We start from the raw sequence: 228,155 nt of genomic DNA on the forward strand, positions 1-228,155 counted from the left end.
CACCGCCGAGGCGCCGCCGTGCAGCAGCCCGTACGGCTGGGTGTTCCCCTCCACCGGCATGGTCCCGACGACCCGCTCCGCGGACGCCTCCAGGATCTGCACGCCCATGCGCGTACCGAGGTGTCCGGCGGAGAACAGGGCCGGCAGGTCGACGCCGAGCGCGGCGTACTCGTCGATGACCTCTTGCGGGAACTTCACGTGCTGCTGCTCGCCCATGGGATCGGCTCCGTTCGTGGTGCTCAGTCGCGTCCAGACGACTGAGCAAACGCTCAGTCGGTCGCCGATTGTTCCAGACGGACGATGACGGACTTGCTGGCCGGGGTGTTGCTGGTGTCCGCGGTGGCGTCCAGCGGGACCAGCACATTGGTCTCCGGGTAGTACGCCGCCGCGCAGCCGCGGGCCGTCGGATAGTGCACGACCCGGAAGCCGGGCGCCCGCCGCTCGACGCCGTCCTTCCACTCGCCGACCAGATCGACGTACGAGCCGTCGGCGATCTTCAGGCGCTGTGCGTCCTCGGGGTTGATCATGACCACGCGGCGGCCGTTCCGGATGCCCCGGTAACGGTCGTCGAGGCCGTAGATCGTGGTGTTGTACTGGTCGTGCGACCGCAGGGTCTGGAGCAGTAGCCGGCCCTCGGGGACCTCCGGGTACTCGACCGGGGCCGCCGTGAAGTTGGCCTTGCCGGTCGCCGTCGGGAAGCGGCGCTCGTCGCGGGGGGCGTGCGGGAGCGTGAAGCCGCCGGGGTGGGCCACGCGCGCGTTGAAGTCCTCGAAGCCGGGGATCACACGCGCGATGCGGTCGCGGATCGTCGCGTAGTCCTTCTCGAACTCCTCCCACGACGTGCGGCTGCCCTCGCCCAGCACCCGCCGCGCCAGACGGCACACGATCGCCGGCTCCGACAGCAGATGCCCGCTCGCCGGGTCCAGACGGCCGCGCGAGGCGTGCACCATGCCCATCGAGTCCTCGACGGTCACGAACTGCTCGCCGCTGCCCTGGAGGTCGCGCTCGGTGCGGCCCAGCGTCGGCAGGATCAGCGCGCGGGCGCCCGTGACGGCATGGCTGCGGTTCAGCTTCGTCGACACGTGCACGGTCAGCCGGGCGCGCCGCATGGCCGCCTCGGTGACGGCGGTGTCGGGCGTGGCGGCCACGAAGTTGCCGCCCATCGCGAAGAAGACCTTCGCCTCGCCGTCGCGCATCGCCCGGATCGCCCGCACGACGTCGAAGCCGTGCTCGCGCGGGGGCGCGAAGCCGAACTCCTTCTCCAGGGCGTCCAGGAAGGCCGGGGCCGGCCGCTCGAAGATGCCCATCGTGCGGTCGCCCTGCACGTTGGAGTGACCGCGCACCGGGCACACGCCCGAGCCCGGGCGGCCGATGTCGCCGCGCAGCAGAAGGAAGTTGACGACCTCGCGGATCGTCGGCACCGAGTGCTTGTGCTGGGTCAGGCCCATCGCCCAGCACACGATGGTGCGCCGCGAGGACAGGACCATCTCCATGGCCCTGTCGATCTCCTCGCGTGACAGGCCCGTCGCCGTCAGCGTCTCGTCCCAGTCGGCGGCGCGGGCGGCCTCGGCGAACTCCTCGTAGCCGTGGGTGTGTTCGCGCACGAACTCCTCGTCGACCGCGCCCTCGGTCTCCAGGATCAGCTTGTTGAAGAGGCGGAACAGGGCCTGGTCGCCACCGATGCGGATCTGGAGGAACAGGTCCGTGAGCGCCGCGCCCTTGAGCATGCCCTGCGGGGTCTGCGGGTTCTTGAAGCGCTCCAGGCCCGCCTCGGGCAGCGGGTTGACGGTGATGATCCGCGCGCCGTTCGCCTTGGCCTTCTCCAGGGCGGACAGCATGCGCGGGTGGTTCGTCCCCGGGTTCTGCCCGGCCACGATGATCAGCTCGGCCTTGTAAAGGTCGTCGAGCAGGACGCTGCCCTTGCCGATGCCGATGGTCTCGGAGAGCGCCGAGCCGGAGGACTCGTGGCACATGTTGGAGCAGTCCGGCAGGTTGTTCGTGCCGAGCTCGCGCGCGAAGAGCTGGTAGAGGAACGCGGCCTCGTTGCTGGTGCGCCCGGAGGTGTAGAAGACGGCCTCGTCGGGGGAGCCGAGGGCGGCGATGTCCTCGGCGACTATGTCGAAGGCCCGCTCCCAGGTGACCGGCTCGTAGTGCGTGCCGCCCTCCGGGAGGTACATGGGGTGCGTCAGCCGGCCCTGCTGCCCCAGCCAGTACCCGCTGCGGGTCGCGAGGTCGGCGACGGAGTGCGTGGTGAAGAACTCCGGGGTGACCCGGCGCAGGGTCGCCTCCTCGGCCACCGCCTTCGCGCCGTTCTCGCAGAACTCCGCCTTGTGCCGGTGGTCCGGCTCGGGCCAGGCGCAGCCCGGGCAGTCGAAGCCGTTCTTCTGGTTGACGCTGAGCAGCGTCAACATGGTCCGCTTCACACCCATCTGCTGCTGCGCGATGCGCAGGGTGTGCCCGATGGCAGGCAGCCCCGCCGCCGCATGCTGAGGCTCGGCGACCTGCGGCGCGTCCTGAACCGGATCACCCTTGGGCGGCTTGGATGCCATCGCGCACTCCTCTTCGTGTACACGTGTGAGCTACGTCGCCGATCCTCGCATGCGGTACCGGCAACGCGGCGGGGGGTCCCGGCACCTGGACCGGTTGCCCCCATGGGCCCGCACATCCCCTCCACAGGGCCGCACCCCCGATGGGGACCGAGTGTCAGTGGGGCGTGGCAGGATCGGGGGCGTGGCAGAGACAGCATCGAAGAAGACCGACAGCAACCCCGGGGGCAGCCGGCCCCGCCTGATGCTCATGGACGGGCACTCGCTGGCCTACCGCGCGTTCTTCGCGCTCCCCGCGGAGAATTTCACGACCGCGACGGGCCAGCCGACGAACGCGATCTACGGCTTCGCGTCGATGCTGGCCAACACACTGCGCGACGAGGCGCCCACGCACTTCGCCGTGGCCTTCGACGTGTCCCGCAAGACCTGGCGCTCCGCGGAGTTCACGGAGTACAAGGCGAACCGCTCCAAGACCCCCGACGAGTTCAAGGGGCAGGTCGAGCTGATCGGCGAGCTCCTCGACGCGATGCACGTCTCGCGCTTCGCCGTCGACGGCTTCGAGGCCGACGACGTGATCGCCACCCTCGCCACCCAGGCCGAGGCCGACGGCTTCGAGGTGCTGATCGTCACCGGCGACCGCGACTCCTTCCAGCTGGTCAGCGACCACACCACGGTCCTGTACCCGACGAAGGGCGTCTCCGAGCTGACCCGCTTCACCCCGGAGAAGGTCTTCGAGAAGTACGGCCTGACGCCCGCCCAGTACCCCGACTTCGCGGCCCTGCGCGGCGACCCGTCCGACAACCTGCCGGGCATCCCGGGCGTCGGCGAGAAGACCGCCGCGAAGTGGATCAACCAGTTCGGCTCGTTCGCGGAGCTGGTCGAGCGCGTGGAGGAGGTCAAGGGCAAGGCCGGCCAGAACCTCCGCGACCACCTGGACGCGGTCAAGCTCAACCGCCGCCTCACCGAGCTGGAGCGCCAGGTCGAGCTGCCCAAGACCGTCACCGAGCTCGCGCGCGAGCCGTACGACCGCAAGGCCGTCTCCATGGTCCTGGACACCCTGGAGATCAGGAACCCGTCCCTGCGCGAGCGGCTCTTCGGCGTCGACCCCGGCGCCGAGGAGGCCGAGGCCACCCCGATCACCGCCGAGGGTGTGGAGATCGACGGCGCGGTGCTCGGCACCGGCGAGCTGGCGCCCTGGCTGGCGGAGCACGCGGGCGACGTCCTCGGTGTCGCCACCGTCGACACCTGGGCGCTGGGCACCGGCTCGGTCGCCGAGGTGGCGCTCGCGGCGGGCGACGGCGCGGCCGGCTGGTTCGACCCGGCGCAGCTGGACGAGGCCGACGAGAAGGCGTTCGCGGCCTGGCTGGCCGACGCCGCCAGACCGAAGGTCTTCCACAACGCCAAGGGCGCGATGCGCGTCTTCGCCGAGCACGGCTGGAGCATCGAGGGCGTCCGCATGGACACCGCGCTCGCCGCCTACCTCGTCAAGCCGGGCCGGCGCTCCTTCGACCTGGACGCGCTGTCCCTGGAGTACCTCCACCGCGAGCTCGCCCCGGCCGCCGCGGCCGACGGCCAGCTCGCCTTCGGCGCGGACGACGGCGCCGAGGCGGAGGCGCTGATGATCCAGGCCCGCGCGGTCCTCGACCTGGGCGAGGCCTTCGACGCCCGCCTGGAGGAGGTCGGCGCCGCGGACCTGCTGCGGGACATGGAGCTGCCCACCTCCGCCCTGCTGGCCCGCATGGAGCGGCACGGCATCGCGGCCGACCGGGCGCACCTGGAATCCATGGAGCAGATGTTCGCGGGTGCCGTGCAGCAGGCCGTGAAGGAGGCGCACGCGGCGGCCGGCCACGAGTTCAACCTGGGCTCGCCCAAGCAGCTCCAGGAAGTCCTCTTCGGCGAACTGGCCCTGCCCAAGACGAAGAAGACGAAGACCGGCTACACCACGGACGCCGACGCCCTCGCCTGGCTGGCCGGCCAGACCGACAACGAACTGCCGGTCATCATGCTGCGCCACCGCGAGCAGGCGAAGCTGCGCGTCACCGTCGAGGGCCTGATCAAGACGATCGCCGCGGACGGCCGGATCCACACCACCTTCAACCAGACGGTCGCGGCGACCGGCCGGCTGTCCTCCACGGACCCGAACCTCCAGAACATCCCGGTCCGCACCGACGAGGGCCGGGCGATCCGCCGGGGCTTCGTGGTCGGCGAGGGCTTCGAGTCCCTGATGACCGCCGACTACAGCCAGATCGAGCTGCGCGTGATGGCCCACCTGTCCGAGGACGAGGGTCTGATCGAGGCGTTCACCTCGGGCGAGGACCTGCACACCACGGCCGCCTCACAGGTGTTCGCCGTGGAGCCGGCCGCGGTGGACGCGGAGATGCGCCGCAAGATCAAGGCCATGTCGTACGGCCTGGCCTACGGTCTGTCCGCCTTCGGCCTCTCGCAGCAGCTGAACATCGACGCGGGCGAGGCCCGTGCCCTGATGGACGCCTACTTCGAGCGCTTCGGCGGCGTACGGGACTACCTCCGCCGCGCGGTCGACGAGGCACGGGCGACCGGCTACACGGCGACGCTCTTCGGTCGCCGCCGCTACCTCCCCGACCTCAACAGCGACAACCGCCAGCGCCGCGAGGCCGCCGAGCGCATGGCCCTCAACGCCCCCATCCAGGGCACGGCCGCGGACATCGTCAAGATCGCCATGCTGAACGTGGACCGGGCCCTGCGCGAGGAGAACCTCACCTCCCGCATGCTCCTCCAGGTCCACGACGAAATCGTCCTGGAGATCGCCCCCGGCGAACGCGAGGCGGCCGAGACCCTGGTCCGCCGGGAAATGTCCGACGCCGTCCACCTCAACGTCCCCCTGGGAGTCTCGGTGGGCGACGGCCCCAACTGGGAATCAGCAGCCCACTAGCGCCTCCGGCGATCGAGCGGGATGAGTGCCGGGCGTGCCTTCTGCAGGCCCGGCACTCGTCGCACGAGGGTTGCGTCAGCGCCCTGAAGGGGCGCGGGGAACTGCGCGACCAGCCACCGCGGACCCGCGGCCCCACACGAACCGCGCCCCGGCAGACGAGGCGGCACCGGCCACAACGAACCGGCAGTCTTCAGGGGCGCGGGGAACTGCGCGCCCAGCCACCGCGGACCCGCGGCCCCACACGAACCGCGCCCCGGCAGACGAGGCGGCACCGGCCACAACGAACCGGCAGTCTTCAGGGGCGCGGGGAACTGCGCGCCCAGCCACCACGGACCCGCGGCCCCAATCGAACAGCGACCCGGCACACGCATCGGCCCCGGCCCAACCCCCGGAGGGCCCGTCACCCACGTGGCCCCCGCAAACACGCTCCCGCCACCCCCCGCCCGTAAGGATGCGGGCATGGGTATACGCACGCTCCACCGCCGGACGGCCCCGGCACCGGCGAACGTGGACAGCCAGGACACCCGCTCCACAAAGCCGCCCAAGGTCCCGTTCTTCGCCGCCGACGCGAGCACCGCCCGCATCCCGGCCGACCTGATCGCCCCCCTGCGGCGGACGGCGGCGACGGCAGCCACCCTCCGCGCCCGGCTCGCCCTCACCCGCACCGCCCTCGCGCGCCGTCGGCCCCTGCGCACCGTCAAGCTGTTCGTCGCGACGGCCCGCGCCCTCAGCGAGCAGCTGGACGGCTCGGCTCCCGCCCCGCCCCACCGGCACCCGCACTGCCCGGGCGCGGAACCGGACGCCACACTCTGACCCCGAGGGCGTACAGCACCAGCCCGAGGACGAGCCCCGCGCCCGCACCGAAGCACAGCGTGGGAATCAGCTCCCAGTACTTGGCGGTCGACCCCCAGTACGCCCACCACCGCGACGCCCGCTGCACCGCGGCAACCGCGGCCAGGCCGCCGATCACGGCACAGGCCCACCACCGGTCCCGTACCGAGAGCGCCGCGACCCCGACCGGCGCGGCCGGCGCGGTCCGTCGCAGCGCCACGACCACGAACGCGGCGATGACCACCGCGGCCACCGCCGAACCGCCGTACTGGAGGTACCAGTACAGCGGTGACCCCGCGATCTCCTCGCCCAGCACGGGGAACAGCCGCATCCCCCAGCGGTCGAGATGCGTGAACGCGTCCCACACGACATGCGTCAGCGAGCCGAGCACGGCCGAGACGTACCAGCGCGCCGCCACCGACGCCCGTACACGCGCGCGTGGCGCCCCGCAGCGCAGCAGCGTGGCCACCCGCGCCTGCCGTCGCGCGGGCAGCAGCGCCACGAACGGTTCGCGCAGCAGGAGCCACAGGCCCACCAGCGCCAGGGCGACCACCACATCGACCGTGAACACGCCCGCGAACGAGTGCGTGACGTCGCCGAATTCCATCGCCTGGGGCAGGACACTCGCCGCGTAATAGGTCATGTCGGGAGAGAACGAACCCGCCACCAGCATGGCCGGTACGAGCGGGCCGCGGCCGGTTCCGTCGGTGCGGACGGCCGGCAGTACGGCCGCCGCGTGGCTGAGCGTGAACGGCAACGGGGCTCCTCGTGCGGGGTGTTGCGGGACCGGTCCATCCAGGTCGCCGGAGTAGCCAGTATGCGGGGCGTACGACGGACATCTCTCACATGGCCAAGGGGTAAAAATCGGACGCCAACGGGTGACCCTGCAAAGGAAGTTGTCGTAGGGTCGCCTGGGTCGCCCCGGCACGGGACTGCGGTCGAACAGATGAACAGCGACGAAGGTGTGCCGCGAGGGCAACTGTCGCGGCCGGTCGATCGTCACTACAAGGGCGGGCACGGCTGCCCGGCAGACAGAGATGGGCGCTCGGGCGTCCGCGGGAGGGGTCCATTTCATGGCGGCGCAATTCGGCAGGCTCCGCAAGGGCGCGGTGAACACCACGGTCGCCGCGGTAGTGGTCGCGGCACTGGCCGCGTCCCAGGCTCCGGGAGTGACGACCGACGACGCCGGCAGAAAGGTCACCACCGGCACCCAGCCGTCCCCGGACACGCCCGCCGAGAACAGCGCGACCGGCAACTCCCCGTACTACACGGACCTGCCGCCGCTCAACAGCCCCAACCCCTCGCCCACCACCGGCACCCCGGTCACCCAGGGCACGAGTGAGGCGGGCATACCCGCGACCGTTCTCGACGCCTACAAGAAGGCCGCGAACGCGCTCCAGGAGTCCAAGCCCGGCTGCAACCTCCCCTGGGAGCTGCTCGCCGCCATCGGCAAGGTCGAGTCGGGCCAGGCCCGCGGCGGCCGGGTCGACGCGAACGGCAACACGCTCTCCAAGATCCTCGGCCCGCAGCTCAACGGCAACGGCTTCGCGAGCATCAGCGACACCGACGGCGGCGCCTACGACGGCGACAGCTCCTACGACCGTGCCGTCGGCCCGATGCAGTTCATCCCCTCCACCTGGGAGTGGGCCGGCCGCGACGGCAACGGCGACGGCAAGAAGGACCCGAACAACGTCTACGACGCCGCACTCGCCGCCGGCCACTACCTCTGCCGCTTCGGCTGGGACCTGTCCACCAAGGGCGACCTCGACAGCGCGATCCTCAGCTACAACAACTCGCAGGACTATCTGAACCTCGTCCTGACGTGGCTGGAGTACTACCGCAAGGGCACCCACGAGATCCCGGACGGCACCGGCACCCTCCCCGCCGACCGCAGCGACGACACGGCGGGCGCGAGCCCCACGCCGACGACGCCCGGCAGCCCTGCCACCCCGACCACACCGTCATCGCCGAGCACCCCCAGGCCCGGCGGCGGCGACGGCGGCTCCACGAGCCCGAAGCCCACCCCGCCGCCGAGCACGACGCCGCCCGCCACGCCGGCGCCCACCCCCACCGACACCGTCCACCACCTGGAGGACGCGGGGACCGCCAAGCTGAGCGCGATGGCGGGCGACGCCTTCACCGAGAAGATCACCGCCCGCGCCGAGACCAAGGCCGGCAAAGCGGTCCCGAAGGTCCGCGTCCGCTTCGCGATCATCGGCGCCACGGATGCCGCGTTCAGCACCGGCGAGAAGTACGCCACGGTCCTCACCAACAGCATCGGTGAGGCGGTGGCACCCGCGCTCAAGGCGGGCGAGAACACCGGCGAGTTCGTCGTACGCACCACCGTCGTCGGCCGCACCGTCAGCGGCCTCGACTACACGGCCACCGTCACCGAGCGCGCCGCCGACACCCTCGCCCGTACCGGCGAGGACGCCCTGACCTGCACCCCGGGCGGCGAGTTCGCCGACCAGGTCGAGGTGAAGGCGACGTACAAGGGCGCCGTCGCGGACAAGGTGGCGGCCACCGCCACGCTCATCAAGTCGGCGGACGACGCGACCGAGAACGACAAGGGTCCCTACTTCAAGGACGCCGACGGCAAGCCGGTGCGCACCCTCACCGGTCTGACGACGGACGCGAAGGGCCTGCTCAAGCTGCCCAAGCTGTACGCCGACGACACCACCGGCACGTTCCTGCTCCGCATCAACACCGCGGGCGGCGCGACCCTGACCGTCGAGCTCAAGGTGGCGGCGGCCGACACGTCGCCGAGCCCCACCCCCTCGGAGCCGGCGTCCGGCACGGACTCGGCGAGCCCGAGCCCCGGCGCCTAGCACCACCGGCACCCGTACGAAGGGCGCTCTTCCGCTCCGGCGGACAGGGCGCCCTTCGGCTGTGTGCAACGTGTTCTCATCTCGCCCGAGCGTTGCTACGGTGCCGGACCTGACGATGTATCAGATGAATGCCGAATCAGTTCCGGGGCTCCGGGAGGCCCGTATGCGCGCCCTGATCGCCGCCGCGACCGGTCTCGCCGTCGCGCTCGCCCTGGTCCTCGCGCTCACCGCGATGGGCTCACCGGCGGGCGAGACCTCCCCGAAGCCACTGCTGACGACGGTGCCCGCACACCCGTAACCGCCCCGTCCGGGAGGGAGGCCGAGATGCGCCGCAAGGCCAGTCTGATCCTGCTCGCCCTCGCCGTGTTCTTCGCGGCCCTGTCCCCGCTGCTGCGCTGGTACGCCTTCCCGCGCCTGGCGAAGATCCCGGCGAACCAGTACCAGGACATGGTCCTGGAGGCGAAGGACGCGACCCTCCTCGACTACGGCACGATGAAGGCCCGCAAGGTCCCCAAGGTCACCATCGTGCAGACGCTGAAGGGCAACGTCGAGGAGTCGGAGAAGATCGAGCGGACGGCCGGCAAGGACGTCGTCGTCTGGGACGGCCTGTCCTACGTCGTGGGCCCCGACGGCAAGATGGTCTCCAAGATCCCCGAGCGCTACATCTTCGACGCCCACAGCCAGGAACCCGTCCACGCCACCGGCGAGATGGTCGACGGCGATCCGGTCAAACGGCAGGGCATCGAGTTCAAGTGGCCCTTCCTCACGGAGAAGCGGGACTACGAGTACTTCGACGCCCAGGCACGGATCACCGCCCCCATCCACTACAAGGGCACCCAGGACTTCCGCGGCGTCGAGGTCTACTACTTCGAGCAGACCATCCCGTGGACCAAGGTGACGTTCCCGAAGACGATGCCGGTCGAGGGCATCACGCCGGAGTCCGTCGCCAAGACCGGCACCACCCGCTGGTACACCACCGTCCGCAAGTTCTGGGTCGAACCCCTCACCGGCGCCCCCGTCTACGGCGAGGAGATCCACAAGGAGGAACTGCGCGGCGGCACCCTGCTCGGCGACCGCGACAAGGTGACGGCGTTCGCGGGCCACGTGAAGATGCGCGAGGACTACATCGAGTACACCGTCGACCTCGTCAACTCCAACCGCACCCTGGTCCTGCTGCTGACGTCGTACCTGCCCTGGGGCTTTCTGACCCTGGGCGTCCTCCTCCTCGCGCTCTCCCTCTACCTGGAGGCACGCGGCCGCCGCCCCGGCGACCCGGAACCGACGAAAGACACCGAGCCGGAGCCGGTCACCGCCTGAGCCGGGCGTTGGTGTGCCGGGTCGGCTCGGCGCCGGCCGGGTCCTCGGGCCACGGGTGCTTCGGATAGCGGCCGCGCAGCTCCGCCCGTACGCCCTTGTAGCCGTCCTTCCAGAAGGAGGCGAGGTCGGCGGTGACGGCCGCGGGCCGCCCGGCGGGGGAGAGGAGGTGGACCAGCAGCGGCACGCCGGCGACGGCCGGCGACTCGTGCAGTCCGAACATCTCCTGCAACTTCACGGCGAGAACGGGCTGCTCCGGATTGCCGTAGTCGATCCGGATCCTGGACCCACTGGGTACGGCGATCCGCTCCGGGGCCAGCTCGTCCAGTCGCCCGGCGTCCCCCGAGGCCCACGGCAGCAGCCGTACGAGCGCCTCCCCGGCGTCGATCCGCGCCAGGTCGCCCCGCCGCCGCGCCCGCCCCAGCTCGGGCTCCAGCCACTCGTCCACGCGCGCGTGCAGCGCGTCGTCACAGACATCGGGCCACGGCTCCCCGAGATGCAGTCGCAAAAAGGCGAGCCGCTGCCGCAGCACGAGGGCGTCGGCGGACCACCGCAACAGACCGAACCCTTCCTGCCGCAGCCCTTCGAGCAGCGCCTCGCGTACGAGAACGGGGTCGGCGTCCTTCATGGGCCGCACCGCCAGCTCGATCGCCCCGAGCCGCTCGACCCGCCGGGCGACGACGTCCCCGTCGGCCCAGTGCACCTCCTGGCCCGAGTGATACAAGGAGGCCGCCGCCGAGCGGGCCGTGTCCTCGTCCACCGCGGCGGCGAGCTGCACCCGCGCATGCCCCTTGCCCACGGGCCGGTCCGCCACGGCCACGGCGATCCACGGCGCACCCCGCAACGGACTCCCCTCCCGCAACTCGGCCCGCGTCCCGGAGGCCATCAGATAGGAACCACCGTCGGCCTTGGCGACCCGCTCGGGGAACGCGAGGGCGGCGACGATCCCGGCGGTCCGCTCGTCGCCGCCGTGCGCCGCGGGACGATCGCCCCTGTCACGCACCGCCGTGCCGTCGCCCGCACCCCCGGCGTTCGTCCGCAGCCGACGCACCTCCGTGCGCCAGCGCCCCGCGTACGCGTCACCGCCGCGGCGGGCCGTCCGCAGCGCCGCGGCCAGGTCGTCGCCGTACTCCCTCGGGGGCTCCTCGCTCAGCAGCGCGACCACCTCGGCGCCCGAGCCGGACGTGTCCAGGAGTGCCCGTCCCAGACGGGGATGCAGCCCCAGGCGGGCCAGGGCGGTGCCGCGCGGGGTGGCGCGGCCGTCGGTGTCCACGGCGCCGATGGCCGTGAGGACGCTCCTCGCCGCCGCCATCGCGCCGCCCGGCGGCGGGTCCAGCAGGGCAAGGCCGGTCGCCTCCGGGTCGCCCCAGCACGCCGCCTGCAGGGCGAAGGCCGTCAGGTCGGCCACCTTGATCTCCGGGGACGGGAAGCGGGGGAGCCGGGTGTCCTCGGCCTCCGCCCAGCAGCGGTACACCGCGCCCGGCGCCTCGCGCCCGGCCCGCCCTGCCCGCTGCCGGCCGGCCGCCTGCGAGGCCCGTACCGTCGTCAGCGCGCTCAGCCCGCGCGCGTGGTCCACGCGGGGCTCCCGCGCGAGCCCGGAGTCGACGACCACCCGCACCCCGGGAACCGTCAGGGACGACTCCGCCACGGACGTCGCCAGCACCACCCGCCGCCGCTCCCCGCCGGCCAGCACCGCGTCCTGCACGGCAGCCGGCGCTCGCCCGTGCACCTGGAGCACCTCGACGTCCCCGAGAGTCCCCAGCTGCCCGGCCACCCGAGCGATCTCGCCCGTGCCCGGCAGGAAACACAGCACGTCCCCGGCCCGCTCGGCCAGCGCCCGCCGTACCAACGACGCCACATGCGTCAGCAGCGCCGGGTCGACCCGCATCCCGTGCGGCGGCCGTACGGGACGGGTCGGCGGGGCCCAGACCACGTCCACGGGGTGCGCGGTGCCCTCGGCCTCGACGACCGGCGCGTCGCCCAGCAGCCGCGCCCACCCCTGCGCGTCCGTCGTCGCCGACGCGGCCACCAGCCGCAGCTCCGGCCGCAACGCCTGCCGTACGTCCCACAGGAACGCCGCCACCGTGTCCGCGTCCAGATGCCGCTCGTGGCACTCGTCCAGGACGACGACGTCCACGCCCGCGAGCTCCTGGTCGCGCTGCAACCGCTGGAGCAGCACACCGGTCGTGACGACCTCCACGCGCGCGCGGCGCCCGACGACCCGCTCCCCGCGCACGGTGTAGCCGACGCTCTCGCCGACCTGCTCGCCCAGCAGCCACGCCATCCGCCGCGCGGCGGCCCGGGCGGCGATCCGCCGCGGCTCCGCCACGACCACCCGCCGCGCCGGCCCCTCGCCGAGCAGACCCGCCAGCGCCAGCGGCACCAGCGTCGTCTTGCCGGTGCCGGGCGGCGCGACGAGCACCGCCGTGCCGTGCCCGTCCAGGGCGTCGGTCAGACCGGGCAGGGCACCGCGTACGGGCAGCGCGTCCAGGGCGTCGTAACGGATCACATGTTCAGTCTCTTACGCACACGAAGATCGCCGTCCCCGGGATCAGGTTCCCGCGCAGCGGCGACCAGCCGCCCCACTCGGAGGTGTTCCAGGCCGGCCACTCCGGCTCGACCAGGTTCACCAGGTGGAACCCTCCGGCCACGACGTCCCGCACCCGGTCGCCGATGGTGCGGTGGTGCTCGACGTAGACCGCGCGGCCCTCGTCGTCCTGCTCCACATACGGGGTGCGGTCGAAGTAGGAGGCGGCGACGGACAGGCCCTCCGGGCCGGGCTCGTCGGGGAAGGCCCAGCGGATCGGGTGGGTGACCGAGAAGACGAAGCGGCCGCCCGGCCGCAGCACCCGGCGCACCTCGCGCAGCACCCGCACCGGGTCCGCGACGAACGGCAGCGCGCCGTACGCCGAGCACGCCAGGTCGAAGGAGCCGTCGGCGAAGGGAAGCGCGCCCGCGTCGGCGCACACCAGAGGGAACGCGCCCCCGATGCGCAACGAGTGCTGGAGCTGGCGGTGCGAGATGTCCAGGGCGACCGGACGGGCCCCCTGCTCGGCCAGCCAGCGCGAGCACTGGGCGGCGCCGGCACCGATCTCCAGGACGTCCTTGCCCTTGAGGTCCTCCGGCGGTCCGAGCAGCTCGGCCTCCACCTCGTCCAGGCCCTCGGGACCCCAGACGAAGCGGTCGTCGCCGAGGAAGGTGCCGTGCTCGATCTGGTACTCGTCCGCGTTGCGGTCCCACCAGCCACGGTTGGCGCGGGAACTCTCGGCGACGTCGGCCTGACGCCGAGTGGCCTCCGGCTCGGCGGACTCGATCTCGGGCGATACGGGCTCTTGGATGATCGGCTCCCTCGTCGTACTCTTCCGTCACCTGAATGGCGCGGCCCCTCCCGGCGGTGTCACGAAAGGGACTGCCCAAGGCCCGCGTGGCCTCAAGAGACAGGTTTTGTGCCGGGTATGGGGCGATCCGCCCCGGGTGTGCGGCTTCGCGCATTGACCCTGTCCGGCTGCCCCCGTATGCTACAAGTTGCGCTGCGGGCCTGCGCACCTCAGACGTAGCAGGCTGCGCTCGCATCTGTCGTATGTCCCCTCGGTTTTCGAGGCGCCCCACGATTTGTGTGGCGCTTCCTTGGCTGTCCGGCTTCTTCAGAGCGATACGGGCTCCCGGCGTAGCAGTACCTACGACTCAATGTCCGTACCGGAGCCCTTTCCCACATGACGAGCAGCACCGAGACCACCGCCACCACCCCGCAGGTTGCGGTCAACGACATCGGTAACGAGGAAGCCTTCCTCGCCGCGATCGACGAGACGATCAAGTACTTCAACGACGGCGACATCGTCGACGGCGTCATCGTGAAGGTCGACCGGGACGAGGTCCTGCTCGACATCGGTTACAAGACCGAAGGTGTCATCCCGAGCCGCGAGCTCTCGATCAAGCACGACGTCGACCCCAACGAGGTCGTCGCCGTCGGTGACGAGATCGAAGCCCTTGTTCTCCAGAAGGAGGACAAGGAAGGCCGCCTGATCCTCTCGAAGAAGCGCGCCCAGTACGAGCGTGCCTGGGGCACCATCGAGAAGATCAAGGAAGAGGACGGCATCGTCACCGGTACCGTCATCGAGGTCGTCAAGGGTGGTCTCATCCTCGACATCGGCCTCCGCGGCTTCCTCCCGGCCTCCCTGGTCGAGATGCGCCGTGTTCGCGACCTCCAGCCGTACGTCGGCAAGGAGCTCGAGGCCAAGATCATCGAGCTGGACAAGAACCGCAACAACGTGGTCCTGTCCCGCCGTGCCTGGCTGGAGCAGACCCAGTCCGAGGTCCGCCAGACGTTCCTCACGACCCTCCAGAAGGGTCAGGTCCGTTCCGGCGTCGTCTCCTCGATCGTCAACTTCGGTGCCTTCGTGGACCTGGGTGGCGTCGACGGTCTGGTCCACGTCTCCGAGCTGTCCTGGAAGCACATCGACCACCCGTCCGAGGTTGTCGAGGTCGGCCAGGAAGTCACCGTCGAGGTCCTCGACGTCGACATGGACCGCGAGCGTGTCTCCCTGTCGCTGAAGGCGACGCAGGAAGACCCGTGGCAGCAGTTCGCCCGCACCCACCAGATCGGCCAGGTCGTGCCCGGCAAGGTCACGAAGCTGGTTCCGTTCGGTGCGTTCGTCCGCGTGGACGAGGGCATCGAGGGTCTGGTCCACATCTCCGAGCTGGCCGAGCGCCACGTGGAGATCCCGGAGCAGGTCGTCCAGGTCAATGACGAGATCTTCGTCAAGGTCATCGACATCGACCTCGAGCGCCGTCGCATCAGCCTCTCGCTGAAGCAGGCCAACGAGGCCTTCGGTGCCGACCCGGCGACGGTCGAGTTCGACCCGACCCTGTACGGCATGGCCGCGTCGTACGACGACCAGGGCAACTACATCTACCCCGAGGGCTTCGACCCCGAGACCAACGACTGGCTCGAGGGCTTCGAGTCGCAGCGTGAGGTCTGGGAGAACCAGTACGCCGAGGCGCAGACCCGCTTCGAGCAGCACCAGCAGCAGGTCATCAAGAGCCGCGAGGCCGACGCTGCTGCCGCTGCCGAGGGTGGCGACAGCGCGGGTGCGGCTCCGGCCGCGTCCGGTGGCGGTTCGTACTCCTCCGAGGGCGCCGACAACAGCGGTGCGCTTGCCTCGGACGAGGCGCTTGCCGCGCTGCGGGAGAAGCTGGCGGGTGGGCAGAGCTGAACGCCTGCCGCTGAGGCTTAGCCTTTGACTGAGGGGCCGCACCTTTCGAGGTGCGGCCCCTCAGCTGTTTCCGGTCGTTGTCCGGCCGCGGGCGGGTGGGGGCCGTTCGCGCAGTTCCCCGCGCCCCTGAAAACTGGCGGTGTTGCCGCCCGCCTTCTCATGATCTTGGCCTCCTCCTCCGGGAATGCCGCCGCCCGTAAGGGTGTTGTCACGTATGGACACGAGGAGGAGCGGTCACAGTGCTTGATCCGCAGGGTTTGTACGCATGGGAGCCGAAGGGCCTCGCCGTGGTGGACATGGCGCTCGCCCAGGAGTCGGCCGGTCTTGTCATGCTCTACCACTTCGACGGATACATCGACGCGGGTGAGACCGGCGACCAGATCGTCGACGGACTCCTCGACTCACTGCCTCACCAGGTCGTCGCCCGATTCGACCACGACCGGCTGGTGGACTACCGCGCCCGCCGGCCGCTGCTGACGTTCAAGCGCGACCGCTGGGCTGACTACGAGGTGCCCTCCATCGAGGTACGACTCGTCCAGGACGCCACCGGAGCCCCCTTCCTGCTGCTGTCCGGGCCCGAGCCGGACGTGGAGTGGGAGCGCTTCGCCGCCGCGGTCAAGGAGATCGTGGAACGGCTCGGGGTGCGCCTGTCGGTGAACTTCCACGGCATCCCCATGGGCGTCCCGCACACCCGCCCGGTCGGCCTCACCCCGCACGGCAACCGCACCGACCTCGTCCCGGGCCACAGCAGCCCCTTCGACGAGGCGCAGGTGCCCGGCAGCGCCGAGTCCCTCATCGAGTACCGGCTCATGGAAGCCGGGCACGACGTGCTGGGCGTCGCCGCGCACGTGCCGCACTACATCGCCCGCTCCCCGTACCCGGACGCCGCCCTGACCGTCCTGGAGGCCGTCACCGCGGCCACCGGACTGGTGCTGCCGGGCATCGCGCACTCCCTGCGCACCGACGCCCACCGCACACAGAACGAGATCGACCGCCAGATCCGCGAGGGCGACGAGGAGCTCACCAACCTCGTCGAGGGCCTGGAGCACCAGTACGACGCCGTCGCCGGCGCCGAGAGCCGCGGCAACATGCTCGCCGAGCCGGTGGACATCCCGTCCGCGGACGAGATCGGCCGGGAGTTCGAGCGGTTCCTGGCCGAGCGCGAGGGCGACGGCTGAGCGGACGGCCGGCGGCGAGGACCGGTCCTGCCCGGTGCGCGGTCAGTGGCAGGACCTAAGCTGTCGGTCATGCTGAAGGTGGGCCTGACCGGCGGTATCGGCGCCGGTAAGAGCGAGGTGTCACGGCTGCTCGTGGAACACGGGGCCGTGCTGATCGACGCGGACCGGATCGCCCGGGAGGTCGTCGCGCCCGGCACCCCCGGTCTCGCCGCCGTCGTGGAGGCGTTCGGCGAGGACGTGCTCGCCGCGGACGGCAGCCTGGACCGGCCGAAACTCGGCTCGATCGTCTTCGCGGACGCAGAGCGGCTCGGCGTGCTCAACTCGATCGTGCACCCCCTGGTCGGCGCCCGCTCCCGCGAGCTGGAGGAAGCCGCCGCCGAGGACGCGGTCGTCGTCCACGACGTCCCGCTCCTCACGGAGAACGGCCTGGCGGCGCTGTACGACCTCGTGGTCGTCGTGGACACCGCCCCGGACACCCAGCTCGACCGCCTGGTCCGGCTGCGCGGCATGACCGAGGAGGACGCACGCGCGCGCATGGCCGCGCAGGCGACGCGTGAACAGCGCCTGGAGATCGCGGACATCGTCATCGACAACGACGTACCACTTGAGGAGCTTCAGCGGCGCGTGAAGGACGTATGGGACGAGCTCGTGCGGCGGGCGCACGGGGCCCAGGAGGACCCGTCGTCCCGCTCGGCACAGGAATAGCCCTGCCGCGTTCGCGCGTTGAACCCTCGCAGTGAGGGAAGGACTCTGCCGTGCCCGAGACCAGCGGTTCGACCGGACGTACTCCGGAGACGCATGTCATCGACTTCCGCGCCGCCGAGCAACTGCTCGCCGCGCGGGACCCGCGGGGTGCGGTGAAGCTGCTCGACGAGGTCATCGCCGCCCACCCGGAGAACACCGCCGCCCGGCTGCTGCGGGCGCGTGCCTTCTTCGCCGCCGCGCAACTGCGGCCCGCCGAGCTGGAGTTCACGATCGTCCTGGAGCGCGAACCGGACAACGCGTTCGCACACTTCGCACTCGCCCGCACCTACGAGCGCCAGGGCCGGGCCGGCCAGGCCAAGCGGCACTTCCGGCTGGCGGCCGCGCTCGACCCGAACCCGCAGTACCTGAAGGCGGCGCGGTTCGACGCGTGAGCGACGGCTCCCGGCGCGGCCGGGGGCGTAGCCTCTCCGGCCGGTCTACGGCGGCGGGCGGTCCGGGTGCCTCTGCGTCGGCGGCGCAGGAGGGGTCCCGGGCGGTTGCCGGGGCGGGCGGTAGGGGCGGTCCTCGGGCGGGAGGTACGGCGGCACGTCGCGGCCCGGCTGGTAGTGGGGCCCCTGGCGGATGTGCCGCAGGATCATGGTCATGTCGATCGTGATCACCAGCCACAGCACGCCGCAGGCCGCGGCCCAGCCGGGGCGTCCCGCCAGGGCGAACGCGGCGGTGCCGAAGATCGCCCAGAGCACACCCCACACGCACAGCCAGAAACGGACCCGCAGTGCACTGCGTGCCGTCGTAGGCTCACTGCCTGTACGCATCGGATCACCACTCCTTCTTGAAACGTACTCCTCGTTCTTGCCGCAGGGGGCTCAGTGCTGCCGGACACCGATGAACTCGCAGAAGTGCTGCTCGACCTTTCCGTACCTCATGAGGACGTCAACGACCTCGTACGGATGGGCCGCCGGGTGACGGACGACCCGGAGCTGCGGGGATTCCTGGAGCGGTCCGTCGACGAGCTCGTCCGGGGGATGGGCGAGGTCGGCGGCCCGGTCGACCTGCCCGACCTCGACTGGGCCTCGGGCCCCCTGCAGCGCTGCTTCTCCGTGTACGTGTTCGTCGCCGCGCTGCCGCACACCCGCGCCTACCACCGCGAGCGCGGCATTCCGGCCGACGTCTCCCGGCACACCCTCGCCGACCTCGGGCGGAACATGGCCGTGCACCGCAGGCGGCACGGCCGGGCGGGCGTGCAGGCGCCGTGGTGGCTCATCCATCACTTCCGCGGCGAGCTGTACCAGCTGGGCCGGTTGCAGTTCGAGCGGGCACGCCTCGGGCAGCGCGCCGGGACGCGGCTCGCGGCGGCGGGCATCGACGTGGGCCCTGACTCGCTCTGCCTCAATGTGCACATACCCGACTTCCGCGGCCCGATGTCCCCCTCGGCGGTGGACCGTTCGCTGGCGCTGGCCCGGGAGTTCTTCGCTCTGCACTTCCCGCTGGAGCGGTACCGGGTGGCGACCTGTCACTCCTGGCTGCTGGACGACCAGCTCAGGAAGTACCTTCCCGGCGACTCCAACATCGTCCGCTTCCAGGAGCGGTTCCGCATCGCCCGCGAGGACCGGGAACCGGCCGACACCGAGCCCGTGCAATTCGTCTTCGGCGACCCGGAGTTGCCGATCGAGAGCCTGCCGCGCGGCACGGCCGTGGAGCGGGCCGTCGGGGACCATCTGCGGGCGGGCGGACACTGGTACATCGGGCACGGGTGGCTGCCGTTCGAGAAGAACGGCTGAAATTCCGTTCGTACGCCGATGAGTTCGGGAGCGAGTGCCGGTCTACCCCTGTGACAGCACCACGGACCGCTGAACACAGGAGAACCTGATGTCCGAGACCACCGCCTCCGTCGCCACCGGCAACTCCCGCACCGTCATCGCCGAGTCCGCGACCCCGCGCGGCCGCCGCGCCCGGATCGCCCTGCGCGGCCTCCAGATCCTGCTCGCCCTCTTCTACGCGATCGCCAGCGCGCTGCCCAAGCTGATCGCGCACCCCTCGGCCGCCGAGGGCTTCGACGAGCTCGGCTGGGGCAGCGCCGGGATGTACACCATCGGCGCGCTCGAACTGGCCGGTGCGATCGCGCTGTTGATCCCGGTGCTCCAGTCGGTGGCGGCGATGGCGCTGAGCGCGCTGATGGTCGGCGCGTTCATCGTCACGATCACCGCCTTCGGCGGCGAGAACGCGGCGACACCGCTCATCCTCATCGTGCCGCTCGCCCTGATCGCCTGGGCCCGGCGCAGTTCGAACGCGGATCTGCTGCGGCTGGTGCGACGACGCGCGTGAGCCGATGGGTGCCGCTCGCGCAGTTCCCCGCGCCCCTGGAACGGTGGTCCTCAGGCCACCCCAGGGGCGCGGGGAACTGCGCGATCAGCCACTTGCTCTCCGGCGGCGCACGTCAGTGTTCGCGCGGCCGTCCCGCGCTGCCGCCCATCAGTCCGCGCAGGCGTTCCATGTCGCGGCGGTCCCGCTTGGTGGGGCGGCCGGTGCCGCGGTCGCGGATGCCGGCCGGGGCGACGGCCTCGCGCGGCGGCGGAGGGGGCGAGTTGTCGACGTAGCACTGGGCCGCGACCGGGGCGCCGACCCGCTTGCGGATGAGGCGCTTGACGACGACGATCCGCTCCCGGTTCTCATGACGCACCCGCACCTCGTCGCCGATGCGCAGGGTGTGCGACGGCTTCACGTTCTGGCCGTTCACACGCACGTGGCCGCCCTTGCAGGCGGTGGCGCCCATGGAACGGGTCTTCACCAGGCGTACGGCCCAGATCCAGCTGTCGACGCGCACGGACTCGCCGTTCTGCACACCGGCGGCCTCGGCGGCGGCCACGGCGTCGGCGATCTTCGGGTCGACGGGCTGCTCGGCGGCCGGCGTCTCGGCGGGCTGCCCGGCGCTCGCCGCGTCCGCGGGCTGTCCCTCGGCCGTGTCGCCGCCCCGTTGCTCGTCATCCTCGACTGCCATGCCTCGACCTTAGTCGCCGCGGGGAGCAGGCAAGGCCGTACGGTGGAGCCGTGGACGCCCTCGACGATCTCGACCTGCGGGTTTCGGGCTGCCGGGCCTGTCCGCGGCTGGTCGACTGGCGGGAGGAGGTGGCCCGCACCAAGCGCGCCGCCTTCGCCGACCAGACGTACTGGGGCCGACCCGTGCCCGGCTTCGGACCGCCCGACGCCCGGCTGCTGATCATCGGGCTCGCACCGGCGGCGCACGGCGGCAACCGCACCGGCCGGATGTTCACCGGCGACCGCTCCGGTGACGTGCTGTACCAGGCCCTGTACGACGTCGGACTCGCCTCGCAGCCCACGTCGGTCGCCGTCGACGACGGCCTGGAGCTGTACGGCGTCCGCGTGACCGCCCCCGTGCACTGCGCCCCGCCCGACAACAAGCCCACCCCCGGCGAGCGGGAGACGTGCCGGCCCTGGCTGGTGCAGGAGCTGATGCTGCTGCGGCCGACGGTCCGGGCGGTCGTCGTACTGGGCGGCTTCGGCTGGCAGGCGACGCTGCCGGCGCTGGCGGAGGCGGGGTGGCTGGTGCCCCGGCCGCGGCCCGCGTTCGGGCACGGGGTCCGGATCGGGATCGACGGGTCCGTCGGGGGCGGCGGGCCGGAGGGGCTGGAGCTCTTCGGGTGCTTCCACGTCAGTCAGCGCAACACCTTCACCGGGAAACTCACGCCCGCGATGCTGCGGGAGGTGCTGAGTACGGCGGCTCGGGCGGCGGGGCTCGGAAAGTGAGGGGACGCCGTCGCCGCAGGGACGATACGTTGCCCGGATGGGCCTGTATCCGCAGATCGAACCGTACGACCACGGCCTGCTCGACGTCGGCGACGGCAACCGCGTCCACTGGGAGACCTGCGGAAACCCCCGGGGCAAGCCCGCACTCGTGCTGCACGGCGGGCCCGGGTCCGGCTGCACCCCCTACTTCCGGCGGCTGTTCGACCCCGCGGTGTACCGGATCGTGCTGCTGGACCAGCGCGGGTGCGGGCGCTCGACACCGCACGCGAGCGCGTACGGGACGGACATGAGCGTCAATACGACCGCTCATCTCATCGCAGACCTGGAGCTGCTGCGGCGGCACCTGGGGATCGGGCGGTGGCTGGTGTGGGGCGTGTCGTGGGGGTCGGTGCTGGGGCTGCGGTACGCGCAGACGCATCCTGCGGTGGTGTCCGAGCTGGTGCTGACGGGGGTCACGACCGGGTCGGACGCCGAAGTCGCCCTGCTGACCCGGGGGTTGGGGCGGATCTTCCCGGAGGCGTTCGAGCGGTTCACGGGCGGGCTGCCGGCCGCTGAGCGGGACGGGGACCTGGCGGCCGCCTACAACAGGCTCATCGAGTCGTCCGACCCCGAGGTGCGGGCACGGGCGGCGCGGGCCTGGACGGACTGGGAGACGGCGATCGTCCCCGCGCCGCCGCGCTCGGTGGAGCGGTTCGAGGACCCGGGGTTCCGCATGGGCTTCGCCCGGACCGTGACGCACTACTGGGGCAACGGGCACTTCCTCGGCGAGGGCGGTGGCGAAGCCGGTCGTGGTGAGGGTGTCGTGCTGCGGGACGCGCCTCTGCTGAAGGGCATTCCGGGCACGCTGGTGCAGGGCAGCCTCGACTTCGGGAACCTGCTGGGCATCGTGTGGCGCCTCCATCACGCCTGGCCAGGCAGTGAGTTGGTGGTCGTCGACGAGGCGGGGCACGACGCCGGGGCGCCGGGGGTGGCGGAGGCGCTGGTGGCGGCGACGGACAAGTACGCGCGGCGCTAGCGGGCCTTGCCGGCCCCGGCGTCTCCGGAGGCATCGGCTGCGGAGGCAGCCCCTCCCAGGGGGTCGTCTCCGAAGAGGTGGCGGACCGTCGAGCGGTAGTTGGCCTGCACGTGGGTGAGGGTGTGGCTGCGGGCGCGGTCGGGATCGCCGGAGGCGATGGCCTCGTACAGGTCCTGGTGCTCGGTGAGGAGTTGGGGCCACTCCTCGTTCTGCCGGGTGAGCCAGCGCAGGCGGCCGTCGACAGGTTCCATGACCGAGGTCAGCAGGCTGTTGCCGGCCATCGCGAGGATCCGGTTGTGGAACCGGGTGTTGACGTCGGTGATCTTCTCCGCGTCCCCGGCCTCGGTCGCGCTCGCCGCGGCGCGCAGCAGCTCCCGCAGGTCCGCGAGGTCCTCCGGCGTCGCCCGTGACGCCGCGAGCCCGGCGGCGTACACCTCCAGCGCCTCGCGCAGCTCGAAGAGTTCCTTGACGTCGGCGGGGCTCAGCCGCCGTACGACTGTCCGGCGGGGTGTCTCGAAGTGGACGAATCCCTCGGCGACCAGCGCGCGGATCGCCTCGCGGACCGGCACCCGGGAGACCCCGAAGCGGTCGGCCAGCTCGCGCTCGACCAGGCGATCGCCCGGAAGCAGGCGGCCCGCGATGATGTCCTGCCGCAGCGTGGCCAGGACGCGCTCGCGGATCGCCCCGAGCGGTTCGATCTTCGTCATGGGCCCATCTTCGCCGACTCCGGGCCTGTTTTACGGAGCGTTAACAGCAGCGATATCTGTCCGAACGGTTGACGGGAGGACCATGAGCGCAGTTTGGTATACCAAACGCGTTGCCAAGTGACCGGAAAATAGCCAAGCGACCGGAAAGCAGCCCTCCTCCGTCCCCTCCCTCCTGGAGGCCCCGTGTCCCTCGCCGACCGTGCCGAAGCCACCACCGGCACATCAGCGTTCGTCCCCGATCCCCGGCTCACCAACGAAGACCTCGCGCCCGCGGGCAAGCGCAACTGGAAGGTCTTCGACCTCTTCGCCCTGTGGATGTCCGACGTCCACAACCTCGGCAACTACACGTTCGCGGCCGGCCTGCTCGTCCTCGGCATGAACGTGTGGCAGGTCTTCACCTCGCTGCTCGTCGGCTTCGTGCTCATCTACATCGGCATGAACTGGATGGGAAAGATCGGCCAGCGCCACGGCGTCCCGTTCCCCGTCGTCAGCCGCATCAGCTTCGGCGTCTGGGGCGCCAACATCCCGGCGCTGATCAGGGCCGTGATCGCCATCATGTGGTACGGCATCCAGACCTACCTGGCCTCGGTCGCCGTGAATGTGATGCTGCTGGCCGCCTGGCCCGGCCTGGAGTCCTGGACCCACAGCTCCTTCCTCGGCCTGCACGCGCTCGGCTGGGTCTCCTTCCTCTCCCTCTGGCTCATCCAGGCGCTGATCATCAGCCAGGGCATGGAGTCGGTGCGCAAGTTCCAGGACTTCTGCGGCCCGGCGATCTGGGTCGTGATGATCGCGCTGGCGGTCTGGGTGCTGGCCAAGGCCGGCTGGACGATCTCGCTCACGTCCACCCCGCACCCCGTGTCGGCCGGTGAGCAGTGGCGCCAGTGGTTCGGCGCGATCGGCCTGATCCTCGCCACGTACGGCACGCTGATGCTCAACTTCTGCGACTTCTCGCGCTTCGCGCCCGACTACCGCACGGTCCGCAAGGGCAACTTCTGGGGCCTGCCCATCAACTCGACGGCGTTCGTGGTCGTCTCGGTGATCGTCACCGCCGGTTCGCTGGAGGTCTTCGGCGAGGCCATCACGGACCCGGCGGAGCTGGTGGCGAAGGTCGGCAACACCTGGGTGCTGGTGCTGGCCGCGCTGACGTTCGCCATCGCCACCATGGGCGTCAACATCGTCGCCAACTTCGTCTCACCGGCGTACGACCTGGCCAACGTCTGGCCGCAGAAGATCACCTTCAAGGTCGGCGGCATGATCAGCACGGTCGCGGCGCTGGTGGTGACGCCGTGGAACCTCTTCTCCAACCCGACGGTCGTCAACTACTTCCTGGGCGGCCTCGGCGCCTTCCTGGGCCCGCTGTTCGGCGTGATCATGGTCGACTACTACCTGGTCAAGCACGGCAGGGTGGACGTGAACGAGCTGTTCTCGGCCGAGCCCGGCTCCCGTTACTACTACCGCAAGGGCTTCAACCCCAAGGCGCTGTGGGCGTTCCTGCCGACGGCGGGTCTCGCGGCGGTGCTCGCGCTGGTGAAGACGTTCAGCGACGTGGCGCCGTACTCGTGGTTCATCGGGACGGCGACGGCGGCGGGGCTGTACTTGGTGCTGTGCCGCGGCGAGCGGGCCGCCGGCGAGCCTTCCGGTGGGCCTGACGCGACGGTTGCCGGGTCCGTGGAGCGGGAGGTCTGAAGGACGTGCGGATCGTCGTCACCAACTGCAACACCACGCAGGAGATGACCGAGGAGATCGTACGAGGTGCCCGGGCCGCCGCAGGCCCGGGCACCACCGTGACCGGCCTGACCCCGGGGTGGGGGCCGGAATCGGCGGAGGGCTGGCTGGACAGCTACCTGTCGGCGGCCGCGGTGCTGGACGCGCTGCGGACGTACGACGGCCCCCCGTACGACGCGGTCGTCATGGCCGGCTTCGGCGAGCACGGGCGGGAGGGCGTCCGGGAACTGGTGGACGCACCCGTCGTCGACATCACGGAGGCCGCCGCGCACCTGGCCTGCCTCCTCGGGCGGCGCTACGGCGTGGTCACCACGCTGGAGCGCTCGTGCGGACAGATCGAGGACAGTCTGGAGCTGGCCGGGGTCGGGCGGAACTGCGCCGCCGTGATCGGCACCGGGCTCGGGGTGCTGGAGCTGGAGGACGCCGAGCGCACGGAGGCCGCCTTCCTGACGGCAGCCGAACGGGCCCGGGACGCCGGTGCCGAGGTCCTCGTGCTCGGGTGCGCGGGGATGACCGGGTTGCAGCAGGCCGTGTCGGAGAAGCTGGGGGTACCGGTGGTCGACGGGGTCGGCGCGGCCGTCAAACTCGCCGAGTCGCTGGTGGGGTTGGGGCTGCGGACGAGCCGCGTCGGGGGGTACGCGAGGCCGTTGCCGAAGCGGCGGGTGTGGGGTGGCGGTGCTGAGCCGGACTGAGCGTGTCCGGGCAGCGCTCGGCCGGACTGGGCGTGTCCTGGCGGCGCTCGGCCGGATTGCGGCGGCGGCTCAGCCTGACGGAGAGTGTCCTGGCGGCGCTCGGCCGGACTGCGGTTGCGGTTCAGCCGGGCTGAGGGCGTCCCGGCTGCCAGACGCACCGCACGTCCGGCTCCCGCTCCTCGTTGCCGCTGCCGTCCGTGTGCTCGACGGCGACGAAGCCGTGTCTCTCGTAGAAGCGGTGGGCGGGCTTGTTGACCTGGAAGGTCCACAGGCTCAGCCCGCCCGGCCGGCACCGCTTGGCGAGGTCGACGAACCGGCCACCGATGCCGCGCCCGCGCCAGTCGGGGTCGAGGTAGAGCTGGGAGAGCACCTGGCCGTCGAGCACCATGACCCCGACGACCCGGCCGGCGGTCTCGGCCACCCAGGTCTCCCGCAACAGCACCACGACCTCCCGGAAGTACGTCCGCACCTCGTCGTCGGAACGCGGCCGGACGACCGTCGGCAGCGCGGCGGCGAAGGACCGCAGCCAGACGTCGGCGGCGGCACCGGCGTCGGTGGGCAGGGCGCGGCGGAGGGCGACGGCGGTCATGGTCAGGCCCTCTGCGCGCTCTCGTCGGGAACGGCGGCGGTGGCCGTGATCTCCACCAACTGCCCCGTGTAGCCGAGGCAGGCCACTCCGAGCAGCGTCGACGAGTGCGGCCCGGCGCTGAGCCCGGACGCCTCGACGACCTCCCAGACGGCGGACAGTACGGCGGTGTCACTGCTCACGACGTACACGTCGGTCGACAGCACATGCGCCAAGTCACTTCCGACGGCCCGGAGTTGCTCACCGAGGTTGGCGATCACCTGCTCGGCCTGCCGTAGGGGATCTCCCTCGCCGACGATGTTCCCCTCACCGTCCAGCGGCACTGACCCGGCGAGAAAGGCGATCCTCGTGCCGGCCTCCACGACCGAGGCGTGGGAGTAGGTCGGGGGAGGGAAGAGGGCGGGGGTGGTGACGCGGCGGATCATGCGGGCTCCTGCGGGCCGGTGCGGGGCGTTCGGCGGTCAATCTGCCGATCATGCGTGTCCGAGTCGGCCGACGCATCCGAATTTCCCGGCCCCGTCGGCGCACGCAACTGCGGTACGCGCTCCCGCGCAAGATCCGGGTAGGCGCCGGCGATGGCCGCGTAGACCCTGCGCCGCAGGTCCAGCACCTTCCGCCGCCTGCGCAGCGCCGAAGCCCGCGCGGTGGCGGACCGCCGCACGGCAGCCGCCGCAGCGCCCCGGAACGCCTCGCCCCGCTCGGCGGCTTCAACCCGCTCCACGCGGTAGAGACGGGTCTGAGGGGCAGACCGGAACTGCGGATGAGCGAGCAACAAATCAGGCTCACCGAGCAGTTGACGCACCATCGCCGGTGTCCAGCCGCGGCCCCGCAGCCCGGCGGCGGAGAGATGCGTGCGCTGCCCCGGCCGCTCCCGCTGCCGTTCCCCACCGAACTCCTCCGGACTCTCCTCGAACATCGTCATCACTGCTTCCCCCGTTGCCATAACACTGAGTGACGACTCCATTGATAACGCGCGCCACTGACAATGCCCCGCTCGCCCGCCGGGCCAACGGCCCCCAACCGCCTGGAACCACGCCCCCACCAATTGCCTGGAACCACCCCCCCACCACTCCGTACGCTCACCCCCATGCCCACCCCCGACGACACCGCCTTCCTCAACACCACCGCCGACCGCCTGGCCGCCCTCCCCACCGTCCGAGCCGTCGCCCTCGGCGGCTCCCGGGCCCAGGGCACCCACCGCCCCGACAGCGACTGGGACCTGGCCGTCTACTACCGAGGCCCCTTCGACCCGTCCGACCTGCGCGCCCTCGGCTGGGAGGGCGAGGTGTCGGAGGTCGGCGGCTGGGGCGGCGGGGTGTTCAACGGGGGAGCGTGGCTGACGATCGAGGGACGGCGGGTGGACGTCCACTACCGCGATCTCGACGTGGTGGAGCGGGAGTTGGCGGAGGCGGAGGAGGGACGGTTCCGGGTCGAGCCGTTGCTGTTCCATCTCGCGGGGATCCCCAGCTACCTGGTCGTCGCGGAACTGGCGATCAACCGAGTCCTGCGGGGCGATCTGCCGACCCCCGCCCACTACCCGCAGCAACTCCGCCGCACGGCGAGCGAACGCTGGTACGCCACGGCCCAGGCCACCCTCGCCTACGCAAAGGCCAACCACGCCCCCGCCGCCCGCCTCACCGAGGTCGCAGGCGCCCTCGCCACAGCCGCCGCACAGACGGGGCACGCGGTGCTGGCGGGCCGGGGGGAGTGGGTGACGAACGAGAAGAGGTTGCTGGAGCGGGCCGGGCTGCGAACCGTGGACGGCGTTTTGGCGTCACTGTCCGAAGGAGCGGATCCGGAGGCCCTGACCCAGGCGATCGCCCGAGCCCAGGCGATCTTCGAGGCAGCGAACCCGAAGCGGATCCTGGATTTCTGAGCGAACCGAGCGAGAAGGAATCGAATGGTGCGGGTGCTCGTATCCCCGTCGTACGGAAGCCCTGAAACACGCCGTCACTGGGCGGACACGGTCGACCGGCAAGTGGAGTTCACAGCGTCGCGCGTGGACCGTGTGCTGACCGTCGAGCAACGTGAGCAGCTCGGGTCTCTTCATCCCGAAGGCAGCGCCAGGTTCTGGGGAGCGACCCCCGCACACGATCGCAAGCTCGCGGACGTCGCCGCCGGAGATGTCGTCCTGTTCACGGGCCAAGGGCAGGTGCGCGCCATAGGGGAGGTCGGGGCGATCTTCCGCAACGGGGCCCTTGCCGACCTGCTGTGGCCGCCCCGGAACGGCGGAGCGAGCTGGCACACCGTCTACAGCCTTCTGGACCTGGTTCCGGCCGACATCCCGTACGAGGAACTGAACGCGTCCATCGGATACCGGCCCGCTCACAACTTTCCCGGCCAGATGGTCCTGAGGGGCGACAAGGCACGTTCGGTCCTCGAAGACTTCATGATCACGCCGAGTGCGGCTGAGCCACCGGTGCTCCGACCGCCCACGCCTGATGGCCCGGACCCCGTACGCCTCGCGGCCCTCGAGGAGTTGCGCACCAACCGCACCCAGTACCGGCGGAGTCGGCGTCTGATCGTCGTCGATCGGCGGGAGGCCCGGCTGGTCCGGGAGTATCGCGAGTTCCTCGCCGCTCGCGGTGTGACAGCGAGTCGGTTCTACTGCCCGTCCGGCATCAGCGACATGTACGTCGATGCCGCCGATGAGCCGGAGGTGATCGAGGCGAAGAGTGCGTCGGGCCACGGTCATGTGCGGCAGGCGTTGGCACAGCTGCTCGACTACGCTCCCCACAGCCCGTCGCCGGCGCGGCGGCTCACCGCTCTGTTCCCCGAGGCACCCGAGAGCGCGGACGTGGAACTCCTCCACCGTTACGGCATCGACTGCGTCTACCACGATCCCCCGCAGGGTGGCTTCCGTCGGCTGCCGGCATCGAGCGAACGCCGGGCGCTCATGCGTGAGATCTGGTCGGGGGAAACTCCCGCGCCGTGAACCGCACCCGGGCGGCAGCCGCCGACCCCGTGAGAGCGGCGAACGCCCTCACCGGAGTTGCGTTCATAAAGAACGTGCTGTTTTCAAGCATCGTCACATCCTCGAAACCCGGATGTCCCATCCCCACCAGGGACTCACCCCTACCGTGGACATCACAGGCCGCAGTCGATATCGCGGTCTCGTCGCTCGGCCACCGTCGCCCGAAGGCGTGCTTCCTCGCCCTCGTTCCGACAGGAGCCCTGTGTCCCGCCCCGTGCGTCGTGTTGTGTTGCGTCGGCCGCAGCTTCCGCCCTGGATCGCGCATGCTCTGCGTGCGCAGCGGGGGCCCGTTCCATGGAGTGCGGTCGCGCGTGGGGCGTTGGCCGCTGGGCCGTTGTTGCTGGTCGCGGTCGTTGTCGGTCGTACCTCGCTCGGTGTTGTCGCGGCCATCGCCGCCATGCTCGCCGGGATCAACGACCGGCCCGGTAGCCGCCGGGGCTCCGTGCGGCGGCTCGGGGTGCCCGCTGTGGTGGGTGCGGCCGGGCTGTTCGTCGGGACGGTCGCGGGGGATCGGCTCGGGGCCGTCGCGCTCACCGTTCTGCTTGCCGGGCTCGGGCTCTTCGCCGGAGGCATCAGCGCCGTCGGGCCCGTCGCGTCCGCCGCCGGGACCCAGTTGCTGGTCGCCGCCGCCATCGGGGCCGGGATGCCGTTGCCCGAGAGCGGGTGGGAGCGGGCGCTCGCCTATCTCGGGGGTGCCTTGTGGCTGGTGCTGCTCCGGCTGGTGCTGCCCACGCCCGGGTCCCTCGTCGGGGACTTCCGGTTCGACGGGGAGCGGGACGCGGTGGCCGGGGTGTACGACGCCGTCGCCGAACTGCTCGACGCCGTGGGGACCGACCGGGCCACCGCCCGCCGTGCCGCCCTCACCGCCACCCTCGACCATGCCCAGGACGCCCTCACCGGGCCCCGGCTGCGCCGGTACGCCTCCTCGTCCGCCGAGCGCCGGCTGCACGCGCAGTACGCCGCCGCCCTGCCGCTCGGCGAGGCCGCCACCGCGCTCGCCTGGGCCGGCGAACCCGTGCCCGCCCGCGCCTCCGAAGGCCCCCGGCGTCTCGCCGCCGCCGTACGCGGCAACACCCACACCGGCCCCCTCCCCGCACCCTCCCGATCCGCCCCCGCCCTGCGCGCCCTCGACGACGCCCTGCTGCACGCCGCCGAAGCCTTCGACCGGGGCAGGGAGAACCGGGACCTGCACACCCGGCGTCGTACGGCCGGGGATCTCCTGCGGTCCGTGTTCGGGGCCGGCGGCAGGGAGTACGGGCTGCGTGTCGCCCTCTGCTTCGGGGCCAGCGCCGCCATCGCGCAGGTGCTGTACCGCGCCCAGTGGTACGGGCAGCACGAGCACTGGTACTGGCTCCCGGCCACCGCCGTCTTCCTCGTCAAGCCCGACCTCGGGCCGCTCGTGTCCCGGGTGCTGTGCCGGGCCGCCGGCACCGTGCTGGGTGCCCTGCTGTTCGCCGGGTTCGCGGCCGTGTTGCCCCGGCCGGAAGGGCTCATCGCGCTCGTGGCTCTCAGCGGCGCCCTCATTCCCGTGGCCACCCGGCACTTCGCCGCGCAGACCGCCGTCGTGACCGTCCTCGTGCTCGCCCTGGTGATGGTGGGCGGCGAGCCGCAGGCCTCCGTGAGCCGGATCGGGGAGACGTTGCTGGCGTGCGCGATCGTGCTCGTCGTGGGGCATCTGCCGATGCCGGGACAGAGGGGTGGGGGTGTGCGGGCGCGGCTGGGGGCGGCCGGGCGGGCCGCGTACGCCTATCTCGGTCATGTGCTGAGCGAGTCGGGCGGAGCCGCACACCACGGGGCCGACGCCCGTGCCCTGCGCTGGACCCTCCGCCGCGAGGCCTACCGTGCGCTCGCCGAGTCCCGTACCGCCATCGCCCTCGCCGCCGCCGAACTGCCCACGCTCGCCCGGCACACCGAGGGCGCGGACGACGTCGTCGCCACCCTCGAACGGCTCGTCGACACGACGACCGCGTGCGCCGTCCACCTGGACGACTCGGGGCGGCTCACGCCGTGGCACCTCGCTCAGCTGAACGAACTGCTCGACGAACTCGCCGAGGAACGTGACGAGATCGGGCTACGGATGCCCGACGCCCCCGAGGTGCCCCTCGCCGGGTGACACCGGAGCCCCTCCGGGGCCCACGGGAGCCCCCACGGGACCTCCTAGTCCCCGACCCGCACCCAGACCGGCGCATGGTCCGAGCCCGCCTCGCCCCGCCGCTGCTGCGGATCCGGCCCGACCGACGGCAGTTCCGGCGTACCGGCCGCCCCGGGCACTCCCGTCCCCGCCGCCGTCACCCGCCCGATCAGACGGTGGCTGCACAGTATGTGGTCGATCAGCTCGCGGCGGCCGGAGTTGACGCGTGAGAAGCGCTGCTCGGCCGGGATCAGCGGTGCCACGTTCCACAGGCGGGCCGCGTCGCCCTTGTCCTTCACCCGGAATCCGGGCGTGCCGATCTCCGAGCCGGGCGGGCCCAGCAGGATCTGCGTGGTCGCCGCCTGGACCTCGTCGTTCAGGTCGCCGACGACCGCCACGTCCCGCTCTCGGCCGTCCCCGGCCAGCAGTACGTCGGCCAGCGCGCGCAGCGCCGTCGCCTCGGCTGCCCGCCGGTACAGCGCGTAGGCGCCGTGGCGGGCGCGTTCGCCCTCGTCGCGCGGGTTGAAGCGGCCCCCGGGGTAGGACAGCAGCTTCGACTTGAGGTGGGCGACCGCCATCCGCAGCGGCCCGGCCCCCGGCTCCGGTTCGGTCTCCACCGCGAGGAAGCCCCGGCCCGAGCCCGACACGGTGGCTCCGTCGTCGTCCGTCTGCACCGGCTTCAGGCGCTGCGGGAAGGCGGACGTGTCGTGCAGGACGCGCAGCGGCGTACGGCTCAGGAAGCCGACGCGTATGCCCCGGCCGTCAGGGTGCTCGGAGAGCGCGATGTGCCAGTCGCCGGTCAGCAGCCCGGCCAGGTCGCCCAGGGCCTCCGGGTCACCGACCTCCTGCACGCCGAGCAGCGCCGGGTCGAGTTCGGTGACGACCGCCGTCAGCGCCGCGAGCTTCGACTCGTACGCCGCCTTGTCCTTGGGGCCGAACTCGCCGCCGGGCCGGTAGAGGTTCTCGAGGTTCCAGGTGCCGAGGAGCATGCCGGGCTCCTTCCAGAAGCCGTGGGCCGCGATGCCGCCGGAGGGCCTTGGTGCGGCCGTCGGGCAGGCCGTGACGAGGCCAGCGTGCCCGTGCTCCGGACCGGTGCGACAGACCTCTGACCGGATGCGCGGTTCACCTCACCCGACCCGACGACCGCGTCGTACGTTGGCGTGATGACGCCTTCTCCCGCAGAAGCTCCCGCCGACCTCATCATCACCGGATGCACCGTCCTCGTGCACGACGACCAGGAGCGGATCGGGTTCGAGGAGGACGCCGCGATCGTCGTACGCGACGGAGTCGTCGAGTCCGTCACCAGCGCCGACGCCGTGCGCGGACGGGACGCCGCCGAGCGGATCGACGCCGCCGGGCAGGTCGCGCTTCCCGGCCTCGTCAACTGCCACACCCACGCCCCGATGGTCACCCTGCGCGGCGTCGCCGAGGACCTGCCCATCGAGGAGTGGTTCAACGACGTCGTGTGGCCGATCGAGTCCAACCTCACGGAGAGAGACGTGGAGTTGGGGGCGCGGCTGGCGTGCGCCGAGATGATCCGCGCGGGCGTCACCTGCTTCGCCGACCACTACTTCTCCATGGACGCCGTAGCCGCCGTCGTCGAGGAGTGCGGGATCAGGGCGCATCTCGGCGAGGCGTACTTCTCCTCCCAGGGGCCCCGAGGGCGGGAGAAGTCGCTGGAGTTCGCGCTGCGGCACCGCGGCGGCGCCGACGGCCGCATCACCACCGCCCTCGCCCCGCACGCCCCGTACACCGTCGACGACGCCGACCTCGCCGCCACCGCCGCACTCGCCCGCGACCACGGCCTGCCCGTCCACCTCCACGCCGCCGAGAACCGCGACCAGGCCGAGGCCAGTCTCGCCCGGCACGGCGTCACCCCCATCGAGGTGCTCAGGCGCACCGGCATCCTCGACACCGACGTCCTCATCGCCCACGGCACCGGCATCCTCGACAGCGACCTGCCGCTCCTCGAAGCAGCCAGCGGCAGTACGGCCGTCGCCACCGCCCCGCGCGGCTACCTGAAGTTCGCCTGGCCCACCACCACACCCGTGCGCGCCCTGCACGACATCGGCATCCCCGTCGGCCTCGCCACGGACGGCGCCGCGTCCAACAACTCCCTGGACGTATGGGAGTCGATGGCGCTCACCGCCCTCGTCCAGAAGTCGACCACCGGCGACCCGCGCTGGCTGACGGCACGTCAAGCCCTGCACCACGCCACGCTCCAGAGCGCCCGCGCGGTCGGACTCGGCGACCGCCTCGGCACCCTCGCACCCGGCCGGCGCGCCGACATCGTCCTGGTCGACCTGAGCGGCCCCCACACCCAGCCGGTGCACGACCTCGCCGCGACCCTCGTGCACAGCGCCCGTTCCTCCGACGTGCGTACGACCGTCGTCGACGGGCGGATCCTGATGCGCGACCGGGAGCTGCTGACGCTCGATGTGCCAGCGGTGGTACGGGAGTTGGGGGAGCGCATGCCCGCTCTGCTCGACCGCGGTCATGGCAGGCGGATCCAGGACTACGACAGCTGAGGCCGCCCCTAGGCTGATCCCCATGGATCCCGCCGACGGCCTCATCGACCACCCCCACGACGTGTACCGGCGCCTGCGCGACACCGCGCCGGTGCACCGCATCGCCGGCGCCGACGGCAACCCGGCCTGGATCGTCACCCGGTACCAGGACGTACGCGAGGCACTGACGGACCCGCGGCTCTCCGTGGACAAGCGGCACGCGAAGGAAGGCAACTACCAGGGCCTCACGCTGCCGCCCGCCCTGGACGCCAACCTCCTCAACATGGAGGCGCCCGACCACACCCGCATCCGCAGGCTGGTCGTGCGGGCCTTCACCGCGCGCCGGGTGGAGCAGCTCCGCGCGCCCATCCGAGAGACCGCCGACCGGCTGCTCGACGCCCTCGGCCCACACGGCACCACCGATCTGATCGCCTCCTACGCGGCGCCCCTGCCCATCACCGTCATCTGCGACCTCCTCGGCGTCCCGGACCGGCACCGGCGGGACTTCCGGGTCTGGACCGACACCCTCGTCGCCCCCGACCCGTCCCGCCCGCAGGACGCGAAGGCGGCCGTCGTCGCCATGCTCGGCTTCTTCGGCGAACTCCTCGCCGACAAGCGCGAGGAACCCGCCGACGACCTGCTCTCCGACCTGATCGCGGTCCGCGACGAGGGCGACCGGCTCAGCGAGGACGAGCTGATGTCCCTCGCCTTCCTCATCCTCTTCGCCGGCTACGAGAACACCGTGCAGCTCATCGGGAACGCGGTGCTGGCGCTGCTCCGGCACCCCGAACAGCTCGATGCCCTGCGTGCGGACCCCGAGGGCATCGCCGCCGCCGTGGAGGAGTTCCACCGCTTCGAGGGCCCCGCCCTGCTCGCCATCCGCCGCTTCCCCACCGAGGACATGACCATCGGCGGTGTCCCCGTGCCGGCCGGCGAGACCGTCCTGCTGTCCCTGGCCGCCGCCAACCGCGACCCGGCCCGCTTCCCCGACCCCGACCGCCTCGACCTCTCCCGCGACACCTCCGGACACCTTGCCCTCGGCCACGGCGTCCACCACTGCCTCGGCGCGCCGCTCGCCCGTGCCGAGACCGAGATCGCCCTGACCGCGCTGCTGGAACGGTTCCCCGAACTCGCCCTCGCGGACGGGGAACCCCGGTGGCGTCGCTCGCTGCGCGCGCGTGGCCTGCTCGCGCTGCCGGTGTCGTACTCCGGGAAGGAGTTCTGAGAATTCTTCGGGCCCGCCGATGAGTTCCGCCCCCGGCTCCGGTCACCACCCCGAACGGACCGTTGCACAGGAGGGGCGTCCCATGTCGCTTCCGGAGATCGTCTCGCGCGAGCAGTGGCGCGCGGCACGTGAGGAACTGCTGGTCAAGGAGAAGGCGGCCACGCGCGCGCGTGACGCCCTCAACGCCGAGCGGCGCAGACTGCCCATGGTGGAGGTCGAGGAGGAGTACGTCTTCGAGGGCGGAGACGGCAAGGCGACCCTGCTCGACCTCTTCGAGGGGCGGCAGCAACTCGTCGTCTACCACTTCATGTTCGCCCCCGAATGGGACGCGGGCTGCCGCAGCTGCTCCGGGTTCCTCGACCAGATCGGTCACCTGGCGCATCTGAAGGCGCGCGGGACGAACCTCGTCGCCGTCTCCCGGGCGCCGTTCACCCGGATCCTGCCGTTCAAGGCGCGCATGGGCTGGACGCTGCCGTGGTTCTCGTCGTACGCCGGTGACTTCAACCGCGACTTCGAGGTGACCCTGGAGCTCGACGGCGAGCTGGTGGAGCGGCCCGGCGTCAGCTGCTTCCTGCGGGACCGGGACCGCGTCTTCCACACCTACTCGACCTATGAGCGAGGCCTGGACGGACTGGGCTCGACGACCGGGTTCCTCGACCTCACCGCGCTGGGCCGGCAGGAGGAGTGGGAGGAACCCAAGGGGCGCGCGTCGGCTCTCGGGGCGCCCGCGGGCAGCGAACGCGTCCGGTATCACGACGAGTACGACGACTGACACGGGACGTAGCGGAAGATCATCGTGAGTGAGCGAGTGCTCACACATAGCCGTGAACGAGTGTCAACTACGTCTCAGTCCCGTCACTGACCGAGGCGATTCACCTCCGCCAGGCGTTAACTCCTACAAGTACGACGCTTATCGGAGGTCAGGATGGTGAACGGGCGAACAGTGCTCGAACGCTTTCCCGCGGGCGGGCCGCGAGGATCGTGGCCGGCGGAGGAGTTCGCGCACGCGCGACGCATGGAGGGGCTGCCCGCCGAGGTCGTCATGGACCTCGCGACGGACGCGTTCCTGGTGATCGTGCGCGGCGACGGAGCGGTGGACGCCGCCGCGTGAGCCCGGGCAGGGGCGAGCCGGTCAGCTCGCCTTCGGGGCCGGCACCCGGGTCGTGAACTGCTCGGCCTGGAGCGAGTACAGCTCCGCGTAGACACCGCCGGTGGCCAGCAGTTCGTCCGGAGTCCCGGACTCCACGAGCCGGCCCTGGTCGAGGACGTGCACCAGATCGGCATGGCGGACGGACGCCAGCCGGTGCGTGATGAGGACGACCGTCTGGCCGGTGGAGGCCAGGGCGCGGATCTTCTCGAACACCTCCAGCTCGGCCCGTGCGTCCAGGGCCGCCGTCGGCTCGTCCACGATCAGGATGCGGCCCCGCCGGTAGGCCGCCCGCGCGATCCCGAGCCGCTGCCACTGCCCGCCGGACAGCTCGTGCCCGCCGTTGAACTGCCGGGCCAGCAGGGTGTCCAGGCCGCGCGGCAGGTCCGCCACCACCTCCTCCGCCCCCGCCTCGGCGACCGACGTGGCCAGACGCTCCTCGGTGAGCGGCGCGGAGGACCGGCCCACGGCCACATTGACCCTGGCGGTGAACGGCCAGCGCTTGAAGTCCTGGGCCACCATCGCGATGCGCTCGGCGAGTTGGTGCCGGTCGGCGCCGGCCGCGTCGACGTCGTCCCACAGGACACGGCCCCGGTCCGGGGTGTAGAGCCCCGCGAGCAGCTTGACCAGGGTGGTCTTGCCGGAGCCGTTCTCGCCGACCAGCGCGACGATCCGGCCGAGGGGGAGGGTGAGCGTGACGTCGTCGAGGGCGGGGCGCGCGGATTCGCCCGGATAGGAGAAGCTGACGTTCTCGAAGCGGATCTCCCGGGGGTCCACGGGCAGGGCGGCGCCGCCGACCGGGATCGCCCGTTCGGCCGCCTCGACGTAGAGCCGTTGCAGATCGCCGACGAAGAGCGCCTCCTCGTGGAGCGCGTTGACCTCCAGGACCAGGCTGTCCAGGCTCGACGACCCGGTGCGGATGGCGATCACGGCCGTACCCGCCACGGACAGTGCCATGGCGCCGGCCAGCAGCAGACCGCCCAGCGTGGCGTACGTCGCCACGGTCGCGAGCCCCGTCCACGCCGCCGCGATGAGCCCGGTGCGCGCGGCGAGCCGGGCCAGCCGGGCCTGCTCCGCCTCCGCCGTCTCCGACATCGCCCGGTAGTGGCGCAGCAGGAAGGGCCCGACCCCGTGCACCCGGATCTCGGGCGCGGCGGCGGGCTCGGTCAGCAGCCCGCTGATCAGATGGCCGGCGCGGGCGTGCTGCACCCAGGTGTGGAAGGACTCGTAGCGGCGCCGGGCGTTGGTCAGGGCGCTCCAGGCGCTCGGCAGCGTCATGGTGGCGAGGAGGGGCAGCAGGGCGGGGTGCAGCACGGCGAGCACACCGGCCGCGGCGATCAGCGAGATGCCCGCGTTCACCACGCGGGCGCTGTAGGAGATCATGCGGCGGGCGGACGCGGCGCCGTACTGCGCGGTGTCCAGCAGCTTGTGGAAGGCGTGGTCCTCGATCGCGGACAGCTCCACCGCGGCCGCCCGCTCCAGATACAGCTCGGTCGCCACGCGCTCCACCTTGGGCTCCAGACGCCCCGTGGCGTACGTCGACGCGGCCCGCAGCAGCGTCGAGACGACCATCACGGCGGCCATGGCGACCAGTGCGGGAACGGCACCTCGCAGCCGCTCCGCCAGCTCCCCGGGCTCGATCAGCCGCCCCAGCACACTGTTGACGGCGAGCAGCCCGACCGCCTGCGCCAGACCCCGGCCCACCTCGGCCGCCAGCACGGTCCGTGCGGCCCGCCGGTCGGCCTGCCAGGCGAGCCTGAAGCTCGACCCAAGCAGGGACGGCAGCCGCGTCACCATGGCCCGCAGGCTCAGCTCCAGGAACGCGTCCCGGTGCTGGTTCCACCCCATGTCGTAGCGCAGCGGACCCCCGAAGAGCAGCCGCTCCGACTCCGACACCCGAGCCTCACCGGCGCCCTGTTTCTTCCCCACCGCACAGCCTCCCCCGACCGCCCTCGACGACGGAGGGCCACTATGGCGGGGCGGGGACGTTCGAGGGGAGGGCGTAAGTGGGGGTGGGAGGTGCACGCGGGCGTGCGCCGTCGGGCACCCGTGCCCGAGGACGGCGGACGGGGCCGCCGAGCGCTATGCGGTGATCTGCTTGGACCAGGTCGGCGTGGTTCCCATGACCCTGCACAGCGCCAGATACAGCGGGATCGGCGGGGTGTAGGGCACCGTCCCGTCCCCGCGGTGGATCAGCCGCGGGGTGTCCACGACGACCGCCCCCGTGCTGTACCGCACGCCCGTCGGCCACTCCAGTGCGTAGTCGGAGTCGGACGGGAGGATCCACCACCAGTGGACGTCGTCGGCGTACACGGACCCCACGCGCGGCAGCCGGGGCAGGACCAGGGGACCGAAGCGGGCGGGAACCGCCACCGCGTCGCAGCCCAGGGGAGCCGTCATCCCCTCCGGAACGGGCAGGCGGCGCGGGGCGGCCGATGTGCGCATGCCGCGACGGAGGCGGACCAGCGAATCCAGGCTCAGCACCTGACCGCCGCCGGACACGCCGCTCACAGCCATGCGGATCCCGTTCCCCCGTCGTGTCGTGCCTCGGCCTCGTCCTCGTCGCCCGGGACACCGGGCGGACCCGGTTTGGGCCGGGACCCCCAGCCGAGGTCGCTGCAAGGCTCGTTGTCGGTGTGCGGCACGTCGCCGAAAGCGGCTCCGCGCGGCAGATCGGCCCAGACCACCAGTCCGGACCCGTGTTCCTGCGCCCCCCAGGCGTGACAGAGGGCGTCTATGAGGAGCAGTCCCCTCCCGTGCTCCTCCTCGGGACGCGCGGGCGACGGGTGGGGCTCACCCGGCGCGCAACCCTCGTCGCGCACCGCTATGCGCACCAGGTCGGTGCCGTCGTGCAGCTCGCACACTATGTGCTCGCTGGCGGTGTGCACGATCGCGTTGGTGACCAGCTCGGACACGACGAGTGCCGCCGTGTCGCAGGTGTCCTCGCACACCGACCAGCCGTTCAGCCGCGCCCTGGTCAGGCGTCTGGCCTGCGCGGGAGAGCCCGGATGGGCGGCCAGTTCGAACCGGAACCGGCGCTCGTCGCCGACGCTCCGCTGGGGGCCGATTCCCGTGGTGGCACCGAGGCCGTGGGGGACCACAGTGGCGTTTGTTCCTAAGGGCGGGGACGGAATCACGCTTGCCACTATCGCCCCGCCGTGAACACTTGGCAAGTGTCACTCTGAAATATGCAGAGTGCTGTGTGACTCTCTGGAAGGCCGTGGCACACTGCTCGCAACAGCATGTCGAACGGCGCCAGTTGGGATCACCGGGGATCCGCCGCGATCTTCGAATAGGTCTTCGAATGGCGCCGTCGGCCTGTCGGCGTTCGGTTGGCCTGTCGGCGTTCGGTCGATCTGCCGGGATTCGGTCCTTCTGTCTATATTCAGTCGGTCCGACTCGGCCGGTCCGGCCCAGTCGGTCTGCAGGGATGCGTACGGATTCATTCGTGGAGGTGGAGCGTGAGCGAGCCGCGGTCCGCGCCGACGGTCGGCCAGGTCGTCCTGGGTCGGCGCCTGCTGGACCTGCGGGAGCGCGCAGGGCTCAAGCGTGAGGAGGCCGCCCGTGTCCTCCGCGTCGCGCCCGCGACGGTCCGGCGCATGGAGATGGCCGAGGTCGGCCTCAAGATCCCGTACCTGCAACTGCTCCTGAAGGCCTACGGCATCTCCGAGGAGGAGGCCGAGGCGTTCGTACTGCTGGCCGAGGAGGCCAACAAGCCCGGCTGGTGGCAGCGGTTCCACGACATCCTGCCGGGCTGGTTCTCCATGTACGTCAGCCTGGAGGGCGCCGCCGCCCTCATCCGGTCCTACGAACCCCACTTCGTGCCCGGTCTGCTCCAGACCGAGGGCTACGCGCGCGGAGTGCTGAAGTCGGGCGCTATCGGCCAGACCAGCCCCGACGACATCGAGCGCCATGTCGCCCTGCGCATGCAACGCCAGCGACTGCTCACTCGTGAGGACGCTCCCCGGCTGTGGGTCGTGATGGACGAGACCGTGCTGCGCCGCCAGGTGGGCGGCCCGGAGGTGATGCGGGACCAGATCGACAGACTGCTCGAGGCAACGAAGCTGCCCAACGTGACGTTGCAGGTGGCCCCGTTCGCGAACGGGCCGCACCCCGGCACGTACGGGCCCTTCGTGCTGTTCCGATTTGCCATGTCAGAACTGCCGGACATGGTCTACAGCGAGTACCTGACCGGCGCCGTCTATCTCGACGCGCGCGCGGAGGTGGCGACCCACCTCGAGGTCATGGACCGCATGGCGGCGCAGGCCGCTACGGCACATCGCACGAAGGAGATCCTGCGGGATCTCCGCAAGGAGCTGTGAATGGATCGCATCAAGCCGCGCATAAGCGTCTACAACGGTATGCCCGCGCGGGACTTGGGCAGCGAGGGCTGGCATAAGCCGTGGAGCGGGGGCAACGGCGGCAACTGTCTGGAGGCGATGAAGCTCGCCGACGGCCGTATCGCCGTGCGCCAGTCGACCGACCCGGACGGGCCGGCGCTGATCTACACCACGGACGAGATGACCGCGTTCATCGAGGGCGCCAAGGCGGGGGAGGCCGACTTCCTGCTGTCCTGACCGATTGCCTTCTCTTCTCTCGTGCAACTTTCTTGATTTGGTGCTTAGTTGATAATCCATTGCGTGTTACGGAGTGCCTTATGACCGAGATCGACACCAGCAAGCCGCATCCCGCGCGGATGTACGACTGGTATCTCGGCGGGAAGGACAACTACCCCGTCGACGAGGCCATGGGGCAGCAGATGCTCGCCCTCGACCCGCGCGTCCCCGTGATGGCGCGGGTCAACCGGGCGTTCATGCACCGCTCCACCCGCTGGCTCGCCCGGCAGGGCGTGAGGCAGTTCCTGGACATCGGCACCGGTATCCCGACCGAGCCGAACCTCCACCAGATCGCCCAGCGGATCGCCCCCGACGCCCGGGTCGTGTACTGCGACAACGACCCCATCGTGCTGGCCCACGCGGCGGCCCTGCTGCGCGGCACGGAGGAGGGCGTCACCGAGTATCTGCAGGCCGATGTCCGCGACCCGGACGCCATCGTCGAAGGTGCCCGGAAGATCCTGGACTTCAGCGCCCCGGTCGCCCTGTCCCTCGTCGCGCTGCTGCACTTCGTCTCCGACGAGGACGGCGCGCACGAGCTGGTCGGCCGGCTGCTGTCCGAACTACCCTCGGGCAGCTATCTGGTGATGACCCACGCGACCGCCGACTTCACTCCAGAGGAGTCGGCGGCGGCGACCGAGAAGCTCAAGGCGGCGGGCGTCACGCTGGCCCTTCGCTCCCGCGACGAGTTCACCCGCTTCTTCGACGGCCTCGAACTGGTCCCGCCGGGCGTGGAGGTGCCGCACCAGTGGCACCCCGACCTGGGGGACCCCGTGGCGGGGCAGGAGGACGGGGTCATTCCCGGGTACGGGGCGGTGGGCCGCAAGCCGTAGGGCGACCGACCCTCGCAGAAGGAAGACCCCGCAGAGCGACTGAGGCCGCTCTGCAGGGTCTGACGGGTATACAGGGAGCCTGGTCGGCCCTCTCATTCGCCCGGTGTCGGTTCCTCGGCAGGGGGCAGTACCCCGCACAGCGCCTCCAGCGCCGCCCCGTAGGCATGCTCCGAGGGCGTGGCGCAGCCGACGACGATGCCGTCGCGGGCCGGCGTGTCCTCCTCGTGCGCGTCCGGGTGCCGGAACTCGGCGAGGCCGTCCAGGGCGACGCCCTGCCAGGTGGCCGCCTTCACCGTGGACCGCTCGGTGCCGGGCGGCAGCCGCAGCACCGCGTGGAGCCCGGCGGCGACACCCGTCACCTCAACGTGCGGCGCATGCTCGGCGAGCGCGGCCACCAGCCGGTCGCGGCGGCTCCGGTAACGCTGCCGCATGCGCCGTACATGACGGTCGTACGCCCCGGAGACGATGAAGTCGGCGAGGCTCAGCTGATCGAGGACGCTCACCCATGCCTCGCGCTCGCCCTTGGCCGCGAGCAGGTCGCCGACGTACCGCTCCGGCAGCACCATCCACCCCAGCCGCAGCGCGGGTGACAGGCTCTTGCTGACCGAGCCGATGAAGATCACCCGCTCCGGATCCAGTCCCTGGACGGCTCCGACAGGCTTGCGGTCGTAGCGGAACTCGCCGTCGTAGTCGTCCTCCAGGACCACGCCGCCACGCGCGCGTGCCCAGTCGATCACGGCGGTACGGCGCTCGGGGTGCAGCGGGCCGCCGGTCGGGAACTGGTGCGCGGGCGTGAGCAGCACCGCGCGCTCCCGCGCCAGCCGGTCCACGCGCGCGCCGTCCTCGTCGAGGGGGAGCGGTACGGTCCGTACGCCCGCGGCGGTGAGCAGTTCCCGGTGGAAACCCAGCCCGTACGCCTCCACGGCCAGCGGCCCGCGCAGCACACCGCCGCCCCCGGACCGGTCCTGGCCGAACAGCAGCCGCAGAGCGTGCGCGAAGCCGGAGCAGATCACGATCCGGTCCGGCTCGGTGCGCACGCCACGCGCGCGTGCCAGGTACTCGGTGAGCGCCTCGCGCAATTCGATCCGCCCGGCAGAGTCGCCCGGCCCGAAGACCTCGTTCGGCGCCTGCTGGAGCGCCCGCCGGCAGGAGGCCAGCCAGGCCGCCCGCGGGAACGCCGACGCGTCCGGCGTCCCCTGCCGCAGGTCGTGCCGAGGGCCACGCGCGCGTGGCGGCGCCTTGCGCGGCACCCGCTCGGCGCGCCGCAGGGGCTCGGCACGCTCGGCCACACGCGTCCCCGAGCCCTGCCGGGCCGAGAGCCAGCCCTCGGCGACCAGTTCCGCGTACGCGTCGGCCACGGTGTTGCGGGCGACCCCGAGGTCGGCGGCGAGCGAACGGTACGGCGGCAGCCGGGTGCCCGGCGCGAGCCGCCCACTGCGCACGGCGTCCCGCAGCGCACGGGTCAATGCGGCCCGCCGACCGCCGGGACCGGACGACTCCGAGAGGTCCAGATGCAGGTCGGCGCCGATCCGCCGCGCCGGGTCCACCCAGGAATTGACCCGTGAATCCGTCATGGAATTGCACCCTACAGTGGGTCTTTCCGATCCGTAGGTTGGTCCACATGACGACGAACACGATCGAGAACAGCACCGGCATCGACATCCCCGGGGCCATCACCGAGGCCGAGGCCGCCCGCACCCGACTGGACTTCGCGAAGTCCGCCCCGAAGGTCTTCCGCGCGATCGTCGGCTTCGACGCCGCCGCCCGGGAGGGCCTCGACCCGGCCCTCGTCGAACTGATCCAGATCCGCGCCTCGCTCCTCAACCAGTGCGCCTACTGCCTCCACATGCACACCAACGACGCCCGCAAGGCCGGTGAGAGCGAGGACCGGCTGCACCTGGTCGCCGTCTGGCGCGAGGCCCGCCACTTCTTCACCGAGCGCGAGCAGGCGGCCCTGGCCCTCACGGAGGCCGTCACCCTGGTCGCCGACGGAGGCGTCCCGGACGAGGCCTACGCGCAGGCGGCCGCCCACTTCGACGACTCCGAACTGGCCCATGTGCTGGCCCTGATCATGACGATCAACACCTGGAACAGGGTGGCGCTGGCGACGGGGAAGGTGGCGGGGACGGACGAGCGGCGGTGATGAGGCGGGGCGGAGTGGCGGGGACGGACGAGCGGCGCTGATGAGGTGGGGCGGAGCTGGCGGGGACGGACGAGCGCCGCTGCTGAGGCGGGGCTGGTGGGGCGGGGCTGAGGTGGCTGGGCTGGTGGGGCGGGCTGACGCGGCGGCGCTGTGGGGCGATGCGGCGCTGGTGAGCGGCCCCATCGGCTGCCGCCCCGGCACCCCATCGAGCGGCGCCGCGTCAGACGGTCATCGGCCGGTCGTACGGCGAGATCGGTGCCGGCAGCCTCGAACTCCCCGTCAGGTGATGATCGACGGCCGCCGCCACCGCCCGTCCCTCGGCGATCGCCCACACGATCAGCGACTGCCCCCTGGCAGCGTCCCCGGCGGCGAACACGCCCGGCACGTTCGTCGCGAACCCGACGTCCCGTGTGATCGTGCCGCGCGGCTCCATCTCCAGCCCCAACTGCTCGATCAGCCCGTCCGTCCGGTCCGGCCCGGAGAAGCCGAGGGCGAGCAGCACCAGGTCGGCCGGCAGCGTCCGCCCGGTGTCCGGCCTGTGACGGCGCTCGGCGTCCACCTCGACCAGGTGCAGCGACCTTACGTGCCCGTCGGCGTCGCCCGTGAAGTGGAGCGTGGACGCCGCGAACAGGCGCGCGTCCGCGTCCGCCGCCGGCGCGGTCTCCAGGTCGCGCGCCTCCTCGTGCGCGGCCGAGAGCCGGTAGATCTTCGGGTACGTCGGCCAGGGCTCGGCGTCCTCGTCCCGCTCGGCGCCCGGCTGGGCGTAGATGTCCAACTGGGTCACGGACGCGGCACCCTCGCGCACGGCCGTGCCCAGACAGTCGGCGCCGGTGTCCCCGCCGCCGACGATGACGACATGCTTCCCGGCGGCGGACATGGGGGACGACTCCAGATCCCCCTCGCACACCCGGTTGGCCAGCGGCAGATACTCCATCGCCTGCTCGATGCCGCTCAACTCCCGCCCGGGAACCGACAGTTCACGCCAGGCCGTGGCCCCGGTGGCGATCACCACGGCGTCGTAGCGCGACCGAAGCTCGGCCGCCCCGATGTCCCGCCCGACCGCCGTCGACGTACGGAACTTCGTCCCCTCGGCCCGCATCTGCTCGATCCGCCGCTCCAGATGGTGCTTCTCCATCTTGAACGCGGGGATGCCGTACCGCATCAACCCGCCGATCCGGTCGTCCTTCTCGTACACGGCGACCGTGTGGCCGGCCCGGGTCAGCTGCTGTGCCGCCGCGAGCCCCGTGGGCCCCGACCCGATGACCGCGACCGTCCGGCCCGACAACCGGTCCGGCGGCCGGGGCGGAGCGAACCCCTCCTCCCACGCCCGGTCGCCGATGGCGCACTCGACGTTCTTGATGGTGACGGCCGGCTGATTGATCGCCAGCACACACCCCGCCTCGCACGGCGCCGGACACAACCGCCCGGTGAACTCGGGGAAGTTGTTCGTCGCGTGCAGCCGATCCGCCGCCGCCCGCCAGTCCTCCCGCGACACCAGGTCGTTCCACTCGGGGATCAGATTCCCCAGCGGACAGGCTTCGTGACAGAACGGGACGCCGCAGTCCATGCAGCGATCGGCCTGCTTGCTGATGATCGGCAGCAGCGCCCCGGGGACGTACACCTCGTCCCAGTCCCCGACCCGCTCCTCGACGGGCCTGCGCGGCCAGTCCTGGCGGGGGGTGGTCATGAAACCCTTGGGATCGGCCATGGCCGTCTTCCTCGCATGCGCGTGCGCGTGCGCGCGTGACGCGGGTGGAGCCGTGCGTCATCGGGCGGCACTCTTCCCGCAACGATACGTCTCACCGGTCACGTGCGCAGAGTGGAGGGACAGCGCTTTCTCGGGGTGTTTCCGTCAGCGGACGGCCGTTCTCGGAGGCGTCCGGGTCAGCTGACGGCCAGCACGAACGACACCGTCGCGGCGGCCGAGGCGACCGTCCGTACGTGGTTCCACATCGTCCACTCCCGCACGTACGTCGGCCAGTAGTCGGCCGCCTCCTGCGTGCCCGCTTCCAGCTTCATCAACGTGTCGTTGCGAGGCACGTTCGCCACCATGGTCACCCCGAACGAGCCGAACAGATACAGCGCGCTGCCCAGCAGCAGCGCCACCGTCCCCTCGTCCGGCCAGAGCACGAACGTCACCACGGCGATCACCGCGCACAGCACCGCCGTCCCGATGAACACCAGCATGAACGCCGGCATCAGCGCGGTCACATTGATCGCCTTCATCGCGGCGACGCCCTGCGCGGGCGGCAGCGCGGCGAGCCCCCGCATCACGAAGGTCGAGAAGGCACAGAAGACCCCGGCCACGAGGCCGGTGCCGACCACACCGATCACGATCAGTACGAAGTACGGCCCATCGATCATGTCAACTTCAACTCCCGCATCCCGCCGAGATCATGCCCGGCCCCGTCCGTCACCTCAAGTGAAATCCTGTACGACCTCAGTGACCATGGCCGAACGACGCGACCACATGCGCGAACGTCCAGGGGGTGGGCGTCGAGGTCGTGGGGGTGGGCGTCGAGGTCGTGGGGTGGGTGTCGAGGTCGTGGGGTGGGTGTCGAGGTCGTGGGGGTGGTGGCGAGCGCCGGCCGGGGGTGGGGCGGCGGGGTCCGAGCTGGCTCCTCGGGCGGCCGGGGCGGCGAGCTCGATCGGTGTCGGGGACGGGCTTCGGGAGCCGTCGGGGACGTGGGTCTGTTCGGCGTGTTCGGCGTGTTCGGCGTCGAGGCCTGGGTGTCGCCGCGGTCGGGAGCGTGCGCTTCGGGGTCGGGGACGAGAGCTCCGAAGCATCCGGGGACGCGGACTCCCGCGGCCCGGGAAGCCGTGGCGCATTGCGATGCTTCACCATCAGCCGGCCTCGGACACCCCCGCCCGCCACGCCCTCAACGTCGTCTCCACCATGGCCATGATCCGGCGCCGCGCCTCGTGCCGCGGCACGCCGCTCATCAGCAACTGGTCGTACGGCGTATCCGTGTGCCGCACAGCCGCCACGACCGCCGACGTCACCGCCACCTCGGTCAACGCCCGCCCCGCCGCACTCCGCCCCACCCGCCCGCTGCCCCGCACCGACGCGTGCCCGGCGATGTCCCGCGCCCGGTCCGCCGGACACCCCGGGAACAGCCGCCGTATCTCCGCCCCGAACGCCTCCGCGAACCGCACGTCCTCCCGAGCCCGGCGCCGCGCGTCCCGCATCCGACGCCGCCGCCGAGCCTCCGCATCCGCCAGGCACCGCTCCTCGGCCCGGGCCAGCGCCGCCTCCTCGACCAGAACCCCCTGCCGCTCATAGCGACTCCTGCGCCGGTTGAACCGCACAACCACCGCCGACAGCGCACTCTCCTCCCGCGACCGACGCGTCAACGCCGTGTCGCCGCGCGGCAGGAACACCAGATGCCCGAGGTCGGCACAGTCCAGACACCGCGGCGCCCCGTCCTCCAGTACGAGCATCTGCAACGGCCCCGCCTGACACTCTCCGCAATGCCGCCGCTTGAGAGGCTGAACCACCAGAAGGCCGGTGCGGTGCGGGGGAGTTGCGAGAGGTGCCATATCGATTCCTTCCCCTCGGACCGGGCCCGAGGAACTCACCGACGGGCTTCTCGGACCCGCTCGTGACGCCGCGGACGCGTCTCGCGGGCTGGCGCGGGAGGCCTCACCGAGCGGGCTCGTCCACTCGGCCGGCTCTGCCCCCGACCCCACCGGACCCGTGCCTGCCTCACCCCCTCCGACGGACCCCTCACCCTCTCCGACAGCCCCCTCGCCCCCGAACCGCAACGCACCCCACCCACCCCCTGCCGCATCATTGGCCCTGTGCGACTGGAAGCGATCACCTGGGACCGGCTCGGCGAGCATCTGGCCGAGCGGCTGCTCGATCTGGAGCCGGCCGACGGCAGCCCTTGGCCGCGCGTCGCCTTCGACGGTGCCCCCGCGGCCCGTCCCGGCGACCTCGCCGAGCGGGTCGGCGAGGCGCTGCGCATACGCGGCCGCCCCTCGCTCACCGTCGGCACGGAGGGCTTCCTGCGTCCCGCCTCGGTCCGCCTGGAGTACGGCCACCGGGACATCGAGGCCTACTACGACGGCTGGGTCGACACCGGCGCCCTGTGGCGCGAGGTCTTCGGTCCCCTCGAACCCGGCGGCGACGGCCGCGTCCTGCCCGACCTGTGGGACCCGGCCATCGACCGAGCCACGCGCAGCCCTCACGTCCAACTCCCGCCCGGCGGAATCCTGTTGATGCACGGCCCCCTCCTGCTGCGCCACTGGTTCCCCTTCGACCTGACCGTCCACGTCCTCCTCTCACCCGGCGCCCTGCGCCGCCGCACCCCCGAGACCGAGCACTGGACCCTCCCCGCATTCGACCGCTACGGCCACGAGACCGACCCGGCCAACGCCGCCGACGTCCTCGTGCGCGCCGACGACCCACGGCACCCGGCGTGGAGCGGCTGAAGCGAGATCCGGAAAAACCCTTCTGCATGCACGTGCATTTAAATACCCTTGGGGCATGACGACCTCCGCGAGTGATCCGGTCCCCTTCGACGACTCCGTCCGCACCCTGCTGGACGGCAAGAACTTCGCCAGCGTGGCCACCCTCGGCCCCGACGGTGCTCCCCAGAACTCGGTGGTCTGGATCAAACGCGAGGGCGACACCGTCCTCTTCTCCTCGGTCGACGCCCGTCAGAAGGTGCGCAACCTCCGCCGCGACCCCCGCATCAGCGTCTCCGTCTACGACCTGGCCAACCCCTACTCCTCCGTCGAGATCCGCGGCGTCGCCGAGATCGTCCCGGACGAGGCCAAGCGGCTCCCGTTCGAGCTCTCGCACAAGTACCTCGGCATCGAACCGCCCGCCGAGAAGGACGACGAGACCCGCGTGATCATCCGCGTCGTCCCGCGGAAACTCGTGCGCTTCTCGGCCTGATCGCCGCCTGTCGGCGATGGCCGTTACCGCTCGGTTCCGGGTGCATCGGCCGGACGCCCCGGCGAGAATGAAGGGCGCCGGGACTAGCGGTGCGTCCTGCGCCGCGCCGGCCGTCCGGCATCGGGAGGTAGTCCATGACCACTGCCGGAGACATCATGCACCGAGGCGCCCAGTGGATCCCGACCCACGAGACCCTGGACCGTGCCGCCCAGCTGATGCGTGAGCTGGGTGTCGGAGCCCTGCCCATCAGCGATGAGAACGAACGGCTCTGCGGCATCCTCACCGACCGCGACATCGTCATCGGCTGCGTGGCCATGGGCCACGACCCGAGCAAGGTCACCGCCGGCGAGATGGCGCAGGGCACCCCGCGCTGGATCGACGCGAGCGCCGACATCAGCGACGTGCTCCGGGAGATGAAGGATCACCAGATCCGACGGCTCCCCGTCATCGAGGACAAGCGCCTCGTCGGCATGATCAGCGAGGCCGATCTGGCCAGGAGCCTGCCGGAGGACGAGATCGGTCCATGGGCCGAGAGCGTCTATGCCATGAGCGCGGCGCCCAGGACACATTGACCCGACGAGGCCCTGAGAACGCGCTCGCCGATTCGGCGAACGCCCCTCACTCCACGGATCGTCCTCGTTCGGCCGGCCGTGCCGGACGAGGACGCGTCGGAGTTCGAGGGCGCCACCGGTCGGTGACGGGCGTTCGCCGCGTCAGAGCCACCCGTTGCGCCGGAAGCCCCGGTACAGCACCACGCACGCGACGGATATCACGCCGATGACCAGCGGATAACCGAACGTCCAGCGCAGTTCCGGCATGTAGTCGAAGTTCATGCCGTAGACCCCGCACACCATCGTCGGGATGGCGATGATCGCGGCCCAGGCGGTGATCTTCCGCATGTCCTCGTTCTGCGCGACGGTGACCTGTGCCAAGTGCGCCTGGAGGATCGAGTTCAGCAACTCGTCGAAGGCGAATATCTGCTCCTTGGCGCGCAGCAGATGGTCGGAGACGTCACGGAAGTAGGCCTGTATCTCCGGCTCGACCACCCGTATGGGACCCGTGGCCAGCTCCTCCAGTGGTCGGCTCAGCGGAACCACGGCCCGCTTCAGCTCCAGCAGCTCTCGCTTGAGCTGGTAGATCCGCCCCGGGTCGGCCCGCGCGCCGTTCTCCGCGAACACATCCGTCTCGACCTCGTCGATGTCCTCCTGCACCGAGTCGGTGACGCTCAGATAGTCGTCGACCACATGGTCCGCGATGGCGTGCAGCACCGCCGCCGGGCCCTTGGCGAGCTGCTCGGGATCGGACTCCAGCTCCTCACGCAACGGGCCGAGCGAGCCGTGCCGGCCGTGCCGCACCGTGATCACGAAGTCCCTGCCGACGAACACCATGATCTCGCCGGTGTTCACCACCTCGCTCGTCGCAGTGAGCTGCTCGTGCTCGACGTAGCAGACGGTCTTGAACACCGCGAACAGCGTCTCGTCGTAGCGCTCCAGCTTCGGCCGCTGATGCGCCTCGACCGCGTCCTCGACCGCCAGCGGGTGCAGATCGAAGAGTTCGGCGATGCCGGCGAACTCCCCGTCCGTCGGCTCGTGCAGACCGAGCCAGACGAATCCGCCGCCGCGCTTGCGCACTCTCTGCACCACGTCGACCAGATCACCCGTCTCCGGGATCCGGGCGCCGTCCCGGTAGGCCACGCAGTTCACCACGGAGGAGCCCAGCGGGGACCTGGCGGGGTGGCTGAGGTCGACGCGGGGGCGTCGTCGAGCCAGCCGTGCCACCTTGCGCAGGCCGCCGACCCGGTCTAGGCCCGTGACCTTCCGCAGATTCCCTGCCATGGACATCTGGATCTCCTTGCATGGATCCCTCGCGCCGCATCTCTGCGCCTTGGCGTGCCAGTTTGCCAGCCGCTGGTGAGCGCCGGGTAAGCCTGTGGGAATCACTGATTCCGCTTTGTTCCTGCCTGTGGACAACCAGCCCACCCAGGTAGGACGCAGTCTTTGCCGGGCTGGATGCACCGTCCGCTGCCGGGCTGGATGACCATTCCGCCGCCGGACCGGACGAGCCGTTCCGCCGGGAGTCTGGACCCCTGCCCACCGATTCCCCCGTCATGCCGACCCACATGCCGTCACGCATGTCATCGGCTCCGAATCCTGCCCTGCCCGGGACCCGGCGTCCGCCATCTCGTCGTAGGCGCCGCGTCGCCCCGTCGAGACAAGCGGGGCAACTGGAATGATCGCGGCATGACGCGAAACGACGGGTATCTCCTCGACAACCGGCAGACCGAGGCGGGCGAACGTTTCGACGCTTTCGCCACTCTCTTCGACCCCACGACCTTCCGGCACATCGAAGGATTCGGCATCGGAGCCGGCTGGCGCTGCTGGGAGGTCGGCGCCGGCGGCACGTCCGTGGTGTCCTGGCTGGCCAAGAAGGTCGGCCCGACCGGCAAGATCGTCGCGACCGACATCGACACCTCGCAACTCGCCTCCGACGCCCGGCCGCCTGTGGAGGTCCGCGTCCACGACGTGAGCGCCGACGAACCGCCGGGGGAGGGGTTCGACCTGGTGCACGCCCGGCTCGTCCTCGTCCATGTGCCGGACCGGGAAAGGGCGTTGCGCTCCATGATCGAGTCCCTGCGTCCCGGCGGGCGGCTCCTGATCGAGGACGCCGACCCCGCCCTCCAGCCCCTCATCTGCCCCGACGAGTACGGCCCCGAGCAACAGCTGGCCAACCGGCTGCGCCAGGGCTTCCGCAAGCTCCTCGCCGACCGCGGCGCCGACCTGTCCTACGGCCGCCGGCTCCCGCGTCTGCTCCGCGAGGCGGGGCTGCGCCAGGTGACGGCCGACGCGTACTTCCCGATCACCTCGCCCGCCTGCGCCGCCCTGGAGTCCGCCACGGTCCGCCAGGTCCGCGATCAGCTGGTGACCGGCGGCATCGCCACGGACGCGGACATCGACCGCCACCTCGCGAACGTCGCCTCCGGCAGGATGGACCTGGCCACGGCCCCACTGATCTCGGCGTGGGGACGCAAGCCGTAGCCGACGGCTCGCGGAACCCGGCCTGCGGGCGTGGCGCAAGCCCCGGCCGACGGCTCGCGGACCCCGGCCTGCGGGCGTGGCGCAAGCCCCGGCCGACGGCTCGCGGACCCCGGACTGCTGGCGTGGACGCAAGCCCTGGTCAACGGCTCGCGCACCCTGGCCCATCGGCGCCGTCACCCGACCCTCGGCGGCCTCCCGCCCACCCGTTCCACCGCCATGGCCCCCGCCCGGCACCCTTCCCCGGCCGCCTCCTCCGGAGCGGCACCGGTGAGCAGGGCGGCGAGGAACGCACCGGTGAAGGCGTCGCCCGCTCCGGTGGTGTCCCTCGGCGTGGCCGGCACTGCGGGGACGTGGGCGGTGACCGTGCCCGACCGCGCCACCAGCGCGCCGTCCGCGCCCTGCTTGGCGACGACCATCGGCACATGGCGGCTCAACTTGGCGGCCGCGTCCGCAGCGTCCGGCAACCCAGTGAGCAGGCACGCCTCGTCACGGCTCGGCAGCAGGACGTCCACGCCCTCCACCAGCGCAAGGAACCGGTCGACGCCCAGCTCCACGAGGAACCCGGCCGACGCCGGATCCAGGCTCACCGGCACTCCACGCGCGCGTGCGGACGCGATAGCCGCCGTCACCAGCGCGCGGCTCGGTGCGGAGAACAGCAGATAGCCCGAGAGGTGCAGCCACGCGACACCGTCGAGGAGCGCGTCCGACCAGTCGCGCGGCTCCAGCCGCAGCGACGCGCCGCTGTCGGTCAGGAACGTCCGCTCGGCCGCGGCACCTGTGTCGACCAGGCAGATCACCGTCCCGGTCGGCGCCTGCGGATCGACGACGAGGCAGGGCCGCACCCCGCTCGCGGTCAGCTCCCGCTCGTGCCACTCGACGGCGTCCGTGCCCACCCGCCCCAGCAGCCGTACCTCGCGACCGCCCCCATATGCCGCCCAGCAGGCCACATTGGCGCCCGCACCGCCCGGCACGGTCCGGATGGCCGCGGCAGTGTCCGTCCCGGAGGCCACCGGCCCTTGGTGGCGGGCGATGACGTCCGTCACCACGTCACCGACGACCAGCAGGGCACCGTCCCGAGCACTCAAGGCGCCCGGACCACCGGACGGCGTTCCGCTCACGCCCTGGCCCGGGCCGCTGGAGGGTGTCCCCTTCGCGCCCTGGCCCGGGCCGCTGGAGGGTGTCCCCTTCGCACCCTGACCCGGGCCGCTCGAAGGTGTCCCTTTCGCACCCTGACCCGGGCCGTCGGACGGCGTCCCGTTCACGCCCCGGCCCAGGCCGCCGCGATCCGCCCCGCCAGCCGTACGTTGCCGCGCACCGCCGCCAGGTTGGCGCTCAACGAGGCGCCGTCCGTGTGCCGTACCAGGTAGTCCAGCAGGAACGGCGTGACCGCCTGACCGGTGACGCCCTGCTCCTCGCACGCGTGCAGCGCGTCGGCGAGCACACGCGCGTGCAGCTCCGGATCCAACTGCTCCGCCTCCGGTACCGGGTTGGCGACGATCAACGCCGACTCCGGTTCGTCGAGCCCGTCCTGAGCGCGCATCACCTCCGCCGCCTCCTCCGGAGACCGCAGCGTCCAGTCCACGGGGTGACCCGAGTCGGAGAGGTAGAAGCCGGGGAAGTGGTCCGTGCGATAGCCGGCCACCGCGACACCCAGGGTCTCCAGCCGTTGCAGGGTCGCCGGGACGTCCAGGATCGACTTCACCCCGGCGCACACCACCGTGATCCGGGTACGCGCGAGCAGCCCCAGGTCGGCCGACTCGTCCTGCGTCACCGTCCACTCCCGGTGCACACCGCCGAGCCCGCCCGTCGCGAACACCCGCACGCCCGCGAGGGCCGCCAGCAGTGCCGTCGCCGACACCGTGGTCGCCCCGCTCGCCCCGGCGGCCACCGCGAGCGGCAGATCCCGGTGCCCCAGCTTGCGGATCCCGTCCTCGTTCGCGACCCGCTCCAGCTGGTCCTTGTCCAGGCCGACATGAGGGCGCCCGTCCAGCACGGCGATCGTCGCCGGAACAGCGCCCTCCCGCCGTACGACGTCCTCCAGCTCCAGCGCCACCTGGAGATTGCGCGGGCGCGGCAGCCCGTGCGCGATGATCGTGGACTCCAGGGCCACCACGGGTCGACGCGCGTCGATCGCTTCCCGTACTTCTTCCGACACCACCAGCACCACGCGCCTGCCTCCTGTTTGTCGGTACTCCCTCATCTCTGGCGGGCGCCGTGCCCGATCAAACCCCTTGCGGCCTGTGGCGGACGACACCAGCCTTGGCTGCATGAAGGACCACATCGCACGTCTCGACCATGTCGTCCTCTGGGTGCGCGACCCGGAGGCGTCGGCCGACTTCTTCGAGAAGGCGGTCGGCATGGAGCCGGTCAGGCTCTCGGAGTTCTCCGCGGGGGCCGTTCCGTTCCCCTCCGTACGTCTCAACGAGGAGACCATCCTCGACCTCATGCCGCTCACCATGGCGGAGCGCATGAAGATGCTGCCGGGCTCCGCCGAGAGCTCCGGGCACCCGGTCAACCACGTCTGCGTGGCGCTGCCCGGCGACGAATTCGACGCCCTGCGCGCCCGCCTGGAGGAGCACGGCGCCCCGGTGTCGGACATCGCCCGCGACTCCTTCGGCGCCCGCGGAAAGGCCAAGCGCAGCTTCTACTTCCGCGACCCCGACGGCAACGTCTTCGAGGCCCGGCACTACGACTGACAGGCCGCGAGAGGGGGCCACGCGTGCGTGGCCCCCTCTCAGGCAGTTGCCCGCGTAGGTGACGTCAGACCGGCCGGAGCCCGTCCAGCGCACCGTGCGGATTCAGCACGTACTTACGGCTGGCGCCCTGGTCGAACTCGGCGTATCCCCGCGGTGCTTCCTCGATGCCGATCACGGTCGCGTTGACCGCCTTGGCGATCTGCACCCGCTCGTGCAGGATCGCCATCATCAGGCCGCGGTGGTACTGCATCACCGGGCACTGCCCGGTCGTGAACCGGTGGCTCTTGGCCCAGCCGAGGCCGAGCCGCACCTTCAGCGTCCCGGACTTCGCGTCCTCGTCGATCCCTCCGGGGTCGGCCGTGACGTACAGGCCGGGGATGCCGAGGGCACCGCCCGCACGCGTGATGCCCATCAGCGAGTTCAGGACCGTCGCGGGCGCCTCCTCGGCGTTCCGCCCGTGGCCCCGCGCCTCGAAGCCGACCGCGTCGACCGCGGCGTCCACCTCGGGCTCCCCGAGGATCTGGGCGATCTGCTCGCCCACATCGCCCTGAGAGACGTCGACGGTCTCGCAGCCGAAGCTCCGCGCCTGAGCCAGACGCTCGGCGTTCAGATCGCCGACTATGACGACCGCGGCCCCCAGCAGATGCGCAGAGGCGGCCGCCGCGAGCCCGACCGGGCCCGCCCCGGCGACGTACACCGTCGAGCCGACACCCGCACCCGAGGTGACCACACCGTGGAAGCCGGTCGGGAAGATGTCCGACAGCATCGTCAGATCGAGCAGCTTCGCGCGCGCCTGGTCCCGGTCGGGGAACTTCAGCAGATTGAAGTCCGCGTACGGGATCATCGCGAACTCGGCCTGCCCGCCGACCCAGCCGCCCATGTCGACATAGCCGTACGCCGCTCCCGGCCGGGCCGGGTTGACGTTCAGGCAGATGCCGGTCTTGCGCTCCTTGCAGTTACGACACCGCCCGCAGGCGATGTTGAACGGTACGGAGACGATGTCGCCCACGTCGATGGTCTCGACGTCCGGCCCCCGTTCGACGACCTCTCCGGTGATCTCGTGTCCGAGGACCAGCCCTTCCGGCGCGGTCGTACGGCCGCGCACCATGTGCTGGTCACTGCCACAGATGTTGCTCGCGAGGACCTTGAGGATCACCCCGTGCCGGCACTTGCGGCCGATGTTGTCGCGGGCGACGCCCGGTCCGTCCTGAAGCTCGAGCGTCGGATAGTCGATGGTCCTGACCTCGACCGTGCCCGGCTTGAGATACGCCACTGCCCTGTTTCCGCTCATGCGTGATCGCCGTCCCTTCGGCTCCGTGTCTTCCGGATGCCAGTCGGATGCCAGCGGCTGTGCGCACGGCGGAGTCTGCTACCGGCGCCCCGGTCCGACCACCCTCCGCGTGACAACTGGAGGCCACGGCCTCCGGCCTCCCGGTGGAGCGGGACTTGACGTCAGTCGGCCGCGGGAACTTCCTTCGCCCACCTGCCCCGCGTGAACAGCGCCAACGCAGCCAGCGGGAGCAGCAGGCACGCGGCCGTGAGATTGAGCCAGCCGTAACTCGCCTTGGCGACCACGAGACCCGCAACCGCTCCGCCAATGCCCGCGGACGCGTTCATCACGAGGTCGGAAAGGCCCTGCGCGGCCGCCCGCGCGGGCTGCGGCACCGAGTCCGTGAGCAGCGCGGAGCCGGAGACGAGCCCCGCCGACCAGCCGAGCCCCAGCACGAACAGCCCGACGGCCGTCTGCCCGTGACTGCCGCCCGCGGTGCCGGCGAGGAACACCGCACACGCCAGCAGCCCCACGCAGAGCCCGATCCCGGACAACCGCCCCAGCCGGTCCGACAACCGCCCCATGAGCGGCGCGAACGCGTACATGCCCGCGATGTGCCCGCTGATGACCAGGCCGATCAGATCGATCCCGGCGCCGTGATGAGCCAGGGCGACCGGGGTCATCGACATCACCGACACCATCGCCGTGTGCGCCACGGCCACCGACACCACCGCGAGCCGCGCCCGCGGCGAGGCGGCCACGGCGGCCATTCCGGCACGCAGCGAACGAGCCGCGGGCGTCCCCTCGTCGGCGGGCGCGAGCGCACGCGCCGTCAGCAGCGGGTCGGGCCGCAGCAGTACGGCCACCACCAGCGCCGATATCAGGAAGATCCCGGCCGCCCACAGGAACGGGCCCGCCGTCGCCGGTATCCCGAGGCCCGTGACACTGCGTCCGGCGGGCGCGGCTATGTTCGGGCCGAGGACCGCCCCGAAGGTGGTCGCCCACACGACCAGCGAGATCGCCCGCGCCCGCCGGTCCGGCTCGGCGAGATCCGCCGCCGCGAACCGCGCCTGGAGATTCGCCGACGACGCCGCGCCGAACGCGGCCATCCCGCACAGCAGCAGCGGAAAGCTACCGACGCGGGCCGCGACCACCGTGACGGCGGCGCCCACGGCACCGATGAGATACGCCAGGACGAGCCCGGGACGGCGGCCGCGCGCGGTCATCAGCGCGGCCAACGGCATCGACAGCACCGCAGTGCCGGCGACGGTGGCCGTGGGCGCGAGCCCGGACAGCGACTCGGTGCCGCTGACCTCCTTGGCCAGCACGGCCGCGAGCGCGATGCCGGTGGCGACGCCGAGCCCGCCCAGGATCTGCGTCGTGATCAGCACGGCCGAGATACGGCGCCGCAGGGCCGGCAGCCGGTCGGCCGGGACCGACAGGACGACCTGACGCTCGACGGCGGTCACGCCGGACACCCGGCGCTACGACGCCTCCGAACGGCCGGCCCCCGGGGACAGCACACCGGACCGGCCGCGTACATGTGGGTGAAAGGTGTCGTCACAGGCGCAGTCTCCCCCCTCTGCTCTCGCCTGCCCACCCCGCGAAAAAGCGGGGAGTCCTCAGAACAGGGGCTCCGGCAGTACGCCCTCCAGCGCCAGCAGCTTCCGCTTGGTCTCCAGACCGCCCCCGAACCCGCCGATGCCGCCGTCACTCTCCACGACCCGGTGACAGGGCACGACGACCGGCAGGGGATTGGCGCCCATCGCCACCCCCACGGCCTGGGCCGCGCCCGGCTGCCCGACCCGCCCGGCCAGGTCGCCGTACCCCACGACCGTGCCGAACGGGACACCCGTCGCCAGCTCGCGGAGAACCTGCCGGTTGAAACCGGAGATCAACGACCAGTCCAGCGGCAGCTCGAAGTCCCGTCGCGTACCCGCGAAGTACTGCTCCATCTGGCGTATCGCCTCGGCCAGCAGCGGGGAGTCGGGCGCCTCGACCGGTTCGACGCCCAGCCGGGACGCCAGCCGGTCGAGCATCGTGTCGCGCACCTTCGGCGAGGCGTGGAAGACGACGCTGACCAGGCCGTCGCGGGTCGCGGCCAGCATCAGCGGCCCGATGTCGGAACCGACGACGGCCCACACGACCTGCTGCTCGTACTGCCCATGGCTGTCCATGCGCCCACCGTACGGCCCGCCACTGACAACGCCCCCGGGAGCGGGCGCCGGTGCGGGCCTCAGCCCGCGGGCAGGGCGTCCCGCACCACGTCGGGGGTGTTCGTGATGATGCCGTCGACGCCGTACCCGGCGACCAGCTGTGCGGTGCCCGCGTCGTTCACGGTCCAGGTGAAGACCTCCAGCGGCTTGCCGTGCGCCCCCTCGACAGCATGGACGGAGGCGACGTAACCCGCGGAGACGGAGCCGTAGGAGGGGTTGATCTGATCTGTGAAGGCCGCGTAACCGTCCAGATCCGCCACGGCAGGCGTCCCCAGCAGACCGGTCTTCACAGCCGGCTTCAGCTCATGGACGGTCCGCACACTGTCGGCACTGAAGCTCTGCACGATCAGCCGGCTTTCGAGGTGGGGCCCGTCGAGCCACCCCTCGTTGTCCAGCACCTTGAGGGTCTCCTGCTCGATGCCCGGGTACAGCTCAGGGTTCTTGATCTCCAGCAGCAGCTTCTGATGGTGCAGCTCCACACGGTCCATGTACTTCTTCAGCGTCGGCACGCGCGCGTCCGCGTACGCGGGGCCGAACCAGCTGCCCGCGTCCAGCCGGGCGATCTCGGCGGCCGTGAAGTCCTTCACCTTCCAGGGCGCGCGGTCGGGGAAGACCTCCTCCGCGTCCGTCGTCCGCTTCAGGTTGTCGTCGTGGACGACGACCAGCTCGCCGTCCTTGGTGCGCTGGACGTCGTTCTCGACCCAGTCGATGCCCAGCTCGGCGGCCTTGTCGACGGCTTCCAGCGTGTTCTCGGGGGCGTAGGCGGAGGCTCCCCGGTGGGCGATGACCGTGGGCTGGGCCGAACCGGCCCGGGCTTGAGGGGCAGGGAGAAGCAGCGTGGCGGTTCCCAGGAGTGCGGTCGTCGTGGCGGCTACAGCGCGCGCGTGCATGCGTACTCCTCGCTTCGGACGATCACGAACAGCTCAACTGTGACAGCAGAGGGTCAACGGCAGAGGAGTACAGAATGACCACAGATTGAATGGAGTTGCCTGTGCACGCTCACTCGTGCGGCACAACTGGGGCAAGGCCGTGTTTGTTTGCCGGAAAATCGTTCGACCATTCCGGTGGGGGTTACCCTCAGCCTCAACCCTGACCGTTCGGGCGGTCCTGGGAGGGGGCGCATTTCACGGAGTTCCGGGACGTAAAAGGGCGGGAAGGGCAGCCGCGTATGCAGGGCACGATCGACGGATTCAGCTATGGACTCGTCACACCTCTGGTGGCTTACCTCATGGCCTGTCTCGGCGGTGCGCTCGGCCTGCGCTGCACCACCAGATCGATGCTCGTCTCGCGTTCCTGGCGCCCCGGCTGGCTCGCCCTGGGATCGGCGGCCATCGGCTCCGGCATATGGACGATGCACTTCGTCGCCATGATGGGGTTCACCGTCAAGGAGACGCCGATCCACTACGACAAGGCCATGACGTTCGCGAGCCTCGCAGTCGCCGTCGTCATGGTCGGTGTCGGGATCTTCATAGTCGGTTACAGAGGCGCCAGAGGTGCGGCGCTGTTCACCGGCGGCACCATCACGGGCCTCGGAATAGCGTCGATGCACTACCTGGGCATGGCCGGCATGCGGCTCGACGGAAAGCTGGAGTACAACACGTTCACCGTGGCCGTCTCCGTCGTCATAGCCATGGGCGCCGCCACGGCCGCCCTGTGGGCCGCCGGGCAGGTCAGGGGGCTCATGTGGAGCGTCGGCGCGAGCCTCGTCATGGGCCTCGCCGTCAGCGGCATGCACTACACAGGCATGGCCGCCCTCGACGTCCACCTCCACGGCACGGGAGCACCCGCCGGCGGCGACTCGCCCGCCGCCCTGCTCGCCCCGATGCTGGTCGGCCCGCTCGCTTTCCTGCTCCTCGCGGGGGCCGTCGTACTGTTCGACCCGAAGATGATCATGGGGCGCCCGGCCGAGGCCCCCGTCGTGGACAAGCCTGGCGTCCCCGCCCACCCCACCGTCCCGCACCAGGTCCGCCGCGCCACGCTGCGCACCCGCCGCACCGCCGGAACCCGAGGCTCCAGGACCCCGCAGAACCACTGATCGGACCGCGTTGTCAGTGGGGGGTCGTACGGTGGATCCCATGCGGCCCGTTTCCAGCATCGAACGCACGGTGGCGCCTTTCGAGGTCGTCAGCCCCTACCAGCCCAGCGGCGACCAGCCGACGGCCATCGCCGAGCTCGCCCGGCGCATCGAAGCCGGCGAGAAGGACGTCGTCCTGCTCGGCGCGACCGGCACAGGCAAGTCCGCGACCACCGCGTGGATGATCGAGAAGCTCCAGCGGCCCACCCTGGTGATGGCACCGAACAAGACACTTGCCGCCCAGCTGGCGAACGAGTTCCGCGAGCTCCTGCCGAACAACGCCGTCGAGTACTTCGTCTCGTACTACGACTACTACCAGCCCGAGGCCTACGTCCCGCAGTCGGACACCTACATCGAGAAGGACTCCTCGATCAACGAGGAGGTCGAGCGCCTGCGCCACTCGGCGACCAACTCGCTGCTCACCCGCCGTGACGTCGTCGTGGTCGCCTCGGTCTCCTGCATCTACGGCCTCGGTACACCGCAGGAGTACGTGGACCGCATGGTCCCCCTCAAGGTCGGCGAGGAGATCGACCGGGACCAGCTGCTGCGCCGCTTCGTGGACATCCAGTACACGCGCAACGACCTGGCCTTCACCCGCGGCACCTTCCGCGTGCGCGGCGACACCATCGAGATCTTCCCGGTCTACGAGGAGCTCGCCGTCCGCATCGAGATGTTCGGCGACGAGATCGAGGCCCTGTCCACACTGCACCCGCTGACCGGCGAGATCATCAGCGACGACGAGCAGCTGTATGTGTTCCCGGCCTCCCACTACGTCGCCGGCCCCGAGCGCATGGAGCGGGCCGTCAACGACATCGAGAAGGAGCTCGGCGAGCGCCTCGCCGAACTGGAGAAGCAGGGCAAGCTCCTGGAGGCCCAGCGACTGCGGATGCGCACGACCTACGACCTCGAGATGCTCCGCCAGATCGGCTCCTGCTCCGGCGTCGAGAACTACTCGATGCACTTCGACGGCCGCTCGCCCGGCTCCGCGCCGAACACTCTGCTCGACTACTTCCCCGAGGACTTCCTGCTCGTCATCGACGAGTCGCATGTGACGGTGCCGCAGATCGGGGCCATGTACGAGGGCGACGCCTCCCGCAAGCGCACCCTCGTCGACCACGGCTTCCGCCTGCCCTCCGCCCTCGACAACCGCCCCCTCAAGTGGGAGGAGTTCCAGGGGCGCATCGGGCAGACCGTCTACCTGTCGGCGACCCCCGGCAAGTACGAGCTCTCCCGCGGGGACGGCCAGGTCGAGCAGATCATCCGCCCCACCGGCCTCGTCGACCCGGAGGTCGTCGTCAAGCCGACCGAGGGCCAGATCGACGACCTGGTGCACGAGATCCGCACGCGCGTCGAGAAGGACGAGCGGGTCCTGGTCACCACCCTCACCAAGAAGATGGCCGAGGACCTCACGGACTACTTCCTGGAACTCGGTATCCACGTGCGCTATCTGCACAGCGACGTGGACACCCTGCGCCGTATCGAGCTGCTGAGAGAGCTGCGCGCCGGCGAGTTCGACGTCCTCGTCGGCATCAACCTGCTGCGCGAGGGCCTCGACCTGCCCGAGGTCTCCCTGGTCGCGATCCTCGACGCCGACAAGGAGGGCTTCCTGCGCTCCGGGACCTCCCTCATCCAGACCATCGGCCGCGCGGCGCGCAATGTCTCCGGCCAGGTCCACATGTACGCCGACAAGATCACCCCGGCGATGGAGAAGGCCATCGACGAGACCAACCGCCGCCGGGAGAAGCAGGTCGCGTACAACAAGGCGAACGGCATCGACCCGCAGCCACTGCGCAAGAAGATCAACGACATCGTCGCGCAGATCGCCCGCGAGGACGTCGACACCGAGCAGCTGCTCGGCACCGGCTACCGCGCGAAGAAGGACGGCCGGGGCACCAAGGCCCCCGTACCCTCCCTCGGCGACAAGGCGGCCAAGGGCGCGAAGTCGGCCAAGGGCAAGGCCAAGGAGACGGTGCCGACCGACCGGCCGGCGGCGGAACTCGCCGAGCAGATCGAGGAGTTGACGGAGCGTATGCGGGCAGCTGCCGCGGACCTCCAGTTCGAGATCGCGGCACGGCTGCGCGACGAGGTGTCCGAGATGAAGAAGGAACTGCGGCAGATGAAGGAGGCGGGACTGGCCTGACGGGGCCCGTGGCGCCGGTCCGCAGCACGGCACCGGCGCCGCCCGAACGGCCGTCCAGCGGCTTTCCGTACTCGCTGTGTTGCAAGACCGACACAAAGTGGGGACCGGGGTACGTCACTGTCAGTGCCCCTGCGTAGGGTTCTCGTCATCCGCGGACTCCGCGGCCAACAGGGGACAGCTCGAGAGGGGAATCAGCACGTGACCGTCAACATGACCAAGGGTCAGGCAATCAGTCTGCAGAAGAACGACGGAGGCAGCCTGACCGCGGTGCGCATGGGTCTCGGCTGGCAGGCGGCTCCCCGGCGCGGCCTGTTCGGCTCGCGCACGCGGGAGGTCGACCTCGACGCCTCGGCCGTCCTGTTCGCGGACAAGCAGCCGGTCGACGTCGTCTTCTTCCGCCACCTGGTGAGCGACGACGGCTCGGTGCGCCACACCGGCGACAACCTCGTCGGCGGTGTCGGCCAGGGCGGCGACGACGAGGCGATCCTCGTCGACCTGGCCCGCATCCCGGTCCACATCGACCAGATCGTCTTCACCGTGAACTCCTTCACGGGCCAGACCTTCCAGGAGGTGCAGAACGCGTTCTGCCGCCTGGTCGACGAGACCAACGGCCAGGAGCTCGCCCGCTACACGCTCGCGGGTGGTGGCGCCTACACGGCCCAGATCATGGCGAAGGTGCACCGCTCGGGTCCGGGCTGGGCGATGACGGCCCTCGGTACGCCGGCCAACGGCCGTACCTTCCAGGACCTGATGCCGGCGATCCTGCCGCACCTGTAAGACACGCAAGGCGGCCCGGCGGGCGGCACACGACAACTGACACAGGGGGACGAAGGCATGACGGCCGAGCTGGTGCGGGGGCAGAACCACCCGCTCTCCCAGGCCCGTCTGGAGATCCGGGTCTCGGCCGGCACGCCGATCGTGGCCGCCGCCGCGCTCGGCGACGAGCAGGGCAGGATCCACGGCGTCGAATGGGTGGCCCACCCGGGCGCCCCGACCCTGCCCGGCCTGGAGGTCTCCCGGCAGGCGGCCGCCGACCATCGCCTCGCGGTGGACCTGGACGCCATGCCGGAAGCCGTCCACCGTGTCAGTGTGCTGCTCGCCCTGCCGACCGGGGTCGGGGGTCCGACCAGCTTCGGCGCCGTCCCCGCCCCGTTCGTCGCGGTCACCGGTCTCGACGGTGCCGAGGTCGCCAGCTACACCGTCGCCGGCCTGGAGTCCGAGTCCGCCGTCGTCGCCCTGGAGCTCTACCGCCGCCAGGGTGCCTGGAAGGTGCGCGCCATCGGCCAGGGGTACGCCGGTGGCCTCGCCGACCTCTTCAACGACCAGGGCCTGGCCCAGGCCCACCAGCTCGCCGGCGGCATCAACGACGCGGTGGCCCAGGGCGTCGCCCGCTCGATCCCGGCGCCGCCGCGCCCGGACGGCGACCGTTCCCGGCAGGCCGCAGCCCCCGCCGTCGGCCCGGACCAGTCCGGCCAGGCACAGCAGGGCACCTCCGGTGCCACGGCACCGCAGCCGACGTCGCCCTACAGCAACCAGACGCCCGGCCAGCCGACGCCGCCGCCGAACTCTCCGTACGGCACCACCGACCCCACCCAGCCGTCCGCCCCCACGTCCGGCGGACCCATCGACTACAGCCACCCGCGTCGGCAGAACGCGGCTCCGCCGCCGCCCCCGCCGACCGCGCCCCCGGCCCAGCCCGGCCAGCCCGCGCAGCCCGTCGCGGGCGACGCCACCGGCTGGTCCATGGAGGAGCGGCTGTACAACCAGGTGTGGGGCATGTTCGAGGACCTCGCCCGCACCACCGCCGCCTATCGCAGCGCGGTCGACTTCGCCGAATCACGCATGGAGAAGGAACTCGACCAGGTCCTGTCGGACCCGCGCAGCCGGATCGGCGGACAGGGCGACGCCGCCCGCGAGGCGGCCCAGGCCAAGCACTCACAGCTCGTCAACCAGGCGAGGGCGACGCTCGACCGGGATCTCGCCCAGCTCAGCGCGGAGTCCCAGGTCGTCGAGCCCGCGCTGCCGCCCGCCTATGCCCGCTGGGACAACCCGGTCTGGCACGGCTACCGCGTACCGATGGAGATCCCCATGGCCCTGCGCCTGGGTGAGCTCCACCTGCCGGAGAGCGCCGAGCTGCGCATCCCGATGCTGGTCCGCCTGCCGCTGGAGCGCGGCCTGTGGATCGACAGCGGACGCGGCGGGTCGCTCGAGGGCTCCTTCCACGACTCCCACGACCTGAGCCGCCTCGCGATGGAGACGGCCGTGGCGCACGCGGCCCGGCTGCTCGCGGTCTACCCGGCCGGCGAGTTCACCGTGCACGTCATCGACCCGGCCGGTTCGGGCGCCCAGGCACTCGCACCCCTGGTGCAGACCGGTGTGCTCGCGGCCCCGCCCGCCGTGGGCGCGGCCGGAGTCGCGGACGTCCTCGCGCGGCTCACGCAGCGCGTCGACCTGGTGCAGATGGCGCTGCGCGCCGGTGCGCCCGACTCCCTGCCGCCGGGCTTCGACACCTCCCAGCAGCTGCTGATCGTCAATGACTTCCCGCACGGCTTCGACGACCGTGCCGTGAACCAGCTGCGCTACCTCGCGGACGAGGGCCCCGCTGTCGGCGTCCACCTGATGATGGTCGCGGACCGCGAGGAGGCCGCAGGCTACGGCCCGCTGCTCGACCCGCTGTGGCGTGCGCTGCTGCGTCTGACTCCGGTGGCCGACGACCACCTCGCCGACCCGTGGGTGGGGCACGCCTGGACCTACGAGCCCTCGCTCGTGCCGCCCGGCAGCCAGGTCCTCCAGCAGGTGCTCACGCAGGTCGCGGCAGCCCGGGCCAAGCACTGGTAAAAGGCCTCTGACCAGCTAACTTGGTACTTCTTTTGCCAATCGCTTTACCTTTCCTTGGTGATTGGGGTACTGTTTGTCGCACGGAGGGGAGTACTCCCTGTCTGCTGCGACGTACCCGTCAATACGGATCCGGCCAGATCCCGGGGCGTCGGCCCATCGTGGGTGGAAGAGACCTCCGGCGCGCGACGACGCTGACATCTGCCGTTACGTACTGCCGGAGGCGCAGTGGAAGTTTCAACGACCCTGTGGGTCTTGACCATCGTGGGCCTTGCCGCCCTGATCGCGGTCGATTTCTTCATCGGCCGAAAGCCGCACGACGTATCAATCAAGGAAGCCGGAATCTGGACGGTCGTCTGGATCGCGCTGGCTGGCCTCTTCGGGCTCGGCCTGCTGATCTTCGGCGGCGGACAGGCCGGCGGTGAGTTCTTCGCCGGCTTCATCACCGAGAAGTCGCTGAGCGTCGACAACCTCTTCGTCTTCGTTCTGATCATGGCGAAGTTCGCCGTGCCGTCCCAGTACCAGCAGCGAGTGCTGCTGGTCGGTGTCCTCATCGCCCTGGTGCTGCGAGCGATATTCATCGCCGCCGGCGCCGCGATCCTCGCGAGCTTCGCGTGGGTGTTCTACATCTTCGGCGCCTTCCTGATCTGGACCGCCTGGAAGCTCATCCAGGAGGCCCGGTCCGGCGACGAGGAAGAGGAGTTCGAGGAGAACAAGCTGCTGAAGGCGGCCGAGCGCAGGTTCGGTGTCGCCGACCGCTACCACGGCACCAAGCTGTGGATCCGGGAGAACGGCAAGCGGGTCATGACCCCGATGCTGGTCGTGATGCTCGCGATCGGTACGACGGACGTGCTCTTCGCCCTGGACTCCATCCCGGCGATCTTCGGCCTGACGCAGGACCCGTACATCGTGTTCACGGCCAACGCGTTCGCGCTGATGGGTCTGCGACAGCTGTACTTCCTCATCGGCGGACTGCTGAAGAAGCTGGTCCACCTGAGCTACGGCCTGTCGATCATCCTCGGCTTCATCGGTGTGAAGCTGGTGCTGCACGCACTGCACGAGTCCGGGGTCCACGTCCCCGAGATCAGCATTCCGGTCTCGCTCGGCGTGATCTGCTCGGTCCTGATCGTCACCACGATCACCAGCCTGAGGGCCTCCAAGAAGCAGGCGGCGGCCGAGGCGGCGCAGGAGCGGAGCGATGGCGCTCCGAAGGACAGCATCGACGTCTGACCATGTCGGACGTAGGAAGAACCATCACCGGGAGTGGTGCTCGGCGAATTGCCGAGCACCACTCCCGGTGCTTCTTTGGGTGCTGGATGTCCTCGCCGGGGGACACCACGGCCGGGGGTGGAGGCACCTGTGGACGCACCCATGAAGTTCGTACAGATCATCGACTTCGAGACCGAGCGCATCGACGAGATGCGGGAGCTGGCCCGAGAGACGGAACAGCGCTTCGCGGGCCGCGACGGCGGCCCCACACGGCGCCTCGTCATCAAGGACCGGGCGCAGACCAACCGCTACCTCGTGGTGATCGAGTTCGACTCCCACGAGGACGCGATGCGCAACAGTGACGACCCCGAGACGACCAAGTTCGCGGAGCAGATGGCCGCGCTGTGCACGAGGCCGCCGTCCTTCACGGACTGCGACGTACAGGAGATGACCGATTTCGCGTAGCGACACAAGAAGCACAGGCGCCCCGCACCCCGAGGGCGCGGGGCCGCCCGACCACCGTCCTGACAACCACACGGACCAGAATGCGAACCCTCAACCCCTCTGCGACGATCGCTCCATGATCGATCGGCTCAGGTCGCTCGCGACGGGCTGGACGTACCTCGTCCCGGTGCTCGCGGTCATCCTGCTGGCCTTCACCTGGGGACGGGACCTGCCCGGCGCGGTCGTCGCAGTCGTGACGCTGGTCCTCGCGGGTGCCGTCCTGGCAGCCGTTCACCACGCCGAAGTGGTCGCGCACCGCGTCGGCGAACCCTTCGGTTCCCTCGTCCTCGCCGTCGCCGTCACGATCATCGAAGTCGCCCTGATCGTGACCCTGATGGTCGACGGCGGCGACAAGAGCGCCACCCTTGCCCGCGACACGGTCTTCGCGGCCGTGATGATCACCTGCAACGGCATCGTCGGCCTGTCTCTGCTCGTAGCCTCGCTGCGGCACCGCACGGCCGTCTTCAACCCCGAGGGCACCGGCGCCGCCCTGGCGACCGTCGCCACCCTGGCCACCCTCAGCCTGGTGCTGCCGACGTTCACCACGAGCAAGCCCGGCCCGGAGTTCTCCACGGTGCAGCTGACGTTCGCCGCGGTCTCCTCACTGATCCTGTACGGCCTCTTCGTGACCACGCAGACCGTGCGGCACCGCGACTACTTCCTGCCCATCACGCGGCAGGGCGACGTGATCGACGGTGACGACCACGCCGACGCGCCCTCCGCGCGTACGGCGATGGTGAGCCTGGGCCTGCTGGGCCTCGCCCTGATCGGCGTGGTCGGCCTGGCCAAGGGGGTGTCGCCGACCATCGAGGACGGAGTGGCCGCCGCCGACCTGCCCCACGCCGCCGTAGGCGTGGTCATCGCCCTGCTGGTGCTGCTCCCGGAGACGATCGCGGCACTGCGCTCCGCCCGCCGTGACCGTGTGCAGACCAGTCTGAATCTCGCGCTCGGCTCGGCGATGGCCAGCATCGGACTGACCATCCCGGCGGTCGCCCTGGCCTCCGTCTGGCTCACCGGCCCGCTCGTCCTCGGCCTCGGCCCCACTCATATGGTGCTGCTGGCCCTGACGGTGGTGGTGAGCTCGCTGACGGTCGTACCGGGGCGGGCGACGCCGCTCCAGGGCGGCGTCCACCTGGTGCTGTTCGCGGCCTACCTGGAGCTCGCGATCAATCCGTGAACCCGCCCCGACTGCGGAGCCCGTCACCCAGTGGCGGGCTCCGCAGCCGAGGCCGGCACCGGATGCGTCTCCGGCAGCAGCGTGAAGCACCCCAGACTCAGCAGCGCGACCCCGGTCAGATACGCACCCACACCCCACGGCACCCGCCCGTCGCTCTGCTCGACGAGCGCCGTCGCCACGATCGGCGTGAGCGCACCCCCGACGACCCCACCGAGGTTGTAGCCCACCGCGGCGCCCGTGCAGCGCACCCGGGGCTCGTACAGCTCCGGCAGATACGCGGCGATCACGGCGAACATGGTGATGAAGGCGAGCATCGCGCCGAGGAAGCCCAGGAACATCAGCAGCGGCTGACCCGTGGCGAGCAGCGCGACCAGCGGGAACATCCACAGCGCGGACGCCGTGCACCCGATGAGGCACAGCGGCCGGCGCCCGTACCGGTCGCCGAGGATCGCCACCAGCGGTGTCAGCGAGCCCTTCACCACCACCGCGGCCATGATGCAGGTCAGCATGACGCCCCGGCTCACACCGAGCCGCTCGGTGGCGTACGCCAGGGACCAGGTCGTCACGGCGTAGAAGATCGCGTACCCGATCGCGAGCGCGCCCGCCGTAAGCAGTACGAGCCGCCAGTGGTCGCGCACGACCTCGGTGAGCGGCACGCGCGCGTGGTCGTCGATCTCCAGGAACCGGGGACTCTCGGCGAGCGACGACCGCAGCCACAACCCCACCAGCGCGAGCACACCCGCCGCCCAGAAAGGCACACGCCAGCCCCACGAGGCGAACTGCGCGTCGGACAGCGTCGCCGACAGCCCCAGCACCACACCGTTGGCGAGCAGGAAACCCAGCGCGGGCCCGACCTGCGGAAAGCTGGACCACAGACCCCGCCGGCCGGGCGGCGCGTGCTCGACGGTCAGCAGGACGGCCCCGCCCCACTCGCCGCCGAGCCCCAGTCCCTGGAGGAAACGCAGCACGAGCAGCAGCAGGGGAGCGGCCACACCGATCGTGTCGTACGTCGGTACGCAGCCGACCGCGACCGTGGACGCCCCCGTCAGCAGCAGTGAGGCGACCAGGACCGGCCGGCGTCCGCGGCGGTCCCCGATGTGCCCGAACAGCACCGACCCCAGGGGCCGTGCCACGAAGCCCACCCCGAACGTGGCGAACGCGGCCAGGGTTCCCGCCACCGGCGAGAACGTCGGGAAGAAGAGCGGCCCGAGGACCAGCGCCGCCGCGGTTCCGTAGACGAAGAAGTCGTAGAACTCGATGGCCGTCCCGGCGAGCGAGGCGCCCGCGAGCCGCAGCATGGACGGGGGTGCCTTGACTGTGCGTGCATCGTGCATGCTGCGTCAACTACCCACCGTGATCGCCGGTTACGGGGGCGTACGGGCGCGCTGGGGTTTCGTCAGTACGTGACGGTGATGCGCCGGGCAGGGCCGTCGACGCGGACGGTGCCGCCGTAGGGGATCACGAGTTGTGGATCGGTGTGGCCGAAGTCCACGTCGAAGACGACCGTGGTGTTCGGGGCATACATACGCATGGCCCGAAGCACGGCCTCCCGCTGGTCCGCGGCGTAACGATCCGCCTCCTCGGGGCCGTTGGGGCGCTCGAAGGACCAGGTCTTCGCCCGGCCCATCAGGAGTGCGGAGAATCGCTGGAGCAGCCCGCGCTCGCCCATGTTGCGCAGGGTCCAGAAGACCTCGGAGGCGCTCGGCATCTCCTCCGACGTCTCCAGCAGCAGCACCCCGCCGTCGTACTCCGATGGGTCACGCGCGATCTCCCGGTCGGCCATGAGCAGCCAGCCGACGATCTCCAGGCAGCCGCCCCAGGTACGGCCCTCCACCACCCGGTCGGCGTTCACCCAGGTCCATCCGGCGCCGGGCCGTGTCTCCGGCTCCGCGTCGAAGGTCGCGGGGTCGGCCCAGTCGCGGTTGATGTCGTTCCAGCGCTCGGCGGGCCGGAGTTCGTACTCGCCGGAGGTGAACAGTGCGGCCCGCAGCGAGTCGGCGGTCTGCGGGTGCATCGCGCCCGGGCGGCCCAGCTCGCACATCACGGTGGCGCCGTGATAGCCGACGATCCCGGTGTTGCGCAGGAACATCAGCAGGTTCGTGTTGTCGCTCATCCCGAAGAACGGCTTCGGGTTCGCCCGGATCAACTCCCGGTCCAGCAATGGCAGCACGGTGATCTGGTCGTCGCCGCCGATCGAGGCTATGACCGCCTTGATGCCGGGGTCGGCGAATGCGGCGTGGATGTCGTCGGCGCGTTCCTGCGGCGTCGCGCCCAGCTTGCGGGTCGTCGGGTACTCGACCGGTTCGAGTCCGTACTCCTTGCGCAGCCGCTCCAGGCCCAGTTCGAAGGGCAGCGGGAACAGCCCGGGGAGGCCCGCGGCGGCCGAGACGACGGCGACGCGGTCGCCCGGGGAGGGCTTGGCAGGGTACGAGATCGTGGTCATGTCCGGAGGGTAGGGCGCGATGCGTGCTCGGTGCATCGTGATAAACCGGGGTCTGAGCAGCGGTCATCGACGCACCGCCGCACTTCGAACGGACCGGAGGAACCGTGCCCCGCACCCTGGCCAACGCCCCGATCATGATCCTCAACGGCCCCAACCTGAACCTGCTCGGCCAGCGCCAGCCGGAGATCTACGGCTCCGAGACCCTGGCCGATGTCGAGGCCCTGTGCGCCAAGGCGGCGGCCGCGCACGGCGGAACGATCGACCTCCGGCAGTCCAATCACGAGGGCGAGCTGGTCGACTGGATCCACGAGGCTCGGCTGAACCACTGCGGGATCGTGATCAACCCCGGCGCCTACTCGCACACCTCCGTGGCGATCCTGGATGCGCTCAACACCTGCGACGGCATTCCTGTGTTGGAGGTCCACATCTCCAACATCCATAAGCGCGAGTCCTTCCGACACCACTCCTACGTCTCACTGCGCGCCGACGGGGTCATCGCCGGGTGCGGTGTGCAGGGTTATGTGTTCGGCGTGGAGCGGGTCGCGGCGCTGGTGGGAGCGGGACAGACGAACACCTGACGCGGCCGGCCCGCGGACGCTGGAAGGCGCAGATGTCCCGCGGACGCGGGAGGCACAGCTGTAAGGACCGCCCGCCATAGCGGTGCGGTCCTTACAGCCGCCCGGCCTCCACGATGCGACGCAGGAAGCGCTGAGTGCGCTCCTGCTGCGGATCACCGAAGATCTGCTCGGCCGTGCCGTGCTCCAGCACCACCCCTCCGTCCAGAAAGCAAACCTGGTCGGCGACCTCGCGGGCGAACCCCATCTCGTGCGTGGCCAGCACCATCGTCATCCCGTCCGCCTTCAAGTCGCGGACGACGGCGAGAACTTCGCCCACCAACTCGGGGTCGAGGGCGGCGGTGATCTCGTCGAGCAGCAGCAGCCGCGGACGTACGGCCAACGCGCGGACGATCGCGACCCGCTGCTGCTGGCCGCCGCTCAGCCGGTCCGGGTACTCGCCCGCCTTCTCGGCGAGCCCCAGCCGCTCCAGCAACTCACGCGCGTGTGCCTCGGCCTCGGCACGGGACTGCCCGTGCACCCGGCGCGGGGCGAGGGTGATGTTCTCCAGGACCGTCATGTGCGGGAAGAGGTTGTACGCCTGGAACACCACGCCGATACGGCGGCGTACGGCGTCCTGGTCGACGCGTGGGTCGGTGATCTCCTCGCCGTCCAGCCAGATCGCGCCGTCGTCGATCTCCTCCAGCAGGTTCGCGCACCGCAGCAGCGTGGACTTGCCGGAGCCGGAGGCACCGATCAGCGCGGTCACCGTGTGCGGGGCGACCTCCAGGTCGACGTCCCGCAGTACCACCGAGTCGCCGAAGGTCTTGCGGACGGACTCCATGCGCAGCACGGGTGCGTCGCTCACAGGGCACCTCCTTGGGCGCGCCGACGGTCCATGCGCGCCGTCACCCAGTCCGTGAAGCGCGTCATCGGAATGGTCAGCGCCACGAAGATCAGGCCGGCGACGATGTAGGGCGTGTAGTTGAGGCTGCGGCCCACGATGATGTCCGCGGCCCGTACGGCGTCCACCGCGCCGCCGATCGACACCAGCCCGGTGTCCTTCTGCAACGACACCAGGTCGTTCAGCAGCGGCGGCACCTGACGGCGTACCGCCTGGGGCAGCACCACGTGCCGCAGTGCCTGCCGGTTGGTGAGACCGAGCGAGCGTGCCGCGGCGCGCTGCGAGGGGTGCACGGACTCGATGCCCGCGCGGAACACCTCGGCCACGTATGCCGAATACGTCAGGGTGAGGGCGGTGCCGCCCAGCAGCACCGGATCGACGGTCACGCCCTGGAGCCGCAGCGCGGGGACGCCGAGGACGACGATCATGAGGTTAATGATGAGCGGAAGGCCCCGGAAGAAGTCCGTGTAGGCGGCCGCCAGCACGCGCAGCGGGAAGAACACCGGGCCGCGCAGCGTGCGTGCGACGGCGATCAGCATCCCCAGGACCAGCACGCAGGCGCCGCAGATCAGCAGCAGCCGGACGTTGAGCCACAGCCCATCGAGGACCTTGGGGAACGCCTCGCGCGCGTACTCCTGGTCGAAGAACGTCTCCTTGGTGCGCGGCCAGCCCGGCGCGTTGACCACGACCAGGTAGAGGACGACACCGGTGACCAGGGTGGAGAGGGCGCCGATGGCGGTGGCACGGCGGGCCCGGGCCCGCTTGTGGCGCTCACGGTCGAGCCGCCGCTGCGAGGGGACGTAGCCGTCACCCGCGCCGGACCTGCCGCCGTCGCCGTCCGCCCCCTCCTGGCCGGACTCCTCCTTGGTGACCGTCACTTGAGCACCGGGGCGTCGACGGCGTCGGACAGCCACTGCTGCTCGAGCCTGTCCAGGGTGCCGTCCTTGCGCAGGGCGTCCACAGCGTCCGTCACACACGGGGTCAGCGCGCTGCCCTTGTCGAGGACGAGCCCGAACTGCTCGGGCGTACCGCCCTGGTTCTCGAACTGGCCGACGATCGTCGCGTCCGTCACCTCGGCCGCGGTGATGTAGAAGGCGGTCGGCAGGTCGACCACGATGGCGTCCACCTGCCCGTTCTTCAGCGCCGACTTGGCCTGGTCGTTCTTCGCGTACGCGGCGGCCTCCTGGGTCGGCTTCACCACGTCGTCGATGTAGTCGAGACTCGTGGTCCCGACCTGCGCGCCCAGCTTGAGGCCCTTCAGATCGGCGACGCTCTTCGCCTTGGCCGCCTTGCTGTCCTTCAGCGCGATGACGGCCTGGCGGACGTCGTAGTAGCCGGACGAGAAGTCCACGGCCTTCTTGCGCTCGTCGCTGATCGACACCTGGTTGATGTCGAAGTCGAAGGTCTTCGCGCCGGGCGCGAAAGCCTTGTTGAACGGGACGCTCTGCCAGACGACCGCGCTCTTGTCGTAGCCGAGCTGCTTCGCCACGGCATACGCGACCGCCGACTCGAAGCCCTCACCGCCCGCGGGCTTGTCGTCCTTGAACCAGGGCTCGTACGCGGGCTCGTCGGTGGCGACGGTCAGCTTGCCGGAGGTCTTCGTGGCCAACTTGCCCTTGGCGCAGGTGTTCCCGGCCGCACCCGACGGCGCGTCGGCGGCCTTCTCGTCCGGCTGCGGAGCACAGCCGAGAGCGGTGGCGAGCAGGGCGGTCGTTGCGACGGCGACGGCGCGGCGCAGCGCGCGAGGGGCAGGGTGCATGGCGCGAGATTGACAGTACATCGTCGACTTTGTCGAGGTCACGACGGTGAATGTCCGCATATTGGGAACGGGTGTTGCGTTCCTGTGAACACTCGCGCGAGAGCCCGCCGGGGCCGCCGGTCGAGGGCGGGGATTGAGAGACCGGCGGCCCTTTCCGCTCAGGAGCCGTCATCCTTCGCGGGGCTGCTTCCAGTTGACTGCGCAACAACGCGCGCCGGGAGCGCGCGCATGACACCAGAGTGTGTGAACGGTTCACACGGGGCGCGTGCGCGGGGCGCGCGGTGATTGGCCCCGCGCTCCTAACCGTTCAACGGCCCCACGTCTGCCTCGTTCAAAGGCCCCGCGTCTGCTCCCGGTTCGGGCTCACCAACCCCGCGCGTGCCACTCCGGCAGATGCGGCCGCTCGGCGCCCAGCGTCGTGTCGTTGCCGTGCCCGGGGTAGACCCACGTCTCGTCGGGCAGCGTGCCGAAGATCTTCGTCTCGACGTCGTGGATCAGGCTGGCGAACGCCTTCGGGTCCTTGCGGGTGTTGCCCACGCCGCCGGGGAAGAGGCAGTCGCCGGTGAAGACGTGCGGGTGCCCGTGCGGGTCGTCGTAGACGAGAGCGATCGAGCCCGGCGTATGCCCCACCAGGTGGCGCGCGGTGAGCTCCACGCGCCCCACTCGGATGGTGTCGCCGTCGTCGACCAGTACGTCGGTCGGCACCGGGATGCCGTCGGCGTCGTCCCGTCCGGCGTACGTGCGGGCGCCGGTGCCCTCGACGACCGCGGCGAGCGCCTGCCAGTGGTCGCCGTGCTGGTGCGTGGTGACGACGGACGCGATGCCGTCGTCCCCGATCATGCCGAGCAGCGTGTCCGCGTCGTTGGCGGCGTCGATCAGCAACTGCTCGTCCGTGGCCCGGCACCGCAGCAGATAGGCGTTGTTGTCCATCGGGCCGACCGCGATCTTGGTGATCATCAGGTCCTTGAGCTCATGCACGTCGGCGGGGCCACCGACCGTCACCTGTCCGCTGTACGTCATGGCGGCAGCCTATAGCGGCGGAGCGGCCGGTGGCCCCCGGCGCTACAGCGGCGAAAGCGTTGGCAGGGCGGCCGGTGGCCCCCGGCGCTACAGCGGCGGAAGCGCCGGCAGTACGCCGCCCTCCGCGGTCAGCCCGGCCCCGTCGCGGCGCCCGGCGAGCCAGCCGAGCAGGTCGGGCGCGGTGCCCCGGACGGTGACCTCGGCGGCGTCCGCCTCCCGGCCCGTGCTCCACGCGCGCGTGCCGTCCGTGAGCCGGGTCGGCGGCACGTCGGCGTGCCCGGTGAACCGGTCCGCGAGGAAGTCGATCTCCCGCTCCACGAATTCCGCCGGGAGGTCCTCAAGCTCGTATCCGATCCCGAGATCGACGTGGTGCAGCTCCACCTCGACCCACCGCCGGAACGGCACCCTGGCCGCCGCGTCGGTCACGCCGTTCCGCAGCTCCACCGTGCGCGCCCAGTCCGCGGGCACGGCGCCCGCCTCCTGGAAGCGGCTGCCGCTCTCCCGCACGTCCGTGAGCTGGACATCGAGGGGGCGCGGGGCGTCGCGCTCGATGTCGGCGTCCCGGGCGGTGGCGGAGACGTACATGGGACGCCCTTGAAGGACGTTCACGAGGGCGTCCGCGTTGCGGGCGATGTGTGCGAGGACGTGGCCGCGGCTCCAGCCGGGGAGCCGTGACGGCTCGGCCACTGACGCGTTGTCCAGTTTTGCCGCTGCGGTGAGCAGCCGATCGGTAGCTTCACGTACAGACACCAGGTCACGAGCGTGATCAATCATGGTGCTGACATTAGCCCCGCCACACCTTTGGGTGAAGGTGGTGAACGAGTGCCGTAAATCGAATGCGCGTGCTATAGGGTCGGTCGTGGCGTCGGGCATGCTGGATGGTCGGGGATTGTTGACGCATCCGGGAATCCGACCGGCGTTGTCAGTGGCGCCCCCTAGTCTGAGAAAGCACGGGGGACTCGAGTCCGAGAACACACGGGGGCCTCGCCTTCGTGTCACTTCTCTCAAGAAAGGTGCGGACCGGCGTGGCCGACCGTCTCATCGTCCGTGGCGCGCGCGAGCACAATCTGAAGAATGTCTCGCTCGACCTGCCACGCGACTCGCTCATCGTCTTCACGGGCCTGTCGGGGTCGGGCAAGTCCTCGCTGGCCTTCGACACCATCTTCGCCGAGGGACAGCGGCGCTACGTGGAGTCGCTGTCGTCGTACGCCCGGCAGTTCCTCGGCCAGATGGACAAGCCGGACGTCGACTTCATCGAGGGTCTGTCCCCGGCCGTCTCCATCGACCAGAAGTCGACCTCGCGCAACCCGCGCTCGACGGTCGGCACCATCACCGAGGTCTACGACTACCTGCGGCTGCTCTTCGCGCGCATCGGCAAGCCGCACTGTCCCGAGTGCGGCCGGCCGATCTCCCGCCAGTCGCCGCAGGCCATCGTCGACAGGGTCCTGGAGCTGCCGGAGGGGAGCCGCTTCCAGGTGCTGTCGCCGCTGGTGCGCGAGCGCAAGGGCGAGTTCGTCGACCTCTTCGCCGACCTCCAGACCAAGGGCTACTCCCGCGCGCGCGTGGACGGCGAGACGATCCAGCTGTCCAGCCCGCCCACGCTGAAGAAGCAGGAGAAGCACACCATCGAGGTGGTCGTCGACCGCCTCACGGTGAAGGACTCCGCCAAGCGCCGCCTCACCGACTCCGTGGAGACCGCCCTCGGGCTCTCCGGCGGCATGGTCGTGCTCGACTTCGTCGACCTTCCCGAGGACGACCCCGAGCGCGAGCGCATGTACTCGGAGCACCTGTACTGCCCGTACGACGACCTCTCCTTCGAGGAGCTGGAGCCGCGCTCCTTCTCCTTCAACTCGCCGTTCGGCGCCTGCCCCGAGTGCACCGGCATCGGCACGCGCATGGAGGTCGACCCCGAGCTGATCGTCCCGGACGAGGACAAGTCCCTCGACGAGGGCGCCATCCACCCCTGGTCGCACGGCCACACCAAGGACTACTTCGGCCGTCTGATCGGTGCCCTGGCGGACGCGCTCGGCTTCCGGACCGACATCCCCTTCGCGGGCCTGCCGCAGCGCGCCAAGAAGGCCCTGCTGTACGGCCACAAGACGCAGATCGAGGTGCGCTACCGCAACCGGTACGGCCGCGAGCGCGTCTACACGACGCCTTTCGAAGGGGCCGTCCCCTTCGTCAAGCGCCGGCACAGCGAGGCCGAGAGTGACGCCAGCCGTGAGCGCTTCGAGGGCTACATGCGCGAGGTGCCCTGCCCCACCTGTGAGGGCACGCGACTGAAGCCGATCGTCCTCGCGGTCACGATCATGGAGAAGTCGATCGCCGAGGTCTCCGCGATGTCGATCAGCGACTGCGCGGAGTTCCTGGGCGAGCTGAAGCTCAACGCCCGCGACAAGAAGATCGCCGAGCGCGTGCTGAAGGAGGTCAACGAACGACTGCGGTTCCTGGTCGACGTCGGCCTGGACTACCTCTCGCTGAACCGCGCGGCCGGCACGCTCTCCGGCGGCGAGGCCCAGCGCATCCGCCTGGCCACCCAGATCGGCTCCGGACTCGTCGGCGTGCTGTACGTCCTCGACGAGCCGTCCATCGGTCTGCACCAGCGCGACAACCACCGGCTGATCGAGACCCTCGTCCGACTGCGCGACATGGGCAACACGCTCATCGTCGTCGAGCACGACGAGGACACCATCAAGACCGCCGACTGGATCGTCGACATCGGCCCCGGCGCCGGTGAGCACGGCGGCAAGGTCGTGCACAGCGGCTCCCTGAAGGAGCTTCTCGCCAACGCCGAGTCGCAGACCGGCCTGTACCTGGCCGGTAAGAAAGCGATCCCGGTGCCCGACATCCGGCGCCCGCACGACCCGTCCCGGCTGCTCACGGTGCACGGTGCCCGGGAGAACAACCTCCAGGACATCGACGTCTCGTTCCCGCTGGGCGTGTTCACGGCCGTCACGGGCGTGTCCGGCTCGGGCAAGTCGACGCTGGTCAACGACATCCTGTACACGCACCTGGCCCGCGAGCTCAACGGCGCCCGGAACGTCCCGGGGCGGCACACGCGCGTGGACGGCGACGACCTCGTGGACAAGGTCGTGCACGTCGACCAGTCGCCCATCGGCCGCACCCCGCGCTCGAACCCTGCGACGTACACCGGTGTCTTCGACCACATCCGCAGGCTGTTCGCCGAGACCACCGAGGCGAAGGTCCGCGGCTACCAGCCCGGCCGCTTCTCCTTCAACGTCAAGGGCGGCCGCTGCGAGAACTGCGCGGGCGACGGCACCATCAAGATCGAGATGAACTTCCTCCCGGACGTGTACGTCCCGTGCGAGGTCTGCCACGGCGCCCGGTACAACCGGGAGACCCTGGAGGTCCACTACAAGGGCAAGTCCATCTCCGAGGTCCTGAACATGCCGATCGAAGAGGCCATGGACTTCTTCGAGGCCGTCCCGGCGATCAACCGCCACCTGAAGACGCTGAACGACGTCGGACTCGGCTACGTCCGGCTCGGCCAGTCGGCGACCACCCTGTCCGGCGGTGAGGCGCAGCGCGTGAAGCTCGCGAGCGAGCTCCAGAAGCGCTCCACCGGCCGCACGGTCTACGTCCTCGACGAGCCGACCACCGGTCTGCACTTCGAGGACATCAGCAAGCTGCTGAAGGTCCTCTCCGGCCTGGTCGACAAGGGCAACACGGTCATCGTCATCGAGCACAACCTCGACGTGATCAAGACCGCCGACTGGCTCGTGGACATGGGCCCCGAGGGCGGCGCCGGCGGTGGCCTGGTCATCGCCGAGGGCACGCCCGAGGAGGTCGCCGCGGTGCCCGCCAGCCACACCGGCAAGTTCCTGCGCGAGGTCCTCGGCGCCGACCGCATCAGCGACGCGGCCTCGGTGAAGGCCCCGCGCAAGGCGGCGGCCAAGAAGACGGTCGCGGCAAGGACGGCGGCGAAGAAGACGGCGACGGCGAGAACCACGAAGGCGGCCAACAACAAGGCCACCGACAAGGCGACCGGCGCCACCAAGAAGGCAGCCGCCACGAAGAAGACGACTCCCGCGAAGAAGACGACGCGGGCCCGCAAGGCCTGACCTCGGCGAGCGACGAGTCCGAAGAAATACCGAAACGGGCGGCGCCCCGCGGGAACTCCCCGCGGGGCGCCGCCCGTTGGATCATCAGCGGCCCGAGCCAGGCGGCCGCGAAGGACCTTGACTCCTCAAGAGCGGAATGAAGGAAGCGCGCAACGCCTCCTAGAAGTCCCCCAGTTCGGAGGCGTACGGCGGTTCGGCACCCGCCCGGGAACAGGTGATCGCGGCAGCCCGCGCCGCGAACCGCAGCAGCCGTGTCCAGCCGTCGGCATCGAGTCCCACGAGCGCCTCGGCGGACAGGGCGTCCAGGGCCGCCAGACCGTGCAACAGCGCCGCGTTGACGGTGTCGCCCGCACCGATCGTGTCCACGACGTCGACTGCCTCGCCCGGTACGGAGTGCACGGCGCCGTCCCGTGTGAACGCGGTCAGCCCGTCACCGCCCCGCGTGATCACCACGGCAGCGGGTCCCGCCTCCAGCCACTCACGCGGCGTGCCGCCCAGCCACTCCGCGTCCTCCTCGGAGAGCTTGAGCAGCGTCACCGACGGCAGCCAGCTCTTGAACCGGGCCCGGTAGCCATCCGGGTCGGGGATCAGTCCGGCCCTGATGTTCGGGTCGAGCGCGGTGAACACCCCTTGCGCGGCCGCACTCCGCATCAGCTCCTCATACGCGCTCGCCCCCGGCTCCAGGACGAGCGAACAGGTGCCGAAGGAAACCGCGCGGGTCTGAGTGGGCAGCTCCGCGGGTGCCGTGAAGAGCCGGTCGGCGGTGCCCTCGACATAGAAGGAGTAGGCGGCCGACCCCTTCTCGTCGATGGTGGCGACCGCGAGAGTCGTCGGCTCTATCCCGCGCTGCACGGCCGACACGTCCACCCCGGCCTCCCGCAGCCCGTCCAGGAGGGCCTCACCGAACGCGTCGGAGGAGGTCCGGGAGCAGAAAGCACCGGGGGAGCCGAGTCGGCCCAGGGCAACGGCGGTGTTGTAGGGGCCGCCGCCGAGCGCCGGCTTCAGGCTCGCGAGGGCGCCCGTGCCCTGCGGTACCAGGTCGATCAGGGCCTCACCGGCGACGACGATCACGAGGCGGTTCCTTTCACGGACGTCAGGGACTGTTCGGGGCAGCCGCACGACGTGCGGTGCACGAAGGTGCAGGGGAGACGCACGGTCCGGGCGGGCCGGTCCGGTGCGGCGAGACGGTCCAGCAGCACGCTCACCGCCTGGGCGCCGATGTCCCTGCTGGGCTGGGCGATCGCGGTCAGCCTGGGGGAGAACAGATCGGCCCAGGCGAAGTCGTCGAAGCAGCACAGGGCGATGTCATCGGGCACGGACAGCCCGTGGTCGCGCAGGCTGCGCAGGGCGCCCATGGTCATCGCGTTGTTGGCGGTGACGAGAGCGGTGGGCGGCGAGGTGAGCGACAGGAGCGCGGTCGTGGCCTGTTCGGCGCCGGGCGACTCGGAATTGCCGTGCACGACGAGCCCCTCGTCGTGGGCGAGTCCGGCGGCCGCCAGGCCGTCCCGGTATCCGGCGAGACGCTCACTGGTGGTGCTGAGCCCGGGAAGGCCGGCGACGAGGCCGATCCTCCGGTGACCGAGACCGGCGAGATGGGTGACGAGCCGGGCCGTGGGCTCGGCGCTGTTGGCGCAGACCTGGTCGAACTCCGTCGAGCCGTCCGCCGGGGCGTCGACCACGCGGTCGAGGAGGACGGCCGGCACCTTGTGGCGCCCCAGGTAGGCGAGGAGCTCCCGCGGATCGGCGGAGGGCGCGACGATCATGCCGTCCACGCGACGCTCGTGCAGAAGCTGCACGACCTTGCGTTCATGCACCGGATCGTCGTGCGGGTCGGCGATGAGCAGGCTGTAGCCGTGCTCCAGGGCCGCGGCCTCGACGCCCTGGAGGATCTCCGTGAAGTACGGGTTGCTGATCGCCGACACCGCGAGCCCGATGGACCGGGTGCGGGAGGTCACCAGAGAGCGGGCGAGGGTGTTGGGCGTGTAGCCGAGCTCCTCCATGGCGTCCAGTACCGCCTGGCGGGTGTGGGGCAGCACGTGGCGGGTTTCGTTCAGCACATGGGAGACGGTCGCTACGGACACGCCGGCACGCCGCGCGACGTCGGCCATGGTCGCCATCGAGACGCTCTCCCTCTCCGTCGCCCCCGCGCGGCGCCTCGTCCCGGGCCGCCGCAGTTTCTCTTCTGGCGGGGAAGGTATCCCATCCGGGGGCGGACGTAAACGCTTGCGCAATCGTTTACGTCCCGGACCGGCAGCATCGAGAGGAACCTTAGGAGCGAGGGGTGTGGAGGCGCACCAGGGCCTCCCGAGATCAGCGGACCGACCTCAGAAGCCGAAGCGCGATGAGGCAGCAGAAGCGCGATCAGGCTACGGACAGCGCGCGGTGGCGCCGGCCGCGGGCAACGCGAGGTGGCCGCCAGTCCGCGGACAGCCCGAGGCGGGGCCACGAGCGCCCGAGAGGACGGCTCACTCCCACTCCCACCCGATGCCCACGATCCCCGTCCGCACCCGTGGCTCGACAAGGTGGACGGACCGGTGCAGCCCGCTGATGGCCAGCCCTTGGCGGCCACTGCGCGGTGCCGCCGCCGAGTGCTGGGCGAATCGGTGGCAGCGGGCCGGGAGGGCGTGCTCGGCGAAGCGGACCTGGAGGGCGTACTGGCCGCCCGCGAGAGGGAAGCCGCGGGCGTACTCGCGGGACACGTCGGCCGTGCCGTCCTCGACGCCGTAGCGGAAGAGGTAGGTGTCGCCGGCCCGCAGGCGGGTGCCGAAGAGCAGCTCGGCGACGAGGACACCGGTGTCGTGGTGCCAACGGACCCGGCCCGTGCGGCAGTTCTCCAGCGCGTGCACGGTCATGCGCTCCGGGGTGCACCCCGGGTCGCCGTGGTGGACGGCCACGAAACGGTCCACGCCGTCCTTGTGGGCCCGCACTATGTGGTGCGACTCGCGTCCCGCCAGCTCACGGCGCGCCCCGATCCGGACCTGCTCGTGGTGGGCGAGGGTGTGCAGGCCGCCGTCGACGGGGCAGTCCAGCTCGGCCAGCAGCCGCTCCAGCATGCCCGAGGCCTCCACCAGGGAGCGGTAGGAGCGGGCGGCGGGCTGCTGGAGGGCGGAGTGCTCGTCGGCCTCGGACAACAGCCTGATCAGGGACTCCTCCGGCAGCTGAAGGATCTCCTCCAGCGCCCGCACCGCACGAAGTGACTCGGGCCGCTGGGGCCGCCGGGCCCCCTGCTGCCAGTAGCTCAGGCTGGTGACGCCGACCTTCACACCGCGACGGGACAGGTGGTGCTGCACGCGCTGGAGAGGCAGTCCCCGGGCGGCTATCGCTGCACGCAGGGCGGCATGGAAGGGGCCGCCTCGCAGGGCCGAGTCCAGTTCCGCGGAGGCGACGGCGGCGATGTCCGCGTGCTGTGTGGCGTGCGGCATGCAGGGGCCTTTCTGTGGGTGTTTCACAACGGCTGGTCAGACCGTTCACGCGACTGATCGGGGTCACCCCGTCGGGGCGTCGGGGGGTGTTCACATCCGTACGCCGCCGTTCAGTTCCCCGAGTTCCCCCGCATTGAAGCGTGTTGACCAAGTCCCGACAACACCTGATGCCCAACAGCAGCCCACTCCTGGCCGAGTCGCGATACGTCCACATCAAGTCGCCGTGTCCGGGCCGGCGTTGCCGAGCACGCAACTGAAGGCCTACAACGGCGGGGCCGTTCTCTGCGGGAAAGCACGCCGGACCGTGGCGACGAGCACCTGGCGATTGTGGAGATCGACCTACGGCCCCCGGCGCAGGACGCACACCCACGCCCGCGGCCCCGGGGCGCGGACCCAGCACGCCCGCCCCCGCGAGCCCTCGCCCCGACGGCCGGGGTCACTCCGGCCGGGGCGCACCCCGACGCCGCAGGTCACCGAGGGCAGAGACGGATGTCCTGTGCCGGTCGTACTCCGGAGGTCCGGTGCCGGGCGTTCCCGCCTTCCCGGTGATCCGCCGACTGTGGCGGAGGTTATCCACAGGCTCGCCGGACTGTCACCGGGCGCCAGTAGGGTGTGAGACATGGCCGACCCCTCCAGCTACCGCCCCAAGCCGGGACAGATCCCCGACTCTCCCGGGGTGTACAGGTTCCGCGACGAGCACCGCCGGGTGATCTACGTCGGAAAGGCGAAGAGCCTGCGCCAGCGCCTGGCGAACTACTTCCAGGACCTGGCGGGCCTGCACCCGCGCACCCGCACGATGGTGACCACGGCGGCGTCCGTGGAGTGGACGGTGGTGTCCACGGAGGTCGAGGCCCTTCAGCTGGAGTACTCCTGGATCAAGGAGTACGACCCTCGGTTCAACGTCAAATACCGCGACGACAAGAGCTACCCCTATCTCGCGGTGACGATGAACGAGGAGTTCCCGCGTGTGCAGGTGATGCGCGGTCACAAGAAGAAGGGCGTCAGGTATTTCGGGCCGTACGCGCACGCGTGGGCGATCCGGGACACCGTCGACCTACTGCTGCGCGTCTTCCCGGTCCGCACCTGCTCGGCCGGCGTGTTCAAGAACGCCTCCCGCACCGGCCGCCCCTGCCTGCTCGGCTACATCGGCAAGTGCTCCGCCCCCTGCGTGGGCCGCGTCTCCGCCGAGGACCACCGTGAACTCGCCGACGAGTTCTGCGACTTCATGACCGGCCGCACCGGCACCTATCTGCGCCGCCTGGAGAAGCAGATGATGGAGGCGGCCGAGGAGATGGAGTACGAGCGGGCCGCCCGCCTGCGCGACGACATCGAGGCCCTGAAGAAGGCCATGGAGAAGAACGCGGTCGTGCTCGCCGACGCGACCGACGCCGACCTCATCGCCGTCGCCGAGGACGAGCTGGAGGCGGCCGTGCAGATCTTCCACGTCCGCGGCGGACGCGTACGCGGCCAGCGCGGCTGGGTCACCGACAAGGTCGAGGAGATCACCACCGGCGCCCTCGTCGAGCACGCTCTCCAGCAGCTCTACGGCGAGGAGACCGGGGACGCGGTGCCCAAGGAGGTGCTCGTCCCGGCCCTGCCCGACCCGCTGGAGCCCGTGCAGGAGTGGCTGTCCGGGCGCCGCGGCTCCAATGTCTCGCTGCGCATCCCCCAGCGCGGCGACAAGCGCGCCCTCATGGAGACGGTGGAGCGCAACGCACAGCAGGCCCTCGTCCTGCACAAGACCAAGCGGGCCTCCGACCTGACGACCCGCTCGCGCGCGTTGGAGGAGATCGCCGACGCCCTCGACCTGGACAGCGCCCCGCTGCGGATCGAGTGCTACGACATCTCTCACCTCCAGGGCGACGACGTCGTGGCCTCCATGGTCGTCTTCGAGGACGGCCTGGCCCGCAAGAGCGAGTACCGCCGCTTCCAGATCAAGGGCTTCGAGGGCCAGGACGACGTCCGGTCCATGCACGAGGTGATCACCCGCCGCTTCAGGCGCTACCTCGCCGAGAAGGAGCGCACGGGCGAGTGGTCCGACGGCGAGAGCACCCTCGCCGGCACGCCGTCCGACTCCACTGGCGACACGCCGTCCGACTCCTTCGGCGACACGTCCTCCGACACGTTCGGCGAGGCGTCCTCCACCCCGTCCGGCGACACGCCGTCCGACGACCTGACCACCACGTCCCCCGACGCCCTCACCAGCAGCCTCAAGGACGACGACGGCCGCCCCAAGCGCTTCGCCTACCCGCCCCAGCTCGTCGTCGTGGACGGCGGCCAGCCGCAGGTCGCCGCAGCTCAGCGGGCCCTGGACGAGCTCGGCATCGACGACATCGCTGTCTGCGGCCTCGCCAAGCGCCTGGAGGAGGTCTGGCTGCCCGGCGACGACGACCCGGTCGTCCTGCCCCGCAGCAGCGAGGGCCTCTATCTGCTCCAGCGCGTCCGTGACGAGGCCCACCGCTTCGCGATCACCTACCAGCGCACCAAGCGCGCCAAGCGCTTCCGGGCCAGCCCCCTGGACGACGTCCCCGGCCTCGGCGAGACCCGCAAGCAGGCGCTGATCAAGCACTTCGGTTCGGTGAAGAAGCTGCGAGCTGCGACCATCGACCAGATCTGCGAGGTCCCCGGCATAGGCCGCAAGACGGCCGAGACCATTGCCGCGGCCTTCGCCCAGGCGGCCCCGGCCGCGCCCGCCGTGAACACGGCGACTGGAGAGATCATGGATGACGAGGAATCCGAAACGACGGCGGAGACCTCGGGGGAGCCCGTGTCCGCGGGCGCCCCGGACGAACGACGGGGGCAGGAGAGATGAGCGAGCACCACACACAGCCCACAGGCGAGCGAGATCAGCAGGCCCAGGAAACGCACAAGAAGACCGGCGAGGATCTCACCCAGCAGGACGCACCTCAGAACGACGGAGCACAGGTGAGTACGGGTAGCGACACGGCCGGGGCCCCCGAGGCGGCCATCCCCGAGCTCGTGATCATCTCCGGCATGTCCGGGGCCGGCCGCTCGACGGCGGCCAAGTGTCTGGAGGACCTCGGCTGGTTCGTCGTCGACAACCTCCCGCCCGCGCTGATTCCCACGATGGTGGAGCTCGGTGCCCGTTCCCAGGGCAACGTGGCGCGGATCGCGGTGGTCGTCGACGTCCGCGGCCGGCGCTTCTTCGACAACCTCCGCGAGTCCCTCTCCGACCTCGACACCCGGGGCGTGACGCGCCGGATCGTCTTCCTGGAGTCCTCCGACGACGCCCTGGTGCGCCGCTTCGAGTCGGTGCGCCGCCCGCACCCCCTCCAGGGCGACGGCCGTATCGTCGACGGCATCGCCGCCGAGCGGGAGCTGCTGCGCGAGCTGCGCGGCGACGCCGACCTGGTGATCGACACCTCCAGCCTCAACGTGCATGAACTGCGGGCCAAGATGGACGCCCAGTTCGCCGGCGAGGAGGAGCCCGAGCTGCGGGCCACGGTCATGTCCTTCGGGTTCAAGTACGGCCTCCCGGTCGACGCCGACCTGGTCGTGGACATGCGCTTCCTGCCCAACCCGCACTGGGTCCCGGAGCTGCGCCCCTACACCGGCCTCAACGAGGAGGTGTCGGCGTACGTCTTCAACCAGCCCGGCGCGAAGGAGTTCATCGACCGCTACTCCGAGCTGCTCCAGCTCGTCGCGGCCGGATACCGTCGCGAGGGCAAGAGATACGTGACCATCGCGGTCGGCTGCACCGGCGGCAAGCACCGCTCGGTCGCCACCTCCGAAAAGCTCGCCGCCCGCCTCGCCTCCCAGGGCGTGGAGACGGTGGTCGTACACCGGGACATGGGACGGGAATGACGGCACGTACTCCGCGGCTGAGCAGATTGCGCCGGGCGATGCCCGAGTCACGCGCAAGCCGGCCCGCCGAGGCCCGGGGCGGCCGACCACGCCGCCGTGGCACCCAGCCCAAGGTCGTCGCCCTGGGCGGCGGTATGGGTCTGTCCGCCTCGCTCGCCGCACTGCGCCGGATCACCGGCGACCTTACCGCCGTCGTCACCGTGGCCGACGACGGCGGCTCCAGCGGGCGTCTGCGCGACGAGCTTGGCGTGCTGCCGCCCGGCGACCTGCGCAAGGCCCTGGCCGCGCTGTGCGGCGACGACGACTGGGGCCAGACCTGGGCCCGCGTCATCCAGCACCGCTTCCACTCCCAGGGCGACCTGCACGACCACGCGGTCGGCAATCTGCTGATCGTCGCCCTGTGGGAGCAGCTCGGCGATCACGTCCAGGCGCTCGACCTGGTCGGCAAGCTGCTCGGCGCGCACGGGCGCGTGCTGCCGATGTCGGCCGTGCCGCTGGAGCTCCAGGCCCTGGTCAAGGGCCACGACCCGGACCGGCCCGAGGAGGTCGACACCGTTCGCGGACAGGCCACAGTCGCCCTCACCCCCGGTGAGGTGCAGTCGGTGCACCTCGTGCCGCTCGACCCGCCGGCCGTCCCGGAGGCCGTCGCCGCCGTCCGGGACGCGGACTGGGTGGTGCTCGGCCCCGGGTCCTGGTTCTCCTCGGTCATCCCGCACCTGCTCGTGCCGGAACTCCTGGACGCGCTCACCGAGACGAAGGCGCGCCGGGTACTCTCCCTGAACCTCGCGCCGCAGCCGGGAGAAACAGAGGGCTTCTCCCCGCAGCGTCATTTGGAGGTTTTGGGACGACACGCCCCTAAACTCGCCCTGGACGTGGTGCTGGCCGACGAGGCCGCCGTGCCCGACCGCGATGTCCTCACCGAGGCCGCCAAGCGGCTCGGTGCGGCGGTCGAGCTGGCGCCTGTGGCCCGGACGGACGGGACGCCCCGGCACGACCCGGAGCTCCTCGCCGCCGCGTACGACCGTATTTTTCGGATGCATGGAAGGATCGGCCCATGGCGATGACGGCAGCGGTGAAGGATGAGATCTCCCGACTCCCCGTCACCCGGACCTGCTGCAGGAAGGCGGAGGTCTCCGCCATTCTGCGGTTCGCCGGCGGCCTCCACCTGGTCAGCGGGCGCATCGTGATCGAGGCGGAGCTGGACACCGCCATGGCGGCCCGCCGCCTCAAGCGCGACATCCTGGAGATCTTCGGCCACAGTTCCGAGCTGATCGTGATGGCCCCGGGCGGGCTGCGCCGCGGCTCGCGTTACGTCGTACGGGTGGTTGCGGGCGGTGACCAGCTGGCCCGGCAGACCGGTCTGGTCGACGGGCGGGGCCGCCCGATCCGCGGCCTGCCCCCGCAGGTCGTGTCCGGGGCCACCTGTGACGCCGAGGCCGCCTGGCGAGGCGCGTTCCTCGCGCACGGCTCGCTCACCGAGCCCGGCCGCTCCTCCTCCCTGGAGGTGACCTGCCCCGGCCCCGAGGCCGCGCTCGCCCTGGTCGGCGCCGCCCGCCGGCTGTCGATCGCCGCGAAGGCCCGCGAGGTGCGCGGCGTCGACCGGGTCGTCGTCCGTGACGGCGACGCCATCGGCGCCCTGCTCACCCGCCTCGGCGCGCACGAGTCCGTGCTCGCCTGGGAGGAGCGCCGGATGCGCCGCGAGGTCCGCGCCACGGCGAACCGCCTCGCCAACTTCGACGACGCCAACCTGCGCCGCTCCGCCCGCGCGGCCGTCGCCGCCGGTGCCCGTGTCCAGCGCGCCCTGGAGATCCTCGGCGAGGAGGTCCCCGAGCACCTCGCCGCCGCCGGACGTCTGCGCATGGAGCACAAGCAGGCCTCCCTGGAGGAGCTGGGCGCGCTCGCCGACCCGCCGCTGACCAAGGACGCCGTCGCCGGCCGTATCCGCAGGCTGCTGGCCATGGCGGACAAGCGGGCCCAGGACCTCGGCATCCCGGGCACCGAGGCCAACCTCAGCGAGGAGCTGGCGGACAACCTCGTCGGATGACGTGACTGATCGTCAACGTCTCGGTGCCGACGTCCACTTGGGACGTCGGCACCGGTATTTGTCGGTCTTTGCGGCACTCTTGACTGGAACATGAAGTGGCCCGAGCCTGGCAGTCATTCGTCACTGTGGCGAAACACTGCTAGGGGGGTACATGAGACCCAGAGCGAGATCGATCCTCGCTGTCGGCGCTCTCCTCATAGGTGGAGCGAGTATCGCACCCATAGCCCAGGCACAACCGGGCAGTTCACAAGATTCCGACCCGAGTGAAGTGAAGGTCTTCCGGGCCGAGATCACCAAGAAGCAGGTACCCCTGCTGCTGGCGGCCGGTCAGGACGGCCACGAACTCAGTGAGCAGGCGCCCGCCAAGGGCACGGCCACCGTCGAGGTCTACCTCACCGACGACCAGGCCGAGAAACTCCAGAAGCAGGGCGTCGAGCTCACCGAGCACGACCTCTCCGCCAAGGCGGAGGCCCGCACCGAGAAGGCCGCGGAGGGCGTGTTCCGCCCGTACAGCGGCGCCGGGGGGCTCAAGGAGGAGATAGTCAGGGCCGGGCAGCAGAACCCGGGCCTCACCAAGGTCGTCTCCATCGGCAAGACGGTGGGCGGCCAGGACATCCTCGCGCTCAAGCTCAGCAAGAACGCCAAGAAGAACAAGGACGGCGCCAAGCCCGCCGTCCTCTACATGTCCAACCAGCACGCGCGCGAGTGGATCACGCCGGAGATGACCCGGCGTCTGATGCACTACTACCTGGACAACTACAAGACGGACAAGCGCGTCAAGAAGATCGTCGACTCGACCGAGCTGTGGTTCGTCCTCTCGGCCAACCCCGACGGCTACGACTACACCCACAAGGACGCCGCCAACCGCCTGTGGCGCAAGAACCTGCGGGACATCAACGCCGACGGTGTGATCAGCACCGGTGACGGCGTCGACCTCAACCGCAACTTCTCCTACAAGTGGGGCTACGACGACGAGGGTTCGTCCCCGAACCCCACCAGCGAGACCTACCGCGGGGCGAGCGCCGGCTCGGAGCCCGAGACCAAGGCGATCGATGCCTTCCAGAAGCGCATCGGCTTCACCTACGGCATCAACTACCACTCCGCCGCCGAACTCCTCCTCTACGGCGTCGGCTGGCAGGTGGCCACCAACACCCCCGACGACGTGTTGTACAAGGCGCTCGCCGGCACCCCGGACAACTCCGCGATCCCCGGCTACCGGCCGCAGGTCTCCTCGGAGCTGTACACGACCAACGGCGAGGCGGACGGTCATGCCTCGAACGTCAACGGCCTGGCGATGTACACGCCCGAGATGTCGACCTGCCAGACCGCGTCGAACATCGACCCGAACGACCAGTGGAACGCGGCCGACTGCCAGTCGGTGTTCAACTTCCCGGACGACGAGAAGCTGATCCAGGACGAGTTCGCCAAGAACGTGCCGTTCGCGCTGTCCGTCGCCGAGAGCGCCGAGCGGCCCGACCAGCCCGTCTCCTCGCTCGGCCTGAAGGCCGCCGACTTCACCCCGGCGCCGTTCACCACGTCGTACTCCCGCGGCGCGGACCAGGAGGTCTCCGTCGTCGTACGCAAGTCCGTGCGCGACAAGGAGCTCAAGTACCGCGTCAACGGCGGCCGTACGCACGACATGTCGCTGCGGCCCTGGAGGGGCGGCGAGACGTACGGCGGTGAGGACAACCTCTACTTCGACGAGTACCGCGCCAAGGTCGCCGACGGCGATCGCGGCGACAAGGTCGAGGTGTGGTTCACCGGCGAGACCAGGAGCGGCAAGAAGGTCTCCAGCGAGCACTTCACGTACACCGTGGCCGAGCGGCCGCGCGCGGACGTGCTCGTGGTCGCCGAGGAAGGCGCCGGCGCCACCCACGCGCAGAAGTACGTCGACGCGCTGAAGGCCAACGGCCACCGGGCGATCGTCTGGGACGTCGCCGCGCAGGGCGCGCCCGACGCGCTCGGCGTGCTGGACCACTTCGACACGGTCGTCCACTACACGGGCGCGAACGTCCCCGGCAACGCCACCCAGCTCCAGCTGCGCGCCTACCTCAACGAGGGCGGCAAGCTGGTGGAGGCGGGCGAACAGGCCGGCGGCAACGTCGACCTCGGCGACGGCACCCTGTCGAACGACTTCAGCCAGTACTACCTGGGCGCGTACACCCGTACGTCGCTGCCCGGCGCCACCGGCTTCACCGGTTCCGGCAAGCTCGGCGGGGTCACCGGAGCGCTCGGTGACGCGACCGGCAACCCGCTGGACAAGGCCGGGAGTTACAGCGTCACCTCGGACCAGCTGGCCGCCGACAAGTACCCGCAGTTCGCCAGCGCGGGCGCGGGCCAGTTCGCCGGCACGGTCAACCCGTACGGTCCCTACGCGGGTTCGTGGATGGCGGCGGCCGTGCACACCGACGACGCCTACAAGCGGCTCACCAGGACGGTCGACCTCACCGGGGTGACCGCGGCACAGCAGCCGACCCTGCGCACCCAGTTGCTGTGGGACGTCGAACCTGGCTACGACAACGTCCTGATCGAGGCGCACGTCACCGGGGCCGAGGACTGGACGACACTCCCCGAGAAGAACGGCGCCGGCTCCAACGCCGTGCCTGCGGAGTGCGAGGCCGGCTTCTACATGGCCGAACACCCCTGGCTCAAGCACTACCTGACACAGTCCGCCGCGGGCTGCACCGCGTCCGGCACCAGCGGCCAGTGGAACGCGCTCACCGGCGCCTCCGCGGGCTGGAAGCAGGTCGAGTTCGACCTGAGCGCGTACGCCGGCAAGTCGGTGGAGCTCTCGATCGCCTATGTCTCCGACCCGGGCTTCGGCGGGCGCGGCGTTCTCGCCGACCAGGCCTCGCTCGTCGTCGGCGGCGCAGCCACCGAGACCGACGGCTTCGAGACGTCGCTCGGCGCCTGGAGCGTGACCGGACCGCCCGCGGGCAGCCCGGCCGTGCTCAAGGACTGGACGCGCACCGGGGCGCTGTTCCAGACGTACGGCGCGATCACCACGGACGACACGGTGCTCCTCGGCTTCGGCCTGGAACACGTCGCCGCGGCGGCCGACCGGACGGCGCTCATCGGAAAAGCCCTTTCCTCACTTGAGAAATGACACGCCGAGGTCAACCGCGCGCAACGCACGGTGACCGGAACGAGTGATCCGGGCTTCCCGGCGGGGCGGTCCGTACCCCTACTGGCGGGTACGGACCGCCCTGCGGTCTATGAGGCATCTGGATGTCACCACGGAGGCCACAGAGAGGTAGGGTCGTAGGCGGTCGGGGACATCCCAAATAGAGCTCGCCGGCACCGCATGGCCGGCGTACCAACGAGGAGATCGGTTCGTGACGATCCGCGTAGGCATCAACGGCTTCGGTCGTATCGGTCGCAACTACTTCCGCGCGCTGCTGGAGCAGGGTGCTGACATCGAGATCGTGGCTGTCAACGACCTGGGTGACACCGCGACCACTGCCCACCTGCTGAAGTACGACACCATCCTGGGCCGTCTCAAGGCCGAGGTGTCGCACACCGCCGACACGATCACCGTCGACGGCAAGACCATCAAGGTCCTGTCCGAGCGCAACCCCGCCGACATCCCGTGGGGCGAGCTGGGCGTCGACATCGTCATCGAGTCGACCGGCATCTTCACCAAGAAGGAAGACGCCGCCAAGCACCTCGCCGGTGGCGCGAAGAAGGTCCTCATCTCGGCTCCGGCCAAGGACGAGGACATCACCATCGTCATGGGTGTCAACCAGGACAAGTACGACCCGGCGAACCACCACGTCATCTCCAACGCCTCCTGCACCACCAACTGTGTGGCGCCGATGGCGAAGGTCCTCGACGAGAACTTCGGCATCGTCAAGGGTCTGATGACCACGGTGCACGCGTACACCAACGACCAGCGCATCCTGGACTTCCCGCACAAGGACCTGCGCCGCGCCCGTGCCGCCGCCGAGAACATCATCCCGACCACCACGGGTGCCGCGAAGGCCACCGCGCTGGTCCTGCCGCAGCTCAAGGGCAAGCTGGACGGCATCGCCATGCGCGTCCCGGTCCCGACCGGCTCGGCCACCGACCTCGTCGTGGAGCTGTCCCGCGAGGTCACCAAGGACGAGGTCAACGCCGCCTTCAAGAAGGCCTCCGAGGGCGAACTCCAGGGCTACCTGACCTACACCGAGGACGAGATCGTCTCCTCGGACATCGTCAGCGACCCGTCGTCCTGCACCTTCGACTCCTCCCTGACCATGGTCCAGGAGGGCACGTCGGTGAAGATCCTCGGCTGGTACGACAACGAGTGGGGCTACTCCAACCGCCTCGTCGACCTGACGGTCTTCGTCGGCAACCAGCTCTGATCGGCAGAGCAGCACCTTGATGTAGGGCAGGGCCCGTGCGGCGCAGGGACGCGCCGCCCGGGCCCTGACTCACGTGCAGACCAGGCCTTTTAGGATCACTGGCGATCCGAGCATACGAACCCTCCTCGGGAGTCCCCTTCCATGAAGACGATCGACGAACTCCTCGCTGAAGGAGTCGCGGGCCGGCGGGTCTTCGTCCGCGCCGACCTGAACGTGCCGCTGGACGGCACCACCATCACCGACGACGGCCGCATCCGCGCCGTGCTGCCCACCGTCAAGGCTCTGGCCGACGCGGGCGCGCGCGTGGTCGTCGCCTCGCACCTCGGCCGCCCCAAGGGTGCCCCGGACCCCGTGTTCTCCCTCGCGCCCGCCGCCGCGCGCCTCGGTGAACTCCTCGGCGCCGACGTGGCCTTCGCGACCGACACGGTCGGCGAGTCCGCCCAGGCCGTCGTCGCCGGCCTCTCCGACGGCCAGGTCGCGGTCATCGAGAACCTCCGCTTCAACGCCGGCGAGACGAGCAAGGACGACGCCGAGCGCGCCGCCTTCGCCGACCAGCTGGCCGCCCTCGCCGATGTCTATGTCGGAGACGGATTCGGCGCGGTGCACCGCAAGCACGCGTCCGTGTACGACCTCCCGGCCAAGCTGCCGCACTACGCCGGCTACCTCATCGCGAACGAGGTCGCCGTCCTGAAGAAGCTCACCGAGGACGTCAAGCGGCCGTACGTCGTCGCGCTCGGCGGCGCCAAGGTCTCCGACAAGCTCGCCGTCATCGACCAGCTGCTCGCCAAGGCCGACCGGCTGCTCATCGGAGGCGGCATGGCGTACACCTTCCTCAAGGCCAAGGGCTACGAGGTCGGCATCTCCCTCCTCCAGGCGGACCAGATCCCGGCCGTCATCGAGTACATGGAGCGCGCCGAGAAGAACGGCGTCGAAATCGTTCTGCCGGTGGATGTCCTGGTCGCCGGCGAGTTCCCGGACCTGAAGACCAAGGCCCCGGCCAACCCCACGACCGTCGCCGCGGACGCCATGCCCGCCGACCGGATGGGCCTGGACATCGGTCCGGAGTCCCGCAAGTTGTACGCCTCGAAGCTCGCCGACGCCGGCACCGTTTTCTGGAACGGCCCCATGGGCGTCTTCGAGCACCCCGACTACGCCGAGGGCACCAAGTCGGTCGCCCAGGCCCTCCTCGACTCCCCGGGCTTCACCGTGGTCGGCGGTGGCGACTCCGCCGCTGCCGTCCGCACCCTGGGCTTCGACGAGAACGCATTCGGCCACATCTCGACCGGTGGCGGCGCCTCCCTCGAATACCTCGAGGGCAAGACGCTCCCCGGCCTCGCCGCACTGGAGGACTGACCTCAATGAGCACGCGCACGCCGCTGATGGCGGGCAACTGGAAGATGAACCTCAACCACCTCGAGGCCATCGCGCACGTCCAGAAGCTCGCCTTCGCCCTGGCCGACAAGGACTACGACGCCGTCGAGGTCGCCGTCCTGCCGCCCTTCACCGACCTGCGCTCCGTGCAGACCCTGGTCGACGGCGACAAGCTGAAGATCAAGTACGGCGCCCAGGACATCTCGGCGCACGACTCCGGTGCCTACACCGGCGAGATCTCCGGTCCGATGCTGGCCAAGCTGAAGTGCACGTACGTGGCGATCGGCCACTCCGAGCGCCGCCAGTACCACGCGGAGACCGACGAGATCGTCAACGCCAAGGTCAAGGCCGCCTACAAGCACGGCCTGACCCCGATCCTGTGCGTCGGTGAGGAGCTGGAGGTCCGCGAGGCGGGCAACCACGTCTCCCACACCCTCACCCAGGTCGAGGGCGGTCTGAAGGACCTCCCGGCCGAGCAGGCCGAGTCCGTCGTGATCGCCTACGAGCCCGTGTGGGCCATCGGCACCGGCAAGGTCTGCGGCGCCGAGGACGCCCAGGAGGTCTGCGCCGCGATCCGTGGCAAGATCGCCGAGCTGTACACGCAGGAGCTGGCCGACAAGGTCCGCATCCAGTACGGCGGCTCCGTCAAGGCGGGCAACGTCGCCGAGATCATGTCGCAGGCCGACATCGACGGCGCCCTGGTCGGCGGTGCCTCGCTGGACGCCGACGAGTTCGTCAAGATCGTGCGCTTCCGCGACCAGTGAGTATGCGGTAGCGGCGATCCGTCGTACCCTGGCGGGGGCACAGCCCGGTGGCTGTGCCCCTGTCGTCCATCCAGATCCGAGGAAGTTGGTCCAGCCGTGGTTATGGGGTTCTCGATCGCCCTGATCGTCTTCAGCGGGCTGCTGATGCTGCTGGTGCTGATGCACAAGGGCAAGGGCGGCGGCCTCTCCGACATGTTCGGTGGCGGCATGCAGTCGTCCGTCGGTGGCTCCTCGGTCGCCGAGCGCAACCTCGACCGGATCACTGTTGTGGTCGGTTTGCTCTGGTTCGCGTGCATTGTCGTGCTCGGCATCATGATGAAGGTCAACAACTGACGAGCACGCACAATCCACACGTAAGGCCCCATGTTCGGTACGCGCAGCTCAGCGCGGCCTATCATGGGGCTTGCGTCTTGGTGTAGGGGTCTGTAACTCCAATCACTGGACGCGCGTTGGGCCTTACGTAGACTGAGGCGCTCGCAGCGAAGCGAAACGCCGACTCGCTTTGCGGCACCATCACGCAGGGAGTTACGACCGTGGCAAGTGGCAACGCGATCCGAGGAAGCCGGGTCGGGGCGGGGCCGATGGGCGAGGCCGAGCGGGGCGAGTCCGCGCCCCGGCTGCGCATCTCCTTCTGGTGCTCCAACGGGCATGAAACGCAGCCCAGCTTCGCCAGCGACGCGCAGGTTCCCGAAACCTGGGACTGCCCGCGCTGCGGCTTTCCCGCCGGACAGGACCGGGACAACCCGCCGGACCCGCCGCGCACCGAGCCCTACAAGACGCACCTCGCGTATGTACGGGAGCGACGCAGTGACGCGGACGGCGAGGCGATCCTCGCCGAGGCGCTCGCCAAACTGCGGGGCGAGATCTAGGAATTGAGGACCGGCCGGGTGCCCATGGGTGCCTGGCCGGACCTGTCCGACGGGCTGCCCGGATTCCGCTCCGGGGCCGATTGTCAGTGGTGCCCTCTACGGTTTGTGTATCGATCTTTCGGATCGATCGACCGGGAGGGGGAGCCGTGGCGACGGCTGAGACGGTGGGCGGGCGCGCGCCGGCATGGCGCGGTGGCTTCGGACGGCTGTGGGGCGCCGCCGTGCTCTCCAGCTTCGGAGACTCCCTGCGTACGGCAGCCCTGCCGCTCCTCGCCGTCACGCTCACGGACCGGCCGCTGCTGATCGCCGCGGTCACCGCCTGTGGCTATCTCCCCTGGATCGTCTTCGGGCTGCTCGGCGGCGCCGTCGCCGATCGGGTGGACCAGCGGCGCGCGATGTGGACGGTGGACGCGTTACGCGGACTGCTGGTCGCCGCGTTCGCCGTGGTCGTGGCGCTCGGGCACGCCTCGATCGGCCTGCTCATCGCGCTGGCCTTCACCCTGACCACGCTCCAGACCCTGTTCGACAACGCCTCCACGGCCCTGCTCCCCGCCCTGGTGGACCGGGACGCGCTCGGCAGCGCGAACGCCCGGCTGATGACCGGGCAGCGCATCGCGGGCGGCCTGATCGGCGGGCCGCTCGTGCCGTTGCTGCTGGTCGCGGGGGCCGCCGTGCCCTTCGTCGCCGACGCCGCCACCTTCCTGGTCGCGGCCGCGCTGGTGGCCTCGCTGCGGATCACGGCGCCCGAGCGGACGCCGGCCCCGGCGGGCAGCACCCTGCGCCGGGAGATCGGCGAGGGGCTGCGCACCCTGTGGCGCGACCGGGCCCTGAGAGGGCTGTGCGCCGCCACCGCCCTGTGCAACATCGGCATGGGCGCCCAGCTCGCGACCCTGGTCGTCCTGGTGACCGGGTGGCTGGACGCCGGGGCCACGGGGTACGCGGCGGCCGGCGCGGCCTTCACCGTCGGGGGCCTGGCCGGGGGAGTGGTGAACGGCTGGATCGTGAAGCGGCTGGGCCGGGTGCGGGCCGTGCTGGTCGCGGGCGCGGTGCAGACCGGGGCCCTGATCGTCATGGGCACCGTGCGCAGCCTGGCCGTGCTGGTGGCGGCGCTGATCGTCTTCGGACTCATGGGCATGGTGTGGAACGTCAACACGACGACGCTCATGCAGCAGTGCAGCCCTGCCGAACTGCTCGGCCGGGTCGCCTCGGCCTTCAGAACCCTGGCCTTCGCCGGAGTGCCGCTCGGCGCTTTGCTGGGGGGTGCCGTCGCCACCGCCTGGGGCCTGAACACCCCGCCCCTGCTCACGGCGGCCTTCTTCGTGCCGGCCCTGATCGCGCTGATACCTGCGGGCAAGCGGGACGTACCTGTTGTTGCGCAGGACGACGACCGCAGGACAGCTCACGTCCAGCGCTGATCAATTAGGTTGGAACAGCTGGGACAGGCACGAAAGAAGGCTGAAGTCGGACATGAACGCAGACGGCCGTACCAGGCTCAATCAGACGCCCGAGTGGAGCGCGCTGACCAAGCACCGCGAGGAGCTCGGCGACGTCGGGCTTCGGGAGCTGTTCGCCGCCGACCCCGATCGCGGCTCGGGCTACACCCTCCAGGTCGGCGACCTGCACATCGACTACTCCAAGCACCTGGTCACCGACGAGACGCTGCGGCTGCTGCGTGAGCTGGCCGCCGCCACGGACGTGTTCGGGCTGCGGGACGCCATGTTCCGCGGCGAGAAGATCAACACCACCGAGGACCGCGCCGTGCTGCACACCGCGCTGCGCGCCCCGCGCGAGGCGGTGATCGAGGTCGACGGGGAGAACGTCGTGCCGGGTGTGCACGCCGTCCTCGACAAGATGGCCGGCTTCGCCGAGCGGGTCCGCTCCGGCGTCTGGACCGGCCACACCGGCAAGCGGATCAAGAACGTCGTCAACGTCGGCATCGGCGGCTCCGACCTCGGTCCGGCGATGGCCTACGAGGTGCTGCGCAGCTTCACCGACCGCGACCTCACCGTCCGCTTCGTGTCGAACGTCGACGGTGCCGACCTGCACGAGGCCACCCGGGACCTGGACGCGGCCGAGACGCTGTTCGTCATCGCCTCGAAGACGTTCACCACGATCGAGACGATCACCAACGCCACGTCCGCGCGGGACTGGCTCCTCGCCGAACTGAAGGCCGGGCCGGAGGCCGTCGCCAAGCACTTCGTCGCCCTGTCGACGAACGCCGAGAAGGTCGCCGACTTCGGCATCGACACGGCCAACATGTTCGAGTTCTGGGACTGGGTCGGCGGGCGCTACTCCTTCGACTCGGCGATCGGCCTGTCCCTGATGATCGCCATCGGGCCGGACCGCTTCCGTCAGATGCTCGACGGTTTCCGCACCGTCGACGAGCACTTCCGCACCGCGCCCGCCGAGGAGAACGTCCCGCTGCTGCTCGGTCTGCTGGGCATCTGGTACGGCAACTTCCACGACGCCCAGTCGCACGCGGTGCTGCCCTACAGCCACTACCTGTCCAAGTTCACTGCGTATCTCCAGCAGTTGGACATGGAGTCCAACGGCAAGTACGTCGGCCGGGACGGTCGGGAGGTCGACTGGCAGACCGGGCCGGTGGTGTGGGGCACGCCGGGCACCAACGGGCAGCACGCGTACTACCAGCTGATCCACCAGGGCACCAAGCTCATCCCGGCGGACTTCATCGGCTTCGCCGAGCCGGTCGCCGAGATGAGCGACGGACTCAAGGCGCAGCACGACCTGCTGATGGCGAACTTCTTCGCGCAGACGCAGGCGCTGGCGTTCGGCAAGACGCCGGAGGAGGTGCGCGCGGAGGGGGTGCCCGAGGAACTGGTGACGCACAAGACGTTCAAGGGCGACCACCCGACGACCACGATCCTCGCGCGTGAGCTGACGCCGTCCGTGCTGGGGCAGTTGATCGCGCTGTACGAGCACAAGGTGTTCGTGCAGGGCGCGGTGTGGAACATCGACTCCTTCGACCAGTGGGGCGTGGAGCTCGGCAAGGTCCTCGCCAAGCGGGTCGAGCCCGCGCTGACCGAAGGGGCCGAGGTGCCGGGTCTGGACGCGTCGACGAAGGCGCTCGTCGCCAAGTACCGGGAGCTGCGCGGCCGGAAGTGACACGGTTACGGAAAGCGGGCGGCGCGTGGCCGTCCGCTTCCCGTAGACTCCCTCGTCGATCATGACAACGATCACTCGGGGGAGTGCAAGTTGACTTATCCACAAGGGAGTTGGACCGGCGGTACGCTGACCGCGCGGTCCTTCCTGAAGCCCCATCGTGTGGCGCGGGCGGTGTTCCATCCGGCCTGGATCCCACAGTCGCTGGATCCTTCGGTGGATGCCCTCAAGAAGGTGCGGGTCATCGCCGGCGCGGTCGCGGGGTTCGGCGTCTACACCTTCGTGGAGGGCGGGTTCGCCTTCGACGAGATGCTGGACAACGCGGCGACGGCCTGTCTGGTGCTGCTGTTCATCACGCCGCTCACCGTGGGCGTGATGCTCTACCTCTGGCAGCGCTCCGGCGCCGGCACGGTGGCGCAGCTGAAGGATCCGCTTCTGCGGTCGCTGAAGTTGCTGCTGCTGTTCATCGGCTCGGCGCTCGGCACAGTGCTGATCTTCCAGCTGGGCGGGTCCCTCGGGATGCTCGGGACCCTGCTGGTCAGCGTCGTGGGGCTCTGGATGGCGTTCTTCGTGATCGCCGGCGCCTACCGGATCTCGGGGAACTTCTTCGGCACCGCGGTCGTGCACCGCTGTCTGCCGCCGCTGCTGGCCACGGTGACGACATGGCTCATGGCCATTCCCGATCTCGTCACCGGTGATCTGCACGGCCTCAGCCTCGCCATGGGCGTCTTCTTCATCCTGGGCGCCCCGGTGACGGTCACGGCCATCGCCATGCTGGAGATGGGCCGCCTCAAGAACCGCTACGGCATCCGGCTCGCGGACCACCCGGCCGTCCTGTCACCGATGCCGGGACCCACGCCCGGTCCGGCGCCGACCCCGCCGCCACCGTCGTACGCCCCGAACGGCTTCGTGCCGCCGCAGGGCAACCCGTACGGGACGCCCCCGCACGGCAGCCCGTACACGCAGGGTCCGCAGAATCCGTACGCGCCGCAGCCGCCGTACAACCCGCCGGCGCCGCCCCCGTACAACCCGCAGTAGCTCCACGCCCCCGGCCGCCGCGGTCGTCGGTCAGGCGACCGCGCTCAAGGTGTCGGCGAGGCGGCGGCGGGCCGCGCGGGAGGCCGGGACCGCGGCGAGGGCGGCCGCGCCGGTGACCGCCGCGGTGCCGAGCAGGAGCAGCAGAGCGGGGGACGGGCCCTGGGCGATGCCGGCGCCGATACCGCTCGACCGGCCCTGGGTGTCGATCAGCCAGTGCGCGAGGGGTGTGCCCAGGGCCGTGCCGATGACGACCGCGGCCAGGGCGGTGCAGGCGGTGGAGGCGACGGTGATCGCGGTGATCTGGCGGGGCGAGAGGCCGATGGCCTTCAGGGCCAGCAGGTCGCGCTCGCCCTCGCGGACGGTGCCGCCGATCGCGGTCAGCAGCTCGATGAGCCCGATGAGGGCGAGGACGGCGATCAGGCCCACGACGACGCCGCGCAGGGGTGAGAGCCCGTCGGCGGGGTTCGGCACGGCGTGCACGTCCAGGCGTCCCTGCCCGGCGTCGGCCAGCCGGTCGGCGACCTCGGCCGGGTCCGCGCCGGGGCGCAGCCGCAGTTCGTAGAGGGTGGGGCCGAGGCCGGGGTCGTTCTCGCGCAGGGTGTCTAGGGAGGTGGAGATGACCCGGCCGGCGTTCTCCGGTTCGATGCTGCGGCCCACGATGTGCAGGATCTGCGGCTGGTCGCCGACGGTCATCCGCACCCAGTCGCCGACCTGCGCGTTCAGCAGATCCAGCAGCCCCTGACCGGCGACCGCCTCGTCGCGGCCCTGCGCGGCGCGGCCCTCGGCGAGCGCGTACGGGAAGGGGTCCTGGTGGGTGCCGAGGCCGCGCAGGGCGATCGTGGCCGTCTGGCCGGGGACCAGGGCGGCCACCTCGACGCCCGGGTAGGCGGCGGCGACCTGCGGGTCGCGTTCCAGCAGCGTACGGGCGTCCCCGTCGGCCAGTCCGGCCTCGGTGTGGACGCTCAGCGAGGTCGGCAGGCCGATCTGCTCGGGCCGGCTGTCGAAGCGGTCGATGGTGGTCCACGCGCTCATCGCCACCACGATCAGCAGCAGCGGCAGCGCCAGCCGGGCGACCGTGGCCAGCGACCGCGGGCGCCGGTTGAACGCCCGGTGCCAGCCCAGGACCAGCGCGGGCGGCAGCCGCAGCCCGAGCGCCTGCCGGGCCGCGCCCGAGAGCCGCCCGCCCAGCGGAGCCGCACGCCGCGGCACCGGCACCGGCGGCACCCGCCCCGCCCGCCACGCCGCGAGCCCCGTGGTCGCGCCGATGAACAGCACCGCCCCCACCGGCACCGCGAACAGCGCCACCGTGTGCCCGGGCAACCCCTGCCACACGCCGACCGCGTCCCCGAGCCGCCCCGGTATGCGGCTGCCCAGGGCCTGGATGAGGGTGGCCGCGGCCACGGCGCCGAGCAGCGCGAAGGCGAGGTGCTGGAGCACGAAGACCCGGACCACCTGACCCGGGGTGAAGCCGATCGCCTTCAGCACGGAGATGTCCCGCAGATGGCCGCGGATCCGGGTACCGATCGCCCCGTGCACGGCGAGCCCGGCGGCGACCAGCGCGCCGAGGCCGAACAGTCCCAGGACCTGTCCGAGCAGCCGGTTGTCGCCCTGTGCCTCGGCGCGGGCCTGCTTCCAGGTGGAGACCTCGCTGACCGCGCCGGCGCCCAGGACCGTCACGGCGCGCTGGACGGCGTAGTCCGTGTCGTCGGGGTCGGTCAGGCGCAGCCCGATCACCTGGCCGCCCGGGTTGCGCACGGCGGACGGCGGTGCCCAGACGAGGCCCGCCTGCTCGCCCGCCCGGTAGCGGGGCTCGGCGCTGTCGGCGATGCCGAGGACGGTCAGGGACCGGCCGGTGCCGGGCAGCGTGAGGGTGTCGCCGGGGGCGGCCAGCAGGGCGCGGGCCAGCCGGCTCTCCAGGACCACGCCGTCCGGGTTCGCCGGGTCCAGCCAGTGGCCGGAGGTCAGCAGCGGGCGGCCGACGGCGGGGCGCTCGGGTGTGCCGCGCAGCTCGACCGAGGCGCGGGTGCCGCGGGAGGCGAGCGTGGTGGACGCGGTGGGGTAGGGGCCCGCGACGGACTCGACGCCGTCGAGGTCCGCCAGCTTCGCGGAGTCGGCCGCGGCGCCGGTGTGCAGCCATACGTGGGCGCCGCGCGCCTGTGTGAAGACGCGCTGCCAGGGGTTGGTGGCGTAGCCGAAGAGGGCCGTGGCCAGCAGCAGCGAGACGACGATGCCGGCCGTGGCCAGCACGAGGAACAGGGCCTCGCCGCGGTGCGTACGCAGATCGGAGTGCGCCCAGCGCAGGGTGGCTCGCACGGGCCTCAGCCCCTCGGCCCGGCGGCAGGGAGAAGATCGTGGGAGAAGTGCTCGTAGACCCGCATCTCAGTCCCTGAGCTCCAGCTCCAGCACGCCCGAGGTGCCGGCGCGGCGCGGCGGTGGGCCGGCGTCCAGTTCGGCGTCGTCGGCTATTCGGCCGTCGAAGAAGCTGATCACCCGGTCCGCGGCGCTCGCCAGCCGGGCGTCATGCGTGACCAGCACGATCGTCTGGCCCCGCTGGTGGAAGCGGGACAGCAGCCGCATCACCTCGCGGGTGCCCTTGCTGTCCAGGCTGCCGGCGGGTTCGTCGGCCAGCAGCAGCGGCGGCCGGTTCACCAGTGCCCGGGCCAGCGCCACGCGCTGCTGCTCACCGCCGGACAGCTCGCCCGGCATGCTGCGCTCCTTGCCGGTGAGCCCCAGCTCGGCCAGCAGCTCCGTGCGCTCGGCACGGGCCCGCTTCGGCGGTACCCCGGCCAGCAGCGCGGGCAGCTCGACGTTGTCGGCGACGGAGAGGTTGGAGACCAGGTTGAAGAACTGGAAGACGATCCCGATGCGCTTCCTGCGCTCCACCGACCAGCGGGCCTCGCTCCAGCGGTCCGCGCACTCGCCGTCCAGCCAGATGCCGCCGCTGTCCGGCCGCTGCAACCCGCCCAGCAGATGCAACAGGGTCGACTTGCCGGCACCGGACGGACCGGTGACGGCCACGAACTCGCCGCGCCGGACGGAGAGATCCACACCGCGCACGGCATGCGCCGGAGCGCCCTCGCCGTGGTGCGTCTTGACGAGGGCCTCGGCGCGCAGCGCGGGACGCTCGTCGGCCTGTGTGGGACCGTCGGCGCGCAGCACGGGAGCGGAATCGTCGCTCACTCCAGCTCCTCCAGCTCTTCCTGGCACCGCTCCAGCCAGTCGAGGTCGGCCTGAAGGTGCAGCATCGCGCCCTCGATCAGCAGATGGGCGATGCGGTTGTCGCGGTCTTCGGCGGCGGCCAGCTTCGACAGTTGACGCATGGTGTTCAGGTACTGACGCCGTTGCTTGTTGATGAGGGCGATCTGGTCGGCGAGACCGGTCTGCGGGGCGACGGCCAGCTTCATGAAGAACTCGTCCCGCACCCGCGGCTCGTCCTCGGTCTCCTCGAACCAGGCGCGCAGCGCCTCACGCCCGGCGTCGGTGAGGTGGTAGACCTTCTTGTTGGGCCGGCTCGACTGTTCGACGTCCTCGCCCTCTATCAGTCCCGATTTCTCGAGACGGCCGAGGGTCACATAGATCTGGCCGACGTTCGGCTGAGGGTACGCGGAGCCCAGCAGTACCTCAAGGTCCTGCTTGAGCTCGTATCCGTGCGCCGGGCCGCGCGCCAGCAGGGCCAGGAGGGGCAGCCGCACTCGTGCTCTCCTCCCATATCCCGAGTAATGTGCCGCAGGCCCTAGTATCGCGCATACCTAACAGGTATACATGGCCTCTGACTCCGGACGAAGACGCCCGGTGCCAGGTGTACAGGGAGGAACCTATGCGGTGGATCCACGCCGCGGGTAGGGGCCTTCTCGTCCTCGTCGTGATCCTGACCGGCTATGTCGCCTCCGGCGCCCGTGCCGACGAGGGTCCCGCGGGCGGCAGAGGGCCGTTGACCCTCGCCACCGCCGGAGACCTCACCGGCTATCTCGGCTCCGTGCTGGAGGGCTGGAACCGCACTCACCCCGGCGAGAAGGTCACCCTCGTCGAGCTGCCCGACTCCGCCGACGAGACCCACGCGCAGATGACCACCGATCTGCGCGGCGGCGACCGCAGCCGCTTCGACATCCTGAACATCGACGTCAACTGGACCTCGGAGTTCGCGGCGCACGGCTGGATCCGCCCCCTCGCCCGCGACCGCTTCCCGCTGGACACCTTCCTGCCACCGGTCGTGGACACGGCGACCTACGACGGACAGCTGTACGCGGTCCCGTACGTCACCAACGCCGGCCTGCTCCTCTATCGCAAGGACATCCTCGCCAAGGAGGGCCTCGACCCGCCGCGCACCTGGGCCGAGCTGGAGAAACAGGCGAAGACCGTCGCCCCGAAGTACGGCCTCGACGGCTACGCGGGCCAGTTCCTGCCGTACGAGGGCCTTACCGTGAACGCCGCCGAGGCCGTCTACTCGGCGGGCGGTTCGATCCTCGGCGACGAGGGCGAGCGGGTCACCGTCAACTCGATGGCGGCCCGTGACGGCATCGACTTCCTCGCCCGGGGTGTGCGCGAGGGCTGGATCCCGAAACAGGCGCTCACCTACAAGGAGGAGGAGTCCAAGCGGGCCTTCCAGGACGGGCGCCTGCTGTTCCTCCGCAACTGGCCGTACGCCTACGTCGGCGCGTCGGCCGCGGGGTCGCCGGTCGCCGGGAAGATCGGCGCCGTACCGCTGCCGGGGCCGGACGGGCCCGGGACCAGTGTGCTGGGCGGCTCCAACCTGGCCGTCAGCACGCATGCCCGGCACCCCGACTCCGCCGCGCGGCTGCTCGCGTATCTGACCAGCGAGCGCGTCCAGCGGCAGGTCCTCACGCGTGGCGCGCTGCCGCCCGTGCGGGCCGACCTGTACGAGGATCCGGCGCTGGTGCGGGAGTTCCCGTATCTGCCGACCCTGCGCGAGAGCGTGCGCACGGCCGCGCCGCGACCCAAGAGCCCGCGCTACGACCAGGTGAGCCTGGTGGTGCAGGCGATCGTGCACGACGCGATGACCGGGCGCGAGACGCCCGAGGCCGCGGTGCGCCGGCTGGCGCGCGAGCTCGACGCCGTCGCGCGCTGAGCAGTCATTCGCTCCGTGGAGTAGTTACCTGTTAGGTAACGGCAACATCTCATCCCCTTTCATGGTGCCCTTGTATGTCCTGGTTTGCCAGGTCAACTGTTCGGTAGCTTGTGTCCAGTTCATTGACACCCTCCGGAAACGGCTACTTAACATGCATGCATGCTGAGTAAGTACCACTGGTGGCGTGACGCGGTGATCTACCAGGTCTACGTCCGCAGCTTCCTCGACAGCACCGGCGACGGTGTCGGCGACCTCGCAGGGGTCCGCGCGGGGCTGCCCTACCTCAAGAAGCTCGGGGTCGACGGGATCTGGCTGAGCCCCTTCTATCCCTCCCCGCAGCACGACCACGGCTACGACGTGGCCGACTACTGCGACGTCGACCCGCTCTTCGGCGACCTCGCCGAGTTCGACCTGCTGGTCGCCGCGGCCCGGCGCCTCGGGATCAAGGTGCTTCTCGACATCGTCCCCAACCACTGCTCCAGCGAGCACCGGTGGTTCGAGGAGGCGCTGGTCGCCGAGCCCGGCAGCAAGGCCCGCGCCCGCTTCCACTTCGCCGACGGCCGTGGCGCCGACGGCTCCGAGCCGCCCAACAACTGGCACGCGATGTTCGGCGGCCCGGCGTGGAGCCGGGTGACCGAGGCGGACGGGCAGGCCGGCCAGTGGTACCTGCACATGTTCACGCCCGAGCAGCCCGACTGGAACTGGCGCAACCCCGAGGTCGGCGCCGAGTTCGACCGCGTCCTGCGGTTCTGGCTGGACCGCGGTGTCGACGGCTTCCGCATCGACGTCGCCGCCGGACTCTTCAAGCACCCGGAACTGCCCGACTCCGACGACCCGGAGGCCGACGCCCGCACCCGCGACTCGGTCAACCCGCTCGCCTGGAACCAGCCCGAGGTGCACGCGGTGTGGCGCCAGTGGCGCTCCATATGCGAGGAGTACACCGCCCGCGACGGCCAGGAACGGCTCCTCGTCGGCGAGGTCTCCGTCCCGACCGCCCGCGAGCACGCCTTGTACGTCCGCTCCGACGAACTCCACCAGGCGTTCTTCTTCGACCTGCTCAGCGCGCCCTGGGAGGCCGACGCCTTCCGCAAGGTCATCTCCGAGGCCATGCAGGACATCGCCGGCACGGGCTCGACGGTCACCTGGGTCCTCAACAACCACGACCAGGTCCGCACCGTCACCCGCTACGGCGAGCCCGCCACCGGGGGCAGCGGCCTCGGCGCCGCCCGCGCCCGCGCCGCCGCGCTGCTGATGCTGGCGCTGCCCGGAGCCGCGTACATCTACCAGGGCGAGGAGCTGGGGCTGCCCGAGGTCGTCGATCTGCCCGACGACGTGCTCACCGACCCGATCTTCCGCCGCACCGGCAGCCGGGCGCGGATCCGCGACGGCTGCCGGGTGCCGCTGCCGTGGTCGGGACAGGCCTCGCCCTTCGGCTTCACCTCCGGCGCGGAGAGCGCCAAGCCCTGGCTGCCGCAGCCGGAGTACTTCGCCGAGTACGCCACCGACCGCGCGCTGGCCGACACCCGCTCCTTCTGGCACCTCTACCGCGACGGTCTCCAACTGCGCGCCGGACTCCCGCAGTTGGGCGAGGGCTCGCTGCGCTGGCTGGACAGCCCGCCCGGCGTCCTGGCCTTCGAGCGCGGCGACGGCGTGGTCTGCGCCGTCAACTTCGGCACGGCGGCCACCGCCGCGCCCGTCTCCGGCACCCCCCTGCTGTCCAGCGGTCCCTGCCCCGCCGGCGTACTGCCCGGCTCCACCGCCGCCTGGTGGATCAACGACCGCTGACTTCTCCCGACCTCCGTCAACTCCCCATCCCCGAAGGGACATCAACGATGATGCGACGACGTACCACCCTGCTCACCGGCTGCACCGCTCTCGTCCTGGCGCTCGGCGCGACCGCCTGCGGCGGCGGCGACGTCTCCGCCGGCGGCGGCGACAAGGCACTCAACGGCCAGACGGTCAACGTGGCCGGTGTCTGGTCCGGCAGCGAGCAGAAGAACTTCCAGAAGGTGCTGGACGCCTTCAGCGAGAAGACCGGCGCCAAGACCCAGTTCACCTCCACCGGCGACAACGTCTCCACCGTCGTCGGCAGCAAGATCGAGGGCGGCAACGCCCCCGACGTGGTGATGGTCCCGCAGGTCGGCGTCCTGAAGCAGTTCGCGCAGAACGGCTGGCTCAAGCCGCTGTCCGGCGCCGCCCAGAAGTCCGTCGACGGCAACTTCGCCCCCGTGTGGAAGAACTACGGCAGCGTCGACGGCACCCTCTACGGCCTCTACTTCAAGGCCGCCCACAAGTCGACCGTCTGGTACAGCCCCGAGGCCCTCACGCAGGCCGGCGTCGAGGCGCCGAAGACGTACGACGACATGCTGAAGGCCGGACAGACCGTCTCCGACTCCGGCCTCGCCGCCTTCTCGGTCGCCGGACAGGACGGCTGGACCCTGACCGACTGGTTCGAGAACGTCTACCTCTCCCAGGCCGGACCCGAGAAGTACGACGCCCTCGCCGCGCACGAGCTGAAGTGGACCGACGCGTCCGTGGTCGAGGCGCTCACCACCCTCGGCAAGCTTTTCAAGGACAAGCAGCTGATAGCGGGCGGCCAGAAGGGCGCCCTCAACACCGACTTCCCCGGCTCGGTGGAGAAGGTGTTCGGGCCGAAGCCCGAGGCGGGCATGGTCTACGAGGGCGACTTCGTCGCGGGCGTCGCCAAGGACCAGTTCGGCAAGAAGATCGGCGAGGACGCGAACTTCTTCCCGTTCCCGGCGGTCGGCGGCGGCAAGGCGCCCGTGGTCAGCGGCGGTGACGCGGCCGTCGTCCTGAAGGACGGCAAGAACCAGAAGGCCGGCATGGCGCTCCTGGAGTACCTGGCGACGCCGGAGGCCGCGGCGGTCTGGGCGGAGGCCGGCGGCTTCCTCTCCCCGAACAAGAACGTCGACCTCGCCTCGTACGGCGACGACGTCACCCGCGCGACCGCCAAGTCCCTCGTCTCCGCGGGCGACTCGGTCCGCTTCGACATGTCCGACCAGGCCCCGGCGGCGTTCGGCGGCACCAAGGGCGCGGGCGAGTGGAAGCTCCTCCAGGACTTCCTGCGCGACCCGTCCGACCCGAAGGGGACCGCGGCGAAGCTGGAGGCCGCGGCGGCCAAGGCGTACGAGGGCCAGGGCTGACCTGACATGACCGCCACTCTCGTCACGGAGGCGAGCCGGGGGGCCGCCGCGAGCCCCGGCAAGGAACGTGCCCGGCGCTCGCGGCGGCGGGCGCGGATCGTCGCCCTCCTCTTCGTCTTCCCCGCGCTGCTGCTGCTCGGCGCGCTGGTCGTGTATCCGGTGCTGTTCTCGATCGGCCGCAGCTTCTTCGACGCCTCAGGCACCCGCTTCGTCGGCGGCGAGAACTACACCGAGATGTTCCGCGACCCCGCCACCCTCAAGGCGATCCGCAACACCACGATCTGGGTCGTGGTGGCCCCGGCCCTGCTCACCGGCCTCGGTCTGATCCTGGCCGTGCTGGTGGAGAAGGTCCGCTGGGCGACGGCGTTCAAGCTGCTGCTGTTCATGCCGATGGCCGTGTCCTTCCTCGCCGCCGGCATCATCTTCCGCCTCGCCTACGACGAGGACCCCGACAAGGGCGTGCTGAACGCCGCCGCCGTCTCCGTGCACGACGCCTTCCAGGGCACGTCGACCTATCCGACGGCCCGGGCACGCGACGGACAGGGACTGACCAAGGACCCGGACGGCTCGTACCGCACCAGCACGAGCGTGTCCCCGGGTGACGCGCTCACGCTCGGACTGGTCGGTGTCCTGCCCGACGACCTGCCCAGCGGCACCGAACCGGCGTTCACCGCGGCGGGGCAGAAGGCGGGCCCCGGTGAGCTGCGCGGTGTCGTGTACCTCGACTTCACGCCCGGCGGGGGAGGGGAGCAGGGCAAGGTCGACCGGCGCGAGAACGGGCTGCCGGAGATGACGGTCGAGGCCTCGCGGGCCGGGAAGACCGTCGCCACGGCGACCACCGCGTCCGACGGCTCCTTCCGCTTCGAGGGGCTGGACGACGGCTCGTACACGGTGAAGCTGCCGGCGTCGAACTTCGCCGCCCCCTACGAGGGCATCTCCTGGCTCGGGCCGACGCTCGTCACACCGGCGATCATCGGGGCGTACCTGTGGATCTGGACCGGCTTCGCGATGGTCCTGATCGGCGCGGGCCTCGCGGCCCTGCCCCGGGACGCGCTGGAGGCTGCGCGGATGGACGGGGCGAACGAGTGGCAGATCTTCCGGAAGATCACGGTGCCGCTGCTGGCACCGGTGCTGACGGTCGTCTTCGTCACCTTGGTCATCAACGTGATGAAGGTGTTCGACCTCGTCTACATCATCGCGCCCGGTCCCGTGCAGGAGGACGCGACCGTGCTCGCGACGCAGATGTGGCTGGTGTCGTTCGGCGGCGGCAACAACCAGGGGCTGGGCAGCGCGCTCGGCGTCCTGCTTCTGCTGCTCGTCATTCCGGCGATGGTCTTCAACGTCCGCCGCTTCCGAAGGAGTCAGCGATGAACGCGGTCAGGCGGGGCCTGGGCAACTCACTGGTCCAGGCGTTCCTCGTGGTGATCGGGCTGGTGTGGCTGACGCCGCTGGCCGGGTTGTTCCTCTCCTCCCTGCGGTCCGCCGAGGAGACGGCGAGCGGCGGCTGGTGGACGGTGTTCACCAGCCCCGGCCAGCTGTCCTTCGACAACTACTCGGCGCTGCTGGGGAACGCCGGCATCAGCCAGGCCTTCTGGAACACCGTGCTGATCTCGGTGCCGACGACCCTGCTGGTGGTCGTCCTCGCGGCCCTCGCCGGATACGCCTTCGCCTGGCTGGACTTCCCCGGCCGCGAGGCGCTCTTCCTTCTCGTGGTGGCGCTGCTCGTGGTGCCCGTGCAGATCGGCCTGCTCCCGGTGGCCAAACTCTTCGGCCAGCTGGGGCTGTTCGGCACGATCCCCGGCGTGGTCCTCTTCCACGTGGCGTACGGGCTGCCGTTCGCGGTGTTCCTGCTGCGGAACTACTTCGCCGAGATGCCGAAGGAGATGCTGGAGGCGGCGCGGATGGACGGCGGCAGCGAGTGGCGGATCTTCACCCGCCTGGTGCTGCCCGTCGGACGCCCGGCGATCGCCTCGCTGGCCATCTTCCAGTTCCTGTGGGTGTGGAACGACATGCTGGTGGCCCTGCTCTTCGCCGACAGCTCCGCACAGCCGCTGACCGTGGAACTCCAGTCCCAGATACGGCAGTTCGGCAGCAACATCGACGTCCTCGCACCCGGCGCGTTCGTCTCCCTGGTGGTGCCGGTGGTCGTGTTCTTCGCCTTCCAGCGGCACTTCGTGCAGGGAGTCATGGCGGGCTCGGTCAAGTAGCGCACATGTCTCGGGCCCTCACTTCGCGGTGAAGTGAGGGCCCGAAACGGCGTTCAGGGTGACGCCGGTGGATACAGCGACCTCGGCAGCTGTGAAGCCGCCGCCGAGTCCAGGAGCCACAGGGTCCTGGAACGGCCGCGGGCGCCCGCCGCCGGGGCCTGGATCTCGCCCGCGCCCGACAGGGCGATCGCCGCGGCCTGGGCCTTGTCCTCGCCCGCCGCCAGCAGCCACACCTCACGCGCCGCGCGGATCGCGGGAAGCGTGAGGGTGACACGGGTCGGCGGGGGCTTCGGGGCGCCGTGCACTCCGACGACCGTGCGCTGGGTCTCCCGTACCGCGGGCAGCTCCGGGAACAGGGAGGCCACGTGGGTGTCGGGGCCCACGCCCAGCATCAGGACGTCGAAGGTGGGGACCGCCCCGTGGTTCTCCGGGCCGGCCGCCCTGGCCAGTTCCTCCGCGTAGGCGGCGGCCGCCGCCTCCACGTCCGAGCCGAACGGGCCGTCCGAGGCGGGCATGGCGTGCACCCGCTTCGGGTCCAGCGGCACCGCGTCCAGCAGGGCCTCGCGGGCCTGCGTGACATTGCGGTCGGGGTCGCCCTCGGCGAGGAAGCGCTCGTCGCCCCACCACAGGTCGAGACGGCCCCAGTCGACGGCGTCCCGCGCGGGGGCCGCCGCCAGCGCGGCCAGCAGGCCGTTGCCGTTGCGGCCGCCCGTGAGGACCACGGACGCCGAGCCCCGGGAGGCCTGCGCGTCCACGATCTTCGTGATCAGGCGGGCCGCCGCGGCCTGGGCCATCAGCTCCTTGTCGTGGTGCACGACGAGCTGCGGAGTACTCACTTCGCCGCCGCCTTCTTCGTGCCCTGCGCCGTCACTTCCTGCGCCGACGCTTCTTTCCCGGATGCTTGCGCAGCTGCCTGGGCGGGCTGTCCGGCCGGTTCTCCTTTGGCCGGAGACGCCCCCTCGGCCTGCGTCTCCCGAGCCGCCGGCTCACCGACCCGGGCCACTGCGGCCTGGGCCAGTGCCACGGCCTGCTCCGCCTTGGCCACGGCCGCCTCGGCGCCCCTGACCGAGGAGACCGGCATCGAGTTCAGCCGCTCCACGCCGAAGCGCAGCGCCGAGGCGTAGGTGTCGTCCGGGTCGAGCCGGCGCAGCTCCTCCGCGATCAGCTCGGCCGTCTCGCGCCGCTTCAGCGCCACGGCACGGTCCGGCTGGCCCTGGATGGAGAGGGTCGCGAGCGAGCCGTCCGCCCGGTCGAGCACGATCGGGCCGCAGTCGGTGTCCATGCGGACCGCCGTCAGACCGGGGCCCGACGACAGCGACCGCTTCACGGGGACGTCCAGCCGGTCCGCGAGCCACATCGCCAGCAGCTCACAGCTCGGGTTGAACTCCTCGCCCTCCACCTCGACGGCCTTCACCTCGCAGACCACCTGGTCCAGAGCCGCCGCGAGCATCGAGCGCCACGGCGTGATCCGGGTCCAGGACAGGTCGGTGTCGCCCGGGGTGTAGGCGTCGGCGCGGGACGACAGCTCCCGCACCGGCTGCTCCGAGGCGTAGGTGTCGGTCACCCGGCGCTGGGCCAGCGCGCCCAGCGGGTCGTTCGCCGGGTCGAGCGGCGCGTTCACCGGCCACCAGACCACCACCGGGGCGTCCGGCAGCAGCAGGGGGAGGACGACGGACTGGGCGTGTTCGGACACCTCGCCGTACAGCCGCAGGATCACCGTCTCACCGGTGCCCGCGTCCGCGCCCACCCGCACCTCGGCGTCCAGCCGGGACGCCGTACGGTCGCGGGGCGAGCGCGAGACCCGCTTGATGACCACCAGCGTGCGCGAGGGGTGCTCGCGCGAGGCGTCGCTGGCGGCCTTGAGCGCGTCGTACGCGTTCTCCTCGTCCGTGACGATGACCAGCGTGAGCACCATGCCCACGGCCGGCGTGCCGATGGCCCGCCGCCCCTGCACCAGCGCCTTGTTGATCTTGCTGGCCGTGGTGTCCGTGAGGTCTATCTTCATGGCCGGCGCCAGCTCCGTCCCTCTCGTGCGAGCATTTCGTCCGCCTCGACGGGCCCCCAGGTACCGGACGGGTACTGGGCGGGCTTGCCGTGCGTGTCCCAGTGCCGCTCGATCGGGTCGAGGATCTTCCAGGACAGCTCGACCTCCTCGGTGCGCGGGAAGAGGTTGGAGTCGCCGAGCAGGACGTCGAGGATCAGTCGCTCGTACGCCTCGGGCGAGGACTCCGTGAAGGACTCGCCGTAGGCGAAGTCCATCGACACGTCCCGGATCTCCATGGAGGTGCCGGGCACCTTGGAGCCGAAGCGGACCGTGACGCCCTCGTCGGGCTGGACGCGGATCACGATCGCGTTCTGGCCCAGCTCCTCGGTGGCCGTCGTGTCGAACGGGGAGTGCGGTGCCCGCTGGAAGACGACCGCGATCTCCGTGACGCGCCGGCCGAGCCGCTTGCCGGTGCGCAGATAGAAGGGGACACCCGCCCAGCGGCGGTTGTCGATCGACAGCTTGACCGCGGCGTAGGTGTCGGTCTTCGACTTGGGGTCGATGCCCTCCTCCTGGAGGTAGCCGACCGCCTTCTCGCCGCCCTGCCAGCCCTCCGCGTACTGCCCGAAGACGGTGTCGCGGCCCAGGTCCTTCGGCAGCCGTACGGCACCGAGCACCTTGGTCTTCTCGGCGGCCAGCGCGTCCGCGTCGAAGGAGGCGGGCTCTTCCATGGCCGTCAGGGCCATCAGCTGCAGGAGGTGGTTCTGGATCACGTCCCGGGCGGCGCCGATGCCGTCGTAGTACCCGGCCCGGCCGCCGATGCCGATGTCCTCGGCCATGGTGATCTGCACGTGGTCCACGAAGGACCGGTTCCAGATCGGCTCGAACATCGTGTTGGCGAAGCGCAGCGCCAGGATGTTCTGGACGGTCTCCTTGCCCAGGTAGTGGTCGATGCGGAAGACCTGGTCCGGGGCGAAGACCTCGTGCACGACCTTGTTGAGCTCCTCGGCGGAGGCCAGGTCGTGGCCGAACGGCTTCTCGATGACCGCGCGGCGCCAGGAGTTCGACGTCTGGTCGGCGAGGCCGTGCTTCTTCAGCTGCTGGATGACCACCGGGAACGAGCGCGGCGGCACCGACAGGTAGAAGGCGAAGTTGCCGCCCGTGCCCTGGGCCTTGTCCAGCTCGTCGATGGTGGCGCGCAGCCGCTCGAAGGCGTCGTCGTCGTCGAAGGTGCCCTGCACGAAGCGCATCCCCTGGATGAGCTGCTGCCAGACCTCCTCGCGGAACGGCGTGCGGGCGTGTGCCTTGACCGCGTCGTGGACCTCCTGCGCGAAGTCCTCGTTGGCCCACTCGCGGCGGGCGAAGCCGACCAGCGAGAAGCCCGGCGGCAGCAGACCCCGGTTGGCGAGGTCGTACACGGCGGGCATGAGCTTTTTCCGTGACAAATCGCCCGTAACGCCGAAGATCACCAGGCCCGACGGCCCCGCGATGCGCGGGAGCCGTCGGTCGGCGGCGTCACGAAGCGGGTTCGCTTCAGTGACGTTGAAGGGTGGCAAAGGGATCAGCCCTCCGAGGGGGCGAGGCGCTCCAGCTCCGCCTCGGTCGACTTGAGCAGGTCGTTCCAGGACGCCTCGAACTTCTCGACGCCCTCGTCCTCCAGCAGCTGCACCACGTCGTCGTACGAGATGCCGAGGCGCTCGACGGCGTCCAGGTCCGCGCGGGCCTGCTCGTAGGTGCCGGCGACGGTGTTGCCGGTGATCTCGCCCTTCTCCTCCGTGGCCTGGAGGGTGGCCTCGGGCATGGTGTTGACCGTGTTCGGGGCGACCAGGTCGTCGACGTACAGGGTCGGCTTGTAGGCCGGGTCCTTCACGCCGGTCGAGGCCCACAGCGGACGCTGCTTGTTGGCGCCCGCGTTCTCCAGCGCGCTCCAGCGGTCCGAGGAGAAGACCTCCTCGTACGCCTGGTAGGCGAGCCGGGCATTGGCGACGGCGGCCTTGCCGCGCGCGGCCTTGGCCTCGTCGGTGCCGAGCGCGTCGAGGCGCTTGTCGATCTCGGTGTCCACACGGGACACGAAGAAGGACGCCACCGAACGGATGAGCGACAGGTCCAGTCCGCGCTCCTTGGCCTTCTCCAGACCGGCCAGGTAGGCGTCCATGACCTCGCGGTAGCGCTCCAGTGAGAAGATCAGCGTGACGTTGACGCTGATGCCGAGGCCGACGACCTCGGTGATCGCCGGGAGACCCGCCCTGGTGGCCGGGATCTTGATCAGGGTGTTGGGACGGTCGACCAGCCAGGCCAGCTGCTTGGCCTCGGCGACGGTCGCGCGGGTGTTGTGCGCGAGCCGCGGGTCGACCTCGATGGAGACCCGGCCGTCCTGGCCGCCGGTGGCGTCGAAGACCGGGCGCAGGATGTCGGCGGCGTCGCGGACGTCCGCCGTGGTGATCATGCGGATGGCCTCTTCGACGGTGACCTTGCGGGCGGCGAGGTCGGCGACCTGCTGCTCGTAGCCGTCACCGCCGCTGATCGCCTTCTGGAAGATCGACGGGTTCGTCGTGACACCCACGACGTGCTGCTGGTCGATCAGCTCGGCGAGGTTGCCGGACGTGATGCGCTGGCGCGACAGGTCGTCCAGCCAGATCGCGACGCCTTCCTCGGAGAGGCGCTTGAGTGCGTCTGTCATGGAAAATCAAACTCCTACGTCTCGTATATGAGCGTCAGCGCTGGGCCGCGGCGAGGGATTCCCGCGCGACGGCCGCCACGTTCTCGGCAGTGAAGCCGTACTCCCGGAAAAGGACCTTGCCGTCGGCCGAAGCACCGAAGTGCTCCAGGGAAACGATGCGACCCGCGTCCCCGACGTACTTGTGCCAGGTCAGACCGATACCGGCCTCGACCGCCACCCGCGCCTTGACGGCCGGCGGCAGAACGCTGTCCCGGTACCCCTGGTCCTGCTCCTCGAACCACTCCACCGAGGGCATGGACACGACCCGCGTCGGCACGCCGTCGGCCTGGAGCCGCTCGCGCGCCTCCACGGCCACGTGCACCTCGGAGCCGGTCGCGATGAGGACGACCTGCGGCTCGCCGCCGTCGGCCTCGAACATCACGTAACCACCGCGCACGGTGTCCTCGTTGGCCTCGTACGTGGGCACGCCCTGACGGGTCAGCGCGAGCCCGTGCGGGGCACCCTTGCCGAACTCCTTCGTGTAGCGCTTGAGGATCTCGCGCCAGGCGATCGCGGTCTCGTTGGCGTCCGCGGGGCGGACCACGTTGAGACCGGGGATGGCGCGCAGCGACGCCAGGTGCTCGATCGGCTGGTGGGTGGGGCCGTCCTCACCCAGACCGATGGAGTCGTGCGTCCAGACGTACGTCACCGGCAGGTGCATCAGCGCCGACAGCCGGACGGCGTTGCGCATGTAGTCGGAGAAGACGAGGAACGTACCGCCGTAGACACGGGTGTTGCCGTGCAGGGTGATGCCGTTCATCTCCGCGGCCATGGAGTGCTCGCGGATGCCGAAGTGGATCGTGCGGCCGTACGGGTCCGCCTCCGGCAGCGGGTTGTCCGCCGGCAGGAACGACGACGTCTTGTCGATCGTCGTGTTGTTGGAGCCCGCCAGGTCGGCCGAGCCGCCCCACAGCTCCGGAATGACCGCGCCGAGCGCCTGGAGCACCTTGCCGGACGCGGCGCGGGTGGCGACGCCCTTGCCGGGCTCGAAGACCGGGAGCTTCTCCTCCCAGCCGGTGGGTAGCTCGCCCTTGCTGATGCGGTCGAACTCCGCGGCGCGCTCGGGGTTGTTGTCCCGCCACAGCTGGAAGGACTTCTCCCACTCGGCCTTCGCCTCGGCGCCCCGCTCCAGTGCCTTGCGGGTGTGGCCGATGACCTCGTCGGTCACCTCGAAGGACTGCTCCGGGTCGAAGCCGAGGACGCGCTTGGTGGCCGCGACCTCGTCGTCGCCGAGCGCCGAGCCGTGGGCGGCCTCGGTGTTCTGCGCGTTCGGGGCGGGCCAGGCGATGATCGAGCGCATCGCGATGAAGGACGGCTTGTCCGTCACCTGCTTCGCGGCCTCGATCGCGTCGTAGATGGCGTTCGGGTCGAGGTCGCCGTCCGGCTTCGGGGCGATCCGCTGCACATGCCAGCCGTACGCCTCGTACCGCTTGCAGACGTCCTCGGAGACGGCCGTCTCGGTGTCGCCCTCGATCGAGATGTGGTTGTCGTCCCACAGCAGGACCAGGTTGCCGAGCTGCTGGTGCCCGGCCAGCGAGGACGCCTCGCCGGAGATGCCCTCCTGGAGGCAGCCGTCACCGGCGATGGCGAAGACGAAGTGGTCGAAGGGGGAGGTGCCCGGGGCGGCCTCCGGGTCGAACAGACCGCGCTCGTAGCGGGCGGCCATCGCCATGCCGACGGCGTTGGCGACGCCCTGGCCCAGCGGTCCGGTCGTCGTCTCGACGCCCGTGGTGTGGCCGTACTCCGGGTGGCCCGGGGTCTTCGAACCCCACGTCCTGAAGGCCTTCAGGTCGTCCAGCTCCAGACCGAAGCCGGCCAGGTAAAGCTGGGTGTAGAGGGTCAGGGACGAGTGGCCTGCGGACAGCACGAAGCGGTCGCGACCGACCCACTCGGCGTCCGCGGGGTCGTGCCGCATCACCTTCTGGAAGAGGGTGTAGGCGGCGGGGGCCAGGCTCATCGCCGTACCCGGATGGCCGTTTCCGACCTTCTGTACGGCGTCGGCGGCCAGGACGCGGGCGGTGTCGACAGCCCGCTGGTCCAGCTCGGTCCACTCGAGGTCTGTGGTGGTCGGCTTGGTGCTCACCCTGGGTCAGGGCTCCTCTCCACATGTCGGTTGCCGGTGTCACGGGCACACGGCCCACCGGCTGCCGGCGTACTCGGCGTCGGCCGGCCGTTGTCGAGCCTACCCCCGGAAGTACGTGCGTTTTTTCGACTCATTCCAGACTGCCGGGAGTCGCCGGGATGTGCCTCCCGACTGGGACGTTCCGCATTCGGCAAGTGAATACGGAGCCGCTCATCCGGGTGCTCAATCGAGCTTCGGCGCGCCCGTCGGACGCCCCCCTGGACCACCCCCTCCAACACGACCCCACCCCCGCGAATGTCCGGGTCTGGGCAACGTCTACAGTGGCGTGGTACGCGCGAGCCTTTACCGGGACTTCACACGGGGAGGCTTGCTGGGATGTCTCTGTCAGGGGTGTGCGTGACGGCCGTTGAATCCCGTCCAGCGGGGATTATCGGGACGAGCCAGAGCCCGAGCCGGCGGCCGATCGGGGCCCGGGTCAAGGGGTTCGTGGCGCTTACCAAGCCGCGGATCATCGAGCTGCTGCTCATCACCACGGTTCCGGTGATGTTCCTGGCCGAGCAGGGGGTGCCCGACCTCGGTCTGGTGCTGCTCACCTGCATCGGCGGCTACCTCTCCGCGGGTGGCGCCAACGCGCTGAACATGTACATCGACCGTGACATCGACGCGCTCATGGACCGCACGTCGCAGCGGCCGCTGGTGACCGGGATGGTCAGCCCGCGCGAGTGCCTGGCCTTCGGCATCACCCTCGCGGTCGTCTCCACCCTGCTGTTCGGCCTCACCGTCAACTGGCTGAGCGCCTGGCTGTCCCTCGGCGCACTCCTCTTCTACGTCGTCGTCTACACGATGATCCTCAAGCGGCGTACGTCGCAGAACATCGTGTGGGGCGGCATCGCGGGCTGCATGCCGGTCCTGATCGGCTGGTCCGCGGTCACGAACTCGCTGTCCTGGGCCCCGCTCATCCTCTTCATGGTGATCTTCTTCTGGACGCCGCCGCACTACTGGCCGCTGTCCATGAAGGTGAAGGACGACTACGCGCGCGTGGGCGTGCCCATGCTCCCGGTCATCGCCTCCAACAAGGTCGTCGCCAAGCAGATCGTCATCTACAGCTGGGTGATGGTGGCGGTCTCCCTGCTGCTGACCCCGCTCGGCTACACGGGCTGGTTCTACACCGTGGTCGCGCTGGGCGCGGGCGGCTGGTGGCTGTGGGAGGCGCACGCCCTCCAGAACCGCGCGAAGGCGGAGGTGACGGGCGGCAAGCTCAAGGAGATGCGGCTGTTCCACTGGTCGATCACCTATGTCTCGCTGCTGTTCGTCGCGGTCGCGGTGGATCCCTTCCTGCGCTGACGCACGTCACAGTGCCCCGCCCTCGCCAGCTGATCTACTCGTGAGTAGCATCCTGGCCATGGCAGACACGCAGCAGGTTGACCAGAAGGCCGAGCGCAGGGTGGCCAAGCTGGCCAAGCAGATCAACTCCTTCGCGAAGTCCCACGGCGGCGCCGAGGGGCAGGTGGCCTACATCGGCGAGCGGGGTGCCCGGATCGTGCTCGTGGGCGAGGACGGCGGCTGGGGAGACCTGGTGGCGCCGTCGTACGAGATCGCCGAGAAGGCGGTGGAGAAGTCCGGCATCACCCGCCACGAGTCCTTCGACGGCGAGTTCGCGGCGAAGGTGACGACCGGCCCGTACGAGTGGAAGAGGATGGCGGGCATCCAGATCGGCGGCTGAGTCCCGCCTTTTCCTGAGCAGCCCTCCCCTTTCGCAACACCAACTCACCGGTTCACCCGTTAGGACGTGTAAGAAGCGTCCACCCACGGGGAGCCCGGATGATCGAGACGCCGTCCCTCGTGGACCAGTACTGCCACGGCGTACTGCGCACGGAGCTGGGCCTTGGCACCTTCGAGGCCCAGCTGGCCCGCACCGAGGGCCCGCCCGCGCCCGGCACCACCCTCTTCGACACCCAGACGGGTTTCGCCGTACGACGCTGGTGCCCGCCTCTGCTGGGCCTGGAACCGCACTGCCCGCCCGCCCGCTATCTGGCCCGGCGTCGTGAACTCGGCGTACTGGAGGCGGGCCGGCGGCTGCTGCGGGGCAGCGGCATCACCACGTACCTGGTCGACACCGGACTGCCCGGCGATCTCACCGGCCCGCCCGAGATGGCGTCGGCCGGCTCCGCCCGGGCCCACGAGATCGTGCGCCTGGAGCTCCTCGCCGAACAGGTCGCCGACACCTCCGGCACCGTCGAGTCCTTCCTCGCCAACCTCGCGGAGTCGGTGCACGGCGCGGCTGTGAACGCCGTGGCCTTCACCTCGGTCGCGGGAGTACGGCACGGCCTCGCGCTCGCACCCGAACCGCCGGGCCCGGGGGAGGTGCGCGGCGCGGCGGGGCGCTGGCTCACGGCCCGCAGGGTCGGCGGCGAGCTGAGCGATCCCGTGCTGCTGCGGCACCTGCTGTGGATCGCCGTCGCCTCGGGGCTGCCGCTCCAACTGCACGCGGGGCTGGGCGAGCCGGGCCTGCGCATCGACCGCACCGACCCGGTGCTGCTCACGGACTTCGTCCGTGCCACCGCCGGCCTCGGCACCGACCTGGTGCTGCTGCACGGCTACCCGTACCACCGGCACGCCGCCCATCTGGCCGGCGTCTTCCCGCACGTCTACGCCGACTCCGGCGCCGCCCTCATCCGCACCGGCGCCCGCGCGGCCACGATCCTCGCCGAGATCCTGGAGCTCGCCCCCTTCGGCAAGATCCTCTTCTCCAGCGGCGCCCAGGGCCTGCCCGAACTGCACGTGGTGGGCGCCCGGCTCTTCCGCGAGGCCCTCGCCAGGGTGCTCGGCGGCTGGGTCGCCGAGGGCGCGTGGTCGCTCGCGGACGCCCAGCGGGTCGCGGGGATGGTCGCGGCGGCCAACGCCAGGCGGGTGTACGGGCTGGACTGAGCGTACGGACGGCTACGCGCGCGTGCCGACCGCGGCCTCGGCGGCCGGCTCGGGGATTCCGATCTCGTCGAGCGGCCGTTCCCGCAGGGCGAGCAGCACACGGAGCGTGGCGATCCAGACCAGGGCCGAGCCGAACATGTGCAGGCCGACCAGCAGCTCGGGCAGGTCGGTGAAGTACTGGACGTAGCCGATGACGCCCTGTGCGAGCAGGATCAGGAAGAGGTCGCGGGTGCGGTTCAGGGGGCCCTTCGGGGCGTCGACCGCCTTGAGGACGAACCAGAGCGCGAAGGTCAGGGTGACCACGATCCACGCCAGCACGGCGTGCAGCTTGGTGACGTTCTCCCAGTCGAGCGGCATCCGCTCGACCTCGCTGGAGTCGCCCGCGTGCGGGCCGGCGCCGGTGACCACGGTGCCGACCAGGATCAGCAGCACCGAGGCCGTGACCAGGACCCACACCAGCTGCTGCACGGCCTTGCCCACCAGAGGACGCGGAGTGCTGTCGCCCTCCCGGGTGCGCTGCCACATCACCGTGGCGACGGCGATGAGCGCGGACGTCGCCACGAAGTGGGCCGCGACCGTGTACGGGTTGAGGCCGACCAGGACGACGATGCCGCCGAGCACGGCGTTGCTCATCACGATCCAGAACTGCGCCCACCCCAGGCGGGTCAGGTCCCGCCGGTACGGCTTCGTGGCGCGCGCGGCGATGATCGCCCAGCCGACCGCGGCGCACAGCACGTACGTCAGCATGCGGTTGCCGAACTCGATGGCGCCGTGCAGGCCCATCTCGCTGGTGGCGGTGAGCGAGTCGTCGGTGCACTTGGGCCAGGTCGGGCAGCCGAGCCCGGACCCGGTCAGGCGTACCGCGCCGCCGGTGACCACGATGAGCACCGACATCACGAGCGCGGCGAGGGCCGCCCGTTGGACCGTCCGCGGAGCGGGGGTCCAGCGTGCGGCGATGAAGGCGAGCGGGTTGCGCACTGCCGCTACGGCGTCGGCGCGGGTCACGTTTGGCACGGGCCCTATCGTAGGCGGCCGCTTGTGCACGCTTTCACGAGGGTCCGCCCTGGCTTCGTGGAGCCCTACTCCCAGCGGAAGAACCTGCCGGCCGCGGCCAGGCCCACGACCGCCCAGATGGCCAGGATCCCCAGGTCGCCCCATGGCATCCCGGCCCCGTGCTGGAGCACGTCCCGCAGCCCGTCGGAGAGCGCGGAGATGGGCAGCAGCCCGAGGACGTCCTGGGCGGCGGCCGGGAACTTGTCCAGCGGCACGATCACCCCGCCCCCGACGAGCAGCAGCAGGAACACCAGGTTGGCGGCGGCCAGGGTGGCCTCGGCCTTCAGCGTGCCGGCCATCAGCAGGCCGAGCCCCGAGAAGGCCGCGGTGCCCAGCACCAGCAGGAGCAGGACGGCCAGCGGGTTGCCCTGCGGCGACCAGCCGAGCGCGAAGGCGATCACCGTCAGCAGGACGATCTGGAGTACCTCGGTGACCAGCACCGACACCGTCTTCGCCGTCATCAGGCCCCAGCGCGGCAGCGGTGAGGAGGCCAGCCGCTTCAGCACGCCGTAGCGCCGCTCGAAGCCCGTGGCGATGGCCTGTCCCGTGAACGCCGTCGACATCACGGCGAGCGCCAGGATGCCGGGGGCGAGGAAGTCGACGGCCTCGCCGGCGCCGGTGTCCACGATGTCCACCGAGCCGAAGAGGACCAGCAGCAGGGTGGGGATCACCACCGTCAGCAGCAGCTGCTCGCCGTTGCGCAGCAGCATCTTCGTCTCCAGGACCGCCTGCGCCCCGATCATGCGGGGGAGCGGGGCGGCGCCCGGCCTCGGGGTGTACGTACCCGAACCTGTACCGACGACGGTCACGCGCGCAGCTCCTTACCGGTGAGCTCCAAGAAGACGTCCTCCAGGGTGTGCCGCTCGACCGAGATACGGTCCGGCATCACCCCGTGCTGTGCGCACCACGACGTCACCGTCGCGAGCAGTTGCGGGTCGACCTTGCCGACGACTCGGTACGAGCCCGGCGTCAGCTCCGCCGCCGTGCAGTCCGCGGGCAGCGCCTTGAGCAGGGACCCCACGTCCAGGCCGGGGCGGCCGGTGAAGCGGAGGGTGTTCTCGGCGCCGCCGCGGCACAGGTCCTCGGGGGAGCCGTGGGCGATGACCCGGCCGGCGTCGATGATCGCGACGTCGTCGGCGAGCTGCTCGGCCTCGTCCATGTAGTGCGTCGTGAGGATCACGGAGACGCCGTCCGCGCGCAGGTCCCGGATCAGGTCCCAGGTGGCCCGGCGGGCCTGCGGGTCGAGACCGGCGGTCGGCTCGTCCAGGAACACCAGCTCCGGGCGCCCGACGACGGCCATGGCGAGCGCGAGCCGCTGCTGCTGGCCGCCGGACAGCCGGCGGTAGGAGGTCCGGCCGCAGCTGCCGAGACCGAGCCGCTCGATGAGGGCGTCCACGTCCAGGGGCGCCGCGTGCAGCTTGGCGACATGGCGGAGCATCTCGTCGGCCCGCGCGCCCGAGTAGACGCCGCCGGACTGGAGCATCACGCCGATCCGGGGCCGCAGCGCCGCGGACTGTCTCACCGGGTCGAGCCCCAGGACCCGTACCGTGCCGGAGTCCGGTCTGCGGTATCCCTCGCAGGTCTCGACGGTCGTGGTCTTGCCCGCGCCATTGGGTCCGAGTACGGCGGTGACACCGGCCCGGGCCACCAGGTCGAGGCCGTTAACCGCGGTTTTGTCGCCGTAGCGCTTCACCAGGGCCTGGACCTGGAGCACGGGCTCAGTTCGCATGGCTCCAGAGTCTAGGTAGGCCGCGGGTCCCCCGGACGGCCGGGTTCACATCTCCTCGTACGACCCTCCTCATATCTCCTCCGCGCGCGGCCGGTGGATGCCCAGCCACCGCTGTGCGTACGCCACCGCGTCGGCCACGGGGAACAGCCGTACGTCGGCCGCGCCCGCCTTCCCGCGCACCACGGGACGGTCCCGCTCGAAGTCGTGACCGAGCTCGTCGAACCGGTCCGAGGTGATCGACACCTCGGTGACCACCTCCCAGCCCGTGGGCCCCGGCCGCCCCACCTTCACCAGCGGTGACGGGATCCGGTACTCGGCCAGGTGGAAGCTCGTACAGGTGTCGTAGCCGGCGCCGAGCAGCAGCACGCGCGCGTGCAGCGCCTCCAGCCGGGCCAGCGGGCTGCGCTCGCCGAGCCGGCAGTCGAGTGCGTGGCCCCCGACTATCTCGGCGGCGCGCGGGCCGAGAGCCGCGAAGGACGTCTGCGGATGCGCGCTGCGCAGGGCGCCCGGCCAGGTCCGCACGGTCTCCGGGACGACGCCGACCCCGCGCGTGGGCGTCACGGCCGGGTCGTACGGGGGCATCGTCACCCGAATGGGCTCCCACCACTCCTCGGGAACGGGCGGGTTGCTCCACACCGCCGGATCCGAGAGGTCGCCGGTCTGGGTGGGCACCACCAGCGTGCCCTCGGGACCGAGGACGTCGAGCAGTGCCTGGACCACCGCGACGGGGCCTCCGCAGACCCATCCGAGGGAGCTGAGCGAGGAGTGCGCGAGCAGCGTCTCACCGGAATGGACGCCGATCTCGCGCAACTGTGCGGCGAGGGTGTCCCGAGTGACAAGAGGGCCGGTCGGAGGGGGTGTGGGCATGCTTCCGGAGTGTTCCGGAAGGGGCCTCGCGGCGCCACTGGTTTGATCGATCAAAGATCGTTTCCGCAGGTCAGATTAGGTATGCCTAAGTGACGTAGCGCACCGTCGAGGGGAGCGGACGCGGCTTGCCTGGCTTTGAGGAATTACGCAACAATGGCGTTGTGAAAAACGTCGGCGAGGCTCGGGAGACCCCCATGGGGGCCCCTCAGGAGGAGCTCGCGACCGGGGAGCGTTCGACACGCAACCGGGTCGCGCGGTCCATCCTGGACCACGGCCCGTCGACCGTCGCCGAGCTGGCCGGCCGGCTGGGTCTCACCCAGGCCGCCGTACGCAGGCATCTGGACGCGCTGGTCGCCGATGACGTCGTGGAGCCCCGGGAACAGCGGGTGTACGGCACGCGTACGCGCGGCCGTCCCGCCAAGGTCTTCGCGCTCACCGACTGCGGCCGGGACGCCTTCGACCAGTCCTACGACAAGCTCGCCGCCGACGCCCTGAAGTGGATCGCCGAGCGCGAGGGCGGGAGCGACGCGGTCGCCGCGTTCGCCCGCGCCCGGATCGCAGCCCAGGCGAGCGCCTACCGCAAGGCGATCGAGGCCGTCAGCCCTGATGAGCGGACCGAAGCCCTGGCCAAGGCCTTGAGCGTCGACGGGTACGCTGCTACGGCGCGCAGCGCACCCCTCCCTCAAAAAGGCGAGCAGCTCTGCCAGCACCACTGCCCGGTCGCCCATGTCGCGGAGCAGTTCCCGCAGCTGTGCGAGGCGGAGACGGAGATCTTCGCCGAGCTGCTCGGAACGCACGTCCAGAGACTGGCGACGATCGCGCACGGCGACGGCGTCTGCACGACGTTCATCCCCAAGATTTCCCAGAACACCGATAACGCATCTGCAAGCACGGCCGGGAGGAACCCCGCATGACTCTCCCCACGGAGACCGCCCACCCCGAGCTCGAGGGCCTGGGCAAGTACGAATACGGCTGGGCCGACTCCGACACGGCCGGCGCCTCTGCCAAGCGCGGCATCAACGAGGACGTCGTCCGGGACATCTCCGCGAAGAAGTCCGAGCCGGAGTGGATGACCAAGCTTCGTCTCAAGGGTCTGCGCCTGTTCGACAAGAAGCCCATGCCGAACTGGGGCTCTGACCTCTCCGGCATCGACTTCGACAACATCAAGTACTTCGTGCGCTCCACGGAGAAGCAGGCGGAGTCCTGGGAGGACCTGCCCGAGGACATCAAGAACACGTACGACAAGCTCGGCATCCCCGAGGCGGAGAAGCAGCGCCTCGTGGCCGGTGTCGCGGCCCAGTACGAGTCCGAGGTCGTCTACCACCAGATCCGCGAGGACCTGGAGGAGCAGGGCGTCATCTTCCTGGACACCGACACCGCCCTGAAGGAGCACCCGGAGCTCTTCAAGGAGTACTTCGGGACCGTCATCCCGGTCGGTGACAACAAGTTCGCCTCCCTGAACACCGCCGTGTGGTCGGGCGGCTCCTTCATCTACGTGCCGAAGGGCGTGCACGTGGAGATCCCGCTCCAGGCCTACTTCCGGATCAACACCGAGAACATGGGCCAGTTCGAGCGGACGCTGATCATCGTCGACGAGGACGCCTACGTCCACTACGTCGAGGGTTGTACGGCCCCGATCTACAAGTCGGACTCCCTGCACTCCGCGGTCGTCGAGATCATCGTGAAGAAGGGCGCCCGCTGCCGCTACACGACCATCCAGAACTGGTCGAACAACGTCTACAACCTGGTCACCAAGCGCGCCGTCGCCTACGAGGGCGCGACCATGGAGTGGGTCGACGGCAACATCGGCTCCAAGGTGACCATGAAGTACCCGGCCGTCTACCTGATGGGCGAGCACGCCAAGGGCGAGACCCTGTCCATCGCCTTCGCGGGCGAGGGCCAGCACCAGGACGCCGGCGCCAAGATGGTCCACATGGCCCCGAACACCTCGTCCAACATCGTGTCGAAGTCCGTGGCGCGTGGCGGTGGCCGTACCTCCTACCGCGGTCTGATCGAGATCGGCGAGGGCGCCCCGGGTGCGAAGTCCAACGTGCTCTGTGACGCTCTGCTCGTCGACACGATCTCCCGCTCGGACACCTACCCGTACGTCGACGTCCGCGAGGACGACGTCTCCATGGGCCACGAGGCGACCGTCTCCAAGGTCTCCGAGGACCAGCTCTTCTACCTGATGAGCCGCGGTCTCTCCGAGGACGAGGCGATGGCGATGATCGTGCGCGGCTTCGTCGAGCCGATCGCCAAGGAGCTGCCGATGGAGTACGCCCTCGAGCTCAACCGGCTGATCGAGCTGCAGATGGAAGGTGCGGTCGGCTAAGGCCCACCACCGAAGCAGCAGGCGGCCCGCCTCTCCGGGGCGGGCCGAAGATCGCAGAACGCAGGAAAGAGAGCAGACCGACAGCCATGGCTGAGGCCCAAAACATCCCGGTGGGCTCCACCACCGCCGGCTCGATCGCGGTGGCCGCCGAGTCGACCGTCGCCACACGCATGAGCGCGCCCCCGTCCTTCGACGTGGCCGACTTCCCGGTACCGCACGGCCGCGAGGAGGAGTGGCGGTTCACCCCGCTGGAGCGCCTGCGTGGGCTGCACGACGGCACCGCCGTCGCCACCGGCGAGGGCGTGAAGGTCGACGTCCAGGCCCCCGAGGGCGTCACCGTCGAGACCGTCGGCCGCGACGACGCCCGGCTCGGCAAGGCCGGCACCCCGGTGGACCGCGTCGCCGCCCAGGCGTACTCGGCCTTCGAGAAGGCCGGCGTGGTCACCGTCCCCAAGGAGACGGTGCTCACCGAGCCGATCCGCATCGCCGTGCACGGCGAGGGCGGCACCCGCTTCGGCCACCAGGTCATCGAGCTGGGCGCCTTCGCCGAGGCCGTCGTCGTCATCGACCACACCGGTGACGCGGTCCTCGCCACCAACGTCGACTACATCCTCGGTGACGGCGCCAAGCTGACCGTCGTCTCCGTCCAGGACTGGGACGACAAGGCCGTGCACGTGGCCCAGCACAACGCCCTCGTCGGCCGCGACGCCTCCTTCAAGTCCGTGGTCGTCACCTTCGGCGGCGACGTCGTCCGGCTGCACCCGCGCGTCTCCTACGCCGGCACCGGCGGCGAGGCCGAGCTGTTCGGCCTGTACTTCACCGACGCCGGCCAGCACCAGGAGCACCGCCTCCTGGTCGACCACAACACCCCGCACTGCAAGTCGAACGTCGTCTACAAGGGCGCGCTCCAGGGCGACAACGCGCACGCGGTGTGGATCGGCGACGTGCTGATCGAGGCCAAGGCCGAGGGCACCGACACCTACGAGATGAACCGCAACCTGGTTCTGACCGACGGCGCCCGCGTCGACTCCGTGCCGAACCTGGAGATCGAGACCGGTGAGATCGTCGGCGCCGGCCACGCCTCCGCGACCGGCCGCTTCGACGACGAGCAGCTCTTCTACCTGATGGCCCGCGGCATCCCGGAGCACGAGGCCCGCCGCCTCGTCGTCCGTGGCTTCTTCGCCGAGCTGGTCCAGCAGATCGGTGTCGCGGACATCGAGGAGCGCCTCATCGCCAAGATCGAAGAGGAGCTGGAGGCGTCGGTCGCATGACCACCTTCGTACGCGCGTGCGCACTGAGCGAGCTGGAGGAGGACACCCCGAAACGGGTGGAACTCGACGGCACGCCGGTGTCTCTCGTGCACACCGAGGGCGAGGTCTTCGCGATCCACGACATCTGCTCGCACGCGAACGTCTCGCTCTCCGAGGGCGAGGTGGAGGACTGCCAGATCGAGTGCTGGCTGCACGGCTCCGCGTTCGACCTGCGCACCGGTAAGCCGTCCGGCCTCCCCGCGACGCGCCCCGTCCCCGTTTACCCCGTAAAGATCGAAGGGGGCAGCGTCCTTGTCGACGTCCACGCCTCCCTCACCCAGGAGTCCTGAGGCACCCATGGCAACGCTTGAAATCCGAGACCTGCACGTCACCGTCGAGGCCGACAACGCCACGAAGGAGATCCTCAAGGGCGTCGACCTCACCGTGAAGCAGGGCGAGACGCACGCCATCATGGGCCCCAACGGCTCCGGCAAGTCGACCCTCGCCTACTCGCTCGCGGGTCACCCGAAGTACACCGTCACCGGCGGCTCCGTCACCCTCGACGGCGAGGACGTCCTTGAGATGTCCGTCGACGAGCGCGCCCGCGCCGGCCTGTTCCTGGCGATGCAGTACCCGGTCGAGGTCCCCGGCGTCTCGGTCTCCAACTTCCTGCGCACCTCCGCCACCGCCATCCGCGGCGAGGCCCCCAAGCTGCGTACCTGGGTGAAGGAGGTCAAGGAGGCGATGGCCCGCCTCAACATGGACCCGTCCTTCGCCGAGCGCAACGTCAACGAGGGCTTCTCCGGCGGTGAGAAGAAGCGCCACGAGATCCTTCAGCTGGAGCTGCTCAAGCCGAAGGTCGCGATCCTCGACGAGACCGACTCCGGTCTGGACGTCGACGCCCTGCGCGTCGTCTCCGAGGGCGTGAACCGGGTCCGTGAGACCGGCGAGGTCGGCACCCTGCTGATCACCCACTACACGCGCATCCTGCGCTACATCAAGCCCGACCACGTGCACGTGTTCGCGAACGGCCGTATCGCCGAGTCCGGTGGCGCCGAGCTCGCGGACCAGCTCGAGGCCGAGGGCTACGACAAGTACGTGAAGGGTGGCGCATCCGCGTGACACAGCTGCCGGGCCTCCTCGACACCGAGGCGCTCCGCAAGGACTTCCCGATCCTGGACCGCGTCGTCCACGACGGCAAGAAGCTTGTGTACCTGGACAACGCGGCGACCTCCCAGACGCCGCGCCAGGTCCTCGACGTGCTCTCCGAGTACTACGAGCAGCACAACGCCAACGTCCACCGTGGCGTGCACGTCCTCGCCGAGGAGGCCACGGCGCTGTACGAGGGCGCGCGCGACAAGGTCGCGGAGTTCATCAACGCGCCCTCGCGCAACGAGGTGATCTTCACCAAGAACGCCTCCGAGTCGCTGAACCTCGTGGCCAACATGCTCGGCTGGGCCGACGAGCCCTACCGGGTGGACCACGAGACCGAGATCGTCATCACGGAGATGGAGCACCACTCCAACATCGTGCCGTGGCAGCTGCTCGCGCAGCGCACGGGCGCGAAGCTGAAGTGGTTCGGCCTCACCGACGACGGCCGTCTCGACCTGTCCAACATCGACGAGATCATCACGGAGAAGACGAAGATCGTCTCCTTCGTGCTGGTGTCGAACATCCTGGGCACCCTCAACCCGGTCGAGGCGATAGTGCGCCGTGCGCAGGAGGTCGGTGCGCTGGTCTGCATCGACGCCTCGCAGGCCGCGCCGCACATGCCGCTGGACGTGCAGTCGCTGCAGGCCGACTTCGTGGCCTTCACCGGCCACAAGATGTGCGGCCCGACCGGCATCGGCGTGCTCTGGGGCCGCCAGGAGCTTCTTGAGGACCTGCCTCCGTTCCTCGGCGGCGGCGAGATGATCGAGACCGTGTCGATGCACTCGTCGACCTACGCTCCGGCCCCGCACAAGTTCGAGGCGGGCACGCCCCCGATCTCCCAGGCGATCGGCCTCGGCGCGGCGATCGACTACCTCAACTCGATCGGCATGGACAAGATCCTCGCCCATGAGCACGCCCTCACCGAGTACGCGGTGAAGCGGCTCGCGGAGGTCCCCGACCTCAGGATCATCGGCCCCACCACGGCCGAGGACCGCGGCGCCGCGATCTCCTTCACCCTCGGCGACATCCACCCGCACGACGTGGGCCAGGTCCTCGACGAGCAGGGCATCGCCGTCCGGGTCGGTCACCACTGCGCCCGTCCGGTGTGCCTGCGGTACGGAATTCCTGCGACCACGCGAGCGTCGTTCTATCTGTACTCCACGCCGGCCGAGATCGACGCTCTGGTGGACGGCCTGGAGCACGTCCGGAACTTCTTCGGCTGACGGGACGAGCGATCGCATGAAGCTGGATTCGATGTACCAGGAAGTCATCCTGGACCACTACAAGAACCCGCACGGGCGGGGCTTGCGGGATGGCGACGCCGAGGTGCACCACGTCAACCCGACGTGCGGCGATGAGATCACCCTGCGCGTGAAGTACGACGGCACGAAGATCGAGGACGTCTCGTACGAGGGCCAGGGCTGTTCCATCAGCCAGGCGAGCGCGTCCGTACTGAACGAACTCCTCGTCGGCAAGAACCTCTCCGACGCGCAGAAGATCCAGGAGACCTTCCTGGAGCTGATGCAGTCCAAGGGGAAGATCGAGCCGGACGACGCGATGGAGGACGTGCTGGAGGACGCGGTGGCGTTCGCCGGCGTCTCCAAGTACCCGGCCCGGGTGAAGTGCGCCCTCCTCAGCTGGATGGCGTGGAAGGACGCGACGGCCCAGGCCCTGGGCGGAGCCGACGCCGAAAGGAAGACGGCATGAGCGAGACCGTTGAGATGAAGCCGGCCTCGGAGGAAGAGGTCCGCGAGGCGCTGTACGACGTCGTTGACCCCGAGCTGGGTATCGACGTCGTCAACCTCGGCCTGATCTACGGCATCCACATCGACGACGCGAACATCGCGACCCTCGACATGACCCTGACGTCGGCGGCCTGCCCGCTGACGGACGTCATCGAGGACCAGGCCAAGTCCGCCACGGACGGCCTCGTCAGCGAGCTCCGGATCAACTGGGTCTGGATGCCGCCGTGGGGCCCGGACAAGATCACGGACGACGGCCGCGAGCAGCTTCGGGCGCTCGGGTTCAACGTCTGAGATTCCCCGTTCACGCGGAAGCGGCGGCACCTGCCTGGTGCCGCCGCTTTCTTGTGCCCGGGCCGCCCTGGCCGACCGGGCCACGAGCGCCGACCCGGCTCAGGCCAGCCCGTCCACCACGCGGAACGACGAGTCCGCCAGGTACAGGGAGCTGTGTTCGTAGCGTTCGAGGCGGACCACGAAGTTCTTGTGGCGCAGGAAGTAGCCCGGGTAGTTCACCGACTCCAGCATGGTCGCGCCGGAGGCATAGGCCGATCCGCGCGGGCAGAACGTGGCGTCCTGGGTGAACAGGGCGGAGCCGTCGTTACGTTCGGCGCGCAGGACGAAGTTGCGGTGGCGCAGGTACTGGCCGTCGCGGGTGGCGAAGGAGTAGCAGGAGCTGTCGGCCAGGCCCTTGACCTGCTTGAACGTGGAGTCCTCGCGGGACTCGGAGCCGCGGACCTGGTCGAGGCCCACCCGGCCGTCGCTCATGTGCCAGTAGCGGTCGGGGTAGTTGACCGAGCGTACGGAGCGCCATGTGGTGGTGGCAGGGGGCTTCGGGGCCTTCGTCGGTGAACCGGCCCCGCCGGAAGGGGACTTGGAAGGCGCCGGCTCGGGTTTGGAGGCGTTCTGCTCATGGGGCGCCTCGGGCGTCGGTTTCTCCTTCGACAGTCCGCTCTTGCCCGACGGGGGAGCGGTCCCCGAGGGCGTGGCGAAGGAGATCAGGCCGGGGACCGTCGAGTCCGCCGCGGGAGTCGAGGCCGCGGCCGAGTCACCGTCGGAGTCCCTCTCCGATATGGCTATTGCCGTGACGCAGGCGATGATCGTCGCCATCGCCATCCCGCCCGCGAGCCACAGACGGCGCGTTCCCGGTGCCCGTGAGGTGTCCGGGGCCCAGCCGTCCTCCCAGGGTCGGCCCTGGGACGGCCGGGACTTGTTTTCAGGCATGCGGTGTTCCTCCAACGGCGTCACGAGACGACAACCGCGGCTGCGAAGGACCGGTATGTGAACGGTGAAACACTAGTGGACCCAGTGGTTCGGGAGCAGCTGTTTGGAACGGCCCGTATCCACATCGATCTCTCCGCGCGAACCGGAGTGAATCAGCGTCAACCGGCTTTCCCCGGCGGCCACTTGCCGTCAGGCGCGGTACGCGGCCGTCGCGATCCCGACCAGTGATCCGATCAGCGGGTTCCTGTCGCCCTCCTGCCACACCGCCAGCACACGGCTCGGCGCCATGTCGACGACCGGGACCACGGCCAGCTCCTCGGGCATCTCGTGCCCGAGCGGCGTCATCCCGACCGTGCCGTTCCACAACACGGCCTGTACGCACTCCTGGACGCCGCGCACCACGGGACCCTCGCGGCGCTCACCGCCGTTCCAGTACGCCTGCCAGAGCGGGTCGGTCCCCGCCGGGAACCGGAACCAGCGCCGGCCGGCCAGGTCGGACAGCGTCAGCCGGTCGCGGCGCGCCAGCGGATCGTCGGCGCGCAGGACCGCGCCCACCGGGTCGGCGCGCAACTCGTGCACCGTCAGCCCCGTCTCGTCGAACGGCCCACGGGTCAGGGCGACATCGACGAGACCGGCGCGCAGCCCGCAGGTCGGATCCGTCAGGTCGGTCTCGCGGACACGGACCTCCACACCGGGGTGGCGTCCCCGGTAGGCGTCGGCCAGCCGCCGCGCGCCCCGGTCGGTGCTGTCGCCGAGGAAGCCGACGGTGAGGGTGGTGGCGCCGGCCGCCGTCGCCACCCGTACCCGCACCCGGTCGGCCTGGTCGAGCAGGGCACGCGCCTCGTCCAGCAGCGCCGCCCCGGCCGCGGTGAGGGTGACGCCCGCGGGCGAGCGGTGCAGCAGGGTGGCGCCGACGTCGGACTCCAGCTGTCTGATCGCCCGGCTCAGCGGCGGCTGGCTCATGTGCAGACGGGCGGCGGCCCGGCCGAAGTGGAGTTCCTCGGCGACGGCCACGAAATAGCGCAGGGTGCGCAGCTCCATGAACAGCGACGATACCCGTACGGTATCGAGCCCACCGTAAGGGTCTTGGACGGCCGGGGGACCTCGGCGGTGGACTCGGGGCATGGCTGACGATCCGATGCCCGAAGAGACCCCGCTGCCCGATGTGCCCTTGACCCACGGGGCCCTGCCCGACCCCGCCGTGCACACGGCGGGTGCCGAGGAGATCGCCCCCGATCTGCTGCTGATCCCCGACCGAGGGGTCCCGCTGGTGCCCAACATCGGTGTCATCGGCGGCACCCGGGCCGTGCTCGTCGTCGAGACCGGCATCGGCACCGCCAACGCCGAGCAGGTCCTCGCGTTCGCCACCGAGTTCGCGAAGGGTCGCCGCCTGTACCTGACCACCACCCACTTTCACCCCGAACACGCCTTCGGCGCCCATGTCTTCGCCGACGAGGCCACCTACCTGGTCAACCGCGCCCAGGCCGACGACCTCGGAACCAAGGGCGCGGGCTACCTGGAGATGTTCCGCGGCTTCGGCGGGGACATCGCCCGCCGTCTCGAAGGCGTCCGCCCGCCCACCCCCGACGTGGTCCACGACGGCGGTCACGAACTGGACCTCGGCGACCGGATCGTCCGGCTGCGGGCCACCGGGCGGGGTCACACGAAGGGCGACCAGGTCGTCGAAGTGCCGGACGCCGGGGTGCTGTTCACCGGGGACCTGGCCGAGACCGGGCAGTTCGCCATCTTCCCGTGGTTCCCGCCGTACGACACGGACGTCTCCGGCGTGCGCTGGCTGGCGGTGATGGACCGGCTGGTCGCCGACCGGGCCCGGGTGGTGGTCCCCGGACACGGCGACGTCGGCGGTCCGGAGGCGCTCACCGGCGTCCGGGACTATCTGCGGGAGCTGCGCGACGAGACCTGGCGGCGACGGGACTCCGCGATGGGCGAGGACGAGATCGCCGCCGAGGTCGCGGCGCTGCTGATCGAGCGGCATCCGGAGTGGGCCGGGCGGGAGTGGATCGAGCGGGGCGTGGGGTGCCTGTGCGCCGAGCACACCGGATGAGCCCGGCGCGCGGACTGCCGCTCGGCCGGCGGCATCGAGGGGGAGAGTGTGTGCGGGTCGCCGTAGGGGCGGGCGGGTGCGAAGCCGGGCCCCGGAGCAGGGCATCATGGCCGGGCAGCACCGTAGTTCACGCACCGACAGGAGCCCCCGGATCATGGTCCACCGCGTCCCCCGTGCCCTTCGCCGAGCGTCGGCGGTCGCGGCCCTGTGCGGTGCGCTCGCCCTCGGCGGCTGCACGGCGTCCGACGGCGAGGACGGCGCCGCCCCGGACCGCACCACCGCACCCTCGACCACGGGCCCGGGCGGCAGGGCGAAGGTGGAACTGCCCGAGCCGGGCATCGGCTTCGACTACCAGATCGGCGGCGCCTACCCGCCGCCCGGCGGCGTGGAAGCGGTCTCCCGCGACCGTACGGCGAAGCCCGCGCCGGACGTGTACAACGTCTGCTACGTCAACGCCTTCCAGGCCCAGCCGGACGCTGCGGACTGGTGGGAGGAGCACGCCCCCGACCTGGTGCTGCGCGACGACGACGGCACGCCGGTCGTGGACCGGGACTGGGACGAGATCCTGCTGGACACCTCCACCGCCGCCAAGCGCGAACAGCTCGCCGGGATCGTGGGGGAGTGGATCGACGGCTGCGCGGACGCCGGCTACCAGGCCGTCGAGGCGGACAACCTCGACTCCAACGAGCGGTCCGACGGGCTGCTGACCGCCGACGACAACGTGGCCTTCGGGAAGCTGCTCGCCGCCCGCGCCCACGCCGCGGGCCTCGCGCTCGGCCAGAAGAACGCGGCTTCCCTCGCAACGCAGGGCCGCGAGGTCGGCTTCGACTTCGCGGTCGCCGAGGAGTGTGGCCAGTACGACGAGTGCGGCGAGTACGCGGACGCCTACGACGACCGGGTCTTCGTCATCGAGTACCGCGCCGACGGCCTGGCCGCCGCCTGCGCGCAGTGGGGCGACCGGCTCTCGGTGGTGCTGCGCGACCTCGACGTCGTACCGCAGGGGGCGGCCGGCTACCGCCGCCGCACCTGCTGACCGGTCAGTCGAGTACGGCCGTGGCCTCGACCTCGACCAGGTGCTCCGGCACGTCGAGGGCGGCGACCCCCAGCAGCGTGGCCGGCGGCACGGGGGCAACCCCCAACTTGGCGGCGGCCCGGGTGATGCCCTCCATGAGCAGGGGCATCTTGTCGGGGGTCCAGTCCACGACGTGGACGTTCAGCTTCGCCACGTCCTCGAAGGTGGCGCCGGCCGCGGCCAGGGCGGTGGCGACGTTGAGGTAGCACTGCTCGACCTGGGCGGCGAGGTCGTCCGTCCCGACGGTGACACCGTCCGCGTCCCAGGCGACCTGCCCGGCGACGAAGACCAGCTTCGAGCCGCCGGCGATCGCCACCTGACGGTAGGCGTCGACCTCCACGAGTCCGGCCGGGTTCATCAGGGTGATGGCCATGCTGTCCGCTCCTTGCGCTCCGAGCCCGAGCCGCGTGCCACGGGCTCCGTAGTCACTTGTGGTTACTCAGAAACCGTAGGAGAGTGAACGCTGACATGGAAGAACGCACTTTTCGGTGACTGGGGAACCTCATGGGTACCAAGCAGCTCGGCGGCTCGGTCGACCAGGCGGACGTGACGCGGGCGGACTCGTTGGCCCGGGAGATCTTCACGGACATCGCCAACAAATGGGCGCTGCTGATCATCGAGGCGATCGGGGACAGCACCCTGCGCTTCAGCGAGCTGCGTGACGAGGTCGACGGCATCAGCCACAAGATGCTCACCCAGAACCTGCGCATGCTGGAGCGCAACGGCCTGATCGAGCGGACCGTGCACCCCACGGTGCCGCCGCGCGTCGAGTACACCCTCACCGAACCGGGCCGGGCCCTGCGGGTGACCATCGACGGCATGTGCGACTGGACCCACCGCTACATCGGGCACATCGAGCAGGCCCGCGACAACTTCCAGGCGCGCAAGCAGTAGCGGGGGGTCACGAGGCCGTTTCACGCGCAGGACGGTTTGTGTACGACCGTACGCATCGTTGTGTACGCTTGTACATATGGGATACCTGCTGCTCGCCGGAGCCATAGCGGCCGAGGTGGCCGCCACTACCGCGATGAAATACAGCGAAGGCTTCAGCCGGCTGCTGCCCTCGCTGCTGACCGCCCTCGGTTACCTGCTCTCCTTCACACTGCTCGCCCAGACGCTGAAGACCGTCTCGGTGGGCACCGCCTACGCGATCTGGGCCGGCGTCGGCACCGCCGCCATCGCCACCATCGGCATCCTGTTCATGGGCGAGGGGATGACGGCCACCAAGGCCGCCGGCATCGCGCTGATCATCGTCGGCGTGGTCGTGCTGAACCTGGGCGGTGCGCACTGATGGCCCGGCGCTACGACCCCGAGCGGCAGCAGCGGATCATCGACGCCGCGATCCGGGTCGTGGGCGAGAAGGGCATCGCCGGGCTGAGCCACCGCACCGTCGCCGCCGAGGCGGACGTGCCGCTCGGCTCGACGACGTACCACTTCAAGACCCTCGACGACCTGCTGGTCGCCGCGCTGCGCCAGGCGAACGAGGGCTTCGCCAAGGTCATCGCCTCGCGCGGCGGCCTGGAGGACCCGGAGACCGACCTCGCCGGCGAACTCGCCGGCTGGATGGGCGAGTGGCTCGCGGGCGACCGCACGGGCGTGGAGCTGGAGTACGAGCTGTACCTCGCCGCGCTGCGCCGCCCCGCCCTGCGCCCGGTCGCCGCCGAGTGGGCCCACGACCTCGCCGACCGCCTGTCCCACCGCACCGACCCCGTCACCGCACGCGCGCTGGTGGCGCTGATGGACGGCATCTGCTTGCAGGTGCTGCTGACGGAGGCGACGTACGACGAGGAGTACGCGCGTGACGTGCTGCGCCGGATGATTCCCTGACCTGCGGTGCCTCGCCGCCCGCCCGGCTCGAAGTGCCCTGTGGGGCAAGGCTTCTGACCCGTCGTGAACTCTTTCCCGCCCCGCGGGGAACAGGGGGTGACACGCTCAGGACGACACGACAGGGGGAGGCCTTGTGAGCGGACCACCGCCGCAGGCGGAACGCGTGGCGAACGACGCCGACGTAGTGGCCGGATCGCTCGAACAGCCCGAGCTGTTCGCCCGGCTCTACGACCGCTACGCGCCCGACATCCACCGGTACGCGGCCCGGCGACTCGGGGAGACGGCGGCCGACGACATCACCGCCGACACCTTCCTGACCGCCTTCCGCATCCGCGCCCGCTACGACCGCACCCGCCCCAGCGCACGCCCCTGGCTCTACGGCATCGCCGCCAACCTCATCGGCAAACAGCGCCGCGCCGAGGTACGGGCACTGCGGGCGCTGGCCCGCACGGGGCACGACCCGGTCGCCGCTTCCTGGGTGGAGGACACCGACAGCCGCGTCGCCGCGCAGGGCCCGCTCGCCGACGCCCTCGCCTCGCTCTCGGCCGGCGACCGGCATGTGCTGCTCCTCGTGGCCTGGGCCGACCTCACCTACCAGGAGGTCGCCGAGGCACTGGACCTCCCGGTGGGGACGGTCCGCTCCCGGCTCAACAGGGCCCGGCGCAAGGTACGTACGGCGCTGGGCGCCGATCCGGCATTCGTGAGCGACACGGCGGAGGTGGCGTGAGGGTGGACGAGATGACCCAGGTGCGGGAACTGCGTGCCGATGCCCCCGTCGCCGACCGGGCGCGGCTGGCGCCGGGGCGGGCCCGGCTGGTCGAGACGGCACTGACGGCGAGGCGGAGCCGGGTGACATGGGGACGACGGAGCCCGCTGCTGATCGCCGCGGTCTTCGTCGCCGTGACAGCGGTCGTCATCACCGCGACGCTGCTGGCCGGCGGGCACCGGGCAGGACGCGAGGGCACGCCCGCCACGGCGCCGGGGCTCGATCTGAAGGGGATGAACGCGCGTGAGCTGCTGGAGTTCGCGGCACGGACGGTGGAGAAGCAGCCGCCGCTCGCCGAACCGCGCGCCGACCAGTGGATCTACACCGAGGAGACGCAGGAGGGCGCCGGCGCGGACTTCGAGCTGGAGACATGGCTCCGCTACGACGGTGCCGAGCTCGCCTCCTACTCCAGGCCCGGGGCGGATGACCCGGGCGAACTCGAGACGACCGAGCTGAACCTCGAACAGCTCGGCGACGAGTACGACGACCGGTCGCCCCGCGAGATGTACCGCTTCCTGGCCACCCTGCCGGCCGACGGCGAGGGCACGCTCGAGGCGCTGCGCGAGGAGAACGCCCTCGTCGACGACAAGAGCCTGACCCAACAGGGCAACGACTACACCGAGATCTCGGTCCTGCTCGACGCCTACGTCCAGCCCCCCAAGGGCCTGGCGGGCCTGTACCGCGCACTGGCCACGATGAAGGGCGCGGAGCTGGTGGACCACCTGGTCGAGGACGAGGCCGGCCAGTACGCCGTCGCCGTCAGGTTCCCCGAGCCCGGCCGCGAGGGCGAGAAGCACGCCGACGAGTGGCTGCTCGACCCCGTGACCTTCGAGGTCGTCGGCGAGCGGGCGATCGAGGACGGCGAAGTGGTCGGCGGCAACGCGTACGTGGTCAAGGCGGTGGTGAACGAGGCGGGCCGACGGCCCTGACACCGGACGTCGGGCAAGGCGCGGGCGCCGGGGGCTCCGCGAGCGGGAGGGGCCCCGGGGACCGGGACCCGGGACCCGGGACCCGGGGCCCGGATGAGCAGCCGACCGGCGTCTCCGAGAACGCGAAGGGTTCCCGGCGCCCGTATGAGCACCCGCCCGGCGGCCCGCACCCTGAGACGCCCCGTGCCCGAGTTAGCCCCGACGTGCCCCGGCCGGTTAGGTTGCCCTCATGACCGACACGACTGCTCCTCGCACCAGCGGCGCCGTGGCCGCCGGCCTCGCCACGATCGCCGCCGACGGCACTGTTCTCGACACCTGGTTCCCCGCGCCCGAGCTCGTGGCCGAGCCCGGCCCCTCCGGCAGCGAGCGGCTGTCCGCCGACCGTGCCGTCGAGCTGCTCGGCGAAGGCGCCGCGAAGGCGATCGGTCCGGACGCCCGCCGTGGCGTCGAGGTCGTCGCGGTCCGTACGGTCATCGCCTCGATCGACGAGAAGCCGATCGACGCCCACGACGTCTACCTGCGCCTGCACCTGCTCTCGCACCGCCTGGTCAAGCCGCACGGCGTGAACCTGGAGGGCCAGTTCGGCTTCCTCGCCAACGTGGCCTGGACCTCGCTCGGCCCGGTCGCCGTCGACGACCTGGAGAAGGTCCGGCTGAACGCGCGCGCCGAGGGCCTGCACCTCCAGGTGACGTCGGTCGACAAGTTCCCGCGCATGACGGACTACGTCGCGCCGAAGGGTGTCCGCATCGCCGACGCCGACCGGGTCCGCCTGGGCGCGCACCTCTCCGAGGGCACCACGGTCATGCACGAGGGCTTCGTCAACTTCAACGCCGGCACCCTCGGCACCTCCATGGTCGAGGGCCGTATCTCCGCGGGCGTCGTGGTCGGCAACGGCTCCGACATCGGCGGCGGCGCCTCGACGATGGGCACGCTGTCCGGCGGCGGCAACGTGATCATCTCCATCGGCGAGCGCTGCCTGGTCGGCGCCGAGGCGGGCGTCGGCATCGCGCTGGGCGACGAGTGCGTCGTCGAGGCGGGCCTGTACGTCACGGCCGGCACCCGCGTCACCATGCCCGACGGGCAGATCGTCAAGGCCCGCGAGCTGTCCGGCGCGTCCAACATCCTCTTCCGCCGCAACTCGGTCACCGGCACCGTCGAGGCCCGCCCGAACAACGCGGTCTGGGGCGGCCTGAACGAGATCCTGCACAGCCACAACTGACCGACCCCGACAGGCCGACAGCCGTCGGCCCCCGGTCATCGCCGAGCGCCCTCCCCCGACCGAACGCGGTCCGTGGGAGGGCGCTCGCGTGACCGGGGCGGCGCGCCACGCTCACGTACGGGTTACTCCTCGTGACCTCCCGGCGGTCCGGACCGATGAACCGGTGGACGCAGTTTCCGATCACACGCCGAAACGACGAGATGAGGGGCCGAGGGCTGATGACGGGTCGAGTGGAGACGGGCGAACGGGGCCGGGTCGCGGCGCGACTGGTGGTCGGGGTGATCGCCGCGGGGGCGGCCTGCTGGCTGCCGGCCGGGAACGCGCACGCCGACGAGACCAACACGGGCTCGCACAACGGGCCCCGGATCGGGCTGGTCAACGTGGGGCAGGTGGACGACCCCATGGAGGACGTGCTGGAGCACTTCCTGCTCGTCGGCGACGGGTACACCTGGGGCTGAACGCCCACGGGGCGCACGGGGCGAGGGCCGGGGCCGGGACGTGTCGCAGGGGTGCGGTACGGTCCCGGCCCTTTCCTGTGAGATTTTCCCGGGGAGCAGGCATAGCCGCGGCGACCCGCACGCGTCACATGGGTCAGGAGCGGCAGGCGTCCGGCCCGCCCGGGGGAAGAGAAGGTGACGATGGATGCCGAAGCGCAGGACAGCTTTCGGGAGTTCGTGGAGAACCGGTCGTCCGCGCTGCTGAAGACCGCCGTCCTGCTGTCCGGCGGCGACCGGCACGCGGGCGAGGACCTCCTGCAGAGCGCGCTCATGAAGGCGGCCGACCGCTGGCATCGCATCGACGAGCCGGAGGCGTACGTACGGCAGATCCTGTACCGGCAGCAGATCAGCCGCTGGCGACTGAAGTGGCCGCGGCGCGAGCTGAGCGTCGCCGAGCCCCCGGAGGCCGCCGCCGGCCCCGACGGTGCGGCGGCGGCCGAGCTGCGGCTGCTGATGCGCGGCGCGCTGGCCCGGCTGACCGCACGGCAGCGCACCGTCCTGGTGCTGCGCTACTTCGAGGACCTCCCCGAGGCCGACGTGGCCCGGCTCCTCGGCTGCACCGTCGGCACCGTACGCTCCACGACCCACCGCTCACTGGCCAGACTGCGCGCACTCGCGCCGGAGCTGGGTGCGCTGAGCCCGGCCGACAGCGAGTCGCGGCTGCCCCGTGATCACTCGCCCGTGGAGGTACGACCGTGAACGTCGAGGAACTCGTGCGTGACTCCCTGCGGGAGCAGGCCGCTGAACAGACGCCGGCCGGGCCGGACTTCGCCGACCGGGTCCTGGTGGCCCGCCGGCGCCGAGGGGTCCGCAGGCTGGCCTGCGCCGCCGCAGCCACCGCCGCCGTGGTGGGCGTGGCCGTGGTGGTGCCGATGCTGGACTCCGGGAAGGACGACATCCGGCCCGCGGATGTCGTGCGGCGGGACAGTGTCAACGCGCGCACGGACCAGTCGCCGCCGCGTGACGTGGTGTCGGTCGCCGACACGGTGATGGCCGCCTACTACGTGCCCAGGAAGGTCAAGCACTCGGCGAACCAGGCCGAATCCGTCCGTGACTACTGGCTGCTCGACCCGAGGACCGAGAAGTACGTGAAGGCCACCAAGTGGTCCTACGTCGCCGTCGCCCCCGGCCTGAAGACCGCCGCCGTACTGGAGCGGGACCTGCCCGCCTCGCGGATCGGCCTGCTCGACCTGGCCACCGGCAAGATCCAGCGGTGGATCCAGGTCGACCACGACGTCGCCGGGCTCGCCTTCTCACGGGACGGACTCAAGCTGGTCGCGACGACCTACAGCGAGAACCCCGACCAGCTGGTCAAGTTGCAGGGGTCGGACACCTGGCAGCAGAAGGAGCCGACGAGCCGCACCGGTTTCTACGTCCTCGACGTGGCCTCCGGGCAGGGCGCCTGGAGCGAGGTGAAGATCGAGACCGACCCGAACGACCCACTCGGCGGCTTCATCAACTCCCGCCAGGACTTCGCGATGAGCCCCGACGGCCGGTATGTCTGGGCGGGGACCCCCGAGGAGCCCGGCAAGTATTTCTACGACCTCAAGGGCACCGAGGTCGCCGTACCGGCGAACCAGAAGTACCTGGAGTGGTACGTCGACGCGGGGGTTTCGCCCAGTGGCACCCTCGTCGCCGGTCAGTTCGCGGGCGAGAAGTGGAAGACGTCGTCCTGGGTCCTCGACGCCCTCACCGGCGAGAAGACCGAGGTGCGCGGTCAGCAGCTGCTCGCCTGGGTCGGCGACAAGTCGCTGATCGCCTGGGACATCGCGGAGGACAGCAAGAACGAGTTCCACGGGCGGCTGGTCAAGGTCACCATCGGCAGCGACAAGACCGTTCCCCTCAGCGGCTTCCGCAAGGGCAATGACGGGGACGCGGGTCGCTGGGAGCCCGTCTTCGCCCAGCGCTGACCGAGCCGGCGCCGATCAGTCGGTGACGAGCTCCTCGTACGCCGCCAGCAGCCCGTCGACCGCCTCGCGGTCGGCGGGCCGCAGCGGCGTACGGACGGGACCCGCGGGCAGGCCGAGCTCATTGAGTACGGCCTTGGCGGTGACCGCGCCGGGCAGTCCCGCCGCCATCATCAACTCGATGAGCGGCGTCGCACGTTGCTGGAGGTGGGCGGCCACGGGGGTGTCGCCCGCCTCGAACGCGTCCAGTACCGCCCGGAGCCGGGCGGGGACCACGTTGGCGACCGTACTGATGTAGCCGGTGCCGCCCACCGCGTACAGCGCCAGATTGTGCTCGTCGCACCCCGCGTAGTACGCCAACTCCGTGCGGGCCAGCACCTTCTGGGTGCCGAGGAAGTCGTAGGAACAGTCCTTCACCGCGACGATCCGGGGGTGCTCGGCGAGCCGGATCAGCGTTTCCGGCTCGATGCGCGTGCCGGTGCGGCCGGGGATGTCGTACAGCGCGACCGGCAGCCCCGCCGCGTCGGCGATCTCGCGGAAGTGCGCCTCGACCGCGTCCTGCGGGGGCCTGCTGTAGTACGGCGTGACCACCAACAGGCCGTCCGCGCCCGCCTTTTCGGCCGCCAGGGCCAGCTCGACGGTGTGCCGGGTGTCGAAGGTGCCCACGCCCGCGACGATCGACGCCCGCTCGCCCACGGCCTCCCGGACGGCCCGGACCAGCTCCGACTTCTCCGCGTCCGTCGTGGTCGGCGACTCGCCCGTCGTGCCGGAGAGCACCAGGCCGTCGCAGCCCTCGTCCACCAGCCGGGCGGCGAGCCGTTGCGCACCGTCGAGGTCCAGTGCCCCCGCCCGGGTGAAGGGCGTGATCATGGCGCACAGGGCGCGGCCGAACGGCGGGGATGCGGCGGGGGCGTCGGCAGTCGTCATGGGAGTAGTCTCGGCAGGGCGATCGCGTAGCTCCACTTAATTCTTCTACCAGGTATTGATAAGGAGTCCTGCGACATGAGGGCCGTTGACTGCGTAGAGCGCGTCGACCTCGGCGAAGTCCCCTACGAGGACGCCGTGCGGGACATGACCGACTGGGTCGCGCGGCGCCGCGCCGGCGAGATCCCGGACCGGCTCGCGCTCCTCAGTCACCCGCCCGTCATCACCTACGGCTCCCGCACCCCGCCCGCCGAGCTGCCCGCGGGCCTGACGGTCCCGCTCGTCCCCGTCGACCGCGGCGGCCAGGCCACCTACCACGGCCCCGGCCAGCTCATCGGCTACCTCGTGCTGAATCTGCGCGAGCGCGGGCCCGGCGACATCGTGCGCCGGGTGGAGAACGGCCTGATCGCCGCCTGCGCAGACCTCGGCTTCGAGACGGTACGCCGGGACACCCCGCCCGGCGCCCAGTCGCTCGTCGGGGTCTGGACGCCGGACGGGCGCAAGCTGGTGTCGATCGGCATGCGGATCAGGGGCGGCGTGACCAGCCACGGCTTCGCGCTCAACATCACCTCCGACCTGGTCGAGTTCACCAGGTTCGTGGCGTGCGGACTGCCCGGCGTCGCCATGACCTCGCTCGCCGAACTCGCCGCCGAACAGGGCCGGCCGGCCCCCGCGGAGCGGGAGGTCAGGGACGCGGTGGCGCGGGCGCTGGGGGCGCGATAGGCGGCCGTATGCCCTATGTCCAAATCCGGGCGTCATGGGTCACCATGGCCAGGACGGTCAACGACCCCTGGTCCTGGAGGCGTCATGAAGCTCGGCAAGGCACTCGCCACCGGCGTCGCTGAAGAGCGGCCGCAGACCCACGACGAAGAACTCGAACTCGCCGACGAGATCCGCGGCATCGAGCCGCCCGCGTCCGAGTCCGAGTCCGAGTCCGAGTCCGAGTCCGAAGAGGTTCCGGCCGCCCGATGAGGCTGCGGCTGCCCGAGGAACGCCCGACGGAGCCGCCGATCGGATACAAGATCGCCCACCCGATGCTGTCCCAGGACGGCACCCGGGCCGGGTTCACCGGCGTGTCGCTGGGCGGCGCGCTGCCGTACGGGGTCCTGGCCGACGCGTCCTGCGTCTACGGCTTCAGGCACCGGTCGCCGAGCCGCCGCTGCGACTGCGGCTTCCACTGCGTGCACGACCGCACGACGGCCGAAGGGCTGCTGTGCACGGCCGAGCACCGGACGGCCGTGCTGCTCGAAGTGACCGTGCTCGGCCGCTACCTCCGCTTCGAACGCGGCTTCCGCTACGCCCGTCAGCGGGTGCGCATCGCCACGGTCGGCCCGTGCGCCTGCGGCACGGTCGCCGCGGCGCTGGCCGACAGCGGCCGGGGCCGCCCCGGCTGGCGGGAGCTCGCCCCGTCCTGCGGGGGCTGTCTGCGCGGCCGTACGTCCATCTCGCTCGCGGGGTTCGCCCGGCTGGCCGGGGAGGGGCTGCGGGTGGTCGCGGGCAGGGCGGTGGCCGTGGCGCCGGGCGACCTCGGCGTCGTCGAGGAGCTCGGCGTTCCCGAACTCACCGCGGAGGCCGCGTTGTTGCAGGCCCGCCTCGACTGGTTCCAGGCTCAGCTGGCCCGGCTGGGTGAGCACGGACCGGGAAGCGGAAGGGAGGGATAGCGGGGGCAGGGCCGGGTACCCGGGAGTTCCGAACCGAGAGGAGGCGGAACACCGTGACCGGGACCATGGCCCCCGAACCGGTGCGCGAGGAGCACCACTCAGTGGGCGAACTCGTCGCACAGGCAGGCGAACAGCTCTCCCGACTCGTACGACAGGAAGTCGCCCTCGCCAAGGAGGAGTTGGCGCAGAAGGGCCGGCGGGCCGGTCGCGGCGGCGGACTGCTGGGCGCGGCGGGTGCCGTCGCGTACGCCGGGCTGCTCTTCCTGGCCGCGGCCGCCACCGCCGCCCTCTCGCTGACGATGTCCCTGTGGGCCGCCGCGCTCATCGTGACCGGGGTGCTGTTCGCGCTCGCGGCTGTGCTCGCGGCGACCGGCCGCGCCCAGCTGCGCCGGGCCGCGCCTCCCACGCCCGAGGAGGCTCTCGGCAGCGTCAGGACGGACGTCGAGGAGATCAAGGAAAGGGCGCACCGATGACGGACAGGACTGCGGGGGACATGCACGGCTCCGCCGCGAAGGCCGCCGACGGGGCCGAGGAGCTGCGTGACCAGATCGAGCGGACGCGCGGCGAACTCGGCGACACCGTGGCCGAGTTGATGGAGAAGGCCGATCTGAAGGGCCGGGCCATGGCCCGCGCCGCCGACCTGAAGGACAAGGCGGGCGCGATGACCGTGCAACTGCGCAGCAGCGCCGCCCAGGCCGGCCACGCGATGCAGGACAAGGCGACACGCGCGGGGCACGTCGTCCAGGACCGGGCGACCAAGGCCGGCCACACGGTCCAGGACCGGGCCACCCGCGCCGGTCACACCGTCCAGGACAAGGCGACCGAAGCGGGCCATGCGGCGGAGCACGGCGCACCGCGCCCGCTCGGCACGGTCGTCCGGGCCGGCCTGCGGCACCCCCGGCCCGTGCTGGTGGCCGGTGCGGCGGTCGGAGCGCTGGTCGCGGCCTCGGTGCTGCGCCGCAGGCGCGGCGGACGCCGCCGCTGAGACGGCGGCCCCGCCGGGTCCGGTTGGGACGCCGGCCCCGGCGGGGTCGCAGACGTGGTGCGGGAGCGGAGGCACGCGGCAGGGTCTCCGCCCCCGCACCGCCGTGTACCGGGCCGGCCGTCCCCGGGACACGTTGTCCGGGGACGACAACTCGCCGTCCCCGGACCCGCCGTCCGGGCCGAGAGCCCGCCGCTCCTGGGACCGCCGTCCGGGGCGAGAGCCCGCCGCCCTCGGAACCACCGTCCCGGGATGGCAATCCGCCATCCCCGGAACCACCGTCCGAATGCGACAACCCGCCCCCTCCAGAGCCCACTTGACCTCAAGTCCGCTTGAGGGCGAAGGGTGATCGGTGCGCACACCGACCGCCGAGCCCTGGAGGCCGCCATGACCCGTCGCACCGACGCCCACCCCGACCTCACCCGCCCCGAGGCCGGTGCCCCCTTCTTCAGCACGTGGAGCGTGGGCACCCCGCTGCGGCAACGGCAGACCGTCGAGGCGATCGGGGCCACCTGGGAACGCCGCCCCTGGCCCTCCGACGGGCTGCTCGGCTACTACGTCTACACCGGCCACGACGCCTCCACCCTCCTGCACCACTCGCAGTGGAGGAGCGAGCAGGCCTACGAGGCCTTCGTCAAGACACACCGGCAGGAGCGCGTCGACGAGATCGACACCGTCGTGCCGGGCATCGAACGGCTCCGGCTCGACCGCTACCGCCACTACCGCAGCGTCCGCCGGCCGGACGACACCCGTGTCCCGGGCTGCATCGTGATCGTCGAGATCGAGTTCGAGGAATCCGCCGCCGACAGCCGCCGCGCCTGGGTGGACGCCGTCGTCGAGGCACTGGAGTCCGAGCCCGACCCCCACCCCGGCGGCATCTCCGGCCACTTCCACCTCGGCACCGACGGCAACCGGGTCCTCAACTACGCCGAGTGGGAGAGCGCCCAGGCCCACATCGACGCCCTCGCCGCCCCGGGCGACGGGATCGGCTCGGCGCGGGAGCAGTGGGAGCGGGTGCAGACCTGGCCGGGGCTGAAGAGCAGCACGGTCAGCCGGTACGAGTACGCCCTCGGGCTGATCCCCGGCTGAACCCGTTCCCGACCGACGCCACCGAAAACTTCAGCATCCTGGACAAAAAAAGTTTTCGGTGAGACGGTGGACCCATGCTGGACGTCACCGTGATCGAGGACCCCGAGGCCGCAGCCGTCTCCCTGGACCCCATAAGGGCCCGGCTGCTCGCCGAACTGGCGGCCGGCCCCGCGTCGGCCGCCATGCTGGCGGGCAAGGTCGGGCTGCCCAGGCAGAAGGTGAACTACCACCTCAAGGCACTGGAGCGGCACGGCCTGGTCGAGCTGGCCGGCGAGCGCCGCAAGGGCAATGTCACCGAGCGGCTGATGCGGGCGACCGCCGCGTCGTACGTGATCTCACCGCTCGCGCTCGCATCGGTGCAGCCGGACCCGGACCGCTTCCGCGACCAGCTCTCGGCCCGCTGGCTGCTCGCGCTGGGCGCCCGCCTCGTACGGGACGTCGGTTCGCTGATCACCGGCGCGGCCAAGGCCCGCAAGCGGCTGGCGACCTACGCGCTGGACGGCGAGGTCCGCTTCGCCTCGGCCGCCGAACGGGCGGCGTTCATCGAGGAGTTGACGGCCGGAGTGAGCGCGCTGATCCGCAAGTACGACGCGCCCGGCGCCGAGGGCGGCCGCGATCACCGGATCGTCGTCGCCGTCCACCCCACGGTCAAACCCCCGTCGGCCACCCCCGAGGCGACGGAAACCCCGGAACTGAACCCGTAGTACCAGGAGCCCACCATGTCCAAGGAATTCGAGATCGCCGACGAGTTCGAGGTCGACGCCACGCCCCAGGAGGTGTGGGAGGCCGTGACCGCCGGCACCGGCGGCTGGCTGTGGCCGATGGAGGCACCCGAGCCGCGTGTCGGCGGCAAGGGACCCTTCGGCTCCACCGTGACCGCCTGGGACCCTCCGCACCACTACACCAACCGCGTCGAGAACGTCGACGGCATCTCCGAGCAGACCCTCAACCAGCTCGACTACACCATCGAGCCCCGCGACGAGGGCCGCCGCGCCTGGGTGCGCTACGTGCACAGCGGCATCTTCGTCGACGACTGGGACAACCAGTACGACGGCGCCAACCGGCACACCGAGTTCTATCTGCACACCCTGCGCCAGTACCTCACCCGCTTCCGGGGCCGCCCGGTCACCGCCTTCGCCACCTTCGACGGGCCCGAGGCGTCCAAGGCGGCCGACGCGTTCGTCACCGTGGGCCGTGCGCTCGGTCTCGCCGACGACACCGCGCAGGGCGCGAGCGTGCAGGTGCGCGGTCCGAAGGGGCAGGTCCTGGACGCCGTCGTCGACTTCCGCAACCCGTACTTCCTCGGGCTGCGCACGGACGACGCGCTCATCCGCTTCTTCGGCCGCAACCACTGGGGCTACATGGTCGGCATGTCGGTCCACGACTTCGCGCCCGGCGCCGACGCCGCGGCGGACGAGGACATGTGGAAGGGCTGGCTGAACGGCGTGTTCAGCCAGCCCTGAGCCGCACCGGAGGTTACGGGCGGAAGCGCAGCACCTGCGGGTCGTGGTCGCTGATCTGGTCGTTGAACTCCGAGTTGATGTGCACGCTGTCGTACTCGAAGTCGCAGCCGCGCCGGATCGACGGGCTGACCAGGATCTGGTCCAGCGTCTGGGCGTTGCCCTGGTAGACGTAGGAGTAACGCTCGCTCCTGGGCAGCGACTTGATCGCCGACCACAGCTCGCCGTCGCCTTCGAGGATCTTCACGGTGTCGGAGAACTCGAAGTCGTTGATGTCGCCGAGGGCGATGACGTCCGCGTTCTTCTGCGTGTCGAGGACATCCTTGACGAACGAGTGGATCGCCGTGGCCTGCGCGTGGCGCTGCACCTCGGAGCTGCGGCTCGGCGGCTGGTACTGCGCCGTCAGACCCTGGTCGCCGCCCTTGGAGTTGAGGTGGTTGGCGATCACGAAGACGGTCTTGCCGCGGAAGACGAACTCGCCGACCAGCGGCTTGCGGCTGCTGCCGAAGGCCGCGTTCGCCGGGTCGATCCGGCCGGGGGAGAGGGTCAGGGCGGCCTTGCCGCGCACCTTCGTCACACCGACGGCGGTCGTGGCGTCGCCGCCCGCACGGTCGGTGAAGGACACCCGCTCCGGGTTGAACAGGAACACCTGGCGGATGTTGCCGCCCGGCTCGCCGCCGTCGGCGTTGTTCACCGGGTCGATCGAGCGCCAGTCGTACGTCGGGCCGCCCGCGGCCACGATCGCGTCGATCAGCTTGGTCATCGTCTGGTCGGCGGCGACCGTGCCGTCGTTCGTCGCGCCGTTGTTGTCCTGGATCTCCTCCAGGGACACGATGTCGGGCGACTGGAGGTTGTTCACGATCGCGGACGCGTGCTCGGCGAACGTGGCGTCGGACGGGTCCAGGTTCTCCACGTTGTACGTGGCGACCGCCAGCTCGCCGCGCGACTGCTTCTGCGTGGCCTCCTTCTTCAGACCGGCGCTCTTCAGCGTGCCGAGCTGGTTGGCGACCAGGGTGTAACCGCCGAACTGGTTGTAGTCCAGCGGGCCCGAGGTGGCGCCCTGAAGGACGTCACCGACGTTCGCGGTGGGGAAGTCGGCGGGCTTGCCCAGGGACTGGATCTGCAGCCGACCGGTGTTCTGGGAGTCGTACGTGCCGTAGACCGTGCCGCCGCGGCGGTTGCGGTTCTCCCACGGCTTCACCGTGACCCACAGCTCGGTGTACGGGTCGGTGGCGCCGACCACGCGGGTGTCGGCGACCTGGACGTTCTCGCCCTCGAGGGACTCGTAGTAGTCCAGGGCGTACTTCCCGGGCTCCAGGGTCAGGCCGTTGACGGAGCCGCCGGCGGCGGTGTCGCCCTCGGGGCTGTAGGCGGCCGGCACCGACTTCGCGTCGATCACCTTGGCGGCCGGGACGGCGTTGCCGCTGGAGACGACGGTGATCACCGGCTTGGTGATCTCGGTCAGAGACTGGTTGCCGGAGGAGGCGCCGCCCGGGACGTACTCCGAGACCGTGCCCGAGACCAGGACCGAGTCGCCGACGGCGACCTTCGGGTTGGAGCTGGTGAAGACGAAGACGCCCTCGCTGGTGGCCGGGTTGTCGTCCGGGGTCGGGTCCTGGATCCAGAAGCCTCTGGACGACCCGTAGGTGCGTACGCCGGTGACGATTCCGGCCACGTCCGTGACCTGCTTGCCGGCGTACGGGGATATTCGAGTACTGCCCTGGACGTCATGGATGCGCATGGAGTCGGCGTGCGCGGGCGCCGTGAGAATGACGGTGGACGCCGCGGAACAGACGGCGGCGACGGTGAGCGCGGCGAGACGCGCGGACTTCTTGCTCGGCAACGGGATCCCTCCGGGGACATGCGTGGGTGCCGGGACGAGGGTGAAAAGCAGGATGGAGCGTGGGACCGGTCGGTCATGCCCGGTCGGACTGCAACGCGCGTAGAAAATACAGTGAACAGATGTCCGCCAAATTTCTACGCGCGTAATCTCCTGCGTGGTCACGCCACTTGTCAAGGTTTCGGCCATGTACACCGGCCGACAGGGAGATGAACCGGGCGGCATGGGTCGAAATCCGTCTAGGCTGAGCGACTGAGCCGCGGTGTGCAGCGGCTGATGAGCCGTGCTGAGCACGGCCGTGCAAGCGCCTAGGAGAACCATCCGATGTCAGACAGCGCCCCCTTGCCGCCGGTACGGCTGCACCCCGAAGCGGAGCTGGCGCGGGACGCGCTGTCCACGCCGTTGCTCTCACGCGCCGCGCGGCTGGCCCGCTGGGCCGGGCCCGACACCCGGATCGACGCCGGGGGCGGCCTCGTCGACGAGCAGTTGCCGGCCGCCGCCGAGGAACTCGGACTGAGCGGGGACGACGCCGCCGCGTACGCCGCCGAGGCCTGGCGGGTCGCTGTCGACACCGGACTTGTCGAGATCGTCGACGAGGAGGAGGGCACCGTCGAGGCCGGCGCGGAGCTGGCGCTGCTGACCGGCGGCGCCCCGCACGACGTGCTCGGTGTGTGGCTCGAAGCGCTGGAGACGGTGCTCGCCGACGCGAGCGTGCCCGACCTCGACGACCTGGTCGACGCCATGGACGAGGGCGGCGAGGTCGACCTCTCCCAGCTGGACTGGGACCCGGAGGCCGAGGCGGAGTTCCTCGACGGCGTGCTCGGCAACCTGTATCTGCTGACGGCCAGTGAGGACGGGCCGGGCGACGGGCCCGTGCCGCTGCCGGCCCTCGCCGCGTCGATGATCGTGCCCAGCGACATGGGCGAGCCCACCAACGACGTACTGGAGCAGGTCTCCGACGCGATGATGCGCCTGGACGACCAGTTCCGGCTGCTGGACCCGGTCGGTCTCGTGGAGTACCAGCCGGTGGACGAGGCGCTGATGGCGGAAGCCGAGGCCGCCGAGGAACTGCCGGGCGGCATCGACGACACCGACGTGTCGCGCTACGGCATGGTGCGGCTGACCCCGCTCGGGCTGTACGGGATGCGGGCGCGGCTGCTGGAGGCCGGGTTCGAGGCGCCCGCGGTCGGCGACCTCGCGGACAAGGGCGCCGACGCGCTCCTCGACGGGACGGCCACCTTCCCGCAGGCCGCCGCGCAGACCGAGACCGAGCAGTGGCTGGCCCGGCGCGAGTCCCTCGCCGCGGCACGGGAGTTGCTGGCGGCGGCGCGCGGCGGGGACGCCGGGGCACCGCTCAGGCGGCTGCGGTGCCAGCAGGCCCTGTCGCTGGTCGGCCCGGAGGCCGAGCCGGCGCTGCGGGAGGTCCTCGACGACCCGGAACTGGGCGGCCTGGCACGCGTGTGGCTGACCGAGGCCGGGTTCCCGGACGTGCCCGCGCCCTCCCAGGACCTGGTGTTCTGGCTGACCGTCGACACCGTGGCCGCACAGCTCGCGGCCGAGGGGAACTCCGACGAACTCCGGGCCCTGGTGGAGGGCCTGGCCGCCCAGCACAGCGGGTTCTTCGCGGCGGCCTGGCGGGTGGAGCACCCGGCGACCGCGGATGTCCTGGAGGCGATGGGCCGGCTGCACCCGGACAAGAAGGTCGCGAAGGAGGCGCGGAAGGCCGCGTTCAAGGCACGGTCCCAGCAGGGCGGTTGATGCGGGTTTGCGGGTGCGGGCCGTGGGTGGCCGGTCGCGCCCGCGCGGCGGAGCCGCATATCGGCAGAGTCCAGCGCTCCTTAGGGCGTTGTTCAACTGGTGTTAAGGCATGAGCGGAATTCTGGCGCCGTCGCGCAGCCCGCCACCCCCTCCACGGCACACCCACTGTCACAGGAGACACCATGTCGCTCACCCGTAGGGACTTCGCCAGAACATCCGCGGTCACCGGTGTCGCGCTGGCAGGCAGCGCAGGCGTTCTCGCCACCGCACCGAACGCCCTCGCCTCCACCGAGTCCGAGATCGCGAGCGAGGAGTCCGGGAACGCCCACGGTGGCGGTGTCGGCTACGGACCGCTCGTCGCGGACCCCAAGGGCCTCCTCGCGCTGCCCGCCGGATTCAAGTACCGCGTCATCACCTACAGCGGGAAGACCAAGCTGGAGTCGGGCGAGTTCACCCCCTCCAACCACGACGGCACGGCCGCCTTCGACGGCCCGCGCGGCACCACCCTGCTGGTCAACAACCACGAGCTCGGCGGCCCCCGCGCCCAGTGGCCCCACCCGGTCCCGCTGACCGAGGGCCTCGTCTACGACCCGGCCGCCTCCGGCGGCTGCACGGTCGTCGAGGTGCGCCCCGACGGCCGCGTCGCCGAGTGGGTCGGCATCGCCGGCACCGCCACCAACTGCGCCGGCGGCAGTACCCCTTGGGACACCTGGCTCACCTGCGAGGAGACCGAGGACAAGGCCGGCGCCAACGGCATGACCAAGGACCACGGCTACGTCTTCGAGGTCGACCCCGCCGACCACCGCGCCAACAAGAACCCCAAGCCCGTCAAGGCGCTCGGCCGCTACGCCCACGAGGCCGTGGTCATCGACCCCAAGCGCGGCCACGCCTACCTCACCGAGGACGCCTCCAACCCCAACGGCCTGCTCTTCCGCTGGACCCCGCCCGAGCACTTCCGCCACGGCCGCGGCAAGCTGCGCACCCTCGCCGACGACGCGGGCACGCTCCAGGCGTTCAAGTGCTTCGACTCCGGCGGCAAGTTCGTCGACGACCTCTCCCGCGCCACCAGGATCGGCACCGTCTACGGCGTCGACTGGGTCGACGTGCCCGACCGTGACGCGCGCACGACGTCCGTGCGCAAGCAGTTCACCACCGGCCAGGTCACCCGCGCCCGCAAGCTCGAAGGCATGTGGTGGGGCGACGGCGGCGTGTACATCGTCTCCTCCTACGCCCGCGCGGAGAGCCCCGGCCGGCCGCACGACGGCTCCGTCTGGTTCTACGACCCCAAGCGCCGCACCCTCACCCTGAAGGTCCTCATCGGCGTCAACCCCGACCCGTCCAAGGACGGCGCCTTCGACGGCCCCGACAACATCACCGTCTCCCCGTACGGCGGCCTCGTCATCGCCGAGGACGGCGAGGGCATCCAGCACCTGTTCGGCGCCACCGACAGCGGCCGCACCTACCCGATCGCCCGCAACGAACTGAACATCGGCACCGCCGAGGAGCCGGAGTACAGCGAGTTCACCGGCGTCACCTTCTCCTGCGACGGCCGCACCCTCTACGCCAACATCCAGACGCCCGGAATCATGCTCGCCATCACCGGTCCCTGGAAGCGGCAGCGCCGGTAATACGCTCACGGCGGCCATTAATTCGCTCGCCCGTCCCGAGCTGCGCCTCCTACAGTGAGATCACAACGTCACGCACCTCCCGGTGCGATGGCAGCGGCTACTTCTCTTCCAAAGAATCCCAGCCGCCGCCGACTTGATCTCGGGAGGCGCAGCTCATGGTGGGTGCCCGGTGCGCAGGCAACGGTTACTTCATTGGATCTGGTGGTTGCGGGTTCGAATCCCGTCATCGACCTCGGGTCGGTGTAGCTCAATTCGGCAGAGCACCAGGCTAAAGTCCGTCGCCGACTCCTGATCTCGGGCACCCATCTTTTGCTGCGCCTTCCTCCGAAACACGAACGAATTCGGGGGGAATTCAACATGGCGCGATTCAACACGCGCGCCGCCAAGGCGCGTTTCACCTCGCGGGTCACCTCGACCGGCCGTGTGCTGCGCACCTACGAGGGCGGCCGCGGCCGTGAGCGCGACGCGCGCTCCGAGCTGTTCCTGCTCGCCGTCTCCAACTTCGTCTCCCAGCAGACCTTCTACGAGACCGGCGCCGACCGCGACGACCGCTTCGCGCGGCTCGTGCGCGAGCTCGCCGTCACCGACCCCGAGTGGACGGCCGGCCTGCTCGGCTGGCTGCGCGGCGAGGGCAACCTCCGTACGGCCTCCGTCGTGGGCGCCGCCGAGTACGTCAAGGCCCGCCTGGACGCCGGCGCTACCGACGGCCCGTCGAACCGGCAGGTCGTCGCCTCCGTCCTCCAGCGGCCGGACGAGCCCGGCGAACTGCTTGCGTACTGGACGGCGCTGTACGGCCGTAACGTCCCCAAGCCCGTCAAGCGTGGTGTCGCCGACGCCGTACGGCGTCTGTACAGCGGCAAGTCGCTGCTGAAGTACGACACCGCGTCCAAGGGCTACCGCTTCGGCGACATCCTCAACCTGGTGCACGCGGCACCGGACCCGGACAAGCCGTGGCAGGGCGAGCTGTTCCGGTACGCCCTCGACCGCCGGCACAACCCGGACACCGCGCTGCCGCCCGCGTCCAGCGACGTCCTCACCGCACACCGCGAGCTGATGGCGCTGCCCGTCGACCGGCGGCGGACGGTGGTCACGTCGGACGGCGGTGCCGAGCGGCTGGCGGCGGCCGGTATGACGTGGGAGGCGCTGGCGGGCTGGCTCCAGGGGCCGATGGACAAGGACGCCTGGGAGGCCGTGATTCCGTCGATGGGCGCCATGGCGCTCGCACGGAACCTGCGGAACCTCGACGAGGCCGGTGTGTCCGACGAGGTCGCGGCGCAGGTCGCCGCGCGGATCAGCGACCCGGCGCAGGTCGCGCGCTCGCGGCAGTTCCCCTTCCGGTACCTCGCCGCGTACCAGCACGCGCCCTCGCTGCGCTGGGCGTACCCGCTGGAGCAGGCACTCGGCCACTCGCTGGCCAACGTGCCCAGGCTGCCGGGCCGCACGCTGGTGCTCGTCGACCGCTCGGGCTCGATGTTCTGGTCGCGGCTGTCCGACCGCTCGCAGCTGAGCCGGGCCGACGCGGCGGCGATCTTCGGTACGGCGCTCGCGCTGCGGGCGGCGAACGCGGACCTCGTGCAGTTCGGTTCCGACAGCCGCGAGATCGCCTTCCGCAAGGGCGAGTCGGTGCTGAGGATCCTGGAGCGATTCGGGGACCTCGGCGGCACGAACACCACCGAGGCCGTGCGCCGGCACTACCGCAGGCACGACCGGGTGCTGATCGTCACCGACGAGCAGTACGCACCCAGCCACCACGGCGACCCGACCGAGCAGATCCCGGCCGACGTGCCGGTCTACACCTGGAACCTCGCCGGGTACCGGGCGGGCCACGGCCCGTCGGGCACCGGGAACAGGCACACCTTCGGCGGCCTGTCCGACGCGGCCTTCCGGATGGTTCCGCTGCTGGAGGCCGCGCGGGACGCCGACTGGCCCTGGGCGGCCTGAGGCGGAAACGCCCCGGACGAGAGTGGCCCGCACCACGTGGGGAGTGCGGGCCACTCTTCTGTTCCCGCCCGTCACCTCCTGCCTCCTGTCTCTTGTCCGTTCTCTTGTCGGGCCGAGGGCTGACATCTAACATTTCAGTTCATGGAGGCCATACGACCCGTCGGCCGGACCCTGCTGAGGGACCGGGCCTACGAAGCGATCCGGGACGCCATCGTCGCCGGGGAGATCGAGCCCGGCGCGGTGGTGCGGGACGCCGATCTCGCCGAGCGGCTGGGGCTGTCCCGGGCGCCGGTGCGCGAGGCGTTCTCACGGCTCGTGGACGAGGGTCTGCTGGAGAGCAAGCCGCAGAGCTACACCCGGGTGACGCCGGTCGTCGCCGCCGACGTACGGGACGCGGCCGCCGTGGTCGGCGCCATGCACGAGCTGGTGACCAGGGTCGCCGTGCCCCGGCTGACGGCCGCGGACCTGGACGTCATGCGCGCCGCCAACGACCGCTTCGCCGCCGCCGTCACGGCCGGCGAGGTGGACCTCGCGCTGCGCGCCGACGACGAGGTGCACGACGTACTGGTGCGGGTCAGCGGCAACCGCGCCGCCGCCGCCACCGTCGCCCGCTACACCCCGCTCATCCGCCGCCTGGAGCGACGTCGCTTCGGGGAGGGCGGCAACTGCCGTTCGGCCGGACTGCACGAACGGCTGATCGCGGCCTGCGCGTCCGGTGACACGGCCACCGCGGTCGATGTCACCGCGGAGATCTGGCGCAGCCTCGCCGACCTCGTGGACGAGGACCCAGCCGACGACGACTGACCCGGGAGGACCCATGTCCCTTTCCTCGTACGACCGTTACCCGCTGCTCTTCGGCCGCTCGCCGATCCACCCGCTGGAGCGCCTCACCGCCCACCTCGGCGGCGCATCCCTCTGGGCCAAGCGCGAGGACTGCAACTCCGGTGTCGCGTACGGCGGCAACAAGACCCGCAAGCTGGAGTACCTCGTCGCCGACGCGCTCGCGCAGGGCTGCGACACGCTCGTCTCGATCGGCGGCGTGCAGTCCAACCACACCCGCCAGGTCGCGGCCGTCGCCGCCCGCGCCGGACTCAAGTGCGTGCTGATCCAGGAGAGCTGGGTGGACTGGCCCGACTCCGTCTACGACAAGGTCGGCAACATCCTTCTCAGCCGCCTCGCCGGGGCCGACGTACGGCTCGTACGGGCCGGGTTCGGGATCGGCTTCAAGGAGAGCTGGGAGCAGGCGCTGCGGGAGGTCGAGGAGTCCGGCGGCAAGCCGTACGCCATCCCGGCCGGCGCCTCCGACCATCCGCTCGGCGGCCTGGGTTTCGCCGGATGGGCGTACGAGGTAGCCGAGCAGGAAAGGCAGTCCGGCGTCTTCTTCGACACGGTGATCGTCTGCTCGGTGACCGGCTCCACCCAGGCCGGCATGGTGGCCGGCTTCGCGGCCCTGGAGGAGGCGGGCGGCCGGCCGCGCCGCGTACTGGGCATCGACGCCTCCGCCAAGCCGGCCACCACCCGCGAGCAGATCGCCCGGATCGCCAAAAACACCGGGCAACTCATAGGCGTCAAACGCGAGTTGACCGTCACCGACGTCGAACTCGACGAGCGCTACCACGCAGGCATCTACGGCATCCCCGACGAGACGACCCTGGAGGCGATGCGCCTTGCGGCCCGGACGGAGGGGATGATCACCGACCCGGTGTACGAGGGCAAGTCGATGGCCGGGATGATCGACCTGGTCGAGCGGGGCGAGATCGACCGGGACTCCACGGTGCTCTACGCCCACCTGGGCGGCCAGCCGGCACTGAACGCGTACAGCGCACTTTTCTAGGGTGACAGCTCGGGAGCGCCCCTCCTTTTTTCAGGGGCGCGGGGAACTGCGCGACCAGCCCCCACGACGCCGCAGCCGACGAACCAGCAAGCACGCACCCCCGTAGTCGCACACTTCGGCTCCCCCCGGCGGGGATAGGGTGCTCAGCGTGTTGGCGGACGATCAGCAGCGGGAGTCGGGTCTCGGTCGGCCCGGTGGTGCCCGGCGGCGGGCCACGATCCACGATGTCGCCAAGCTGGCCGGGGTGTCGCGTCAGACGGTGTCCCGTGCGGTGAACGACAAGGGCGAGATCGACCCGGGGACCAAGGAACGTGTCCTGGAGGCGGCACGGCTGCTGGACTACCGGCCCAGCCGGTTCGCGCGCGGCCTGGTACGCAAGGGGACCGTGACGGCCGGGCTGGTGATCCCGGACCTGATGAACCCCTTCTTCCCGGAGGTGGCCGCCGGTGTGCTGGAGGCCGCCGAGCTGCGCGGCTGGCAGGTGGTCGTGTGGGACTCGCGTACCGACGAGGCCCGGGAACGGGAGGCGCTCGACGTGCTCTCCCACCAGGCGGACGCGGTCGTGGGCTACTTCAGGAGCCCGGACGACGAACTGGCCCGCCACCTCGGCGGCGTACCGCTGGTGCTGCTGGAACGCGGCCCGCAGCACACCCGGTTCGCGGCCGTGGGCATCGACGCCGCGGCCGGGGTGGAGCAGGGCATGGCCCATCTGGTCCGTGCGGGGCATCGCCGTATCGGCATGCTGGACGGCGTGCACGGACCCGCTCCCAGGCGGCAGGCGTTCCTCGCGGAGGCCCGGCGCCATGGGCTGTCCGTGGACGACGGCTGGATCGCCATGTGTCCCGAGCACAGTGTGGCGGGCGGCGAGGAGGGCATGGCGCGGCTGCTGGACGCACGGCCCGAGCTCACGGCGGTGTTCGGCTTCAACGACCTGATCGCGGTCGGCGCGATGCGCGCGGCCCGGGGCCGGGGCCGGCGGGTGCCGGACGAGCTGGCCGTGCTCGGCTTCGACGGCCTGTCGCTGGGCGAGTTGGTCGACCCCGGGCTCACCACTCTGCACATAGACAAGCGCCGGCTGGGCCGCCTGGCCGTGGAGCAGGTGGCGCGGCTGCGGGCGGGCGAGGAGCCGATGAACGGCACCGACGCCTGGGTGATCCCCGAACTGGTCGTCCGGGCCTCGGCCTGACGCGCCCGGACGGGTCCGCCGCGGGAGTTCGACGGGCGTGACAGCGCCGGGCGCCCCTCGGAGCGGGGGCGCCCCGCACGTCGTACGGTCGGCTACAGGGACTGGGCCGCCGGCTTCACCATCCCCCGCACGGTCCGGGACTTCACGAAGTCGCCCATCGCCGTCATCTCCCACTCGCCGGAGAACTGGCGGATGAGCTTGGCCATGATCACACCGGTCTGCGGCTCGGCGCTGGTGAGGTCGAAGCGGACGAGCTCCTCGCCGGACAGGGCGTCGATCAGCCGGCAGTAGGCCTTGGCGACCTCGGTGAACTTCTGGCCGGAGAAGGAGTTGACCGTGAAGACCAGGCCGGTGACGTCCTGCGGCAGCCGGCCGAGGTCGACGGTGATGACCTCGTCGTCCCCGCCGCCCTCGCCGGTGAGGTTGTCGCCGGAGTGGCGGATGGCGCCGTTCACGATCTGGAGCTTGCCGAAGTAGCAGCTGTCGATGTGGTTGCGCTGCGGGCCGTAGGCGATGACCGAGGCGTCCAGGTCGATGTCCTTGCCGCGGTACGCCGGCTCCCAGCCGAGGCCCATCTGGACCTGCGAGAGCAGCGGGCGGCCGCCCTTCATCAGGGAGACGGTCTGGTTCTTCTGGAGGCTGACGCGGCCCTTGTCGAGGTTGATCTTGCCGGCGCCGGGCGCGGGCGGGGCGGGAGGCGCGGCGGGGGCCGGGGGAGTGACCGGGGCGGACACCGGCGGGGCCGGCGGAGCGGCCGGGGGCTGCATGGCCGGCTGCGGCGGGGCCACGGGGGCGGCGGCCGGGGCGGGCTCCTCGACCGTGACGCCGAAGTCGGTGGCGATGCCGGCCAGGCCGTTGGCGTAGCCCTGGCCCACGGCGCGGGCCTTCCAGGCGCCGTTGCGCAGATAGATCTCGACGACCACCAGTGCCGTCTCGGCGCCGAGCTGCGGGGGTGTGAAGGTGGCCAGGACGCTGTTGTCGTCGGCGCTGCGGATGGTGGCCGTCGGCTCGATGCCCTGGAAGGTCTGGCCGGCGGCGTCCGGGCTGGCGGTGACGACGATCTTCTCGATGCCCGGCGGTACGGCCGCGGTGTCGACCGTGATCGCGTCGGGGGCGGTGCCGCCGCCCGAGCGGTACGTCACGCCCGGGCCGCTGGGCTGGTTGTAGAAGATGAAGTCGTCGTCGGAGCGCACTTTGCCGTCGGCGGTGAGCAGCAGGCCCGATACGTCGAGCCGCACCGGGGCGGCGACGTCCACCGTCACGCGCGCGGTGGAGAGAGGGATGTTCGAGCCGGGGGTCATAGCTGTCATGCCCCGTGAACGAGCGGGGGCGCTTTACCGTTCCCTTACTCTGCGCCCAACTGACCGGCAGCCGTCAAAAGCCCTGGAGAGCCTGAGCCAGCTGCGCTGCTGCGGTGCCGGCGGCCGCCACGCCACCCACGGAGGCCGTGACCCTGTCCAGCAGGGCGAGGACGCGGAGCCGGTCGACCCTGCCGTGCTCCAGCTCGGCGTCGATGGTCGCGGCTTCCGCCGCGACCGCCGGGTCCGCCACGGGGGCTCCGCCCGGATCCAGGGAGGAGGCCACCAGTTCCTGGATGAGCGAGCGGATTCTCTCGAGGTCCGGGCCGTGGTGGTGGATCACTCCATTAGGGCCCATGATGTGGCCGGTTCCGGATACATGTCCGATCCGGTAGTTGACCGCAGGGGCCGGCTGCGGAACCTGCGGCGCGGGGTCAGGCGGTGTGACCTGTGGAGTCGTCGGCGCGTCGGCCTGTGGGCCGGGCTCGTTCGCTTCGTGCGGACTGGCCATGGATCACCTTTCCCTGCGGGCCGATGTGATGCCCGGAGCCTTCGACGTGCTGGATCTCGTAGGTGGTGTTGTTGATGATCTGGTCACGCCGAACGCGGAATTCGGATGTGTCGACATGCCGCTCGGTGAGGAAGTCGTCCAGGCAGTCGATCACGCTGCGCTGCATCCGCTGGAGGCAGTCCCGGGTGTCGAGGATCTCGAAGTAGTCCGCCATGTAGGGGTGCGCCGCCCACTCGCGCAGGCTGGTCTCGGCGCCGAAGTCGTAGGCCCGTTCCCCGAGGGCCGCGCTGCGCTCGATCTCCTCGGTCTCCCTCTTGCGTACCTCCGCACTCCTCGCCTGCCCGTCCGAACCCCCTTCCGTCTCCTGGGCTGTGTCGTCGTCCCGCTCGTTCTCGTCGGCCTCGGGCGGTGCGTCCCAGGACCCGGTGGTGAGGTAGCGCGTGAGGAGCTGTCCGGTGATCCGGCGACAGGCGGCGTCCACGGTGTGGCCGGGGAGGGGATCGAGGTTGCCGTCGAAGTACGTCCTGAAGGGCTCGTCGAGCCGTACGCGCCGGGGGTCCAGGCCCGGTAGAACGTACGTGGCGATCTCGAGGGAGAGCATGTTGCCCTCGCGGGCGACGCGGACGAACATCGAGACCACCAGTCGGCCGCCGTTGAGACTGCGTTCCAGGCAGACGTAGGTCCGCGCCCGCCCGGTCGGACGGTCCACCCCCTCCTTGACCCATTGGGGCGAGACCTTGCTCGGAGGCGGCTTCTCACGGTCCTCCCACGGGCTGCGCACCGTGGCCGCGATGGCGTCCCCCCTGATGAAGAGGCGTTGTCTGGGAGCCACCGAGTCCAGGCCCCGGGCCGGCAGGTGGTCCATCAAATAGTCGTGGACATGGTGGGCGTCGAAGGGCAGCGGCTCCACGTTCTGGTCGCCCGCGCCCCGGTGGATGTCGACGGGCTGCATCACCACGGCCTCGACGGGGATGCCGCTGCCTATGAACGGGGTGGCGGAGCGCGACGAGAAGACGATCATGTCGGCGTCCTCGATCTCCTCGATGCGCCGTTCGTCCTCGCTGTCCTCCTCGTTCTGCTCCGTCACACACGGCAGTGGGGGAACGTCCGTCTGCCGCAGCCGTGTCGCCGTCTCGACGGTGTCTCTCACAGTCGCGTGCACGATAGTCCGCCCGTGGCGGATGGCCGCCGCGCCGGCCACGACGGCCGCGGCACCCGCCCACAGCCACTGCGCTGAGAGGTACAGCGGCGCCGACGCGGCGAACACGGTCACCGCCAGCGACAGCCCCAGGACCACCCGCACCGTGTTCAGGCGCAGAGCCGCGCTCTGCCGGCGATCACGTGCGAGCCGGGCGTGGCGCCACACCGCGACCATGTCCACCCCGGCCGAAGGGCACCCGGCCTTGCGTCCCGTCGGCAGCGTGTGCTCACCGACCTGGTCCCGGAACTCCCGGTTCAGATGAACGGCGAAGCACATGGCTCTCGTGACGGCGTCCTGCGCCGCCTCCGGAAGGCGCGGGTGCTCCTCGGCTGCCCAGGGTGCTGGTGTCCCTCCGTCGGAGGATTCCTTGTGAAACGCCACACCCGCTCCTTAGGCCCGCGAGTACGTTCATCACACGAACGCAGTCGAGCTTCCCCGGGCACACATCCGCTCAAGCCGGGCGACCGGAACTGGCCGGAATCGGCCGGGGACGGACCGCCGACGCCATGTCTCCCACCTGACCGCGACCGCTGTTGACCGTAGGCGATCCGGCCGGGGACACCGATGAGGGCGGGCCATGGCGCTGCCGCACGGCCTACGGCACGACCACGATCTTGCGGCCCACGCCGGACGCGAACTGCTCCAGGGCCTGCGGATACTGCTCCAGCGGGATGCGGTCGCTGATGAAGACGTCCGGGTCGAGGACCCCGTTCGCGAACAGCTCCGCCGCCCGCTCGAAGCTGTGCAGGACGGCCATCGAGCCGGTGATGGTGATCTCCTGGTTGTAGATGCGGTACGGGTCGATGCTCACCCGCGTCGCGTAGTCCGCCACGCCGAACTGCAGGAACGTTCCCGCCTTCGCCACCCGGTCCAGGCCGTCCTGGATCGCCGCGGCGTTGCCGGTGGCGTCCACGACCAGGTCCCAGCCCTGCGGGCGGTCCAGCTCGTCCGGGTTCGCCGCCGACGCCGAGACGCCGAGGCGGCGGGCCGTCTGAAGGCGCTGCTCGTTGATGTCCACGACGTCGACGCTGGCCGCGCCGGTCCGCTTGGCGAGCTCCAGCATCATCAGGCCCATCGTGCCGGAGCCGTAGATCAGGACGTGGGCGCCGAGGCGGGACTGCAGGACGTCGTAGCCGCGCACCGCGCAGGACAGGGGCTCCACCAGGGCCGCGTCCTGGGTGCGGACGTGCTCGGGGAGCTTCACGCAGTTCGCCACCGGGGCGACGGCGAACTGCGCCGCGCCGCCGGCCGTGGTCACGCCGATCGCCGCCCAGCGTTCGCAGAGGTTGTTGTGGCCCGTACGGCAGTAGCGGCACTCGAAGCAGTACAGGGACGGGTCGACCGCGACCCGGTCGCCGACCGCCACCTCGGTGACCTGGGTGCCGACCCCGACCACCTCGCCGGCGAACTCGTGCCCGGGCACGATCGGCAGCTTCGGCGCGAACTCGCCCTGGAGGATGTGCAGATCGGTGCCGCACAGCCCGCAGGCCGCCACCTCGACGACGACCTCGCGCGGCCCTGGCGTCGGGTCCGGGACCTCGGCGACGACGGCCCTGCCCACGGACTCGATGACGGCGGCCTTCATTTCACTGCTCCCAACGACAGGCCCTGGACCAGCTTGTCCTGGGCGGCGAACCCCGCGGCGAGCACCGGCAGGGAGATGACGAGCGACGCGGCGCACACCTTCGCCAGGAACAGGCCCTGGCTGGTGATGAAGCCGGTCAGGAAGACGGGCGCGGTCTCGGCCACCACGCCGGTCAGGACTCGGGCGAACAACAGCTCGTTCCAGCTGAAGATGAAGCAGATCAGGGAGGTCGCGGCGATGCCGGGCAGCGCGATGGGGGCCACCACGCGTGTGAGGATCGTCGGCAGCCTCGCGCCGTCCACCCGTGCCGCCTCGATGATCGCGACCGGGATCTCGGCGAGGAAGGAGTGCATCATCCACACCGCGATCGGCAGGTTCATGGAGGTGTAGAGGATGACCAGCAGCCAGATGTTGTCGAGCATGTCCGTGTTCTTCGCGAACAGGTACAGCGGCAGCAGGCCCGCCACGGCCGGCAGCATCTTCGTCGACAGGAAGAAGAACAGGACGTCGGTCCACTTCTTCACCGGGCGGATCGACAGCGCGTATGCCGCCGGGAGGGCGAGCACCAGGACGAACAGCGTCGAGGCGAGCGAGGCCACCGTCGAGTTGATCAGCGCGGGCCAGGGGCTCGCGCCGCCGCCCGCGCCGAAGAACTCGCGGTAGCCGTCCAGCGTCAGCGACGCGGCGAAGGACGGCGGGTTGGTCGCCGCGTCCTGCTCGGAGTGGAAGGACGTCAGCGCCATCCACGCGATGGGCAGGAAGAACACGATGCCGAGCAGCCAGGCCACCAGGCCGAGGCCGGCTCCCTTGCGGCGGCTGCGAAGTCGTACGGCCACGTCACTCATGCGCGCGACACCTCCTCGCGGAACAGGGACGACACCACGCGCAGCGCGAAGGTCGCGATGATGATCGAGCCGATGACCACCAGGACGCCCGCGGCCGAGGCGAGGCCGTTCTCATGGGCCTGGTAGAAGCTCTGGTAGACGGTGTAGGGGAGGTTGGCGGTGCCGAGGCCCCCGGACGTGATCGTGAAGACCGCGTCGAAGTTCTGGACGATGTAGATCGAGCCGAGCAGGGCGCCGAGTTCGAGGTAGCGGCGCAGGTGCGGCAGCGTGAGATGGCGGAAGATCTGCCAGTCGCTCGCGCCGTCGACGCGGGCCGCCTCGATCTGCTCGTGGTCGCGGCTCTGAAGGCCGGCCAGCAGGATCAGCATCATGAACGGCGTCCACTGCCAGACCAGCGAGGCCTCCACCGCGAGCAGCGGGGTGTTGGAGATCCAGTCCGGCTGTGGGCCGCCCACATAGTGCAACAACCCATTGAACAGGCCGTACTCAGGGTTGTAGAGCACATGCTTCCAGAGCAGGGCCGCCGCCACCGGCACCACCAGGAACGGGGCGATCAGCAGCGTGCGGACCACACCGCGGCCCTTGAACTTACGGTCCAGCAGCAGCGCGAGCACCAGGCCGAGGATCAGGCTGGCCAGCACCACGGCGACCGTCAGGAGCACGGTCGTCCACACCGACTGGCGCAGATCGGCGTCGGTGAGGACTTCCTGGTAGTTGTCCAGGCCGGCGAAGTGCCGGGCGTCGGGATAGAGGGAGTTCCAGTCGAAGAAGGAGATCACCAGCGTGGCCACGAACGGCAGCTGGGTCACGGCGATCATGAAGATCAGCGCGGGCAGCAGGGGAGCCCTGGTCGCCCAGGCGCGCAGCCGGGCGGAGGGCGGACGGGTCGTACGCACGGGAGTCGAGGCCACGGGGGCCGTTGTCGTCGCTGTCATCGCCCCTCGTACTCCTCGGAGATCTCGTCGGCGAGCTGCTGGGACTTCTTCAGGGCCGACTCGACGGACTGGCGTCCGGCGATGGCCGCGCTGATCTCCTGGGAGACCTTGGTGCCGAGGTCGGTGAACTCGGGGATGCCGACGAACTGGATGCCGGGCGCGGGGCGCGCCTGTACACCGGGGTCGTTCGGGCGGGCGCCCTCGATGGCTTCCTTCGTCATCTCCTGGAAGGCCGCCGCCTCCTCGCGGTACGCGGGGTTGGCATAGGTGGAGGCGCGCTTGCCGGCCGGGACGTTGGACCAGCCGATCTCGTCGCCGACGAGTTGCTCGTACTGCTTGCCGGACGCCCAGGAGACGAACTTCCAGGCCTTGTCGGGGTTGCGGGACGCCTGCTGGATGCCCCAGGCCCAGGTGTAGAGCCAGCCGGAGGACTCGGTCTTCTCGACGGGGGCGGGCGCGTAGCCCACCTTGTCCTTGACCGGGCTGTTCGCCGCCTCCAGTGAACCGGCCGCGGAGGTGGCGTCGTACCACATGGCGACCTTGCCCTGGGTCATGTTGTTCAGGCACTCGGCGAAGCCGGACTGGGCGGCTCCCGACTCACCGTGCTCGCGGACCAGGTCGACATAGAACTTCGTCGCCTTCTTCCACTCGGGGGAGTTCAGGCGGGCCGACCAGTCCTTGTCGAACCAGGTGCCGCCGAAGGTGTTGACGACGGTGGTGAGCGGGGCCATCACCTCGCCCCAGCCGGGCAGGCCGCGCAGACAGATGCCCTTCATGCCCGGCTCGGCGCCGTCCACCCGCGCCGCGAGGTCCGCGACCTGCTGCCAGGTGGGGTGGGCGGGCATCTTCAGGCCCTCCTTCTCGAAGACGTCCTTGCGGTACATCAGGAAGGACGACTCGCCGTAGAAGGGCTGGCCGTAGAGCTTGCCGTCGTCGCCGGTCAGGGACTGGCGCATCGGCCCCAGGACGTCCTGCTCGTCGTAGCCGGGGTCCCCCGCCACGTAGGAGTTCATCTCCTGGAGCCAGCCGTTGCGGGCGTAGATCGGTATCTCGTAGTTGGAGAGGGTGGCGACGTCGTACTGGCCCGCCTGGTTGGCGAAGTCCTGGCTGATCTTGTCGCGGACGTCGTTCTCGGGCAGGACGGTGAAGTTGACCTTGATGCCGGTCTCTTCGGTGAAGCGGGGGGCGAGCTTTTGCAGCTCGGTCATCTGGGGGTTGTTGACCATGAGGACGTTGATCGAGTTGCCGCCCGACCCCGCCCCGCCGGCGCCGACCCAGCAGCCGGAGAGCAGCGGGGCGAGCAGCGTCCCTGCGGCGGCCGTGGCGAGCGTGGCTCGCTTGGGCCGTCGACGGCTCTGGGTTCGCATGGATCGCTCCTGGACGTATGGGGGGATGAAGGGAAAGAAGAGATAGGTGTGGAGGGGATGTACAAGGAGATAAAGGGCATGCGGGGGTGTGGGCGTGCCCCGGGGGGAGTGGGTTCGCCGTTCAGACGCGGATGACCTGGGGTCCCAGGAGTGAGTAGCGGTGCGCCTCGGCCGCCGGCAGCAGCGTGCTCGTCACGATCGTCTCCAGCGTGCCGATCTCCGCGAACCGGCAGAAGCTGACGGCGCCGAACTTGGTGTGCACGCCCGCGAAGACCGTGCGGCGCGCGGCCCGGATGGCCTGCGCCTTGACCTCGCTGACGGCCGGGTCGGGGGTGGTCAGGCCGTGCTCGCGGGAGATGCCGTTGGCGCCGATGAACGCGAGGTCGATGACGAAGCCGGCCAGCATCTTCGTCGTCCAGTGGTCGACGGTGGCCAGGGTGCCGGAGCGTACCCGGCCGCCGAGCAGCAGCACGGAGGCGTTCTCGGACTCGGCGAGGGCGCCCGCGACCGGCAGGGACGCGGTGACCACGGTCAGCGGCCGGTCCAGGGGCAGGGCCTCGGCGATGAGCTGGGGGGTGAAGCCCTCGTCGACGAAGACCGTCTCGGCGTCCCCCAGCAGCTCGGCCGCGGCGGTCGCGATCCGGCGCTTCTCGGGGACATGGCTGGTGGCGCGGAAGGCGAGCGTCGTCTCGAAGCCGGCGCTCTCCACGGGGTAGGCGCCGCCATGGGTGCGGCGGAGCAGTCCGTGGTCCTCCAGGACGCGCAGATCCCGCCGTACGGTCTCCTTCGCCACGCCCAGCTCGTCGGCGAGCGCGGTGACGTCGACCGAGCCGTCACGGCGTGCGGCCAGCACGATCTCGCGCTGGCGTTCTTCCGCCGTTCTCGTGCTCATGCCGACACCTGCCTTCCGCTTCGCTGCCCGTTCGGGCCCGGTGGGACCCATGGGGGAAGTTCTACAGGGGGTGTCTGGCACTGACCAGGTCTGTTGCAGGTTCGATGCTGCCCGTGTGTGCCCGTTCACCGTGTGGTGTGCCCGTCTCGGACCTGCGTGGTTGTGGTGTGGCAGGTGAGATCGGGCGCATGCAGTGCCCGAATACGGGGGCGGGCGGGCCCGTTCGGTGCCCGCCCGCCCTTTTGCCGCACTTCGTTTCGGTCAGTACGGCCAGATCGGCGGGTCGCTCACGAAGTGGCCGCCCAGATAGGCGTGCGCGATGTTCTCCGGGTCGAGCTCGCCCTGCTCGGCGATCAGCTTCTCGGCGTACGGCTCGGAGTCGTCCTGGGGGTCGTAGCCGAGGGAGCGGGCGGAGGTCAGGTCCCACCACAGGCGGGTGTTCGCGGAGGAGCCGTGCACGACGGTGTGCCCGACGCTCTCGGCGGTCAGGGCCGCGTGCAGGAGGCGGGCGCCGTCGGCCGGGCTCATCCACACCGAGAGCATGCGCACGCTGGTCGGCTCGGGGAAGCAGGAGCCGATCCGCACGGACACCGTCTCCAGGCCGTGCTTGTCCCAGTAGAACTGGGCGAGGTCCTCGCCGAAGGACTTGGACAGGCCGTAGAAGGTGTCGGGGCGGCGCGGGGTGTCGATGGGGATGAGGGGGTCGTCGCCGCGGGGGCGGGGCGTGAAGCCGACCGCGTGGTTGGAGGAGGCGAAGACGATCCGCTCCACGCCCTCCTGGCGGGCGGCCTCGTACAGGTTGTACGTGCCCTCGATGTTGGCCCGCAGGATCTTCTCGAACGGGGCTTCCAGGGAGATGCCGGCGAGGTGGATGATCGCGTCGACGCCCCGCACGGCCTCACGCAGCGCGTCCCGGTCGGCGAGGTCGGCGACGATCGCGTCCGCCGCGCCCTCCACGGGGCGCAGGTCGAGCAGCCGCAGCTCGTAGCCGTACGCCGGGAGCAGGTCCCGCATCAGGGTGCCGAGGCCGCCGGCGGCGCCGGTGAGCAGAACGGTGCGGGGGGCTGGCATCCTCGGTTCTCCTTGAGTCCAGGGCCGTATGCATGCGCGCACGGTATTCACATTCATGGACAAGCTAAGGATCAACGACCTTACCCGTCAAGGGTGGTGCGGCTTGCGTTCATAAACGTAAACTCTGATCAGGATCCTGTTTGTGGTCGTCCTCGTCCTATCTAGGGAGAGCCCGTGACGCCAGCCCCTCTCGCCGCACGCCTGAGCATCCCCGGCGGGCCGCTGTTCTTCCCCGTCACCGCCTACGGCCCCGACGGCTCGGTCGACCTCGACACCTACCGCACCCATGTGCGCCGCGGCGTCGAGGCCGGGGCCGCCGCTGTGTTCGCCTGCTGCGGCACCGGCGAGTTCCACGCCCTCACGCCCGAGGAGTACGAGGCGTGCGTGCGGGCGGCCGTCGAGGCGGCGCAGGGCAGGGTGCCGGTCGTCGCCGGCGCCGGGTACGGCACCGCCCTCGCCGTGCGGTACGCGCGCCTCGCCGAGGGCGCCGGCGCGGACGGACTGCTCGCCATGCCGCCGTATCTCGTACTCGCCGGGCAGGAGGGGCTGCTGCGGCACTACCGGGAGGTCGCCGTGGCGACCGGGCTGCCCGTGATCGTCTACCAGCGCGACAACGCCGTGTTCACCCCGGAGACCGTCGTCGAACTGGCCCGCACGGAAGGCGTCATCGGCCTCAAGGACGGCCTCGGCGACCTGGACCTCATGCAGCGCATCGTCAGCGCCGTACGCACCGACTTCCCCGGCGAGTTCCTCTACTTCAACGGACTGCCGACCGCCGAACAGACGCAGGTCGCCTACCGCGCCCTCGGCGTCACGCTGTACTCCTCCGCGGTGTTCTGCTTCGCCCCGGAGATCGCCCTCGCCTTCTACCGGGCGCTCGAAGCGGGCGACGATGCGACCGTGCACCGCCTCCTGGACGGCTTCTACCGGCCGTTCGTCGAACTGCGCGCGCAGGGCCGGGGATACGCCGTCGCGCTGGTCAAGGCGGGCGTACGGCTGCGCGGTCTGGACGTGGGGGAGGTCCGGCCCCCGCTGCACGAGCCGGGCGAGGATCATGTCAAGCAGCTCGCGCAGGTGATCGAGCGCGGTCACGCGCTGCTGGAGCAGGATCCGGAGGAGACCAAGTGAAGGCGTCGGCATTCGTCTACCCCTGGGACGTCAACGGAGATCCCGGGGCACCCGGGAGGATCGCCGCCCTCGGAGTGCGCCAGGTGACGCTCGCCTCGGCCTACCACTCCACCCGCGCCCTGACCCCCCGCCACCCGCGTCACCGCATCGTCACCGCCGAGCACGCGGCCGTGCTTTACCCGGTGGACGGCCGCTGGGAGGGGCGGACGCTGCGCCCGTACCCGGCCGGGGACTGGGCGCCCGGCGACGCCTTCGGCGAGGCCGCCGCCGCGCTCACGGAAGCCGGTCTTCAGGTGCACACCTGGGTGGTCCTCGCGCACAACTCCCGTATGGGCGCCGACCATCCGGACACCTGTGTCGTCAACGCCTACGGCGACCGCTACCCGTGGGCCCCCTGCATCGCGCAGCCCGCCACGCGCGCGTACCTCGTCGACCTCGCCGCCGAGGCCGCGGTACGGCCCGGGGCGCGCGGCACCGAGCTGGAGTCCCTCGGCTGGTACGGGCTGCAGCATCTGCACGCCCACGACAAGACCGCCGGGGTCACGCTCGGCGACGCCGGGCACTACCTGATGGCGCTCTGCTTCTGCCCGGTCTGCAAGGAGGGTTACGGAGCCCAGGGCCTGGACGCGGGCGAACTGGCGGCCGCCGTGAGGCACGCCCTGGAGCCGCTGTGGCAGGGCGCTCCGGACGACGGGGGCTGGGCCGGGGTCGAGAAGCTGCTGGGCGTGCGGACGGCGGCGGCCACGCGCGCGTGGCGTGACGAGAGGGCCCGCACGCTCCAGGAGGCGGCTGTCCGCGCGGTCCGCGATGCCGCCCCCGACGGCTTCCAGGTCCTGCTGCACGCCGACCCCGTGACCCACCACGTCGGTGCCAACGCCGGCGTCGACCCCGCGCACATCCTGTCCGTCGCGGACGGCGTGGTCGTGCCCTGCGCGGGCGGGCCCGCCCTGCTCGCGCCGTTCGCCGAACAGGGGCGTGCGGACGCGGTCCTCGCCGCCAACCTCGGCGTGGTCTCCGGGATGGGCGGCAGCCCCGGCACGCTCGCCGAGGACGCGGCACGCGCGCGTGAGCTGGGCGCCACCCAGATCCGGCTCTATCACGCGGGGTTGGCGTCCGACGGCGACCTGGACGCGGTACGGGAGGGCCTCGCCGCGCTCTGAAGCAGCGGTACGGCACTCGACAGCCACACCACGCCGAGGACGGCCAACACCAGCCGTACGTCCAGCAGTTCGACCAGGGCCGCGCCGGCCGCCAGCCCGATCACGTTCGGCGTGAACACGAGCGTGTTGGCCGTCGCGGTCGTACGTCCGAGCAGCGTGTGCGGTGTCTCGCGCTGCACGGCCGTGAGCGCGGCGATCAGGACGCAGGGCAGTCCGGCGCCGATCGCCGCGCTGCACACCAGGGCCACCGGGTCGGACGGGATCGCGCGCAGGCCCACCGCGACGGCCGTGAGGGCGATGCCGTACCCGGCGAAACGGCGCTCGCCGAGGCGGCGCAACGCCGGCCCCGACAGCAGCCCGATCGCCACCGAACCGGCGCCCTGGGCGGCGTACAGCACACCGGCGTACGCGGGGGCGTGCCCGAGGCTGTCGATGACGGCGTAGAGCAGCGCCCCGCTGAGCCCGGCGAACAGCATGGTGGTGCCGCCGGCCAGGACGAGCGGGCGCAGCACGGGGTGCGTCCACAGGTACCGGGCGCCCTCGGAGGTCTGCTTGCGCCAGCCGCCGACCGGGGGCTTCGGCCTGCTCTCGCTCACGCGCAGACAGGCGTACAGGCCGGTGGCGAGCACGAACGTGACCGCGTCGAGCAGGGCGACGCCCGGGCCGCCGTACGCCGCGTAGAGGCCGGCGCCTGCCAGCGGGGCGAGGAGTTTCATGCCCTCGTTGGCCGTCATCCGCAGTCCGTTGAAGTCGCCGAGCAGGGGCGCGGGGACGGCGCTCGCGACCAGGGCCGACTCGGCGGCGTCATGGACGACGCCCGCGGCGCCGTAGGCGAACAGGACCGAGAACACCAGCCAGACCCGGTCCGCCGAGTCGACCGCGAAGAGGGTGGGCAGCAGCGCGGCCAGGAGCAGGTTCACGCCGAGCAGCAGGGGCTTGCGGCGGGTGCGGTCGGCGATCGTGCCGAGGAGCGGGCCGGCCAGGGTGGGCGCCCACATGGCGAGCATGCACAGCGCGGCCAGACCGTCGGAGCCGGTGAGGTCCTTCACCCATACGCCGGAGACCAGCCACAACGCCGAGGTCCCGAAGCCGGACACCACGACTCCGGCGAGATAGAGACCGGAGTTGCGGTCGCGCAGGACGGGTGGAAGTGCGCTGGTGATGGTGGTCGTCATGTCGGGCCACTGTGCGGCTAAGGCGGGGGTGTGGGGATCGGGCAAGTGCCCTAATCGTGGGCGTGGATGCCACTGGACACGAAGCATTTGAACGTGTTCAAATCTGAGTGGAGCGAGGTTTCGCGAGGGGGGAAATCATGGGGGCGGGGATCATGCTCATCTGGCCGGCGTTCTTCTTCTACGTGCTCCTCATGGGGCCGTTCTGCGCCCTCATCGGCGCGCGGACGACCACGCGCATGGGCTGGCTGATGTCGGTTCCGTTGATCTTCGTGCCCTTCGCCCTGCTGGTCGCGTTGGTGATTCCCTGAGACCGCCCTGCCGGAGCGGGCGTCGGCGGGAATCCGTTGGAAGGTGTCGATTCAGCCACTGGGGCGGGCGGGACCCCGGCCATAGCGTGGTGATCCGTCCAAGTCATCGGCCGGAAAAGGCACTTCCCATGCAATACGTCGCGCCCATCGGCGTCGGTCTCCTCTACGCCCTTCTGATGTCCTTCATCCGCGAGCCGCACCGGCGGCGTTTCAACGCGATCATGGTCGCCGGAGCGGGCGCCGCCTATCTGAGCGGCGGCGGTCTCGGCGGCTGGGAATTCGTGTTCACCGCGGTGATCACTTACGTCGCCTACCGCGGCCTGGATTCGTGGACCTTCATCGGCGTCGCCTGGCTGCTGCACACCGGGTGGGACATCGTCCACCACATCAAGGGAAACCCGATCATCCCCTTCGCCCACACCTCCTCACTGGGGTGCGCGATCTGCGACCCGGTGATCGCACTGTGGTGCTTCACGGGCGGGAGGACGCCGAGGGAACTGGTGGCGTGGGTGCGGGGGGCCAGGGAGCGGAAGGGTGCGGTGGCGGGGGAGGCTGGGCGGGTGCCGGAGCCGGACGCCGGGCTGTCCGGCGCATAGGGCGGCAGGTCGGACCGTTCGCCCGGCCATCGGCCCCCAGAGCAGCAGGTCGGACCGGTAGCCCGCCCGGCCGCGTCGGATCGTCTCTCCATCGGCGATGAGTTTCGCCGCCCCGGTCGGTCCACCTCTCAGGAACAGATCTGTGAGGAGCCCGCCCATGACCGATCCGACCATCGACCTCGGACCGCAGACCCGCGTCGTCGCCCGTCTCGTCGAGGCCGTCACCGACGAGCAGCTCTCGGCGCCGACGCCCTGCCCCGAGATGGCTGTGCACAATCTGCTGGGCCACCTGCTCGGCCTGTCCGTCGCCTTCCGTGACGCCGCCCGCAAGGAACTCGGCCCCACCACCGACACGAACCCCGGTTCGGTCGTCCCGGACATCGGCCCGGCCTGGCGCGAGGAGCTGCCCAAGGTGCTCGACGAACTGGGGGAGGTGTGGCGCGCCCCGGACGCGTGGACCGGCATGACCCGCGCGGGCGGCGTCGACCTGCCCGGTGCAGTCGCCGGCGCGGTGGCCGTGGACGAGCTGGTGATCCACGCCTGGGACCTGGCCGTCGCCACGGGGCAGCCGTACACCCCGGACCCGGCCGCCCTCCAGATGTCCCACGACTTCCTGCGCGCCGCAGCCGACGCCGGCGACCGGGGCGGCGGCATCTTCGGCCCGGTCGTCCCGGTACCGGACGATGCACCCCTGCTGGACCGCGCGGTGGGGCTGAGCGGGCGGGATCCGGGCTGGAACCAGGGGGCGTAGGAGGTAAACGGCACACGCGCCACGAATCACGGGCCCCGCCGGCATCGGCCGCGCGAGGGCCCGTACGCATGCCGGCCCGTACGCATGCCGGCCCGTACGCATGCCGGCCCGTACGCATGCGGGGCTGGTCGACTGCGGGTGCCGGGTCCGGCCGCGGAATCCGCGCATCCGTCCGGCACGGCAGGCGCAGGCTTCTGACCTGCGCATCCCCGGCCCGGATCCCATCGGCGCGCCCCAACACCCCCGCCCCTCCCCGAACTTCCTTTGTCAGAAGCGTTGACGAATCTTGCTGCCCCTCCTACCTTCATCGCGTCGCACTTCGTACGTCATATATGAGACGCGATACGTGAGATCCCATACGCGAGATCCGATCCCGCGAAGATCCGAGAGGCGCGCATGACCTCTGTGCCCACGCCGATCCCCTCCCGCACGCAGTTCGTGCTGGAGGAGATCAAACGCCGCATCCTCACCGGGCAGTTGACGCCGGGTCAGGCCCTGGTGGAGACCGAGCTCGCCGCGCAGTTCGGGGTGTCCAAGACCCCGGTGCGCGAGGCGCTCAAGACGCTGGCCGGGACCGGGCTGGTCGTGATGAACCAGTACAAGGGCGTCACGGTGCGCATGGTGGACGCGGACATGGCGCGCGAGGTCTACGACGTACGGCTGCTCCTTGAGCCCGAGGCGCTCAAGCGGGCCGTCCGGCGCGGAGCCTCCCTCGACGCCGCCCGCGACGCGCTGACCCGCGCCGACGCCGCCACCGACACCGCCGAACGCTCCCTCGCCAACCGGGAGTTCCACCGCGCCCTGTACCTGCCGTGCGGCAACCCGCTGCTCGGCCGGATGCTCGACGAGGTGCGAGACCAGGCCGCCCTCGTCTCCGCCGTCGCCTGGGCCGCCTCCCCCTCCTGGGAGCGCGAGGCCGGCGAGCACCGGGAGATCCTGCGGCTGGCGCTCGAAGGGGACGCGGACGGCGCCGGGCGCGCCCTGCACGCCCACATCGCGTCGTTCGTGCAACGGGCCTTCCCGGACGCGGGAGTCGAGGCCCAGGGAGAGGACGGTCCGGCATGACAACGACGTTCGAGTCTCAGCGGACGGCCCTGGCCGACGTGGTGGCGATCCCGGTGACCCCGTTCGCCGAGGACGGCCGCGTGGACCAGGACGCCCACCGGGCCCTGCTGCGTCGTCTGCTCGACGGGGGCGTCACCACCCTCACCCCCAACGGCAACACCGGCGAGTTCTACACCCTCACCCCCGAAGAGCGCCGCCTCGTCACCGAGTTGACCGTCGACGAGGCCGGCGACCGGGCCGCGATCCTCGTCGGCGTGGGACACGACGTGCCCACCGCCGTCGCCTCCGCACGGCACGCCCGTGAACTCGGCGCCCGGATGGTGATGGTCCACCAGCCCGTCCACCCCTACGTCTCCCAGGGCGGCTGGGTCGACTATCACCGTGCCATCGCCGAGGCCGTGCCCGAGCTCGGCGTCGTCCCGTACATCCGCAATGCCCAGCTGACCGGCGCCCGCCTCGCCGAACTCGGCGCCGCCTGCCCGAACGTCATCGGCGTGAAGTACGCCGTCCCGGACGCCGCCCGGTTCGCCGCCTTCGCACGGGACGCGGGAGGCGACCGCTTCGTGTGGGTCGCCGGCCTCGCCGAGCCGTACGCCCCCTCCTACTTCTCCGCGGGCGCCACCGGCTTCACCTCGGGTCTCGTGAACGTCGCCCCGTCCGTCTCGCTGAACATGATCGAAGCGCTCCGGGCCGGTGACTACCCGGCCGCCATGAAGGTCTGGGAGCAGATCCGCCGCTTCGAGGAGCTGCGCGCCGCGAACGGCTCCGCCAACAACGTCACCGTCGTCAAGGAGGCCCTCGCCTCCCTCGGCCTGTGCCGCCGCGACGTCCGCCCGCCCAGCCGGGAACTCCCCGAGGACGAGCGCGCCGAGGTCGCCGGGATAGCCGCCGGGTGGTCCCTATGAGCGAGGGAAGGCGGCCCGAGGAACTCAGAAGCCATCAGTGGTACGGCACCGAGGGCCAGCTGCGCACCTGGTCGCACAACGCCCGGATGCGCCAGCTGGGATACGAGGCGGAGGAGTACCGGGGCCGTCCGGTGATCGCCGTCCTCAACACCTGGTCCGACATCAACCCCTGCCACGTCCATCTGCGCGAGCGGGCCGAGGCGGTCAAGCGGGGGGTGTGGCAGGCCGGGGGCTTCCCGCTCGAGTTCCCGGTCGCCACGCTCTCGGAGACGTACCAGAAGCCGACCCCGATGCTCTATCGCAACCTGCTCGCGATGGAGACCGAGGAACTGCTGCGGTCGTATCCGATCGACGCGGCGGTGCTGCTCGGGGGCTGCGACAAGTCGACACCGGCGCTGCTGATGGGCGCGACCTCGGCCGATGTGCCGTCGATCTTCGTCCCCGCCGGGCCGATGCTCCCGGGGCACTGGCGCGGCGAGACCCTCGGGTCCGGCACCGACATGTGGAAGTACTGGGACGAGCACCGCGCGGGCAACCTCACCGACTGCGAACTGCGGGAGCTCCAGGGCGGGTTGGCGCGTTCCCCCGGCCACTGCATGACCATGGGGACCGCCTCCACCATGACCGCGGCGGCGGAGGCCCTCGGCATGACACTGCCGGGTGCCTCCTCGATCCCGGCCGTCGACTCCGGGCACGAGCGGATGGCCGCCGCCTCCGGGCGCCGGGCCGTGGAGCTCGCGTGGAGCGGGCTCAAACCGTCCGGGATCCTCACCCGCGAGGCGTTCGAGGACGCCGTCACCACGGTGCTCGGGCTGGGCGGCTCCACCAACGCCGTGATCCACCTGATCGCGATGGCCGGCCGCGCCCGCATCGAGCTCACCCTCGACGACTTCGACCGCATCGCACGCACCGTCCCGGTGCTGGCGAACGTGCGGCCCGGCGGACAGACGTACCTCATGGAGGACTTCTACTTTGCCGGCGGCCTGCCCGCCTTCCTCTCGCGGATCACCGACCTGCTGCACCTGGACCGGCCGACCGTCGCCGGCACCCTGCGCGAGCAGCTCCAGGGCGCAGTCGTCCACGACGACGACGTCATCCGCACCCGCGAGAACCCGGTCGCCGCCGAGGGCGGAGTGGCCGTGCTGCGCGGCAACCTCTGCCCGGACGGCGCCGTCATCAAGCACATCTCCGCAGAACGGCAGCTGCTCAAGCACACCGGTCCCGCCGTGGTCTTCGACGACTACAAGACCATGCAGCGGACCATCGACGACCCGTCCCTCGGCATCACCGCCGACAGCGTGCTCGTGCTGCGCAACGCCGGGCCCAAGGGCGGTCCCGGCATGCCCGAGTACGGCATGCTGCCGATCCCCGGCCACCTGCTCAAGCAGGGCGTGCGGGACATGGTGCGGATCTCCGACGCCCGGATGAGCGGCACGAGTTACGGCGCCTGCGCGCTGCACGTCGCGCCCGAGTCGTACGTCGGGGGACCGCTCGCCCTGGTCCGCGCCGGGGATCTCATCACCCTCGACGTCGAGGAACGCACCCTCCATCTCCACGTGGACGACGCGGAGCTGGAGCGGCGCAGGGCGGACTGGACGCCGCCGCCCACACGTTACGAGCGGGGCTACGGCGCGCTCTACAACGAACAGATCACCCAGGCCGACACCGGCTGCGACTTCGAGTTCCTCGCCCGTCCGGGCAAGGTCGCCGACCCCTACGCCGGCTGACCGGCGGCACGACCTCGCACAGCCCTGCACATCGAGTAAGCGCTTCCCGAACGACGTACGCACACCCGCACGACGTACCAGAACGGAGAACAGTCATGGCCCAAGCCGCAGCCGTGGCGAAACCGCCCACGCCACCCCGGCGACGCCGTGCCTCCGCCACGCCGCGCAGGCTCCCGTATCTGCTGATCGCCCCGGCCGCCCTGCTCATGCTGGGCTTCATCGCCTACCCGGTCATCGGCGTCTTCTACTACAGCCTTCAGGAGTACAACCCCACCAAGCCCTGGCGGAACGGCTTCGCGGGCCTCGACAACTTCGTCCACGCCTTCACCGAGGACCCGCTGTTCTGGGACACGCTGGTCTTCAGCGCCAAGTGGGTGTTCGTCGAGGTCGGACTCCAGCTGCTGTTCGGGCTCGCGCTCGCGCTGATCGTCAACCAGACCTTCGTGGGGCGTGCGCTCGGCCGTGCGCTCGTGTTCTCCCCGTGGGCCGTCTCCGGCGTGCTCACCTCGGCGATCTGGGTGCTGCTCTACAACTCCCAGACGGGCATCACCCGTTACCTCGCCGACGCCGGGATCGGCTCCTACGGCACGAGCTGGCTGTCGGACACCTCCACGGTGTTCCCGGCGGCGATCGTCGCCGACCTGTGGCGCGGTGTGCCGTTCTTCGCGATCCTCATCCTCGCCGACCTCCAGTCCGTCTCGAAGGACCTGTACGAGGCCGCCGAGGTCGACGGGGCCAGCCGGATCAAGCAGTTCTGGCACATCACGCTGCCCCATCTGAAGGACGCGATCGTCCTGTCCACGCTGCTGCGCGCGGTGTGGGAGTTCAACAACGTCGACCTGCTCTACACGCTGACCGGCGGCGGCCCCGCGGGAGTCACCACGACCCTGCCGCTGTACATCGCCAACACCAGCGTCGACGCCCACAACTTCGGCTACGCGTCCGCCCTGACCACGGTCGCGTTCGTGATCCTCCTCTTCTGCTCGGTGGTCTATCTGCGGCTGAGCAAGTTCGGAGGTGAGGACAAGTGAGCGTGCAGGAAGCCACCAAGGCCGCGCCCGCGCCGATGCACACCACCCCCGAGCCGCCGCGTCCGGCGAAGCGGCACCGCAACTGGGACGAGGTCCCGCGCTGGCAGATCTACCTCCCGCTGGGGATCTACCTGCTCTTCACCCTCATCCCCTTCTACTGGATCCTGCTGTTCTCGCTGCGCCCGGCCGGCTCGACCTCCCTCGTGCCCTGGCCGATGACCTTCGACCACTTCGAGAAGGTCTGGACGGAGCGCAGCTTCGGGACGTACTTCCAGAACAGCGTGCTGGTCGGCGTCGTCACCCTGCTGATGACGACCCTCGTCGCCCTGGCCGGCGGCTACGCCCTCGCGCGCTTCAACTTCAGGATCAAGCGGGCGTTCATGCTCGGGCTGCTGTGCTCGCAGTTCGTGCCGGGCGCGCTGCTCCTGGTGCCGCTGTTCGAGATCTTCGCCGAACTGCAGATGATCAACTCGCTGGGCAGCGTCATCATCGCCGAGACGGTGTTCCAGCTGCCGTTGTCGATGATCCTGATCAGCAACTTCATCAAGAACGTGCCGTACTCCCTGGAGGAGGCGGCCTGGGTCGACGGCTGCAACCGGATGACGGCCTTCAGGATCGTCGTCCTGCCCCTGCTGCGGCCCGGTCTGATCGCCGTCGGCTCCTTCGCCTTCGTGCACTCCTGGAACCACTTCCTGTTCGCCCTGATGTTCCTCAACAACCAGGAGAAGCAGACCATCCCGGTCGGCCTCAACACCCTGATGGGCGCCGACAGCGTGGACCTGGGCGCGCTCGCCGCGGGCGGCATCATCGCGGCCGTACCGGTGGTGATCGTGTTCGCCTTCATCCAGAAGTGGCTGATCACGGGCTTCAGCGCGGGGGCGGTGAAGGGATGAGACCCCGTCACATCGGCGCCCTGATTGCCATGTTGGGACCGCTGCGCGTCCCCGCCCACGCCGACGACGCCAATGGCTCCGCCGGCAGTGCCGCGACGGGTCTTCGGCCGACTGAGACGCCGTCGTGGCTGGTCGCGCAGTTCCCCGCGCCCCTGAAGGGCGCTGCCGCGCCCGACCCGCTGAGCGACATCAGCCGCGACACCCTTGCCCCGAACGACGTCGGCCGGACACCTACCCTGCACACAAAGATCGACAGCGCCGGGGCGGCCGACCGAGCGGTGGCCCGTGGCGCGGGCGCAGGGAGGCTTCCTTGAGCAGTGCCGTACCCATCGTCCTGGCGGGCGCGCGCGGCCACGGCCGGTGGCACCTGGACAACATCCGCCGGCTCCAGGACAAGGGCATCGTGCGGCTGGCGGGGATCTGTGAGCTGACCCCGCTGGGCGACGACGAGCTCCCCGAGGGCCTCGGTTCGCCGGAGCAGTCCGCCGACTTCGGCGCCCTCCTCGACTCCACCGGCGCCCGCGTCGCGGTGATCTGCACGCCGATCCCGACCCACGCCGACCTGGCGCTGACGGCCGCCCGCAAGGGCGTGCACCTGCTGCTGGAGAAGCCGCCCGCGCCCTCGTACGCCGAGTACCGGCGCATGGCCGACGGGATCGCGGAGACCGGGGTCGCCTGCCAGATCGGCTTCCAGTCGCTCGGCTCGCACGCCGTGCCCGCGATCCGGACGATGATGGCCGAGGGGGCGATCGGCGAGATCACCGGCATCGGCGGAGCGGGCGCCTGGGCACGCCCCGAGTCGTACTACCGGCGCGCGCCCTGGGCGGGCAGGCGCAGGCTGAACGGCGTCGACGTCGTCGACGGGGCGCTCACCAACCCGCTCGCGCACGCCGTCGCCACCGCACTCGCCCTGAACGGCACCCTGCGCGCCGACGATGTCACCGGCGTCGAGACCGAGCTGCTGCGCGCCAACGACATCGAGTCCGACGACACCTCCTGCGTCCGCGTCGGCACCGCGCAGGACCGCCCGGTCGTCGTCGCCGCGACGCTGTGCGCCGAGGACCCCGGCGAGCCGTATGTCGTCGTCCACGGCGACCGCGGCCGGATCACCTTCTGGTACAAGCAGGACCGCGTCCTGCTCCAGCGCGCGGGCCGTGGCCCCGAGGAGTCCGAGTACGGCCGCACCGACCTGCTGGAGAACCTCGTCGAGCACCTGATCGACGGCACCGACCTGCTGGTCACGCCCGAGGCGACCGGCGCCTTCATGAAGGTCGTGGAAGCGATTCGACTGGCCCCCGACCCGGCCCCGCTGCCCGCCGGCGCCTGGCAGCCGCTCCCCGACGAGCAGCGCCGAGTCGTGCCCGGCATCGACGGCCTGGTCGCGGCCGCCGCCGACACCCTCGCCCTCTACTCCGAGCTGGGCGCCCCCTGGGCCGACCCGGCGCGAACGAAAGAGGTGAGCACTGATGACTCCCCCTGACACCGCGGTGCTGCGCGTCGCGGGCCGACCGGTCGGCCGGTACGTCACCCGGCCCGAACTGCCCGCCCGGCTCGCCCCGCGCCCGTATCTGCACCCCGTCACCACCCTGGCCGGCACGGCGGTCACCGAGATCGGCCCCGCCGACCACATACACCACCTCGGCGTCGGTGTCGCCGTACCCGACGTCGAGGGGGCCAACTTCTGGGGCGGGCGCACCTTCGTCCGGGACCGGGGCCCGACCGAGCTCGACAACCACGGAGCCCAGCGGCACACCGCCTTCCAGCTGCGCGACCCCGACGGCTTCGTCGAGGAACTGCGCTGGGTGGCGGCCGGGGCCGAGCTGCTGCGCGAACGCCGTACGGTCGCGGCCACCGAACTCACCCGGGCCGCCTGGGCGCTGGACTTCACCTTCTCCCTCACCAACGTCACCTCCCAGCCGCTGTCCATCGGCAGCCCCGCCACCAACGGCCGCCCCGGCGCCGCGTACGGCGGTTTCTTCTGGCGGGCCCGCAAGGAGGCGCAGGCACCTGAGGTGTTCACCGTCGACCGCGAGGGCGAGAGCGAGATCCACGGGACCGTCGCGCCCTGGGTGGCGCTGGTGGGCTCCACCTGGTCGCTGATCTTCGCCGGGGCCACCGAACGGACCCGCCGCGACCCGTGGTTCGTGCGCGCCGAGGAGTACCCCGGCGTCGGCTCCTCCCTGGCCGTCGACGAGCGCCTGCCGATCCCGCCCGGCGAGACCGCCGTACGCCGGATCGTCACCGTCGTCGCCGACGGCCGGATCAGCCGGCTCGAAGCGGCGTCCCTGGTCCGCAAGGCGGTGAGCCCGTGACCGCCGAGACGTACACCAACCCCGTCCTGGACGCCGACTGGTCCGACCCGGACGTCGTCCGCGTCGGCGACGACTTCTACCTCACCGCCTCCAGCTTCGGCCGCGCTCCCGGCCTGCCCCTGCTGCACTCCCGCGACCTGGTCAACTGGACGCTGGTCGGCCACGCCCTGGAACGCCTGGAGCCGGCCGGGGAGTTCACCGGGCCGCGTCACGACTGCGGAGTCTGGGCCCCTTCCCTGCGCCACCACGACGACCGGTTCTGGATCTTCTGGGGCGACCCCGACCAGGGCATCTTCCAGGTCAACGCCCCCGAGATCCGCGGCCCCTGGACCCGCCCGCACCTGGTGAAGGCGGGCAAGGGCCTCATCGACCCCTGCCCCCTCTGGGACGACGACACCGGCGAGGCGTACCTCGTGCACGCCTGGGCCAAGTCCCGGTCCGGGGTGAAGAACCGGCTCACCGGTCACCGGATGCACCCCGACGGCACCGAACTCCTGGACGACGGCAAGGTCATCGTCGACGGCGACCGGATCCCCGGCTGGTTCACCCTCGAAGGACCCAAGCTCTACAGGCACGACGGCTGGTTCTGGATCCTGGCGCCCGCCGGGGGAGTGGAGACCGGCTGGCAGGGCGCCTTCCGCTCGCGCGGGTTCTTCGGGCCGTACGAGGAGAGGACCGTCCTCGAACAGAAGGACACCGACGTCAACGGACCGCACCAGGGCGGCTGGGTGCGCACCCCGTCCGGTGAGGACTGGTTCCTGCACTTCCAGCAGCGCGGCGCGTACGGCAGGGTCGTCCACCTCCAGCCGATGTGCTGGGGCACCGACGGCTGGCCGGTGCTCGGGGCCGACGGCGCCCCCGTCGCCGTACACCGCAGGCCCGGTCTGCCGCCGCAGCCGCCCGCCGCGCCCGCCACCGACGACGACTTCCCCGGCGGACGCTTCGGACGACAGTGGTCCTGGACCGCGAACCCCCATGCCGGCTGGGCCACCCAGCACTCCGGTGACGGACTGAAACTGGCCTGCGTACGCTCAGCCGAGGCGCACGACCTGCGCAGAATTTCGAGCGTCCTCACCCAGCGGCTGCCGGGCACGCCGTCGGCGGTCGAGGTCGAGCTGCGGCTGGACAGCCGGGAGCCGGGGGCGCGGGCGGGGCTCACGGTGCTCGGGGACGCGTTCGGCTGGATCGGGCTCCAGCGCGGCACGGACGGAGCCGCGCATGTCGTGCACCGGTTCGCGGAGGCCGTCGCGGAGCGCGAGCGGGACGCCGGTCACGCGACGTTCGCACCGGAGGGACGGGTGCGGCTGCGGATCGAGATCGGGGCCGGCGCACGGTGCCGGTTCCTCTACGACGTCGGGGACGGCCCGCGTGCGTCGGGGCCGGTGTTCGCCGCCACGCCCTGGCGCTGGGTCGGCGCCCTGCTCGGTCTGTTCGCGCTGGCTCCGGCCGGCCAGGGACACGCCGGCGCGGCGACCTTCACGCAGTTCAGGATCAGCGCCTTGTAACGCACCGCACTCGTAGGCCTGTCGAGCCTGTTGGGAGCCGCAATGACGCACCTCCGTAGCAAGCGCTTGCCGGGAGTCGCCGGCAGAACCTCGGCCGCCGTCCTGGGGCTCGTCGCGGCCCTCGGGCTGGGCGCGATCGGCGAGGCCGAGGCCGACCCGCACGCCTCCTCGGCGGCCGCGCCGCGCTGGACCGACCGGGTGCACGGCTTCGCCTCCCTCGCCGGCGGCACCACCGGCGGGGCGGGCGGCAAGGTCGTCACCGTCACCGACCAGGCCGCGCTGGCCGAGTACGCGGCGGCGCCCGAGCCGTACGTCATCCGGGTCCGGGGCGCCATCACCGCGCAGCCCTTCGGCGCGAACATCACCGTGGCCTCGGACAAGACGATCGTCGGGGTCGGCACGAGCGGGGAACTGGTGCAGGGCGAGTTCCATCTCGCCCCCGGCACGCACAACGTGATCATCCGCAACATGACGATCCGCGACTCGGCGATCGAGGGCAACTGGGACTGCAAGGACACCGACTTCGACGGCATCCAGATGGACACCGCCCACCACGTGTGGGTCGACCACAACAGGTTCTCGAACATCTGCGACGGCCAGCTCGACGTCCGCAAGGACAGCGAGTACGTGACCGTCTCCTACAACCGGTTCGAGAACAACAACAAGACCTTCGGCCTCGGCTGGACGACCGAGGTCAGGACGCAGATCACCATCGACCACAACCTCTTCGCCCACACCAAGCAGCGCAACCCCTCGGTCGACAACGCCGCCTACGCGCACCTCTACAACAACTACCTCACCGCGCAGGCGGACCCCGGCGACCCGGTGTGGACGTACGGCAACTGGTCGCGCGGCCGGACGAAGATGGTCATCGAGAACAGCTACTACCAGGACGTCCAGCACCCCTACCAGGCCGACGCCACCGCGGAGTTGGTGCAGCGCGGATCGATCCTGAAGAACACCACCGGCCGGCACGACGAGTGGGGCGCCGCCTTCGAGCCGCGGGACTTCTACGACTACCGCCTCGACCCGGCCGCCGCGGTACCGGCGCTGGTGACCCGGTTCTCCGGACCGCAGAAGAACATCGGCGTACCCGCGCACGGGCCCGCCGTCACGTCACGCCACTGACTCCCCCCACACCTGTATGTCTCCGCTGGATCCAGAAGAAGAGAGCCGACCAATGAAGATCAGCATCCGCAGAAGCAGGCGCGCCGCGACGGCCGTCGCCCTCGGGTCCGTCCTCGCTCTGACCGCCACCGCCTGCGGTGACGACGGCAGCAGCGCGGGCGGCGACAAGGGCGCCGAGGGCAGCGGCACCGGAAAGATCGTCTTCTGGGACAACAACGGCGGTGTCCGCACCGACATCTGGAAGGAGATCATCGCCGACTTCGAGAAGGCGAACCCGGACATCAAGGTCGAGTACGTCGGGATCCCGTCCACCGACTACCAGTCCAAGGTCGACACCGCCATCCAGGGCGGCGGCCTGCCGGACGTCGGCGGTGTCGGCGCGGCGATGCTCGCCGGGTTCGCCGCGCAGAACGCGCTGGAGCCGCTGGACGACCGGCTCGCGAAGTCCTCCCTGAGCGGCAAGCTCAACAAGGACATGGTCACCTCGCTGACGGCCGCCGGCGGCGGCGACGGCAAGCTGTACTCGATCCCGACCTCCGCGAACAACGGCGTGCTGTACTACCGCACCGACCTGTTCGAGAAGGCCGGGCTGGACGCGCCGACCACGTGGGAGAAGTTCTACGCGGCGGCGGAGAAGCTGACCGACTCCGGCAGGAACGAGTTCGGTTACACCATCCGCGGTGGTGCCGGTTCGATCGCACAGGCGCTGGACGCCATGTACGGGCAGTCCGGGATCACGTCCTTCTGGGACGCCTCCGGTGAGAAGACGACCGTCAACGACCCGAAGAACGTGGCCGCGCTGGAGAAGTACGCCGCGTTGTACAAGAAGGTCACTCCGGCCGCCGACCTCAACAACGACTTCACCAAGATGGTCGCCCAGTGGGATTCCGGCACGATCGGAATGCTGAACCACAACCTCGGGTCGTACCAGGACCATGTGAAGGCGCTCGGGACCGAGAAGTTCCGCGGCATTCCGCAGCCCACGCTCGCCGACGGCAAGCGGGTCCAGGTCTCCAACCCGGTGGACGGGGTCGGGCTGTTCAAGAACTCCAAGAACAAGGAGGCCGCCTGGAAGTTCATCGAGTTCGCCTCCTCGCACGCGGAGAGCTCGAAGTTCAACGAGTCGGCGGGGCAGGTGCCGGCGAACAACGACGCGGCCAAGGACGCGTGGATCTCGAAGGCCGAGCCCACGAAGTTGGCTGCGGCGGCGTTGACGGACGGGTCCACGACGATCGTGCAGCTGCCGTACTACCTGCCGGACTGGAACACGATCTCCAAGGCCGACAACGAGCCGAACTTCCAGAAGGTGCTGAACGGGGACATGAAGGCGAAGGAGTTCCTGGACACCATGGCCGGTCAGCTCAATGAGGCTCAGACCGAGTGGAACGAACGCAACGGCTGAGAGCTCGGTCCTTTCGCTGCGTGGCCGGCTGCCGGTTATCCGTGGCTGGTCGCGCCCACGCGGCGGAGCCGCAAATCGATACAGCCCCGCGCCCCCGGGTGGGGCAACCCGACCTTGCTGAAAGGCACCGCTGTGTCGCTTACCCGAAGACAGATCAGTCTCGCGGGCCTCGCCGCCCTTCCTCTCGCCCTCCCGGGCATGGGTACCGCCGAAGCAGCTCAGCGCCACCGCACCCTCTACATCGCCGGGGACTCCACCGCCGCCCAGAAGTACGCCGACGCAGCCCCCGAGACCGGCTGGGGCATGGCGCTCCCCTTCTTTCTGCGCAAGCGGCTGTCCGTCTCCAACCAGGCCGTGAACGGGCGCAGTTCGAAGAGCTTCGTCGACGAAGGGCGGCTCGACGTCATCCTTCAGGCCATTCGGCCCGGTGATCTTCTGCTGATCCAGTTCGCGCACAACGACGAGAAGGACACCGATCCGACCCGGTACACCGAGCCCTGGTCGACGTATCAGGACTACCTGCGGCTGTACGTCGACGGCGCCCGTGCGCGGGGTGCGCGGCCGGTGCTGGCGACCGCCGTCGAGCGGCGTCGGTTCGACGCGGGCGGCAACTCCGTGCCGACCCACGGCGACTATCCGGCAGCGATGCGCGCGCTCGCCCGCGAGGAGCGCGTGGCGCTGCTCGACATCCAGGCGCTGTCGCTCGCGTTGTGGCAGGAGCTCGGGGTCGAGGGGACGAAGACGTACTTCAACTGGACCGCCACCGAGCAGGACAACACGCACTTCAACCCGCCGGGCGCGATCGCCGTGGCGCGGCTCGTCGTGCGGGAGCTGGTGCGCACCCGTGTGTTGGCCGCGCGGGACGTGCGCCGGCTGGACGACGAGATCCCGGAGTCCTGGATCACCTGGCCGCAGGCCACCGCATAACCCACCGATCGTGGAAGAGAGAGCCGCACAATGAACGCACAGATATGGCATGGGCATGCCACAAGAAAGGCTGCCGTCCTGGTCGGATGCACCGCGCTGGTGCTCGGACTCACCGGGACCGGGTCGGCGCAGGCCGGCGGCCGGGGCCTCGGGCGCGAGGTGCTCCCCGCGGGGGACGGCTGGGCCTCGGAGGGTGCCGGCACCACCGGCGGGTCGGCCGCCGACGCCGCGCACGTCCACACCGTCACCACCTGGGCGGAGTTCCGGCAGGCCCTCGCCGACGGCGGCAGCGCACCGAAGATCATCAAGGTCAAGGGCATGATCGACGCCGTCTCGGAGGGGTGCGACGCCTTCGCGGCCGAGGGGTACGACTTCCAGCGCTACCTCGCCGACTACGACCCCGCGGTGTGGGGGCACGACACCCCCGTCAGCGGGGCCCAGGAGGACCTGCGGGCCGCGTCCGCCGCCGCCCAGGACCAGGCCATCAAGGCGAACGTCCCCGCCAACACCACCATCGTCGGCGTCGGGAAGGGCTCTGGCATCCTAGGCGGCAGCCTCCAGATCAAGGGCGTCGACAACGTCATCCTGCGCAACCTCACCGTCGAGGCCCCCATCGACTGCTTCCCGCAGTGGGACCCGACCGACGACAACAGGACCGGCGCCTGGAACTCCGAGTACGACTCAGTCGTGGTGTACGGCTCCACCCATGTGTGGATCGACCACAACACGCTCACCGACGGCCGTTACCCCGACAGCTCCCTGCCCTCGTACTTCGGCAAGGTCTACCAGCAGCACGACGGACTGCTCGACGTCGTGCGCGGCGCCAACCACGTGACCGTGTCCTGGAACTCCTTCGAGGACCACGACAAGACCATGCTGATCGGCAACAGCGACAGCGCCGGCGCCACCGACACCGGCAAGCTCAAGGTCACCCTGCACCACAACCGCTTCGAGGGCATCGTCGAGCGGGCGCCGCGCGTCCGGTTCGGGCAGGTCGACTCGTACAACAACCACTTCGTCGTCACCAAGGGCCAGAACTACGGGTACGTCTTCGGCATCGGCGCCTCCTCGCAGCTCTACGCCACGCACAACGCACTGTCGCTGGCCTCCGGCGTGAGCGTCGGCAAGGCGCTGAAGAAGTGGAACGAGGCACCGCTGACCGCCGAGAGCAACTACGTCAACGGCAGGCCGACGGACCTCATCGCCGTCCACAACTCCGAGATCCCCGGCGAGATTCTCCAGTCCGGCGCCGGATGGACACCGACCCTGCGGACGAAGGTCGACAGCCCCAGGGCCGTGCCCGGGATCGTCGACCACCGCGCGGGCGCCGGCCGCCTGCGCTGACCCACCCGGTGGGGGAGGGGCGCACGGCGGACACCGCCCGCACGGTGGACACCGCCCGCCCCTCCCCGGCAACCCAGCAGATCCGCCCCGCGAAGGAGCACCCGCATGCCGTCGCACGACCGTGTCCTACCGCCCCTGTCCAGAAGGGGGTTCCTCACGGCGGGCACCGCCGCCGCCCTCGCCCTCGCACCGGGACCCGCGTGGGCCGGGCCCCGCCCCTTCGGCCGGTACGGCTCGCCCACCGCCCGCCTCACCCCGAAGACCCTGTACGTCCACCCCGCCGGCCGCGGCGACTTCACCTCCGTCCAAGCCGCGGTGACCGCCGCGAGCGGGAGCGGCTGGACGCTGGTCGTCGCGCCGGGGACCTACCGGGAGACGGTCGCCGTCGACGCGACCCGGACCGACATGACCTGGATCGGGGCCGGCGACGACCCGCGCGCCGTCGTCATCGTGTACGACAACGCCGCCGGCACCCCCAAGCCCGGCGGCGGCACCTACGGCACCACCGGCTCCGCCACCACCCTCGTCCAGGCCGACGGATTCACCGCCCATCGCATCACCTTCGCCAACGACTGGCTGCGCGCCGACCACCCCGGCGTCAGCGGCACCCAGGCCGTCGCCATCAAGGTGCAGGGCGACCGGTCCGCGTTCCACCACTGCCGGTTCCTCGGGCACCAGGACACCCTCTACGCCGACTCCATGGCCCTCGGCGTCCTCGCCCGTCAGTACTTCGCGCACTGCTACGCCGAGGGCGACGTCGACTTCGTCTTCGGCCGGGGCACCGCCGTCTTCGAGCACTGCCGCTTCCGGACCCTGACCCGGACCGACCTGTCCTCCGCGCCGTACGGCTTCGTCTTCGCCCCCTCGACCGCCGGCGCCAACCCGCGTGGCTATCTGGTGACCCGCAGCCGCGTCACCGGCGAGGCCCCCGACGCCTACTACAAGCTGGCCCGCCCCTGGGTGCCCAGCTCCGACCCCACCGCCCGTCCGTCGCTCACCGTCCGCGACACCCACCTGGGCCCCGGCATCGACGCGGTCGCGCCCTACGCCAACATGTCGGACAGCTTCCCGTGGCAGGACCAGCGCTTCGCCGAGTACCGCAACGCCGGCCCCGGCGCGGTCGTCACCGTCCCCGAGAACCGGCCCCGACTCACCGCCACCGAGGCCGAGTCGCACACCCGCGGGGCGTATCTCGGGGACTGGCGGCCGTATGAGCGGCCATGACGCGGTGGGACGCCGGGCGTTCGTGGTGGGTGCCGGGGCGGCACTGTTCACCGGGGGCACCGTGACCGGCGCGGAGGCGGCCGTCGTGGAGGGGCCGCTGCCCGACTTCCACGCCGCACTCAAGGCCGAGTTGACCTTCCCGCTCGCGTGGGGACGGTCGCCGATCCGTGACTTCCGTGCCTGGCGCCGGGCCGCCCGCGCCAAGGTCGAGGAGCTGCTGCTCGTCGACCGGGACGAGCGGACGCCGTACGCCCCCGAGTTCGGCGGACGGTCGGAAGCCGACGGATACACGCGGAAACTGGTGACCCTCTCCCTCACCCGCCACGAACGCGTCCGCGGCGCCCTGCTCACCCCGCACGGGCGCGGCCCCTTCCCGGCCGTCCTCCTGCTGCACGACCACGGTGCCCGGTTCGACATCGGCAAAGAGAAACTGGTTCGGCCCTGGTACGACGACACCCGGGCGGCCGCCGCACAGGGCTGGGCGGACAAGTACTTCAGTGGACGCTTCGTCGGCGACGAACTGGCCCGGCGCGGCCATGTCGTGCTGTGCCTGGACGCCCTCGGCTGGGGCGACCGCGGCCCGCTCACCTACGACCAGCAGCAGGCCCTGGCCGCCAACTTCTACAACCTCGGCTCCTCACTCGCCGGCCTGACGGCCCACGAGGACGCCCGTGCCGCCGGCTTCCTTGCGGCACTCGACCGCGTGGACGCCCGCCGGATCGCCGCCGTCGGCTACTCCATGGGTGCCTTCCGGGCCTGGCAGACCGCCGCGCTCAGCGATCACATCGCCGCCGCGGCCAGCATCTGCTGGATGACGGGGCTGAAGGAAATGATGGTGCCCGGCAACAACACCCTGCGCGGGCAGTCGGCGTACTACATGCTCCACCCCGGGCTTCCCCGGTTCCTCGACTTCCCCGACGTGGCGAGCATCGCCGCGCCCCGGCCGATGCTCTTCCTCGACGGCGGGCTCGACCCGCTGTTCCCCGCCGACGGCGTCCGTGTCGCCCACGACAAGCTGCGCGCCGTCTGGCGCTCCCGCCACGCGGAGGAGCGGCTGCGGCTGACGACCTGGCCGGACCTCGGCCATGTGTTCACCGCGCCGATGCAGGACGAGGTCTTCACCTGGCTCGACACCGTCCTGTGAACCTCCCCCTCACCCGCACGAGAAGGGAACCGCTCTCCATGTCCCGTCGTACCGCCCACGGGGCAGGGTAAAGATCGGGCAACGGGTCTCGCGCTCGCCCGGGTGACGCGCGTAGAACTCTTTGTCATGCATAAACCACTGCGTATCGCGGCCGTCGCCACCGCCTGTGCCGTAGCCGGTGCCGCCCTCTACGGCGCCGGCGCCGCCACGGCCGGACAGTCGACCGCGAACAGCACGCACGAGCCCTACAACATCGGTCTGCTGACCAAGGACATCGACACCTACTACGGCACCACGCTCGACGCGGCCGGCGTGTACCAGGCGTCCCCGGACAGCCCGTACGCCAAGGACCTCGCCCGGATCGACGCGGCCGCGCGCAAGTACATCGACAAGGCGGCCCGCAAGGCGCGCCACCACGGCGAGAAGCCGGCCGTCGTCTTCGACATCGACGACACGCTGCTGCTCAGCCTCGACTACGAGAAGAAGACCAACTACACGTACAACGGGACCACTTGGGCCGAGTACGTCAACAAGGCCGACCGCCCGGCGGTCTTCGGCAGTGCCGAGCTGGTGCGGTACGCCGAGGGCAAGGGCGTCGAGGTGTTCTACAACTCGGGCCTGAGCGAGGCGCAGCGGACCGCCGCCGTCGAGAACCTGAAGAAGATCGGCGCCGACGTGAACCTCGACGCCGGCCACATGTTCCTCAAGGACAAGGCGAACCCGCCGGCCTACCTCGCCGAGTGCGCCACGCCCGGCACCTGGAACTGCACGACCGTGCAGTACAAGTCCGGCACCCGGCAGCACATCGAGGACGACCTCGGCTACGAGATCGTCGCCAACTTCGGCGACCAGTACAGCGACCTGGACGGCGGGTACGCCGACCGCACGTACAAGCTGCCCAACCCGACGTACTTCGTGAGCTGAGCCTCAGCCCCGTACGGGATCCACCGACTCCGGCGCCCGGTCGCACGGGAGCGCGAACGCCCCCGCCAGTCGTCACTGGCGGGGGCGTTCCACTGCTGACCGAAGGGGGGCTCAGGCCAGCAGGCCTGGTGCCAGCGTGCTCACTGGTACGTGATGTCAGATGACGAGAACCTGCAGGAGGTTCCGTCCGGACCGCTGCCGAGTTCCTTCGGTTCCTTGCCGCTGCTGTTGCCCTCGAAGCGGGTGCAGGTCTTGATCTTCTTGCCGCTGTCGCCGTGGACACGGATCTTGCGCAGCGCGGCCGTGTCGCCGTAGTTGGAGTTGATGCCGACGATCGACTTGCCCGGCGCGGTGACGTCCACGTCGTTGATGATGATCGTGCGCTTGTACTGCGTGGAGCAGTTGCCGCAACTGCGCACCAGCTTGCCGAAGTTCTCGACGCGGAACTTGGTCACGACCAGCTTGCCCGCGCCGTTGAACTGGAGGACCTTGTCGTCGGCGTTCTTCGCGCCACCGCCGTGGACCGTGTACACGGCCGACGACGACTTGCCCTTGAAGGTGGCCGCGTCCTCGCCGACGTCCAGCCACCACACGTTCTGCAGAGTGCAGGAACCCTTGCAGTGCACCCCGTCCGCGGCCGGGCTGCCGATGATGACGTTCTTGAGGACCGCGCCGTCGGCCAGCTCGAAGATCGGGTCCTGGCCCTCCTCCTGGCCGCTGCCGCCCAGGTCCCCGGTGCCGTAGAACCTCGCCAGCCCGCCGTCGTAGGTGCCCGACACCGGGATTGTCCTCGACACCGGCTTGCTGCCGTTCTCCGTCGGCCAGGACGTGGCCGCGCCGGCCGTCGACAGCAGCGAGGTGGTGGCGACGAGGGCCGCGCCGGTGATGCCGAGCGCGGAGACGCCGGCGATCACCGCCCGCCGCCTGGTGACCTTGCGGCGGTGCCGGACGCGCTGTTCGGTCTGTGCAGTCATGAACGGGTTTTCCTTGCGTGGAGGGGATCCTTGCGTCTCCTGGTCGCCACGCGTGCGGAAAGGGTTGCCGGTGCCGCGGAACTTCTCTACGAACCCCCGCCGGGCGTCGGGCCGTTGCCGTCGTGCGCCGCGAAGCCGCCCGTCACGGAGAGCTGTTCGCCGCCCGCCGTGGCCGTCATCGCGTAGCTGTCGTCCTTCGCGTCCCGGCCGCCGCGCTCATGGTCGTACTGCCCGGCGAACACCCACTCGCCCGCGCGGACCGTACGGCCCTCCTTGAGCACCCACGTGTAGACGAGGAAGCCGTCCTTCTCCCCGACCGTCAGCGTGAAGTCGTCCTCCGGCAGCGAGCGCCATGCGCCGGTCGAGGTGACCCCACCGGTCTGCGCGACCTTCAACCGGACGGTGAGCGCGGTGAGCTGCCCGCCGGTGCGCAGGGTCAGATTGCTCTGCGCCCAGAAGTCGTTGCTGTGCGGGTCCACCGAGCCGTCCGACCACAGCGGGCCGTCCTTCTCGCCCTTCGCGGTGGGCGGCCCGGGCGTGGCGGTGGGCTGCCGGGCCGGTGCCCCGGTCGTCCCGCGGGATGTCGGCGTCCGCTCCGGCGCCGGGTCCGTGGACGGGGCGGGCGGGAGCGGGGCGCGGCTCGTGGCGTCCGGGGACGGGGCGGGCGTCGGTGACGTGGCCACCGTCTGCTGCGGGCGGTCCTCCTTCACGGCGGACGCCACCGCGTAGCCGCCGACCGCGAGCACGCCGGCCACCGCGGCCGTCGCGGTCACCACCCGGAGCCAGCCGTACGCCGGCGGCCGCGTCGCCCGGTGGTCGGGGCGGGACTGCTCGGCCATGCCGCGCTCGACGCGGGCCAGGATCCGCTCGCGGTCGGGCTCGTGCGCCCCGGCCGCCTCGTGCAGCCGCGCACGCAGTTCGTCGTGCACGTCCCGCCGCATCATCGGTTCCTTCCTCGGGCGTCCCCGGCGCGGTCCCCCAGGCTCTCCACCGCGAGCGGGCGGGGAGCCGCCCCCAACGCCGCGGCATGCACCCTGAGCGGAGCCTGCCGGGTCCCGAGCAGCCGCTGGAGCTCGGCCATCCCCTTCGAGGTCTGGCTCTTCACCGTACCGACGGAGATGCCCAGGGCGAGTGCCGTGTCCTTCTCGGACAGGTCGAACGCGTGCCGCAGCACCACACAGGCGCGTTTGCGGAACGGCAGTCCACGCAACGCCTCCTGGACGTCGACGACGCCCGCCACATCCGGGTTCTCCGCCTTCTCCTCGCGCTGCGACCAGAACAGGGCGACCCGCCGGCGTTCCCGGACCGCGCTGCGGATCCTGGTGCGGGCCAGGTTGGCCACGACCCCGCGGGCGTAGGCCGCCGGATGGTCGGCCGCACGCACCCGGTCCCAGCGGTGCCACAGCGCGAGCAGCGCGTCCGCCGCGAGGTCGTCGGCGGCGTCCGCCTCGCCCGTCAACAGATGGGCCAGGCGGGAGAGTTCGGCGTAGTGGCGCTCGAAGAAGGCGTGGAACTCCACGGCGGCGGCGTCGTCGACGACCGTGCCCACGGGCGACCCCTCCTGCCTGCCGGTGGCGTGTGGACGGCGTGTGTTCCTCCGGCGATCATTTCGCGATCATCCGGGCGGGATGCGGAAGCGTAGCAGTGCCCAAAGGCCCTTCTTGTGCGGGATGTCGAACGTCGTGTGGAACCTCGCACGTGAACAGCGCTGATTCCGTAACACGAAGAAAACCTGAAACGCGTTCAACGCGGGAACAATCCAGCCAGCATCCGCACACCGATCCGTCAGGCAACAAGGAGTTGGCGCCATGTCCGAATCGCAGAAGGTGGCCGACCGGTCAAGTGCCCCACCGCCAGGGGGGAACGGCGTCGACCGGTACTTCAGGATCTCCGAACGGGGATCCACCTTCGCCCGGGAGATACGGGGCGGCTTCGCCACGTTCTTCACGATGGCCTACATCCTTGTCCTGAATCCCATCATTCTCGGCAGCGCGAAGGACAAGTTCGGCCACCAGCTGGACGCGGTCCAACTCACCACCGCCACCGCCCTGGTGGCCGCCGTCATGACGATCATCATGGGCGTCGGCGGCAACCTGCCGCTCGCGCTCGCCGCCGGCCTCGGCCTGAACGCCGTCGTCGCCTTCCAGATCGCCCCGCTCATGGCGTGGGACGACGCGATGGGTCTGATCGTCCTGGAAGGCCTGTTGATCTGTGTGCTGGTGGTGACCGGTCTGCGCGAGGCCGTCATGCACGCCATCCCGCAACCGCTGAAACAGGCGATCAGCGTGGGCATCGGCCTGTTCATCGCGTTCATCGGCTTCGTCGACGCCGGGTTCGTCAGCCGGATCCCGGACGCCGCGAACACCACCGTGCCGGTTCAGCTCGGCGGCATCGGCCGGCTCACCGGGTGGCCGATCCTCGTGTTCTGCGCCGGAGTCCTGCTGACGATCGCGCTGCTCGCCCGCAAGGTGAAGGGCGCGATCCTGATCAGCATCGTGACGATGACCGTCGCCGCGATGATCATCAACTCGATCGCCGACATAAAGGCCTGGGGCCTGACCACACCCGCGTGGCCCGACAAGCTGGTCGACACCCCGGACTTCGGACTCCTCGGCGACTTCAGCCTGTTCGGGGCGTTCGGCGAGACCACCGCCATCACCGTCGTGCTGCTGATCTTCACGCTGGTGCTGTCGGACTTCTTCGACACCATGGGCACCGTCGTCGGCGTCAGCGCGGAGGCCGGTCTCCTCGACGACGAGGGCAAGGTGCCGAACCTCGGCCGGGTGCTGCTGATCGACGGTGCCGCGGCGGCCGCGGGCGGAGCGGCCTCGGCGTCCTCGGCGACCTCCTACATCGAGTCGGCGGCCGGCGTCGGCGAGGGCGCCCGCACGGGCTTCTCCAACCTGATCACCGGCGGCCTCTTCGCCCTCGCCCTGTTCCTCACCCCGCTGCTCACCATCGTCCCGCTCCAGGCCGCGGCGCCCGCGCTGGTCGCCGTCGGCTTCCTGATGATGACGCAGGTCAAGCACATCGACTGGGACAAGTACGAGATCGCCATCCCGGCGTTCCTGACCATCGCCGTCATGCCGTTCACCTACTCGATAACCAATGGCATCGGCGCGGGCTTCGTCGCGTTCGTGCTCATCAAGACGGTGCTCGGGAAGGCCAAGGAGATCCACTGGCTGATGTGGGGGACGTCGGCGCTGTTCCTGGTGTACTTCGCGATCGACCCGATCGAGCAGATCCTCGGCGTGAAGTGAGGGACGCTGCGCGGCCGGTCCGGGATCGTCGTGGCCGGTCGCGCAGTTCCCCGCGCCCCTGAAGGGGCGCTATCGCAGTGCCGCCTCCATGACCGCCTTGGCCACCGGCGCGGCCAGCCCGTTGCCGCTGACCTCCGAGCGGGCCGCGTCCGACTGCTCGACCAGGACCGCCACGGCGACCTCCTTGCCGTCGGCCTTGCCGTACGACGTGAACCAGGCGTACGGCGTCTTGCTGTTGTTCTCGCCGTGCTGGGCGGTACCCGTCTTGCCGCCGACCGTCGCGCCGGCGATCTGCGCGTTCGTGCCGGTGCCGTCCTCCACGACCGTCTGCATCGCCGACTGGAGCTGCTCGGCGGTGGAGGAGCTGACGATCTCCGTCGTGTCGGCCGAGTCGTCGTAGTTCTCCAGCGCGTTGCCGCCGCTGTCGGTGATCTGGGACACCATGTGCGGCGAGACCAGCTTGCCGTCGTTGGCGATGGCGGCGGACACCATGGCCATCTGCAGGGGCGTCGCCGTGACGTCGAACTGGCCGATGCCGGACAGCCCGGTCTGCGCCTTGTCCATGTCCTTGGGGTAGACGCTCTCGTACGCCCGCACCGGCACGTCCTGCGACGCGTCGTTGAAGCCGAACTTCTCGGCCATCGCCCGCACCTTGTCCTGCCCCAGGTCGACGGCCAGGCTGCCGAAGACGTTGTTGCACGAGTACTGCAGAGCGACCCGGATCGAGGCGTCCTCGCAGGGGGCGGACGGGTTCTCGTTCGTCAGCTTGCTGCTGGAGTCAGGCAGCGGGTACGGATCCGGGCTGTCCGTCTTCTCGTCCACCGACGAGTACAGCCCGTCCTCCAGCGCGGCGGCCGCCACGACCAGCTTGAACGTCGAACCCGGCGGCAGCGGCTGGCGCAGCGCCCGGTTCGTCATCGGCTTGTCGGAGTCCTTCGTCAGCTCCTTCCAGGCGGCGGAGTCGCCCGTGGTGATCCGCGACGGGTCGTACGACGGGGTCGAGACGACCGCCAGGATCTTCCCGGTGGCCGGGTCGATCGCGACGGCCGCGCCCTTCTTGTCGCCGAGCGCGTCGTACGCGGCCTTCTGCACGTCCGGGTCGATCGTCGTGATCACGTTGCCCGGCTCGGACCGCTTGTTGGTGACCGTGTCCAGCACGCTCTTGAGCCGGTTGTCGGTGCCGTCCAGCAGATCCCGGTAGATCCCCTCCAGCTGGGTGGCGCCGAACGCCTGCGAGCTGTAGCCGGTCACGGCGGCGTACAGCGAGCCGTCCGTGTACGTCCGCTTGTAGGCGAGGTCACCGCTCTTCGTGCGGGCCGAGCCGGTGATCGACTCTCCGCCCACGACGATGTTGCCGAGCGGCTCGCTGTACAGCGCGATCGTGTTCCGTCGGTTGTCCTTGTCTTCCGCGAGTGCCTTGCCGTCGTAGAACTGCACCCAGGTCGCCCTGACCAGCAGAGCGAACACCAGCAGCAGCGTGAAGACGGACGCCCGCCTGATCGTCTTGTTCATCCCACTTCCAAGGACGATCAGGTTGGGGGCAATCGTTCCCTTGCGCCCCGTTTTCTCATCGGGCGTTCATGAAGCCCGCCTCGTACGCGGCGATCACCGCCTGGGTGCGGTCCCGGGTGCCGGTCTTCGCCAGGACCGCCGCCACGTGCGATTTCACGGTCGCCGGACCGACCTCCATCCGCCGTGCGATCTCCGCGTTGGTCAGACCCTGCGCCATCAGCCGCAGCACATCGCTCTCCCGCCCTGTGAGCCGCGCCACCCAGGGCGGCGGCGTGCGGTACGCGCGCGCGTGCTCGGCCGCCAGGGCGCGTACCGCCGACGGGAACAGCAGGGTGTCGGTGTGCGAGACCAGCCGTACGGCCTGGACGAGCGCGTCGGCGTCCGACCGCTTCAGCAGGAACCCGGCGGCTCCGGCCCGCAGGGCGTCGTACACGTAGGAGTCGTTCTCGAAGGTGGTGACGACGACGATGCGGGGCGGGTCGTCGAGGGTGGCCAGGATCTGCTCGGTGGCGCGGATGCCGTCGATCTCCGGCATCCGGACGTCCATGAGGACGACGTCTGGCCGCAGCTCCCGCACGACCGACACGGCCTCGGCCCCGGACGCCGCCTCGCCGACCACCTCCAGGTCCGGCTCGGCGGACAGGATGGCGCGCAGGGCGCTGCGCACCATGCGCTCGTCGTCGGCGAGGACGATCCGGACGGGCGGGCAGGTCGTCATGCGGGTCCCTTCATGGGCAGTCGTACGTGCAGCCGCCACGCTCCCCGCTCGGGGCCGGCCTCGGCCGTGCCGCCCAGCAGCCGGGCCCGGTCGGCGATGCCGCGCAGGCCGTGACCGCCGCCGGGACGGCAGGACGGGGCCCGCTCCAGCGGATTCTCGACGGTGATCTCCAGGTGCCCGTCGGCGATCCCGATGCTCAGGCTCACGCTCGTCGCGTCACCGGCGTGCCTGAGGGCGTTGCTCAGCCCCTCCTGCACGATCCGGTACGCCTCGCGGGACAGGACGGGCGGCAGGGCCTCCGGGTCGACGCCGACCGTCGAGGTCACCCGAAGCCCGCACGCGCGCGTGCGCCGCAGCAGACCTGCGAGGTCCCCGGCGAGGGTGGGCGCCGGGGCCGTACCGGGTGCGTCGCCGTCCCTCAGCACGCCGAGGACGGCGTCGAGTTCGCCGACCGTGCGCCGGGTCGTGTCCTCGATCGCGGCGAGCGCCTCACGGACGAACTCCGGGTCGGTGTCGAGCACCCGGCGGGCCGCGCTCGCCTGAAGGGTGACGGCGCTCAGCGCATGGCCCACGGAGTCGTGCAGCTCGCGTGCGAGCCGGTTGCGCACGGCGAGGTCGGCGGCGCGCGCCTCGGCAGCCGCGAGCCGGTCCTCCGGCGCGGGACCGAGCAGTACCGGCGCCCAGCGGGCCAGGAGCGTGCCGGAGACCGCCGCGCAGCCGGCCAGCGCCAGCATCGTCGCCACGCCCGCGACCGGCGCGAGCGCCAGTACCCAGGTGTGGTCGAGGGGCCCGGGCAGCTCGACGAGGGTGTCCCCGCCCAGCCACACCAGCAGCGGCAGCGCGGTCAGGAACCCGGCGAACGGCGGCACCGCCAGCGACATCCCCGAGATGATCCCGCCGAACCCGAGATGCAGCGTGAACCAGGCCGCCGCACGCCCCTTCGCCGCCCACGTCCGCGCGGGGCCGTGGGCCAGCCGGTCCGCCCCGATGCCGCACAGCGACCGCACGGCACCCGACTCCAGCGGCCGGGTCAGCGGGAACACGGCGGCGGTGACCGCGGCCAGGGGCAACCCGACGGCGAAGGACAGGAGTTGGAGCGGCAGGTCGTTGAACACGTACCGGGAGTCCATGGCGGGGCCCACGACGAGCTGGCCCACGAAGACGTACGGCATGGCGAGCGCACCGCCCAGGATCAGATGGATCCAGCGCAGCCGCGCCTGCCGGCCGAACAGCAGACGGAGGAAGCCGTTCACGGCGTACGGCACTTGGCCCTCGCCGAGCGCTCCGCGAGGAAGTGGACGCCGAGACTGGCGACGAGGATGCCGACGATCATCTGGCCAGCGTAGGTGAGGTTCATCAGCTGCGTCGGGCGGTCGGCGACGTCGTCGACGCCGCCCAGCGAGGCCAGCGACAGCCAGCCGCCCCAGCAGGCGACGGCGGCCGAGCCGACCCAGGCCAGGGCGAGCGGCACCAGGACGGGCAGGGTGCGTCCGCGGCGGAAGGCGAGCTGCCAGGCACCCGCGACGGCGGCGGCGAGGAAGACGACGTACATGACCTCCAGGACCTGGAAGTCGGCGGTCGCCTCGTCCGCGCGGCCCTCGCTGAGCCCGGCCGTGCTGCCGCAGGCCCACAGCAGGTGCACGGTGAGCGGGAACAGCGCGAGAAGGCCGGCGGCGACGGCGGTCACCCGCTGGGCCGCGCCGAGGACGCCGACCGGCAGCTCCCACACCCGCCCCCGCCACAGCGGCGCCCAGCGGTCCCGGGCGTACAGCGCGAACAGCGCACTCAGCGCCAGCCCCTGCACGATGAACCCGCTGTACACGACGGCGAACACCCACTCGTCGAGGAAGGGCTCGCCCGCGGGTCCGCGATGGCCGCCCCCGCCGAACAGGCGCACGACGAGCTGGAGCGGGAACCCGGTCATGATCGGCGCGAGCAGCCCGGTGGCCACCCAGGCGGGGAGGACGAGCAGCCACGCGGGCACCCGCAGCCCCCACGGCCGGGTCAGCACCAGCGCGAGCACGATCACGGCACTGTCCAGCAGTACCGAGACGCCGTTGGCCACCGCCATCGACAGCCGGTGCTCCAGCAGCGAGCTGCCCGCCGGGATCCCGATGTGACTCCCGGCGATCCAGGCGGCCTTGAGCCCGAGATAGGGCACGCACGAGACGATGGCGACGGCCCGCAGGATCCTGCGGGGCCGGCCGGGACCGACGGATCCTGCGGGGGCGGTGCCCGGGGTGGGAGCGAGCGTCTGCGTCATGCCCCCACGCTCCCGCGCGGCGGCAGGAGTACACCTCCTGCGCGACGGTGATCCGTCTCCGCCGCGCGGGGGAGGCCCGCTCAGCCCAGCAGCGTCAGGACCAGCTCGTCGATCTCCTCGCCGCGCGCGTTCGCGAACCCCCGCGCGCGGGCCCTGACTTCGAAGCCGCACTTCGTCAGCACCCGCAGCGAGCCCTCGTTGTCCGCCGCGGTCCGTGCGTACAGCGGGCGTTCGGGCACCTCGGTGAGCAGTCCGCGCAGGGCGGCCGTGGCCACCCCGCGGCCCCAGTACGCGCGGTCGACCCAGTAGGTCACCTCCCGCTCGCCGGGCTCCCCGTACACCGCCGCGCTCCCGACCACGTCACCGTCGGCCAGGATCGTGCGCAGCACGTACGCGGAGGACCGGATCCGGCTCCAGTGCGCGTCGAACGCGTCCCGGTCCGCCGGGTCCTTGGGGGTGAAGGCCGCCATCCGCAGGGCCTCGGGGTCGTTCATCTGGCGGTAGAAGACCGGCAGATCGCTGTCGTGCACCTCGCGCAGTTCCACATCCATGGATCAGAGCCTACGAGTGGCCAGTGTCAGTCTGTCCCGCGCGTCGAACAACGCGTCCTTCACCATCTGTTCGTGCGCGGGCGTCAGCCGGGCCACCGGCACCGAGCAGCTGATCGCGTCGCGGGCGGGAGTGCGGTACGGGATCGCCACGCCGAAGCAGCGCAGGCCCAGGGTGTTCTCCTCGCGGTCCACGGCGAAGCCCTGCTCGCGGACCTGGTGGAGCTCCTCGATCAGCTTCTCGCGGTCGGTGATCGTGTTCTCGGTCAGCGCGGGCAGCGTCTCCGGGAGCATCTTGCGGACCTGCTCGTCCGAGTACGTGCTCAGCAGCGCCTTGCCGAGGGAGGTCGAGTGCGCGGGCAGCCGGCGGCCGACCCGGGTGAAGGGGCGCAGGTAGTGCTGGGACTGGCGGGTGGCGAGGTAGACGACGTTCGTGCCGTCCAGACGCGCCAGGTGGATGGTCTCCGTGGTGTCGTCCGACAGCCGGTCCAGGGTCGGGCGGGCCGCCGCGACCACCTCGTCGCCGTCGATGTACGAGGTGCCGACCAGCAGCGCCCGCACGCCGATGCCGTAGCGGGTGCCGGTCGCGTCCGTCTCCACCCAGCCCAGTTCCACGAGTGTGCGCAGCAGCATGTAGAGGCTGGACTTGGGGTATCCGACGGCCTCCTGGACCGCCGCGAGGGAGTGCATGCCGGGGCGCCCGGCGAAGTATTCGAGCAGTTCAACCGTCCGTACCGCGGACTTGACCTGCGCTCCGCCGCCCGTCTCGCCTGCCGACATCGCCCTTGACCCCTTCGTTCGACGGGAAATAGTCTCCGACAGCGTATTCATCATCAGAGACAGTGTTCAGTATATCGAACACCCCTGGTGGATGACCCAGTACTGCGGCATTACATGTGTGGAGGGACCCGCGGTGGCAGCAGCACCAGTCTGGAGTGTCGACCCCCGAACCGGGAAGCAGCGTGAACAGGTTGCGGTGGAGGCCACAGCCCAGGAGGTGGACACCGCCGTCCGCGCCGCGCACGAGGCGCGCGGCTCCCTCGCCGACCGCACGGTCCGCTCGGCGTTCCTGCGCACCGCCGCCGACCGGCTCCAGACGGCCAAGGACCAGCTCGTCGAGGCCGCCGACGCCGAGACCGCGCTCGGCCCGGTCCGCCTCACCGGCGAACTCGCCCGCACCTGCTACCAGCTGCGTGCCTTCGCGGACATCGTCGACGAGGGCGCCTTCCTCGACGTCGTCATCAACCACCCCGACGACACCGCGACCCCGCCGGTCCCCGACCTGCGCCGCTACAAGGTGTCCCTCGGGGTCGTCGCCGTCTACTCGGCGTCCAACTTCCCCTTCGCCTTCTCCGTCGCCGGCGGCGACACCGCCAGTGCGCTGGCCGCGGGCTGCCCGGTCGTCGTCAAGGCCCACCCCGACCACCCGGCGCTCTCCGAGCTGGTCGCCAAGGTGCTGCGCATCGCCGCCGCCGAGCACGGCATCCCGGCCGGCGTCGTCGGCCTGGTGCACGGCTTCGAGGCCGGCATCGAACTGATCAGGCACCCGCTGCTCGCCGCGGCCGGCTTCACCGGTTCCGTACGAGGGGGCCGCGCCCTCTTCGACGCGGCCGCCGCCCGCCCGGTCCCGATCCCCTTCCACGGCGAGCTGGGCTCCCTGAACCCGGTCGTCGTCACCGAGGCGGCCGCGACCGAGCGCGGCGAGGCCATCGGCACCGGACTCGCCGGGTCCATGACGCTGGGCGTCGGGCAGTTCTGCGTGAAGCCGGGTCTGGTGCTGGTGCCGTCCGGCGCCGCGGGCGACGGTCTGCTGAAGTCCCTCACGGACGCCGTCAGCGACACCGACGCCGGGGTCCTGCTTGACCACCGGATGCGGGACAACTTCATCGCCGGGGTCGCCGAGCGCACCGAACTGCCGGACGTGCAGTCGCCGGTGACGCCGGGCGCGGGCGGCGAGCACACGGTCAGCGCCGGGTTCCTGACGGTCGCGGCCGACAGGCTCACCACCGAGGGCGCCTACGACCTGCTCCTGGAGGAGTGCTTCGGCCCGGTCACGGTGGTGGCCCGCTACGACGACGACGCGCAGGCGCAGGCCGTGCTGTCCCGGCTGCCCGGCAACCTCACCGCGACGGTCCACCTGTCCGCCGAGGAGGCGGCCGGCGAGGGACGCGGCGCGGAGATCCTCGCCGAGCTGACGCCGCTGGCGGGGCGCGTGCTCGTCAACGGCTGGCCGACGGGTGTTGCCGTGGCACCGGCCCAGCACCACGGCGGTCCGTACCCGGCGACGACTTCGACGTCCACGTCGGTGGGGGGTACCGCCATCGAGCGGTGGCTGCGGCCGGTGGTCTATCAGGGGGCGCCTGCGGCGCTGCTTCCTGCGGAGCTTCGGGACGAGAATCCGCTGGGGCTGCCTCGGAGGTTCAACGGGCGGTTGGAACGCTGAAAGGCTTCTAGGGGAGTGCCGCGATCGGCCGTCGAAAGGCTGCGGCAGCGTCGTGGCTGGTCGCGCAGTTCCCCGCGCCCCTTTGGGGCGCGGCAGAACCGTCAGCCCGTGTTCGACTCCAGGCCCGCGTCCCGGGCCAGGAGGGCTGCCTGGACCCTGTTGTCGCAGTCGAGCTTGGTCAGGATGCGGCTGACGTACGTCTTCACCGTGGCCTCGCTCATGTGCAGGCGGCTGCCCGCGTCCGCGTTGGACAGGCCCTCGCCGAGCAGGGCCAGGACCTCGCGTTCGCGGGCCGTCAGGCCGGCCAGCCGGCGGCGGGCCTCCTCGCCGCGCGCGGTGGCGGCGGGGGAGGCGAGGGTGTCCACCACGTGCCGGGTGGCGGCGGGGGAGAGATAGGCGTTGCCGGCCGCCGCCGCACGGACCGCGTGGATCAGCTCCTGCGGCGCGGAGTCCTTCAGCAGGAACCCCGCGCCACCGTGACCGAGCGCCCGCAGCACGTTGTCGCGCTCGCCGAACGTGGTCAGGATCAGCACCCGTACGTCCGGCGCGGCCCGGCCCAGCTCGGCCAGCGCGGTCAGCCCGTCCATCACCGGCATCTGGATGTCCAGCAGGGCCACGTCGACCGCGGTGCGCCGTGCGGTCTCCACCGCTTCCCGCCCGTCCGCCGCCTCCGCGACGACGTCGATGTCGTCCGCCGAGGTGAGGATCATCCTGATGCCGGCCCTGATGAGCGGCTCGTCGTCGGCGACGAGGACCCGGATCACGCGGCCTCCTGCGCGGTGTCGGTGCGATGAACGGATGGCAGAGCCCCGTCATCATGCCCGATCCGGTCACGGGGGCGACCATGTGCCGCCGGTCAGAGCTTGTCCTTGAAGCTCTCCTTCGCGACCAGCTTCCCGTCGCGGAAGCAGAACCGGTAGACGATGTCCTCGTCGAGGTCCAGATAGTGACGGCACTTCGCGCCCTCGGGCAGCGGCGGGCCCTGCTTCTCCTGGCCGTCGGTGAGCAGCGAACTGCCCTCGGGCAGCTCCGCCTTCACGTCCGCCTCGGCGTCGCCGATCTTCGCGGAGTCGTACACGTCGGCCGATATCGTGCCGCTCTCCATCTCGTCCCACAGCGCCTTCAGCCCCCAGGCCCCGAGGGCGACGACGCCCGCGACCAGGACGACGGCGGTGACGACACAGCCGAGGGCGACCTTCTTCTTGCTGCTCATGATGGCGGCGAACTCCCCTTGCGGATCGGAACGGTCGATGACCGCTCCACCGTCGCCCGCCGCACCCTCGAAGGGCTGCCCCCGAAAGTCGTCGCCCGCCGCGACGGAGGTCGCGCCCTTCGGGCCGGGCAGGGTCTCGCCGCCGCCGTAGGGCAGCACCCCGGCGAGCCGGAAACCGCCGTCGGGCGTGGGACCCGTGTGCACCATGCCGCCGACCAGCCGGGCCCGCTCCCGCAGACCCGCCAGGCCCTGGCCGCCGCTCACCGCGGGCGGGGACGCGGGCGCCCCGTCCGGCACCGGCCCGTTGGCCACCTCGACGACCAGACTGTCCGGTTCATAGCGCAGCGCCACCGTGATCGGGGCACCCGGCGCGTGCTTGTGCGCGTTGGTCAGCGCCTCCTGGGCGATGCGGTACGCCGCGTGGTCGGCGGCCGGCGCGAGGGGCCGTACGTTCCCGGAACGGTGCAGCTCCACGGCCGCGCCCGCCGCCCGCGACGACTCGACCAGGCCGTCGACTGCGGCCGCCACCCGGGCCGGCGGGTGCTCGGCGTCCGCCGGGTCCGGCCGCTGCCCGGCCGCCTCACCGAGGTCGTCCCGCAGGATGCCCACCGCCTCGCGCAGCTCCCGCATCGCCGTCCGGGACGCCTCGCGCAGGATGCCCACCCCTTCGCGGTGCCGGTCGCCCAGCTCCGGGTCCACCTCCAGCGCTCCGGCGTGCACCGCGATCAGGGCGAGCTGGTGACCGAGGCTGTCGTGCATGTCCTGGGCGATGCGCTGGCGCTCCAGGAGCCGGGCCTGCCGTGCCACCATCGCCTGCTCGCGCACCAGTTGGGCGTTGTGCCGCCGCAGCGCGTCGAGCAGCGCGTGGCGCTGCGCGCGATAGCGGGAGGCCAGCCCGGGCACGATCACCAGCGCCACGAAGGAGCCCGCCGCCAGTGAGCCGATGACGAGCGGTGAGAACTGGACCTCCCCGTCGGGCGCCTTGGCGATGCCGACGGCGGCGTACAGCACGAACCCGGCGGCGTACGCGGCCAGCGCGCGCGAGGGGCGCATGATCCGGCTGCCCGCCGACCAGCTCGCGCACACCAGCAGCGGTACGGCGCCCGCCACCACCCCGGACATGGCCGACGCGACGAGCAGCACCGTCGCCGGCAGCGAGCGGCGGGCCAGCGACAGTACGGCAGCCGCGAGGGCCACGACGACGGTCCACGCGCTGAATCCGGGCTGGTCGTCGAAGAGGCCCGCCATCCCGGCGAGCACGAGGGCGAGCACGCTCTCCCCGACGATCCGTTTGCGGGGCCAGGGGGAGGCGGCGAGGAGCCGGGAGCGGAGCGGCCGGTCGGTGCGGGGTGTCTGGCTTACGTCCACGCGCAGACGATAGTCAGCCGCCCGGTGCCGCCCGCATCCCCCCTTCGGCGCGGTCCCGAACGACGAAAGTCGACACCCTCCCCCCGCCGGGCCCGTCATCTTTGGTCGCTGCGCACGTCGACTTACGGAGACTGCCCCGGGCGAGGGCGCGCGATGAGTATGGGTCCGCCGGACGAGGACGCCGGCGGACACCGACACCGACACCGACAAGGGGACTGGGACAGTGGACAGCGCGCGACCGCAGGCGAACGAGCGATTCACCATCCGGCAGAAGACCACGTTCATGATCAACCGGTACGTCGTGACCGAGACGCTTCCGGACGGTTCCGACGGCAAGGTCGTCGCCTTCGCCGAGCAGAAGCGGATGGCGCTCAAGGAGCAGATGACCTTCTACACCGACGAGTCCAAGGGCCACGTGCTGTTCACCGCGAAGGCCCGGCAGGTCCTCGACGTCGGCGCTGCCTACGACGTGTGCGACGCGGCCGGCAACCCCGTCGGCACGTTCCGCAAGAAGTTCGCCGCCTCCCTGCTGCGCTCGACGTGGGAACTGGAGCAGCCGGGCTCCCTCACCGCCGTGGGGACCGAGCGCAACCGCTTCGTGGCCGTGCTGCGCCGGGTCTGGGAGCTGCTGCCGCTCGACTTCGTGCCGTTCGCGTGGCCGTACCACTTCGACTTCGCCTCGGACGGGAAGCCGGTGATGAAGGTCGACAAGAAGATAGGGCTGCGCGACCGCTATCTGCTGGACGTGGCCTCGCCCGACCTCGACCTGCGCCTCGCCATCGCGCAGGCCGTCGCCCTGGACGCCCTGCAGTCCCGCTGACCGGGACCCCCCCTCGGGCGCGCGGTACGGGGGACGGCCTGGAAGAATCCCGCCATGGACCTGGAAATCCCCGAACTCCCCTTCCCGCTGCGCACCTACGGCCCCGACGGCCACTGGTCCTACGAGGACGACGGCATCCTCTCCGGATGGGCCGGCCCCCGGCAGGACCGTTTCGTGCCGCCCACCGGCGAGGCCCTGGACGCCGCCTCCGACGCACCCCGGCTGCTGGGCGCCCCCGAGGGCGACTTCCAGCTCATCGCCCGCGTCACCGTCGGCTTCGCCGGTGCCTTCGACGCCGGGGTCCTCTACGTCCACGTCGGCGAGCGGGCCTGGGCCAAGCTGTGCCTGGAGTACTCCCCGGACGTGCCCACCGTCTGCACGGTCGTCACGCGGGGCCACTCCGACGACGCCAACTCCTTCACGGTCGAGGGCAGCTCCGTGTGGCTGCGGGTGAGCCGCACCGGCCGCGCCTTCTCCTTCCACGCCTCCCGCGACGGCGAGCGCTGGACCTTCGTCCGGCTGTTCACGCTCGGCGACGAGACGGAGACCGGCGCCGCCCTGGTCGGCTTCATGACGCAGTCGCCGCTGGGGGAGGGGTGCGTGGTGACGTACGACCACCTGGAGTTCAGGCCGTACTGGCCGAAGGACCTGCGAGACGGAAGCTGAGCAGGCCCGTCACCGCGAGCAGCGCCGCGCTGATCACCAGGCTCAGCCGCATCCCGGCCACGAAGCCGTCGGAGATCAGCGCCCCGAAGACGGCGATGCCCAGCGCCCCGGCCATCTGCCGGGCCGCGTTGAGGACGCCCGCCGCGAGGCCCGCCCGTTCGGCGGGCACGGCGTCCATCATCGCCGCCGTCAGCGGCGGCACCGTCAGCGCGCAGCCCAGCGCCATCGGGACGAGCAGCAGCGCCACCACGACCGGGGGCGTACCGGTGTCGACGAACAGCATCACCAGCAGCCCCACCACGGCGATGCCCTGCCCCACCGCCATCGGCAGCCGGGGGCCGTACCGCCCGGCGAGCTTGCCCGCCACCACGTTCGTCACCGCGATCAGGCCCGTCATCGGCAGGAACATCAGGCCGGCCTGGAGCGCGGAACGGCCCTGGACCTGCTGGAAGAAGAGCGAGAAGACGAACACCATGCTGTAGAAGGCGACGCTGACGGCCGCCCCGGTCGCCACCGTCACCGCGACGGTGCGGTTGCGGAAGAGGCTGAGCGGGACGACCGGGTGCGGCCGGCGCGCCTCGATCCGCAGGAACGCCCCGGCCGCGACCACGGCCACCGCGAGCGCGGCCCAGCCCGCCGTGCCGCCCTCGATCACCGCGAACGTCAGCGCGGTGAGCGCCACCACCGCCGTCACCTGGCCCGGCAGGTCCAGCGGCGCCGGACGGCGCTGCGAGCGCGGGGCCCGGACCAGCAGCGCGAGGACCAGCGCGCCCACCGGAAGGTTGACGAAGAAGATCCCGCGCCAGTCCCAGGCCGTGGTCAGCACACCGCCCACCACCGGCCCGAGCGCCACCGCCGCCGAACCCCCGGCTGCCCACACGGCCACCGCACGCGCCCGGCGCGCCGGATCGGCGTACGCCTGCCGCACCAGCGCCAGTGAGGCCGGCAGCACCACGGCCGCCGCGACACCCTGCACGACCCGCGCCCCGATCAGGGCGGGCAGGTTCGGCGCCAGACCGCAGGCCGCCGACGCGAGCGTGAAGACACCGGCGCCCAGCGCGTACGCCCGGGTCGCCCCGGCCCGGTCGGAGAACGCCCCGGTCGACAGCATCAGCGCGGCGAAGGCAAGCGTGTAGGCGTCCACCACCCACTGCAGGCCCGACATCCCGCCGCCGAGGGAGGAGCCCATCGCGGGCAGGGCCACGTTCACGATGGACGCGTCGAGGCAGACCAGCGCGAAGCCGAGCAGACCGGCGGTGAGGGTGAGAGCGGCGGAGGGTGTCTTGGGTTCCTTGGACTGCGGCTTCAACTCACCATGGGTCATGGGGAGTTGCTTGCCGTCGCGCGTCACGTTCGTCGACATGCCTCCATGCTGCGGATCGCCGCCGTCGTACAGTAGTGGCCAAAATGCCATGCAGCCGGAGGTTCTGGCCATGACCCAGCCGCCCGCCCCGCACCGCATCGCGGTCGTAGCGCCCTCACCCGTGTCCATGTTCAACCTCGCCATCCCGGAGATGCTGTTCGGCAAGGTCGAGGTCGACGGGCGGCCCGGCTACGAGGTGGTCATCTGCGCGGCCGAGCCCGGACCGGTGCCCACCAGCGGCGGGCTCGACCTGTACGTACGGCACGGACTCGACGTCGTCGGGACCGCGGACACGCTGCTCGTCGCCGGGACCGGGGAGCCCTTCGAGCCGGACGGGCGGATCGTGGCCGCCGTGCGCGAGGCGGCCGCCGCCGGCAAGCGCATCGCCTCCCTGTGCACCGGCGCCTTCCAGCTCGCCGAGGCCGGCCTGCTGCACGGACGCCGGGCCACCACCTACTGGGCGCACGCCGAGGAGCTGCGCCGCCGCTACCCGCACGTCGACCTGCGCGGAGACGTGCTCTACGTCCAGGACGGGCCCTACGTCACCTCCTCCGGCTACGCCGCCGGCATCGACCTGTGCCTGCACATCGTCCGCACCGACTACGGCGCCGCCGTCGCCAACGAGGTCGCCCGGCGCGCCCTGGTCGCCCCCGTACGGCCGGGCGGTCAGACCCAGTTCACCCAGACCCCGCTGCCGCCCGAGCGCGGCAACGCCTGCTCCGACACCCGCGGCTGGGCCATGCGCAACCTCGACAAGCCGCTCACCCTCACCGACCTGGCCCGCCACGCCGGCGTCAGCGTGCGCACCCTCACCCGCCGCTTCCACGCCGAGAGCGGGGTGAGCCCCTTGCAGTGGCTGCTGCACCAGCGCATCGAGCGCGCCAAGGAACTGCTGGAGACCACGGACCTGCCGATGGACCAGGTGGCCCGCGCCAGTGGCCTGGGCACGGCCGACTCGCTGCGCGGGCACCTGGTCCGCCGCACCGGGCTGACGCCGAGCGCCTACCGGGCGCAGTTCAGCCGGCTCGGAACCGGGGCGGCCGGGGTCACGTCCTCCGTTGCATGATCAGTGACCGAGTGACCGCACACCGGATGATCCGTACCGTGCTGCCCGCGGAGGCGGAGACGGTCGCCGCCCTGCACGCGCGCGCCAGGGCGACCTACTACCCGGACGGGCTCCCCGACGACGGCACCGACTGGTCCGCCGCCTGGCGCGGCGCCATCGAGCGGCCCGACGGGCATGTGCTGTGTCTGGTGGAGGGCGGCCGGATCGTCGGCCTCGCGTCCTTCCGGCGGCCCGAGGGCGGCCCCGCCGACACGGTCAAGCTGTTCCAGTTCCACGTGGACCCCGACCACTGGGGCCGCGGCCTCGGTACGGCCCTGCACGCGGCCTGCGTCGAGGAGTGGCGGGCCGACGGCATGCGCACGGCCGTGCTCGACGTCCACGTGGACAACCGGCGGGCGCAGAGCTTCTACGCCGGCCGGGGCTGGCAGCCGGACCCGGAGAACCCGCCCGCCGAGGGGGACCACCACCTGTACCTGCGTTTCTCCGTGACGGGAGACGCACCCGACCGGGAATGAAGCCCGCTGCTTGAACGTTCATCCAGTCTGCGGAGGGTGTCTCCGTATCCGTCCGAGCTGGAGAGAGCCGAAGAATGCGCGTCGAGATCTGGAGCGACATCGCCTGCCCCTGGTGCTACGTGGGCAAGGCCCGCTTCGAGAAGGCGCTCGAAGCCTTCCCGCACCGCGACCAGGTCGAGGTCGTGCACCGCTCCTTCGAGCTGGACCCCGGGCGCGCCAAGGGCGACACCCAGCCGGTGATCACCATGCTCACCAAGAAGTACGGCATGAGCGCCGCGCAGGCACAGGCCGGCGAGGAGAACCTCGGCGCGCAGGCCGCCGCGGAGGGCCTCGCCTACCGCACCGAGGGCCGCGACCACGGCAACACCTTCGACATGCACCGGCTGCTGCACTTCGCCAAGGAGCAGGGCCGCCAGGACGAGCTGATCCAGGGCCTGTACAAGGCGAACTTCGCCGAGGAGCGGTCCGTCTTCTCCGAGGGCGACGAGCGGCTCGTGGAGCTGGCCGCGGCCGCCGGACTCGACGCCGACGACGCCCGCAAGGTCCTCGCCGACCCGGACGCCTACGCCGACGACGTCCGCGCCGACGAGCGCGAGGCCGCCGAGCTCGGCGCGAACGGCGTGCCCTTCTTCGTCCTCGACCGCAAGTACGGCGTCTCCGGCGCCCAGCCCGCCGAGGTCTTCCAGCAGGCCCTGACGCAGGCATGGGGCGAGCGGTCGCCGCTTCGGCTCATCGACCAGGGTGACGCGGACGCGTGCGGCCCCGACGGGTGCGCGGTACCGCAGAACTAAAAGCGCAGGTGACGGCGGATCTATAAGGGCTCCTTGGCGAAACCACGCAAAAATAGGCAATGGACTGTTAGTTCTCCGGGGCCCACAGTGGAGCCATGGAGACCTTCGAGAGCCTCGTCCGCACCGAGTTCGCGCCGAAGAACACCTACCTGAACACGGCAAGCACCGGCCTGCTGCCCGCCCGTACCGTCGCCGCCATGCACACCGCCGTCGAGGCCGCGGCGGCCGGACGGCCGACCGACATGTTCTCGGACGTCGAGGCGAGCCGCGCCTGCTTCGCACGGCTCGTCTCGGTGCCCGAGCGCCGGGTGGCGGCCGGGGCCTCCGTCGCCGTCTACAGCGGCCTGATCGCCGCCTCCCTCCCGGAGGGCGCCGAAGTCCTCACCGCCGAGGGCGACTTCAGCTCGGTCGTGAACCCCTTCCACGTCCGCCCCGGCCTCAAGGTGCGCACCGTGCCGCTGGAGGGGATCGCCGAGTCCGTGCGGCCCGGCACCGCCCTGATCGCGGTGAGCGCCGCCCAGTCCGCCGACGGCCGGGTGGCCGACCTGCCCGCGATCCGGGATGCGGCGCGCGAGCACGGGGCGCGTACGTACATCGACGCGTCCCAGGCGAGCGGATGGCTGGACTTCGACGCGGACGCCTACGACTACTCCGCCTCCGTCGCCTTCAAGTGGCTCGTCTGCCCGCGGGGCGTGGCCTTCCTGGTCGTCCCGGAGGACCTCGGCGGGCTCAGCCCGCTGTTCGCCGGCTGGGTGGCCGGGGAGCGCCCCTGGGACGCGTGCTACGGCCCCATCGCCGAACTCGCCCACTCCGCACGGCGGTTCGACGAGAGCCCCGCACTCTTCTCCTACGCCGGCGCCCGCCGCTCCCTGGAACTGCTGGAGGAACTCGGCGTGGACGCCGTGCGCGCCCACGACCTCGCCCTCGCCGACCGCTTCCGCGCGGGCCTGGCCTCGCTCGGCCACGAGCCCGTCCCCGCACCCGGCTCGCCGATCGTCTCCGTGCCCGGACTCGGCAGCCGCCAGGAGGGGTTGAGCGGCGCCGGAGTGGAGGTCTCCGATCGCGCGGGCAACCTGCGCGCGGCCTTCCACCTCTACAACACGCCCGACGATGTCGACCGCCTCCTCGACGTCCTCTCCGCCTGAACCACTGGCGCGGGCCCTGCCGGGACGCTAGGAAGGGCACGTGGAGTCCACGGGCGGTACCTCCGCACCGCCGCCTGCCGACGCGGAGGTGCACCGGCGGCTGGTGTACGGTGACGAGTCCGCGCTGGCCGAGGTGTACGCGGCGTACGGCGGGCTGGTGCGCCGGGTCGCCGTGCGCGTGACACGCTCCCCGGCCGCCGCCGAGGACGTGGCGCAGGAGGTCTTCGCCCACCTGTGGAGCCGGCCCTACACCTTCGACGCGAGCCGTGGCTCGCTGCGCACCTGGCTGTCCCTGCTCGCCCACCGGCGGGCCGTGGACTGGGTGCGCGGCGAGGCCCGGCACCGCAAGGACGCGGGCGCCGACGACTCCGCCCTCCAGGCGATCCCCGACGCCGGGCCCGGCCCCGACGAGACGGTCGTCGACCGCGAGCGCTCCCTGCTGCTGCACACCGCCCTCGCCGAACTCCCGCAGCCGCAGCGCGAGGTCGTGCACCTCGCCTACTTCGCCGGCCGCACCTACCGCCAGGCCGCCGTCGAGCTGGGCATACCCGAGGGCACCGCCAAGACCCGGCTGCGCAGCGCCCTGCGCTCCTTGGCGGAAACTTTGGCCGACCCGCCCGACCCCGCGCTCGAAAGGGGCGCATGATGGCGAGAGGGGTACCCGCAGGCAACGGGCACGCAGAGGAGGGACGCGATGACCGACGGGCACGAGGCCGTGACTGATCTGCTGGCCGCCTGGGCCTTCGGCGCCCTCGACCCGGCCGAGGCGGAGACGGTGTCGGCGCACCTGGCCGGCTGCGAGAGCTGTGCCGCCGAGGCGGCGAGGCTGAAGGAGACCGTACGGCTGCTCGACGGGCCGCCGCTCACCGCTCCCACCCGGTCGCCCGACGGAGTGCTCTCCCTCGCCCTGCGCACCCGGGCCCCCCTCGCCCACGTCGCCGCGCACGCCGCCCCCTACGCCGCCGCGGTCGCCGGGCTCAAGGCGCTGCTGCCGGAGCTGGCGGGCCGCTGGACCACACCCGTCGTGCACGACTGGGACGCGCACGCCACCGTCGCCCACCTCCTGGCCGCCGACGAGCACCTGGCCGGCCGGCTCGGCGTCGACGCGCGCGTGCCGCCCTCGCACATCGAGGAGGGCGCGCACTGGGAGGACGCCTGGAACCGCCGCAGCGCCGACGTCATCGCGCACGAGCACGGCCGTACGCCCGAGGAGACCGTCGCCGACTGGGCCGCGCAGGCCGGGCAGCTGCTCGGCACGCCCGAGGCGCGGGACGCCGAACTCGCCGCGCGGGCCGTGACCTTGATGGGGATGCGGCTGCCCGTCGCCGACCACTTCCTGGTGCGCGGGTTCGAGACGTGGATCCACACCGACGACCTCGGCCGCGCGCTCGGCCTCGCCGTCCCGCTGCCGCCGCCGGAGCACCTTCAGCGGCTGGTCCGCCTCGCCGTCCGCGTCCTCGGACTGGCCCTGGGACCGACCGCGCCCCCGGTGCTGTTCTCGGTCACCGGGGGCGAGGAGTGGGTGCTGGGTTCCGCGGACGAGCCCGTACAGGCCGAACTCAGCCTCGATCCGTACGACTTCTGCCTGCTGGTCGGCGGACGGTACACGCCGCAGGCGGTGCCGCGGGGAACCACGGGCGACGCGGCCGCCGTACGGAACGTACTGGAGCGGGCCGCGTCGCTTGCGTGGCTGTGAAACGCACCTGCGCGAGGCTCACTTCACGGGCGTGAAGTCCCGTGCCCCGATGAACTCCGGACGCCGGATCGGAGCGGCGAAGGGCTCCACGGCCGCGTTGTCCACGCTGTTGAACACGATGAACACGTTGCTGCGCGGGAACGGCGTGATGTTGTCGCCGGAGCCGTGCATGCAGTTGCAGTCGAACCAGGTCGCCGAACCGGCCTTGCCCGTGAAGAGCTTGATGCCGTACTCGGAGGCCATCTTCGTCAGCGCCTCGTCCGACGGCGTACCCGCGTCCTGCATCTGGAGGGACTGCTTGTAGTTGTCCTTCGGAGTGGCCCCCGCGCACCCGAGGAAGGTCCGGTGCGAGCCGGGCATGATCATCAGCCCGCCGTTGGTGTCGTGGTTCTCGGTCAGCGCGATCGAGACGGACACCGTCCGCATGTTCGGCAGACCGTCCTCGGCGTGCCAGGTCTCGAAGTCCGAGTGCCAGTAGAACCCGCTGGCCCCGAAGCCCGGCTTGACGTTGATCCGCGACTGGTGGACGTACACGTCCGAACCGAGGATCTGCCGCGCCCGGCCCACGACGCGCTCGTCGCGCACCAGCGCGGCGAACACCTCGCTGAGCTTGTGCACCTCGAAGACGGACCGGATCTCCTTGGACTTCGGCTCGATGATCGACCGCTCGTCCGCGCGGATCGCCGGGTCGGCGATCAGCCGCTCCAGCTCGCGGTGGTACACGTCCACCTCGTCCGCGCCGATCAGCTGGTCGACGGCGAGGAAGCCGTCACGCTCGAACGACTGGAGGTCGCCGGCCGGGATCGGCCCCGGAGTGCCGGGGGCACCCCATACGACGGGGTCCTGGCGCGGCGTCGACACCTCGGTGGCGCCGCGGCTGGGGTAGAGATCGGTGACGTTTCCGGTCATGGCGGTGGTCATGGGGTTCTCACACCTCCTCGGGCTCGGTGAGCAGCGGGTACACCCCGTTCTCGTCGTGGTCCTCGCGGCCGGTCACGGGCGGGTTGAAGACACAGATGCAGCGGAAGTCCTCCTTCACCCGCAGCGTGTGCCTCTCGTGGCCGTCCAGGAGGTACATGGTCCCGGGCGTGATGACGTGCGTCAGCCCGGTCTCGTGGTCGGTCAGCTCGGCCTCGCCCTCGACGCAGACGACGGCCTCGATGTGGTTCGCGTACCACATCGACGTCTCCGTACCCGCGTACAGGATCGTCTCGTGCAGCGAGAAGCCGACCTTCTCCTTCGCGAGGACGATGCGCTTGCTCTCCCAGGTGCCGGACGCCGATTTCACATGGCGGTCGGTGCCTTCGATGTCCTTGAACGAACGGACGATCACGGTGCTGCGATGCCTCCTAGGTGGGGGTGTACTCGGTGCACCCGGCCGGACGGACGGCCCATCGGGCGGGCCGTCCGTCGGCCAGGGGTCTTTCGGCGCCCGTCAGGCGGTCTCGGTGACGGCGCGGGCCAGGACGCGGAGCCCCTCGTCGAGCTCGTCCGGGGTGATGGTGAGGGCGGGCAGCAGTTTGATGACCTCGCTCTCGGGGCCGGACGTCTCCACGAGCAGTCCGAGCTCGAAGGCGCGGCGCGCGACCCGGCCGGCCCGCTCCTTGTCGTGGAACTCCATGCCCCAGACCAGCCCGCGGCCCCGGTACTCCTTCACATCGGCGAGGTTCTCCTCGCAGATGGCGATCAGGCCCTGCTCGACCTGCTCACCGCGGGCCCGGGTCTGCTTCTCCATCGCGCTGCCGTCGGCCCAGTAGGACTCCAGGGCGGCGGTGGCCGTGACGAAGGCGGGGTTGTTGCCGCGGAAGGTGCCGTTGTGCTCGCCCGGCTCCCAGATGTCCAGCTCGGGCTTGAACAGGCACAGCGACATGGGCAGTCCGTAGCCGCTGATGGACTTGGACACGGTGACGATGTCGGGGGTGATGCCCGCCTCCTCGAACGAGAAGAAGGCACCCGTACGCCCGCAGCCCATCTGGATGTCGTCGACGATGAGCAGCATGTCCTGGCGCTCGCACAGCTCGGACAGCGCGCGCAGCCACTCCGGGCGCGCCACGTTGATGCCGCCCTCGCCCTGCACGGTCTCCACGATCACGGCGGCCGGCTTGTTGAGGCCGGAACCCTGGTCCTCCAGGAGCCGCTCGAACCACAGGAAGTCCTCGACCGTGCCGTCGAAGTAGTTGTCGAACGGCATGGGGGTGCCGTGCACCAGCGGGACGCCGGCGCCGGCCCGCTTGAAGGCGTTGCCGGTGACGGCGAGCGAGCCCAGGGACATGCCGTGGAAGGCGTTGGTGAAGGAGACGATGGCCTCGCGGCCCTTCACCTTGCGCGCCAGTTTCAGCGCGGACTCCACGGCGTTGGTGCCGGTCGGGCCCGGGAACATGACCTTGTACGGCAGGTCGCGCGGGCGCAGCACCAGGTCCTGGAAGGTCTGCAGGAAGGCCCGCTTGGCGCTGGTGGACATGTCGAGTCCGTGCGTGACGCCGTCACGCTCCAGGTAGTCGATCAACGCCCGTTTCAGCACGGGGTTGTTGTGCCCGTAGTTCAGCGAACCCGCGCCGGCGAAGAAGTCCAGGTACTCGTGGCCGTCCTCGTCGTACATACGGCTGCCCCGCGCGCGGTCGAAGACTGTGGGCCAGCCGCGGCAGTAGCTGCGCACCTCGGACTCGAGGGTCTCGAAGACGCTGAGGTCGGGCTGGGTGATGGTCACGACGAATCGCTCCTCGTTGCGTGGGGGGTGTTCAGAGGGACAGGGGGCCGATGCGGTACAGCACTTCGGGGGCGTGCGGTCCGTCCGGGAACAGGTCGGTGGGGAAGAGCACGTCCCGCTCCAGGGCGGCGCCGTGCCGCTCGGCGAAGGAGTCGAACAGCCGATCGGATGCGGTGTTGCCGGGCGTGATGGTGGTCTCGATGCTCGTGATGCCGTACTCGCCGCTGACCCGCGCGACCAGTCCGTCGAGCAGCGCGGCGGCGATGCCGCGGCCGCGGTACGCGTCGTCCACGGCCACCTGCCAGACGAGGAGGGTGCGGGGGCGGTCCGGGCGTACGTACCCGGTGACGAAGCCGACCGGCTCCCCGCGCTCGTCGCGCGCGACGGCCGACGTGCCGGCGAAGTCGCGGCACCACAGCAGATAGCTGTACGACGAGTTGAGGTCGAGGGCTTCGGAGTCTCTGGCAATACGCCACAGCGCGGCCCCGTCGGCCACCGCCGGACGGTCGATTTGCAGGTCTGCTTGTGCGGCAGTCATGCGAATTGAATTTACGGGGGAAAATTCGAAATTGCATGGCCGCGTGGGGTTACGTATGGCACTCGGATGTGTTATCACGCGGGCGCGAGGTAGGTGCTCCGTGCCCCTTATTACGCCCCATTTTGCCCCCTTAATACCGCACAAAACGGGCACAGTGTGGAACGCGTCACAGGCGTGTAACTTGTAGGAGACCGGACCGAATTAGTCCGGTCGGCGTTCGCGAAATCTTTGCGTTTAGGTTCGAAGAAAGCGGGCAGAAGAGTATGGGGAGCTGCCCTGGAAAAGAATTCCAGAATTACCCTGAATTCAGGCTCCGGTAACTCCGTCGATGTGCACCCGCAGAATGTCGGCGTGACCGTTGTGCCGCGCGTACTCCTCGACCATGTGCACGAACACCCACCGCAGACTGACCTCCGCCCCTGCCATCGGCCCCTCCCCGATCCGCCCCACGCTCTCCAGCGTCCGCCCGGCACACACCTCACGCCCGCGGACGATCTCCCGCCGCCAGACGTCCAGCGCCTCACGGATCCCGCGCCCGGGCTCGAGCCCGTACCCGCTCACGTTGCCCTCGCCGTACACCGGCGGCAGCTCGACCCCGCCCGCCGCCCGCTGGAACCAGTTCCGCTCGCACTCCGCGAGATGCTGCACCAGCCCGAGCAGCGTCAACTCCGACGGTCCTGCCGCCGCGCTCCGCACCTGCGCGTCGTCCAGCCCCGCGCACTTGAGCTCCAGCGTCGCCCGATGGAAGTCGAGCCAGCTCTCGAGCATGGCTCGCTCGTCACCGGTCATGAGGGGGATGGGGCGGCCGTCGGGGAGGTTCTGGGGGAGGTCGGTGGTCATAGGGGGAGCGTGGCACGGACCCGATCGGCCATCCAGCCCCTCCGGCGTCGGAGGAAGGGGGCGATCGGGGTCGAGGGGGCCGAGCGGGTCGAGGGGCGTAGCGGCTAGCGCCAGTCGCCCGCGTCCGCCGCTCGGAGCGCCGCCTCCACGTTCACGGCCAGGCCCTTCTCGGCCAGCGCGGCGCCCAGGGCCGCCAGGGAGCCGCGGACTGCGCCCGCCGTCGCGTCCGCTCCGTAGTGGTTGACCCGCACCATCTCCTTGGCCAGGGCTCCGCCGCCCGCCGCCAGCGGCAGTGCGGGATCCGAGGTCAGGGCCCGGGACACCAGTTCCGAGGCCACCACGCCCGCCGGCACCCGCAGTGTCGTCGCGACGGGAGCCGCGTCCCGTTCGTCGGAGACATACGGCTCCAAGCCTCCGCCCAGCGCCACCGCGCCGGCACGGGTCGAGCGGGCAGCGGTCCGGTGGCGGTTCATCACCGTCTCCAGCCCGTCGCCCTCGATCCGCTCCACGCACGCCTCCAGCGCGAGCATCTCCAGCTGTGCGGGAGCGTGCAGCAGCGCCTTGCGGCCGCCGTCGACCCACCGCTCCTTCCAGTCGAGCAGCGACAGGTACGACCGCCGCGGCGCCCCCGGATTCGCCGCCATGCGATCCCACGCCCGCGCGCTCACCGACACCGCCGACACCCCGGCCGGCCCGCCCATCGCCTTCTGCGCCCCGATGACGCACAGGTCCACGCCCCACGCGTCCGGCAGCACCGGCTCGGCCCCGATCGACGCCACCGCGTCCAGGTAGAACAGCGCCCCGTGCTCCCGCACGACCTCGCCGATCTCCGCGACGGGATTGGTGTTGCCGGTGGCCGCCTCCGCGTGCACCAGGGACACGAAGTCGATCTCCGGGTGCTCGGCGAAGGCCGCACGGATCTGCTCCGCCGTGACCGCCGTGTGGAAGGGCACCGCCAGATCGATCACGGTCGCTCCGCAGTCCCGCAGCCAGTCCCCGAAGGTCTGCCCGTACGGGCCCGTGATCACGTTCAGCGCGGTCGTGCCCGGCCCGGCCGTCCCGCGGATCGCCCCCTCCAGCGGCAGCAGCGCCTCGCCCTGCATGATCACGACGTCCTGCCGCGTCCCGAGCAGCCGCGCCACCCGGTCCTCGATGGCCGCGAATCGGGCCGCGCTCAGCGGTGCCAGGTCCAGGAAGGGGTGGGTCACGACGGGCTCTCTTCGCTCAGGGATCGACGCCACGAGCGTAACCGGGCGGTAACCGGGCACCCCGACACCCCGCCCCGGGCGCCATACAGGGCATCTGGCACCCGACTTCTTAGGTCGAACGGCCACAGAGCCATCGGTTTGGTTTGAGGAGCCCAAACCTTTCCTTATAATCGGAACCCAATGTTCCCTCACAGGAGGCCCCCCGTGAAGACGACCCTCGGGCGCCGGACCCGCATTCTGGCCGCCACCACCGCGACGGCCGGGCTGGTGCTCGTGGCCGGTTGCTCCTCCGACGACGGCGGCAGCGGCAAGAAGACCGCGGCCGGCGGTGTCGAGCTCGTCAAGGCGGGCCAGCTCACCACCTGCACCCACCTGCCCTACCCGCCCTTCCAGTCGGAGATCGACGGCAAGGTGCAGGGCTTCGACGTCGCCCTGATCGACCTGGTCGCCAAGGACCTCGGTGTGAAGCAGGAGATCCTCGACACGCCCTTCGAGAACTTCAAGACGGGCGCCTTCCTGAACGCCGGCGAGTGCGACCTCGCCGCCGCCGGCATGACCATCACCGACGAGCGCAAGAAGAACGTCGACTTCTCCGACCCGTACTTCGAGGCCACCCAGGCCGTCCTGGTCGACAAGAAGAGCGGCATCTCCTCCTTCGCCGACCTCAAGGGCAAGAAGGTCGGCGCCCAGGCGCAGACCACCGGCGAGGACTACGCCAAGAGCAAGGGCCTGGACCCGGTCTCCTTCGAGTCCTCCGACGCCGTCCTCAACGGCCTGCGCACCGGCCAGGTCGAGGCCGTCGTCATCGACTACCCGGTTGTCCAGGGCTGGCTGAAGGACAAGGCCAACGCCGCCGCCTTCGAGGTCGCCGAGCAGGTCAACACCGGTGAGCAGTACGGCGTCACGGTGAAGAAGGGCAACGACAAGCTCCGCGAGGCCATCAACAAGGCGATCAAGGACGCGAAGGCCGACGGCACGTACAAGAAGCTGTACGAGCAGTGGATCGGCCCGTACGACGAGTCCGCCGCCTCTCCGTCGCCCGCCGCCTGAGCCCGATGAGCGGCGCTGAGGTACCACTCCAGCCGAAGAAGAAGGGCCTGACCCGGCGCCAGAAGCGCAGCCTGTCGCGCGGCGTCCAGTACGTCGTCTTCGTCGCGGCCGTGATCGCCTTCGCGGTCGCGGCCGACTGGGGCCGGCTGAAGAACCAGTTCGCGCAAGGGTCGATCGCCCGGGAGATGTTTCCGGACGTCATCACCCTCGCGCTGAAGAACACCGTGCTGTACACCGTGTCCGGCTTCGTCGTCGGACTGGTCCTCGGCATGGTGATCGCACTGATGCGGCTGTCGTCCGTGGGGCCCTACCGCTGGCTCGCCGGCATCTACATCGAGATCTTCCGCGGCCTGCCCGCCCTGCTGATCTTCATCTTCATCGGCGTGGCCGTACCCCTGGCCTTCCCCGGCACGGAGATCCCGGGAGGCACCTACGGCAAGGTCGCGCTCGCGCTCGGCCTGGTCGCCGCCGCGTACATGGCGGAGACGATCCGCGCGGGCATCCAGGCGGTGCCCAAGGGGCAGATGGAGGCGGCGCGTTCGCTCGGCTTCTCGCCCGCCCGCGCCATGATCTCGATCATCATCCCGCAGGCGTTCCGGATCATCCTGCCGCCGCTCACCAACGAACTCGTCCTGCTGTTCAAGGACTCCTCGCTGGTGCTGTTCCTCGGTGTGACGCTTCAGGAGCGCGAACTGTCCAAGTTCGGGCGTGACCTGGCCAGCCAGACCGCCAACTCCACGCCGATCCTGGTCGCGGGCCTGTGCTACCTGCTGGTCACGATCCCGCTCGGCTTCGTCGTGCGCCGTATGGAGGCGAAGGCCCAGGAGGCCGTGAAATGAGCGAGAGCCTTCGCAAGGCGGCCGCGGAGATCGAGGTCCGCGGCCTGCACAAGTCCTTCGGCGACAACGAGGTGCTGCGCGGCATCGACCTGGAGATCGCGCAGGGCGAGGTCGTGTGCGTCATCGGCCCGTCCGGCTCGGGCAAGTCGACGCTGCTGCGGTGCGTCAACCTGCTGGAGGAGCCCACCAAGGGCCAGGTCTTCGTCGGCGGCGCCGAGCTCACCGACCCGGACGTCGACATCGACGCCGTACGCCGCGGCATCGGCATGGTCTTCCAGCAGTTCAACCTGTTCCCGCACCTCACGGTGACCGAGAACCTCACCCTGCCGCAGCGCCGGGTCCTCGGGCGCGACAAGGCGGCCGCCGCGAAGGTCGCCGCCGAGAACCTGGAGCGGGTCGGCCTCTCGGAGAAGGCGACCGCGTACCCGGCGTCCCTCTCCGGCGGTCAGCAGCAGCGCGTCGCCATCGCCCGTGCCCTCGCCATGGGCCCGAAGGTGATGCTCTTCGACGAGCCGACGTCCGCGCTCGACCCCGAGCTGGTGGGGGACGTACTGGCGGTCATGCGCATGCTGGCCGACGAGGGCATGACCATGATGGTCGTCACGCACGAGATGACCTTCGCCCGCGAGGTCGCCGACCGGGTCGTCTTCATGGACGGTGGAGTGGTCGTCGAGGACGGCACCCCCGACCAGGTCATCGGCGACCCCCGGCACGAGCGCACCCGTCACTTCCTGTCGCGGCTCCTGGACCCGGCGATGGCCGAGGTCGAGGAGGAGACCTCCGACCAGGTGGGCAAGGGCGACTAGCCGCTCATTAAGGTGCAGGGCATGAGCGAACGCGCGGTGCTGCACGTAAAGGGGCGGGTCCTCGTCGGTCCGGACGACGTCCGGGACGAACTGTGGGTCGTCGACGGCCGGATCTCCTACGACCGTCCCGTCGGCGCCCACGACATCCGTACCGTCGAGGGCTGGGCCCTGCCCGGCCTCGTCGACGCGCACTGCCATGTCGGCCTCGGTGCGCACGGCCCGGTCGACGACGACGTCGCCGAGAAGCAGGCGCTCACCGACCGTGAGGCGGGCACCCTGCTGATCCGCGACGCCGGCTCGCCCTCCGACACCCGCTGGGTCGACGACCGCGACGACCTGCCGAAGATCATCAGGGCCGGCCGGCACATCGCCCGCACCCGCCGCTACATCCGCGGCTACGCGCACGAGATCGAGCCGGAGGACCTGGTCGCCTACGTCGCCCAGGAGGCCCGGCGCGGCGACGGCTGGGTCAAGCTGGTCGGCGACTGGATCGACCGCGACCTCGGGGACCTCGCGCCCACCTGGCCCCGCGAGGCGGTCGAGGCGGGCATCGCGGAGGCCCACCGGCTGGGCGCCCGGGTCACCGCGCACTGCTTCGCCGAGAGCTCGCTCAGGGACCTGGTCGAGGCGGGCATCGACTGCATCGAGCACGCCACGGGCCTGACGGACGACCTGATCCCGCTGTTCGCCGAGCGCGGGGTCGCCATCGTCCCCACCCTCGTCAACATCGCGACCTTCCCGAACCTGGCCGACGGCGGCGAGTCCAAGTACCCGCGCTGGTCCGACCACATGCGCCGGCTGTACGAACGCCGCTACGACACGGTCCGCGCCGCCTACGACGCCGGGATCCCCGTCTTCGTCGGCACCGACGCCGGCGGCACCCTGCCGCACGGGCTCGTGGCGGCCGAGGTGGCGGAGCTGGTCACCGCCGGGATCCCCGCCGTGGAGGCCCTCGCGGCGACCACCTGGGGGGCTCGGGCCTGGCTCGGCCGGCCGGGTCTGGAGGAGGGCGCGGCGGCGGACCTCGTGGTGTACGAGACCGACCCGCGCGCGGACGTCCGTGTCCTTGCCGCACCCCGGCGGATCGTCCTCAACGGACGCGTCGTCGGCTAGCCGCTCGTTCACTCAGCGTGACGGGCCTCGGGCCAAGCTGTTGCGCAACCTCCCTGGCGTGCGCCGATGCCGCCACGCGCGCGCTCGCACAGGAGGGGGTACGGCGGCGACTTCGAGGAACATCCGTGCCCGGGGATTCGAAAAGGTTCACGGGAAAGTCACGTTGGAGTGAAGTAGCGCCGGAATGCTGACTGTTCACTCTCAGTGCGCAATTCTTGCCGGGTCCCGAGCAAGTCTCCTCTGGGGGTCCCCACCTTGAACGGCAAGAACTTCCGCCTGCCCGCACGCCGTCTCGCCACCGTCGCGACGGCCACCGCCCTGACCGCCGCCCCGGCCGTCATGGGCGTCGCGGGCCCCGCACACGCGACCGGCGACGAGGGTCGCGCGAGTGCCGTCGTGCTCCGTACGGGGCTCGACGTCTCCCTGCTCAACAAGACCGTGAACGTCCCGCTCGCGGTCTCCCTGAACGAGGTCCAGGCGCCGCAGAGCGCCGAGAAGGCCACCCTGACGGCCCAGTTGAACGGCGTCGACGGCGGCCAGCCGTTCAGCGTCCTGAACGCCGAGGTCGCCCAGTCCAAGGCGACCGTCGAGGACGGCAGGGCCGAGGGGTACACCAACCTCGCCCACGCCAAGGTCCACGTCCCCGGTCTGCCGCTGCTGTCGCTCATCGAGGTCGGCCAGGTCACCTCCAAGGCGACCTGCGAGGCCGGCAAGGCGCCGACCGCCTCCTCCAACCTGCTCGGCGACGTCACCGTGCTGGGCAAGAAGGTCACGCTGACCGCAGGCGGCACCACGAACGTCGAGGTGCCCGGCGTCGGCGAGGTGCGGCTCGACTACTCCAAGACCGAGCAGACCTCGCGCACCGCCGCCGCGACCGCCCTCGAACTCAAGGTCTCCGTCGACCCGTTGAAGCTGAACGTCGCCGAGGTCGAGGGCACCCTGACGCTGGCGAAGGCGACCTGCGAGAGCCCGGCCGCGCCCGAGCAGCAGGCCGAGCCGAGCACGGAACCGGCCGGGGACGTCAAGCCCCAGGGCGAGCCCGCCGACGAGGGCCTCGCCGAGACCGGCGGCAACTCCATGACGCCGTACATCGCCGGCGGCGCGGTGGCCCTGCTCCTCGCGGGCGGCGGCGCGGTGGCCTTCGCGCGACGCGGCCGCAACTGACCGCGAGCGGCACGGAAGTGGACGGCGCGCCGGCTCAGCGCGCCGTCGACGTCAGCGCACGCTCCAGCGCCCGCAGGAACCCGCTGACGGTCGCGCGGTCCCGTACCGCCAGGCGCAGCCACTCCTCGCCCAGCCCGGGGAAGGTGTCCCCGCGCCGGACCGCGTACCCGAGGTCGCGCAGCCGCCGGCGCACCACGGCCGCCCCCGGCAGCCGTACGAGCACGAAGGGCCCCTCGGCCGGTTCCACCACCCGCAGTCCCGCCGAAGCGAACCCGGCCAGTCCCGCGACGAGATGGGCCCGGTCGGCGGCGATGCGGTGGGCCGCGTGGGCCGCCTCCGCCAGCGCCTGCGAGGACACACAGGCCTCGGCGGCTGCCAGCGCCGGCGTGGAGACCGGCCACAGCGGCTGGGCGCGCTCCAGGTCGGCGACCGTCTCCGGGGCGGCCAGGACGTAGCCGATCCGCAGCCCGGCCAGCCCCCAGGTCTTGGTCAGGCTGCGCAGCACCACCAGACCCGGCACGTCCGTCCGCCCGGCGAGCGCCTCCCGCTCGCCCGGCACCGCGTCCATGAACGCCTCGTCCACCACCAGCGTCCGCCCGGGACGCGCCAGTTCGGCGACCGACCCGGCCGGGTGCAGGACCGACGTCGGGTTGGTCGGGTTGCCGATCACCACCAGGTCGGCGTCCTCCGGGACGGCCCGCGGATCGAGCCGGAAGCCGTCCTCCTCCCGCAGCAGCACCCGGTCGACGGTGTGCCCGGCGTCCCGCAGCGCCGCCTCCGGCTCCGTGAACTGCGGGTGCACGACGACCGGCCGACGCACCTTCAGGGCGCGGGCCAGGAGCACGAACGCCTCCGCCGCCCCCGCCGTCAGCAGCACCCGGTCAGTCGGCAGCCCGTGCCGCGCCGCGACCGCCGCCCGCGCGGCCCGCCCGTCCGGGTAGGCCGCGAGCGAGCCCAGCGACCCGGCGATGCGCTCGCGCAGCCACACGGGCGGCGTGTCCGCGCGGACGTTCACCGCGAGGTCGACCAGCGCCGAGCCGTCGTCGCGGACCTCGGCGTCGCCGTGGTGGCGCAGGTCGTGCGCCTCAGTGGGCATGCGAGTGGGCGCCGTGGTGGTGATGACCGTGCCCGTGGTGGTGGTCGTCGTCGTCCGGGTGGAAGTGCGGCTGCTGCGGCATGCCGACCTTGTCCTCGAAGCCGGGCAGCGCGATGCGGTACACGCACGAGTCGCAGTTCATCCGCAGGTCGCCCTTCACCGCCTCCTGATAGCGCTCCATCACCAGGTCCAGCAGCTCCGGCTCGGGTCCGATGACGTCCGCCGAGCGCACGTCGACCTCCGGGTGGGCCGCCGCCCAGCCCTCCGTCTGGTGGCGCACCCGGTCCGGCAGGATCCCGGTGAACAGGAAGTACGGCAGGACGACGATCTTCCGCGCACCCAGCTTCACGCACCGGTCGAGCCCGCTGGGCACGTCAGGCGCCGCCAGCGACACGAACGCCGTCTCCACACCCGCGTAACCGCGCCCCTCCCACAGCAGCCGCGCCGCCTTGTGCACCTCGGCGTTGGCGTCCGGGTCGGTCGAGCCGCGCCCCACCAGCAGCACGGTGACGTCGGCCCGGTCGCCGGGCGTGCGGCTGCCCTCGGCGCCGAGTGCCTCGTCCAGCCGCCGCTCCAGCACCGACAGCAGCGACGGGTGCGGGCCCAGCGGACGGCCGTAGGTGTACGAGATACCGGGGTGGCGCTCCTTCTCGCGGGCCAGCGCGGCCGGGATGTCGCCCTTGGCGTGCCCGGCGGACACCAGCATCAGCGGCACCGCGGCGAACCGCTGGACGCCGCGCTCGACCAGTTCGGCGACGGCCTCGCCCAGCGGCGGCGGGGACAGCTCGATGAAGCCGCCCGCGACGGGCAGTTCGGGGTGGCGGCGCCCCAGCTCCCGGACGAAGTCGCGGAACGCCTCGGCTCCGGCTTCGTCCCGGGTGCCATGACCGGCGATGAGCAGGGCGGGCGGCGGGGTGGTCACGATTTCTCCTCGGAGTGCGAAACGGGGTGGTACAGCAGGGCGTTGAGCGCGGCGGAGGCCACGGCCGAGCCGCCCTTCTCGGACACGTTGCTCACGGCGGGCAGCCCGCTCTCGCGCAACGCGGCCTTGGACTCGACCGCGCCGACGAAGCCGACGGGCAGGCCGATGACGAGCGCGGGGGAGACGTCCAGGGCCAGCAGCTCCTCCAGGGCGGTCGGCGCGTTGCCGATCACCCACAGCGCACCCGGACCGACCTGCTCGTGGGCGAGCCGGATCGCGTGCGCGGAACGCGTCAGCCCCGGACCGGCCACGGCGTCCCTGAGCCGGCAGACCGTCTCCCGGCGGGTGATCCCGGCGGCCACCATCTCGACGTCGGTGACCACGGGCGCCCCGGCGTGCAGCGCGGCATGCGCCTTTTCGAGGGAACTCTCGTCCATGACGAGATCGGACGCGTAGTCGAGGTCGGCGGCGGAGTGGACGACCCGCTCCACCACGGCCCGGGTCAGCGGCGGGAGGTGCGAGGTGTCCAGCCGGGCGCGCATCCGCCGGTAGGACTCCACCTCGATGGGATGGACGACTCGGTTCACCTCGGGCCCTCCTGCGATGCCTGCCAGCGGTAGCCGCGCGGCGTCACCATGCGCCCGGCGATGTCCCGGGTCGCGGTGTTGCCGACGGTCACGACCGTCATCATGTCGACCGTCGCCGGATCCAGGGAGCCCAGTGTCGTGAGCCGACTGGACTCGTCCGGCCGCGACGCGTTCCGTACGACCCCGACCGGCGTCTTGGGCGTCCGGTGCTCGGCGAGGATCGCCAGCGCCTTGGGCAGCTGCCAGTCGCGGCCCCGGGAACGGGGGTTGTAGAAGGTGACCACGATGTCCGCCTCGGCCGCCGCCCGCACCCGCCGCTCGATGACCTCCCACGGGGTGTGCAGGTCGGACAGGCTGATCGACACGTGGTCGTGGCCGAGCGGGGCGCCGAGGATCGCGGCGGCGGCGAGCGCGGCCGTCACCCCCGGTACGCCGATCACGTCGATGTCGTCGGACGCCTCCGCCAGCGCGGGGGAGGCCATGGCGTACACGCCCGCGTCGCCGCTGCCGATCAGCGTGACGGCCTGCCCCTTGCGGGCCTCCTCGACGGCCGTGCGCGCCCGCTCCTCCTCGGCGCCCAGTCCGGACTCCAGGATCCGGGTGCCGGGCCGCAGCAGGTCGCGGATCTGGTCGACGTACTGGTCCAGCCCGACCAGCACCGACGCCCGCCGCAGCTCCGCCTTCGCGCGCGGCGTCAGCAGGTCACGGGCACCGGGCCCGAGCCCGACGACCGAGAGCCTCCCGCGCCCCGGCCGCCGTACGACCGCACAGGTCGCCATCGCCGGGCGCCCGTCGGCACGCTCGGACTTCCGCTTCGGTACGAGGAGTTCACCGCCGCCGACGAGCGCGGCGGCCTCGGCGACCGACGGGGTGCCCACGGCGGCCAGTGGCGCGTCGGAGGGGTTGGGGACCTCCACCACGGCCAGCTCGTCCGCGGAGCGGGTGACCAGAGGGACGCCGAGACGCTCGGCGGCCTCGACGATGCCGGGCTCGTCCGCCTTGGCGTCGACGGTGGCGAGTTCGGCGAGGGACGCGGGGGACAGACCGGCGTCCCGCAGCGCGCTCTCGACCAGCCCGAGCACCTCGTCGACCGGCGCGCCCCTGGACGCCCCGACGCCGACGACGAGCGACGGCGGACGCAGCACGACCTCCCGCTCGCCGGGCTCCACCAGCCGGTCCGTCACCCGGATCGTGTAGGACCCCTCGGCGCCGGCCCGCAGCGGCGGCAGCGGCCAGGCCACCTCGGCCCGCAGCGCCACCGGCTCCCCGTCGAGCAGCGCCCGCGAGACCCCGGCGACATCGCCCTCGACGGGCAGCCATAGCGTGTCCAGACCGGGCACCCCCACGGCATCGGTCGCCGTCGTCACCACCGGCTCCGCACCCAGCAACTCACCCACCTCACGGGCGAGTTCGTTCGCGCCGCCGCCGTGCCCGCCGACCAGCGACACGGCGAACCGTCCGCCCTCGTCGACGCACACCACACCCGGGTCGGCCGTCTTGTCGCCCAGCAGCGGGGCGATCAGCCGTACGACCGCGCCGGTCGCCAGGAAACACACGAGCTGCTCGCACTCCGCGAACGCCCGCCGCACGGCGTCCCCGACGGGCCCGTCGTACACACGCACCCGGTCCGGCCATGCCGCGGCCAGCCGGTCGCGCGCCGCCGCCCCCGCCGCGGTGGCGGAAATGAGGCCGATCACTGAGCAACTCCCTCACGGTCCAGGGGCTTTCTGACACCCCACAACAGGAACACCGGATTCGTCGACGCGAGCCGCGTCACATCACCCGGCAGCGGCGCGAGCCGCGAGGAGTGCAGCAGCACCCCGTCGCAGTCGAACCCGGCGCAGGTCAGCGCCTCGCGGGCGGCCGGCACCCGGTCCAGCGCCGCCATCGCGACGACCACCGAGCGCCGGGCGCGCCGCGCGCACGCGGTGACGATGGCAGGCAGTTCGCGCCCCCCGCCGCCGATGAACACGGCGTCCGGATCCTCCAGATCGGACAGGACGGTGGACGCCGCCCCGTGCACGACATGGACGTCGACGCCGTGCGCGTCGGCGTTGGCGCGGATCCGCTCGATCCCGTCCCGGGTCTTCTCGACCGCGGTCACCGCGGCACCCAGCCGCGCGCACTCCACGGCCACCGAACCCGAGCCCGCGCCGACGTCCCACACCAGGTCGCCGAGCCGCGGCCCGAGGCGGGCCAGCGCCAGCGCCCGTACCTCGAACTTGGTGATCATCGAGTCGCGGTGGGCGAACTCGCCCTCGTCCAGCGCCCACGCGGTGGGCCCGGCGCCCGCCCCGGCGACCGTACGCAGCCCGCCGAGCGCCCGCGCCGGGTCCAGACACAGCACCACGCTCACGGACGTGCCCCAGTCACGGGCGGCGGCCTCGGCCGGCGTCACCCGCTCCACGCGCTCGTCCCCGGTGCCCAGCGCGGAGGCGACGACGAGCACCCGCGCGTCGGCCTTGCGGGCGAGCGCGGCGCCCAGTTCGGCGGGCCCGGAGCCCGGACCGGTCAGCACGGCCACCTTCGGACGGGCCCGGCACACGTTCACCGCCGTGCGCAGCTCCCGCCCGTGGGCGCTGACGACGACCGCGTCGTCCCAGGGCAGCCCGATCCGGGCGAACGCGGCGGCGACGGACGACACCCCGGGCCGTACCTGGAGCCGCTCCGGGCCGAACCGCTCCGCTAGCGCCCGCACGATCCCGAAGAACCCCGGGTCGCCGGAGGCCAGCACGACCACGCGCCGGTCCTTCTCCGCGTACTCCGCGATGGTGTCGAGAGCCGGAGCCAGCGCCCCGAGCACGACCCGCTCCACCTCCTCGCCCGGGCCGGCGGCGTCCAGGTGCCGCCGCCCGCCTACGACGAGTTCGGCCCCGGCGAGGACGTCCTCGGGCAGCGGCTCGCCCGTCCCCGTGCCGACGACGGTGATCACGTACCGGCTCCCCGCTCCCGCAGCGCCTTGCGCGCCTGCGGGTCGGCCTTGCGGTACCCGTGGAAGTGACCGGGGTGGTACAGGTGCGAGCGCGTGCCGTGGGCGTCGAGCGCCGGCCCGACCAGGAACAGGGTGTGCTTCCAGAGCTTGTGCTCCTTGACGGTCTCCTCCAGCGTCCCGATGGTGCACCGCACCACCAGTTCCTCCGGCCAGGTCGCCTGGTAGGCGACGACGACCGGTGTGGACGTCGGATACCCGCCCTCCAGCAGTTCCCGCACGAGCTGCCCGCTGCGGGCGGCGGACAGGAAGATCGCCATCGTCGTGCCGTGC

Annotated in this window: 216 protein-coding genes and 1 pseudogene (2 of these 217 cut by a window edge); 130 read left to right on the forward strand and 87 right to left on the reverse strand. The window is 71.0% G+C overall.

Translation table 11 applies throughout. From position 1 onward, the window contains the following. On the reverse strand, positions 1–216 hold the beginning of the coding sequence (locus tag CP983_RS32445) for a hotdog fold thioesterase (RefSeq protein WP_107907115.1). The gene continues 273 nt to the left of window position 1, outside the view; the window shows 216 of its 489 coding nt (coding positions 1–216); it begins with the start codon at positions 214–216; the stop codon falls past the left edge of the window. 53 nt (positions 217–269) lie between these two features. Then, positions 270–2,549, reverse strand: a complete 2,280-nt coding sequence (locus tag CP983_RS32450) for an FdhF/YdeP family oxidoreductase (protein ID WP_150503542.1) — start codon at positions 2,547–2,549, stop codon at positions 270–272. A gap of 181 nt (positions 2,550–2,730) precedes the next feature. Here CP983_RS32450 and polA point away from each other — a divergent pair, with 181 nt between their 5' ends. Both polA and CP983_RS32465 read left to right on the forward strand, forming a co-directional pair. Then, a complete protein-coding gene (polA, locus tag CP983_RS32455) occupies positions 2,731–5,457 on the forward strand; it encodes a DNA polymerase I (protein ID WP_125527691.1) in 2,727 nt (908 codons plus the stop codon). Positions 5,458–5,916: 459 nt separating this feature from the next. Further along, positions 5,917–6,270, forward strand: coding sequence for a hypothetical protein (locus CP983_RS32465; protein WP_107907118.1), 354 nt, complete (start codon positions 5,917–5,919; stop codon positions 6,268–6,270). On the opposite strand, the gene CP983_RS32470 is transcribed toward CP983_RS32465, so the two are convergent. Then, complete coding sequence (locus tag CP983_RS32470; RefSeq protein WP_150503544.1) at positions 6,185–7,045, reverse strand: DUF4184 family protein; 861 nt, start codon at positions 7,043–7,045, stop codon at positions 6,185–6,187. The genes CP983_RS32465 and CP983_RS32470 overlap by 86 nt on opposite strands. A gap of 316 nt (positions 7,046–7,361) precedes the next feature. Here CP983_RS32470 and CP983_RS32475 point away from each other — a divergent pair, with 316 nt between their 5' ends. The 3 genes from CP983_RS32475 (at position 7,362) to pgfA (ending at position 10,433) form a co-directional block, all read left to right on the forward strand. After that, on the forward strand, positions 7,362–9,116 hold the full coding sequence (locus CP983_RS32475; protein ID WP_150503546.1) for a lytic transglycosylase domain-containing protein: 1,755 nt from the start codon (positions 7,362–7,364) through the stop codon (positions 9,114–9,116). A gap of 163 nt (positions 9,117–9,279) precedes the next feature. Then, a complete protein-coding gene (locus tag CP983_RS32480) occupies positions 9,280–9,414 on the forward strand; it encodes an SPW_0924 family protein (protein ID WP_107438846.1) in 135 nt (44 codons plus the stop codon). Positions 9,415–9,440: 26 nt separating this feature from the next. Continuing rightward, a complete protein-coding gene (gene pgfA, locus CP983_RS32485; RefSeq protein ID WP_150503548.1) occupies positions 9,441–10,433 on the forward strand; it encodes a cell envelope lipid trafficking protein PgfA in 993 nt (330 codons plus the stop codon). Here pgfA and hrpB read toward each other — a convergent pair. Next, positions 10,423–12,939, reverse strand: a complete 2,517-nt coding sequence (gene hrpB / locus CP983_RS32490) for an ATP-dependent helicase HrpB (protein WP_150503550.1) — start codon at positions 12,937–12,939, stop codon at positions 10,423–10,425. The genes pgfA and hrpB overlap by 11 nt on opposite strands. 4 nt (positions 12,940–12,943) lie before the next feature. After that, the gene (locus CP983_RS32495; RefSeq protein WP_150503552.1) at positions 12,944–13,771 is read right to left on the reverse strand and encodes a class I SAM-dependent methyltransferase; all 828 of its coding nucleotides are present in this window, start codon (positions 13,769–13,771) and stop codon (positions 12,944–12,946) included. 372 nt (positions 13,772–14,143) lie between these two features. On the opposite strand from CP983_RS32495, the gene rpsA reads away from it, so the two are divergent. The 4 genes from rpsA to CP983_RS32515 all read left to right on the forward strand — a co-directional run bounded on the left by rpsA (position 14,144) and on the right by CP983_RS32515 (position 17,957). After that, entirely contained in the window at positions 14,144–15,643 is a 1,500-nt protein-coding gene (gene rpsA / locus CP983_RS32500) for a 30S ribosomal protein S1 (protein WP_030952653.1), read from the forward strand. Between the two features lie 239 nt (positions 15,644–15,882). Then, entirely contained in the window at positions 15,883–16,821 is a 939-nt protein-coding gene (locus tag CP983_RS32505; RefSeq protein ID WP_030952655.1) for a PAC2 family protein, read from the forward strand. Between the two features lie 69 nt (positions 16,822–16,890). Beyond that, entirely contained in the window at positions 16,891–17,526 is a 636-nt protein-coding gene (gene coaE, locus CP983_RS32510; RefSeq protein ID WP_150503554.1) for a dephospho-CoA kinase, read from the forward strand. A gap of 50 nt (positions 17,527–17,576) precedes the next feature. Continuing rightward, entirely contained in the window at positions 17,577–17,957 is a 381-nt protein-coding gene (locus CP983_RS32515) for a tetratricopeptide repeat protein (RefSeq protein WP_030952659.1), read from the forward strand. A 45-nt stretch (positions 17,958–18,002) separates the two neighbouring features. Here the strand turns inward: CP983_RS32515 and CP983_RS32520 are convergent, their stop codons facing one another. Further along, positions 18,003–18,341, reverse strand: coding sequence for a DUF6343 family protein (locus CP983_RS32520; protein ID WP_150503556.1), 339 nt, complete (start codon positions 18,339–18,341; stop codon positions 18,003–18,005). Positions 18,342–18,395: 54 nt separating this feature from the next. Between CP983_RS32520 and CP983_RS32525 the strand changes: the two genes are divergently transcribed. Both CP983_RS32525 and CP983_RS32530 read left to right on the forward strand, forming a co-directional pair. After that, complete coding sequence (locus CP983_RS32525; protein ID WP_150503558.1) at positions 18,396–19,307, forward strand: acyltransferase domain-containing protein; 912 nt, start codon at positions 18,396–18,398, stop codon at positions 19,305–19,307. Between the two features lie 88 nt (positions 19,308–19,395). Then, positions 19,396–19,851, forward strand: coding sequence for a DoxX family protein (locus CP983_RS32530; RefSeq protein ID WP_126903092.1), 456 nt, complete (start codon positions 19,396–19,398; stop codon positions 19,849–19,851). A gap of 112 nt (positions 19,852–19,963) precedes the next feature. On the opposite strand, the gene CP983_RS32535 is transcribed toward CP983_RS32530, so the two are convergent. After that, a complete protein-coding gene (locus CP983_RS32535; RefSeq protein ID WP_150503559.1) occupies positions 19,964–20,524 on the reverse strand; it encodes an RNA-binding S4 domain-containing protein in 561 nt (186 codons plus the stop codon). Between the two features lie 50 nt (positions 20,525–20,574). Here CP983_RS32535 and CP983_RS32540 point away from each other — a divergent pair, with 50 nt between their 5' ends. After that, the gene (locus CP983_RS32540; protein ID WP_150503561.1) at positions 20,575–21,291 is read left to right on the forward strand and encodes a uracil-DNA glycosylase; all 717 of its coding nucleotides are present in this window, start codon (positions 20,575–20,577) and stop codon (positions 21,289–21,291) included. A gap of 37 nt (positions 21,292–21,328) precedes the next feature. Further along, complete coding sequence (pip, locus tag CP983_RS32545) at positions 21,329–22,306, forward strand: prolyl aminopeptidase (protein WP_150503563.1); 978 nt, start codon at positions 21,329–21,331, stop codon at positions 22,304–22,306. Here pip and CP983_RS32550 read toward each other — a convergent pair. Next, a complete protein-coding gene (locus tag CP983_RS32550) occupies positions 22,303–23,013 on the reverse strand; it encodes a GntR family transcriptional regulator (protein ID WP_150503565.1) in 711 nt (236 codons plus the stop codon). The genes pip and CP983_RS32550 overlap by 4 nt on opposite strands. A 183-nt stretch (positions 23,014–23,196) precedes the next feature. Here CP983_RS32550 and CP983_RS32555 point away from each other — a divergent pair, with 183 nt between their 5' ends. Both CP983_RS32555 and CP983_RS32560 read left to right on the forward strand, forming a co-directional pair. Further along, entirely contained in the window at positions 23,197–24,699 is a 1,503-nt protein-coding gene (locus tag CP983_RS32555) for an NCS1 family nucleobase:cation symporter-1 (RefSeq protein WP_150503567.1), read from the forward strand. 5 nt (positions 24,700–24,704) lie between these two features. Next, on the forward strand, positions 24,705–25,430 hold the full coding sequence (locus CP983_RS32560) for an aspartate/glutamate racemase family protein (RefSeq protein ID WP_150503569.1): 726 nt from the start codon (positions 24,705–24,707) through the stop codon (positions 25,428–25,430). Between the two features lie 121 nt (positions 25,431–25,551). Here the strand turns inward: CP983_RS32560 and CP983_RS32565 are convergent, their stop codons facing one another. From CP983_RS32565 to CP983_RS44500, 3 genes are read right to left on the reverse strand one after another with little or no spacing between them, the layout of a single operon-like run. Then, positions 25,552–26,019 carry a GNAT family N-acetyltransferase gene (locus CP983_RS32565; RefSeq protein ID WP_150503570.1) on the reverse strand — a complete coding sequence of 156 codons (468 nt, stop codon included), beginning with the start codon at positions 26,017–26,019 and terminating at the stop codon, positions 25,552–25,554. Between the two features lie 2 nt (positions 26,020–26,021). Next, on the reverse strand, positions 26,022–26,441 hold the full coding sequence (locus CP983_RS32570; RefSeq protein WP_150503572.1) for a RidA family protein: 420 nt from the start codon (positions 26,439–26,441) through the stop codon (positions 26,022–26,024). Next, on the reverse strand, positions 26,438–26,938 hold the full coding sequence (locus CP983_RS44500) for a hypothetical protein (protein WP_189749017.1): 501 nt from the start codon (positions 26,936–26,938) through the stop codon (positions 26,438–26,440). The genes CP983_RS32570 and CP983_RS44500 overlap by 4 nt, the downstream gene beginning before the upstream one ends. A gap of 165 nt (positions 26,939–27,103) precedes the next feature. On the opposite strand from CP983_RS44500, the gene CP983_RS32580 reads away from it, so the two are divergent. The 3 genes from CP983_RS32580 (at position 27,104) to CP983_RS32590 (ending at position 31,103) form a co-directional block, all read left to right on the forward strand. Next, positions 27,104–27,892 (forward strand): nucleotidyltransferase domain-containing protein, encoded by a 789-nt coding sequence (locus CP983_RS32580; RefSeq protein ID WP_150503574.1) that lies wholly within the window; start codon positions 27,104–27,106, stop codon positions 27,890–27,892. A 123-nt stretch (positions 27,893–28,015) separates the two neighbouring features. Beyond that, the gene (locus CP983_RS32585; protein WP_150503576.1) at positions 28,016–28,951 is read left to right on the forward strand and encodes a hypothetical protein; all 936 of its coding nucleotides are present in this window, start codon (positions 28,016–28,018) and stop codon (positions 28,949–28,951) included. A 265-nt stretch (positions 28,952–29,216) separates the two neighbouring features. Further along, complete coding sequence (locus CP983_RS32590) at positions 29,217–31,103, forward strand: FUSC family protein (RefSeq protein ID WP_229914982.1); 1,887 nt, start codon at positions 29,217–29,219, stop codon at positions 31,101–31,103. A gap of 44 nt (positions 31,104–31,147) precedes the next feature. Here the strand turns inward: CP983_RS32590 and CP983_RS32595 are convergent, their stop codons facing one another. After that, positions 31,148–32,110 (reverse strand): endonuclease/exonuclease/phosphatase family protein, encoded by a 963-nt coding sequence (locus tag CP983_RS32595; RefSeq protein ID WP_150503580.1) that lies wholly within the window; start codon positions 32,108–32,110, stop codon positions 31,148–31,150. Positions 32,111–32,284: 174 nt separating this feature from the next. On the opposite strand from CP983_RS32595, the gene CP983_RS32600 reads away from it, so the two are divergent. From CP983_RS32600 to CP983_RS32615, 4 genes are all read left to right on the forward strand, one after another. Further along, the gene (locus CP983_RS32600) at positions 32,285–33,649 is read left to right on the forward strand and encodes an amidohydrolase (protein WP_150503582.1); all 1,365 of its coding nucleotides are present in this window, start codon (positions 32,285–32,287) and stop codon (positions 33,647–33,649) included. A 22-nt stretch (positions 33,650–33,671) separates the two neighbouring features. Continuing rightward, a complete protein-coding gene (locus CP983_RS32605; protein WP_150503584.1) occupies positions 33,672–34,853 on the forward strand; it encodes a cytochrome P450 family protein in 1,182 nt (393 codons plus the stop codon). Between the two features lie 82 nt (positions 34,854–34,935). Next, positions 34,936–35,625: a DUF899 domain-containing protein gene (locus CP983_RS32610; protein ID WP_150503586.1), complete on the forward strand. Its 690-nt coding sequence runs from the start codon at positions 34,936–34,938 to the stop codon at positions 35,623–35,625. A gap of 153 nt (positions 35,626–35,778) precedes the next feature. After that, a complete protein-coding gene (locus CP983_RS32615; protein WP_030948256.1) occupies positions 35,779–35,964 on the forward strand; it encodes a hypothetical protein in 186 nt (61 codons plus the stop codon). A 21-nt stretch (positions 35,965–35,985) separates the two neighbouring features. Here the strand turns inward: CP983_RS32615 and CP983_RS32620 are convergent, their stop codons facing one another. From CP983_RS32620 to CP983_RS32630, 3 genes are all read right to left on the reverse strand, one after another. Then, entirely contained in the window at positions 35,986–37,848 is a 1,863-nt protein-coding gene (locus CP983_RS32620) for an ABC transporter ATP-binding protein (protein ID WP_373309879.1), read from the reverse strand. A gap of 234 nt (positions 37,849–38,082) precedes the next feature. Continuing rightward, positions 38,083–38,517 (reverse strand): hypothetical protein, encoded by a 435-nt coding sequence (locus CP983_RS32625; RefSeq protein WP_167537797.1) that lies wholly within the window; start codon positions 38,515–38,517, stop codon positions 38,083–38,085. Continuing rightward, positions 38,508–39,146 carry an ATP-binding protein gene (locus CP983_RS32630; RefSeq protein ID WP_107907140.1) on the reverse strand — a complete coding sequence of 213 codons (639 nt, stop codon included), beginning with the start codon at positions 39,144–39,146 and terminating at the stop codon, positions 38,508–38,510. Before CP983_RS32630 ends, CP983_RS32625 begins: the two co-directional genes overlap by 10 nt. Positions 39,147–39,461: 315 nt before the next feature. Between CP983_RS32630 and CP983_RS32635 the strand changes: the two genes are divergently transcribed. The 3 genes from CP983_RS32635 (at position 39,462) to CP983_RS32645 (ending at position 41,446) form a co-directional block, all read left to right on the forward strand. Next, positions 39,462–40,322 (forward strand): helix-turn-helix domain-containing protein, encoded by an 861-nt coding sequence (locus tag CP983_RS32635; protein WP_107907141.1) that lies wholly within the window; start codon positions 39,462–39,464, stop codon positions 40,320–40,322. Next, the gene (locus tag CP983_RS32640) at positions 40,323–40,577 is read left to right on the forward strand and encodes a DUF397 domain-containing protein (RefSeq protein ID WP_125529574.1); all 255 of its coding nucleotides are present in this window, start codon (positions 40,323–40,325) and stop codon (positions 40,575–40,577) included. A gap of 80 nt (positions 40,578–40,657) precedes the next feature. Beyond that, positions 40,658–41,446 (forward strand): SAM-dependent methyltransferase, encoded by a 789-nt coding sequence (locus CP983_RS32645; RefSeq protein WP_125529575.1) that lies wholly within the window; start codon positions 40,658–40,660, stop codon positions 41,444–41,446. A gap of 92 nt (positions 41,447–41,538) precedes the next feature. Here CP983_RS32645 and pdxR read toward each other — a convergent pair whose 3' ends face one another. After that, on the reverse strand, positions 41,539–43,020 hold the full coding sequence (pdxR, locus tag CP983_RS32650; protein WP_150503590.1) for a MocR-like pyridoxine biosynthesis transcription factor PdxR: 1,482 nt from the start codon (positions 43,018–43,020) through the stop codon (positions 41,539–41,541). Positions 43,021–43,067: 47 nt separating this feature from the next. On the opposite strand from pdxR, the gene CP983_RS32655 reads away from it, so the two are divergent. Continuing rightward, positions 43,068–43,589 carry a carboxymuconolactone decarboxylase family protein gene (locus tag CP983_RS32655; protein ID WP_150503592.1) on the forward strand — a complete coding sequence of 174 codons (522 nt, stop codon included), beginning with the start codon at positions 43,068–43,070 and terminating at the stop codon, positions 43,587–43,589. A 220-nt stretch (positions 43,590–43,809) separates the two neighbouring features. On the opposite strand, the gene CP983_RS32660 is transcribed toward CP983_RS32655, so the two are convergent. The 3 genes from CP983_RS32660 to CP983_RS32670 form a co-directional block, all read right to left on the reverse strand. Beyond that, entirely contained in the window at positions 43,810–45,297 is a 1,488-nt protein-coding gene (locus CP983_RS32660) for a glutamate synthase subunit beta (protein ID WP_150503594.1), read from the reverse strand. Positions 45,298–45,473: 176 nt separating this feature from the next. Continuing rightward, a complete protein-coding gene (locus CP983_RS32665; RefSeq protein WP_125529954.1) occupies positions 45,474–45,953 on the reverse strand; it encodes an anthrone oxygenase family protein in 480 nt (159 codons plus the stop codon). 480 nt (positions 45,954–46,433) lie between these two features. Next, on the reverse strand, positions 46,434–47,129 hold the full coding sequence (locus tag CP983_RS32670) for a DUF2293 domain-containing protein (RefSeq protein ID WP_150503596.1): 696 nt from the start codon (positions 47,127–47,129) through the stop codon (positions 46,434–46,436). Positions 47,130–47,390: 261 nt separating this feature from the next. On the opposite strand from CP983_RS32670, the gene CP983_RS32675 reads away from it, so the two are divergent. The 3 genes from CP983_RS32675 to CP983_RS32685 all read left to right on the forward strand — a co-directional run bounded on the left by CP983_RS32675 (position 47,391) and on the right by CP983_RS32685 (position 49,064). Continuing rightward, on the forward strand, positions 47,391–48,023 hold the full coding sequence (locus CP983_RS32675) for a nucleoside/nucleotide kinase family protein (protein WP_150503598.1): 633 nt from the start codon (positions 47,391–47,393) through the stop codon (positions 48,021–48,023). 55 nt (positions 48,024–48,078) lie between these two features. Then, entirely contained in the window at positions 48,079–48,492 is a 414-nt protein-coding gene (locus CP983_RS32680; protein WP_150503600.1) for a PPOX class F420-dependent oxidoreductase, read from the forward strand. A gap of 134 nt (positions 48,493–48,626) precedes the next feature. Then, complete coding sequence (locus CP983_RS32685) at positions 48,627–49,064, forward strand: CBS domain-containing protein (protein ID WP_125529719.1); 438 nt, start codon at positions 48,627–48,629, stop codon at positions 49,062–49,064. A gap of 141 nt (positions 49,065–49,205) precedes the next feature. Here the strand turns inward: CP983_RS32685 and CP983_RS32690 are convergent, their stop codons facing one another. After that, entirely contained in the window at positions 49,206–50,333 is a 1,128-nt protein-coding gene (locus CP983_RS32690) for a magnesium and cobalt transport protein CorA (protein ID WP_107907150.1), read from the reverse strand. 399 nt (positions 50,334–50,732) lie between these two features. On the opposite strand from CP983_RS32690, the gene CP983_RS32695 reads away from it, so the two are divergent. After that, complete coding sequence (locus CP983_RS32695; RefSeq protein WP_150503601.1) at positions 50,733–51,527, forward strand: methyltransferase; 795 nt, start codon at positions 50,733–50,735, stop codon at positions 51,525–51,527. 173 nt (positions 51,528–51,700) lie between these two features. Here CP983_RS32695 and CP983_RS32700 read toward each other — a convergent pair whose 3' ends face one another. Both CP983_RS32700 and CP983_RS32705 read right to left on the reverse strand, forming a co-directional pair. Then, a complete protein-coding gene (locus CP983_RS32700; protein WP_373309873.1) occupies positions 51,701–52,645 on the reverse strand; it encodes a carbohydrate kinase family protein in 945 nt (314 codons plus the stop codon). Positions 52,646–52,785: 140 nt separating this feature from the next. Next, a complete protein-coding gene (locus CP983_RS32705; protein ID WP_150503605.1) occupies positions 52,786–53,694 on the reverse strand; it encodes a pseudouridine-5'-phosphate glycosidase in 909 nt (302 codons plus the stop codon). Between the two features lie 100 nt (positions 53,695–53,794). On the opposite strand from CP983_RS32705, the gene CP983_RS32710 reads away from it, so the two are divergent. After that, positions 53,795–54,223: a VOC family protein gene (locus tag CP983_RS32710; RefSeq protein WP_107907153.1), complete on the forward strand. Its 429-nt coding sequence runs from the start codon at positions 53,795–53,797 to the stop codon at positions 54,221–54,223. Between the two features lie 64 nt (positions 54,224–54,287). On the opposite strand, the gene fdhA is transcribed toward CP983_RS32710, so the two are convergent. The 4 genes from fdhA to CP983_RS32730 form a co-directional block, all read right to left on the reverse strand. Further along, on the reverse strand, positions 54,288–55,514 hold the full coding sequence (gene fdhA, locus CP983_RS32715) for a formaldehyde dehydrogenase, glutathione-independent (protein ID WP_150503607.1): 1,227 nt from the start codon (positions 55,512–55,514) through the stop codon (positions 54,288–54,290). 161 nt (positions 55,515–55,675) lie between these two features. After that, positions 55,676–56,962, reverse strand: a complete 1,287-nt coding sequence (locus CP983_RS32720) for an MFS transporter (RefSeq protein ID WP_150503609.1) — start codon at positions 56,960–56,962, stop codon at positions 55,676–55,678. A 153-nt stretch (positions 56,963–57,115) separates the two neighbouring features. Next, complete coding sequence (locus tag CP983_RS32725; RefSeq protein ID WP_150503611.1) at positions 57,116–57,670, reverse strand: methylated-DNA--[protein]-cysteine S-methyltransferase; 555 nt, start codon at positions 57,668–57,670, stop codon at positions 57,116–57,118. Between the two features lie 59 nt (positions 57,671–57,729). Further along, positions 57,730–58,599 (reverse strand): glycerophosphodiester phosphodiesterase, encoded by an 870-nt coding sequence (locus tag CP983_RS32730; protein WP_150503613.1) that lies wholly within the window; start codon positions 58,597–58,599, stop codon positions 57,730–57,732. 278 nt (positions 58,600–58,877) lie between these two features. Between CP983_RS32730 and CP983_RS32735 the strand changes: the two genes are divergently transcribed. From CP983_RS32735 to CP983_RS32765, 7 genes are all read left to right on the forward strand, one after another. Next, the gene (locus CP983_RS32735) at positions 58,878–59,744 is read left to right on the forward strand and encodes an MHYT domain-containing protein (protein WP_125528543.1); all 867 of its coding nucleotides are present in this window, start codon (positions 58,878–58,880) and stop codon (positions 59,742–59,744) included. A 40-nt stretch (positions 59,745–59,784) separates the two neighbouring features. Then, positions 59,785–61,923: an excinuclease ABC subunit UvrB gene (uvrB, locus tag CP983_RS32740; protein WP_150503614.1), complete on the forward strand. Its 2,139-nt coding sequence runs from the start codon at positions 59,785–59,787 to the stop codon at positions 61,921–61,923. A 198-nt stretch (positions 61,924–62,121) separates the two neighbouring features. Further along, a complete protein-coding gene (locus tag CP983_RS32745) occupies positions 62,122–62,700 on the forward strand; it encodes a TerD family protein (protein WP_107907157.1) in 579 nt (192 codons plus the stop codon). Between the two features lie 57 nt (positions 62,701–62,757). After that, positions 62,758–64,761, forward strand: a complete 2,004-nt coding sequence (locus tag CP983_RS32750) for a TerD family protein (RefSeq protein ID WP_150503616.1) — start codon at positions 62,758–62,760, stop codon at positions 64,759–64,761. Between the two features lie 225 nt (positions 64,762–64,986). Continuing rightward, positions 64,987–65,988, forward strand: coding sequence for a TerC/Alx family metal homeostasis membrane protein (locus CP983_RS32755; protein WP_030967239.1), 1,002 nt, complete (start codon positions 64,987–64,989; stop codon positions 65,986–65,988). Between the two features lie 141 nt (positions 65,989–66,129). After that, on the forward strand, positions 66,130–66,432 hold the full coding sequence (locus CP983_RS32760) for a hypothetical protein (protein ID WP_107907406.1): 303 nt from the start codon (positions 66,130–66,132) through the stop codon (positions 66,430–66,432). Positions 66,433–66,547: 115 nt separating this feature from the next. Beyond that, the gene (locus tag CP983_RS32765; protein WP_125529734.1) at positions 66,548–67,648 is read left to right on the forward strand and encodes a calcium:cation antiporter; all 1,101 of its coding nucleotides are present in this window, start codon (positions 66,548–66,550) and stop codon (positions 67,646–67,648) included. A 23-nt stretch (positions 67,649–67,671) separates the two neighbouring features. On the opposite strand, the gene CP983_RS32770 is transcribed toward CP983_RS32765, so the two are convergent. Both CP983_RS32770 and CP983_RS32775 read right to left on the reverse strand, forming a co-directional pair. Continuing rightward, the gene (locus tag CP983_RS32770; protein WP_373309874.1) at positions 67,672–68,982 is read right to left on the reverse strand and encodes an MFS transporter; all 1,311 of its coding nucleotides are present in this window, start codon (positions 68,980–68,982) and stop codon (positions 67,672–67,674) included. A gap of 62 nt (positions 68,983–69,044) precedes the next feature. Beyond that, on the reverse strand, positions 69,045–70,091 hold the full coding sequence (locus tag CP983_RS32775) for a S66 family peptidase (RefSeq protein ID WP_150503618.1): 1,047 nt from the start codon (positions 70,089–70,091) through the stop codon (positions 69,045–69,047). A 104-nt stretch (positions 70,092–70,195) separates the two neighbouring features. Here CP983_RS32775 and aroQ point away from each other — a divergent pair, with 104 nt between their 5' ends. After that, positions 70,196–70,669 (forward strand): type II 3-dehydroquinate dehydratase, encoded by a 474-nt coding sequence (gene aroQ / locus CP983_RS32780; protein ID WP_150503620.1) that lies wholly within the window; start codon positions 70,196–70,198, stop codon positions 70,667–70,669. A gap of 91 nt (positions 70,670–70,760) precedes the next feature. Here the strand turns inward: aroQ and CP983_RS32785 are convergent, their stop codons facing one another. From CP983_RS32785 to CP983_RS32805, 5 genes are all read right to left on the reverse strand, one after another. After that, positions 70,761–71,489 (reverse strand): amino acid ABC transporter ATP-binding protein, encoded by a 729-nt coding sequence (locus CP983_RS32785; protein WP_125524016.1) that lies wholly within the window; start codon positions 71,487–71,489, stop codon positions 70,761–70,763. A gap of 20 nt (positions 71,490–71,509) precedes the next feature. After that, entirely contained in the window at positions 71,510–72,427 is a 918-nt protein-coding gene (locus tag CP983_RS32790; protein ID WP_150503622.1) for an amino acid ABC transporter permease, read from the reverse strand. Beyond that, the gene (locus CP983_RS32795; RefSeq protein ID WP_150503624.1) at positions 72,424–73,308 is read right to left on the reverse strand and encodes an ABC transporter substrate-binding protein; all 885 of its coding nucleotides are present in this window, start codon (positions 73,306–73,308) and stop codon (positions 72,424–72,426) included. The genes CP983_RS32790 and CP983_RS32795 overlap by 4 nt, the downstream gene beginning before the upstream one ends. Positions 73,309–73,671: 363 nt before the next feature. Then, complete coding sequence (locus CP983_RS32800) at positions 73,672–74,328, reverse strand: MBL fold metallo-hydrolase (protein WP_093745612.1); 657 nt, start codon at positions 74,326–74,328, stop codon at positions 73,672–73,674. A gap of 87 nt (positions 74,329–74,415) precedes the next feature. Beyond that, on the reverse strand, positions 74,416–75,102 hold the full coding sequence (locus CP983_RS32805; RefSeq protein WP_150503626.1) for a maleylpyruvate isomerase family mycothiol-dependent enzyme: 687 nt from the start codon (positions 75,100–75,102) through the stop codon (positions 74,416–74,418). A gap of 251 nt (positions 75,103–75,353) precedes the next feature. Here CP983_RS32805 and uvrA point away from each other — a divergent pair, with 251 nt between their 5' ends. After that, entirely contained in the window at positions 75,354–78,410 is a 3,057-nt protein-coding gene (gene uvrA, locus CP983_RS32810) for an excinuclease ABC subunit UvrA (protein WP_125524007.1), read from the forward strand. Positions 78,411–78,569: 159 nt separating this feature from the next. Here uvrA and CP983_RS32815 read toward each other — a convergent pair whose 3' ends face one another. The 3 genes from CP983_RS32815 to CP983_RS32825 form a co-directional block, all read right to left on the reverse strand. Next, positions 78,570–79,481: a carbohydrate kinase family protein gene (locus CP983_RS32815; RefSeq protein WP_150503628.1), complete on the reverse strand. Its 912-nt coding sequence runs from the start codon at positions 79,479–79,481 to the stop codon at positions 78,570–78,572. Next, positions 79,478–80,527, reverse strand: coding sequence for a LacI family DNA-binding transcriptional regulator (locus CP983_RS32820; RefSeq protein ID WP_150503630.1), 1,050 nt, complete (start codon positions 80,525–80,527; stop codon positions 79,478–79,480). Before CP983_RS32820 ends, CP983_RS32815 begins: the two co-directional genes overlap by 4 nt. A gap of 348 nt (positions 80,528–80,875) precedes the next feature. After that, positions 80,876–81,832, reverse strand: a complete 957-nt coding sequence (locus CP983_RS32825; protein WP_125524004.1) for a hypothetical protein — start codon at positions 81,830–81,832, stop codon at positions 80,876–80,878. 619 nt (positions 81,833–82,451) lie between these two features. Here CP983_RS32825 and uvrC point away from each other — a divergent pair. From uvrC to CP983_RS32895, 13 genes are all read left to right on the forward strand, one after another. Next, a complete protein-coding gene (gene uvrC, locus CP983_RS32835; protein WP_150503632.1) occupies positions 82,452–84,644 on the forward strand; it encodes an excinuclease ABC subunit UvrC in 2,193 nt (730 codons plus the stop codon). After that, positions 84,641–85,657, forward strand: a complete 1,017-nt coding sequence (gene rapZ / locus CP983_RS32840) for an RNase adapter RapZ (RefSeq protein ID WP_030952638.1) — start codon at positions 84,641–84,643, stop codon at positions 85,655–85,657. The genes uvrC and rapZ overlap by 4 nt, the downstream gene beginning before the upstream one ends. After that, positions 85,654–86,721, forward strand: coding sequence for a gluconeogenesis factor YvcK family protein (locus CP983_RS32845; RefSeq protein WP_107907169.1), 1,068 nt, complete (start codon positions 85,654–85,656; stop codon positions 86,719–86,721). The genes rapZ and CP983_RS32845 overlap by 4 nt, the downstream gene beginning before the upstream one ends. Beyond that, the gene (gene whiA / locus CP983_RS32850) at positions 86,712–87,701 is read left to right on the forward strand and encodes a DNA-binding protein WhiA (RefSeq protein WP_062719176.1); all 990 of its coding nucleotides are present in this window, start codon (positions 86,712–86,714) and stop codon (positions 87,699–87,701) included. The genes CP983_RS32845 and whiA overlap by 10 nt, the downstream gene beginning before the upstream one ends. Before the next feature lie 151 nt (positions 87,702–87,852). Next, positions 87,853–90,807 carry a M14 family metallopeptidase gene (locus CP983_RS32855; protein WP_150503634.1) on the forward strand — a complete coding sequence of 985 codons (2,955 nt, stop codon included), beginning with the start codon at positions 87,853–87,855 and terminating at the stop codon, positions 90,805–90,807. 229 nt (positions 90,808–91,036) lie between these two features. Beyond that, a complete protein-coding gene (gene gap, locus CP983_RS32860) occupies positions 91,037–92,044 on the forward strand; it encodes a type I glyceraldehyde-3-phosphate dehydrogenase (RefSeq protein WP_030951405.1) in 1,008 nt (335 codons plus the stop codon). 141 nt (positions 92,045–92,185) lie between these two features. Next, entirely contained in the window at positions 92,186–93,397 is a 1,212-nt protein-coding gene (locus CP983_RS32865; protein WP_150503636.1) for a phosphoglycerate kinase, read from the forward strand. 5 nt (positions 93,398–93,402) lie between these two features. Next, the gene (tpiA, locus tag CP983_RS32870) at positions 93,403–94,179 is read left to right on the forward strand and encodes a triose-phosphate isomerase (RefSeq protein WP_107907172.1); all 777 of its coding nucleotides are present in this window, start codon (positions 93,403–93,405) and stop codon (positions 94,177–94,179) included. A 102-nt stretch (positions 94,180–94,281) separates the two neighbouring features. After that, entirely contained in the window at positions 94,282–94,512 is a 231-nt protein-coding gene (secG, locus tag CP983_RS32875) for a preprotein translocase subunit SecG (protein WP_030951411.1), read from the forward strand. Positions 94,513–94,712: 200 nt separating this feature from the next. Further along, positions 94,713–95,048, forward strand: a complete 336-nt coding sequence (locus CP983_RS32880; RefSeq protein ID WP_003976875.1) for an RNA polymerase-binding protein RbpA — start codon at positions 94,713–94,715, stop codon at positions 95,046–95,048. Positions 95,049–95,194: 146 nt separating this feature from the next. After that, the gene (locus CP983_RS32885; RefSeq protein WP_150503638.1) at positions 95,195–96,463 is read left to right on the forward strand and encodes an MFS transporter; all 1,269 of its coding nucleotides are present in this window, start codon (positions 95,195–95,197) and stop codon (positions 96,461–96,463) included. 52 nt (positions 96,464–96,515) lie between these two features. After that, positions 96,516–98,171: a glucose-6-phosphate isomerase gene (gene pgi, locus CP983_RS32890; RefSeq protein WP_150503640.1), complete on the forward strand. Its 1,656-nt coding sequence runs from the start codon at positions 96,516–96,518 to the stop codon at positions 98,169–98,171. Positions 98,172–98,261: 90 nt separating this feature from the next. Next, positions 98,262–99,206 (forward strand): hypothetical protein, encoded by a 945-nt coding sequence (locus CP983_RS32895; RefSeq protein ID WP_125523997.1) that lies wholly within the window; start codon positions 98,262–98,264, stop codon positions 99,204–99,206. A 30-nt stretch (positions 99,207–99,236) separates the two neighbouring features. On the opposite strand, the gene CP983_RS32900 is transcribed toward CP983_RS32895, so the two are convergent. The 3 genes from CP983_RS32900 to CP983_RS32910 all read right to left on the reverse strand — a co-directional run bounded on the left by CP983_RS32900 (position 99,237) and on the right by CP983_RS32910 (position 102,898). Next, positions 99,237–101,519, reverse strand: coding sequence for an ABC transporter permease (locus CP983_RS32900; RefSeq protein WP_107907176.1), 2,283 nt, complete (start codon positions 101,517–101,519; stop codon positions 99,237–99,239). A 66-nt stretch (positions 101,520–101,585) separates the two neighbouring features. After that, positions 101,586–102,386, reverse strand: a complete 801-nt coding sequence (locus tag CP983_RS32905) for an ABC transporter ATP-binding protein (RefSeq protein WP_373309876.1) — start codon at positions 102,384–102,386, stop codon at positions 101,586–101,588. Next, positions 102,383–102,898: a PadR family transcriptional regulator gene (locus CP983_RS32910; protein ID WP_107907177.1), complete on the reverse strand. Its 516-nt coding sequence runs from the start codon at positions 102,896–102,898 to the stop codon at positions 102,383–102,385. The genes CP983_RS32905 and CP983_RS32910 overlap by 4 nt, the downstream gene beginning before the upstream one ends. 125 nt (positions 102,899–103,023) lie before the next feature. Here CP983_RS32910 and CP983_RS32915 point away from each other — a divergent pair, with 125 nt between their 5' ends. From CP983_RS32915 to CP983_RS32935, 5 genes are all read left to right on the forward strand, one after another. Next, complete coding sequence (locus tag CP983_RS32915; RefSeq protein WP_107907178.1) at positions 103,024–104,292, forward strand: ABC transporter substrate-binding protein; 1,269 nt, start codon at positions 103,024–103,026, stop codon at positions 104,290–104,292. Positions 104,293–104,451: 159 nt separating this feature from the next. Further along, positions 104,452–106,077: a glycoside hydrolase family 13 protein gene (locus CP983_RS32920; RefSeq protein ID WP_107907179.1), complete on the forward strand. Its 1,626-nt coding sequence runs from the start codon at positions 104,452–104,454 to the stop codon at positions 106,075–106,077. 47 nt (positions 106,078–106,124) lie between these two features. Then, entirely contained in the window at positions 106,125–107,456 is a 1,332-nt protein-coding gene (locus tag CP983_RS32925) for an ABC transporter substrate-binding protein (protein ID WP_150503642.1), read from the forward strand. Positions 107,457–107,462: 6 nt separating this feature from the next. Next, positions 107,463–108,827, forward strand: a complete 1,365-nt coding sequence (locus CP983_RS32930; RefSeq protein WP_150503644.1) for an ABC transporter permease subunit — start codon at positions 107,463–107,465, stop codon at positions 108,825–108,827. Then, entirely contained in the window at positions 108,824–109,663 is an 840-nt protein-coding gene (locus CP983_RS32935; RefSeq protein WP_107907182.1) for a carbohydrate ABC transporter permease, read from the forward strand. The genes CP983_RS32930 and CP983_RS32935 overlap by 4 nt, the downstream gene beginning before the upstream one ends. Positions 109,664–109,716: 53 nt before the next feature. On the opposite strand, the gene pgl is transcribed toward CP983_RS32935, so the two are convergent. From pgl to tkt, 5 genes are read right to left on the reverse strand one after another with little or no spacing between them, the layout of a single operon-like run. Then, complete coding sequence (pgl, locus tag CP983_RS32940; RefSeq protein WP_107907183.1) at positions 109,717–110,499, reverse strand: 6-phosphogluconolactonase; 783 nt, start codon at positions 110,497–110,499, stop codon at positions 109,717–109,719. Continuing rightward, positions 110,496–111,668 carry a glucose-6-phosphate dehydrogenase assembly protein OpcA gene (gene opcA, locus CP983_RS32945; protein WP_150503646.1) on the reverse strand — a complete coding sequence of 391 codons (1,173 nt, stop codon included), beginning with the start codon at positions 111,666–111,668 and terminating at the stop codon, positions 110,496–110,498. The genes pgl and opcA overlap by 4 nt, the downstream gene beginning before the upstream one ends. Next, positions 111,665–113,203 (reverse strand): glucose-6-phosphate dehydrogenase, encoded by a 1,539-nt coding sequence (zwf, locus tag CP983_RS32950; RefSeq protein ID WP_150503648.1) that lies wholly within the window; start codon positions 113,201–113,203, stop codon positions 111,665–111,667. Before zwf ends, opcA begins: the two co-directional genes overlap by 4 nt. A gap of 5 nt (positions 113,204–113,208) precedes the next feature. After that, a complete protein-coding gene (tal, locus tag CP983_RS32955) occupies positions 113,209–114,327 on the reverse strand; it encodes a transaldolase (RefSeq protein ID WP_150503650.1) in 1,119 nt (372 codons plus the stop codon). A 34-nt stretch (positions 114,328–114,361) separates the two neighbouring features. Further along, positions 114,362–116,449 carry a transketolase gene (tkt, locus tag CP983_RS32960; RefSeq protein ID WP_125523992.1) on the reverse strand — a complete coding sequence of 696 codons (2,088 nt, stop codon included), beginning with the start codon at positions 116,447–116,449 and terminating at the stop codon, positions 114,362–114,364. Positions 116,450–116,824: 375 nt separating this feature from the next. Here tkt and CP983_RS32970 point away from each other — a divergent pair, with 375 nt between their 5' ends. The 3 genes from CP983_RS32970 (at position 116,825) to CP983_RS32980 (ending at position 119,377) form a co-directional block, all read left to right on the forward strand. Further along, a complete protein-coding gene (locus CP983_RS32970) occupies positions 116,825–117,793 on the forward strand; it encodes a heme o synthase (protein WP_250567882.1) in 969 nt (322 codons plus the stop codon). Positions 117,794–117,851: 58 nt separating this feature from the next. Beyond that, a complete protein-coding gene (locus CP983_RS32975; protein ID WP_030949910.1) occupies positions 117,852–118,172 on the forward strand; it encodes a hypothetical protein in 321 nt (106 codons plus the stop codon). A 98-nt stretch (positions 118,173–118,270) separates the two neighbouring features. Further along, positions 118,271–119,377, forward strand: a complete 1,107-nt coding sequence (locus tag CP983_RS32980) for an amidohydrolase family protein (RefSeq protein ID WP_107907188.1) — start codon at positions 118,271–118,273, stop codon at positions 119,375–119,377. A 12-nt stretch (positions 119,378–119,389) separates the two neighbouring features. Here the strand turns inward: CP983_RS32980 and CP983_RS32985 are convergent, their stop codons facing one another. The 4 genes from CP983_RS32985 to CP983_RS33000 all read right to left on the reverse strand — a co-directional run bounded on the left by CP983_RS32985 (position 119,390) and on the right by CP983_RS33000 (position 123,026). Beyond that, complete coding sequence (locus tag CP983_RS32985; RefSeq protein ID WP_229914983.1) at positions 119,390–120,382, reverse strand: COX15/CtaA family protein; 993 nt, start codon at positions 120,380–120,382, stop codon at positions 119,390–119,392. Between the two features lie 74 nt (positions 120,383–120,456). Further along, positions 120,457–121,173 carry an ABC transporter permease gene (locus tag CP983_RS32990; RefSeq protein WP_150507021.1) on the reverse strand — a complete coding sequence of 239 codons (717 nt, stop codon included), beginning with the start codon at positions 121,171–121,173 and terminating at the stop codon, positions 120,457–120,459. Positions 121,174–121,235: 62 nt separating this feature from the next. Continuing rightward, positions 121,236–122,159, reverse strand: a complete 924-nt coding sequence (locus tag CP983_RS32995; protein ID WP_107907189.1) for an ABC transporter ATP-binding protein — start codon at positions 122,157–122,159, stop codon at positions 121,236–121,238. Between the two features lie 69 nt (positions 122,160–122,228). Beyond that, complete coding sequence (locus tag CP983_RS33000; RefSeq protein ID WP_125523990.1) at positions 122,229–123,026, reverse strand: AAC(3) family N-acetyltransferase; 798 nt, start codon at positions 123,024–123,026, stop codon at positions 122,229–122,231. A gap of 161 nt (positions 123,027–123,187) precedes the next feature. Here CP983_RS33000 and CP983_RS33005 point away from each other — a divergent pair, with 161 nt between their 5' ends. From CP983_RS33005 to CP983_RS33040, 8 genes are all read left to right on the forward strand, one after another. Next, positions 123,188–123,940: a helix-turn-helix transcriptional regulator gene (locus CP983_RS33005; RefSeq protein ID WP_107907191.1), complete on the forward strand. Its 753-nt coding sequence runs from the start codon at positions 123,188–123,190 to the stop codon at positions 123,938–123,940. Next, positions 123,937–125,358, forward strand: coding sequence for a Fe-S cluster assembly protein SufB (sufB, locus tag CP983_RS33010; RefSeq protein ID WP_150503652.1), 1,422 nt, complete (start codon positions 123,937–123,939; stop codon positions 125,356–125,358). Before CP983_RS33005 ends, sufB begins: the two co-directional genes overlap by 4 nt. Positions 125,359–125,444: 86 nt before the next feature. Then, complete coding sequence (gene sufD, locus CP983_RS33015) at positions 125,445–126,629, forward strand: Fe-S cluster assembly protein SufD (RefSeq protein ID WP_107907193.1); 1,185 nt, start codon at positions 125,445–125,447, stop codon at positions 126,627–126,629. Further along, positions 126,626–126,958 carry a bifunctional 3-phenylpropionate/cinnamic acid dioxygenase ferredoxin subunit gene (locus tag CP983_RS33020; protein WP_125523988.1) on the forward strand — a complete coding sequence of 111 codons (333 nt, stop codon included), beginning with the start codon at positions 126,626–126,628 and terminating at the stop codon, positions 126,956–126,958. The genes sufD and CP983_RS33020 overlap by 4 nt, the downstream gene beginning before the upstream one ends. A 7-nt stretch (positions 126,959–126,965) precedes the next feature. Then, complete coding sequence (gene sufC, locus CP983_RS33025; protein WP_107907195.1) at positions 126,966–127,730, forward strand: Fe-S cluster assembly ATPase SufC; 765 nt, start codon at positions 126,966–126,968, stop codon at positions 127,728–127,730. Then, positions 127,727–128,983 carry a cysteine desulfurase gene (locus tag CP983_RS33030; protein ID WP_107907196.1) on the forward strand — a complete coding sequence of 419 codons (1,257 nt, stop codon included), beginning with the start codon at positions 127,727–127,729 and terminating at the stop codon, positions 128,981–128,983. Before sufC ends, CP983_RS33030 begins: the two co-directional genes overlap by 4 nt. Before the next feature lie 16 nt (positions 128,984–128,999). Next, complete coding sequence (gene sufU / locus CP983_RS33035; RefSeq protein ID WP_030948984.1) at positions 129,000–129,467, forward strand: Fe-S cluster assembly sulfur transfer protein SufU; 468 nt, start codon at positions 129,000–129,002, stop codon at positions 129,465–129,467. Next, the gene (locus tag CP983_RS33040; RefSeq protein ID WP_028809645.1) at positions 129,464–129,796 is read left to right on the forward strand and encodes a metal-sulfur cluster assembly factor; all 333 of its coding nucleotides are present in this window, start codon (positions 129,464–129,466) and stop codon (positions 129,794–129,796) included. The genes sufU and CP983_RS33040 overlap by 4 nt, the downstream gene beginning before the upstream one ends. Before the next feature lie 99 nt (positions 129,797–129,895). Here CP983_RS33040 and CP983_RS33045 read toward each other — a convergent pair whose 3' ends face one another. Beyond that, positions 129,896–130,723: an AbfB domain-containing protein gene (locus CP983_RS33045; RefSeq protein WP_150503654.1), complete on the reverse strand. Its 828-nt coding sequence runs from the start codon at positions 130,721–130,723 to the stop codon at positions 129,896–129,898. Positions 130,724–130,912: 189 nt separating this feature from the next. Beyond that, a complete protein-coding gene (locus CP983_RS33050; RefSeq protein WP_150503656.1) occupies positions 130,913–131,764 on the reverse strand; it encodes a LysR family transcriptional regulator in 852 nt (283 codons plus the stop codon). Positions 131,765–131,846: 82 nt separating this feature from the next. Here CP983_RS33050 and CP983_RS33055 point away from each other — a divergent pair, with 82 nt between their 5' ends. After that, positions 131,847–132,788: an MBL fold metallo-hydrolase gene (locus CP983_RS33055; protein ID WP_229914972.1), complete on the forward strand. Its 942-nt coding sequence runs from the start codon at positions 131,847–131,849 to the stop codon at positions 132,786–132,788. Positions 132,789–132,942: 154 nt separating this feature from the next. Then, on the forward strand, positions 132,943–133,821 hold the full coding sequence (locus CP983_RS33060) for an endo alpha-1,4 polygalactosaminidase (RefSeq protein ID WP_150503658.1): 879 nt from the start codon (positions 132,943–132,945) through the stop codon (positions 133,819–133,821). A 4-nt stretch (positions 133,822–133,825) separates the two neighbouring features. Here the strand turns inward: CP983_RS33060 and CP983_RS33065 are convergent, their stop codons facing one another. Continuing rightward, positions 133,826–134,233 (reverse strand): RidA family protein, encoded by a 408-nt coding sequence (locus CP983_RS33065; protein WP_107907200.1) that lies wholly within the window; start codon positions 134,231–134,233, stop codon positions 133,826–133,828. A 131-nt stretch (positions 134,234–134,364) separates the two neighbouring features. Between CP983_RS33065 and CP983_RS33070 the strand changes: the two genes are divergently transcribed. The 9 genes from CP983_RS33070 (at position 134,365) to CP983_RS33110 (ending at position 141,008) form a co-directional block, all read left to right on the forward strand. Beyond that, positions 134,365–134,754: a winged helix-turn-helix transcriptional regulator gene (locus CP983_RS33070; protein ID WP_150503660.1), complete on the forward strand. Its 390-nt coding sequence runs from the start codon at positions 134,365–134,367 to the stop codon at positions 134,752–134,754. A gap of 76 nt (positions 134,755–134,830) precedes the next feature. After that, positions 134,831–135,151, forward strand: a complete 321-nt coding sequence (locus CP983_RS33075) for a DMT family transporter (protein WP_030958368.1) — start codon at positions 134,831–134,833, stop codon at positions 135,149–135,151. Beyond that, a complete protein-coding gene (locus CP983_RS33080; protein WP_150503662.1) occupies positions 135,151–135,687 on the forward strand; it encodes a TetR/AcrR family transcriptional regulator in 537 nt (178 codons plus the stop codon). Before CP983_RS33075 ends, CP983_RS33080 begins: the two co-directional genes overlap by 1 nt. A gap of 133 nt (positions 135,688–135,820) precedes the next feature. Further along, complete coding sequence (locus CP983_RS33085) at positions 135,821–136,414, forward strand: RNA polymerase sigma factor (protein WP_150503664.1); 594 nt, start codon at positions 135,821–135,823, stop codon at positions 136,412–136,414. Positions 136,415–136,425: 11 nt separating this feature from the next. Then, a complete protein-coding gene (locus CP983_RS33090) occupies positions 136,426–137,382 on the forward strand; it encodes a CU044_5270 family protein (RefSeq protein WP_229914984.1) in 957 nt (318 codons plus the stop codon). 229 nt (positions 137,383–137,611) lie between these two features. After that, a complete protein-coding gene (gene dapD / locus CP983_RS33095; protein ID WP_150503668.1) occupies positions 137,612–138,601 on the forward strand; it encodes a 2,3,4,5-tetrahydropyridine-2,6-dicarboxylate N-succinyltransferase in 990 nt (329 codons plus the stop codon). Positions 138,602–138,819: 218 nt separating this feature from the next. Then, the gene (locus tag CP983_RS33100; protein ID WP_107907206.1) at positions 138,820–139,059 is read left to right on the forward strand and encodes a hypothetical protein; all 240 of its coding nucleotides are present in this window, start codon (positions 138,820–138,822) and stop codon (positions 139,057–139,059) included. Positions 139,060–139,239: 180 nt separating this feature from the next. Next, positions 139,240–139,797: a SigE family RNA polymerase sigma factor gene (locus CP983_RS33105; RefSeq protein ID WP_150503670.1), complete on the forward strand. Its 558-nt coding sequence runs from the start codon at positions 139,240–139,242 to the stop codon at positions 139,795–139,797. Then, positions 139,794–141,008 (forward strand): SMP-30/gluconolactonase/LRE family protein, encoded by a 1,215-nt coding sequence (locus tag CP983_RS33110; protein WP_150503671.1) that lies wholly within the window; start codon positions 139,794–139,796, stop codon positions 141,006–141,008. The genes CP983_RS33105 and CP983_RS33110 overlap by 4 nt, the downstream gene beginning before the upstream one ends. Positions 141,009–141,023: 15 nt before the next feature. Here CP983_RS33110 and dapA read toward each other — a convergent pair whose 3' ends face one another. Further along, positions 141,024–141,932 (reverse strand): 4-hydroxy-tetrahydrodipicolinate synthase, encoded by a 909-nt coding sequence (dapA, locus tag CP983_RS33115; protein WP_150503673.1) that lies wholly within the window; start codon positions 141,930–141,932, stop codon positions 141,024–141,026. A 75-nt stretch (positions 141,933–142,007) separates the two neighbouring features. Here dapA and lipB point away from each other — a divergent pair, with 75 nt between their 5' ends. From lipB to CP983_RS33150, 8 genes are all read left to right on the forward strand, one after another. Then, positions 142,008–142,652: a lipoyl(octanoyl) transferase LipB gene (lipB, locus tag CP983_RS33120; RefSeq protein WP_150503675.1), complete on the forward strand. Its 645-nt coding sequence runs from the start codon at positions 142,008–142,010 to the stop codon at positions 142,650–142,652. Positions 142,653–142,736: 84 nt separating this feature from the next. Then, on the forward strand, positions 142,737–142,901 hold the full coding sequence (locus tag CP983_RS44145; RefSeq protein ID WP_167537800.1) for a hypothetical protein: 165 nt from the start codon (positions 142,737–142,739) through the stop codon (positions 142,899–142,901). Next, complete coding sequence (locus CP983_RS33125; RefSeq protein ID WP_150503677.1) at positions 142,898–143,590, forward strand: hypothetical protein; 693 nt, start codon at positions 142,898–142,900, stop codon at positions 143,588–143,590. The genes CP983_RS44145 and CP983_RS33125 overlap by 4 nt, the downstream gene beginning before the upstream one ends. Before the next feature lie 53 nt (positions 143,591–143,643). After that, positions 143,644–144,063, forward strand: a complete 420-nt coding sequence (locus CP983_RS33130) for a phage holin family protein (protein ID WP_107907210.1) — start codon at positions 143,644–143,646, stop codon at positions 144,061–144,063. Beyond that, entirely contained in the window at positions 144,060–144,575 is a 516-nt protein-coding gene (locus tag CP983_RS33135; protein WP_150503679.1) for a DUF3618 domain-containing protein, read from the forward strand. Before CP983_RS33130 ends, CP983_RS33135 begins: the two co-directional genes overlap by 4 nt. Before the next feature lie 384 nt (positions 144,576–144,959). Next, positions 144,960–145,661 (forward strand): antibiotic biosynthesis monooxygenase, encoded by a 702-nt coding sequence (locus CP983_RS33140; RefSeq protein ID WP_150503681.1) that lies wholly within the window; start codon positions 144,960–144,962, stop codon positions 145,659–145,661. Between the two features lie 74 nt (positions 145,662–145,735). Further along, positions 145,736–146,365, forward strand: coding sequence for an ArsR/SmtB family transcription factor (locus CP983_RS33145; RefSeq protein ID WP_037865611.1), 630 nt, complete (start codon positions 145,736–145,738; stop codon positions 146,363–146,365). A gap of 15 nt (positions 146,366–146,380) precedes the next feature. After that, positions 146,381–147,124 (forward strand): SRPBCC family protein, encoded by a 744-nt coding sequence (locus tag CP983_RS33150; protein WP_150503683.1) that lies wholly within the window; start codon positions 146,381–146,383, stop codon positions 147,122–147,124. Positions 147,125–147,137: 13 nt separating this feature from the next. On the opposite strand, the gene CP983_RS33155 is transcribed toward CP983_RS33150, so the two are convergent. Continuing rightward, the gene (locus CP983_RS33155; protein WP_150503685.1) at positions 147,138–148,964 is read right to left on the reverse strand and encodes an endonuclease/exonuclease/phosphatase family protein; all 1,827 of its coding nucleotides are present in this window, start codon (positions 148,962–148,964) and stop codon (positions 147,138–147,140) included. A gap of 321 nt (positions 148,965–149,285) precedes the next feature. Between CP983_RS33155 and CP983_RS33160 the strand changes: the two genes are divergently transcribed. From CP983_RS33160 to CP983_RS33185, 6 genes are all read left to right on the forward strand, one after another. Next, the gene (locus tag CP983_RS33160; protein ID WP_107907214.1) at positions 149,286–150,719 is read left to right on the forward strand and encodes a hypothetical protein; all 1,434 of its coding nucleotides are present in this window, start codon (positions 149,286–149,288) and stop codon (positions 150,717–150,719) included. A gap of 182 nt (positions 150,720–150,901) precedes the next feature. Beyond that, positions 150,902–152,347, forward strand: a complete 1,446-nt coding sequence (locus CP983_RS33165; protein WP_150503687.1) for an alkaline phosphatase PhoX — start codon at positions 150,902–150,904, stop codon at positions 152,345–152,347. A gap of 357 nt (positions 152,348–152,704) precedes the next feature. Further along, positions 152,705–154,288 (forward strand): TROVE domain-containing protein, encoded by a 1,584-nt coding sequence (locus CP983_RS33170; RefSeq protein WP_150503689.1) that lies wholly within the window; start codon positions 152,705–152,707, stop codon positions 154,286–154,288. A gap of 141 nt (positions 154,289–154,429) precedes the next feature. Then, positions 154,430–155,092 (forward strand): GntR family transcriptional regulator, encoded by a 663-nt coding sequence (locus CP983_RS33175; protein WP_107907217.1) that lies wholly within the window; start codon positions 154,430–154,432, stop codon positions 155,090–155,092. Between the two features lie 13 nt (positions 155,093–155,105). Beyond that, positions 155,106–156,122, forward strand: a complete 1,017-nt coding sequence (locus CP983_RS33180; protein WP_150503691.1) for a 1-aminocyclopropane-1-carboxylate deaminase — start codon at positions 155,106–155,108, stop codon at positions 156,120–156,122. Between the two features lie 139 nt (positions 156,123–156,261). Then, entirely contained in the window at positions 156,262–157,308 is a 1,047-nt protein-coding gene (locus tag CP983_RS33185) for a LacI family DNA-binding transcriptional regulator (RefSeq protein WP_150503693.1), read from the forward strand. Between the two features lie 92 nt (positions 157,309–157,400). Here CP983_RS33185 and CP983_RS33190 read toward each other — a convergent pair whose 3' ends face one another. From CP983_RS33190 to CP983_RS33230, 9 genes are all read right to left on the reverse strand, one after another. Beyond that, entirely contained in the window at positions 157,401–158,609 is a 1,209-nt protein-coding gene (locus CP983_RS33190) for a TerD family protein (RefSeq protein ID WP_176579386.1), read from the reverse strand. A 73-nt stretch (positions 158,610–158,682) separates the two neighbouring features. Then, positions 158,683–158,964: a hypothetical protein gene (locus CP983_RS33195; protein ID WP_150503695.1), complete on the reverse strand. Its 282-nt coding sequence runs from the start codon at positions 158,962–158,964 to the stop codon at positions 158,683–158,685. Positions 158,965–159,040: 76 nt separating this feature from the next. Beyond that, entirely contained in the window at positions 159,041–160,699 is a 1,659-nt protein-coding gene (locus CP983_RS33200; RefSeq protein WP_150503697.1) for a hypothetical protein, read from the reverse strand. Between the two features lie 214 nt (positions 160,700–160,913). Next, positions 160,914–161,903 carry a zinc-dependent alcohol dehydrogenase family protein gene (locus tag CP983_RS33205; protein WP_125529461.1) on the reverse strand — a complete coding sequence of 330 codons (990 nt, stop codon included), beginning with the start codon at positions 161,901–161,903 and terminating at the stop codon, positions 160,914–160,916. Beyond that, positions 161,900–162,748, reverse strand: a complete 849-nt coding sequence (locus CP983_RS33210; protein ID WP_107907222.1) for a carbohydrate ABC transporter permease — start codon at positions 162,746–162,748, stop codon at positions 161,900–161,902. The genes CP983_RS33205 and CP983_RS33210 overlap by 4 nt, the downstream gene beginning before the upstream one ends. Further along, a complete protein-coding gene (locus CP983_RS33215) occupies positions 162,745–163,683 on the reverse strand; it encodes a carbohydrate ABC transporter permease (protein ID WP_107907223.1) in 939 nt (312 codons plus the stop codon). Before CP983_RS33215 ends, CP983_RS33210 begins: the two co-directional genes overlap by 4 nt. Continuing rightward, positions 163,680–165,050: an ABC transporter substrate-binding protein gene (locus tag CP983_RS33220; RefSeq protein WP_150503699.1), complete on the reverse strand. Its 1,371-nt coding sequence runs from the start codon at positions 165,048–165,050 to the stop codon at positions 163,680–163,682. Before CP983_RS33220 ends, CP983_RS33215 begins: the two co-directional genes overlap by 4 nt. Before the next feature lie 121 nt (positions 165,051–165,171). After that, entirely contained in the window at positions 165,172–165,942 is a 771-nt protein-coding gene (locus tag CP983_RS33225) for a DeoR/GlpR family DNA-binding transcription regulator (protein ID WP_030952724.1), read from the reverse strand. Positions 165,943–166,203: 261 nt separating this feature from the next. Continuing rightward, positions 166,204–167,013 (reverse strand): NAD-dependent epimerase/dehydratase family protein, encoded by an 810-nt coding sequence (locus tag CP983_RS33230; protein WP_150503701.1) that lies wholly within the window; start codon positions 167,011–167,013, stop codon positions 166,204–166,206. A gap of 174 nt (positions 167,014–167,187) precedes the next feature. Between CP983_RS33230 and CP983_RS33235 the strand changes: the two genes are divergently transcribed. After that, positions 167,188–168,141, forward strand: coding sequence for a 5-dehydro-4-deoxyglucarate dehydratase (locus tag CP983_RS33235; RefSeq protein WP_150503703.1), 954 nt, complete (start codon positions 167,188–167,190; stop codon positions 168,139–168,141). Then, a complete protein-coding gene (locus tag CP983_RS33240) occupies positions 168,138–169,301 on the forward strand; it encodes a hypothetical protein (RefSeq protein WP_150503705.1) in 1,164 nt (387 codons plus the stop codon). Before CP983_RS33235 ends, CP983_RS33240 begins: the two co-directional genes overlap by 4 nt. On the opposite strand, the gene CP983_RS33245 is transcribed toward CP983_RS33240, so the two are convergent. Then, positions 169,238–170,476 (reverse strand): MFS transporter, encoded by a 1,239-nt coding sequence (locus CP983_RS33245; RefSeq protein WP_150503707.1) that lies wholly within the window; start codon positions 170,474–170,476, stop codon positions 169,238–169,240. The genes CP983_RS33240 and CP983_RS33245 overlap by 64 nt on opposite strands. A 137-nt stretch (positions 170,477–170,613) precedes the next feature. Between CP983_RS33245 and CP983_RS44150 the strand changes: the two genes are divergently transcribed. From CP983_RS44150 to CP983_RS33335, 19 genes and pseudogenes are all read left to right on the forward strand, one after another. Next, a complete protein-coding gene (locus CP983_RS44150; protein ID WP_163017026.1) occupies positions 170,614–170,784 on the forward strand; it encodes a hypothetical protein in 171 nt (56 codons plus the stop codon). Positions 170,785–170,912: 128 nt separating this feature from the next. Next, entirely contained in the window at positions 170,913–171,380 is a 468-nt protein-coding gene (locus tag CP983_RS33250; protein WP_208852843.1) for a DUF6010 family protein, read from the forward strand. 157 nt (positions 171,381–171,537) lie between these two features. Further along, positions 171,538–172,131 carry a TIGR03086 family metal-binding protein gene (locus CP983_RS33255; RefSeq protein WP_150503709.1) on the forward strand — a complete coding sequence of 198 codons (594 nt, stop codon included), beginning with the start codon at positions 171,538–171,540 and terminating at the stop codon, positions 172,129–172,131. 396 nt (positions 172,132–172,527) lie between these two features. After that, complete coding sequence (locus CP983_RS33260) at positions 172,528–173,196, forward strand: GntR family transcriptional regulator (protein ID WP_125526733.1); 669 nt, start codon at positions 172,528–172,530, stop codon at positions 173,194–173,196. Further along, positions 173,193–174,101, forward strand: a complete 909-nt coding sequence (locus CP983_RS33265; RefSeq protein ID WP_150503711.1) for a dihydrodipicolinate synthase family protein — start codon at positions 173,193–173,195, stop codon at positions 174,099–174,101. The genes CP983_RS33260 and CP983_RS33265 overlap by 4 nt, the downstream gene beginning before the upstream one ends. Next, positions 174,098–175,828, forward strand: a complete 1,731-nt coding sequence (gene araD, locus CP983_RS33270; protein WP_107907233.1) for an L-arabinonate dehydratase — start codon at positions 174,098–174,100, stop codon at positions 175,826–175,828. Before CP983_RS33265 ends, araD begins: the two co-directional genes overlap by 4 nt. A 95-nt stretch (positions 175,829–175,923) precedes the next feature. Further along, positions 175,924–176,859, forward strand: a complete 936-nt coding sequence (locus CP983_RS33275) for a carbohydrate ABC transporter permease (protein WP_150503713.1) — start codon at positions 175,924–175,926, stop codon at positions 176,857–176,859. Between the two features lie 35 nt (positions 176,860–176,894). Next, positions 176,895–177,752 carry a carbohydrate ABC transporter permease gene (locus CP983_RS33280; RefSeq protein ID WP_167537905.1) on the forward strand — a complete coding sequence of 286 codons (858 nt, stop codon included), beginning with the start codon at positions 176,895–176,897 and terminating at the stop codon, positions 177,750–177,752. Then, positions 177,749–178,066 carry a hypothetical protein gene (locus tag CP983_RS33285; protein WP_167537616.1) on the forward strand — a complete coding sequence of 106 codons (318 nt, stop codon included), beginning with the start codon at positions 177,749–177,751 and terminating at the stop codon, positions 178,064–178,066. The genes CP983_RS33280 and CP983_RS33285 overlap by 4 nt, the downstream gene beginning before the upstream one ends. After that, a complete protein-coding gene (locus CP983_RS33290) occupies positions 178,063–179,232 on the forward strand; it encodes a Gfo/Idh/MocA family protein (RefSeq protein WP_150503719.1) in 1,170 nt (389 codons plus the stop codon). Before CP983_RS33285 ends, CP983_RS33290 begins: the two co-directional genes overlap by 4 nt. Continuing rightward, positions 179,219–180,064 carry a DUF6807 domain-containing protein gene (locus CP983_RS33295; protein ID WP_150503721.1) on the forward strand — a complete coding sequence of 282 codons (846 nt, stop codon included), beginning with the start codon at positions 179,219–179,221 and terminating at the stop codon, positions 180,062–180,064. Before CP983_RS33290 ends, CP983_RS33295 begins: the two co-directional genes overlap by 14 nt. Next, positions 180,061–181,569, forward strand: a complete 1,509-nt coding sequence (locus CP983_RS33300; RefSeq protein ID WP_150503723.1) for a glycoside hydrolase family 43 protein — start codon at positions 180,061–180,063, stop codon at positions 181,567–181,569. Before CP983_RS33295 ends, CP983_RS33300 begins: the two co-directional genes overlap by 4 nt. 42 nt (positions 181,570–181,611) lie before the next feature. Continuing rightward, positions 181,612–182,658 (forward strand): annotated as a pseudogene (locus CP983_RS33305) (pectate lyase family protein); the annotation flags it as partial. 91 nt (positions 182,659–182,749) lie between these two features. Further along, positions 182,750–184,099, forward strand: coding sequence for an ABC transporter substrate-binding protein (locus CP983_RS33310; RefSeq protein ID WP_125526742.1), 1,350 nt, complete (start codon positions 182,750–182,752; stop codon positions 184,097–184,099). A gap of 132 nt (positions 184,100–184,231) precedes the next feature. Further along, positions 184,232–185,026 carry a rhamnogalacturonan acetylesterase gene (locus tag CP983_RS33315; protein WP_150503727.1) on the forward strand — a complete coding sequence of 265 codons (795 nt, stop codon included), beginning with the start codon at positions 184,232–184,234 and terminating at the stop codon, positions 185,024–185,026. A 30-nt stretch (positions 185,027–185,056) separates the two neighbouring features. Then, entirely contained in the window at positions 185,057–186,370 is a 1,314-nt protein-coding gene (locus CP983_RS33320) for a pectate lyase family protein (protein ID WP_150503729.1), read from the forward strand. A gap of 105 nt (positions 186,371–186,475) precedes the next feature. Further along, complete coding sequence (locus CP983_RS33325; RefSeq protein ID WP_150503731.1) at positions 186,476–187,594, forward strand: pectinesterase family protein; 1,119 nt, start codon at positions 186,476–186,478, stop codon at positions 187,592–187,594. Next, on the forward strand, positions 187,581–188,738 hold the full coding sequence (locus CP983_RS33330) for a dienelactone hydrolase family protein (RefSeq protein WP_150503733.1): 1,158 nt from the start codon (positions 187,581–187,583) through the stop codon (positions 188,736–188,738). Before CP983_RS33325 ends, CP983_RS33330 begins: the two co-directional genes overlap by 14 nt. A 126-nt stretch (positions 188,739–188,864) precedes the next feature. Continuing rightward, entirely contained in the window at positions 188,865–189,662 is a 798-nt protein-coding gene (locus CP983_RS33335; RefSeq protein ID WP_107907240.1) for an HAD family acid phosphatase, read from the forward strand. 140 nt (positions 189,663–189,802) lie between these two features. On the opposite strand, the gene CP983_RS33340 is transcribed toward CP983_RS33335, so the two are convergent. The 3 genes from CP983_RS33340 to CP983_RS33350 form a co-directional block, all read right to left on the reverse strand. After that, entirely contained in the window at positions 189,803–190,636 is an 834-nt protein-coding gene (locus tag CP983_RS33340) for a pectate lyase (protein WP_150503735.1), read from the reverse strand. Positions 190,637–190,722: 86 nt separating this feature from the next. After that, positions 190,723–191,580 (reverse strand): hypothetical protein, encoded by an 858-nt coding sequence (locus tag CP983_RS33345; RefSeq protein ID WP_150503737.1) that lies wholly within the window; start codon positions 191,578–191,580, stop codon positions 190,723–190,725. Then, on the reverse strand, positions 191,577–192,185 hold the full coding sequence (locus CP983_RS33350) for a SigE family RNA polymerase sigma factor (protein WP_150503739.1): 609 nt from the start codon (positions 192,183–192,185) through the stop codon (positions 191,577–191,579). Before CP983_RS33350 ends, CP983_RS33345 begins: the two co-directional genes overlap by 4 nt. A 259-nt stretch (positions 192,186–192,444) precedes the next feature. Here CP983_RS33350 and CP983_RS33355 point away from each other — a divergent pair, with 259 nt between their 5' ends. Continuing rightward, positions 192,445–193,896 carry an NCS2 family permease gene (locus CP983_RS33355; RefSeq protein WP_150503741.1) on the forward strand — a complete coding sequence of 484 codons (1,452 nt, stop codon included), beginning with the start codon at positions 192,445–192,447 and terminating at the stop codon, positions 193,894–193,896. 69 nt (positions 193,897–193,965) lie between these two features. On the opposite strand, the gene CP983_RS33360 is transcribed toward CP983_RS33355, so the two are convergent. The 6 genes from CP983_RS33360 to CP983_RS33385 form a co-directional block, all read right to left on the reverse strand. After that, positions 193,966–195,408: a peptidoglycan D,D-transpeptidase FtsI family protein gene (locus CP983_RS33360; RefSeq protein ID WP_107907244.1), complete on the reverse strand. Its 1,443-nt coding sequence runs from the start codon at positions 195,406–195,408 to the stop codon at positions 193,966–193,968. Positions 195,409–195,463: 55 nt separating this feature from the next. Next, entirely contained in the window at positions 195,464–196,126 is a 663-nt protein-coding gene (locus CP983_RS33365; RefSeq protein ID WP_107907245.1) for a response regulator transcription factor, read from the reverse strand. After that, the gene (locus CP983_RS33370) at positions 196,123–197,379 is read right to left on the reverse strand and encodes a sensor histidine kinase (protein ID WP_150503743.1); all 1,257 of its coding nucleotides are present in this window, start codon (positions 197,377–197,379) and stop codon (positions 196,123–196,125) included. The genes CP983_RS33365 and CP983_RS33370 overlap by 4 nt, the downstream gene beginning before the upstream one ends. Continuing rightward, positions 197,376–198,389 (reverse strand): hypothetical protein, encoded by a 1,014-nt coding sequence (locus CP983_RS33375; protein WP_150503745.1) that lies wholly within the window; start codon positions 198,387–198,389, stop codon positions 197,376–197,378. The genes CP983_RS33370 and CP983_RS33375 overlap by 4 nt, the downstream gene beginning before the upstream one ends. Before the next feature lie 80 nt (positions 198,390–198,469). Next, positions 198,470–198,940, reverse strand: coding sequence for a GNAT family N-acetyltransferase (locus CP983_RS33380; protein WP_107907247.1), 471 nt, complete (start codon positions 198,938–198,940; stop codon positions 198,470–198,472). 3 nt (positions 198,941–198,943) lie between these two features. Then, a complete protein-coding gene (locus CP983_RS33385) occupies positions 198,944–199,717 on the reverse strand; it encodes an IclR family transcriptional regulator (protein WP_030956770.1) in 774 nt (257 codons plus the stop codon). A 133-nt stretch (positions 199,718–199,850) separates the two neighbouring features. Here CP983_RS33385 and CP983_RS33390 point away from each other — a divergent pair, with 133 nt between their 5' ends. Then, positions 199,851–201,380: an aldehyde dehydrogenase (NADP(+)) gene (locus CP983_RS33390; protein WP_125526678.1), complete on the forward strand. Its 1,530-nt coding sequence runs from the start codon at positions 199,851–199,853 to the stop codon at positions 201,378–201,380. 101 nt (positions 201,381–201,481) lie between these two features. On the opposite strand, the gene CP983_RS33395 is transcribed toward CP983_RS33390, so the two are convergent. Further along, positions 201,482–202,144, reverse strand: coding sequence for a response regulator transcription factor (locus CP983_RS33395; RefSeq protein ID WP_150503747.1), 663 nt, complete (start codon positions 202,142–202,144; stop codon positions 201,482–201,484). Between the two features lie 92 nt (positions 202,145–202,236). Next, positions 202,237–203,961, reverse strand: coding sequence for a sensor histidine kinase (locus CP983_RS33400; RefSeq protein ID WP_229914974.1), 1,725 nt, complete (start codon positions 203,959–203,961; stop codon positions 202,237–202,239). A gap of 223 nt (positions 203,962–204,184) precedes the next feature. Between CP983_RS33400 and CP983_RS33405 the strand changes: the two genes are divergently transcribed. Then, a complete protein-coding gene (locus tag CP983_RS33405) occupies positions 204,185–204,781 on the forward strand; it encodes an LURP-one-related family protein (RefSeq protein WP_229914975.1) in 597 nt (198 codons plus the stop codon). Positions 204,782–204,835: 54 nt separating this feature from the next. Beyond that, entirely contained in the window at positions 204,836–205,447 is a 612-nt protein-coding gene (locus CP983_RS33410) for a DUF1349 domain-containing protein (RefSeq protein WP_107907251.1), read from the forward strand. Here the strand turns inward: CP983_RS33410 and CP983_RS33415 are convergent. Next, on the reverse strand, positions 205,407–206,810 hold the full coding sequence (locus CP983_RS33415) for an MFS transporter (protein WP_150503751.1): 1,404 nt from the start codon (positions 206,808–206,810) through the stop codon (positions 205,407–205,409). The genes CP983_RS33410 and CP983_RS33415 overlap by 41 nt on opposite strands. A 70-nt stretch (positions 206,811–206,880) precedes the next feature. Between CP983_RS33415 and CP983_RS33420 the strand changes: the two genes are divergently transcribed. The 6 genes from CP983_RS33420 (at position 206,881) to CP983_RS33445 (ending at position 212,023) form a co-directional block, all read left to right on the forward strand. Then, a complete protein-coding gene (locus tag CP983_RS33420) occupies positions 206,881–207,876 on the forward strand; it encodes a GlxA family transcriptional regulator (RefSeq protein ID WP_229914976.1) in 996 nt (331 codons plus the stop codon). Next, complete coding sequence (locus tag CP983_RS33425) at positions 207,873–208,391, forward strand: GNAT family N-acetyltransferase (RefSeq protein ID WP_189749019.1); 519 nt, start codon at positions 207,873–207,875, stop codon at positions 208,389–208,391. Before CP983_RS33420 ends, CP983_RS33425 begins: the two co-directional genes overlap by 4 nt. Before the next feature lie 74 nt (positions 208,392–208,465). Further along, entirely contained in the window at positions 208,466–209,182 is a 717-nt protein-coding gene (locus CP983_RS33430) for a DsbA family oxidoreductase (protein ID WP_030955568.1), read from the forward strand. A 95-nt stretch (positions 209,183–209,277) separates the two neighbouring features. Beyond that, on the forward strand, positions 209,278–210,327 hold the full coding sequence (locus CP983_RS33435; RefSeq protein WP_107907254.1) for an aminotransferase class V-fold PLP-dependent enzyme: 1,050 nt from the start codon (positions 209,278–209,280) through the stop codon (positions 210,325–210,327). A gap of 40 nt (positions 210,328–210,367) precedes the next feature. Continuing rightward, positions 210,368–210,973, forward strand: coding sequence for an RNA polymerase sigma factor (locus tag CP983_RS33440; RefSeq protein WP_150503753.1), 606 nt, complete (start codon positions 210,368–210,370; stop codon positions 210,971–210,973). Between the two features lie 48 nt (positions 210,974–211,021). Continuing rightward, positions 211,022–212,023: a maleylpyruvate isomerase family mycothiol-dependent enzyme gene (locus tag CP983_RS33445; RefSeq protein ID WP_150503755.1), complete on the forward strand. Its 1,002-nt coding sequence runs from the start codon at positions 211,022–211,024 to the stop codon at positions 212,021–212,023. Positions 212,024–212,041: 18 nt separating this feature from the next. On the opposite strand, the gene thpD is transcribed toward CP983_RS33445, so the two are convergent. The 6 genes from thpD to CP983_RS33475 form a co-directional block, all read right to left on the reverse strand. Further along, positions 212,042–212,944, reverse strand: coding sequence for an ectoine hydroxylase (thpD, locus tag CP983_RS33450; protein WP_150503757.1), 903 nt, complete (start codon positions 212,942–212,944; stop codon positions 212,042–212,044). Positions 212,945–212,951: 7 nt separating this feature from the next. Beyond that, the gene (locus CP983_RS33455) at positions 212,952–213,356 is read right to left on the reverse strand and encodes an ectoine synthase (RefSeq protein ID WP_030950026.1); all 405 of its coding nucleotides are present in this window, start codon (positions 213,354–213,356) and stop codon (positions 212,952–212,954) included. 102 nt (positions 213,357–213,458) lie between these two features. Then, positions 213,459–214,730 (reverse strand): diaminobutyrate--2-oxoglutarate transaminase, encoded by a 1,272-nt coding sequence (gene ectB / locus CP983_RS33460; protein ID WP_125526687.1) that lies wholly within the window; start codon positions 214,728–214,730, stop codon positions 213,459–213,461. 31 nt (positions 214,731–214,761) lie between these two features. After that, positions 214,762–215,268: a diaminobutyrate acetyltransferase gene (ectA, locus tag CP983_RS33465; RefSeq protein WP_150503759.1), complete on the reverse strand. Its 507-nt coding sequence runs from the start codon at positions 215,266–215,268 to the stop codon at positions 214,762–214,764. A 306-nt stretch (positions 215,269–215,574) separates the two neighbouring features. Then, entirely contained in the window at positions 215,575–216,108 is a 534-nt protein-coding gene (locus CP983_RS33470) for a DinB family protein (protein WP_150503761.1), read from the reverse strand. A gap of 104 nt (positions 216,109–216,212) precedes the next feature. Next, positions 216,213–217,316: a pyridoxal-phosphate-dependent aminotransferase family protein gene (locus tag CP983_RS33475; protein ID WP_150503763.1), complete on the reverse strand. Its 1,104-nt coding sequence runs from the start codon at positions 217,314–217,316 to the stop codon at positions 216,213–216,215. 204 nt (positions 217,317–217,520) lie between these two features. Here CP983_RS33475 and CP983_RS33480 point away from each other — a divergent pair, with 204 nt between their 5' ends. The 5 genes from CP983_RS33480 (at position 217,521) to CP983_RS33500 (ending at position 222,288) form a co-directional block, all read left to right on the forward strand. Beyond that, positions 217,521–218,366, forward strand: a complete 846-nt coding sequence (locus CP983_RS33480; protein WP_107907262.1) for an ABC transporter substrate-binding protein — start codon at positions 217,521–217,523, stop codon at positions 218,364–218,366. A gap of 5 nt (positions 218,367–218,371) precedes the next feature. Beyond that, positions 218,372–219,205 carry an amino acid ABC transporter permease gene (locus CP983_RS33485; RefSeq protein ID WP_125528620.1) on the forward strand — a complete coding sequence of 278 codons (834 nt, stop codon included), beginning with the start codon at positions 218,372–218,374 and terminating at the stop codon, positions 219,203–219,205. After that, complete coding sequence (locus tag CP983_RS33490; protein ID WP_150503765.1) at positions 219,202–220,011, forward strand: amino acid ABC transporter ATP-binding protein; 810 nt, start codon at positions 219,202–219,204, stop codon at positions 220,009–220,011. The genes CP983_RS33485 and CP983_RS33490 overlap by 4 nt, the downstream gene beginning before the upstream one ends. Positions 220,012–220,032: 21 nt before the next feature. After that, positions 220,033–221,124, forward strand: coding sequence for an amidohydrolase family protein (locus tag CP983_RS33495; RefSeq protein WP_150503767.1), 1,092 nt, complete (start codon positions 220,033–220,035; stop codon positions 221,122–221,124). Between the two features lie 255 nt (positions 221,125–221,379). Then, on the forward strand, positions 221,380–222,288 hold the full coding sequence (locus tag CP983_RS33500; RefSeq protein ID WP_150503768.1) for an SCO1860 family LAETG-anchored protein: 909 nt from the start codon (positions 221,380–221,382) through the stop codon (positions 222,286–222,288). A gap of 34 nt (positions 222,289–222,322) precedes the next feature. Here CP983_RS33500 and cobC read toward each other — a convergent pair whose 3' ends face one another. The 6 genes in view from cobC to cobM are tightly spaced (each overlapping or abutting the next) and all read right to left on the reverse strand, a layout consistent with a single transcriptional unit that may run on beyond the window. Next, positions 222,323–223,384 (reverse strand): Rv2231c family histidinol phosphate aminotransferase CobC, encoded by a 1,062-nt coding sequence (gene cobC / locus CP983_RS33505; protein WP_150503770.1) that lies wholly within the window; start codon positions 223,382–223,384, stop codon positions 222,323–222,325. Then, positions 223,374–224,306 (reverse strand): sirohydrochlorin chelatase, encoded by a 933-nt coding sequence (locus tag CP983_RS33510; protein ID WP_107907267.1) that lies wholly within the window; start codon positions 224,304–224,306, stop codon positions 223,374–223,376. The genes cobC and CP983_RS33510 overlap by 11 nt, the downstream gene beginning before the upstream one ends. Then, complete coding sequence (locus CP983_RS33515; protein ID WP_150503772.1) at positions 224,303–224,893, reverse strand: precorrin-8X methylmutase; 591 nt, start codon at positions 224,891–224,893, stop codon at positions 224,303–224,305. Before CP983_RS33515 ends, CP983_RS33510 begins: the two co-directional genes overlap by 4 nt. Next, positions 224,890–226,590, reverse strand: a complete 1,701-nt coding sequence (gene cobJ / locus CP983_RS33520) for a precorrin-3B C(17)-methyltransferase (RefSeq protein ID WP_150503774.1) — start codon at positions 226,588–226,590, stop codon at positions 224,890–224,892. The genes CP983_RS33515 and cobJ overlap by 4 nt, the downstream gene beginning before the upstream one ends. After that, positions 226,587–227,825, reverse strand: coding sequence for a precorrin-6y C5,15-methyltransferase (decarboxylating) subunit CbiE (gene cbiE / locus CP983_RS33525; protein WP_150503776.1), 1,239 nt, complete (start codon positions 227,823–227,825; stop codon positions 226,587–226,589). Before cbiE ends, cobJ begins: the two co-directional genes overlap by 4 nt. After that, positions 227,822–228,155, reverse strand: the 3' end of a protein-coding gene (cobM, locus tag CP983_RS33530) for a precorrin-4 C(11)-methyltransferase (protein ID WP_125528611.1). The gene runs 485 nt beyond the window's last position; the window shows 334 of its 819 coding nt (coding positions 486–819); its start codon lies off the right edge, out of view; the stop codon is at positions 227,822–227,824. Before cobM ends, cbiE begins: the two co-directional genes overlap by 4 nt.

This window comes from Streptomyces chartreusis (assembly GCF_008704715.1).
In the GTDB taxonomy this organism is placed as follows: domain Bacteria; phylum Actinomycetota; class Actinomycetes; order Streptomycetales; family Streptomycetaceae; genus Streptomyces; species Streptomyces chartreusis.

Excerpts from the sequence above, each read along its gene's own strand:
- CP983_RS32450 (WP_150503542.1), bottom strand. The coding sequence starts at position 2,549 with ATGGCATCCAAGCCGCCCAAGGGTGATCCGGTTCAGGACGCGCCGCAG.
- CP983_RS32465 (WP_107907118.1), top strand. The coding sequence starts at position 5,917 with ATGGGTATACGCACGCTCCACCGCCGGACGGCCCCGGCACCGGCGAAC.
- CP983_RS32475 (WP_150503546.1), top strand. The coding sequence starts at position 7,362 with ATGGCGGCGCAATTCGGCAGGCTCCGCAAGGGCGCGGTGAACACCACG.
- CP983_RS32480 (WP_107438846.1), top strand. The coding sequence starts at position 9,280 with ATGCGCGCCCTGATCGCCGCCGCGACCGGTCTCGCCGTCGCGCTCGCC.
- pgfA (WP_150503548.1), top strand. The coding sequence starts at position 9,441 with ATGCGCCGCAAGGCCAGTCTGATCCTGCTCGCCCTCGCCGTGTTCTTC.
- rpsA (WP_030952653.1), top strand. The coding sequence starts at position 14,144 with ATGACGAGCAGCACCGAGACCACCGCCACCACCCCGCAGGTTGCGGTC.
- coaE (WP_150503554.1), top strand. The coding sequence starts at position 16,891 with ATGCTGAAGGTGGGCCTGACCGGCGGTATCGGCGCCGGTAAGAGCGAG.
- CP983_RS32520 (WP_150503556.1), bottom strand. The coding sequence starts at position 18,341 with ATGCGTACAGGCAGTGAGCCTACGACGGCACGCAGTGCACTGCGGGTC.
- CP983_RS32530 (WP_126903092.1), top strand. The coding sequence starts at position 19,396 with ATGTCCGAGACCACCGCCTCCGTCGCCACCGGCAACTCCCGCACCGTC.
- CP983_RS32535 (WP_150503559.1), bottom strand. The coding sequence starts at position 20,524 with ATGGCAGTCGAGGATGACGAGCAACGGGGCGGCGACACGGCCGAGGGA.
- pip (WP_150503563.1), top strand. The coding sequence starts at position 21,329 with ATGGGCCTGTATCCGCAGATCGAACCGTACGACCACGGCCTGCTCGAC.
- CP983_RS32550 (WP_150503565.1), bottom strand. The coding sequence starts at position 23,013 with ATGACGAAGATCGAACCGCTCGGGGCGATCCGCGAGCGCGTCCTGGCC.
- CP983_RS32565 (WP_150503570.1), bottom strand. The coding sequence starts at position 26,019 with ATGACCGCCGTCGCCCTCCGCCGCGCCCTGCCCACCGACGCCGGTGCC.
- CP983_RS32570 (WP_150503572.1), bottom strand. The coding sequence starts at position 26,441 with ATGATCCGCCGCGTCACCACCCCCGCCCTCTTCCCTCCCCCGACCTAC.
- CP983_RS44500 (WP_189749017.1), bottom strand. The coding sequence starts at position 26,938 with ATGACGATGTTCGAGGAGAGTCCGGAGGAGTTCGGTGGGGAACGGCAG.
- CP983_RS32580 (WP_150503574.1), top strand. The coding sequence starts at position 27,104 with ATGCCCACCCCCGACGACACCGCCTTCCTCAACACCACCGCCGACCGC.
- CP983_RS32595 (WP_150503580.1), bottom strand. The coding sequence starts at position 32,110 with ATGCTCCTCGGCACCTGGAACCTCGAGAACCTCTACCGGCCCGGCGGC.
- CP983_RS32600 (WP_150503582.1), top strand. The coding sequence starts at position 32,285 with ATGACGCCTTCTCCCGCAGAAGCTCCCGCCGACCTCATCATCACCGGA.
- CP983_RS32605 (WP_150503584.1), top strand. The coding sequence starts at position 33,672 with ATGGATCCCGCCGACGGCCTCATCGACCACCCCCACGACGTGTACCGG.
- CP983_RS32610 (WP_150503586.1), top strand. The coding sequence starts at position 34,936 with ATGTCGCTTCCGGAGATCGTCTCGCGCGAGCAGTGGCGCGCGGCACGT.
- CP983_RS32615 (WP_030948256.1), top strand. The coding sequence starts at position 35,779 with ATGGTGAACGGGCGAACAGTGCTCGAACGCTTTCCCGCGGGCGGGCCG.
- CP983_RS32620 (WP_373309879.1), bottom strand. The coding sequence starts at position 37,848 with ATGGGGTGGAACCAGCACCGGGACGCGTTCCTGGAGCTGAGCCTGCGG.
- CP983_RS32625 (WP_167537797.1), bottom strand. The coding sequence starts at position 38,517 with ATGGCTGTGAGCGGCGTGTCCGGCGGCGGTCAGGTGCTGAGCCTGGAT.
- CP983_RS32640 (WP_125529574.1), top strand. The coding sequence starts at position 40,323 with ATGGATCGCATCAAGCCGCGCATAAGCGTCTACAACGGTATGCCCGCG.
- CP983_RS32645 (WP_125529575.1), top strand. The coding sequence starts at position 40,658 with ATGACCGAGATCGACACCAGCAAGCCGCATCCCGCGCGGATGTACGAC.
- pdxR (WP_150503590.1), bottom strand. The coding sequence starts at position 43,020 with ATGACGGATTCACGGGTCAATTCCTGGGTGGACCCGGCGCGGCGGATC.
- CP983_RS32655 (WP_150503592.1), top strand. The coding sequence starts at position 43,068 with ATGACGACGAACACGATCGAGAACAGCACCGGCATCGACATCCCCGGG.
- CP983_RS32660 (WP_150503594.1), bottom strand. The coding sequence starts at position 45,297 with ATGGCCGATCCCAAGGGTTTCATGACCACCCCCCGCCAGGACTGGCCG.
- CP983_RS32665 (WP_125529954.1), bottom strand. The coding sequence starts at position 45,953 with ATGATCGATGGGCCGTACTTCGTACTGATCGTGATCGGTGTGGTCGGC.
- CP983_RS32670 (WP_150503596.1), bottom strand. The coding sequence starts at position 47,129 with ATGGCACCTCTCGCAACTCCCCCGCACCGCACCGGCCTTCTGGTGGTT.
- CP983_RS32680 (WP_150503600.1), top strand. The coding sequence starts at position 48,079 with ATGACGACCTCCGCGAGTGATCCGGTCCCCTTCGACGACTCCGTCCGC.
- CP983_RS32685 (WP_125529719.1), top strand. The coding sequence starts at position 48,627 with ATGACCACTGCCGGAGACATCATGCACCGAGGCGCCCAGTGGATCCCG.
- CP983_RS32690 (WP_107907150.1), bottom strand. The coding sequence starts at position 50,333 with ATGTCCATGGCAGGGAATCTGCGGAAGGTCACGGGCCTAGACCGGGTC.
- CP983_RS32695 (WP_150503601.1), top strand. The coding sequence starts at position 50,733 with ATGACGCGAAACGACGGGTATCTCCTCGACAACCGGCAGACCGAGGCG.
- CP983_RS32710 (WP_107907153.1), top strand. The coding sequence starts at position 53,795 with ATGAAGGACCACATCGCACGTCTCGACCATGTCGTCCTCTGGGTGCGC.
- fdhA (WP_150503607.1), bottom strand. The coding sequence starts at position 55,514 with ATGAGCGGAAACAGGGCAGTGGCGTATCTCAAGCCGGGCACGGTCGAG.
- CP983_RS32725 (WP_150503611.1), bottom strand. The coding sequence starts at position 57,670 with ATGGACAGCCATGGGCAGTACGAGCAGCAGGTCGTGTGGGCCGTCGTC.
- CP983_RS32730 (WP_150503613.1), bottom strand. The coding sequence starts at position 58,599 with ATGCACGCGCGCGCTGTAGCCGCCACGACGACCGCACTCCTGGGAACC.
- CP983_RS32735 (WP_125528543.1), top strand. The coding sequence starts at position 58,878 with ATGCAGGGCACGATCGACGGATTCAGCTATGGACTCGTCACACCTCTG.
- uvrB (WP_150503614.1), top strand. The coding sequence starts at position 59,785 with ATGCGGCCCGTTTCCAGCATCGAACGCACGGTGGCGCCTTTCGAGGTC.
- CP983_RS32750 (WP_150503616.1), top strand. The coding sequence starts at position 62,758 with ATGACGGCCGAGCTGGTGCGGGGGCAGAACCACCCGCTCTCCCAGGCC.
- CP983_RS32760 (WP_107907406.1), top strand. The coding sequence starts at position 66,130 with ATGAAGTTCGTACAGATCATCGACTTCGAGACCGAGCGCATCGACGAG.
- CP983_RS32765 (WP_125529734.1), top strand. The coding sequence starts at position 66,548 with ATGATCGATCGGCTCAGGTCGCTCGCGACGGGCTGGACGTACCTCGTC.
- CP983_RS32770 (WP_373309874.1), bottom strand. The coding sequence starts at position 68,982 with ATGCACGATGCACGCACAGTCAAGGCACCCCCGTCCATGCTGCGGCTC.
- CP983_RS32775 (WP_150503618.1), bottom strand. The coding sequence starts at position 70,091 with ATGACCACGATCTCGTACCCTGCCAAGCCCTCCCCGGGCGACCGCGTC.
- CP983_RS32785 (WP_125524016.1), bottom strand. The coding sequence starts at position 71,489 with ATGGAGTCCGTCCGCAAGACCTTCGGCGACTCGGTGGTACTGCGGGAC.
- CP983_RS32795 (WP_150503624.1), bottom strand. The coding sequence starts at position 73,308 with ATGCACCCTGCCCCTCGCGCGCTGCGCCGCGCCGTCGCCGTCGCAACG.
- CP983_RS32800 (WP_093745612.1), bottom strand. The coding sequence starts at position 74,328 with ATGACGTACAGCGGACAGGTGACGGTCGGTGGCCCCGCCGACGTGCAT.
- CP983_RS32805 (WP_150503626.1), bottom strand. The coding sequence starts at position 75,102 with ATGATTGATCACGCTCGTGACCTGGTGTCTGTACGTGAAGCTACCGAT.
- CP983_RS32820 (WP_150503630.1), bottom strand. The coding sequence starts at position 80,527 with ATGGCGACCATGGCCGACGTCGCGCGGCGTGCCGGCGTGTCCGTAGCG.
- CP983_RS32825 (WP_125524004.1), bottom strand. The coding sequence starts at position 81,832 with ATGCCGCACGCCACACAGCACGCGGACATCGCCGCCGTCGCCTCCGCG.
- uvrC (WP_150503632.1), top strand. The coding sequence starts at position 82,452 with ATGGCCGACCCCTCCAGCTACCGCCCCAAGCCGGGACAGATCCCCGAC.
- rapZ (WP_030952638.1), top strand. The coding sequence starts at position 84,641 with ATGAGCGAGCACCACACACAGCCCACAGGCGAGCGAGATCAGCAGGCC.
- CP983_RS32845 (WP_107907169.1), top strand. The coding sequence starts at position 85,654 with ATGACGGCACGTACTCCGCGGCTGAGCAGATTGCGCCGGGCGATGCCC.
- whiA (WP_062719176.1), top strand. The coding sequence starts at position 86,712 with ATGGCGATGACGGCAGCGGTGAAGGATGAGATCTCCCGACTCCCCGTC.
- CP983_RS32855 (WP_150503634.1), top strand. The coding sequence starts at position 87,853 with ATGAGACCCAGAGCGAGATCGATCCTCGCTGTCGGCGCTCTCCTCATA.
- CP983_RS32865 (WP_150503636.1), top strand. The coding sequence starts at position 92,186 with ATGAAGACGATCGACGAACTCCTCGCTGAAGGAGTCGCGGGCCGGCGG.
- tpiA (WP_107907172.1), top strand. The coding sequence starts at position 93,403 with ATGAGCACGCGCACGCCGCTGATGGCGGGCAACTGGAAGATGAACCTC.
- secG (WP_030951411.1), top strand. The coding sequence starts at position 94,282 with ATGGGGTTCTCGATCGCCCTGATCGTCTTCAGCGGGCTGCTGATGCTG.
- pgi (WP_150503640.1), top strand. The coding sequence starts at position 96,516 with ATGAACGCAGACGGCCGTACCAGGCTCAATCAGACGCCCGAGTGGAGC.
- CP983_RS32915 (WP_107907178.1), top strand. The coding sequence starts at position 103,024 with ATGCGGTGGATCCACGCCGCGGGTAGGGGCCTTCTCGTCCTCGTCGTG.
- CP983_RS32920 (WP_107907179.1), top strand. The coding sequence starts at position 104,452 with ATGCTGAGTAAGTACCACTGGTGGCGTGACGCGGTGATCTACCAGGTC.
- CP983_RS32925 (WP_150503642.1), top strand. The coding sequence starts at position 106,125 with ATGATGCGACGACGTACCACCCTGCTCACCGGCTGCACCGCTCTCGTC.
- CP983_RS32930 (WP_150503644.1), top strand. The coding sequence starts at position 107,463 with ATGACCGCCACTCTCGTCACGGAGGCGAGCCGGGGGGCCGCCGCGAGC.
- CP983_RS32935 (WP_107907182.1), top strand. The coding sequence starts at position 108,824 with ATGAACGCGGTCAGGCGGGGCCTGGGCAACTCACTGGTCCAGGCGTTC.
- opcA (WP_150503646.1), bottom strand. The coding sequence starts at position 111,668 with ATGAAGATAGACCTCACGGACACCACGGCCAGCAAGATCAACAAGGCG.
- tal (WP_150503650.1), bottom strand. The coding sequence starts at position 114,327 with ATGACAGACGCACTCAAGCGCCTCTCCGAGGAAGGCGTCGCGATCTGG.
- CP983_RS32970 (WP_250567882.1), top strand. The coding sequence starts at position 116,825 with ATGTCTCTGTCAGGGGTGTGCGTGACGGCCGTTGAATCCCGTCCAGCG.
- CP983_RS32975 (WP_030949910.1), top strand. The coding sequence starts at position 117,852 with ATGGCAGACACGCAGCAGGTTGACCAGAAGGCCGAGCGCAGGGTGGCC.
- CP983_RS32980 (WP_107907188.1), top strand. The coding sequence starts at position 118,271 with ATGATCGAGACGCCGTCCCTCGTGGACCAGTACTGCCACGGCGTACTG.
- CP983_RS32990 (WP_150507021.1), bottom strand. The coding sequence starts at position 121,173 with ATGATCGGGGCGCAGGCGGTCCTGGAGACGAAGATGCTGCTGCGCAAC.
- CP983_RS32995 (WP_107907189.1), bottom strand. The coding sequence starts at position 122,159 with ATGCGAACTGAGCCCGTGCTCCAGGTCCAGGCCCTGGTGAAGCGCTAC.
- CP983_RS33000 (WP_125523990.1), bottom strand. The coding sequence starts at position 123,026 with ATGCCCACACCCCCTCCGACCGGCCCTCTTGTCACTCGGGACACCCTC.
- sufB (WP_150503652.1), top strand. The coding sequence starts at position 123,937 with ATGACTCTCCCCACGGAGACCGCCCACCCCGAGCTCGAGGGCCTGGGC.
- sufD (WP_107907193.1), top strand. The coding sequence starts at position 125,445 with ATGGCTGAGGCCCAAAACATCCCGGTGGGCTCCACCACCGCCGGCTCG.
- CP983_RS33020 (WP_125523988.1), top strand. The coding sequence starts at position 126,626 with ATGACCACCTTCGTACGCGCGTGCGCACTGAGCGAGCTGGAGGAGGAC.
- sufC (WP_107907195.1), top strand. The coding sequence starts at position 126,966 with ATGGCAACGCTTGAAATCCGAGACCTGCACGTCACCGTCGAGGCCGAC.
- sufU (WP_030948984.1), top strand. The coding sequence starts at position 129,000 with ATGAAGCTGGATTCGATGTACCAGGAAGTCATCCTGGACCACTACAAG.
- CP983_RS33040 (WP_028809645.1), top strand. The coding sequence starts at position 129,464 with ATGAGCGAGACCGTTGAGATGAAGCCGGCCTCGGAGGAAGAGGTCCGC.
- CP983_RS33045 (WP_150503654.1), bottom strand. The coding sequence starts at position 130,723 with ATGCCTGAAAACAAGTCCCGGCCGTCCCAGGGCCGACCCTGGGAGGAC.
- CP983_RS33050 (WP_150503656.1), bottom strand. The coding sequence starts at position 131,764 with ATGGAGCTGCGCACCCTGCGCTATTTCGTGGCCGTCGCCGAGGAACTC.
- CP983_RS33055 (WP_229914972.1), top strand. The coding sequence starts at position 131,847 with ATGGCTGACGATCCGATGCCCGAAGAGACCCCGCTGCCCGATGTGCCC.
- CP983_RS33060 (WP_150503658.1), top strand. The coding sequence starts at position 132,943 with ATGGTCCACCGCGTCCCCCGTGCCCTTCGCCGAGCGTCGGCGGTCGCG.
- CP983_RS33065 (WP_107907200.1), bottom strand. The coding sequence starts at position 134,233 with ATGGCCATCACCCTGATGAACCCGGCCGGACTCGTGGAGGTCGACGCC.
- CP983_RS33070 (WP_150503660.1), top strand. The coding sequence starts at position 134,365 with ATGGGTACCAAGCAGCTCGGCGGCTCGGTCGACCAGGCGGACGTGACG.
- CP983_RS33075 (WP_030958368.1), top strand. The coding sequence starts at position 134,831 with ATGGGATACCTGCTGCTCGCCGGAGCCATAGCGGCCGAGGTGGCCGCC.
- CP983_RS33080 (WP_150503662.1), top strand. The coding sequence starts at position 135,151 with ATGGCCCGGCGCTACGACCCCGAGCGGCAGCAGCGGATCATCGACGCC.
- CP983_RS33090 (WP_229914984.1), top strand. The coding sequence starts at position 136,426 with ATGACCCAGGTGCGGGAACTGCGTGCCGATGCCCCCGTCGCCGACCGG.
- dapD (WP_150503668.1), top strand. The coding sequence starts at position 137,612 with ATGACCGACACGACTGCTCCTCGCACCAGCGGCGCCGTGGCCGCCGGC.
- CP983_RS33100 (WP_107907206.1), top strand. The coding sequence starts at position 138,820 with ATGACGGGTCGAGTGGAGACGGGCGAACGGGGCCGGGTCGCGGCGCGA.
- CP983_RS33105 (WP_150503670.1), top strand. The coding sequence starts at position 139,240 with ATGGATGCCGAAGCGCAGGACAGCTTTCGGGAGTTCGTGGAGAACCGG.
- dapA (WP_150503673.1), bottom strand. The coding sequence starts at position 141,932 with ATGACGACTGCCGACGCCCCCGCCGCATCCCCGCCGTTCGGCCGCGCC.
- lipB (WP_150503675.1), top strand. The coding sequence starts at position 142,008 with ATGAGGGCCGTTGACTGCGTAGAGCGCGTCGACCTCGGCGAAGTCCCC.
- CP983_RS44145 (WP_167537800.1), top strand. The coding sequence starts at position 142,737 with ATGAAGCTCGGCAAGGCACTCGCCACCGGCGTCGCTGAAGAGCGGCCG.
- CP983_RS33125 (WP_150503677.1), top strand. The coding sequence starts at position 142,898 with ATGAGGCTGCGGCTGCCCGAGGAACGCCCGACGGAGCCGCCGATCGGA.
- CP983_RS33135 (WP_150503679.1), top strand. The coding sequence starts at position 144,060 with ATGACGGACAGGACTGCGGGGGACATGCACGGCTCCGCCGCGAAGGCC.
- CP983_RS33140 (WP_150503681.1), top strand. The coding sequence starts at position 144,960 with ATGACCCGTCGCACCGACGCCCACCCCGACCTCACCCGCCCCGAGGCC.
- CP983_RS33145 (WP_037865611.1), top strand. The coding sequence starts at position 145,736 with ATGCTGGACGTCACCGTGATCGAGGACCCCGAGGCCGCAGCCGTCTCC.
- CP983_RS33150 (WP_150503683.1), top strand. The coding sequence starts at position 146,381 with ATGTCCAAGGAATTCGAGATCGCCGACGAGTTCGAGGTCGACGCCACG.
- CP983_RS33160 (WP_107907214.1), top strand. The coding sequence starts at position 149,286 with ATGTCAGACAGCGCCCCCTTGCCGCCGGTACGGCTGCACCCCGAAGCG.
- CP983_RS33165 (WP_150503687.1), top strand. The coding sequence starts at position 150,902 with ATGTCGCTCACCCGTAGGGACTTCGCCAGAACATCCGCGGTCACCGGT.
- CP983_RS33170 (WP_150503689.1), top strand. The coding sequence starts at position 152,705 with ATGGCGCGATTCAACACGCGCGCCGCCAAGGCGCGTTTCACCTCGCGG.
- CP983_RS33175 (WP_107907217.1), top strand. The coding sequence starts at position 154,430 with ATGGAGGCCATACGACCCGTCGGCCGGACCCTGCTGAGGGACCGGGCC.
- CP983_RS33180 (WP_150503691.1), top strand. The coding sequence starts at position 155,106 with ATGTCCCTTTCCTCGTACGACCGTTACCCGCTGCTCTTCGGCCGCTCG.
- CP983_RS33190 (WP_176579386.1), bottom strand. The coding sequence starts at position 158,609 with ATGACCCCCGGCTCGAACATCCCTCTCTCCACCGCGCGCGTGACGGTG.
- CP983_RS33195 (WP_150503695.1), bottom strand. The coding sequence starts at position 158,964 with ATGGGCCCTAATGGAGTGATCCACCACCACGGCCCGGACCTCGAGAGA.
- CP983_RS33205 (WP_125529461.1), bottom strand. The coding sequence starts at position 161,903 with ATGAAGGCCGCCGTCATCGAGTCCGTGGGCAGGGCCGTCGTCGCCGAG.
- CP983_RS33210 (WP_107907222.1), bottom strand. The coding sequence starts at position 162,748 with ATGAGTGACGTGGCCGTACGACTTCGCAGCCGCCGCAAGGGAGCCGGC.
- CP983_RS33215 (WP_107907223.1), bottom strand. The coding sequence starts at position 163,683 with ATGACAGCGACGACAACGGCCCCCGTGGCCTCGACTCCCGTGCGTACG.
- CP983_RS33220 (WP_150503699.1), bottom strand. The coding sequence starts at position 165,050 with ATGCGAACCCAGAGCCGTCGACGGCCCAAGCGAGCCACGCTCGCCACG.
- CP983_RS33225 (WP_030952724.1), bottom strand. The coding sequence starts at position 165,942 with ATGAGCACGAGAACGGCGGAAGAACGCCAGCGCGAGATCGTGCTGGCC.
- CP983_RS33230 (WP_150503701.1), bottom strand. The coding sequence starts at position 167,013 with ATGCCAGCCCCCCGCACCGTTCTGCTCACCGGCGCCGCCGGCGGCCTC.
- CP983_RS33245 (WP_150503707.1), bottom strand. The coding sequence starts at position 170,476 with ATGACGACCACCATCACCAGCGCACTTCCACCCGTCCTGCGCGACCGC.
- CP983_RS44150 (WP_163017026.1), top strand. The coding sequence starts at position 170,614 with ATGGGGGCGGGGATCATGCTCATCTGGCCGGCGTTCTTCTTCTACGTG.
- CP983_RS33250 (WP_208852843.1), top strand. The coding sequence starts at position 170,913 with ATGCAATACGTCGCGCCCATCGGCGTCGGTCTCCTCTACGCCCTTCTG.
- CP983_RS33255 (WP_150503709.1), top strand. The coding sequence starts at position 171,538 with ATGACCGATCCGACCATCGACCTCGGACCGCAGACCCGCGTCGTCGCC.
- CP983_RS33260 (WP_125526733.1), top strand. The coding sequence starts at position 172,528 with ATGACCTCTGTGCCCACGCCGATCCCCTCCCGCACGCAGTTCGTGCTG.
- CP983_RS33265 (WP_150503711.1), top strand. The coding sequence starts at position 173,193 with ATGACAACGACGTTCGAGTCTCAGCGGACGGCCCTGGCCGACGTGGTG.
- araD (WP_107907233.1), top strand. The coding sequence starts at position 174,098 with ATGAGCGAGGGAAGGCGGCCCGAGGAACTCAGAAGCCATCAGTGGTAC.
- CP983_RS33275 (WP_150503713.1), top strand. The coding sequence starts at position 175,924 with ATGGCCCAAGCCGCAGCCGTGGCGAAACCGCCCACGCCACCCCGGCGA.
- CP983_RS33280 (WP_167537905.1), top strand. The coding sequence starts at position 176,895 with ATGCACACCACCCCCGAGCCGCCGCGTCCGGCGAAGCGGCACCGCAAC.
- CP983_RS33285 (WP_167537616.1), top strand. The coding sequence starts at position 177,749 with ATGAGACCCCGTCACATCGGCGCCCTGATTGCCATGTTGGGACCGCTG.
- CP983_RS33295 (WP_150503721.1), top strand. The coding sequence starts at position 179,219 with ATGACTCCCCCTGACACCGCGGTGCTGCGCGTCGCGGGCCGACCGGTC.
- CP983_RS33310 (WP_125526742.1), top strand. The coding sequence starts at position 182,750 with ATGAAGATCAGCATCCGCAGAAGCAGGCGCGCCGCGACGGCCGTCGCC.
- CP983_RS33320 (WP_150503729.1), top strand. The coding sequence starts at position 185,057 with ATGAACGCACAGATATGGCATGGGCATGCCACAAGAAAGGCTGCCGTC.
- CP983_RS33325 (WP_150503731.1), top strand. The coding sequence starts at position 186,476 with ATGCCGTCGCACGACCGTGTCCTACCGCCCCTGTCCAGAAGGGGGTTC.
- CP983_RS33330 (WP_150503733.1), top strand. The coding sequence starts at position 187,581 with ATGAGCGGCCATGACGCGGTGGGACGCCGGGCGTTCGTGGTGGGTGCC.
- CP983_RS33335 (WP_107907240.1), top strand. The coding sequence starts at position 188,865 with ATGCATAAACCACTGCGTATCGCGGCCGTCGCCACCGCCTGTGCCGTA.
- CP983_RS33340 (WP_150503735.1), bottom strand. The coding sequence starts at position 190,636 with ATGACTGCACAGACCGAACAGCGCGTCCGGCACCGCCGCAAGGTCACC.
- CP983_RS33345 (WP_150503737.1), bottom strand. The coding sequence starts at position 191,580 with ATGATGCGGCGGGACGTGCACGACGAACTGCGTGCGCGGCTGCACGAG.
- CP983_RS33355 (WP_150503741.1), top strand. The coding sequence starts at position 192,445 with ATGTCCGAATCGCAGAAGGTGGCCGACCGGTCAAGTGCCCCACCGCCA.
- CP983_RS33360 (WP_107907244.1), bottom strand. The coding sequence starts at position 195,408 with ATGAACAAGACGATCAGGCGGGCGTCCGTCTTCACGCTGCTGCTGGTG.
- CP983_RS33365 (WP_107907245.1), bottom strand. The coding sequence starts at position 196,126 with ATGACGACCTGCCCGCCCGTCCGGATCGTCCTCGCCGACGACGAGCGC.
- CP983_RS33375 (WP_150503745.1), bottom strand. The coding sequence starts at position 198,389 with ATGACGCAGACGCTCGCTCCCACCCCGGGCACCGCCCCCGCAGGATCC.
- CP983_RS33380 (WP_107907247.1), bottom strand. The coding sequence starts at position 198,940 with ATGGATGTGGAACTGCGCGAGGTGCACGACAGCGATCTGCCGGTCTTC.
- CP983_RS33385 (WP_030956770.1), bottom strand. The coding sequence starts at position 199,717 with ATGTCGGCAGGCGAGACGGGCGGCGGAGCGCAGGTCAAGTCCGCGGTA.
- CP983_RS33410 (WP_107907251.1), top strand. The coding sequence starts at position 204,836 with ATGGACCTGGAAATCCCCGAACTCCCCTTCCCGCTGCGCACCTACGGC.
- CP983_RS33415 (WP_150503751.1), bottom strand. The coding sequence starts at position 206,810 with ATGTCGACGAACGTGACGCGCGACGGCAAGCAACTCCCCATGACCCAT.
- CP983_RS33420 (WP_229914976.1), top strand. The coding sequence starts at position 206,881 with ATGACCCAGCCGCCCGCCCCGCACCGCATCGCGGTCGTAGCGCCCTCA.
- CP983_RS33425 (WP_189749019.1), top strand. The coding sequence starts at position 207,873 with ATGATCAGTGACCGAGTGACCGCACACCGGATGATCCGTACCGTGCTG.
- CP983_RS33430 (WP_030955568.1), top strand. The coding sequence starts at position 208,466 with ATGCGCGTCGAGATCTGGAGCGACATCGCCTGCCCCTGGTGCTACGTG.
- CP983_RS33435 (WP_107907254.1), top strand. The coding sequence starts at position 209,278 with ATGGAGACCTTCGAGAGCCTCGTCCGCACCGAGTTCGCGCCGAAGAAC.
- CP983_RS33445 (WP_150503755.1), top strand. The coding sequence starts at position 211,022 with ATGACCGACGGGCACGAGGCCGTGACTGATCTGCTGGCCGCCTGGGCC.
- thpD (WP_150503757.1), bottom strand. The coding sequence starts at position 212,944 with ATGACCACCGCCATGACCGGAAACGTCACCGATCTCTACCCCAGCCGC.
- ectA (WP_150503759.1), bottom strand. The coding sequence starts at position 215,268 with ATGACTGCCGCACAAGCAGACCTGCAAATCGACCGTCCGGCGGTGGCC.
- CP983_RS33470 (WP_150503761.1), bottom strand. The coding sequence starts at position 216,108 with ATGACCACCGACCTCCCCCAGAACCTCCCCGACGGCCGCCCCATCCCC.
- CP983_RS33485 (WP_125528620.1), top strand. The coding sequence starts at position 218,372 with ATGAGCGGCGCTGAGGTACCACTCCAGCCGAAGAAGAAGGGCCTGACC.
- CP983_RS33490 (WP_150503765.1), top strand. The coding sequence starts at position 219,202 with ATGAGCGAGAGCCTTCGCAAGGCGGCCGCGGAGATCGAGGTCCGCGGC.
- CP983_RS33495 (WP_150503767.1), top strand. The coding sequence starts at position 220,033 with ATGAGCGAACGCGCGGTGCTGCACGTAAAGGGGCGGGTCCTCGTCGGT.
- cobC (WP_150503770.1), bottom strand. The coding sequence starts at position 223,384 with ATGCCCACTGAGGCGCACGACCTGCGCCACCACGGCGACGCCGAGGTC.